212 protein-coding genes, 4 tRNA genes, 1 other RNA gene and 3 pseudogenes (1 of these 220 cut by a window edge) are annotated in these 226,920 nt (G+C 72.4%); 114 read left to right on the top strand and 106 right to left on the bottom strand.

Annotated features, from left to right (window positions below; genetic code table 11):
• Positions 1–946: the 5' portion of a glutamine synthetase family protein gene (locus tag OG534_RS26170; RefSeq protein ID WP_326591159.1), read on the bottom strand. It extends 416 nt beyond the left edge of the window; only the first 946 of its 1,362 coding nucleotides appear in the window; its start codon is at positions 944–946; the stop codon falls past the left edge of the window.
• A gap of 382 nt (positions 947–1,328) precedes the next feature.
• On the opposite strand from OG534_RS26170, the gene OG534_RS26165 reads away from it, so the two are divergent.
• The 4 genes from OG534_RS26165 (at position 1,329) to OG534_RS26150 (ending at position 3,613) form a co-directional block, all read left to right on the top strand.
• The gene (locus OG534_RS26165) at positions 1,329–1,586 is read left to right on the top strand and encodes a hypothetical protein (protein ID WP_326591158.1); all 258 of its coding nucleotides are present in this window, start codon (positions 1,329–1,331) and stop codon (positions 1,584–1,586) included.
• 54 nt (positions 1,587–1,640) lie between these two features.
• A complete protein-coding gene (locus OG534_RS26160) occupies positions 1,641–2,321 on the top strand; it encodes a DUF3105 domain-containing protein (RefSeq protein WP_326591156.1) in 681 nt (226 codons plus the stop codon).
• A complete protein-coding gene (locus tag OG534_RS26155; protein WP_326591154.1) occupies positions 2,318–3,010 on the top strand; it encodes a DUF305 domain-containing protein in 693 nt (230 codons plus the stop codon). Before OG534_RS26160 ends, OG534_RS26155 begins: the two co-directional genes overlap by 4 nt.
• Positions 3,011–3,193: 183 nt before the next feature.
• Entirely contained in the window at positions 3,194–3,613 is a 420-nt protein-coding gene (locus tag OG534_RS26150; RefSeq protein WP_326591152.1) for a CBS domain-containing protein, read from the top strand.
• Here the strand turns inward: OG534_RS26150 and OG534_RS26145 are convergent.
• Both OG534_RS26145 and OG534_RS26140 read right to left on the bottom strand, forming a co-directional pair.
• Entirely contained in the window at positions 3,598–4,539 is a 942-nt protein-coding gene (locus OG534_RS26145; RefSeq protein ID WP_326591151.1) for an alpha/beta fold hydrolase, read from the bottom strand. The two genes, OG534_RS26150 and OG534_RS26145, sit on opposite strands and share 16 nt — an antisense overlap.
• Positions 4,536–5,237 (bottom strand): DUF998 domain-containing protein, encoded by a 702-nt coding sequence (locus OG534_RS26140; RefSeq protein WP_326591150.1) that lies wholly within the window; start codon positions 5,235–5,237, stop codon positions 4,536–4,538. The genes OG534_RS26145 and OG534_RS26140 overlap by 4 nt, the downstream gene beginning before the upstream one ends.
• A gap of 72 nt (positions 5,238–5,309) precedes the next feature.
• On the opposite strand from OG534_RS26140, the gene OG534_RS26135 reads away from it, so the two are divergent.
• From OG534_RS26135 to OG534_RS26120, 4 genes are all read left to right on the top strand, one after another.
• Positions 5,310–5,912: a hypothetical protein gene (locus OG534_RS26135; protein WP_326591149.1), complete on the top strand. Its 603-nt coding sequence runs from the start codon at positions 5,310–5,312 to the stop codon at positions 5,910–5,912.
• An 88-nt stretch (positions 5,913–6,000) separates the two neighbouring features.
• Positions 6,001–7,614, top strand: coding sequence for a multicopper oxidase family protein (locus OG534_RS26130; protein WP_326591148.1), 1,614 nt, complete (start codon positions 6,001–6,003; stop codon positions 7,612–7,614).
• Between the two features lie 141 nt (positions 7,615–7,755).
• Complete coding sequence (locus tag OG534_RS26125) at positions 7,756–9,090, top strand: DUF4190 domain-containing protein (protein ID WP_326591147.1); 1,335 nt, start codon at positions 7,756–7,758, stop codon at positions 9,088–9,090.
• A 72-nt stretch (positions 9,091–9,162) separates the two neighbouring features.
• On the top strand, positions 9,163–10,917 hold the full coding sequence (locus OG534_RS26120) for an NAD+ synthase (RefSeq protein ID WP_326591146.1): 1,755 nt from the start codon (positions 9,163–9,165) through the stop codon (positions 10,915–10,917).
• A 124-nt stretch (positions 10,918–11,041) separates the two neighbouring features.
• Here the strand turns inward: OG534_RS26120 and OG534_RS26115 are convergent, their stop codons facing one another.
• The gene (locus tag OG534_RS26115; RefSeq protein WP_326591144.1) at positions 11,042–12,073 is read right to left on the bottom strand and encodes an endonuclease/exonuclease/phosphatase family protein; all 1,032 of its coding nucleotides are present in this window, start codon (positions 12,071–12,073) and stop codon (positions 11,042–11,044) included.
• Positions 12,074–12,360: 287 nt separating this feature from the next.
• On the opposite strand from OG534_RS26115, the gene panB reads away from it, so the two are divergent.
• The 3 genes from panB to OG534_RS26100 all read left to right on the top strand — a co-directional run bounded on the left by panB (position 12,361) and on the right by OG534_RS26100 (position 15,236).
• Positions 12,361–13,230, top strand: a complete 870-nt coding sequence (gene panB / locus OG534_RS26110; RefSeq protein WP_326591142.1) for a 3-methyl-2-oxobutanoate hydroxymethyltransferase — start codon at positions 12,361–12,363, stop codon at positions 13,228–13,230.
• A gap of 135 nt (positions 13,231–13,365) precedes the next feature.
• Positions 13,366–14,388 carry an ATP-binding cassette domain-containing protein gene (locus OG534_RS26105; protein ID WP_374773703.1) on the top strand — a complete coding sequence of 341 codons (1,023 nt, stop codon included), beginning with the start codon at positions 13,366–13,368 and terminating at the stop codon, positions 14,386–14,388.
• The gene (locus OG534_RS26100) at positions 14,385–15,236 is read left to right on the top strand and encodes an ABC transporter permease (protein WP_326591139.1); all 852 of its coding nucleotides are present in this window, start codon (positions 14,385–14,387) and stop codon (positions 15,234–15,236) included. The genes OG534_RS26105 and OG534_RS26100 overlap by 4 nt, the downstream gene beginning before the upstream one ends.
• Positions 15,237–15,293: 57 nt before the next feature.
• Here the strand turns inward: OG534_RS26100 and OG534_RS26095 are convergent, their stop codons facing one another.
• Entirely contained in the window at positions 15,294–19,127 is a 3,834-nt protein-coding gene (locus OG534_RS26095) for an AfsR/SARP family transcriptional regulator (RefSeq protein ID WP_326591137.1), read from the bottom strand.
• A gap of 73 nt (positions 19,128–19,200) precedes the next feature.
• On the opposite strand from OG534_RS26095, the gene OG534_RS26090 reads away from it, so the two are divergent.
• Complete coding sequence (locus OG534_RS26090) at positions 19,201–20,001, top strand: site-2 protease family protein (RefSeq protein ID WP_326591136.1); 801 nt, start codon at positions 19,201–19,203, stop codon at positions 19,999–20,001.
• Positions 20,002–20,101: 100 nt separating this feature from the next.
• Positions 20,102–21,024, top strand: a protein-coding gene (locus tag OG534_RS26085; RefSeq protein WP_442807038.1) for an IS5 family transposase whose coding sequence is annotated in 2 segments (ribosomal slippage) — positions 20,102–20,491 and positions 20,494–21,024 — 921 coding nt in all. Because the reading frame shifts where the segments join, the coding sequence is not laid out codon by codon here.
• A 16-nt stretch (positions 21,025–21,040) separates the two neighbouring features.
• Here the strand turns inward: OG534_RS26085 and OG534_RS26080 are convergent.
• A complete protein-coding gene (locus OG534_RS26080; RefSeq protein WP_326591135.1) occupies positions 21,041–21,232 on the bottom strand; it encodes a hypothetical protein in 192 nt (63 codons plus the stop codon).
• Between the two features lie 238 nt (positions 21,233–21,470).
• Here OG534_RS26080 and OG534_RS26075 point away from each other — a divergent pair, with 238 nt between their 5' ends.
• A complete protein-coding gene (locus tag OG534_RS26075; protein ID WP_326591134.1) occupies positions 21,471–23,543 on the top strand; it encodes a TerD family protein in 2,073 nt (690 codons plus the stop codon).
• 90 nt (positions 23,544–23,633) lie between these two features.
• Here OG534_RS26075 and npdG read toward each other — a convergent pair whose 3' ends face one another.
• Entirely contained in the window at positions 23,634–24,338 is a 705-nt protein-coding gene (npdG, locus tag OG534_RS26070; protein WP_326591132.1) for an NADPH-dependent F420 reductase, read from the bottom strand.
• A gap of 257 nt (positions 24,339–24,595) precedes the next feature.
• On the opposite strand from npdG, the gene OG534_RS26065 reads away from it, so the two are divergent.
• Positions 24,596–25,201 carry a hypothetical protein gene (locus tag OG534_RS26065; RefSeq protein ID WP_326591130.1) on the top strand — a complete coding sequence of 202 codons (606 nt, stop codon included), beginning with the start codon at positions 24,596–24,598 and terminating at the stop codon, positions 25,199–25,201.
• 22 nt (positions 25,202–25,223) lie between these two features.
• Here the strand turns inward: OG534_RS26065 and OG534_RS26060 are convergent, their stop codons facing one another.
• Positions 25,224–25,460 carry a hypothetical protein gene (locus tag OG534_RS26060; RefSeq protein WP_326591128.1) on the bottom strand — a complete coding sequence of 79 codons (237 nt, stop codon included), beginning with the start codon at positions 25,458–25,460 and terminating at the stop codon, positions 25,224–25,226.
• A gap of 72 nt (positions 25,461–25,532) precedes the next feature.
• Between OG534_RS26060 and map the strand changes: the two genes are divergently transcribed.
• Entirely contained in the window at positions 25,533–26,390 is an 858-nt protein-coding gene (gene map, locus OG534_RS26055; protein WP_326591126.1) for a type I methionyl aminopeptidase, read from the top strand.
• Between the two features lie 82 nt (positions 26,391–26,472).
• On the opposite strand, the gene OG534_RS26050 is transcribed toward map, so the two are convergent.
• The 5 genes from OG534_RS26050 to OG534_RS26030 form a co-directional block, all read right to left on the bottom strand.
• Positions 26,473–27,120, bottom strand: a complete 648-nt coding sequence (locus tag OG534_RS26050; RefSeq protein ID WP_314251161.1) for a biliverdin-producing heme oxygenase — start codon at positions 27,118–27,120, stop codon at positions 26,473–26,475.
• Between the two features lie 129 nt (positions 27,121–27,249).
• Positions 27,250–27,567: a hypothetical protein gene (locus tag OG534_RS26045; protein WP_326591123.1), complete on the bottom strand. Its 318-nt coding sequence runs from the start codon at positions 27,565–27,567 to the stop codon at positions 27,250–27,252.
• Positions 27,568–28,815: 1,248 nt separating this feature from the next.
• Positions 28,816–29,481: a PhzF family phenazine biosynthesis protein gene (locus OG534_RS26040; RefSeq protein ID WP_326591122.1), complete on the bottom strand. Its 666-nt coding sequence runs from the start codon at positions 29,479–29,481 to the stop codon at positions 28,816–28,818.
• Positions 29,482–29,500: 19 nt separating this feature from the next.
• A complete protein-coding gene (locus OG534_RS26035; RefSeq protein WP_326591121.1) occupies positions 29,501–30,934 on the bottom strand; it encodes an HtaA domain-containing protein in 1,434 nt (477 codons plus the stop codon).
• 52 nt (positions 30,935–30,986) lie between these two features.
• Complete coding sequence (locus tag OG534_RS26030) at positions 30,987–32,420, bottom strand: HtaA domain-containing protein (protein WP_326591120.1); 1,434 nt, start codon at positions 32,418–32,420, stop codon at positions 30,987–30,989.
• Between the two features lie 117 nt (positions 32,421–32,537).
• Between OG534_RS26030 and OG534_RS26025 the strand changes: the two genes are divergently transcribed.
• The 5 genes and pseudogenes from OG534_RS26025 (at position 32,538) to efeU (ending at position 37,283) form a co-directional block, all read left to right on the top strand.
• The gene (locus OG534_RS26025; protein WP_326591118.1) at positions 32,538–33,554 is read left to right on the top strand and encodes a heme/hemin ABC transporter substrate-binding protein; all 1,017 of its coding nucleotides are present in this window, start codon (positions 32,538–32,540) and stop codon (positions 33,552–33,554) included.
• 478 nt (positions 33,555–34,032) lie between these two features.
• A complete protein-coding gene (locus OG534_RS26020; RefSeq protein WP_442807243.1) occupies positions 34,033–35,109 on the top strand; it encodes a FecCD family ABC transporter permease in 1,077 nt (358 codons plus the stop codon).
• Positions 35,106–36,011 (top strand): heme ABC transporter ATP-binding protein, encoded by a 906-nt coding sequence (locus OG534_RS26015; RefSeq protein WP_442807155.1) that lies wholly within the window; start codon positions 35,106–35,108, stop codon positions 36,009–36,011. The genes OG534_RS26020 and OG534_RS26015 overlap by 4 nt, the downstream gene beginning before the upstream one ends.
• 56 nt (positions 36,012–36,067) lie before the next feature.
• Positions 36,068–36,400: pseudogene (locus OG534_RS26010) on the top strand (deferrochelatase/peroxidase EfeB); the annotation flags it as partial.
• A 34-nt stretch (positions 36,401–36,434) separates the two neighbouring features.
• Complete coding sequence (efeU, locus tag OG534_RS26005; RefSeq protein ID WP_326593845.1) at positions 36,435–37,283, top strand: iron uptake transporter permease EfeU; 849 nt, start codon at positions 36,435–36,437, stop codon at positions 37,281–37,283.
• A 46-nt stretch (positions 37,284–37,329) separates the two neighbouring features.
• Here efeU and OG534_RS26000 read toward each other — a convergent pair whose 3' ends face one another.
• The 3 genes from OG534_RS26000 to OG534_RS25990 form a co-directional block, all read right to left on the bottom strand.
• On the bottom strand, positions 37,330–37,893 hold the full coding sequence (locus OG534_RS26000; RefSeq protein ID WP_326591114.1) for a GNAT family N-acetyltransferase: 564 nt from the start codon (positions 37,891–37,893) through the stop codon (positions 37,330–37,332).
• Between the two features lie 127 nt (positions 37,894–38,020).
• Positions 38,021–38,884 (bottom strand): PhzF family phenazine biosynthesis protein, encoded by an 864-nt coding sequence (locus OG534_RS25995; RefSeq protein ID WP_326591113.1) that lies wholly within the window; start codon positions 38,882–38,884, stop codon positions 38,021–38,023.
• 53 nt (positions 38,885–38,937) lie between these two features.
• Positions 38,938–39,699 carry an SDR family oxidoreductase gene (locus OG534_RS25990; RefSeq protein ID WP_326591112.1) on the bottom strand — a complete coding sequence of 254 codons (762 nt, stop codon included), beginning with the start codon at positions 39,697–39,699 and terminating at the stop codon, positions 38,938–38,940.
• A gap of 109 nt (positions 39,700–39,808) precedes the next feature.
• Here OG534_RS25990 and OG534_RS25985 point away from each other — a divergent pair, with 109 nt between their 5' ends.
• Both OG534_RS25985 and OG534_RS25980 read left to right on the top strand, forming a co-directional pair.
• Positions 39,809–41,110, top strand: coding sequence for a Bcr/CflA family multidrug efflux MFS transporter (locus tag OG534_RS25985; RefSeq protein ID WP_326591111.1), 1,302 nt, complete (start codon positions 39,809–39,811; stop codon positions 41,108–41,110).
• 201 nt (positions 41,111–41,311) lie between these two features.
• A complete protein-coding gene (locus tag OG534_RS25980) occupies positions 41,312–42,325 on the top strand; it encodes a small ribosomal subunit Rsm22 family protein (protein WP_326591110.1) in 1,014 nt (337 codons plus the stop codon).
• Between the two features lie 7 nt (positions 42,326–42,332).
• Here OG534_RS25980 and OG534_RS25975 read toward each other — a convergent pair whose 3' ends face one another.
• Positions 42,333–43,286, bottom strand: coding sequence for an IS481 family transposase (locus OG534_RS25975; RefSeq protein ID WP_326586481.1), 954 nt, complete (start codon positions 43,284–43,286; stop codon positions 42,333–42,335).
• Between the two features lie 120 nt (positions 43,287–43,406).
• Positions 43,407–44,282, bottom strand: coding sequence for a dimethylargininase (ddaH, locus tag OG534_RS25970; RefSeq protein ID WP_442807242.1), 876 nt, complete (start codon positions 44,280–44,282; stop codon positions 43,407–43,409).
• Between the two features lie 75 nt (positions 44,283–44,357).
• Here ddaH and OG534_RS25965 point away from each other — a divergent pair, with 75 nt between their 5' ends.
• Positions 44,358–44,969 (top strand): TetR/AcrR family transcriptional regulator, encoded by a 612-nt coding sequence (locus OG534_RS25965; protein WP_326591107.1) that lies wholly within the window; start codon positions 44,358–44,360, stop codon positions 44,967–44,969.
• Positions 44,970–45,139: 170 nt separating this feature from the next.
• Positions 45,140–45,889: a bifunctional DNA primase/polymerase gene (locus tag OG534_RS25960; RefSeq protein ID WP_326591106.1), complete on the top strand. Its 750-nt coding sequence runs from the start codon at positions 45,140–45,142 to the stop codon at positions 45,887–45,889.
• A 110-nt stretch (positions 45,890–45,999) separates the two neighbouring features.
• Here OG534_RS25960 and yaaA read toward each other — a convergent pair whose 3' ends face one another.
• Positions 46,000–46,803: a peroxide stress protein YaaA gene (yaaA, locus tag OG534_RS25955; RefSeq protein WP_326591104.1), complete on the bottom strand. Its 804-nt coding sequence runs from the start codon at positions 46,801–46,803 to the stop codon at positions 46,000–46,002.
• A gap of 102 nt (positions 46,804–46,905) precedes the next feature.
• Between yaaA and OG534_RS25950 the strand changes: the two genes are divergently transcribed.
• On the top strand, positions 46,906–48,348 hold the full coding sequence (locus OG534_RS25950) for an RNB domain-containing ribonuclease (RefSeq protein WP_326591103.1): 1,443 nt from the start codon (positions 46,906–46,908) through the stop codon (positions 48,346–48,348).
• 97 nt (positions 48,349–48,445) lie between these two features.
• Here the strand turns inward: OG534_RS25950 and OG534_RS25945 are convergent, their stop codons facing one another.
• Together OG534_RS25945 and OG534_RS25940 are read right to left on the bottom strand one after the other, a co-directional pair.
• Complete coding sequence (locus OG534_RS25945; protein WP_326591102.1) at positions 48,446–49,273, bottom strand: hypothetical protein; 828 nt, start codon at positions 49,271–49,273, stop codon at positions 48,446–48,448.
• Positions 49,270–50,004: a MerR family transcriptional regulator gene (locus OG534_RS25940; protein ID WP_326591100.1), complete on the bottom strand. Its 735-nt coding sequence runs from the start codon at positions 50,002–50,004 to the stop codon at positions 49,270–49,272. The genes OG534_RS25945 and OG534_RS25940 overlap by 4 nt, the downstream gene beginning before the upstream one ends.
• 77 nt (positions 50,005–50,081) lie before the next feature.
• On the opposite strand from OG534_RS25940, the gene rnpB reads away from it, so the two are divergent.
• Positions 50,082–50,483, top strand: an RNA gene (gene rnpB, locus OG534_RS25935) — RNase P RNA component class A.
• 91 nt (positions 50,484–50,574) lie between these two features.
• Here the strand turns inward: rnpB and OG534_RS25930 are convergent.
• The 4 genes from OG534_RS25930 to OG534_RS25915 form a co-directional block, all read right to left on the bottom strand.
• Positions 50,575–51,969: a bifunctional RNase H/acid phosphatase gene (locus OG534_RS25930; RefSeq protein WP_326591099.1), complete on the bottom strand. Its 1,395-nt coding sequence runs from the start codon at positions 51,967–51,969 to the stop codon at positions 50,575–50,577.
• Positions 51,969–52,712 (bottom strand): zinc ribbon domain-containing protein, encoded by a 744-nt coding sequence (locus OG534_RS25925; RefSeq protein ID WP_326593843.1) that lies wholly within the window; start codon positions 52,710–52,712, stop codon positions 51,969–51,971. Before OG534_RS25925 ends, OG534_RS25930 begins: the two co-directional genes overlap by 1 nt.
• Positions 52,709–53,566 (bottom strand): Nif3-like dinuclear metal center hexameric protein, encoded by an 858-nt coding sequence (locus OG534_RS25920; protein ID WP_326591098.1) that lies wholly within the window; start codon positions 53,564–53,566, stop codon positions 52,709–52,711. Before OG534_RS25920 ends, OG534_RS25925 begins: the two co-directional genes overlap by 4 nt.
• A gap of 106 nt (positions 53,567–53,672) precedes the next feature.
• Positions 53,673–54,710: an ABC transporter substrate-binding protein gene (locus OG534_RS25915; RefSeq protein ID WP_326591096.1), complete on the bottom strand. Its 1,038-nt coding sequence runs from the start codon at positions 54,708–54,710 to the stop codon at positions 53,673–53,675.
• Between the two features lie 546 nt (positions 54,711–55,256).
• Here OG534_RS25915 and iscB point away from each other — a divergent pair.
• The 3 genes from iscB to OG534_RS25900 all read left to right on the top strand — a co-directional run bounded on the left by iscB (position 55,257) and on the right by OG534_RS25900 (position 59,994).
• Complete coding sequence (iscB, locus tag OG534_RS25910) at positions 55,257–56,600, top strand: RNA-guided endonuclease IscB (RefSeq protein WP_326593841.1); 1,344 nt, start codon at positions 55,257–55,259, stop codon at positions 56,598–56,600.
• A gap of 66 nt (positions 56,601–56,666) precedes the next feature.
• Positions 56,667–57,704, top strand: coding sequence for a hypothetical protein (locus OG534_RS25905; protein ID WP_442807154.1), 1,038 nt, complete (start codon positions 56,667–56,669; stop codon positions 57,702–57,704).
• A gap of 160 nt (positions 57,705–57,864) precedes the next feature.
• Positions 57,865–59,994: an MMPL family transporter gene (locus OG534_RS25900; RefSeq protein ID WP_326591094.1), complete on the top strand. Its 2,130-nt coding sequence runs from the start codon at positions 57,865–57,867 to the stop codon at positions 59,992–59,994.
• Positions 59,995–60,064: 70 nt separating this feature from the next.
• Here OG534_RS25900 and OG534_RS25895 read toward each other — a convergent pair whose 3' ends face one another.
• The 3 genes from OG534_RS25895 to OG534_RS25885 form a co-directional block, all read right to left on the bottom strand.
• Complete coding sequence (locus OG534_RS25895; RefSeq protein WP_326591093.1) at positions 60,065–61,006, bottom strand: 3-oxoacyl-ACP reductase; 942 nt, start codon at positions 61,004–61,006, stop codon at positions 60,065–60,067.
• A 41-nt stretch (positions 61,007–61,047) separates the two neighbouring features.
• On the bottom strand, positions 61,048–62,124 hold the full coding sequence (locus OG534_RS25890; RefSeq protein WP_326591091.1) for a Zn-dependent alcohol dehydrogenase: 1,077 nt from the start codon (positions 62,122–62,124) through the stop codon (positions 61,048–61,050).
• A gap of 133 nt (positions 62,125–62,257) precedes the next feature.
• Positions 62,258–63,112 (bottom strand): MaoC/PaaZ C-terminal domain-containing protein, encoded by an 855-nt coding sequence (locus OG534_RS25885; RefSeq protein ID WP_326591089.1) that lies wholly within the window; start codon positions 63,110–63,112, stop codon positions 62,258–62,260.
• Positions 63,113–63,318: 206 nt separating this feature from the next.
• On the opposite strand from OG534_RS25885, the gene OG534_RS25880 reads away from it, so the two are divergent.
• The 3 genes from OG534_RS25880 (at position 63,319) to OG534_RS25870 (ending at position 64,629) form a co-directional block, all read left to right on the top strand.
• Positions 63,319–63,672, top strand: coding sequence for a DNA-binding response regulator (locus OG534_RS25880; RefSeq protein ID WP_326593839.1), 354 nt, complete (start codon positions 63,319–63,321; stop codon positions 63,670–63,672).
• A 158-nt stretch (positions 63,673–63,830) separates the two neighbouring features.
• Positions 63,831–64,376: an RNA polymerase sigma factor gene (locus OG534_RS25875; RefSeq protein ID WP_326591088.1), complete on the top strand. Its 546-nt coding sequence runs from the start codon at positions 63,831–63,833 to the stop codon at positions 64,374–64,376.
• The gene (locus tag OG534_RS25870) at positions 64,363–64,629 is read left to right on the top strand and encodes a hypothetical protein (protein ID WP_326591087.1); all 267 of its coding nucleotides are present in this window, start codon (positions 64,363–64,365) and stop codon (positions 64,627–64,629) included. Before OG534_RS25875 ends, OG534_RS25870 begins: the two co-directional genes overlap by 14 nt.
• Before the next feature lie 140 nt (positions 64,630–64,769).
• Here OG534_RS25870 and OG534_RS25865 read toward each other — a convergent pair whose 3' ends face one another.
• The 8 genes from OG534_RS25865 to OG534_RS25830 form a co-directional block, all read right to left on the bottom strand.
• On the bottom strand, positions 64,770–65,975 hold the full coding sequence (locus tag OG534_RS25865) for a lipid-transfer protein (protein WP_326591085.1): 1,206 nt from the start codon (positions 65,973–65,975) through the stop codon (positions 64,770–64,772).
• A 14-nt stretch (positions 65,976–65,989) separates the two neighbouring features.
• On the bottom strand, positions 65,990–68,173 hold the full coding sequence (locus tag OG534_RS25860) for an acyl-CoA dehydrogenase (protein ID WP_326591083.1): 2,184 nt from the start codon (positions 68,171–68,173) through the stop codon (positions 65,990–65,992).
• Between the two features lie 240 nt (positions 68,174–68,413).
• Positions 68,414–69,967, bottom strand: coding sequence for a serine/threonine-protein kinase (locus tag OG534_RS25855; RefSeq protein ID WP_326591082.1), 1,554 nt, complete (start codon positions 69,965–69,967; stop codon positions 68,414–68,416).
• The gene (locus tag OG534_RS25850) at positions 69,967–71,490 is read right to left on the bottom strand and encodes a serine/threonine-protein kinase (protein ID WP_326591080.1); all 1,524 of its coding nucleotides are present in this window, start codon (positions 71,488–71,490) and stop codon (positions 69,967–69,969) included. The genes OG534_RS25855 and OG534_RS25850 overlap by 1 nt, the downstream gene beginning before the upstream one ends.
• A gap of 380 nt (positions 71,491–71,870) precedes the next feature.
• On the bottom strand, positions 71,871–73,556 hold the full coding sequence (locus OG534_RS25845; RefSeq protein ID WP_326591079.1) for a serine/threonine-protein kinase: 1,686 nt from the start codon (positions 73,554–73,556) through the stop codon (positions 71,871–71,873).
• Between the two features lie 33 nt (positions 73,557–73,589).
• The gene (locus OG534_RS25840; RefSeq protein WP_326591078.1) at positions 73,590–73,856 is read right to left on the bottom strand and encodes a DUF397 domain-containing protein; all 267 of its coding nucleotides are present in this window, start codon (positions 73,854–73,856) and stop codon (positions 73,590–73,592) included.
• Positions 73,816–74,664, bottom strand: coding sequence for a helix-turn-helix domain-containing protein (locus OG534_RS25835; RefSeq protein WP_326591077.1), 849 nt, complete (start codon positions 74,662–74,664; stop codon positions 73,816–73,818). The genes OG534_RS25840 and OG534_RS25835 overlap by 41 nt, the downstream gene beginning before the upstream one ends.
• Positions 74,665–74,761: 97 nt before the next feature.
• Complete coding sequence (locus OG534_RS25830) at positions 74,762–75,544, bottom strand: hypothetical protein (RefSeq protein WP_326591076.1); 783 nt, start codon at positions 75,542–75,544, stop codon at positions 74,762–74,764.
• Positions 75,545–75,816: 272 nt separating this feature from the next.
• Here OG534_RS25830 and OG534_RS25825 point away from each other — a divergent pair, with 272 nt between their 5' ends.
• Positions 75,817–76,461, top strand: coding sequence for a class I SAM-dependent methyltransferase (locus tag OG534_RS25825; RefSeq protein ID WP_326591074.1), 645 nt, complete (start codon positions 75,817–75,819; stop codon positions 76,459–76,461).
• Between the two features lie 89 nt (positions 76,462–76,550).
• Here OG534_RS25825 and OG534_RS25820 read toward each other — a convergent pair whose 3' ends face one another.
• Both OG534_RS25820 and OG534_RS25815 read right to left on the bottom strand, forming a co-directional pair.
• On the bottom strand, positions 76,551–77,135 hold the full coding sequence (locus OG534_RS25820; protein ID WP_326591072.1) for an RICIN domain-containing protein: 585 nt from the start codon (positions 77,133–77,135) through the stop codon (positions 76,551–76,553).
• 238 nt (positions 77,136–77,373) lie between these two features.
• Entirely contained in the window at positions 77,374–78,378 is a 1,005-nt protein-coding gene (locus tag OG534_RS25815) for an AraC family transcriptional regulator (protein ID WP_326591070.1), read from the bottom strand.
• A gap of 139 nt (positions 78,379–78,517) precedes the next feature.
• Between OG534_RS25815 and OG534_RS25810 the strand changes: the two genes are divergently transcribed.
• From OG534_RS25810 to OG534_RS25795, 4 genes are all read left to right on the top strand, one after another.
• Positions 78,518–79,513 (top strand): N-acetylmuramoyl-L-alanine amidase, encoded by a 996-nt coding sequence (locus OG534_RS25810; RefSeq protein WP_326591068.1) that lies wholly within the window; start codon positions 78,518–78,520, stop codon positions 79,511–79,513.
• Between the two features lie 149 nt (positions 79,514–79,662).
• Positions 79,663–80,481 (top strand): hypothetical protein, encoded by an 819-nt coding sequence (locus OG534_RS25805; protein WP_326591067.1) that lies wholly within the window; start codon positions 79,663–79,665, stop codon positions 80,479–80,481.
• A 180-nt stretch (positions 80,482–80,661) separates the two neighbouring features.
• Positions 80,662–81,672 carry an LLM class F420-dependent oxidoreductase gene (locus OG534_RS25800; RefSeq protein ID WP_326591065.1) on the top strand — a complete coding sequence of 337 codons (1,011 nt, stop codon included), beginning with the start codon at positions 80,662–80,664 and terminating at the stop codon, positions 81,670–81,672.
• A 65-nt stretch (positions 81,673–81,737) separates the two neighbouring features.
• Positions 81,738–82,613, top strand: a complete 876-nt coding sequence (locus OG534_RS25795) for a hypothetical protein (protein WP_326591063.1) — start codon at positions 81,738–81,740, stop codon at positions 82,611–82,613.
• Positions 82,614–82,670: 57 nt separating this feature from the next.
• Here OG534_RS25795 and OG534_RS25790 read toward each other — a convergent pair whose 3' ends face one another.
• Positions 82,671–83,063 (bottom strand): hypothetical protein, encoded by a 393-nt coding sequence (locus OG534_RS25790; RefSeq protein WP_326591061.1) that lies wholly within the window; start codon positions 83,061–83,063, stop codon positions 82,671–82,673.
• A gap of 95 nt (positions 83,064–83,158) precedes the next feature.
• Between OG534_RS25790 and OG534_RS25785 the strand changes: the two genes are divergently transcribed.
• From OG534_RS25785 to OG534_RS25775, 3 genes are read left to right on the top strand one after another with little or no spacing between them, the layout of a single operon-like run.
• Positions 83,159–83,560 (top strand): hypothetical protein, encoded by a 402-nt coding sequence (locus OG534_RS25785; protein ID WP_326591060.1) that lies wholly within the window; start codon positions 83,159–83,161, stop codon positions 83,558–83,560.
• Positions 83,557–85,029: a hypothetical protein gene (locus tag OG534_RS25780; protein WP_326591059.1), complete on the top strand. Its 1,473-nt coding sequence runs from the start codon at positions 83,557–83,559 to the stop codon at positions 85,027–85,029. The genes OG534_RS25785 and OG534_RS25780 overlap by 4 nt, the downstream gene beginning before the upstream one ends.
• Before the next feature lie 16 nt (positions 85,030–85,045).
• A complete protein-coding gene (locus OG534_RS25775) occupies positions 85,046–85,705 on the top strand; it encodes a hypothetical protein (RefSeq protein ID WP_326591057.1) in 660 nt (219 codons plus the stop codon).
• Here OG534_RS25775 and OG534_RS25770 read toward each other — a convergent pair.
• Positions 85,702–86,277: a hypothetical protein gene (locus OG534_RS25770; RefSeq protein ID WP_326593837.1), complete on the bottom strand. Its 576-nt coding sequence runs from the start codon at positions 86,275–86,277 to the stop codon at positions 85,702–85,704. The two genes, OG534_RS25775 and OG534_RS25770, sit on opposite strands and share 4 nt — an antisense overlap.
• A gap of 178 nt (positions 86,278–86,455) precedes the next feature.
• On the opposite strand from OG534_RS25770, the gene OG534_RS25765 reads away from it, so the two are divergent.
• Positions 86,456–86,761, top strand: a complete 306-nt coding sequence (locus OG534_RS25765) for a hypothetical protein (protein WP_326591055.1) — start codon at positions 86,456–86,458, stop codon at positions 86,759–86,761.
• Positions 86,762–86,909: 148 nt separating this feature from the next.
• Here OG534_RS25765 and OG534_RS25760 read toward each other — a convergent pair whose 3' ends face one another.
• The 4 genes from OG534_RS25760 to OG534_RS25745 are packed head-to-tail and all read right to left on the bottom strand — an operon-like array spanning position 86,910 to position 90,155.
• Positions 86,910–87,992: a prenyltransferase gene (locus OG534_RS25760; protein WP_326591054.1), complete on the bottom strand. Its 1,083-nt coding sequence runs from the start codon at positions 87,990–87,992 to the stop codon at positions 86,910–86,912.
• Positions 87,989–88,723: a class I SAM-dependent methyltransferase gene (locus OG534_RS25755; protein ID WP_326591053.1), complete on the bottom strand. Its 735-nt coding sequence runs from the start codon at positions 88,721–88,723 to the stop codon at positions 87,989–87,991. Before OG534_RS25755 ends, OG534_RS25760 begins: the two co-directional genes overlap by 4 nt.
• Positions 88,717–88,845 (bottom strand): hypothetical protein, encoded by a 129-nt coding sequence (locus tag OG534_RS25750; protein WP_326591050.1) that lies wholly within the window; start codon positions 88,843–88,845, stop codon positions 88,717–88,719. The genes OG534_RS25755 and OG534_RS25750 overlap by 7 nt, the downstream gene beginning before the upstream one ends.
• Positions 88,842–90,155: a glycosyltransferase family 4 protein gene (locus OG534_RS25745; protein WP_326591048.1), complete on the bottom strand. Its 1,314-nt coding sequence runs from the start codon at positions 90,153–90,155 to the stop codon at positions 88,842–88,844. The genes OG534_RS25750 and OG534_RS25745 overlap by 4 nt, the downstream gene beginning before the upstream one ends.
• Positions 90,156–90,371: 216 nt before the next feature.
• On the opposite strand from OG534_RS25745, the gene OG534_RS25740 reads away from it, so the two are divergent.
• The 3 genes and pseudogenes from OG534_RS25740 to OG534_RS25730 all read left to right on the top strand — a co-directional run bounded on the left by OG534_RS25740 (position 90,372) and on the right by OG534_RS25730 (position 92,046).
• On the top strand, positions 90,372–90,995 hold the full coding sequence (locus OG534_RS25740; protein WP_326591046.1) for a TetR family transcriptional regulator: 624 nt from the start codon (positions 90,372–90,374) through the stop codon (positions 90,993–90,995).
• A gap of 88 nt (positions 90,996–91,083) precedes the next feature.
• Positions 91,084–91,587, top strand: a pseudogene (locus OG534_RS25735) (nuclear transport factor 2 family protein); the annotation flags it as partial.
• An 84-nt stretch (positions 91,588–91,671) separates the two neighbouring features.
• Entirely contained in the window at positions 91,672–92,046 is a 375-nt protein-coding gene (locus OG534_RS25730) for a VOC family protein (protein WP_326591044.1), read from the top strand.
• 174 nt (positions 92,047–92,220) lie between these two features.
• Here OG534_RS25730 and OG534_RS25725 read toward each other — a convergent pair whose 3' ends face one another.
• Both OG534_RS25725 and OG534_RS25720 read right to left on the bottom strand, forming a co-directional pair.
• On the bottom strand, positions 92,221–92,454 hold the full coding sequence (locus tag OG534_RS25725) for a ferredoxin (protein ID WP_326591042.1): 234 nt from the start codon (positions 92,452–92,454) through the stop codon (positions 92,221–92,223).
• A complete protein-coding gene (locus OG534_RS25720) occupies positions 92,454–93,917 on the bottom strand; it encodes an aldehyde dehydrogenase (protein WP_326591040.1) in 1,464 nt (487 codons plus the stop codon). The genes OG534_RS25725 and OG534_RS25720 overlap by 1 nt, the downstream gene beginning before the upstream one ends.
• 179 nt (positions 93,918–94,096) lie before the next feature.
• Here OG534_RS25720 and OG534_RS25715 point away from each other — a divergent pair, with 179 nt between their 5' ends.
• The 7 genes from OG534_RS25715 (at position 94,097) to OG534_RS25685 (ending at position 102,614) form a co-directional block, all read left to right on the top strand.
• Positions 94,097–95,146, top strand: a complete 1,050-nt coding sequence (locus tag OG534_RS25715) for an MBL fold metallo-hydrolase (protein WP_326591038.1) — start codon at positions 94,097–94,099, stop codon at positions 95,144–95,146.
• Positions 95,147–95,469: 323 nt separating this feature from the next.
• Entirely contained in the window at positions 95,470–96,720 is a 1,251-nt protein-coding gene (locus OG534_RS25710) for a prenyltransferase/squalene oxidase repeat-containing protein (RefSeq protein ID WP_326591037.1), read from the top strand.
• On the top strand, positions 96,720–97,403 hold the full coding sequence (locus OG534_RS25705) for an SCO2322 family protein (RefSeq protein ID WP_326591035.1): 684 nt from the start codon (positions 96,720–96,722) through the stop codon (positions 97,401–97,403). Before OG534_RS25710 ends, OG534_RS25705 begins: the two co-directional genes overlap by 1 nt.
• Before the next feature lie 335 nt (positions 97,404–97,738).
• Positions 97,739–98,899: an energy-coupling factor transporter transmembrane component T gene (locus OG534_RS25700; RefSeq protein ID WP_326591034.1), complete on the top strand. Its 1,161-nt coding sequence runs from the start codon at positions 97,739–97,741 to the stop codon at positions 98,897–98,899.
• Positions 98,896–101,007: an ATP-binding cassette domain-containing protein gene (locus tag OG534_RS25695; protein WP_326591032.1), complete on the top strand. Its 2,112-nt coding sequence runs from the start codon at positions 98,896–98,898 to the stop codon at positions 101,005–101,007. The genes OG534_RS25700 and OG534_RS25695 overlap by 4 nt, the downstream gene beginning before the upstream one ends.
• On the top strand, positions 101,004–101,876 hold the full coding sequence (locus tag OG534_RS25690; RefSeq protein ID WP_326591030.1) for an ECF transporter S component: 873 nt from the start codon (positions 101,004–101,006) through the stop codon (positions 101,874–101,876). Before OG534_RS25695 ends, OG534_RS25690 begins: the two co-directional genes overlap by 4 nt.
• A 282-nt stretch (positions 101,877–102,158) precedes the next feature.
• Positions 102,159–102,614 carry a transglycosylase SLT domain-containing protein gene (locus OG534_RS25685; protein ID WP_442807152.1) on the top strand — a complete coding sequence of 152 codons (456 nt, stop codon included), beginning with the start codon at positions 102,159–102,161 and terminating at the stop codon, positions 102,612–102,614.
• A 148-nt stretch (positions 102,615–102,762) separates the two neighbouring features.
• Here the strand turns inward: OG534_RS25685 and OG534_RS25680 are convergent, their stop codons facing one another.
• Entirely contained in the window at positions 102,763–103,932 is a 1,170-nt protein-coding gene (locus OG534_RS25680) for a steroid 3-ketoacyl-CoA thiolase (RefSeq protein WP_326591027.1), read from the bottom strand.
• Between the two features lie 242 nt (positions 103,933–104,174).
• Between OG534_RS25680 and OG534_RS25675 the strand changes: the two genes are divergently transcribed.
• On the top strand, positions 104,175–105,419 hold the full coding sequence (locus OG534_RS25675; protein WP_326591025.1) for a cytochrome P450: 1,245 nt from the start codon (positions 104,175–104,177) through the stop codon (positions 105,417–105,419).
• Positions 105,420–105,902: 483 nt separating this feature from the next.
• Entirely contained in the window at positions 105,903–107,276 is a 1,374-nt protein-coding gene (locus OG534_RS25670) for an FAD-binding oxidoreductase (RefSeq protein ID WP_326591024.1), read from the top strand.
• A 6-nt stretch (positions 107,277–107,282) separates the two neighbouring features.
• On the opposite strand, the gene OG534_RS25665 is transcribed toward OG534_RS25670, so the two are convergent.
• Both OG534_RS25665 and OG534_RS25660 read right to left on the bottom strand, forming a co-directional pair.
• Positions 107,283–107,864 carry a CAP domain-containing protein gene (locus tag OG534_RS25665; protein WP_326591023.1) on the bottom strand — a complete coding sequence of 194 codons (582 nt, stop codon included), beginning with the start codon at positions 107,862–107,864 and terminating at the stop codon, positions 107,283–107,285.
• Between the two features lie 264 nt (positions 107,865–108,128).
• Positions 108,129–110,201, bottom strand: a complete 2,073-nt coding sequence (locus tag OG534_RS25660) for a bifunctional glycosyltransferase 87/phosphatase PAP2 family protein (RefSeq protein ID WP_326591022.1) — start codon at positions 110,199–110,201, stop codon at positions 108,129–108,131.
• A 107-nt stretch (positions 110,202–110,308) separates the two neighbouring features.
• On the opposite strand from OG534_RS25660, the gene OG534_RS25655 reads away from it, so the two are divergent.
• Positions 110,309–110,653, top strand: a complete 345-nt coding sequence (locus tag OG534_RS25655) for an antibiotic biosynthesis monooxygenase family protein (RefSeq protein ID WP_326591020.1) — start codon at positions 110,309–110,311, stop codon at positions 110,651–110,653.
• Positions 110,654–110,816: 163 nt separating this feature from the next.
• Here OG534_RS25655 and OG534_RS25650 read toward each other — a convergent pair whose 3' ends face one another.
• Complete coding sequence (locus tag OG534_RS25650; protein ID WP_326591018.1) at positions 110,817–111,212, bottom strand: nuclear transport factor 2 family protein; 396 nt, start codon at positions 111,210–111,212, stop codon at positions 110,817–110,819.
• 108 nt (positions 111,213–111,320) lie between these two features.
• Here OG534_RS25650 and OG534_RS25645 point away from each other — a divergent pair, with 108 nt between their 5' ends.
• Positions 111,321–111,839, top strand: coding sequence for a GNAT family N-acetyltransferase (locus OG534_RS25645; protein WP_326591016.1), 519 nt, complete (start codon positions 111,321–111,323; stop codon positions 111,837–111,839).
• Between the two features lie 64 nt (positions 111,840–111,903).
• On the opposite strand, the gene OG534_RS25640 is transcribed toward OG534_RS25645, so the two are convergent.
• On the bottom strand, positions 111,904–113,973 hold the full coding sequence (locus OG534_RS25640; protein WP_326591014.1) for an MFS transporter: 2,070 nt from the start codon (positions 113,971–113,973) through the stop codon (positions 111,904–111,906).
• 189 nt (positions 113,974–114,162) lie between these two features.
• Between OG534_RS25640 and OG534_RS25635 the strand changes: the two genes are divergently transcribed.
• Together OG534_RS25635 and OG534_RS25630 are read left to right on the top strand one after the other, a co-directional pair.
• Entirely contained in the window at positions 114,163–115,044 is an 882-nt protein-coding gene (locus OG534_RS25635; protein WP_326591013.1) for a peptidoglycan-binding domain-containing protein, read from the top strand.
• Positions 115,045–115,185: 141 nt separating this feature from the next.
• Complete coding sequence (locus OG534_RS25630) at positions 115,186–115,866, top strand: HAD-IA family hydrolase (protein ID WP_326591011.1); 681 nt, start codon at positions 115,186–115,188, stop codon at positions 115,864–115,866.
• A gap of 1,304 nt (positions 115,867–117,170) precedes the next feature.
• On the opposite strand, the pseudogene OG534_RS25625 reads toward OG534_RS25630, so the two are convergent.
• From OG534_RS25625 to OG534_RS25620, 3 genes and pseudogenes are all read right to left on the bottom strand, one after another.
• Positions 117,171–117,617: pseudogene (locus OG534_RS25625) on the bottom strand (DinB family protein); the annotation flags it as partial.
• Positions 117,618–117,794: a hypothetical protein gene (locus OG534_RS38725; protein ID WP_442807151.1), complete on the bottom strand. Its 177-nt coding sequence runs from the start codon at positions 117,792–117,794 to the stop codon at positions 117,618–117,620.
• A gap of 121 nt (positions 117,795–117,915) precedes the next feature.
• Complete coding sequence (locus OG534_RS25620; RefSeq protein ID WP_326591009.1) at positions 117,916–118,497, bottom strand: TMEM165/GDT1 family protein; 582 nt, start codon at positions 118,495–118,497, stop codon at positions 117,916–117,918.
• Between the two features lie 788 nt (positions 118,498–119,285).
• On the opposite strand from OG534_RS25620, the gene OG534_RS25615 reads away from it, so the two are divergent.
• From OG534_RS25615 to OG534_RS25600, 4 genes are all read left to right on the top strand, one after another.
• Positions 119,286–119,930 carry an HNH endonuclease family protein gene (locus tag OG534_RS25615; protein ID WP_326593835.1) on the top strand — a complete coding sequence of 215 codons (645 nt, stop codon included), beginning with the start codon at positions 119,286–119,288 and terminating at the stop codon, positions 119,928–119,930.
• 93 nt (positions 119,931–120,023) lie between these two features.
• Positions 120,024–121,682 (top strand): alkaline phosphatase D family protein, encoded by a 1,659-nt coding sequence (locus OG534_RS25610; protein ID WP_326591007.1) that lies wholly within the window; start codon positions 120,024–120,026, stop codon positions 121,680–121,682.
• A 187-nt stretch (positions 121,683–121,869) separates the two neighbouring features.
• Positions 121,870–122,502, top strand: coding sequence for a DedA family protein (locus OG534_RS25605; protein WP_326591006.1), 633 nt, complete (start codon positions 121,870–121,872; stop codon positions 122,500–122,502).
• Positions 122,503–122,728: 226 nt separating this feature from the next.
• Complete coding sequence (locus OG534_RS25600) at positions 122,729–123,256, top strand: hypothetical protein (RefSeq protein WP_326591005.1); 528 nt, start codon at positions 122,729–122,731, stop codon at positions 123,254–123,256.
• A gap of 102 nt (positions 123,257–123,358) precedes the next feature.
• On the opposite strand, the gene OG534_RS25595 is transcribed toward OG534_RS25600, so the two are convergent.
• Both OG534_RS25595 and OG534_RS25590 read right to left on the bottom strand, forming a co-directional pair.
• Positions 123,359–123,583: a DUF2277 family protein gene (locus tag OG534_RS25595; protein WP_326591004.1), complete on the bottom strand. Its 225-nt coding sequence runs from the start codon at positions 123,581–123,583 to the stop codon at positions 123,359–123,361.
• A gap of 15 nt (positions 123,584–123,598) precedes the next feature.
• On the bottom strand, positions 123,599–124,312 hold the full coding sequence (locus tag OG534_RS25590; RefSeq protein ID WP_326591003.1) for a TRADD-N-associated membrane domain-containing protein: 714 nt from the start codon (positions 124,310–124,312) through the stop codon (positions 123,599–123,601).
• Positions 124,313–124,410: 98 nt separating this feature from the next.
• On the opposite strand from OG534_RS25590, the gene OG534_RS25585 reads away from it, so the two are divergent.
• On the top strand, positions 124,411–125,757 hold the full coding sequence (locus OG534_RS25585) for a TerD family protein (protein ID WP_326591002.1): 1,347 nt from the start codon (positions 124,411–124,413) through the stop codon (positions 125,755–125,757).
• Positions 125,758–125,851: 94 nt separating this feature from the next.
• On the top strand, positions 125,852–125,926 hold the full coding sequence (locus tag OG534_RS38720; RefSeq protein ID WP_100661309.1) for a 50S ribosomal protein bL37: 75 nt from the start codon (positions 125,852–125,854) through the stop codon (positions 125,924–125,926).
• A gap of 78 nt (positions 125,927–126,004) precedes the next feature.
• On the opposite strand, the gene OG534_RS25580 is transcribed toward OG534_RS38720, so the two are convergent.
• Together OG534_RS25580 and OG534_RS25575 are read right to left on the bottom strand one after the other, a co-directional pair.
• Positions 126,005–126,193, bottom strand: a complete 189-nt coding sequence (locus OG534_RS25580) for a hypothetical protein (RefSeq protein ID WP_326591001.1) — start codon at positions 126,191–126,193, stop codon at positions 126,005–126,007.
• A 34-nt stretch (positions 126,194–126,227) separates the two neighbouring features.
• Positions 126,228–126,842 (bottom strand): DUF4389 domain-containing protein, encoded by a 615-nt coding sequence (locus tag OG534_RS25575; RefSeq protein WP_326591000.1) that lies wholly within the window; start codon positions 126,840–126,842, stop codon positions 126,228–126,230.
• 425 nt (positions 126,843–127,267) lie between these two features.
• Here OG534_RS25575 and OG534_RS25570 point away from each other — a divergent pair, with 425 nt between their 5' ends.
• On the top strand, positions 127,268–127,570 hold the full coding sequence (locus OG534_RS25570) for a hypothetical protein (protein ID WP_326590999.1): 303 nt from the start codon (positions 127,268–127,270) through the stop codon (positions 127,568–127,570).
• 1,210 nt (positions 127,571–128,780) lie between these two features.
• On the opposite strand, the gene OG534_RS25565 is transcribed toward OG534_RS25570, so the two are convergent.
• The 5 genes from OG534_RS25565 to OG534_RS25545 all read right to left on the bottom strand — a co-directional run bounded on the left by OG534_RS25565 (position 128,781) and on the right by OG534_RS25545 (position 134,022).
• Complete coding sequence (locus tag OG534_RS25565) at positions 128,781–128,972, bottom strand: DUF1059 domain-containing protein (protein ID WP_326590998.1); 192 nt, start codon at positions 128,970–128,972, stop codon at positions 128,781–128,783.
• Between the two features lie 1,413 nt (positions 128,973–130,385).
• A complete protein-coding gene (locus tag OG534_RS25560) occupies positions 130,386–130,613 on the bottom strand; it encodes a hypothetical protein (protein ID WP_326590997.1) in 228 nt (75 codons plus the stop codon).
• 252 nt (positions 130,614–130,865) lie between these two features.
• Positions 130,866–131,630, bottom strand: coding sequence for a hypothetical protein (locus tag OG534_RS25555; RefSeq protein WP_326590996.1), 765 nt, complete (start codon positions 131,628–131,630; stop codon positions 130,866–130,868).
• Between the two features lie 291 nt (positions 131,631–131,921).
• Entirely contained in the window at positions 131,922–132,833 is a 912-nt protein-coding gene (locus OG534_RS25550) for a YncE family protein (protein ID WP_326590995.1), read from the bottom strand.
• Positions 132,834–133,947: 1,114 nt separating this feature from the next.
• Positions 133,948–134,022: transfer RNA gene (locus tag OG534_RS25545), tRNA-Val, on the bottom strand.
• 105 nt (positions 134,023–134,127) lie between these two features.
• On the opposite strand from OG534_RS25545, the gene OG534_RS25540 reads away from it, so the two are divergent.
• The 3 genes from OG534_RS25540 (at position 134,128) to OG534_RS25530 (ending at position 136,591) form a co-directional block, all read left to right on the top strand.
• Positions 134,128–135,372 (top strand): hypothetical protein, encoded by a 1,245-nt coding sequence (locus OG534_RS25540; protein ID WP_442807150.1) that lies wholly within the window; start codon positions 134,128–134,130, stop codon positions 135,370–135,372.
• A 366-nt stretch (positions 135,373–135,738) separates the two neighbouring features.
• Complete coding sequence (locus OG534_RS25535) at positions 135,739–136,293, top strand: DUF4383 domain-containing protein (RefSeq protein WP_326590993.1); 555 nt, start codon at positions 135,739–135,741, stop codon at positions 136,291–136,293.
• Positions 136,294–136,372: 79 nt separating this feature from the next.
• Positions 136,373–136,591, top strand: a complete 219-nt coding sequence (locus OG534_RS25530; protein WP_326590992.1) for an FmdB family zinc ribbon protein — start codon at positions 136,373–136,375, stop codon at positions 136,589–136,591.
• Between the two features lie 93 nt (positions 136,592–136,684).
• On the opposite strand, the gene OG534_RS25525 is transcribed toward OG534_RS25530, so the two are convergent.
• The 4 genes from OG534_RS25525 to OG534_RS25510 form a co-directional block, all read right to left on the bottom strand.
• Positions 136,685–137,344, bottom strand: a complete 660-nt coding sequence (locus OG534_RS25525; RefSeq protein ID WP_326590991.1) for an O-methyltransferase — start codon at positions 137,342–137,344, stop codon at positions 136,685–136,687.
• A complete protein-coding gene (locus OG534_RS25520) occupies positions 137,341–138,171 on the bottom strand; it encodes an HAD family hydrolase (RefSeq protein ID WP_326590990.1) in 831 nt (276 codons plus the stop codon). Before OG534_RS25520 ends, OG534_RS25525 begins: the two co-directional genes overlap by 4 nt.
• Positions 138,168–140,759, bottom strand: coding sequence for a phosphoribosyltransferase (locus OG534_RS25515; RefSeq protein ID WP_326593833.1), 2,592 nt, complete (start codon positions 140,757–140,759; stop codon positions 138,168–138,170). Before OG534_RS25515 ends, OG534_RS25520 begins: the two co-directional genes overlap by 4 nt.
• Before the next feature lie 107 nt (positions 140,760–140,866).
• Complete coding sequence (locus tag OG534_RS25510; RefSeq protein ID WP_326590989.1) at positions 140,867–142,033, bottom strand: HpcH/HpaI aldolase/citrate lyase family protein; 1,167 nt, start codon at positions 142,031–142,033, stop codon at positions 140,867–140,869.
• A 194-nt stretch (positions 142,034–142,227) separates the two neighbouring features.
• Between OG534_RS25510 and OG534_RS25505 the strand changes: the two genes are divergently transcribed.
• Positions 142,228–142,974 (top strand): TerD family protein, encoded by a 747-nt coding sequence (locus OG534_RS25505; RefSeq protein WP_326590988.1) that lies wholly within the window; start codon positions 142,228–142,230, stop codon positions 142,972–142,974.
• A gap of 213 nt (positions 142,975–143,187) precedes the next feature.
• On the opposite strand, the gene OG534_RS25500 is transcribed toward OG534_RS25505, so the two are convergent.
• From OG534_RS25500 to OG534_RS25475, 6 genes are all read right to left on the bottom strand, one after another.
• A complete protein-coding gene (locus tag OG534_RS25500; RefSeq protein WP_326590987.1) occupies positions 143,188–143,928 on the bottom strand; it encodes a TerD family protein in 741 nt (246 codons plus the stop codon).
• A gap of 121 nt (positions 143,929–144,049) precedes the next feature.
• Positions 144,050–145,162 carry a DUF475 domain-containing protein gene (locus OG534_RS25495; RefSeq protein WP_326590986.1) on the bottom strand — a complete coding sequence of 371 codons (1,113 nt, stop codon included), beginning with the start codon at positions 145,160–145,162 and terminating at the stop codon, positions 144,050–144,052.
• A 34-nt stretch (positions 145,163–145,196) separates the two neighbouring features.
• A complete protein-coding gene (locus OG534_RS25490) occupies positions 145,197–145,772 on the bottom strand; it encodes a TerD family protein (protein WP_326590985.1) in 576 nt (191 codons plus the stop codon).
• A 171-nt stretch (positions 145,773–145,943) separates the two neighbouring features.
• A complete protein-coding gene (locus OG534_RS25485; protein WP_326590984.1) occupies positions 145,944–146,519 on the bottom strand; it encodes a TerD family protein in 576 nt (191 codons plus the stop codon).
• 160 nt (positions 146,520–146,679) lie between these two features.
• Positions 146,680–147,138: a peroxiredoxin gene (locus OG534_RS25480; RefSeq protein ID WP_030657023.1), complete on the bottom strand. Its 459-nt coding sequence runs from the start codon at positions 147,136–147,138 to the stop codon at positions 146,680–146,682.
• Positions 147,139–147,273: 135 nt separating this feature from the next.
• Positions 147,274–147,702, bottom strand: a complete 429-nt coding sequence (locus tag OG534_RS25475; RefSeq protein WP_326590983.1) for a DUF3052 domain-containing protein — start codon at positions 147,700–147,702, stop codon at positions 147,274–147,276.
• A 471-nt stretch (positions 147,703–148,173) separates the two neighbouring features.
• On the opposite strand from OG534_RS25475, the gene aceE reads away from it, so the two are divergent.
• Positions 148,174–150,906, top strand: a complete 2,733-nt coding sequence (aceE, locus tag OG534_RS25470) for a pyruvate dehydrogenase (acetyl-transferring), homodimeric type (protein WP_326590982.1) — start codon at positions 148,174–148,176, stop codon at positions 150,904–150,906.
• Positions 150,907–150,980: 74 nt separating this feature from the next.
• Positions 150,981–151,838, top strand: a complete 858-nt coding sequence (locus OG534_RS25465) for a potassium channel family protein (RefSeq protein ID WP_326590981.1) — start codon at positions 150,981–150,983, stop codon at positions 151,836–151,838.
• Here OG534_RS25465 and OG534_RS25460 read toward each other — a convergent pair.
• Positions 151,819–152,214, bottom strand: coding sequence for a peptidase inhibitor family I36 protein (locus tag OG534_RS25460; protein ID WP_326590980.1), 396 nt, complete (start codon positions 152,212–152,214; stop codon positions 151,819–151,821). The genes OG534_RS25465 and OG534_RS25460 overlap by 20 nt on opposite strands.
• Before the next feature lie 447 nt (positions 152,215–152,661).
• On the opposite strand from OG534_RS25460, the gene OG534_RS25455 reads away from it, so the two are divergent.
• From OG534_RS25455 to OG534_RS25430, 6 genes are all read left to right on the top strand, one after another.
• Positions 152,662–153,333: a TetR/AcrR family transcriptional regulator gene (locus tag OG534_RS25455; RefSeq protein ID WP_326590979.1), complete on the top strand. Its 672-nt coding sequence runs from the start codon at positions 152,662–152,664 to the stop codon at positions 153,331–153,333.
• A 160-nt stretch (positions 153,334–153,493) separates the two neighbouring features.
• The gene (locus OG534_RS25450; RefSeq protein ID WP_326593831.1) at positions 153,494–154,723 is read left to right on the top strand and encodes an alpha/beta hydrolase; all 1,230 of its coding nucleotides are present in this window, start codon (positions 153,494–153,496) and stop codon (positions 154,721–154,723) included.
• Positions 154,724–154,798: 75 nt separating this feature from the next.
• Positions 154,799–155,698 carry a DUF4429 domain-containing protein gene (locus OG534_RS25445; protein WP_326590978.1) on the top strand — a complete coding sequence of 300 codons (900 nt, stop codon included), beginning with the start codon at positions 154,799–154,801 and terminating at the stop codon, positions 155,696–155,698.
• A 111-nt stretch (positions 155,699–155,809) separates the two neighbouring features.
• Positions 155,810–156,196: a GntR family transcriptional regulator gene (locus tag OG534_RS25440; RefSeq protein ID WP_326593829.1), complete on the top strand. Its 387-nt coding sequence runs from the start codon at positions 155,810–155,812 to the stop codon at positions 156,194–156,196.
• On the top strand, positions 156,193–157,080 hold the full coding sequence (locus OG534_RS25435; protein ID WP_326590977.1) for an ABC transporter ATP-binding protein: 888 nt from the start codon (positions 156,193–156,195) through the stop codon (positions 157,078–157,080). The genes OG534_RS25440 and OG534_RS25435 overlap by 4 nt, the downstream gene beginning before the upstream one ends.
• Positions 157,077–157,988: an ABC transporter permease gene (locus OG534_RS25430; protein ID WP_326590976.1), complete on the top strand. Its 912-nt coding sequence runs from the start codon at positions 157,077–157,079 to the stop codon at positions 157,986–157,988. Before OG534_RS25435 ends, OG534_RS25430 begins: the two co-directional genes overlap by 4 nt.
• Positions 157,989–157,997: 9 nt before the next feature.
• On the opposite strand, the gene OG534_RS25425 is transcribed toward OG534_RS25430, so the two are convergent.
• On the bottom strand, positions 157,998–159,065 hold the full coding sequence (locus OG534_RS25425; RefSeq protein WP_326590975.1) for an aldo/keto reductase: 1,068 nt from the start codon (positions 159,063–159,065) through the stop codon (positions 157,998–158,000).
• The gene (locus OG534_RS25420) at positions 159,062–159,460 is read right to left on the bottom strand and encodes a MerR family transcriptional regulator (protein ID WP_326590974.1); all 399 of its coding nucleotides are present in this window, start codon (positions 159,458–159,460) and stop codon (positions 159,062–159,064) included. The genes OG534_RS25425 and OG534_RS25420 overlap by 4 nt, the downstream gene beginning before the upstream one ends.
• A 78-nt stretch (positions 159,461–159,538) precedes the next feature.
• On the opposite strand from OG534_RS25420, the gene OG534_RS25415 reads away from it, so the two are divergent.
• Positions 159,539–160,381, top strand: coding sequence for a serine hydrolase domain-containing protein (locus tag OG534_RS25415; protein ID WP_326593827.1), 843 nt, complete (start codon positions 159,539–159,541; stop codon positions 160,379–160,381).
• On the opposite strand, the gene OG534_RS25410 is transcribed toward OG534_RS25415, so the two are convergent.
• Positions 160,378–161,034, bottom strand: coding sequence for a pirin family protein (locus tag OG534_RS25410; RefSeq protein ID WP_326590973.1), 657 nt, complete (start codon positions 161,032–161,034; stop codon positions 160,378–160,380). The genes OG534_RS25415 and OG534_RS25410 overlap by 4 nt on opposite strands.
• 114 nt (positions 161,035–161,148) lie before the next feature.
• Between OG534_RS25410 and OG534_RS25405 the strand changes: the two genes are divergently transcribed.
• The 5 genes from OG534_RS25405 to fabF all read left to right on the top strand — a co-directional run bounded on the left by OG534_RS25405 (position 161,149) and on the right by fabF (position 166,047).
• The gene (locus OG534_RS25405) at positions 161,149–162,366 is read left to right on the top strand and encodes a PucR family transcriptional regulator (RefSeq protein ID WP_326590972.1); all 1,218 of its coding nucleotides are present in this window, start codon (positions 161,149–161,151) and stop codon (positions 162,364–162,366) included.
• 89 nt (positions 162,367–162,455) lie between these two features.
• Positions 162,456–163,373 (top strand): ACP S-malonyltransferase, encoded by a 918-nt coding sequence (locus tag OG534_RS25400; RefSeq protein ID WP_326590971.1) that lies wholly within the window; start codon positions 162,456–162,458, stop codon positions 163,371–163,373.
• A gap of 19 nt (positions 163,374–163,392) precedes the next feature.
• Positions 163,393–164,397 carry a ketoacyl-ACP synthase III gene (locus OG534_RS25395; RefSeq protein WP_326590970.1) on the top strand — a complete coding sequence of 335 codons (1,005 nt, stop codon included), beginning with the start codon at positions 163,393–163,395 and terminating at the stop codon, positions 164,395–164,397.
• Positions 164,398–164,453: 56 nt separating this feature from the next.
• Positions 164,454–164,702, top strand: coding sequence for an acyl carrier protein (locus tag OG534_RS25390; RefSeq protein ID WP_326590969.1), 249 nt, complete (start codon positions 164,454–164,456; stop codon positions 164,700–164,702).
• 79 nt (positions 164,703–164,781) lie between these two features.
• On the top strand, positions 164,782–166,047 hold the full coding sequence (gene fabF / locus OG534_RS25385; RefSeq protein WP_326590968.1) for a beta-ketoacyl-ACP synthase II: 1,266 nt from the start codon (positions 164,782–164,784) through the stop codon (positions 166,045–166,047).
• Between the two features lie 87 nt (positions 166,048–166,134).
• Here the strand turns inward: fabF and OG534_RS25380 are convergent, their stop codons facing one another.
• Entirely contained in the window at positions 166,135–166,629 is a 495-nt protein-coding gene (locus OG534_RS25380; RefSeq protein WP_052875531.1) for a DUF3145 domain-containing protein, read from the bottom strand.
• Between the two features lie 249 nt (positions 166,630–166,878).
• Between OG534_RS25380 and OG534_RS25375 the strand changes: the two genes are divergently transcribed.
• Entirely contained in the window at positions 166,879–167,775 is an 897-nt protein-coding gene (locus OG534_RS25375; RefSeq protein ID WP_326590967.1) for an SGNH/GDSL hydrolase family protein, read from the top strand.
• An 87-nt stretch (positions 167,776–167,862) separates the two neighbouring features.
• On the opposite strand, the gene OG534_RS25370 is transcribed toward OG534_RS25375, so the two are convergent.
• Positions 167,863–170,391, bottom strand: coding sequence for a beta-glucosidase family protein (locus OG534_RS25370; protein ID WP_326590966.1), 2,529 nt, complete (start codon positions 170,389–170,391; stop codon positions 167,863–167,865).
• Positions 170,392–170,495: 104 nt separating this feature from the next.
• Here OG534_RS25370 and OG534_RS25365 point away from each other — a divergent pair, with 104 nt between their 5' ends.
• The 3 genes from OG534_RS25365 (at position 170,496) to OG534_RS25355 (ending at position 172,796) form a co-directional block, all read left to right on the top strand.
• The gene (locus OG534_RS25365) at positions 170,496–171,077 is read left to right on the top strand and encodes a TetR/AcrR family transcriptional regulator (RefSeq protein WP_326590965.1); all 582 of its coding nucleotides are present in this window, start codon (positions 170,496–170,498) and stop codon (positions 171,075–171,077) included.
• A gap of 64 nt (positions 171,078–171,141) precedes the next feature.
• Positions 171,142–172,083, top strand: a complete 942-nt coding sequence (locus tag OG534_RS25360) for an endonuclease/exonuclease/phosphatase family protein (protein ID WP_326590964.1) — start codon at positions 171,142–171,144, stop codon at positions 172,081–172,083.
• On the top strand, positions 172,080–172,796 hold the full coding sequence (locus tag OG534_RS25355; RefSeq protein WP_326590963.1) for a carbon-nitrogen hydrolase family protein: 717 nt from the start codon (positions 172,080–172,082) through the stop codon (positions 172,794–172,796). Before OG534_RS25360 ends, OG534_RS25355 begins: the two co-directional genes overlap by 4 nt.
• Positions 172,797–172,804: 8 nt before the next feature.
• Here OG534_RS25355 and OG534_RS25350 read toward each other — a convergent pair whose 3' ends face one another.
• From OG534_RS25350 to OG534_RS25340, 3 genes are all read right to left on the bottom strand, one after another.
• Complete coding sequence (locus OG534_RS25350; RefSeq protein WP_326590962.1) at positions 172,805–174,391, bottom strand: DUF2142 domain-containing protein; 1,587 nt, start codon at positions 174,389–174,391, stop codon at positions 172,805–172,807.
• 13 nt (positions 174,392–174,404) lie between these two features.
• On the bottom strand, positions 174,405–176,102 hold the full coding sequence (locus OG534_RS25345; protein WP_326590961.1) for a hypothetical protein: 1,698 nt from the start codon (positions 176,100–176,102) through the stop codon (positions 174,405–174,407).
• A 211-nt stretch (positions 176,103–176,313) separates the two neighbouring features.
• Positions 176,314–176,649 (bottom strand): winged helix-turn-helix transcriptional regulator, encoded by a 336-nt coding sequence (locus OG534_RS25340; RefSeq protein ID WP_326590960.1) that lies wholly within the window; start codon positions 176,647–176,649, stop codon positions 176,314–176,316.
• A gap of 94 nt (positions 176,650–176,743) precedes the next feature.
• Between OG534_RS25340 and OG534_RS25335 the strand changes: the two genes are divergently transcribed.
• Positions 176,744–177,631: an NAD(P)-dependent oxidoreductase gene (locus tag OG534_RS25335; RefSeq protein ID WP_326590959.1), complete on the top strand. Its 888-nt coding sequence runs from the start codon at positions 176,744–176,746 to the stop codon at positions 177,629–177,631.
• Between the two features lie 19 nt (positions 177,632–177,650).
• On the opposite strand, the gene OG534_RS25330 is transcribed toward OG534_RS25335, so the two are convergent.
• From OG534_RS25330 to OG534_RS25320, 3 genes are all read right to left on the bottom strand, one after another.
• Positions 177,651–178,451, bottom strand: coding sequence for an EI24 domain-containing protein (locus OG534_RS25330; protein WP_326590958.1), 801 nt, complete (start codon positions 178,449–178,451; stop codon positions 177,651–177,653).
• A 65-nt stretch (positions 178,452–178,516) separates the two neighbouring features.
• Positions 178,517–178,939 (bottom strand): organic hydroperoxide resistance protein, encoded by a 423-nt coding sequence (locus tag OG534_RS25325; protein ID WP_030657091.1) that lies wholly within the window; start codon positions 178,937–178,939, stop codon positions 178,517–178,519.
• A 65-nt stretch (positions 178,940–179,004) separates the two neighbouring features.
• Positions 179,005–180,027 carry an NADP-dependent oxidoreductase gene (locus tag OG534_RS25320; protein WP_326590957.1) on the bottom strand — a complete coding sequence of 341 codons (1,023 nt, stop codon included), beginning with the start codon at positions 180,025–180,027 and terminating at the stop codon, positions 179,005–179,007.
• Between the two features lie 95 nt (positions 180,028–180,122).
• Here OG534_RS25320 and OG534_RS25315 point away from each other — a divergent pair, with 95 nt between their 5' ends.
• Positions 180,123–180,548, top strand: a complete 426-nt coding sequence (locus tag OG534_RS25315; protein ID WP_326590956.1) for a MarR family winged helix-turn-helix transcriptional regulator — start codon at positions 180,123–180,125, stop codon at positions 180,546–180,548.
• Here the strand turns inward: OG534_RS25315 and OG534_RS25310 are convergent, their stop codons facing one another.
• Entirely contained in the window at positions 180,549–181,271 is a 723-nt protein-coding gene (locus OG534_RS25310; RefSeq protein WP_326590955.1) for an SCO2400 family protein, read from the bottom strand.
• 78 nt (positions 181,272–181,349) lie between these two features.
• On the opposite strand from OG534_RS25310, the gene OG534_RS25305 reads away from it, so the two are divergent.
• Complete coding sequence (locus OG534_RS25305; RefSeq protein ID WP_326590954.1) at positions 181,350–181,967, top strand: hypothetical protein; 618 nt, start codon at positions 181,350–181,352, stop codon at positions 181,965–181,967.
• A gap of 25 nt (positions 181,968–181,992) precedes the next feature.
• Here the strand turns inward: OG534_RS25305 and OG534_RS25300 are convergent, their stop codons facing one another.
• Positions 181,993–182,703: an esterase/lipase family protein gene (locus OG534_RS25300; protein WP_326590953.1), complete on the bottom strand. Its 711-nt coding sequence runs from the start codon at positions 182,701–182,703 to the stop codon at positions 181,993–181,995.
• A 212-nt stretch (positions 182,704–182,915) separates the two neighbouring features.
• Here OG534_RS25300 and OG534_RS25295 point away from each other — a divergent pair, with 212 nt between their 5' ends.
• Together OG534_RS25295 and OG534_RS25290 are read left to right on the top strand one after the other, a co-directional pair.
• Positions 182,916–183,953, top strand: a complete 1,038-nt coding sequence (locus tag OG534_RS25295) for a rod shape-determining protein (RefSeq protein WP_326590952.1) — start codon at positions 182,916–182,918, stop codon at positions 183,951–183,953.
• Complete coding sequence (locus tag OG534_RS25290; protein WP_326590951.1) at positions 183,950–185,563, top strand: sensor histidine kinase; 1,614 nt, start codon at positions 183,950–183,952, stop codon at positions 185,561–185,563. Before OG534_RS25295 ends, OG534_RS25290 begins: the two co-directional genes overlap by 4 nt.
• A gap of 12 nt (positions 185,564–185,575) precedes the next feature.
• Here OG534_RS25290 and OG534_RS25285 read toward each other — a convergent pair whose 3' ends face one another.
• Complete coding sequence (locus OG534_RS25285; protein ID WP_326590950.1) at positions 185,576–186,016, bottom strand: Lrp/AsnC family transcriptional regulator; 441 nt, start codon at positions 186,014–186,016, stop codon at positions 185,576–185,578.
• A gap of 81 nt (positions 186,017–186,097) precedes the next feature.
• Between OG534_RS25285 and OG534_RS25280 the strand changes: the two genes are divergently transcribed.
• The gene (locus OG534_RS25280; RefSeq protein ID WP_326590949.1) at positions 186,098–186,988 is read left to right on the top strand and encodes a LysE family transporter; all 891 of its coding nucleotides are present in this window, start codon (positions 186,098–186,100) and stop codon (positions 186,986–186,988) included.
• 80 nt (positions 186,989–187,068) lie between these two features.
• On the top strand, positions 187,069–188,469 hold the full coding sequence (locus OG534_RS25275) for a carboxyl transferase domain-containing protein (RefSeq protein ID WP_326590948.1): 1,401 nt from the start codon (positions 187,069–187,071) through the stop codon (positions 188,467–188,469).
• A gap of 268 nt (positions 188,470–188,737) precedes the next feature.
• Here the strand turns inward: OG534_RS25275 and OG534_RS25270 are convergent, their stop codons facing one another.
• On the bottom strand, positions 188,738–189,574 hold the full coding sequence (locus OG534_RS25270; RefSeq protein ID WP_326590947.1) for an AraC family transcriptional regulator: 837 nt from the start codon (positions 189,572–189,574) through the stop codon (positions 188,738–188,740).
• Positions 189,575–189,622: 48 nt separating this feature from the next.
• Here OG534_RS25270 and OG534_RS25265 point away from each other — a divergent pair, with 48 nt between their 5' ends.
• A complete protein-coding gene (locus OG534_RS25265; protein WP_326590946.1) occupies positions 189,623–189,985 on the top strand; it encodes a cupin domain-containing protein in 363 nt (120 codons plus the stop codon).
• 171 nt (positions 189,986–190,156) lie between these two features.
• On the opposite strand, the gene OG534_RS25260 is transcribed toward OG534_RS25265, so the two are convergent.
• Positions 190,157–191,416: an MFS transporter gene (locus OG534_RS25260; protein ID WP_326590944.1), complete on the bottom strand. Its 1,260-nt coding sequence runs from the start codon at positions 191,414–191,416 to the stop codon at positions 190,157–190,159.
• 254 nt (positions 191,417–191,670) lie between these two features.
• Here OG534_RS25260 and OG534_RS25255 point away from each other — a divergent pair, with 254 nt between their 5' ends.
• The gene (locus OG534_RS25255; RefSeq protein WP_326590943.1) at positions 191,671–192,828 is read left to right on the top strand and encodes a carboxylate-amine ligase; all 1,158 of its coding nucleotides are present in this window, start codon (positions 191,671–191,673) and stop codon (positions 192,826–192,828) included.
• Positions 192,829–192,894: 66 nt separating this feature from the next.
• Here OG534_RS25255 and OG534_RS25250 read toward each other — a convergent pair.
• From OG534_RS25250 to OG534_RS25240, 3 genes are all read right to left on the bottom strand, one after another.
• Positions 192,895–192,968, bottom strand: a tRNA-Ile gene (locus OG534_RS25250).
• Positions 192,969–193,159: 191 nt separating this feature from the next.
• A tRNA-Asn gene (locus tag OG534_RS25245) sits at positions 193,160–193,232 on the bottom strand.
• Positions 193,233–193,237: 5 nt separating this feature from the next.
• Positions 193,238–193,310: transfer RNA gene (locus OG534_RS25240), tRNA-Asn, on the bottom strand.
• Positions 193,311–193,455: 145 nt separating this feature from the next.
• On the opposite strand from OG534_RS25240, the gene OG534_RS25235 reads away from it, so the two are divergent.
• Both OG534_RS25235 and OG534_RS25230 read left to right on the top strand, forming a co-directional pair.
• Positions 193,456–193,758 carry a YtxH domain-containing protein gene (locus OG534_RS25235; protein ID WP_326590941.1) on the top strand — a complete coding sequence of 101 codons (303 nt, stop codon included), beginning with the start codon at positions 193,456–193,458 and terminating at the stop codon, positions 193,756–193,758.
• Positions 193,759–193,855: 97 nt separating this feature from the next.
• Positions 193,856–195,304 (top strand): FGGY family carbohydrate kinase, encoded by a 1,449-nt coding sequence (locus OG534_RS25230; RefSeq protein WP_326590940.1) that lies wholly within the window; start codon positions 193,856–193,858, stop codon positions 195,302–195,304.
• A 31-nt stretch (positions 195,305–195,335) separates the two neighbouring features.
• On the opposite strand, the gene OG534_RS25225 is transcribed toward OG534_RS25230, so the two are convergent.
• Entirely contained in the window at positions 195,336–195,701 is a 366-nt protein-coding gene (locus OG534_RS25225) for a hypothetical protein (protein ID WP_326590939.1), read from the bottom strand.
• Between the two features lie 222 nt (positions 195,702–195,923).
• On the opposite strand from OG534_RS25225, the gene OG534_RS25220 reads away from it, so the two are divergent.
• Together OG534_RS25220 and OG534_RS25215 are read left to right on the top strand one after the other, a co-directional pair.
• Positions 195,924–197,657: an ABC transporter ATP-binding protein gene (locus tag OG534_RS25220; RefSeq protein ID WP_326590938.1), complete on the top strand. Its 1,734-nt coding sequence runs from the start codon at positions 195,924–195,926 to the stop codon at positions 197,655–197,657.
• A complete protein-coding gene (locus OG534_RS25215) occupies positions 197,654–199,576 on the top strand; it encodes an ABC transporter ATP-binding protein (protein ID WP_326590937.1) in 1,923 nt (640 codons plus the stop codon). The genes OG534_RS25220 and OG534_RS25215 overlap by 4 nt, the downstream gene beginning before the upstream one ends.
• Before the next feature lie 57 nt (positions 199,577–199,633).
• Here OG534_RS25215 and OG534_RS25210 read toward each other — a convergent pair whose 3' ends face one another.
• Positions 199,634–200,746 carry an RNA polymerase sigma factor gene (locus tag OG534_RS25210; protein WP_442807149.1) on the bottom strand — a complete coding sequence of 371 codons (1,113 nt, stop codon included), beginning with the start codon at positions 200,744–200,746 and terminating at the stop codon, positions 199,634–199,636.
• A 113-nt stretch (positions 200,747–200,859) separates the two neighbouring features.
• Here OG534_RS25210 and OG534_RS25205 point away from each other — a divergent pair, with 113 nt between their 5' ends.
• From OG534_RS25205 to OG534_RS25195, 3 genes are read left to right on the top strand one after another with little or no spacing between them, the layout of a single operon-like run.
• Positions 200,860–201,441 (top strand): hypothetical protein, encoded by a 582-nt coding sequence (locus OG534_RS25205; protein ID WP_326590936.1) that lies wholly within the window; start codon positions 200,860–200,862, stop codon positions 201,439–201,441.
• Positions 201,438–202,436, top strand: coding sequence for a nucleotidyl transferase AbiEii/AbiGii toxin family protein (locus OG534_RS25200; RefSeq protein ID WP_326590935.1), 999 nt, complete (start codon positions 201,438–201,440; stop codon positions 202,434–202,436). The genes OG534_RS25205 and OG534_RS25200 overlap by 4 nt, the downstream gene beginning before the upstream one ends.
• Entirely contained in the window at positions 202,433–203,413 is a 981-nt protein-coding gene (locus OG534_RS25195; RefSeq protein WP_326590934.1) for a nucleotidyl transferase AbiEii/AbiGii toxin family protein, read from the top strand. The genes OG534_RS25200 and OG534_RS25195 overlap by 4 nt, the downstream gene beginning before the upstream one ends.
• Here the strand turns inward: OG534_RS25195 and OG534_RS25190 are convergent, their stop codons facing one another.
• From OG534_RS25190 to OG534_RS25175, 4 genes are all read right to left on the bottom strand, one after another.
• Positions 203,414–205,489, bottom strand: coding sequence for a molybdopterin oxidoreductase family protein (locus OG534_RS25190; RefSeq protein ID WP_326590932.1), 2,076 nt, complete (start codon positions 205,487–205,489; stop codon positions 203,414–203,416).
• Positions 205,490–205,535: 46 nt separating this feature from the next.
• On the bottom strand, positions 205,536–205,895 hold the full coding sequence (locus OG534_RS25185) for a hypothetical protein (RefSeq protein WP_326590931.1): 360 nt from the start codon (positions 205,893–205,895) through the stop codon (positions 205,536–205,538).
• Between the two features lie 75 nt (positions 205,896–205,970).
• Positions 205,971–206,735, bottom strand: a complete 765-nt coding sequence (locus tag OG534_RS25180; RefSeq protein WP_326593823.1) for a glucose 1-dehydrogenase — start codon at positions 206,733–206,735, stop codon at positions 205,971–205,973.
• A gap of 70 nt (positions 206,736–206,805) precedes the next feature.
• Entirely contained in the window at positions 206,806–207,513 is a 708-nt protein-coding gene (locus tag OG534_RS25175) for a SanA/YdcF family protein (protein WP_326590929.1), read from the bottom strand.
• A gap of 321 nt (positions 207,514–207,834) precedes the next feature.
• Between OG534_RS25175 and OG534_RS25170 the strand changes: the two genes are divergently transcribed.
• From OG534_RS25170 to dnaG, 4 genes are all read left to right on the top strand, one after another.
• A complete protein-coding gene (locus tag OG534_RS25170) occupies positions 207,835–208,554 on the top strand; it encodes a sirohydrochlorin chelatase (protein WP_326590928.1) in 720 nt (239 codons plus the stop codon).
• A 36-nt stretch (positions 208,555–208,590) separates the two neighbouring features.
• On the top strand, positions 208,591–209,907 hold the full coding sequence (locus tag OG534_RS25165; RefSeq protein WP_326590927.1) for a deoxyguanosinetriphosphate triphosphohydrolase: 1,317 nt from the start codon (positions 208,591–208,593) through the stop codon (positions 209,905–209,907).
• Between the two features lie 93 nt (positions 209,908–210,000).
• Positions 210,001–211,266: an NAD(P)/FAD-dependent oxidoreductase gene (locus OG534_RS25160; protein ID WP_326590926.1), complete on the top strand. Its 1,266-nt coding sequence runs from the start codon at positions 210,001–210,003 to the stop codon at positions 211,264–211,266.
• 112 nt (positions 211,267–211,378) lie between these two features.
• A complete protein-coding gene (gene dnaG, locus OG534_RS25155) occupies positions 211,379–213,277 on the top strand; it encodes a DNA primase (RefSeq protein ID WP_326590925.1) in 1,899 nt (632 codons plus the stop codon).
• A gap of 6 nt (positions 213,278–213,283) precedes the next feature.
• Here the strand turns inward: dnaG and OG534_RS25150 are convergent, their stop codons facing one another.
• Complete coding sequence (locus OG534_RS25150) at positions 213,284–213,745, bottom strand: gamma-glutamylcyclotransferase family protein (RefSeq protein ID WP_326590924.1); 462 nt, start codon at positions 213,743–213,745, stop codon at positions 213,284–213,286.
• A 305-nt stretch (positions 213,746–214,050) separates the two neighbouring features.
• On the opposite strand from OG534_RS25150, the gene OG534_RS25145 reads away from it, so the two are divergent.
• Both OG534_RS25145 and OG534_RS25140 read left to right on the top strand, forming a co-directional pair.
• Entirely contained in the window at positions 214,051–214,593 is a 543-nt protein-coding gene (locus tag OG534_RS25145) for a hypothetical protein (protein ID WP_326590922.1), read from the top strand.
• A gap of 130 nt (positions 214,594–214,723) precedes the next feature.
• Positions 214,724–215,443, top strand: a complete 720-nt coding sequence (locus OG534_RS25140; RefSeq protein WP_326590921.1) for a class F sortase — start codon at positions 214,724–214,726, stop codon at positions 215,441–215,443.
• A 28-nt stretch (positions 215,444–215,471) separates the two neighbouring features.
• Here the strand turns inward: OG534_RS25140 and OG534_RS25135 are convergent, their stop codons facing one another.
• The 3 genes from OG534_RS25135 to OG534_RS25125 form a co-directional block, all read right to left on the bottom strand.
• Positions 215,472–216,248 (bottom strand): sulfite exporter TauE/SafE family protein, encoded by a 777-nt coding sequence (locus OG534_RS25135; protein ID WP_326590920.1) that lies wholly within the window; start codon positions 216,246–216,248, stop codon positions 215,472–215,474.
• A gap of 37 nt (positions 216,249–216,285) precedes the next feature.
• The gene (locus OG534_RS25130) at positions 216,286–216,570 is read right to left on the bottom strand and encodes a hypothetical protein (protein ID WP_326590919.1); all 285 of its coding nucleotides are present in this window, start codon (positions 216,568–216,570) and stop codon (positions 216,286–216,288) included.
• Between the two features lie 205 nt (positions 216,571–216,775).
• Entirely contained in the window at positions 216,776–218,071 is a 1,296-nt protein-coding gene (locus OG534_RS25125) for a ferredoxin reductase family protein (RefSeq protein WP_326590918.1), read from the bottom strand.
• A gap of 157 nt (positions 218,072–218,228) precedes the next feature.
• Between OG534_RS25125 and OG534_RS25120 the strand changes: the two genes are divergently transcribed.
• The 3 genes from OG534_RS25120 to nirD are packed head-to-tail and all read left to right on the top strand — an operon-like array spanning position 218,229 to position 222,485.
• On the top strand, positions 218,229–219,629 hold the full coding sequence (locus tag OG534_RS25120; RefSeq protein ID WP_326590917.1) for an NAD(P)/FAD-dependent oxidoreductase: 1,401 nt from the start codon (positions 218,229–218,231) through the stop codon (positions 219,627–219,629).
• Position 219,630: 1 nt separating this feature from the next.
• Positions 219,631–222,156, top strand: a complete 2,526-nt coding sequence (gene nirB / locus OG534_RS25115; RefSeq protein ID WP_326590916.1) for a nitrite reductase large subunit NirB — start codon at positions 219,631–219,633, stop codon at positions 222,154–222,156.
• Positions 222,153–222,485 carry a nitrite reductase small subunit NirD gene (nirD, locus tag OG534_RS25110; protein WP_326590914.1) on the top strand — a complete coding sequence of 111 codons (333 nt, stop codon included), beginning with the start codon at positions 222,153–222,155 and terminating at the stop codon, positions 222,483–222,485. The genes nirB and nirD overlap by 4 nt, the downstream gene beginning before the upstream one ends.
• Positions 222,486–222,498: 13 nt before the next feature.
• Here nirD and OG534_RS25105 read toward each other — a convergent pair whose 3' ends face one another.
• Together OG534_RS25105 and OG534_RS25100 are read right to left on the bottom strand one after the other, a co-directional pair.
• Positions 222,499–222,912, bottom strand: coding sequence for a VOC family protein (locus OG534_RS25105; RefSeq protein ID WP_326590912.1), 414 nt, complete (start codon positions 222,910–222,912; stop codon positions 222,499–222,501).
• 158 nt (positions 222,913–223,070) lie between these two features.
• A complete protein-coding gene (locus OG534_RS25100) occupies positions 223,071–223,532 on the bottom strand; it encodes a group III truncated hemoglobin (protein ID WP_326590910.1) in 462 nt (153 codons plus the stop codon).
• Positions 223,533–223,640: 108 nt separating this feature from the next.
• On the opposite strand from OG534_RS25100, the gene OG534_RS25095 reads away from it, so the two are divergent.
• Positions 223,641–224,198 carry a hypothetical protein gene (locus tag OG534_RS25095; protein ID WP_326590908.1) on the top strand — a complete coding sequence of 186 codons (558 nt, stop codon included), beginning with the start codon at positions 223,641–223,643 and terminating at the stop codon, positions 224,196–224,198.
• A 125-nt stretch (positions 224,199–224,323) separates the two neighbouring features.
• Entirely contained in the window at positions 224,324–225,484 is a 1,161-nt protein-coding gene (locus OG534_RS25090) for an alkaline phosphatase PhoX (protein ID WP_326590906.1), read from the top strand.
• Positions 225,485–225,802: 318 nt separating this feature from the next.
• On the opposite strand, the gene OG534_RS25085 is transcribed toward OG534_RS25090, so the two are convergent.
• Positions 225,803–226,801, bottom strand: coding sequence for an ArsR/SmtB family transcription factor (locus OG534_RS25085; RefSeq protein WP_326590904.1), 999 nt, complete (start codon positions 226,799–226,801; stop codon positions 225,803–225,805).
• Positions 226,802–226,920 lie beyond the last annotated feature (119 nt).

Raw genomic sequence — 226,920 nt, 5'->3', positions numbered from 1 at the left:
AGATGTACGAGGGGGCCTCGCCGCCGGAGCCGGCGGTGCGGGAGGAGCCGCCCCAGATGCGCTTGTAGGAATTGACCCACTGGTTGGTGACCGCCGCCGTCTCCGCCGCGTGGCGCAGCAGGCCGGCGATGAAGGAGCGGCCGACCTTGGAGAGCTGGTACTCGGCGCCCGACTCGTAGAAGGCGTTGCGGTCACCCTCGAAGAGGGAGAGGTGGGTGTGCATGCCCGAGCCCGGGTACTCCGAGAACGGCTTCGGCATGAAGGTGGCCTGGACGCCCTGCTCCAGGGCGACCTGCTTCATCACGAGGCGGAAGGTCATGATGTTGTCGGCCGTCGAAAGGGCGTCGGCGTAGCGGAGGTCGATCTCCTGCTGGCCGGGGGCGCCCTCGTGGTGGCTGAACTCGACGGAGATGCCCATCGATTCGAGCATGGTGATCGCCTGGCGGCGGAAGTCCATGCCCACGTTCTGCGGGGTGTGGTCGAAGTAGCCGGAGTTGTCGGCCGGCACCGGGCGGGTGCCGTCCAGCGGCTTGTCCTTCAGCAGGAAGAACTCGATCTCCGGGTGCGTGTAGAAGGTGAAGCCGAGGTCGGAGGTCTTGGCCAGGATGCGCTTGAGGACGTAACGCGGGTCCGCGAAGGACGGGGAGCCGTCCGGCATCAGGATGTCGCAGAACATCCTGGCGGTCCCGGGGGCCTCGGCGCGCCATGGCAGTATCTGGAACGTGCTGGGGTCCGGCTTGGCGATCATGTCGGACTCGTAGACCCGTGCGAAGCCCTCGATGGCGGAGCCGTCGAAGCCGATGCCCTCGTCGAATGCCTGCTCCAGCTCCGCGGGGGCGACCGCGACGGACTTGAGGAAGCCCAGTACGTCGGTGAACCACAGGCGCACGAAGCGGATGTCGCGCTCCTCAAGCGTCCGGAGGACGAATTCCTGCTGCTTGTCCATGCCTTCATCCTCGCAGTTCAGACGGCCTGTGCACCACCGCCGCGAAGGTGGGGGCACAGTCGGGCCGGCCCAGTATCGCCAGTGGTGGTTTCCGCCACATTACGCACCCGGGAAAGCTCACGGCACCCCCGCACTGACCTCGGGCCGGTCATGAGCATTACCATCTGCGCCCATGGGGGGCCCGCAGTACACGCAGCGGGGACGTCGCGGACGTCTCGCGCTTCGGCGTGCCGTCCTTCTGACGGTCCTCGGGGCGCTGGCCGGCGTGCTGTTCCTCTGTGCGCGCCCCGGTGACACCGGTGGCCCTGATGGCCCTGGTGGCCCCGGTGAGCCGCCGCGCGTCCCGGCCGCCGTGCGGGCGCACGGCGCGACACACGGAACCGTGACGCACGGAACCGCCGCGCACGCGAAGACCCACGCCTCGGTGCAGGTCGTCTGCGTGTCCCCGCACGACCGGCCCGGCTGCTCGTCCCTCGCGCACGTGACCCCGGGCGTCCTGCCCGTGCCGCCGCCCGCCGTGACCGTGGCCGGCGGCGAGCCGTCGCCCGCCGCGGACACCGCCGGGACGGGGCGGGTCCGGCCGCCCGAGCCGCAGGCGCGCGCCCCCGACCTGCATGCTCTCCAGGTGCTGCGGACCTGACAGGTCCGGTTTTCGCGTTCCGTCCACCCCCCTCAGCAGAAGGAACCAGGGCACATGGCCAGCAAGTCCGGCAGGACCCAGCAGAACACCGACCCGAACTCCCGCCAGGCGCGCATAGCCGAGATGCGCCGCGCCGAGAAGGCACGGGATCGGCGCAACAAGGCGATCGCGATCACGGCCTCGTCGGCCATCGTCGTCGGCCTCGTCGGTTTCGGCGCCTGGGTGCTGATCGACCAGAAGCAGGACGAGCAGCGCAAGAAGGAGGCCGTCGAGACGGCCCGCAAGAACCCGGTCTCCGGCGAGCAGACCTGGGACGCGAAGAACCTGGGCCGCAACCACGTCGAGACCCCGGTGAAGTACGAGATGAATCCCCCGGTCGGCGGTGACCACCACCCCCGCTGGATGAACTGCAACGGCGACGTCTACAAGAACCCGGTGCCCGAGGTGAACGCCGTCCACTCGCTGGAGCACGGCGCCGTCTGGGTGACGTACAACGAGAAGGCCGCCAAGGCCGAGGTGGACAAGCTCGCCGCGACCGTCGGCAAGACGCCGTACACGCTGATGAGCCCGGTCAAGGAGCAGGCCGGCGCGATCATGCTCAGCGCGTGGGGCAAGCAGCTGACCGTGGACACCGCGGACGACCCGCGGGTGGCGCAGTTCTTCACCAAGTACGTGCAGGGCCAGCAGACCCCGGAGCCGGGCGCCGCCTGCACGAGCGGCGTGGCCGAGAAGTGAGCCCCCGCACCCCCCGTACGTACTGGGCCGCGGGCACGGCCGTCCTGCTGGCGCTGCTGTTCGCGGCGGCGGCCACGGTCACCGCCGCGAGCGGCGATTCCGGTACGGAGGAGGCCCGTACGCCGGGGCTCCACTCGGCGGACGCCGGCTTCGCCCGGGACATGGCGGTGCATCACCAGCAGGCGGTGGAGATGTCCTTCATCGTGCGGGACCGCACCCAGGACGAGGCGGTGCGCACCCTCGCGTACGACATCGCCAACACGCAGGCCAACCAGCGGGGCATGCTGCTCGGCTGGCTGGACCTGTGGGGGCTGCCGAAGGTGGTGGCCGGCGAGCCGCCCATGTCCTGGATGGGCACGGGCGGCGAACACGCCGGGCACGCGAGCGGCGGGCACGCGGACGGGCACGCGGGGCAGAGCGCCGCGCCCGGCGCGCTGATGCCCGGCATGGCGACCAAGGAGGAGCTGGCCCGGCTGGACTCCGCCTCGGGCCGCGACGCGGAGGTGCTCTTCCTCCAGCTGATGACCGACCACCACAAGGGCGGCGTCGCGATGGCCGAGGGGTGTGCGCAGCAGTGCGTGACCCCGGTCGAGCGGGAGCTGGCCCAGGGCATGGTCGACGCACAGCGCTCGGAGCTCACCCTGATGGCGGACATGCTGGGGCAGCGCGGAGCCACACCGCGCGGGTGACGGGACACGCCCGTACGGTGGGGGGAGGCGCCCTCTCACCCGTACGGGCGTGTGCTCCGCCGTGCGGGGTCGGGTGGGCCGAACGGCCGCACCACGCTGCCGGACGGACTGCCCCGCCACGACGGGGACGCCGCCGGGCGCGCCCGCGTCCGGCAGCGAACGGCGTGCTCAGGAGGTTCAACGATGACCACCGCCGCAGAGATCATGCACCCCGGGGCCCAGTGGATCCCCGCTACCGAGACCCTGGACCGTGCCGCCGAGCTGATGGCCCGGCTCAACGTGGGCGCGCTGCCCGTCAGCGACGAGTCGGAACGGCTGTGCGGCATCATCACCGACCGCGACATCGTCGTGTCCTGTGTGGCCAAGGGCCACGACCCTTCGAAGGTCACGTGCGGCGACCTCTCCCAGGGCACCCCCCGGTGGATCGACGCCGACGCCGACGTGTCCGCGGTGCTGGACGAGATGGAGAGCCACCAGATCAAGCGGCTGCCCGTGATCAAGGACAAGAGGCTGGTCGGCATGATCAGCGAGGCCGACCTGGCCCAGCACCTGTCGGATGACCAGATGGCGGGCTTCGTCGAGAAGGTCTACGCCAGGCGCTGATCCGGCTGATCCCGCTGGTTCGGCTGACCCCGCTCCCCCGTTTCGAGGACCGCCCGGGCCACCTGGCCCGGGCGGTCCAGCATCACCAGGTGTCCGGCGGGCTCGGCGACCTCGAAGCGGGCGCCGAGCAGGTCGGCGAGGTCCGCCTGGCGGGCCAGCCAGCGCAGGGCGAAGCGGCCGGACGAGCCGTCGTGGCCGGCGAGGACGGTGCCGGGGGCGGTCAGCGGGTGCGTCCCGCGCAGGACGAGCAGTTCGGCGGCCATGTCCGGGTAGCGGGAGTTCTCCAGCAGTGCGCCGCGCCAGACGCGGCCGGTGCGGTAGCAGCGGCGTACGAGGTCACGGGCGGCCGGGTCGGAGCCTCCGGTGCGGGAGGCCCGTACGGTGGCGCGCCGGGCCGACGGTCCCAGCGCGGCCGGCAGTCCGGCGGCGGTCACGGCCCGGCCGATGGCGCGGGCGGCGCCGGTGCGCAGCGCGGCGGGAAGGACCGTACGGGGGGCCTCCTCGACGCTGCCGTCGACCAGGACCAGGGCGGCGGTGCGCTCCGGGTACAGGCGGGCGAAGGCCTCGGCGTGGAACGCGGCGATCGAGTGCCCGACGACGGTCACCGGGCCGGCGTCCGGGCCGCCGAGGCCCAGCGCGTCCAGCAGGCCGGCGATCCGGTGGGCCTCCCCGGCGGTGGTCGGCGGCTCGGTGGCCGGGCCGCTGAGGCCGTGTCCGGGGCGGTCGAAGCGGACGACGGTACGGCCCGCGGCGGCGAGCAGCGGGGCGACCGGGTCCCAGTCGAACCAGGCCATGGCGAGCCCGGCGCTGAGCACGCACACGGGGCCCCGGCCCTCGACGACGACATGCAGCGGGACCCCGTCCACCCGGACGAACCGGCCGGTGCCGCCCGCGTGCGGCGGGACCTGCGGTGGGTACGGCGTCACGTACGGCCTTCCTTGTGGACGGAGTAGGCGAGCAGGCCCAGCCACACTGCCACGAACAGCACCTGCAGCCGCTGCCCGGCGCCCAGGGCCCAGGTCCCGCGCCCGGCGGTGAACAGCGCTATGGCGGACAGGGTCCAGGCGGTGGCGAGCAGTTCGAGGACGACCAGTGCGGGGCCGTAGCGGGCGAGCGGGGCGAACCAGCCGTAGCGGCGGGCGGCGACGGTCAGCGCCACGATGCCGACGAGGGCCCCGGTCATGGCGAGGCTGCTGCTGACGGCGTGGGCCTGGTGGGTGGCGGGGACCAGCTTGGCGGTCTCCCGGGCGGCGCACTCGGGGTCCACGGTGGGCGTGCAGCTCAGCGGCAGCCAGGCGTCGGCGGCGGTGGCCGCGCCGAAGAGGGTGACCCCGGCCCAGCCGACGACCGCCCAGAGGCGGCGGGACTCCGCGTACTTCAGCAGCCGGAACAGGGCCAGCAGTCCTCCGGCGAAGGCGAGCAGCCCGGCGGTGAAGTCGGTGGCCCGGAACAGACCGCCGAGCGGCTGGTCCTGGGCGGCGAGTTCGCTGACGTACGTCTGGATGGGGTTGAGGCCCGTAGAGAGGACGACTTCGAGCACCCACGCCGTGTACACGGCGCCTGCGAGGCCGATGAGCATGGCGACCGGCCAGGCGGTCCGTGGAGAGAGCCCATGTGGGGACATAGTGTGACTAATCCTAGGCAGACCCGGGGTCGGTCCTATGATCGGATACCCACCCCGGGTAGGGTTCCGGCCATGACGCGCAGTGCTCAGCGAGCCGCCCAGGGGCCCAGGCTGCTGCTGCTCGCCGCGCTGCTGCTGGGCATCGTCACCATGCACACCCTGGGCCATCCGACTGAATCCCACGCCATGGAGGACGGGGCTGCGGCCCGGTCCGTTGCCTCGGCCGGGTCATCCGACCCCGCCGCGCAGAGTGGCGCGCGCCACACTCCGGCGCTCCCGCCGTCGGCCCGGGCCCCGGAGCACGGCCGGGCAGCACCGCACGAGCCGGCCCGCGGACCCGTCGACGAGTCCGTCCACGAACCCGTGCACGAACCCGTCCACGAACCCGTCGCCAAACCCGTCGACGAACCCGCCCGGGCGGCGGCTGCCGACGCGGCCTCCCCCACGGCTTCGCAGTGGGGATCCCCCGCGCCCGGCACCGGCATGGACCCCATGTCCGTGTGCCTCGCCGTCCTCACGGGGCTCGTCCTGCTGTTGCTCGGCAGCGGACTGGCCGGCGCCCGCGACACCGCGCCGCCCGGGGGCGCCTCCCGCGTACCGGGCCGGTCCGGCGGCGGCCCTGACCCGCCCTCACCCCGCGAACTCCTCACCCGGCTGGCGGTCCTGCGGATATAGGCCCGGCCCCGCCGCCGCTCCCGCATGCCGCGGAGCGGCGCCGAACCGCGCCCATGAATCCGTACCACCACACCCACAAGGTGCTTCCATGCGCTCTCTTCCCACCCGTCGCGCCGTCCTCGGCGCATCCGCGGCCGTCGTCGGCTCCGGGCTGCTCGCCGCGTGCTCCGGATCGTCCGGCTCCTCCGGGCACTCCGGCGGCTCCGGCCCGGACCACGGCTCCATGAACCACGGCGGCTCCGCCGACGTGCCCGAGGGGTACGTGGACCCGGCCGGGCCCGAGGTCCGGGCCGCCGAGGCCGCCCGCAAGGCCACCGGCCCCCTCACCGAGGTCAAGGTCACCGCCACCGCCACCCCGCTCGACCTCGGCGCCGGAATCACCGTGCGCTCCTGGGCGTACGGGGACAGGCTGCCGGGCCAGGAGGTCCGCGCCACGGCGGGCGGCACCCTCTCCCTCGCCCTGGCCAACAACCTCCCCGAGGCGACCTCCCTGCACTGGCACGGCCTCGCGCTGCGCAACGACATGGACGGGGTCCCGGGACTGACCCAGCGGGACATCGCCCCGGGCGGATCCTTCACGTACAAGTTCGCCGTCCCGCACCCGGGGACGTACTGGTTCCACCCGCACACCGGGGTCCAGCAGGACCGCGGCCTGTACGCCCCGCTGATCATCGAGGACCCGAAGGAGCCCCTGTCCTACGACAAGGAGTGGGTGGTCGTCCTCGACGACTGGATCGACGGGGTGGACGGCGCCACCCCGGACGACGTCCTCGCCGAGCTCCGCAAGGGCATGAGCGGTGAGGGCGGCGGCCACGCCGCACACGGCCAGGCGCCCTCCCCCGGCTCCAGTTCCGGCTCCGGTTCCGGGCGTTCCCACCTCCTCATGGGCGCCGACAGCGACGTCCTCGGGCGGGACGCGGGCGACGTCGCCTACCCGCACTACCTGATCAACGGCCGGGTGGCGGACGACCCGTCCGTCTTCACCGCCCGCCCCGGCGACCGGATCCGGCTGCGCATCGTCAACGCCGGCGGGGACACCGCCTTCCGGATCGCCCTCGGCGACCACGAACTGACGGTCACCCACACCGACGGCTTCCCGGTGGAGCACACGAAGACGCCCTCACTGCTGCTGGGCATGGGCGAGCGGTACGACGTCCTGGTCACGGCCCAGGACGGGGTGTTCCCGCTCACCGCACTGGCGGAGGGCAAGGGCCGGTCCGCGCTCGCGGTGCTGCGCACCGGCACGGGTACGGCGCCCACCGCCGCGACCCGGCCGGCCGAGCTGGACGTGCGGCCGCTGACGGCGGACGTGCTCAAGGCCGCCGGGCCGGCCGCACTGGCCCCGCGCGAGCCGGACCGTACGGTGCAGATCCGGCTGACCGGCTCCATGACCAAGTACGACTGGGCCTTCGACGGCAAGCCGTACACGCCGGACCAGCGCCATCCGGTGAAGGCGGGCGAGCGGGTCCGGCTGGACTTCAGGAACACGACGCCGATGTGGCACCCGGTGCACCTGCACGGGCACACCTTCGCGCTGGCCGGCCAGGCCGGCGGGGCGCGCAAGGACACCGCGGTCGTCCTGCCGGGCGGGAGGCTGACGGCGGACTTCGACGCGGACAACCCCGGGCTGTGGATGGTGCACTGCCACAACGTCTACCACTCGGAGTCCGGGATGATGACGGTGCTCGGCTACCGGCGGTAGGCCGCCGCCTTGCGGTTCCGGGGGCCGGCTCGGCCGAGCCGGCCCCCGGAACCGGGCGGTAATTGCGGGTGGAGGCCGGCCGTCGGCATGGCACCCTTGCGGTGATCGCGACAGCCGCTACAAGAGGACGACCCCGCCGGTATGAGTACCCCGCCGAACCCGCCCAGCACGCCCGACGGCCCTCCGACGGAGCCGACGGAGCCGACGGGTACCCCAGCTCCCGAGACGACCTCCATACCGGCGCCCGCCCAGCCGCTCTCGCTGGAGAAGACCCCGGCCGCGACACCGGCCCCTGAGACCCCGGCAACGCCCGAGGCCCCTGAGACCCCGGCGACACCCGAGGCCCCCGAGGCCCCGGCAGCTGCCGAGGTACCCGAGGCCCCAGGAGCCCCCGCGGCTGCCGAGGCGCCTGAGACCCCGGCCGTCACCGACGCGCCCGCGGCTCCCGCCGCACCCGCCCCCGAACCGGGCCCCGCCCCGGAACCGGCCCCGGCCCCCTCGCAGTTCGCGCCGCCCACCCCGGCCCCGGCGGCCGCGCACTTCAGTGACGCGGGCGCTCCCGGCGCCCCCGGCAACCCGTGGGCCCAGCCCGGCCCGGGCAACCCCTGGACCCAGCCTGACCCCGCCTTCGGAGGGGCCCCGTACGCGGGCTACCCGCAGGCCCAGCCGACCACCAACGGCCTGGCCATGGCCGCCGTGATCGTCGCCGCCTTCGCCGTGTTCCTCGGCCTCGTGCCGTTCCTCTTCTGGGCCGGCACCCTGCTCGCGGTGGTCGCCGCGGGCCTCGGCATCGCCGGGTGGCGCCGCGCCAACACGGGCGCCCCGAACCGGACGATGGCCATCGTCGGCACCGTCCTCGGGATCGCCGGCCTCGGCGCCTCGGTCGGCGGTTTCCTCCTCACCGTCTCCTTCATCGACGAGGCCAAGGAGGACCGCGCCGGGATCGGGATCGACGACGAGGAGTACGAACTGGACGGGCTCTACCCCAGCGGTGAGCCCTGGCCGTCCAGGTCCCCGTCCAAGTCCAAGTCCCCGTCCGCGTCCCCGTCGCCCACCCAGGTCCCCGGCCTGACCAGCGCGCTGCCGTTCGGCGAGACCTTCACCTACCCGAACGGCGTCAAGGTGAGCCTGTCGGTTCCGAAGAAGTACGAGCCGAAGGGCATCATCGCCCGCGAAGAGGTCAAGAACGCCATCCAGATCACGATCACCATCACCAACGGCTCTTCCACGCCGCACGAGGTGATCTACGCCGTGCCCAACGTCCGCGACGACCAGGGCATGACCGCCGACATGGTCTTCGACAGCTCCGGCAGCGGCGGCGGCGTGCCGAAGATGGTCAAGGGCTCGATCCTGCCGGGCGAATCGGCCAGCGGGATCGTGGCGTTCGAGATCCCGGAGGGCACCAAGAGCATCACCGCGGACATCGCCGCCGGGACCCTGCTCGACGACGTGAAGTACGCCGGCCCCCTCGGCTGACGGGCGCTCCCGGCAGGGGAGAACGGGCGGGGTCCAGGACATCGCGTCAGAAAGACGATTAGACTGGGCCCCGTGCCTCAACTTCGTCTCGCTCTGAATCAGATCGACTCGCACGTCGGCAACATCGCCGCGAACGCCGACTCGGTCGTCCACTGGACCCGGCACTCCGCCGAGCAGGGCGCCCACCTGGTGGCGTTCCCGGAGATGATGCTGACCGGGTACCCCGTCGAGGACCTCGCCCTGCGCGGCTCCTTCGTCGAGGCCTCCCGCTCCGCGCTCCGCGAGCTCGCCGAGCGGCTGGCGGCCGAGGGCCTCGGCGAACTGCCGGTCGTCGTCGGCTACCTCGACCGCACCGAGAAGGCGGTACCCCGGCTCGGCCGCCCGGCCGGCTCCCCGGAGAACGCGGCCGCCGTGCTGCACCGCGGGCAGGTGGTCCTGCGCTTCGCCAAGCACCACCTCCCCAACTACGGCGTGTTCGACGAGTTCCGGTACTTCGTGCCGGGCGACACCCAGCCGGTGATCCGGGTCCGGGGCGTCGACGTGGCCCTGGCCATCTGCGAGGACCTCTGGCAGGAGGGCGGCCGGGTCCCGGCCACCCGCTCCGCCGGGGCCGGGCTGCTGATCTCCGTCAACGCCTCACCGTACGAGCGCAACAAGGACGACCTGCGCCTCGAACTGGTGCAGAAGCGGGCCCAGGAGGCCGGCTGCACCCTCGCCTACCTGGCGATGATCGGCGGCCAGGACGAGCTGGTCTTCGACGGCGACTCGATCGTCGTGGACGCCGACGGCGAGGTCATCGCCCGCGCCCCGCAGTTCTCCGAGGGCTGCGTGCTGGTCGACCTCGACCTGCCGGCCGCGCGCGCCGACGCCCCCGAGGGCGTCGTGGACGACGGGCTGCGCATCGACCGCGTGATCCTGTCCGAGGAGCCGGTGGAGCCGTACGAGGCGGTCGTGACCGGCGGCTACGCCGACCGGCTCGACGACGACGAGGAGATCTACGACGCGCTGGTCGTGGGTCTGCGCGCGTACGTCAAGAAGAACGGATTCCGCTCCGTCCTGATCGGGCTCTCCGGGGGCATCGACTCCGCCCTGGTCGCCTCGATCGCCTGCGACGCGATCGGCGCGCAGAACGTGCACGGCATCTCGATGCCGTCGAAGTACTCCTCGGACCACTCGAAGGGCGACGCGGCCGACCTGGCCGAGCGGACCGGCCTGAACCTCCGGACCGTGCCGATCGAGCCGATGTTCGACGCCTACATGGGCTCGCTGGGCCTGAGCGGCCTGGCCGAGGAGAACCTGCAGTCCCGGCTGCGCGGCACGATGCTGATGGCGGTGTCCAACCAGGAGGGCCACATCGTGCTGGCCCCGGGCAACAAGTCGGAGCTGGCCGTCGGCTACTCCACCCTGTACGGCGACTCGGTGGGCGCGTACGGCCCGATCAAGGACGTGTACAAGACGGACGTCTTCCGGCTCGCCCAGTACCGCAACCGGGCCGCCGCCGAGCGCGGCGAGACCCCGCCGATCCCGGAGAACTCGATCGTCAAGCCGCCGAGCGCGGAGCTGCGCCCGGGCCAGGTGGACACGGACTCCCTGCCGGACTACCCGGTGCTCGACGCGATCCTGGCCCTGTACGTGGACCGCGACCAGGGCATGGAGGCGATCGTGGAGGCCGGCTTCGACCGGGAGCTGGTCGCCAGGACCCTGCGGATGGTGGACACGGCGGAGTACAAGCGCCGCCAGTACCCGCCGGGTACGAAGATCTCCGCGAAGGGCTTCGGCAAGGACCGCCGGCTGCCGATCACGAACGGCTGGCGCGAGCACGCGTAGCCGCGTAACACGCAGCCGCGTGGCCGCGTGGCCGCCGGGCCGGAGCGGGACGGACGAAGGGAGGGGCCTCACCGCATCGGCGGCGAGGCCCCTCCCTTCATGTGCGCACCCGCCCGGGGTGCGCCTACTTCTTCACGGTCACCCGGGCCGCGACCGGCAGGTGGTCGCTGCCCGTGCGGGGCAGGGTCCAGGAGGCCTCCGGCTTGATGCCGCGGACCATGATCTGGTCGATCCGGGCCATCGGGAACTGCGCGGGCCAGCTGAAGCCGAAGCCGTCGCCCGCGGCGCCCTGGGTGGAGCGCATCTGCGAGGTGACCTCGGACAGGGCGCGGTCGTTCATGGTGCCGTTGAGGTCGCCGAGCAGGATGACCTTCTTCAGCGGTTCGGCGGCGAGCGCGGCGCCCAGCGCGTCGGCGCTGTCGTCGCGCTGGTTCGCGGTGAAGCCGGCCTTCAGCTTGACCCGCACCGAGGGGAGGTGGGCGACGAAGGCGGCGACGTCCCCCTGGGGGGTGGCGACGGTGGCGCGCATGGCCCGGGTCCAGCCCATCCTGATGTCGACGGGCGCGCTGGCGCTCAGCGGGTACTTGCTCCACAGGCCGACCGTGCCCTCGACGGAGTGGTACTTGTACGTGCCCGCCAGGGCCTTCTCGTAGACGGGGACGGCGCTCCCCTTGAGCTCGGTCAGGGCCAGGACGTCGGCCCCGGACCGTGCGACGGATTCGGCGGTGCCGCGCGGGTCTGCGTTGTCGGCGTCGACGTTGTGGGTGGCGACCACGAGGTTGCCGCCCGGGCCGGACTTGTCGCTGACCAGGCCGCCGAAGAGGTTCGCCCAGACCACGGCCGTCAGCAGGACCGCGATGAGCGCGGTCGCGGAGCGGCGGAACACCGCCCCGGCCAGCAGCACCGGGACGGCCAGGCCCAGCCAGGGCAGGAAGGTCTCGGTGAGGCTGCCGAGGTTGCCCACGTCGTTGGGCAGCTCCGCATGGAAGATCATGATCAGCGCGATCAGCGCGGCGAGCGCCGCCAGCACCCATCCGCGCCGCCAGATCCCGGGGTCCTTGCGCAGCTCGGCCAGTCGGCGTCCGAAGCGGGATGCGGAGGGCTCGGAGGGCTCCGAGCCGCCGTTCCCCGACTCCGTCATGTACGCCTGTGCCATGCCACTGCCCTCACTGCCGTGCTCGCGCTCCGTCCCCGCCCCTTGACCCTAGGCGATGACCGGAGCCTTCCGTGCCCTACGTCACGACCGTCCGTCACGGTCGTACGCCCGGGAGGACGAACGACCGTGCGCCAGGGGTTCCGCTTGTCACGAAACGCGCACATTGCAGCCTGCGCGTCGGCTCACTCCGCGTACCACTTCCGCCTTCGGGCACGCGGATGCCACCATGGTGGGTGAGTCCGGGGACGCCGTGAGGGCGCCTCGAGATGACACAAGGAGCAGTTGCAATGACGCATGCCGTTTCGCCTGCCCGCGAATCCGCATCAGCGGCCTCCCCCACCCTGTACGGAGGCACGGGCACCCGGCGCATCACCGTCCGCGACCTGACCCTCGCCAAGGAACGCGGCGAGAAGTGGCCCATGCTCACCGCCTACGACGCGATGACCGCGTCCGTCTTCGACGAGGCCGGCATCCCGGTCATCCTCGTCGGCGACTCGATGGGCAATTGCCACCTCGGCTACGACTCCACCGTCCCGGTGACGATGGACCAGATGACCATGCTCTCGGCGGCCGTCGTGCGCGGCACCAGCCGCGCGCTGGTGATCGGCGACATGCCGTTCGGCTCGTACCAGGAAGGCGCCGTGCAGGCGCTGCGCAGCGCCACCCGGCTGGTCAAGGAAGCCGGGGTCGGAGCGGTGAAGCTGGAGGGCGGCGAGCGCTCGCTGGCCCAGACCGAGCTGATCGTGCAGTCCGGCATCCCCGTCATGTCCCACCTGGGCCTGACCCCGCAGTCCGTCAACGCCATGGGCTACCGGGTCCAGGGCCGCGGCGACGAGGCCGCGCACCAGCTGCTGCGCGACGCGAAGGCGGCGCAGGACGCGGGTGCCTTCGCAGTGGTGCTGGAGCTCGTTCCGGCCGAGCTGGCCGCCGAGGTCACCCGGTCCCTGCACATCCCGACGGTCGGCATCGGCGCGGGCGCGGAGTGCGACGCGCAGGTCCTGGTGTGGACCGACATGATGGGTCTGACCGGCGGAAAGCTGCCCCGCTTCGTGAAGCAGTACGCCAAGCTCCGCGAGGTCATGGGCGACGCGGCGAAGGCCTTCGCCGAGGACGTGGTCGGCGGGACGTTCCCGCAGGAGGAGCACGCCTTCCACTGAGGGGGCGAGCGGTACGGGGCAGCCCGCCGGCGTCACGCCGGCGGGCTGCCGCACCCCGGCTCGAGGCAGACTGTCGGCTGCCTGTAGGCGGGCTGTAGGTCTCTTGTCGGTGTTTTGTCAGTGGCACCTGGTCCCATGGTGGGCATGACGCGAAACGACAAGAACCCCAACGCCGTGGAAGTACGGGGGCTGGTCAAGCACTACGGCGAGACCAAGGCCCTCGACGGTGTCGACCTGGACGTCCGCGAGGGAACGGTCCTCGGGGTCCTCGGGCCCAACGGAGCCGGCAAGACCACGCTGGTGCGCTGCCTCTCCACCCTGATCGCCCCGGACGCCGGCACGGCGACCGTCGCGGGCTTCGACGTGGTCCGCCAGCCGCGGCAGCTGCGCCGGACCATCGGGCTGACCGGCCAGTACGCCTCGGTCGACGAGAAGCTCTCCGGCTGGGAGAACCTCTACATGATCGGGCGGCTGCTCGACCTCTCCCGCAAGGACGCCCGCCGCCGCGCGGACGAGATGCTGGAGCGGTTCTCCCTGACCGAGGCCGCCAAGAAGGCCGCCATGCACTACTCCGGCGGCATGCGCCGCCGGCTCGACCTCGCGGCCTCGCTGATCGGCAACCCGGCCGTGATCTACCTGGACGAGCCGACCACCGGTCTCGACCCGCGCACCCGCAACGAGGTGTGGGACGAGGTCCAGCGCCTGGTCGCCGAGGGCGCCACCGTGCTGCTGACGACCCAGTACATGGAGGAGGCGGAGCAGCTCGCCAGCGAGCTGACGGTCATCGACCGCGGCAAGGTCATCGCCAAGGGCAAGGTCGACGAGCTGAAGGCGCGCGTCGGCGGGCGCACCCTGAAGATCCGCCCCGTGTCCTCCTCGGACCTGCCGGGCATGGCCCGCTCGCTGGCCGAGGCCGGATTGGACGGCGTGGCCGGCACCCAGGCCGTGCCCGACGAGGGCGTCCTGCTGGTCCCGATCCTGAGCGACGAGCAGCTGACCGCCGTGGTCGGTCTGCTGGCCGCCCGCGGGTACGCGATCGCCGACCTCGGCACCTACCTGCCCAGCCTCGACGAGGTGTTCCTGGCCATCACCGGCCAGAAGCCGAGCGCCGTCGAGGACTCCGTCCCCACCGAGCAGACCGAGGAGGTCGCGGCATGAGCACCGTAACCACGACGAAGCCCGCGCCCACCGTGCCCGGTCCGGCCCCGGTGGCCGCGCACTCGGGCGAGGGCCGGATCGGCCTGCGGGCCAACCTGCGGCACATCGGCGCCCTGGTGCGCCGCAACGCGCTGCAGATCAAGCAGGACCCGGAGTCGATGTTCGACGTCGTGTTCATGCCGATCATCTTCACGCTGCTGTTCGTCTTCGTCTTCGGCGGCGCGATCTCCGGCAAGGGCAACCAGGAGGGCTACGTCAACTACGTGGTCCCGGGCCTCATGGCCATGATGGGCATGAACATCGCCATGGGGGTCGGCACCGGAGTCAACGACGACTTCAAGAAGGGTGTGATGGACCGGTTCCGGTCCATGCCGATCGCCCGTTCCTCGGTGCTCATCGCCAAGATCGTCGTCGAGATCGGCCGGATGATGGCCGCCATCGCGATCCTGCTCGCCGTGGGCTTCATGCTCGGCCTGTCCATCAAGGGCTCGATCCTGGGGCTGTTCCTCGCCATCGGTCTGGCGGCCGTCTTCGGCGCCTCACTGATGTGGATCTTCGTGCTGCTCGGTCTCACCCTGAAGACCGCGCAGGCCGTCCAGGGCATGGCGATGATGGTCCTGATGCCGCTGCAGTTCGGCAGCTCGATCTTCGCCCCGCCGTCCACGATGCCCGGCTGGCTGCAGTCCTTCACGGAGTACAACCCGCTGTCCAACCTGGCCGACGCCGCCCGCGCGCTGATCAACGGGACTCCCGTCGGCAACTCGGTGTGGATGGTCCTGGTCTGGTCGCTGGTCCTCACGACCGCCACCATGCCGCTCGCCGTCCGAAAGTTCCGCCAGAAGACCTGACCCGCGGACCGGTCCACTCCGGATCGCGTCCCGGACGGACACCGGCCGGGGGCCGGGTCAGATGAGGGCGGTGGCCTCCTCCAGGGAGAGGCCGCCGCCTTCGGCGTACGCCTTCTCGTAGGCGGCGTCACCGAGCGCCGCCCGCGCGCGCTCCTCGGCGTGGGCGAAGTCCTCGCGTTCCGTGGTCACGGGGAAATGCCCGGGCGGCAGGAGCGCCCGGTAGGCGCCGAGCAGCCGGGCCGCGTCGTGCTCGCGCCGCGGGCAGCCGACCGAGACGAGGGAGACGGCCCCGGTCAGCAGGTACACCGCGGGCAGCTGCGGGGCGACCATCAGCACGAGCGGGTCGTGGACCCGGCTCATGGCCTCGCGGATCCGCACCAGCGCCTCCTCGTACAGGCCCTCCTGGTTGTCCAGCCAGGCCATCGTGGCGAGGAGGAACACGTCGAAGACGGCGTACGCCCCGAGCGCGAAGTCCTCGCGCAGCGCCTCGATCTGGGCACGGGCCTCGGCGATCCGGCCGGTCCGGCCGAGGAGGCCCGCGAGGAACATCCGGGCGGCGGGCATGGCCTCGTTGCCGAACCGCTGCACCCTGGCGGTGATCTCCGTGAGGATCTCCTCGGCCTCCTCCGGCTCCCCGTTCTCGACGAGCGTCCCGGCCATCCGTACGCGCAACACCGTCACCTGGGCCTTGGCACCCAGGCGTTCGGCGTGCTCGATCGCCGCCCGGAAGTCCTCGGCGGCCTGCGCGTACATACCGCGCTTCTCCCGGGACTCGGCGCGCGCGGACAGGGCCTCGGCGCAGCCCCAGGCGTCGCCGAGCTCGTGGAAGAGGGCCAGGCTCTCGTCGGCGTCGCGGGAGGCGTCGCCGGCCCAGTCGGCCCGGTTGGCGAGGATGTTGGCCCGCAGCTGCAGGGCCGAGGCGAGCTCCCAGCGGTACCCGAACGCGCGGCAGGCCTCGACGGTCTCGTCCACGACCCGCTGGAGCAGCCCGACGTCGCCCGAGATCATGACGGCGTAGATCCAGAGGGAGGAAGGGGTCCGGCAGGTCTGCGGCAGCCCGGGCCGGTAGGTGGCGAGCACGCCCTCGATCTGGGCGCGGACCTCGGGGGTGTCCCAGGTGGCGCTGTTCTGGTCGCGGGCGGCCAGCCGGATCAGCTGGATGCCGCGCCAGGCCTCGGTGAGCAGTTCGCCGGAGTAGGGCGGGGGCGTGTCGACGATCCGCCCGTGGACGGGTTCGGCGGGGGCGGCGGGCGCCGCGAAGGGGTTGGGGCCGAGCGCGGCGGCCGCCTCGGACCAGTGCCGGGACTCGGTGCTCAGGTCGTGCATGTGCCAGTACCAGCCCAGGGAGTGGACGAGGCACAGCACCTCGTCGCCGTCCCGGGCGGCGACGGCGCGGCGCAGGGCGGTACGCAGGTTCTCGTACTCGGTGGCGAGCCGCTCGGTGGCGGCCCGCTGGCCGTGGCCGCGGAGCAGGGGCTCGGTGGTGCGGGCCAGTTCGCGGTAGTGGACGAGGTGGCGGCGCTCGGTGTGCTCGCGGTCGCCGTCGGCCGCGGCGAGCCGCTCGGCGGCGTACTCGCCGACGGTCTCCAGGAGGCGGTAGCGCATGCCGGAGCCGTCGGGGCCGGGGGCGGCGACGACGAGGGACTTGTCGACGAGGGAGCCGAGGACGTCGGCGGTGTCGTAGGCGGGGTCGGCGCAGACGGCCTCGGCGGCGACGAGGTCGCAGCCGCCGGCGAAGACGGAGAGGCGGCGCAGGACGGTCCGCTCGGGCTCGTCGAGGAGGTCCCAGGACCAGTCGACGACGGCGCGCAGGGTCTGCTGGCGCGGCAGCACGGTGCGGGCGCCGCTGGTCAGGAGCCGGAAACGGTCGTCGAGGCGGTCGGCGATCTGGCGCGGGGTGAGGAGGCGCAGCCGGGCAGCGGCCAGCTCGATGGCCAGCGGCAGGCCGTCGAGGCGGCGGCAGATCTCGGCGGCCGCGGCCGGGTCGTCGCCGGTACGGAACCCCGGCAGGGCGGCGGCTCCCCGGTCACCGAGGAGCCGCAGCGCGACGGGGTCGGGCAGCGGCTCCACCGGGCGCAGGGACTCCCCCGGCACACCGAGGGGTTCGCGGCTGGTGGCCAGGATCTGCACGCCGGGGCAGCGCGCGAGGAGTTCCTCGGCCAGTTCGGCGGCCGCGCCGATGACGTGCTCGCAGTTGTCGAGGAGCAGGAGCATCCGCTGGCGTGCGCAGTGCTCGGCGAGCCGGTCGAGGGGGGCGTCGCCGTTCCGGTCGGTCAGCGCCCGCAGTTCCTCGGCGGCGGCGCCGCGCAGCTTGGTCTCGCGTGCCCCGAGCGCGGCGAGCGTGGCCTCGGCGACGTCCTCCGGGTCGTCCACGGGGGCGAGCTCGACGAGCCACACCCCGTCGGGCCATCCACCGCGCGCCGCGTGCGCCTCGGCGGCCTCCTGCGAGAGCCGCGTCTTGCCGGCCCCGCCGGGGCCGAGGAGCGTGACGAGCCGCGCCCGCGCGAGGTCGTCCCCGATGACGCGGATGTCGTCCTCGCGCCCGACGAAGGTGGTGAGACGCGCCCGCAGATTGCCGGTACCGGTGCCGATGCCCTGGCCGGGCGGTGCGGGGGCCGCGGCGGCGTGCCACCGGGACCCGTCGGGGGCCATAGCGGTGCCGGTGCCGGGGTACTCCCCGGCTGCCCCGGAGAACGGGCCGTGCCCGGGGTCGGCGGCGGGCGGCGCCTGCGCCCCGGACCAGGGTGCGTCCGCGCCGCCCGGGTACGACTGAGGCCGTGCGCCGGGCGAGGTGGGAGCGGCCGGCTCCGCGGCACCGTGCCGACGGGGGTTGGGGCCGGTGGGGTCTGTATCGGTACCCGCACCCGCGCCAGGGCCGGGTGCCCCGGGGAACGGGCCGTGCCCCACGGCCGGCCCGGCGGCGGGAAGCCGGTCCCAGGGCGCAGGGCCGGGGCGGGCGGGGTCTGCGTCGGTGCTCGCGCCCGTGCCCGGAGCGAGCGCGGCGGGGCCGGGCTTCTGTCCGGCTGCCCCGGAGGACGGGCCCTGTCCCTCGGCCGGACCGGCGGGCTGGGGCTGCTCCCAGGCGTGCGGGGCACGGGCGCCGGAGGCGGGGGCGGCGGGGAGGCGGTCCCCGGGTGTCTGCGGGGTCGTGGGCCGGTACGCGGTCGGCGGCACGGGGGGCGGCGGGCTCAGGAGTTCCGTGTGCAGGGCGCGCAGGGCCGGGCCCGGGGTCGTGCCGAGGCGGTCGGCGAGGTCACGGCGGACGCGGTCGTAGGCGGACAGGGCCTCCGCCGGGCGGCCCACGTCGCGCAGCGCACGGATCCGCAGCGCCTGCAGCGGCTCGTCCAGCGGCTGCCGCGCGCACAGCGCGGTCAGCTCCGGCAAGGACCGCTCGGCGTCGCCCAGGGACAGGGCCGCGGCGAGCCGGCCCCGGCGCGCGTCCATCCGTACGGCCTCCCAGCGCGCGGACTCCGCGGCCGGGTCGGGCAGGTCCGCCAGTGCGGGTCCGCGCCACAGGGCGAGGGCCTCCTCGTAGAGGGCCACCGCCTCGGCCGGGTCCCGCGCCTCGCCGGCGGCGCGGGCCAGCCGCTCGAAGCGGTACAGGTCGACGTCCTCGCGCAGGGCGGCCAGCTGGTAGCCGCCCTCCGCGGAGCGCACGGCCGCGTGCCCCAGCGTCCGCCGCAGCCGGGCGACCAGCGCCTGCAGGGCCGCCACCGCGTCGGCCGGCGGGTCGCCGGCCCAGACCTCGGCGACCAGCATCCGGGCCGGTACCGCCCGCCCCGGCCGCAGTGCGAGCGCGGTCAGGAGTGCCCGCAGGCGCGCTCCGCCGACGGCGATGGGGGTCCCGTCGTCGCGGATGGCCTGGGCCGTGCCGAGAATCGCGTAGCGCACCGGCCCATTGTCCCCGTACCCGGACCGGGCCCCGAACCGTTTTCGTCCCGGCCCCCGGGATAGGTTTCCCCGCATGGGTCATCAGGGGAGCCGCAGCGAGCGGCGGATCAGTTCGGTATTCATCGGCATCGTCGCCATCATGGTCGTCACCGGCTGGGCGGTGTGGACGGGGTACTCGACGAGCACCGGGCTCGCCGTGTTCCTCGCGGTGACGTCGGCGTGGATCGTCTCTCTCTGCCTGCACGAGTACGCGCACGCCCGCACGGCCCTGCACAGCGGCGACCTCTCGGTGGGCTCCAAGGGCTACCTGACGCTGAATCCGCTCAAGTACACGCACTGGCTGCTCAGCATCGTCCTGCCGGTGGTCTTCGTGATCCTGGGCGGGCTGGGCCTGCCCGGCGGCGCCGTCTACATCGAGCACGGCCGGATCCAGGGCCGCTGGAAGCACAGCCTCATATCGGCGGCGGGCCCGCTCACCAACGTGGCCTTCGCCGTCGTCTGCACGGCGCCGTTCTGGCTGGACGCCCTCGACGGGGTGCCGATGCCCTTCCGCTTCGCCCTCGCGTTCCTGGCGCTGCTCCAGGTCTCGGCGGCGATCCTGAACTTCCTGCCGGTGCCGGGCCTGGACGGCTACGGGGTCATCGAGCCCTGGCTGTCGTACCGGGTGCGCCGCGAGGTGGAGCCGCTGGCTCCGTACGGCCTGATCGGCATCTTCGTCCTGCTGTGGATCCCGGGCGTCAACGCGGTCTTCTTCGACGTGGTGGAGGGCGTGCTGTCCGGACTCGGCGTGTCGGATCTGGACTGGTGGTGCGGCCGCGACCTCTACCGCTTCTGGCAGGAGAGCGACGGCGTGTGCGCCGTCCCGCAGGACTAGGGGCGTGTCTTCCGGATCTTGCCGCCCGCAGGACTAGGCAGTGTCTGATGGCTCTTGCCCGGGGTGGTGGATCTGCTGTCGTTCTGGGCATGAGCCGGTCATGGTGCGTCGGCATGAACTGACGAATGCTCAGTGGGAGCGCATAGCTCCGCTGCTGCCGGAGACTGGCGGGCCGGGTGGGCGGTGGGCCGACCACCGCACCGTGGTCAACGGTGTGCTCTACCGGACACGGACCGGGATTCCCTGGCGTGACCTGCCCGAACGCTACGGATCCTGGCAGACCGTCTACGAACGCCACCGCCGCTGGTCGGCCGACGGCACCTGGTCGAACATCCTGCGAGCGTTGCAGGCCGGTGCCGACTCCACCGCGCGAGACGCGGACGGCTCGTGGGCGGTCAACGCCGACTCCACCACCTGCCGGGCCCACCAGCACGCGGCCGGGGCTCGGCATTCCGCCCCGGCTGACCACCCCGAAAAAGGGGCGGGACCCGTGTGGATGCAGAGGGCCGCGAGGCCCTGGGACGTTCCCGGGGCGGGCTGACCAGCAAGGTCCACCTCCTGGCGGATGACCGCTGCCGACCCCTGGTCTGGCTGACCTCGCCCGGCCAGCGCGGAGACAGCCCGATGTTCATCCCGCTCATGCAGGTCCTGAACGTGGCCCGCACCGGGGCCGGGCGTCCCCGCACCCGACCGGACCGTGCCCGCGGCGACAAGGCGTACTCCAGCCGTGCCAACCGCGTCTACCTGCGTAAACGCGGGATCAAGGCAACGATCGCCCAGCCGGACGACCAGCGTGCGAACCGCCGTCGGCGCGGACGGGCCGGCGGCCGCCCGCCGTCCTTCGACCGCGAGCAGTACCGCCGACGCAACACCGTCGAACGCTGCATCGGGAAGCTGAAACAGCACCGGGCCGTCGCCACTCGGTACGACAAACGCGACTACATCTTCAACGGCACCCTGGCCACCGCAGCCATCGTGATCTGGCTCCGCGACCTCATCAAAGAGCCATCAGACACTGCCTAGCCCCGCGCCACCCGGCTCAGACCGCGTTGCGCGTGGCGGCGGCCTTCTCGGCCTTCGCCCTGCGCAGGAAGTACCAGGCCATGTTGGACGTGAGGCCCGCGAGCAGCACCCAGACGATCCCGAGGAAGCTGCCCTCCACGAAGGCGATGACGGCCGCGGCCACCGCGAGGACGCAGACGACGACGGCGAAGACGGCAAGGCGGGGCATGGGAAGGGCTCCTCGGAAACACTGAACGGGGTCGAGCCACACCAGTGTCCCCCATGCCCCGCAGTGCTGCCGTAAGGACGCCCGCGCATCCCGCCCGGCCCATTTCCCTCTTTGCCTGATCCACTGCGCTGCGCAGCGCTACGGTTCGCCGGTGACGCGCCGTATCGCGAGCGCGACAGAAGGTACAGACCGGCCCGCTCCGCCAGCGACGGATGCCGCCGGCGAGTGGGGGGAACACATGCAGGAGATCCCGAAGGGCGCGAACGTCAGCCTGGCCGCCCTCAGCGAGGACGCCGGTTCGGTCATCGTGAGCCTGAGCTGGACCAGTACCTCCGGAGCCGGTGATGCCGACGTCTCCGTGCTGCTCTTGGACGAGAACGGCAAGGTCCGCAGCGAGAACGACTTCTACTTCTACAACCATCCCGCCGCCGCCGACGGAAGCGTGCAGCTCCTCGGGAAGACACCGACCGACAGCGGTGACGAGGACCGCATCAGTGTGGACCTGACCGCGGTTCCCGAGGACGTCGCGCGGATCGTGGTGGCGGCCAGCCAGTACGGTGGCGCCCGGTTCGGGGACCTCGACGACCTGCGCATGACGGTCGCGGACCGGGCCGGCGAACCACTGGTCGGCTTCTCCATCGAGGACGCGGGCGTGGAGACGGCCTTCATCTTCGGCGAGCTGTACCGGCGGGAGGACGAGTGGAAGTTCCGCGCCGTGGGACAGGGGTACGAGACCGGTCTGGCCGGGCTGGCCACGGACTTCGGCATCTCGGTCACCGAGGACGCGGACGAGCCCCCGGCGCCCGAGGAGGCAGCTGAGCCCGAAGAGGCTGCGGCACCCGAAGAGGCTGCGGCACCTGGGGAGGCGGCAGCGCCCGGGACCGGCGCACCGGCCCCCCTGGGAGCACCCGCCGGTGGGACCTCTTCCGGTCCTGCCGCGCCGGCCGCGGATCCGGCACCCGCGGCCGCCACGGTGCCGGCTCAGACCCGCGGTCGCGGCCCGCGCACCACGAGGAAGAAGGTCACGCTGCCCAGGGTGGCCAAGAAGTCCCTCGCCGAGAACGAATCATGGCGCACCGCGCGGCTGTTCCCGGTCCCGTCCCTCAAGAGCGACAAGGAGCGCGAGGTACGGGCCACGTCGGTCCTGCTGTCCGTCATGGCCCAGGTCCCCGAGTTGGGACGCCGCCTCACCGCCGCGTTCGGCGCCCCCGCCGGCCGCATGGAGACCTTCACCGAGGTGTCCCTGCCCCACGGCGACGCCCCGAAGCGCCCCGACGGTGTGATCCGGGTGGAGCGTGCGGGCAAGCTGTGGACGGCGCTCGTGGAGACGAAGACGAACGGCAATCCCCTCAAGGCCGAGCAGGTCCAGCAGTACATGGACATCGCCGCGCGCCGAGGCTACGAGGCCGTGATCACCCTCTCCAACGACGTGGCGCTCGAAGGGGCCCCGATGGTCGACGTCAAGGTCGACGGACGGCGCAAGCACAAGGTCAGTCTGTGGCACCTGTCGTGGGCCGAGGTGGCTCACCAGGCCCAGATGCTGATCCGCCACGAGGGCGTCGGCAATGCCGCCCATGCCTGGCTCCTCCAGGAACTCCTGGAGTACTTGCAGCACGAGAACTCGGGCTGCCACGGGTTCCAGAACATGGGCCCCGCCTGGGTACCCGTGCGCAAGGGCATCGAGGACGAGACCATCGACCCCGTCGATGCCCGCGCCGTCGATGTCGTGGAGAGCTGGGAGCGGCTCGTCCGGCAGGTCTGTCTGCGCCTCGGCGGTGAACTCGGGCAGAGGGCTCTGCCGGTGCAGCGGGCCCGGCGCGGCAGCGATCCGCGGGCCCGGCGCGTCGCGGCGGCCGAGAGGCTGTGCGCGGAGGGCAGGCTCTCGGCGGAACTGCGCGTCGACGGGACCAGCTCCGTGATCGCGGTGATCGCCGATCTGCGGACGGGAAAGGTGCGCACGTCCGTCGACGTCCCGGCCCCCGAGGGTGCCTATCCGCTGGCCACGGCGAAGCGGCTGATGCGGCTGCTCGCCGAGGCACCCGCGGACCTGCACGTGCAGAGCCTCGTGGAGGGTGAGAACGGGCCGCGCGGCACCCTGGAGCGCCTGCGTCCCGAACCGGGCGATCTCCTGCCCAGGGACGGCGCGCCGCTCAGCGGGTTCCGGCTGTCGTTGATCAAGGGCATGGGCAACAGCCGCGGCAACACAGAGTCCGGCTTCATCCGCAGCGTGGACGACGCCGTCGACCGCTTCTACCAAGGGGTGGTGGCCCAGCTCGGCGTCCTCGAAGCGCGCCCCGGGCGGCGGAGCTGAGCACGGGCGTGCCCGGCGGTCCGGTCCGACAGGACCGTCCCGCCGGGCACGCCCGGCACCGCGTCTTCCGTGCCCGGCCGGACGCGCCGCTCAGACGTCCGTGACGCGCAGGCCCGCGTGGGCCTTGTAGCGGCGGTTGGTGGAGATCAGGTTGGCGACCAGGGACTCGACCTGGTGGGCGTTGCGCAGGCGGCCGGCGAAGACGCCGCGCATGCCCGGGATGCGGGCGGCCAGGGCCTGGACGAGGTCCGTGTCGGCGCGGACCTCGCCGAGGACCATCACGTCGGTGTCGATCTCGTCGATCGACTCGTCCTGGAGGAGGACCGCCGAGAGGTGGTGGAAGGCTGCCGTGACGCGGGAGTCGGGGAGCAGGGCGGCGGCCTGCTGGGCGGCGCTGCCCTCCTCGACCTGGAGGGCGTACGCGCCCTGCTTGTCGAAGCCCAGCGGGTTGACGCAGTCCACGACGAGCTTGCCGGCGAGGTCCTCGCGGAGCGCTTCGAGGGTCTTGGCGTGGCCCTCCCACGGCACCGCGATGATGACGATGTCGCTGCGGCGCGCGCACTCGGCGTTGTCCGCGCCCTCCACGCCGAGGCCCAGCTCGTCGGCGGCGGTCCGTGCGCGGTCGGCGGCGCGGGAGCCGATGATCACCTTCTGGCCGGCCCTGGCGAGGCGGTAGGCGAGGCCCCGGCCCTGGTCGCCGGTGCCGCCGAGGACGCCGACGACGAGGCCGGACACGTCCGGCAGGTCCCACGGGTCCTTGGCCGGCGGCTTCTGCGTGCTGTCTGAGGAAGTCATGGGGGCGAGGGTACTGCCGGGTAGCCCACAGTCGAAGGGGAGGGAGTCGCGGTGAGCCGCCGGGAGCTGCGGAGTCCGCGGGGTGCCCGGGTCCGTCGGGTCCGCGGGGTGCCCGGGGTCCGTCGGGTCCGCGGGGCCCCGGAGCCGCGGGGTCCGCCCGGGTCCGACGGGCGACGGGCCCGGGTTCCGTGCGACAACGGTGGGGTCCGCGGGTGAACTGCTCCCCCGGGTGCGCCGGATGGTGCAGGATGCCCGATATGGATGCCGTGAGGGTCGCGCTGCTGCGCGAGGTGCTCGCCGGTACGCAGTGGCCGGGCGCCGCGCGCCGCTTCGCCGGTTCGCTGCGGCGGTCCGTCGTGCCGGCCGGCGGGAACCTGCTGCTGGTGGGGACCGAGCGCTACGAGCCCTGGCACCTGGCGGCGCACCTGGTGGACGAGGCCGCCTGGTCCGGTCTGCCGGAGCTGGCGCCGACGCTCGTACGCCACCGGGTGCGGCCCGGGGAGCCGCCGCACCTGTCGGTGGGGCTGGGCCGGCTGGAGGCGGCCCGGCGCGGGCACACGCTGCTGGTGGTGGCGCCCGGGGAGCCCGGCGAGGGCCTGCTGGAGCGCGTCCACGACGCCCGGCGCGCGGGGGCGACCGTACTGTCCCTGGACGGCGGGGACCGGGAGCTGGGCGCGCTCGCGCACGATGCGCTGTCGGTGCCGGAGGACGGCGCCGAGCTGGATCTCGACACCGTGCAGCACCTGGTCGGCGCGGCGGCCGGGGAGAACGGCATGCCGGTGCAGCGCGGGTCGCGCCGGCTGCGGGACCGGCTGGCGCGGCTGGCCGATCAGTTGACCGCCCCGCCGCCCAGCCGCTGGTAGGAGCCCCCGGGGCCACGGCCCGTCAGGGGGCCGTGCCCTCTTCTTCCCCGCGGCTCTTGTCGTTCCACTTGGGGTCGTTCTGCCATTCGAGGTTGCGTTCCTGCGCCGTCTCCATGGCGCGGCCCGCCTCCTCCGGCGTCTCGTAGGGACCGAAACGGTCCTTCGCCGGACACTCGGGGCCTTCCTCGACCTTGTTGTGGACCAGGCAGTAGTACCACTCGCCCGGTTTGCCCACCTGGCGCTTCTTGAACAGGGCCATCGTTGTCGGGCTCCTCTCGTTACCGCTCTCTGCCGCCATGCTGCCCCATCCCCGCTGGATACACTCGCTTGCATGTCTGGCCAGTCGCTGCTCGTACCAGGCGAGCTTTCCCCCGTCCGTTCCGTTCCCGGAAACATCCGCCGGCCCGAGTACGTGGGCAAGCCCGCACCCACTCCGTACACCGGACCGGAGGTGCAGTCGGCCGAGACCATCGAGGCCATGCGCATCGCCGGCCGGATCGCCGCCCAGGCGATGGAAGAGGCCGCCAAGCTGATCGCGCCGGGGGTGACCACCGACGAGCTCGACAAGGTCGCCCACGACTACATGTGCGACCACGGCGCCTACCCCTCGACGCTCGGCTACCGGAGCTTCCCGAAGTCGCTGTGCTCGTCCGTGAACGAGGTCATCTGTCACGGCATCCCCGATTCCACCGTCCTGCGCGACGGCGACATCGTGAACCTCGACGTGACCGCGTACATCGGCGGGGTGCACGGCGACAACAACGCCACCTACCTGTGCGGTGAGGTGGACGAGGAGTCGCGGCTGCTGGTGGAGCGCACCCGCGAGGCGCTGAACCGGGCCGTCAAGGCGGTCAAGCCGGGCCGCCAGATCAACATCATCGGCCGGGTCATCGAGTCGTACGCGAAGCGCTTCGGCTACGGCGTGGTCCGGGACTTCACCGGCCACGGCATCAACTCCTCCTTCCACTCCGGCCTGATCATCCCGCACTACGACAGCCCGCACGCCACCACCGTCATCGAGCCCGGGATGACCTTCACCATCGAGCCGATGCTGACCCTGGGCACCCACGAGTACGACATGTGGGAGGACGGCTGGACGGTCGTCACGAAGGACCGCAAGCGGACGGCGCAGTTCGAGCACACCCTGGTCGTCACGGACTCCGGCGCGGAGATCCTGACCCTCCCCTAGTCCTGCGGTCCCTCCGCGAACACGAGCGGGCCCGGTGCACCTGTGCACCGGGCCCGGCCCTGTTCCCGCGGACTCCCCGGGGCTACGCGCTGAGCGGGAACTGCTCGCCCAGCTCCCGGAAGACCGCGCCGTTGAAGTCGAAGGCGCGCTTGCACTCGTCGATGATGCGCTGCTTCTCCAGGTCGTCCGCCGCTATGGCGTCCAGCAGCTCGCGGTAGGTCCGCTTGAAGGCCGCCGGATTGGAGATGTCCGCGAAGACGTAGAAGCGGACGCCGTCGCCCTTGCGCTCGAAGCCCCAGGTGCGTTCGGCCTTGTCGCGGATGATCTGGCCGCCGGAGAGGTCGCCCAGGTAGCGGGTGTAGTGGTGGGCGACGTACCCGCCCGGCCACTGCGCCGCGCACTCGGCCACCCGGTCGGCGTAGGCACGCGTCGCGGGCAGGGCCACCACGCTCTCGCGCCAGTCCGGGCCCACCAGGTGGGCGAGGTCGCGCTCGATCTCGGCGACGCGCATGAGCTCGGGCTGGATGAACGGGCCTGCCACCGGGTCGTCCTTGAGCGATTCGGCCGCGTCCTCCAGGGCCCGGTACACGAACCACAGTTGCTCGGTGTAGCGCGTGTACGCGTCCACGCCGAGCCGTCCACCCAGCAGATCGCTCATGAAGGTCGACGTCTCGGCCTCGGTGTGCTGCTCGTGCGAGGCGACGCGGATGACCGTAGAGAAGGCGTCCAAGGCGGACCTCCAGGAAGGGGAAACAGGCGTGACGGCATCACCGTCACGCCCGATCTTCCTACTTAGGCTTGCCTAAGTCAATGAGTTCCCGACGTATTGTCGGTAAAAAATCCCGCCCTGCGGCCCGCGTCAGCCGCCCGAGAACGCCCAGAGCGTGAGCACCGCGACGAGGACCAGGTGCGGGTGGAGAAAGGCGAGGAGGCAGCCGATGCTCCCCAGCGCGAGACGCCTCCTGCGCTGCGCGTCGGTCCGGGGCGGGATCCAGGTGAAGGCCACCATCGCCAGCGGGAAGGCGTAGAAGTAGGCGAACCCGGGCGGGAAGCCGGGCAGGTAGGAGGTCGCCCGGCCGCACCACACGGCCGCCGGGGCCAGCGCGGTGAAGAGCGCCGCCACCGGCAGCCACCGCTGCCGCTCGTCGGGGCGGCGGATCACCGAAGTCTTCGTCATGGCGCCATCACACCGCGGCGCCCGCCGGCCGCGTCAGCGCCCGCGTACTCACTTCACTCCTGCGCGGAATACCTACGGGCCTCGACGGCACAGAGTCCGACGTCACCCATATGGCTTAACGAATGTGGTGGGACCGTGCGGGGAGGCGGAGCGTCGAGAGGGGGCTCGATGACCACAGGAACGGATCGAGATCATGGAATTAGGAGCGCTCGGCGGGAAAGAGAAGATCGTCACCGTGATCGAGGTGACCTTGCGCGACGGAAAATGGGTGTGCCGGGATCTCAACTTCTCCCTGCCGGAGGCCGGGAGTTCCGCCGAGGACTCCATGGGGCCGCCGGGTGGCCCGGGGCCGCCCAAGCCGGTCGCGCCGTTCGCCTCCCCCCGCAACGGCCTGGCGTCGGTGTCGCTGGGAACGGATTCCCAGCGGATCTACTACGCGGACACGTACGGCAGCATCATCGAGTTGGCGGTCGACGGCCAGGATGTGCGGTGGCGGAACTTCACCACCGATATCGGCGCGCCGGTCGCCGGCATCCGGAGTCCGCTGGCCGTCACGGTGCCGGGCGGCGTAACGGTCCACTACTTCGACGCATCGAACCGTCTTGTGCGGCTGTGGCACAAGAACAAGAAGACCTGGACCTTGCGCAACTACAACAGGCCCCCGGCGGCTTCGGCTGCCAGTCCGTTGTCGACGATGGTCACCGCCTACACCCGTAGGGTGTTCATCTACTACTTGAACACCCGCGGCAACGTCATGGAAGTGGCCTGGACACACAACCAGGAACCCTCGGTGACCAACCTCAGTACGTTGGTGAATCTGTTTCCGATCTGTCCTGTGACCCCGCTCGCGGCCGTCGGGTTCGGCTCGGATCTCCGGCGGATCTATTACCTGGACGTCAACAACAACCCTTGCCAGCTGTCCCACAATGTCGATGCACCCACCAACCAGTACCCGACGGGCCGGAAGTGGTGGTCCCAGGAGAACCTGAGACAGTCTTCGGGTGCCGAATTCGCCGCCGAATACAGCCCGATGGCCGTCGCGCTCACCAGAACCTCGCAGCCCCGGGTGTACTACTGCGACTGGAAGGGCGACGTCACCGCCTTGGCCTGGCTCGGAAACGGATGGTCCTTCAGCACTCCGGGGGAACTCGCCAACGGCGGAGACGGCGCCCCGACCGCCGCGGCCACCAGCGCGATGGCGGCGGTCCTGGCCGCCGACGACATCAGGCAACACCTGATGGCTTCCCGTCAGATCCGGTCCGGGGTCGGGGCGAAACGGACGCGGCCGCCGAGTTCGACCGTGCCGTCCGGGCCGGGGGCGGTGAGGATCTGGGAGCCGGCGCCCTGGATGATGTTCAGGGCGCGGTTCAGCTGGGCCGTCAGCAGGATCGCCGCCGAGCCGGTGGCCTCGTCCTCGGTGATGATCCCGTCGGGGCGGCGCGGAAAACCGCGGGCCCGCACGCGGCCCGCGGCCTCGTCCTCCCAGGCCCAGGCGTACAGCCAGCCCTCGCCCTGCGGCGGGGCCGGCAGCGCCTCGACCTCGGCGACGGACGCGTACTGCTCGGTGCGCTTGCCCTCGACCCACTCGGGGCGGGCCGTGATCCAGGTGAACTCCCCGTCGTCACGGGCCCATACGGATCCGGCGGGCGGCTGGAGCTCCTCGATGTCCAGCAGCCACGCGGCCCCGACCAGCGGATGTCCCGCGAATGACATGCGCGTGCCGGGGGTGCGGATGTCGACGACCCCGCGCTCGGGGTCGTCGACGAACACCGTCTCGCTGTAGCCGAGTTCGGCGGCCAGGGCCTGCCGCGACGCGTCGTCGGGGCAGGTCCGGCCGTCGCGTACGACACCGAGCAGGTTGCCGAAGCGGCCGTCACCCGCGCAGAAGACCTTCAACACGTCGAGATCGTTCACGCGGGAATTGAAACACGGCTCAGACCTGGGCCGTACGCCGCCTGCGCGCGAGGAACACCGCGCCGGCGCCGGCCGCGACGATCACGCCGGAGGCGGTGAGCAGGGCCGCGGCCGGGATCTCGGCGCCGGTTGCGGCGAGGTTGCCGCCGACGGAACCGCCGCCCACGGTGCCGCCCGTACCGCCGGTGGTGCCACCCGTACCGCCCGTGCCTCCGGTGGTGCCCGTCGTCGGCAGGACGGCGTCCTTGTCCACCGCCACGGAGAAGGAGACCGGGTCGATCGCGTCGCCCGCCTTGTACATGGAGCCGGTGGTGTCGTTGGCGAAGGCCGCCGCGCCCTCGGCGGTGAAGGCCGCCGGAACCGCGTTCAGCGCCAGCACGCCGCCCTTGGTCTTGTAGTCGGTCTTCGACAGGTCGAGCGTCGCGAAGGGGACGGCCGCCTTGCTGCCGGAGGCGTTCTTGACGTCCACGTACAGGGTTCCGGACTTGCCGGTGGCGTCGACGCGCGGGTTGGCGAAGGTCATGTCTATGCCGTGGGCCGCGTACTGGAAGCGGAGGTTGCCCTCGAAGGAGGCGTTCAGCTTCTGCTTCTTGACGTCCAGCTCGCCCTTGCCGAAGGCGAAGTCGAAGACGTCGCCGTTCTTGCCGGCCCCGCCGGCCGGGGTGATGGAGCCCGCGCTCAGCACGTACTTGCGGAAGGACTCCTTCACGCCCCACGTCAGCTTGCCGCTGAGGACCTTCTGCACGCCGTCGGCCGGAGCCGTGGGCTGCTTGGTGGGCGCCGTCGGAGTGGGCGCGGTCGGAGTGGGCGCGGTGACGCTCGGGGTGGGCTGCGTCGGCGTGGGCTTGGGCGGGGTCGGGGGCTGCTCGAACTCCAGCTTCGCGGTGAGCGGGTCGCCCGTCTTGCCCTCGTAGCCCGCGGAGCCGAGCGCGTCCGCGGCCTCCTTGGTGAGCTTGGTCTCCAGGTTGGCCATCGACTGGCCGGCGAAGGCCACCGTGGCCAGCGGTACGTCCTGGGTCGTGGCGCCGGCCTTGGTGACGTCCGCGGTGAGCTTCTTGGTGCCGGTGTCGATGCGGATGTCCGAGAGCTTGACCTCGAAGCCGTGGCCGGTCGGCGGGGAGGGCGACGAGAAGGTGACGCTGCCCTTGAAGGCCGCCTTCACCACGTGACCGCCGGCCGGGTCGTACTGGCCCGTCGGCTCGACGAACTTCAGGGTGCCGTCGTCGTTCTGCTTGGCACCGTCCGCGACGGTGATGGTGCCCTTGGCCATGCCGGTCACGTAGGCGCGGTAGCTCGCGAGCACGCCCCAGTCGAGGGAGCCGCCGACGACCTTCACCGGTGCGGTGGGCGGACCGCCCGCGGCGGTGGCGGGCAGGACGAAGGCGGTGGTCCCGAGCGCGGCGGCGGTCAGGACGGCGGCCGCGAGGGAGATCGGGCGGCGGATGGGCGACATGGCTGGGAACTCCTGGAGGAACAGAAGGGGGAACGAGGGCGGGGGCGGGGCTTTACTGCGGTGCGTCGGTGGGCGCGGCCTCGGGGGCGGCCGCGTCCGGGCCCGCGGCCGCTGCCGGGGCAGCTGCCGTACGACGCTTGCGGAACACCAGGAAGGCGCCGCCACCGGCCAGGACCAGGACGGCCACGGCCAGGGCGATGAAGAGCCCGGTGCCGGAAGAGGAGCCGGCCTTCGCGGTGGGAGCGGGCTCGGCGGCCGGCGACGCGGGTGCGGGCGAGGCCGTGGAGCCCAGGTCGGGCAGGGCCGGCAGCTGGGCGGTGGAGTCCAGGGCGATCGCGAGCGAGACGGGGTCCATCTCGGTGCCGGCCTTGTACATGGAGTTGAAGGCCTGGGAGCCGCCCTCGGTGAGGGTGGCGGGGGCTTCGGTGAGCGTGGCGAGCTTGCCCTCGGTCTTCAGGCCCTTGGCGTCGAACTCCACCAGCGCGACGGCGTTCTTGGTCTGGCCGCCGGTGGTGACGTCCGCGGACAGGACGCCCTTGCCGTTCTCCACCTTCACGCCGACCTTGCCGAGCGTCAGGTCCAGGTGGGCGCCGGTGAACTGGACGGTGCCGGCGAAGGCCGCGTCAAGCGTGCCTTTCGCGCCGTCGTACGCGCCCTTGCCCTGCGGGAAGCGGAACAGCGCGCCGCCGTCCTGGGCGCCCTCGGCGAGGGTCCACTTGCCCTGGCCGACCGAACCGGTGACGTACTCGCGGAAGGTGCGGCGCACCCCCCAGTCGACGGCGGCGTCGGTGAAGGCGCCCTGCGCCTGCGGGGTCTCGGCCGTGGCACCCGGCTGCGCGGTGGCCGACGGCGAGGGCTGCGCGGAGGGGGCGGACTTGACGTCGGCGGAGAGCGAGACGGGGTCGAGCTGCGCACCGGCCGCATAGTAGCCGGCGAAGGCCTTGGCGCCCTGGGCGGTGAGGGTGGCGGGGATGTTCGTCAGGGCCAGCGGGCTGGCGCCGCCCTTCATGTTGACGCCGCCGAGGCCGAGCGTCGCGAACGGCACCCGGGACTGGTTGCTGACCGCGCCGGTGTCCTTGGCCTTGCTGGAGACGTCGACGTACAGGGTGCCGCTACCGCCGCTGATCTTGACGGTGGGGTTGCTGACGGTCATGTCCAGCTCGTGGACGCCGTCGGGCTTCTGGTGGCCCTGGAAGGTCACACCGCCCGAGTAGGAGGCCTCGAAGGTGCCGGTGTCCGGGTCGTAGGAGCCGGCGGCCGAGTGGAAGCGGAACAGGCTGCCGCCGACCGTGGCGGCCCCGCTCTTCAGCTTGAAACTGCCTTTTGCGATCGGACCGGTGACATAACTCTGGAAAGACGATTTGATACCCCAGTCGAGTCGACCCCCCTGTACGGTGCCCGCTCGGGCGGCGGTCGCCGGGAGCAGGGCTCCCAGCAGAGCCGCCAACAGGGTGACGGCGAACGCACGGACGGGTCTCGTGGGCATGAATGCCCCCTCCAAGGGTCTAGCAAGCAAGGTTAGGCTAACCTAAGCTACCATCAGGCCGGATGAGAACCCCCCGGTCCCCAGAACCTTCAGTCGGACGATCAGGACGGTGCCTTCGTGCCTACGCCCGCCGCGTCACACCGCTTTCCCCGTCTCGCCCTTGCCGCGGCAACACTGGCATTCGCGCTGACGGCCTGCGGAGGTACGGCCGCCAACCCGAGCCCATCCACCCCCACTCGGGCCGCCGCCCCGGACCGGGTGGAACCGCTCGCCGCGGTCCCCGTTCCCGCGCTGCCGGTGACCGTGCCCTCGGCCGACGGCGCCCAGGTCACGGTCGCCTCCGCGGACCGGGTGGTCCCGCTGACCGGCAGCCTCAACGAGATCGTCCACACGCTGGGCCTCGGCAAGCAGGTCGTCGCCCGCGACATCACGGCCACCTTCGAACAGGCCGCCCAGCTGCCGGTGGTGACACGTGGCCACGACGTCTCCGCGGAGAGCGTGCTCTCCCTGCGCCCGACGCTGGTGCTGGCGGAGACCACCAGCGGTCCCGCGGAAGCGATTCAGCAGATCCGTGACGCCGGCATCCCCGTCCTGGTCATCGCCCCCGCCAAAGCACTGGACGACGTACCGAAGCGGATCGACGCGGTGGCCTCGGCGCTCGGCGTCAAGGAGGCCGGCACCCAGCTGAACCAGCGCACCGCCGACCGGATCGCCGCCGTCCGCAAGGACATTCCGGCTGCCTCGAAGAAGCAGCCCCGGGTGGCCTTCCTCTACTTGCGCGGCACCGCGTCCGTCTACCTCCTCGGCGGATCGGACTCCGGCGCCGCCTCCCTGCTGGAGGCGGCCGGCGCGGTCGACACCGGCAAGGAGTCCGGCCTCGGCAAGGACTTCACCCCCATCACCAGCGAGGCCCTGGCGGCCGCCGCGCCGGACGCGATCCTCGTCATGTCCAAGGGCCTCGAATCGGTCGGCGGCGTCGACGGCCTGGTCAAGATCCCGGGCGTCGCGCAGACCCCGGCCGGCATGGACCGCCGCGTGGTCGCGGTCGACGACGGCGTCCTGCTCAACTACGGCCCCCGCACCGACCAGGTGCTGTCCACCCTGATCGCCCAGCTCTACGGCAAGGCCGCCTGAGGTGACCCTCCACGAACCCGAAGCCGGTGGCCTCGCCGGCCGGAACGCAGCAGGATCGCCGTCGCCGGACATCACCGGCCCCAACGGGGCCGGGAGCATGCCGGAGAGATCCCCACAGCCCGCCGACTCCGACGAAGTCGGGAGCGTGCCGCAGCAATCTGCCGCCGGTTCCGACGGGGTCGGGAGTGTGCCGGGGCGATCCCCGCAGGGCGCCGAACGCAACCACCCCGCGCCCTCCGGCCCCCCGCCACGTTCGGCGCCCGAGGAGACGCCCCGGCGCGCGCCCGGCCCCGGCGGAACCGGCCCTACCACCACGGCCCTGCCGAAGGCAACCGGCACGGACCCCGCCGGAACCGGCCCCACCACAACGGCCCTGCCGAAGGCAACCGGCACGCCCGGCCCCGCCCGAACCGGCCCCACCACAACCACCCTGCCGGAGGCAACCGGCCCCGCCGGAACCGGCCCCACCACGCCCGCCCTGCCGGAGGCAACCGGCCCCGCCACAGCCGGATCCGTCAAGCAGCGGCGCAGCCGAAGGGCCCCGCTGCTCACCGCCGCGCTCACCGCGACCCTGCTCCTCCTCGCCCTGCTCTCCGCAGGAGTCGGCGCCTACGACATCCCCCTCGGCGACGTACTCGCCTCCGTCCAGCACCACCTGGGCCTCGGCGGCGCCCCCCTCGACCGGGTCGGCGAGAGCGTGCTGTGGAACGTACGCCTCCCCCGCGTCGTCCTCGCCCTGCTCGTCGGCGCCAGCCTCGGCTGCGCGGGCGCCCTCATGCAGGGCGTCTTCGGCAACCCCCTCGCCGAACCCGGCGTCATCGGGATCTCGGCCGGCGCCGCCGTCGGCGCGGTCGCCGCCATCGGCCTCGGCCTCAGTTTCTTCGGCAACTGGACCATCACCGTCTGCGCGTTCGTCGCGGGCCTGATCACCGTCAGCGCCGTCTACCTCCTCTCCCGCAACGGCGGGAAGACCGAGGTCGTCACGCTCATCCTCACCGGCATCGCCGTCAACGCCTTCGCCGGCGCCCTCATCGGCCTGTTCGTCTTCTTCGCGGACAGCGGCCAGGTCAACCAGATCACCTTCTGGCAGCTCGGCTCCCTCGCCCAGGCCACCTGGCCCAAGGTGCTCGCCGTCCTCCCCTGCGCCCTCGCCGGCCTGCTCGTCGCCCCCCTCTACGCCCGCCGGCTCGACCTGCTCGCACTCGGCGAACGGCCCGCCCGCCACCTGGGCATCGACGTGGAACGGCTGCGCCTCGCCCTCATCCTGGTCGTCGCGCTGCTCACCGCCGCCGCCGTCGCCGTCGCCGGCGTCATCACCTTCATCGGCCTGCTCGTCCCGCACCTGCTGCGGATGGCCAACGGCCCCGGCCACCGCTTCCTGGTCCCCGGCAGCGCCCTCGCCGGCGCCGTGGTCCTGGTCGGCGGCGACCTCGCCGCCCGGACCCTCGCCCAGCCGGCCGAGCTGCCGCTCGGCGTCCTGACCGCTCTGATCGGCAGCCCGTTCTTCTTCTGGCTGCTGCGCCGCACCCGCCGCAAGCAAGGAGGTTGGGCGTGACCAGCAAGCTGACCGGGCTGCTCACCCGCACGCGCAGGACCGTCCCGGCCCGGCCCGCCCCGGGTGACGCCTTCGCCGAAGTCGTCGGCCTGCACGTCCGGCTGGGGCAGCGCGAGGTCCTCGCCGGCATCGACCTGACCGCCCGCGCCGGTGAGGTGCTGGCCCTGGTCGGCCCGAACGGCGCGGGCAAGTCAACCCTGTTGGCCGCGCTCGCCGCCGACCTGCCCGCCGCCTCCGGGGTGATCCGGATCGACGGCCGCCCGGTGGGCGACTGGAGCGCCCCGGACCTCGCGCTGCGCCGCTCCGTGCTGCCCCAGTCGGCCGCGCTGTCCTTCCCCTTCCCGGTGGAGGACGTCGTACGGATGGGCCGCGCGCCCTGGGCCGGCACCCCCTTCGCCGAGGGCGACGACCGGGCGGTGGCCGCCGCCATGGCCGCCACGGAGGTCACTGACTTCGCCGCGCGCCCCTTCTCCGCCCTCTCCGGCGGTGAGCGGGCCCGGGTCGCGCTGGCCCGCGTACTGGCCCAGCGGGCCCCGCTGCTACTGCTCGACGAGCCCACCGCCGCACTCGACCTGCGCCACCAGGAACTCGTGCTGCGCATCTGCCGGGAGCGGGCCGAGGCCGGCGACGCGGTCGTCGTCGTCCTGCACGACCTGGGGCTGGCCGCCGCCTACGCGGACCGGGCCGCCGTCCTGCACGACGGGCGGATCGCCGCGGACGGGCCGCCCGCCGAGGTGTTCGAGGACGCTCTGCTCAGCCGGGTCTACCGGCAGCCGGTCGAGGTACTCCCGCACCCGCGCACCGGGGCCCCGCTCGTGGTCCCCGTACGCGGAGCCGCACCGGCCACGCCGTCCGCACCGTCCGAACAGTGGCCCGCGGAGCCGGGTTTGACCGCGATTTGACCCGTCCATGGGATGGCCGTGGAGGGTCCGTGACAGGGCCGTGTCCGGCCCGGAAACGTGAGAGCGAGCGCTACGAGCCCTTCCTGAAGGCGATGAAGCCGGAGGCGCACGTCCGTCTCGCGCACCCGGACACCAACAACGGCGCGATGATGCTGCGCCGCGGCTACTCCTTCACCGACGGCACGGACGGCCTGGGCCGCCTCGACGCGGGCCTGTTCTTCCTCGCCTATCAGCGGGACGTGCGCAAGGGCTTCGTCCCGGTGCAGCGCAGCCTGGCGAAGTCCGACGTCCTCAACGAATACATCCAGCACGTGGGTTCGGCCGTCTTCGCCGTCCCGCCGGGCGTCCGCGACCAGGACGACTGGTGGGGCCGGACGCTGTTCGCGTAGTCCCCGTCACAGAGCCCGGAGAGGAATGACCGCCGTGTTCGGCAACTATCTGATCGGCCTGCGCGAGGGGCTGGAGGCCAGCCTGGTCGTCTGCATCCTCGTCGTGTACCTGGTGAAGACCGGGCGCCGGGACGCCCTGCGTCCGGTGTGGCTCGGCATCGCCATCGCCTGCGCGATCTCGCTCGCCTTCGGCGCGATGCTCGAATTCGGCACCCAGGAGCTGACCTTCGAGGCACAGGAGCTGCTGGGCGGCGGCCTGTCGATCGTCTCCGTGTGCCTGGTGACGTGGATGGTCTTCTGGATGAAGCGCACCGCGCGCCATCTGAAGGCCGAGCTGCACGGCAAGCTCGACGCGGCGCTGGCCATGGGCACCGGCGCACTGGTCGCCACCGCCTTCCTGGCCGTCGGCCGCGAGGGGCTGGAGACCGCGCTGTTCGTGTGGGCGTCGGTACGGGCCAGCGGCGAGGGCTCCTCGGCGCCGCTGATCGGCGTGCTGCTGGGGATCGCCACGGCGGTCGTGCTGGGGTACCTCTTCTACCGGGGCGCCTTGACGATCAATCTGGCGAAGTTCTTCCAGTGGACCGGCGGCATGCTGGTGGTCGTGGCCGCGGGCGTGCTCGCGTACGGCATCCACGACCTCCAGGAGGCCCGCTTCCTGGGCGGCCTGGCCGACAAGGCCTTCGACGTCAGCGCGGCCGTCCCGCCGGACAGCTGGTACGGAACCGTGCTCAAGGGCGTCTTCAACTTCCAGCCGGACCCCACCGTCCTGCAGCTCACGGTGTGGGCGCTGTACGTGGTCCCCGTGCTGGTGCTGTTCCTCGTCGACCGCCGCCGCCCGGCCGGGGCGCAGGCGCAGCCCGCGGACGCCGCGCCCGCCGGCTGACCGGCGGGGCGGCGGGGCGGCGGGGCGGGTCCCTCGCAGGCGGCCGTCACCACAGCCGGTCGACGGGTCCGGAGTGGAGCGGGACCCGGACCCCGGTGAAGGCCTCGCGGTCCCGGTCCGCGGTGTCCGTGAAGAAGGCCGCCAGCACCGCCTTGTCGAAGCCCGGGGCGTCGGTGGCCAGCGGCTCCCCGGGGGTCCCGCCCACCAGCACCGTGCCGGGCAGCTGCGCGAAGCCGGCCGCCTCGTAGAACGGCGCCAGCGGTCGGTCGCAGCTGAACAGCGCCACGTCCACGGCCGGGTCCGCCGCCAGTTCGGCGTGCGCCGCGGCGACCAGCCGGCCGCCGAGCCCGCGGCCGCGCAGCTCCGGCCGGGTGACGACCGCGCTGAGTCCGGCCGCCCGGTACGTCCGCCCGGCGAGCGGGATCTCCTTGTACAGCAGGGCCAACGCGGCGGCGACCGCCCCGGCCCCGTCCACCAGCAGCATCACCCGCGGGGCGAGCGCCGGATCGTGGCCCGGGGCGGACCCCGGCCACACCCCCGCCTCCAGCACGGCCACCTGCCGGGCCAAGGCCGCGGGCACCTCCGCCTCGACAAAGCCGAGCACACGCATCCTGGGACTCACCTCCGGCCTCCGCCGAGGAACGTCCAGCCCCGCCGGCGTTTGAGGCGCGGGGGTCCCGGGGCGGAGCCCCCGGGAGCGGGGCCGCACGGGCGCGGGTGCGTGCCGGTGTACGCGCTCACGCGATCCGTACGGCTTCGCCACCCACCCGCACCCGCGCCTCCCCCTCGCGCAGTTCCACCGTGAGCACGCCCGGGCGGCCCAGGTCCTCGCCCTGGTGGAGGGTGAGCACGGCGTCCGCCGGAATCAGGCCGAGCTCCCGGGCGTACGCCCCGAAGGCGGCCGCGGCGGCTCCCGTGGCCGGGTCCTCCACGACGCCGCCGACCGGGAAGGGGTTCCGTACGTGGAACTCCGCCGGACCCGCCCGGAACACGAGCTGGACCGTGGTGAGGTCCAGGCGCCGCATCAGGGCCTCCAGCCGGGCGAAGTCGTACGCGAGGTCCGCGAGCCGGGCCCGGGTCCCGGCGCCGAGCACCAGGTGCCGGGCCCCGGCGTAGGCGATCCTGGGCGGGAACGCCGGGTCCAGGTCGGCCTGCGGCCAGTCCAGCGCGGCCAGCGCCTCGGCGAGGTCGGCGGCGCCGATCTCCTCGGTGTGCGGCTCGACGCTGGTCAGCGTGGCCCGCAGCCGCCCGTCCTCGGAGGTGACGGACACCGGCACGGTCCCCGCCCGGGTGGCGAACAGCAGCTCCCCCGGCCCGATCCGCTCCGCCAGCGCCACGGCGGTGGCCACGGTCGCGTGCCCGCAGAACGGGACCTCCGCCTTCGGACTGAAGTAGCGCACGGTGAAGGACCGCCCCTGCTCGCCGCCGAGCCCCTCGGGCGGCGCGGTCAGGAAGGCCGTCTCGCTGTATCCCAGCCCGGCGGCGATCGCCAGCATCGCGTCCGCGTCCAGCCCGGCCGCGTCGGGCACGACCCCGGCGGGGTTGCCGCCGTCCGGGTCGCGGGAGAAGGCGGTGTAGCGCAGTACCTCGATATCGGTCATGCGGTCATGATCGTCGCCCCGCCCGCGCCCTGGCAACGGGGTTTGGCCACGGCTCAGCCGCGGCCGATGTACGGCATCGACGTCGCCATCACCGTCGCGAACTGCACGTTCGCCTCCAGCGGCAGCTCCGCCATGTGCAGGACCGTGCGGGCCACGTCGGCGGCGTCCATCACCGGTTCGACGGCCAGCTGCCCGTTGGCCTGGAGGATGCCGGTCTGCATCCGCTCGGTCATCTCGGTCGCCGCGTTGCCGATGTCAATCTGGCCGCAGGCGATCCGGTACGGCCGCCCGTCCAGCGACAGGGACTTCGTCAGGCCCGTCATCGCGTGCTTGGTCGCGGTGTAGGCGACGGAGTGAGGGCGCGGCACGTGCGCCGAGATGGAGCCGTTGTTGATGATGCGGCCGCCCTGCGGGTCCTGCTGCTTCATCTGCCGGAAGGCGGCCTGCGCGCAGAGGAAGGCACCGGTCAGGTTGACGTCCACGACCGAGCGCCAGGCCTCGTAGGTGAGGTCCTCCAGTGCGACCCCGCCCGGCCCGAAGGTTCCCGCGTTGTTGAAGAGCAGGTCGAGGCGTCCGTACCGGGTGCGTACCGACTCGAACAGCCCAGCCACGTCGTCCGGATCGCTCACGTCCGCCCGTACGCACAGCACGTCCGCGCCGGCCCCGGCCGCCGCGGCGGTCTCCTCCAGCGGCTCGGTCCGGCGGCCGGCCACGGCCACGGCCCATCCCGCCGCGGCCAGGGTCAGGGCCACGGAGCGGCCGATCCCGGAGCCGGCACCGGTCACCACCGCGATCTTCTTCGTACTTTCGTCCATGGGGCCGCAGGGTACGTCACAGCACGCTCCGGTCCCGGGACGTTCCGATTGCTGAGAGCATGGGTCGGTCAGGGGTGCACAAAAGCAGATGAGAAGACTGGAGTTCCGCATGCCGGAGAGAGGCCCCGCGACGGCACCCTCGCACGACTCGTCGCCCGAATCGCCCTCCGCCCCCACCACCAAGGCGCCCCTGACGGCCGCACGCCGCACGGGCCTGCTCGTCACCTTCATACTCGGCGGGCTCTCCGCCCTCCCGCCGCTGTCCATGGACATGTACCTGCCGGCCCTGCCGCAGGTCACCGACGTCCTGAACAGCCCGGCCGCGACGATCCAGCTCACCCTGACCGCCTGTCTCGCCGGCATGGCCCTGGGCCAGCTCGTCATCGGCCCGATGAGCGACCAGTGGGGCCGCCGCCGGCCCCTGCTCACCGGCATGGTCGTCTACGTCCTGGCCACCGCGATGTGCGCCCTCGCCCCGACCGCGGAGCTGCTGATCGCCTTCCGGCTGCTCCAGGGCCTGGCCGGCGCCGCCGCCGTCGTCATCGCACGGGCCGTCGTACGCGACCTGTACGACGGGGACGAGATGGCCCGCTTCTTCTCCACCCTGATGCTCATCTCCGGGGCCGCCCCGATCGTCGCCCCGCTCATCGGCGGCCAGGTGCTCCGCTTCTCCGACTGGCGCGGGGTGTTCGTCGTCCTCACCGCCATCGGCGCGGTGCTCACCCTGCTGGTCTGGCGCCGGCTCGACGAGACCCTGCCGCCCGAGCGGCGGCACACCGGCGGCGTCGGCTCCGCGCTGCGGACCATGCGCGGCCTGCTCGGCGACCGCGTGTTCACCGGCTACACCCTGACCGGCGGCTTCGCCTTCGCGGTGCTCTTCTCCTACATCGCCGCCTCACCCTTCGTGATGCAGGAGATCTACGGGGCTTCGCCGCAGTCCTTCGCGCTGCTCTTCGGCCTCAACTCCGTCGGCCTGATCGCCGTCGGCCAGATCAACGGCAAGCTGCTGGTCGGCCGGGTCAGCCTGGACAAGGCCCTGGCCGTGGGGCTCGCGACCGTCCTGACCGCCGCGGTGTCCCTGCTGCTGATGTCGACCGGGGTGTTCGGGGAGGTCGGGCTGGTCCCGATCGCGGCCGCGCTGTTCGTGCTGATGTCGGCGATGGGCATCGTGCTGCCGAACACCAACGCACAGGCCCTGATGCGGACCCCGCACGCGGCCGGCTCGGCCTCGGCGCTGCTCGGCACCTCCTCGTTCCTGGTCGGCGCGATCGCCTCACCCCTGGTCGGCATCGCGGGCGAGCACACGGCGGTCCCGATGGCGATCGTCCAGCTCTCCTGCGCCCTCCTGGCCCTGACCACCTTCCTCACCCTCTGCCGCCCCTGGCAGAGCCGCAGCGTTTCCGCAGCCTGAACAACTCCCTCACCTCCACCAACCAACCCAGCCCCACCCAAATCCAGCCCCGCCGGCGTTTGAGGCGCTCTTTCAGCCTCGCCGGCGTTTGAGGCGCGGGGCCCGGGGCGGAGCCCCGATCTTTGAGCCCCGCCGGCGATTGAGGCGCGGGGTCCGGGGCCGAGCCCCGGGCCTCCCCCAGCCGCGCCGTAAACTTCCCAGGTGAACGCCTCCACCCCCACCTCCGCCGAAACCCTCCGCACGGCCCTCGGCGGCCTCCTCGACGGCCTCCCCCCGAAGCAGGCCGCGTCCGCCGTCGAACGCCTCATCGCCAACTACCGGGGGCGGACCCCCACCGACGCACCCGTGCTCCGCGACCGCTCCGACGTGGCGGCGTACGCGGCGTACCGGATGCCGGCCACCTTCGAGGCCGTACGGGCCGCCCTGGACGCGCTGGCCGAGGCGGCGCCCGACTGGGCACCGGGCTCGCACGTGGACGTGGGCGGCGGCACCGGCGCCGCGACCTGGGCGGTGGACGCCACGTGGGACGGCCCGCGGGAGACCACCGTGCTGGACTGGGCGGAGCCGGCGCTGGCCCTCGGCCGGGAACTGGCGGCGGCCTCCCCCTCGGAGGCGCTGCGCGGGGCCGAGTGGCGGCGGGCCGTCATCGGCGCGGGGCTGAACCTCCCCGACGCCGACCTGGTGACGGTGTCGTACGTACTCGGCGAGCTGAACCCCGCGGCGCGCACGGCCGTCGTCGCCGAGGCGGCGCGGGCCGGCCGGGCCGTGGTGCTCATCGAGCCGGGCACGCCCGAGGGGTACCTGCGCATCCGCGAGGCACGCGACCAGCTGCTCGAGGCCGGGCTGCGGGTCGCCGCCCCGTGCCCGCACGACGGGACCTGCCCGATCGAGGTGGGTCAGGACTGGTGCCACTTCTCGGCGCGGGTCAGCCGCTCCTCCCTGCACCGGCAGGTCAAGGGCGGCTCGCTGCCGTACGAGGACGAGAAGTTCAGCTACGTCGCCGCGACCCGCTTCCCGACGGAGCCGGCCGCCTCCCGGATCACACGGAGGCCGCAGATCCGGAAGGGGCTCGTCCTGCTGGAACTGTGCGGTCCCGAGGAGGGCGACGGGTCAGGCCTGACCCGGGTCAACGTGACCAAGCGCCACGGGGACCTCTACAAGGCCGCGCGGGACGCCGACTGGGGCCAGGCCTGGCCGCCCTCGCAGGAGGGCTAGGCCGGCCCTAGGTGTATTGCCCTGTGAGGTTGGGGACGCGGCTGGCGGGTGGTTTGCCTGCGAGCGCGGTGTGTCCGCGGTGGTGATTGTAGGTGTGCAGCCAGCCGGGGAAAGCGTCGCGTCGTTCCTGCTCTGACCGGTAGGGGCGGGCATAGGCCCATTCCTCCAGCAGGGTGCGGTTGAGGCGTTCGACTTTGCCGTTGGTCTGGGGCCGGTAGGGCCGGGTTCGCTTGTGGGTGATCCCGGCCGCCGCCAGGGTGTCGCGCCAGGCGTGGGACTTGTAGCAGGCGCCGTTGTCGGTCAGGACGCGTTCGACGGTGATCCCGCAGCCGGTGAAGAACGCCTGGGCCCGGGTCCAGAAGCCGGCGGCGGTCTCCTTCTTCTCGTCGGCCAGGATCTCGCTGTAGGCGAGGCGGGAGTGGTCGTCGACGGCGGTGTGGATGTAGCTGTAGCCCGTGCCGGACCTGGTCTTGCGGCCTGCCTGTCGGCCGAGAGCCCTGTGGCCGCCGCCGTCAGGGATGTTGCCGAGCTTCTTGATGTCGACGTGGACGAGTTCGCCGGGCTTGGGTCGTTCGTAGCGTCGTATGACGCGGCCGGTGGCCCGGTCCAGATGGGACAGGCGGGCCAGGCCGAACCGGGTCAGCACCCGGTGCACGGTTGAGGGCACCAGGCCGAGCAGGTGGGCGATGCGGGCGGGTCCCCACCTGCGCAGGACGCGGACCTTGATGATCCGGCGTTCGGTGCGGGTCGGGGTCCGGCGCGGGCTGTTGTGCGGGCGGGAAGACCGGTCGTGCATGCCCGCGTCGCCGAGCGTTCGGTAGCGGTCGGCCCACCGCTGGGCGGTCGTCGGGGAGACCTGGAAGCGTTCGGCTGCCCGGCGGTGGGTCCAGCCGTCCTCGACCACGCAGCGGGCAAGCCGCAGCCGTCCGGTCTCGGTCAGGGGTGCATTACGGTGGGGCATGAGGGCCTTCCGGTCGGTGTAGACGTCGCAATCCACACCAAACCCGGAAGGCCCTCACCCGTTCAAGATCCCCCAGCCGAGACCTGCATCACCCGTCCACAACCTCCCGGGGCATTACACCTAGGGCCGCAGCTCCTGGGTGCAGCACTTCACGCTGCCGCCGCCCTTGAGGAGTTCACCCAGGTCCATCGGGACCGGTTCGAAGCCCCGGTCCCGCAGCGGCGCCAGCAGTCCGGTCGCCGCCTGCGGGAGCACCACGTGCCGGCCGTCGGACACCGCGTTCAGCCCGAGGGCCGCCGCGTCCTGGCCGTCCGCGATCAGCGCGTCGGGGAAGAGGCGCCTGAGCACGCCCCGGCTGCCGGGTGAGAAGGCGTCCGGGTAGTACATGACCTCGTCGCCGTCGAGGACGCTGAGCGCCGTGTCCAGGTGGTAGTAGCGCGGGTCCACCAGGTCGAGGCCGATGACCGGGCGGCCGAAGAACTCCTGGGCCTCGTCGTGCGAGAGCGGGCTGGAGCGGAAGCCCCGGCCGGCCAGGATGTAGCTGGCGGTGACGGCGAAGTCGCCCTCGCCCTCGTTGACGTGGGACGGCTCGTGGATGTGCTGGTACCCGTGGCTGCGGAACCAGTCGAGGTGGATCTCCGCCTCGCCGGCCCGTTCCGGGTAGGCGAACCGGGCCCCGAGCACCCGGCCGTCGACGACGAGGGCGCCGTTGGCCGCGAAGACCATGTCGGGCAGTCCGGGGTCGGGGGTCAGGGTCTCGACGGTGTGGCCGAGGGCGCGGTAGCGGTCCCTCAGGTCTTCCCACTGGGCGTGTGCGAGGGGCAGGTCCACCGGTTTCGTGGGATCCATCCACGGGTTGATGGAGTACGTGACCTTGAAGTGTGCGGGTGGGCACATCAGGTAGCGCCGGGGTGTGGCGTCTCTGCGCAAAGAAGGCTCCTCACGACTTACACGACTCGGGACGAGTGCTGAAGAGAATCGTCTCTCCCCAACCAGGACAACACAGTGAACCGATTGGGTGGTTTACCCGACCATGAAAAGACGAGACGTCTCGCTTGATAGTTTCACGCCATGACCAAGACCCCTGACGCCACCCGACGCAGCGACCGCTCCCGGCGTGCCATCCTCGACGCCGCGCTCACCCTGGTCGGGGAGGTCGGCTACAACAAGCTGACCATCGAGGCCATCGCCGCCCGCGCGGGCGTCGGCAAGCAGACCATCTACCGCTGGTGGCCGTCGAAGGCCGCCGTCCTCCTCGACGCCTCGCTCGCCCTCGCCGGGGACGCGGAGACGGACTCCGAGTGGACCGGCTTCCCCGACACCGGGGACCTCGCCGCCGACCTGAAGCACGTACTGCGCGCGACGGTCGACGAGTTCAACGACGAGAAGTACGCGGCCCCCGCACGCGCCCTCACGGCGGCCGGGGCCACCGATCCCGAGCTCGGCGCCCGCTTCACCGAGCAGCTGCTGGAACCACAGCTCGCGCTGTACGAGACCCGGTTGCGCACCGCCCGGGAGGCCGGGCAGCTCGCGCCGGACACGGACCTGCGGCTGACGGTGGAGATGCTGCTCGGGCCTCTGACGTACCGCTGGCTGCTGCGCACCGCGCCCCTGACGCACGCATACACCGACGCGCTGGTGGACCGGGTGCTGGGCGGGGTGTCAAACGTCACCGCCCGCTGACCGGTCGACGACCGCCGGCCACCCGAGGACATTTGGCCTAATTGTGCGGTTATGCGGGGGATTTCGATCCGTCATCCGCAACCCCCCGGTCGCCGAACGCGGTCACCCGGGGCGCAGGATGGTGGGACGATGTGAAGGTCCGCCGGGGATACGGTGAGGTGAGGGGATAGATGGGGTCTGAGTCCGGCCGCGTCAAACGCGGCGAGCAGAGCAGGATTTCCCAGTGGCTGCGCCGGCGGCAGAAACCCATCGCCGAGGATCCCGGACGCGAGCGCGAGGCGCTCCTCCTGGCCGTCGCAGCGGCCGGTCTGCCGCTCGCCCCCGCCGCCCATCCCGTCGGCTACCGATGTTCGTGCGACCGGATCGGCTGTCCGACGCCCGCACGACATCCCGTCTCCTTCGCCTGGCAGACCCAGTCGACCACCGACCGCGCACAGGTCGAGCGATGGGCGCGCAACCAGCCCCAGGCCAACTTCATCACCGCGACCGGCATGGTCCACGACGTACTCGACGTCCCGCTGGAAGCCGGCGCCAACGCCCTCGCCCGACTGCTGGAGGCCGGCATCGACGTCGGCCCCGTCGCCGAGTCGGGCGGCACCGGCGAACAGGCCCGGATGCTCTTCTTCACCGCCACCCGCGGCACCCCCGAGGACGAGGACGAGTGGTGGCCGTGCGAACTGGACTGCCACCCCGAGACGATGGACGAGCACCCGGGCCTGCGCTGGCACTGCCGCGGCAGCTACGTCCTGGTCCCGCCCGCGGCCCTGCCCGGTGACCAGGCGGTGACCTGGCTGCGCGGCATGGAGCACCCGCTGCCGGACCCGCTCACCCTCCTGGAAACCCTGACGGACGCGTGCGCCGCCTATGCGGGCGCCGCCGACCGCACCCCGGCCAAGGTCGCCTGGCCCCTGGGCCGCTAGCCCCGGCGGGGCTGGATTCAGCCCCGCCTGCGTTTGAGGCGCGGGGTCCGGGGCGGCGCCCCGGCTACCGTGGCAGCGGTGTGCCTGGACGGCGCCCCGGCAATGGCCCGTCAGTGGTGGATCTGCGTCACGACCACATCGAGGGACCACGCCTTGCCCGGCTTCGCAGGGGCCTTCGCCTCGACCACGTAGCCCAGGTCCCGCAGGGCCGTCACCAGCTCCGCCGGCGCCCCGGGGACGGACCCCGCGAGCAGCAGGTCCCGCACCAGCCGCCCCTTCGTCGCCTTGTTGAAGTGGCTCACGACCGACCGCTTCTCCACCCCGTCCACCATCTGCGAGTGCAGCACCCGCACGGTCGCGGTCCGCCCCGCCACCTCCCCCTTCGGCTTCCAGGCGGCCCCGTACGCCGCCGACCGCAGGTCCAGCACCAGCCCGTCCCCGGCCGCCTCCGGCATGACCTCCGCCATCGGCCCCCGCCAGTACGCGCCGAGCGCGCCCAGCCCCGGCAGCTTCACGCCCATCGAGCAGCGGTACGAGGGGATCCGGTCGGTGATCCGCACCGCACCCCACAGCCCCGAGAAGACGAGCAGCGCGTCCTCGGCGCGCCCCCGCGCCGCCGCGGGCAGGTCGGCCAGGCCCAGCGCGTCGTAGAGCACGCCCGTGTAGACCTCGCCCGCCGGACGGGCCCCCGCCGTGCGCAGCACCACGTTCTTCGCGACCTCGCCCCGCAGGCCCTCGCTCAGGCCCAGCACCTCGCGCGCCTTCGGCTCGTCCGCCGCGCACAGCTCGACCAGTTCCTCCAGCACCGCCGCACGGGCCGCGGCCAGACCGGGCAGCGACAGCTCCTGCGGCTTCAGCGGTGCGCCGGAGCCGCCGGCGGCCTTTCCTTCGGACGGCGGCAGCAGCACGAGCACGGTGGATCTCCTTCAATACGACACGGCGCAGGGGATGCGGCCCCCGGGCCAGCGTAGACGGCTCGCCGTGCCGTCCGGGCCCACCGCCCCTACGCTCGACCCATGCCACGCCGTCAGATGCACATGACCGGCGCAGACGGGGCTGCTCTGCGGGCCGCGCTGCGTGAACTGCGGACGAAGCTGGAGGTGCCCGCGGAGTTCCCGGCGGCGGTCCTCGCGGAGGCGGAACACGCGGCCGCGCACCCCCGCCTCCCGGACTCGGACAGCACCGACATCCCCTTCTTCACCATCGACCCGCCGACGTCCGTCGACCTCGACCAGGCCATGCACCTGGCGAAGCGGCCCGCCGGCGGCTACCGGGTGCACTACGCCATCGCCGACGTCGCCGCCTTCGTCGCCCCCGGCGGCGCGCTCGACGCCGAGGCCCACCGCCGCGTGACGACCCTCTACTTCCCCGACGGGAGGGTCCCGCTGCACCCGGCCGTGCTCTCGGAGGGGGCGGCCAGCCTGCTGCCCGACCAGACCCGCCCCGCACTGCTGTGGCGGCTCGACCTGGATCCCGACGGCCGCGTCGAGACCGTCGACGTGCGCCGCACCCTGGTCCGCAGCCGGGCCAAACTCGACTACGACCGCGTCCAGAAGGCCATCGACACCGGAACGGCGGAGGAGCCCCTCGCCCTCCTGGCGGACATCGGCCGGCTCCGCGAGGCCCTCGAACAGGAGCGCGGCGGCATCTCGCTCAACGTGCCCGAGCAGGAGATCGTCGAGCACGACGGCAGGTACGCGCTGGCCTACCGCGCCCCGCTCCCGGCGGACGGCTGGAACGCGCAGATCTCCCTGATGACCGGTATGGCCGCGGCCGACCTGATGCTGGCCACCGGTACGGGCGTCCTGCGGACCCTGCCCAACGTCCCCGACGGCGCGGTCGGACGGCTGCGGCGGGCCGCGAAGGCCTTGCGGATCGACTGGCCGCACCACGTCCCGTACGCCGAACTCGTCCGCTCCCTCGACCCGCACCGCCCCGCCCACGCGGCCTTCCTCCAGGAGTGCACGGCCCTGCTGCGCGGCGCGGGCTACACCGCCTTCACCGGCGGCGACAGCCCCGACCCGGCGATCCACTCGGCGGTGGCGGCCCCGTACACCCACTGCACGGCGCCGCTGCGCCGGCTCGTCGACCGGTACACCGGCGAACTGTGCGTGGCGGCTGTGGCCGGGGCCGAACCCCCGCCGTGGGCGGTGGCGGCACTGGCGGCGCTCCCCGACACGATGGCGGACGGCAGCCGGCTGGCGAACACGGTGGAGCGGGAGTGCGTGGACCTCGTCGAGGCCGCCGTGCTGAAGGACCGCGTCGGGGAGACCTTCGAGGGCACGGTCATCGACGTCAAGGACCGCGAGCCCCTGGTGGGCACGGTCCACCTGGAGGACCCGGCGGTGGTCGGCCGGATCGAGTCCGCCGCGCGGGACCTGCCGCTGGGCGAACGCATCCGGGTCCGGCTGGCGGCGGCCGACCCGGGCACCGCGAAGATCCTCTTCGCCCCGGCCTGAGGCAGGCCCCCGGCTCGCCCCGGCCTGCCCCCGGCTCGCCCCGGCCTGCCCCCGGCTCGCCCCGGCCTGCCCCCGGCGCGCCCCGGCCTGCCCCCGGCTACGCGGGCTGCCGCAGGGCTCCGACCAGGGCGCGCGGGTCGTCCGCGTGGAAGCGGATGGTCCGCGCCTCTCCCACGGCGCCGAGCGGGCGGGTGAAGGGGAGGGGCCGGTTCAGCTCCAGGGTCACCGTGGTCTGGCTGCCGACGATGAGGTCGAGCACCCCGTCCTCGGACAGCGCGACCAGCCGGCCCTCCGGATAGCGGCGGTCCACCCGCACCGAGGCCACCGCGTCCGGCGGGACGACGAGGTCGAAGAGGGCGCCGTAGCGGATCCGCAGCGACCCGTCCGGGCGGACCACGTGCGGGCGGGTGACGCAGGCGGCGTGCAGGGCGAGCACGATCACGATCCCGTACACGTCGAGCACGAGCACCACCCGGTGGACCGCGGGCCAGGGGATGAGGAAGGCCAGCGCGACCGTCTCGACCACCGACACGAAGACCATCCCGTACATCATGGCCGTCTGCGGACCGGTGTACCCGGCGGCCAGGTCCCCGGGCCGCACCCCGTGCTTCCCGCGCACGATCCACCGGCCGAGGGAGGCGGTGGCGCGCAGCTCGTGCCGCAGCAGCCGCCGGACCTGGACCGGGACCACGGCCCGCAGCGCCGCCCGCCCGGCCTGCCCGGGTGCGGCGCCGCGGGCCCGCTCGGCGGCGTACAGCCGGCCCAGCACCCAGGCCTCCAGCAGGACCGCCCCGAGCACCAGCACCTCGGCGGCGGCCAGGGCCCACCCCGGCAGCCGGACCCCGGCCGCCAGGCACACCACGAGCGCCAGCTCCGCCGGAACGACGGCGGTGGCGGCGATCCGTGCCGCCCGTATCCCGCTCATCCCCTCCCCCTCTCCATGAACGCCTCCATCACCCGGCGGACGACCTCCGCCTGCGCGGGCGCGAACTCGGCGAGCAGCGCCTCCTTGAACCCGGCCACGACCACCCCGTCGGCGGGGACCGCCGCGAACACCTCGTCGGGGACGGCCGCCACCAGCTCCGCCGTCAGGGCGGGGATCCGCGGGTCGTCCACGGGGGCGTCGACCAGGGCGTCCAGCCGCTCGTACAGCGCGAGCACCACCGGATCGGCGGCCAGCGGCCCGAGCGCGGCGTAGATCTCCTCGCCGCCCGCGCCCGCGGCGTCGAGCAGGATCAGGTGCTCGCGGTCCATCGCGGCGGTCGGCGAGTCCGTCTGCGGCGCCTTCGCCAACAGCGCGGCGAGCGCCGGCGAGAGCGGCTCGCCCTCCCCCGGCCCTGCGGCGAGCAGCGCCGCGAGCCGCCTGCGCCGCTCCCCGATCTCGGCCTCCTGGCGGGCCAGGTCGGCGTCGAGCTCCTCGAGTACGTCGGCCAGTTCGCGCCCGGCGTCGTCCGCGAGGACGTCGCGCACCTCGTCGAGGCTGAGCCCGAGCTCGGTGAGCCGGCGCACGCGGGCCAGCAGGACGGCGTCACGGACGCTGTAGGCCCGGTATCCGTTGGGTCGCCGCTCCGGTTCCGGGAGCAGCCCGACATGGTGGTAGTGCCGGATCGCCCGGGTGGTGACCCCGACGAGCGCGGCGATCTCTCCGATCCGCATGCCCCCAGTAGAAACCCTGCCGCTGCGTCAAGGTCAAGCCGTCACGGCACAGCCGGTAACATGGTCGCCACGGCAGACGAGTCGGCCGGGCGGCCGCGTCGGGATCTCCGGATCCCGCCGAGGAACGTCCGGGCTCCACAGAGCAGGGTGGTGGGTAACGCCCACCCGGGGTGACCCGCGGGACAGTGCCACAGAAAACAGACCGCCGGGGGCTTCGGCCCTCGGTAAGGGTGAAACGGTGGTGTAAGAGACCACCAGCGCCTGAGGTGACTCAGGCGGCTAGGTAAACCCCACCCGGAGCAAGGTCAAGAGGATCCGTCCCCGGACGGGTCTGCGCGGACGATCGAGGGCTGCTCGCCCGAGTTCGCGGGTAGACCGCACGAGGCCGGTGGCAACACCGGCCCTAGATGGATGGCCGTCTCCCCGGCGACCGCGAGGTCACCGGGCGACAGAACCCGGCGTACAGGCCGGCTCGTCTGCCGTCACACACGAGAGAAGGACCCCCGCCCGTGGGCGGGGGTCCTTCCTCGTATCTGCCTCGTATGTGCCTCGTATGTGACCGGCGCGTGCCTAGCGCAGGTGCGAGGTGTCGTTCAGCAGGCGGACCGAGGCGTTGCCGTCCGCGTAGTAGGCCACCGCCGAGAGGGACGCCGCCGAGAGTTCCATGCGGAACAGGGCTTCCGGCGGGGCGCCCAGGGCGAGGCGGACCAGGATCTTGACCGGGGTCACGTGGGTGACCAGCAGGACCGTGCGGCCCGCGTGCGCGGCCAGCAGGCGGTCGCGGGTGGCCGAGATCCGGCGGGTGGCGGCCATGAAGCTCTCGCCGCCGCCCGTGGGGGCCGCCTTCGGGGAGTCCAGCCACGCCTGGAGGTCGTCCGGGAAGCGTTCCCGCACCTCGGCGAAGGTCAGGCCCTCCCAGGCGCCGAAGTCCACCTCGCGCAGGCCCTCCTCGACCGTCACGGTGAGGCCGAGGCGGTCGGCGACGGCCTGCGCGGTCTCACGGCAGCGGCGCAGCGGGGAGCTGACGACCGTCTGCACGGTGCCGCGGGCAGCCAGCGCCTCGGCCACGGCGGCGGCCTGGCGGCGGCCGGCCGGGGACAGCTCGGGGTCCGAACCGCCGCTGCCGGAGAAGCGCTTCTGCGGGGTGAGGGCGGTCTCGCCGTGGCGCAGCAGCACGAAGGTGGCCGGCGCCCCCATGTCGGGGCCCCAGCCCTGGCCGCCCGCGGGGGCGGCCGACGCGGCGGCCGCCGGCGACGCCGCCGTCGCCGGCGTCTCGGAGTCGAGGCACGGCTCGATCGTGGCGGCGTCTTCCAGGGCGCCGGGCAGGGCCTCGGCGTCCGCGAACAGCGTGTCGGCGAGGTCCGGGGACACCGTGGCACCGCTCCGGCCGCCCGCACCCGCACCCGTACCGGAGGCGGCGGCCAGGGCCGCCCGTACGGCCGCAGCACCGGCGACCGCGTCCCCCGGAGGGCCCTGCGGCTCGGCCAGGGACCGCGCCGCGCCGTGGTCGAGGGCGGCCGTGGAGGCCGACGGCTCCCACTGCCTGCCGCGCTTGCCCGCGTCCATCGCCTCGTTCGCGAGCCGGTCCGCGTGCTTGTTCTTCTCGCGCGGGATCCACTCGTACGTCACCTGGGCGCGCGGCAGGATCCTCGCGGCCTCGGCGGCGAGCGGCTTCATGTCCGGGTGCTTGATCTTCCAGCGGCCCGACATCTGCTCGACGACGAGCTTCGAGTCCATCCGGACCAGGACCTGCGCGTCCGACGCGAGGTCACGGGCCGCCGCGAGCCCGGCGATCAGGCCCTTGTACTCCGCCACGTTGTTCGTCGCGACGCCGATGTACTCGGCGCGCTCGGCCAGCGTCTCGCCCGTCGCCGGGTCGAGGACGACCGCGCCGTACCCGGCCGGCCCCGGGTTGCCCCGGGACCCGCCGTCCGCCTCCACGACGAACCGGACAGGCCTCGGCATCAGATGCCCGAGTCGGCCGTACGGACCAGGATGCGGCCGCAGTTCTCGTGACGGACGATCCGGTCGCGGGCCGCGGCCTTGATCTCGTTCACCTCGGCCATGTCGAGCTCCAGCCGGCAGCCCTCGCAGCGGCGCTGGTACAGGCGCGCGGCGCCGACCCCGCCCTGCTTGACGCGGATCTTCTCGTACAGGGCCATCAGGTCGGTCGGCATGGACCCGACGATGACCTCGCGGTCCTTGGTGATCTTCGCGACCTCGGCGTCGATCTCGGCGGTGGCCGCGTCACGGCGCGCGGTGGCGTCCGTCGTCTTGGCCTCCAGGGCGGAGACCCGCTCGGTCAGCTCGGTGACGCGCTCCTGCGCGCCCTCCAGACGCTCCATGACCTCCAGGACCACGTCCTCCAGGTCGCCCTGACGCTTGGCGAGGGAGACGACCTCGCTCTGCAGGTTCGCCAGGTCCCGGGCCGAGATGCCCACGCCGGAGTCCAGCCGCTGCTGGTCGCGGACCGCGCGCTGACGCACCTGGTCGACGTCCTGCTCCGCCTTGGTCTGCTCGCGCGCGGTGTCGCTCGCCTGGGTCTGGGCGGCGACGAGCAGGTCGCGCTGCTGCGTCAGGTCCTTGGTGAGCGAGTCGAGCTCGGCGTGCTCGGGCAGCGACTTGCGCTTGTGGGCGAGCTGAGACAGCCGGACGTCCAGGGCCTGGACGTCGAGAAGTCGGATCTGGTCGGCGGGCTCGGCGTTCAGTTGGGGGCTCCAGGGATAGAAGGGGGTGTGACGGACGGCGCGTGCGCCGTCCACGGGTCGGTGACCGTGCGCGAGACGTGGGTCCGCAGACCCCAGCCGTGGCGCTCGGAGATCGCGTCGAGCTGCGCGGCGGCCTGCTCGCACCAGGGCCACTCGGTGGCCCAGTGCGCGGCGTCGACGAGGGCGAGCGGACTCTGCTCGCGGGCCTCGGACACCGGGTGGTGGCGCAGATCGGCGGTCAGGAAGACGTCCACGCCGGCGGCGCGGGCGTGCTCGAAGAGGCTGTCGCCGGAACCGCCGCTGACGGCGACGCGGCGGATCATCGCGTCCGGGTCGCCGGCCGTGCGGATGCCCTGGGCGGTCGGCGGCAGCCAGGCCGCGGCGCGGGCGGCGAACTCGCGCAGGGTCTCGGGGTGGTCCAGTTCGCAGATCCGGCCGAGGCCGCGGCGGCCCTCCGGGTCGCTCGCGTCGGGCACCAGCGGGCCGGTGATCCGCAGATCCAGGGCGCCGGCGAGGGCGTCGGAGACTCCGGGGTCGGCGGTGTCGGCGTTGGTGTGGGCCACGTGCAGCGCGATGTCGTTCTTGATCAGCGTGTGCACGACGCGGCCCTTGAAGGTGCCGGCCTCGACGGTGGTGGTACCCCGCAGATAGAGGGGGTGGTGGGTGACGATCAGGTCGGCGCCCAGTTTCACCGCTTCGTCGGCGATGTCCTGGACGGGGTCCACGGCGAACAGGACGCGGGTGACCTCGGCATCGGGGTCGCCGCAGACGGTGCCGACGGCATCCCACTGCTCGGCCCGCGAGGGGGGCCAGAGAGCGTCCAGCGCGGCGATGACTTCAGAGAGACGGGGCACGGGCCAAGGCTACCGTCCGGGGCGACCTTCCCGGTCAGGACCGCCCGGCCCGAGCCGACGCCCGGGCCAATGCCCGGGCCGACGCCCCGTTCCCCCGTCCCGCGGGCTACTTGACCATGAAGCCGCGCAGGTCGTCGAGGACCTTGTCGGCGGCGGTCACACCGAGGCCCAGGTACCAGGTCTCGTCCGGAACGTCCTTGGCCCGGCCCTGCTGCACGGCCTCCAGGCCCTTCCACAGCGGGTTGGCCTCGGCGGAGTCGCGCTTGGTCTTGTCCTTGGCCCCGTAGACGCCGGTGAAGATCCAGTCGGCGGCGGCCTCGTCCATGCGCTCCGGGCCGACCTCGACGGCGAGGTCCTCGACCTGCTGGTTCTGCGGGCGCGGGATGCCGGTGTCCTTGAGGATGGTGCCGATGAAGGAGGCTCCGGCGTACAGACGGGTCTTGCCGGGCATGTAGCGCAGCATCGTGACGGTCGGCTTCTTCTCGCCGAGGTCGTCGCCGAGCTTCTTCGCCTTGGCCTGGTAGGCCTCCAGCTTGGCCTTCGCCTCGGCGGTCTTGTCGAGCGCGGCCGCGTTCATGAGGTAGTTCTCCTTCCACGGGAAGCCGGGGCGGATGGAGAACACGGTCGGGGCGATCTTCGAGAGCGCGTCGTACTTGTCCGCGGCGCGCAGCTGGCTGCCGAGGATCAGGTCGGGCTTCAGGGCGTTGATCGCTTCCAGGTTGAGGCTGTTGATGGTGCCGACGGACTTGGGGTCCCCGGCGTCCTTCTTCAGGTAGTCGGGCAGGCTCGTGTCGCCCTCGGACGGGGCGTAGCCGACGGGCTGCATGCCCAGGGAGACAACGTTGTCGAGCTCGCCGACGTCGAGGACGACGACGCGCTTCGGCGCGGCCTTGAGCTCCGTGCTGCCCATGGCATGGGTGACGGTCCGCGGGAACTGGCCGGGCGCGGCCGTGGTCCCGAAGGCGGCGGTCTTCGCCGCGGCCTCGGCGAACTCCTTGCCGCCCTGGGCGACGGCCTGCTTCCCGGCGTCGGCCCCGGCCTTCGCATCGGTCGCCTTGCCGTCCTGTCCGCCACAGGCGGTGAGGGCGAGCGCGGCGGCCGCGGCGAGGGCGACGGCGGCTGTACCGCGACGTTGGAAGGACATGTGACAACTCCTGGGATGGGGGGCGGCAGGCATCCGAGCGTCCGAGCATCCGAGCATCCGAGCATCCGGTTAGGCATGCCTAACTTCGCCCTACCCTAAACGCCCCGAAATCTCACAGCACAACCGCCCCGTCCACCACGGACGAATCCCGGCCCGGACACCCGTATGTGTGAAGCCGGGTGAGTGGTGTTGTTCGGCAGGAACCCCGAAAACTAGCTTCACCGCGGAGGTGACGCACGGGTACCGGGATCCCCCTCCGACGGATGGAGCCGATCTGCTGCTCCTGTCGAGGGCCGCCGGCACCAGCATCAGCCAACAGCGCACATGTCGAGGTGAAGGAAGTTGGCTACGTTCCACGTAGGCGAGAAGACCCACCAGCCCGTGCTTCCTCAGCGGGCTGCTCTGGAATTCGAGTCAGCAGACACCCCTCGGATCGGGGACGAAACGGGACTCGGACGCCGCTCTGCGGCAACCGGCGTGGAACATGTGCGAGGGGAGACCGCCGATGCCTCACCTGGCATCGACGGCGTCACCCCCCACCGCAAGGTGGGGGAGAAGGCCCGTGAGGGTCACCCTGTCGTGTTCGTCCTGGACCGGCACCACACACCACTGCAACCGACCAGCCCCGCCAGGGCCCGCAAGCTTCTCCATCAGGGCCGGGCGGTCGTGGCCCGGCACACCCCGTTCGTGATCAGGTTGAAATACCGCACTGCGGATCAGTCACAGGTGGACGGTGTGGAACTCGGGATCGACCCCGGGTCCAAGCACACCGGTATCGCTGTGTTCACCGCCAGGAACGGCAACCGCCGCGGCCTGTACGCCATCGAACTCGCCCACCGGGGCAGCCGGATACGGGACGCGCTTACCCGGCGTGCCGCCTACCGCCGCGGCCGGCGTACCCGCAACCTGCGATATCGCGAGCCCCGCTTCTCCAACCGAACCCGACGTGAGGGCTGGCTCGCCCCCTCGCTGCGTCACCGCGTGGACACCACCATGTCGTGGACGACACGGCTCGCCCGCTGGGCACCCGTCCGGGCGGTGCATGTGGAGCGAGTCGCGTTCGACACCCATGTCATTTCCAACGGCGAACCGCTGGCGGGGGTCGACTACCAGCACGGAACCCTGTACGGCACAGAAGTCCGCGCCTACCTGCTCGCCAAGTGGGTGAAGGCTTGCGCTTACTGCGGCACCACCGGAGTACCGCTCAACATCGACCACATCCACCCTCGCTCACGCGGAGGCAGCGACCGCATCTCCAACCTGTGCACCGCCTGCGTTCCCTGCAACGAGAGCAAGTCCAACCAGCCTGTCGAAGGCTTCCTCCAGCAGTCGCCGCAGCGACTGGCCCTCCTCCTCGCCCAGGCCAAAGCCCCACTCCACGACGCGGCAGCCGTCAACGCCACCCACTGGGCTCTGTGGCACGCCCTCGACACCGCGTTCCCCCACGTGCACACGGCATCGGGCAGCCGCACCCAGTGGAACCGGCTGCGGACCGGCACGCCGAAGAGCCACACCCTCGGCGCCCTGTGCGTCGGCGAGCTCCAGACCGTCGACCGCACCCCGGAGCGCGTCCTCGTGGTCATCGCGACAGGACGCGGCTCGTACAGCCGCACCCGCAGCGACAAGCACGGCTTTCCTCGCCTCCGCCTGCCGAGGCAGAAGCAGTTCTTCGGGTACCAGACCGGAGACCTTGCCCGCGCAGTCGTGCCCACTGGCAAGAACGCCGGTACGCACACGGGCCGCATCGCCGTCCGTGCCGGCGGCAGCTTCGACATCAAGACCACACGCGGTCTCGTCCAGGGCATCCGCCACAAACGTTTCCGCCTTCTCCAGCGAGCCGACGGCTACGCCTACGCCGACCGCCCCGAAGGGCCCACGCCCTCTGCATGACGGGCATCCACGTCGAAGAGATCTCCGCGCTATCCACGAAGGACATGAAGAATGATTGCCTGTGCTGTGGCTGTTGCGGCGTTCACGATCGCCGCGGACGGGTCGTACGCCGCCCGGCTCGCCGGGGAGGGCGAGGCGCGCTACGCGGAGCGCTGGACGCTCGCCGGGCCCGAGCCGTACGCGGTTCCGCTGCCGCTCGCGCAGCCCGAGGAGGCCGACAGCGAGGTGCTGCCGCTGGCCGACGGGCGCGTGCTGATCCACCGGCGGGTCGCGGACCGGCACGCCTTCGCGCTGCTGTACCCGACGGGCGCCGCGGCCGGGCCGCGGACCGGGGAGCTCCAACTGGGCGGGGTGGACGCGCAGGAGGGCGTACGGGTCCGGCTGCTCCCGCCGTCCCCGGACGGGGCCGGTGCCTTCGCCCTGGCCTCGGAGGACACCGTGACCACGGTGTGGCAGGTGGCCGGCTGTCCCTTCGGGCCGCGGCCGGTCGCCCGGATCCCGGGGCGGTGCTCCGGCGGCGTCTGGCTGGACCGGGCGGGGCGGATGCTGGCCCTGGACCGCGAACTGGAGGGCACCACCAAGGCCGTCGCCGTGGACCTGGCGCGCGGCGACGTCTCCCCGCTGCTGCAGATCACCGAGGACAGCGACGACCTGCTGTTGCTGGCCGACCCGGACAGCGGGCTGCTGCTGATCCGCTCCGACGCTCCGGGCGAGCCGCGCCTGGGCTGGGGCGTGCTCGGCAGCGCGCGGCCGGTCCGCTTCCCGGAGTGCCTGCGGCCGGCGGACGCGCACCCGTTCGCGGCCCAGCCGGGCCAGGCCCTGATGCCGGAGACCTGCGGGGTGGCGCTGCGGCTGCCCGAGGGGGACATCGGCCTGTGGCGTCCCGCCGACCGGCACGTCTTCCGGCTCGGCGCCCCGGCGGGCTGGCTCGGCGGTGCGGGCCTGTGGAGCCCGCAGGGCCGCCTGCACCTCCCGTACGCGACCCCCGAGGTGCCCTGCGGCATCGTCGGCCTGAACCTGCCGGTGTCCCCGCCCCCGCCGGTCCGCGTGGACCCGCCGGCGGCGGCGCCCAGGCCCGTGCCGCTCCAGCAGGCGCCGCTGTAGGGGTCCGGGGCGCGGCGCCGCCTGTCCGCCATGCGGTGGAACCCGCCGTCCGTGCGGCGCGGCAACGCGGCGAAGTCCCGCAAGTCCGTGGGGTCCTGGGTTGGCTCTGGGTGCGGGTCCTCCTTCGTACGGAGCGGACACAGAGCGGGATCGGAGAAGCATGGGCAGCACCGCACGCCGATACGTCCGATGGCTGCTGCCCGCCGTCCTCGTCGTCGTCTGGTTCGCGGTCGGCGGCGCGCTCGGCCCCTACGCGGGGAAGCTGGGCGAGGTCTCCTCCAACGACCGGGCGGCGTTCCTTCCGCGGAGCGCCGAGTCCACGGAAGTCGCCGCGGAGCAGGAGGCGCTGCGCCAGTCCCGGACGCTTCCCGCCATCGCCGTGTGGACCGCCGACCAGGGCCACGTCACACCCGGACAGCGCGAGGCGGCCACGCGCGCACTGGCCGGCCTCCAGGGGCTGCCGGGGGTGGTGGGCGCACCCTCGCCCGCGTTCCCCTCCGGGGACGGCAGGGCGCTGCAGGGCGTCGTCCAGCTGGAGCCGGACCTCGGGGACGATCTGGCGGCTACGCTGGGCCGGATCCGTACCGCGGCCGCATCCGTACCGGGTACGACCGCCGGACTCACGGGACCGGCGGCCACCCAGGCCGATCTGGCGCAGGCCTTCGGCGGAATCGACGGCCTCCTGCTGGGAGTGGCGCTCGGTGCCGTACTCCTGATCCTCCTGGCGGTCTACCGCAGTGTCCTGCTGCCGTTCGTGATCATTCTCGGCGCGGTCTTCTCGCTGGCGCTGGCCTGCGCCGTCGTCTACGTCCTGGCCGAGCAGGGCATCGTGCGGGTCGACGGACAGGTGCAGGGCATCCTCTCGATCCTGGTGATCGGGGCCGCCACCGACTACGCGCTCCTGCTCGCCGCCCGCTTCCGCGAGGAGATCGCCGAACGGGACGACAGGTTCGCCGCAGCGCGCGCGGCCCTGCGGCGGTCCTTCGGCGCGATCACCGCGAGCGCCGCGACCGTCGCCCTCGCCCTTCTCGCGCTGCTGGCCGGCGATCTGACGAACAACCGCGCCCTGGGGCCGGTCGGGGCCATCGGGATCGTGTGCGCCGTGCTCGGCACGCTGACGTTCCTGCCCGCCGTGCTCGTGCTCCTGGGCCGGGCCGCGTTCTGGCCGGCCAGGCCGAAGCCCACCGCCGGGGCCACCGACGGGGCCACCGACGCGACCTCCGGCGGGCACGCCGTCTGGCGGCGCGTCGCCGCCCTCGTGGACCGCTCGCCACGGCGGGTGTGGGTGTCCGCAACCCTGCTGCTGGCCCTCCTGGCCTGCTTCTCTCCCCTGCTGTCCCCCAAGGGCGTACCGCTGGACGAGATCTTCGTCAACGACGCGCCGTCCGTGACGGCCCAGCAGACGCTGGGCGAGCACTTCCCGGGCGGATCGGGCAACCCCGCCGTCATCGTGACCGACGCGGGTGCGGCCGACGAGGTGAGGACCGCCGCGGAGGGGACGCAGGGGGTGGCCTCGGCCACCGTGCGCGCAGGGCCGGAGCCCGGGGCCGCACCCGGCACCGGGCGGGTGCGGATCGACGCGACCCTCGAAGACGCGGCGGACAGCGACGCCGCGAAGCGGACGATCGAACGGCTGCGCGCCGCGGTGCACGCGGTACCGGCGGCGAACGCCCTGGTGGGTGGCTACACCGCCCAGCAGTTCGACACCCGGCAGACCGCGCAGCAGGACCGGGACCTGATCGTGCCCGTCGTACTGGCGATCATCCTGGCCATCCTCGTCCTGCTCCTGCGCTCGTTCCTCATCCCCCTGCTGCTGGTGGCGACGGTGGCGCTGAACTACCTGGCCACGCTGGGAGTCGCCGCGCTGGTCTTCCGGCACGCCTTCGGATTCAGCGGCACCGACGCGTCCGTGCCGCTGTACGGGTTCGTCTTCCTCGTCGCCCTGGGCGTGGACTACAACATCTTCCTCATGTCGCGGGTGCGTGAGGAGTCACTGCTGCACGGCCACCGGGAGGGCGTCCTGCGCGGGCTGACGGCGACGGGCGGAGTGATCACCTCGGCGGGCGTGGTGCTGGCCGCGACCTTCGCCGCGCTGATCGTCATCCCGCTCGCGTTCCTCGTGCAGATCGCCTTCATCGTCGCCTTCGGCGTCCTCCTGGACACGCTCCTCGTCCGGTCGGCGCTCGTCCCCGCCCTGGTGCTGGACATCGGGCCGCGCGCCTGGTGGCCCGGCTCCCTCGCGCGGCAGGGGGCGGCCGCGGCGCGGGAGCGCGGCCGCCCCGGCACCTGAGCCCTTCCGGGGCGGTGCCGGGTCGGTGCCGGGGAGCGCGCCGGTCGGTGCCGGGGAGCGCCCTGGCGCCCTAGCCGTGCTTGAGGCCCAGGACCTCCGTCGCGGCGAAGGTCTCGTTCGCCGGGCGGGAGTCGTAGTGCGGGGTCAGGACCTCGTCGAGCTCCTCGTAGGAGAAGGCCTCCTTGGCCGTGTCGAACTTGGCGGCCACCTTGGGGCGTTCCATGACGACGACGATGCCGCCGTGGACGACGAACAGCTGGCCGTTGGCCTTGGCCGAGGCCGGCGAGGCCAGGTACCCGACGAGCGGGGCGACGTGCTCGGGCGCGAGGGCGTCGAGCTTGCCCTCCTCCGGGACCTGGAAGCCGGCGAAGACGTCCTCGGTCATACGGGTGCGGGCGCGCGGGCAGATGGCGTTGGCCGTCACCCCGTACTTCGCGAGGGCCAGGGCGGTCGAGGTCGTCAGGCCCACGATGCCGCCCTTGGCCGCCGCGTAGTTCGGCTGGCCGGCCGAGCCGCCGAGGAAGGCCTCGGAGGAGGTGTTGACGATCCGGCCGTAGACGGGGCCGCCCGCGGCCTTCGACCGCTCGCGCCAGTGCACGGACGCGAAGTGCGTGGTGTTGAAGTGGCCCTTGAGGTGGACGCGGATCACCGAGTCCCACTCCTCCTCCGACATGGAGAAGACCATCCGGTCGCGCAGGATGCCCGCGTTGTTGACCAGGATGTCGAGCTTGCCGAAGCTGCTCACCGCCAGCTCGACCAGCTCGCGCGCCTGCGCGAAGTCGGCCACGTCGCCCAGGTGGGCCACCGCCCGGCCGCCCGCGGCACGGATCTCCGCGGCCACCTCCTCCGCAGGGGCGGCCGAGGCCTCTCCCGATCCGTCGCGCCCCGGCTGCCCGAAGTCGTTGACGACCACGCTCGCGCCGAGCCGCGCGAGCTCGATCGCCTCGGCCCGGCCGAGCCCGCGGCCCGCGCCCGTGACGATGGCGGAGAGTCCCTCAAGTGGCAGTGACATCCGTACGGTTCCTCTCGCAGGTCTGGGTGCGTCGGAGCGGGTCAGAGTTCGATGCAGGTGCGCAGGGCCACGCCGGTGCGCATCTGGTCGAGCGCGTCGTTGATCTCGGCGAGCTGCACCCGGTGGGTGATCAGGCTCGCCAGGTCCACCCGGCCGGCCCGCCACAGGGCGATGGTGCGCTCGTAGGAGCGCAGCACGTCCCCGCCGCCGTACATCGAGGGCAGGATCTTCTTCTCGTCGAAGAAGAGCGAGAACATGTCGATCTGGTAGGTGTCGTCCATCGCGCCGGCGCCGACGATGACGACGCTGCCGCCGCGGCGGGTCATCTTGTAGGCGGTCTGGGCGGTGGCGGACTTGCCGACGACCTCGAAGACGTAGTCGAAGCCCTCGCCGCCGGTGATCCGGTTCTTGGCGTCGTCGAAGGCGTCCGGGCCGACGGCCTCGGTGGCCCCGAACCGCAGGGCCGCCTCGCGCCGCGACTCCACCGGGTCGACGGCGATGATCTGCGCCGCGCCCTGCACCTTGGCGCCCTGGATGACGGATATGCCGACGCCGCCGCAGCCGATGACGGCGACCGAGGATCCGGCCTCCACCTTGGCGGTGTTGATGGCCGCGCCGAGGCCGGTGGTGACGCCGCAGCCGATGAGCGCGGCGATGTCGAAGGGCACGTCGTCGGGGATCGGGACGGCGCACGCGGCGTCGACCACGAGCTCCTCGGCGAAGGTGCCGGTCGCTGCGAAGCCGAAGATGTCGCCGCCCGCGCGGCGGAAGTTGGGGGTGCCCGCGTTGACCAGGCTGGCGAGGCACAGGTGGCCCTGGCCGCGCTTGCAGGACGGGCAGTGGCCGCACGGCGGCAGCCAGCAGACGAGGACCCGGTCGCCCTGCTTGAGGGAGGTGACCCCGTCGCCGACGTCGGAGATCACCCCGGAGCCCTCGTGGCCCGGGATGAAGGGGGCGGGCTGCGGCAGGACGCCGCTCATCGCGGAGAGGTCCGAGTGGCACAGGCCGGTGGCCTTGATCCGGATCTTCACCTTGCCGGGACCGAGGCCGACGGCCTCCATGTCGTCGACGACCTCGAGCTTGTCCTGGCCGATCTCGCTCTGCAGTGCTGCGCGCACGGTGCGGCTCCTTAAAGGTCTCTCTCGGTCTCGTGCTCGTCCTTGCGCGTACTCGTACCTGCGCGTACTCGGCTTGCGCGTGTTCGGCTTGCGCGTGTTCGGCTTACGCGTGTTCGGCTTGCGCGTGTTCGGCTTACGCGTGTTCTACGACGGTGTCGGCGAGGACCGGCGCGTCGTCCCGTTCGACGGCGGTCACCGACACCAGGACGCGGCCGGGCTCCTGCCACATCCGGATGCGCAGCGTCTCGCCCGGGAAGACGATCCCGGCGAAGCGCGTGCGGTAGGCGCGGACCCGGGAGACGTCCCCGTCGAGGACCGTGTCGACGACGGCCTTGAGGGTCATCCCGTACGAGCACAGGCCGTGCAGGATCGGCTGGTCGAAGCCGGCCAGCTTGGCGAACTCCGGGTCGGCGTGCAGGGGGTTCCAGTCGCCGGAGAGGCGGTACAGGAGCGCCTGCTCCTCGCGGATGCGCCGCTCCTCGATGCGGTCGGGCGCGCGCTCGGGCCGTTCCTCCTTGACCGAGGGGCCGCGCTCGCCGCCGAAGCCGCCTTCCCCGCGGACGAAGATCTGCGCGTCGCTGGTCCACAGCGGCCCGTCGGCGTCCGCGACCTCGGAGCGCAGCACGATCACGGCCGCCTTGCCCTTGTCGTAGACGGCGGCGACCTTGGCGCGGGTGGTGGCCCGGCCCTTGACGGGGATGGGCCGGTGCAGCTCGATGGAGTGGCCGCCGTGCAGGACGGCGGCGAGGTTGACGTCGATGCCGGGGGCGGCGAGGCCGCCCAGCATGGCCATGCCGGCGCCGGCGACGGTCGCGAAACTGGGCAGGACGTGGAGCTTGGACTCCAGCGTGTAGCGCAGCTCGTCGGGGTCGTTGGCGGGGCGGCCGGCGCCGAGGCCGAGGTGGTAGAGCTGGATGTCCTTGTGGTCCCAGCCGATCTCCCCGAGGCGGGGGTCGGCGGCGAGGGCCTTGGCGGCATCGATCGGCATGAGGATGCGGCTCCCTGTCTTCGTATCGTCGCTGCCCTGGAAGACCTCGGTGCGGCCGTCCGCACCGTCGGCCGCACCGAGGTCGTATACGGGGGCCGGTTCTAGAACGCGTTCTAGGCCCGGCCGGTGAGGGAATGTATAACGCACGCCCCCGCAGTTGGGAAGACTCCTGACTTCACGTCAGATAGGCTTTCCCGGTGGACGAAATGCCCGTGGAACACCGCCAGGCCCGCGCCCTACGGGTCCTGCTGGATCCCCAGAACCCGGCCCTGGCCCTCCAGCTCGGCCTCCAGCCGGACATCGAGGTCGTACGGGACCTGATGGCGCGGCCGGCGGTGGCGCTGGTGGAGGAGCTCACGGCCGTGACGGCCCTGCTGGCGGACGATCCCGAGTGCCGGATCCTCGTCCTGACCGGCTCGGCCCACCCCGGCCTGCTGGACGCCTCGCTCGCCGCGGGCGCGGCCGGGCTGGTCCTGCGCGACGGCCCGGTCGAAGACCTGGCGGACGCGATCCGACGCGCCTCCACGGGCGAGACGGTGATCGACCCGAGCCTGGGGTGAATCCTTTCGCAGGGGTCGCGCCTCTTGTGTGTACGTGCCGATGCCAAGGTCGGCACATGACCTGGAGGTTGTCGTGATCGCTGTTCTCGTGGGTGCCGGCGCGCTCGTCCTGCTCTGCACGTGCGTCCTCGTACTGCGCCGTGGACGGGGCCGGACCCGTGGCTGACCGGGCGGACTGGCCCGGCGAGGCCCTGATCGTCGCCGCGCAGGCCGGTGACCTCGACTCGCTCACCGCGCTGGTCACCGGGTCGCACCCGAACGTACGGCGCTTCGCGCACTCGCTGTGCGCGTCGCGCGAGGACGCCGAGGACGCGGCCCAGGAAGCGCTGATCATCCTGTACCGCAGGATCGGGATGCTGAGGGCGTCCGGGGCACTGGCGTCGTGGATGTTCCGCATCGTCCGCAACGAGTGCCTGCGCCGTGCCCGGCTGATGCCGCGGGAGCGGGCGCAGCTGCCCGAGACCGCCGTGATGTCGGCCGAGGACGAGGTGCTGCAACGCCTGGAGGCGGGGCGGGTGGCGGAGGCGATCGCCGCGCTGCCTGCGGACCAGCGGCGCGTACTGATCATGCGGGACGTCCAGGGCCACAGCGGCCGGATGGCCGCGCAGGCCCTCGGGCTCAGCACGGCCGCGATGAAATCGCGGCTCCACCGGGCCCGCGCGGCCGTCCAGCACACCCTGGGAGACCTTCATGCCCACCACTGACACCCCCTCCTCCGGCTTCGCGAGCGCGTCCGTGCCGCGGCACCTGGCGCGCGGTGCGGTGGGCTTCGGCGCGCTGATCGCGGCCCTCGCCCTCCTCCCGGCCTTCGGCCCGGCCACCCTGCTCCTCGCCCCGGTCGGCCTGGTCGCCCTGCGCGGCTGCCCGATGTGCTGGGCGATCGGCCTGGCCCAGACCGTCTCCCGGGGCCGGCTCCGCCGGGAGTGCGCGGACGGCCGCTGCGAACTGAAGCGCTGATTGCCTGACGGGCGTGCGGGCGCGCCGCCGCTGCGGGGGCTCCGCCCCCCGAACCCCCGCGCCTCAAACGCCGGCGGGGCTGAAATATCCAGCCTCGCCGGCGTTTGAGGCGCGGGGTCCGGGGCGGAGCCCCAGGTTCTTCAGCTTCGGAGCAGGGTCACCACCGCCGCGCCGCCCAGGCCGATGTTGTGGGCCAGCCCGACCCGCGCCCCGGCGACCTGGCGGGGGCCCGCCTCCCCCCGCAGCTGCCAGACCAGCTCCGCCGCCTGCGCCAGCCCCGTCGCCCCCAGCGGGTGCCCCTTCGAGATGAGCCCGCCCGACGGGTTGACCACCCACCGCCCGCCGTACGTCGTCGCCCCGCTCTCCACCAGCTTGCCCGCGGCCCCGTCCTCGCACATGCCCAGCGCCTCGTACGTCAGCAGCTCGTTGATCGAGAAGCAGTCGTGCAGTTCCACCACGTCCACGTCCTCGATGCCGAGCCCCGACGCCTCGTACACCTGCCGCGCCGCCGCCGCCGTCATCGGCTTGCCGACCACGTCGATGCAGGAGCCCGACGCGAAGGATGCCTCCGTGTCCGTCGTCATCGACTGGGCGAGGATCTCCACCGCCTTGTCGTGCAGCCCGTGCTGCACCACGAACCGCTCGGACACCACGAGCACCGCCGCCGCCCCGTCCGACGTCGGCGAGCACTGCAGCTTCGTCAGCGGCGCGTGGATCTCCTTCGCCGCCAGGATCTCCTCCACCGTGTACACGTCCTGGAACTGCGCGTTCGGGTTGTTCGCCGAGTGCCGGTGGTTCTTCGCGCCCACCGCCGCCAGCTGCGCGGCCGTGGTCCCGTAGCGCTCCATGTGCTCCCGCGCCGCGTTGCCGAAGATCTGCGCGGTCGGCGGGGACATCTCGAAGCCGTGGCCGGCGGCCATGATCCCGTAGTGCCGGGCCACCGGGGACGTCTTGAAGTCGCCGCCGTCCGCCCCGCCCCCCAGCGCGCCGCGCTTCATCTTCTCGAAGCCCAGGGCCAGCACGCAGTCGTTCAGGCCGCCCTCCACGAACTGCCGCGCCATCATCAGCGCCGTCGAGCCCGTCGCGCAGTTGTTGTTGACGTTGTAGACCGGCACCCCGCTCAGCCCCAGTTCGTACGCCGCCCGCTGGCCGGCGGTGGAGGCCTGGAAGCAGTAGCCCACCGGGACCTGCTCCACCAGCCCGTAGTCCACGCCCGCGTCGGCGAGCGCCGCGGACCCGGCCTCCTTCGCCATGTCCCAGTACTGCCAGTCCCTGGACTCCGGCTTCTCGAACTTCGTCATGCCGACGCCCACGATGTACGTCTTGTGCGACCTGTGCGACCTCATGTCCCTGCTGCCCTTCAGTCCCTGGGAAGGCCGAGCATCCGCTCGGCCACGACGTTGAGCTGGACCTGTGTGGTGCCCCCGGCGATGGTCAGGCAGCGGGACATGAGCATCCCGTGCACCGCCCGCTCCCCCGCCCCCTCCCGCACCGCGCCCACCGGTCCCAGCAGTTCGAGCGCGAGCTCGGCGGTCCGCTGCTGGTGCGGGGTCTGGACGAGTTTGCGTACGGAGGCGCCCGCGCCCGGCTCCAGCCCCGACACCTGCTGGAGCGTGGTGCGCAGCCCGATGCAGGCCAGGGCGTGCGCCTCGGCGGCCAGCGCGCCGATCCGCACCCTGTACGTCCCGTCGAGGTCGGCGGCGCGGGCGAGGAGCGCCTCCAGGCCGGTGTCGAAGGTCATCTGGTCGGCCATGTGGACGCGTTCGTTGCCGAGGGTGTTGCGGGCGACCTTCCAGCCGTCGTCGGCCGCGCCGACCAGCGCGTCCGCCGGGAGCTCCACGTCGTCGAACCAGACCTCGTTGAAGAGGGCCTCGCCGGTGATCTCCTTCAGGGGCCGGATGTCGAGGCCGGGGCTGTTCCCCATGTCGACGACGAAGTAGCCGAGCCCCTTGTGCTTGGGGGCGTCCGGGTCGGTGCGGGCCAGCAGGATCCCGAAGTCGGCGCTATGCGCGGAACTCGTCCACACCTTCTGTCCGTTGATCTTCCAGGTGCCGTCCGCGGCCTGCTCGGCCCTCGTCCGCAGCGAGGCCAGGTCCGAGCCCGCGCCCGGCTCCGAGAAGAGCTGGCACCAGGTGACGTCCCCGCGCAGGGTCGGCAGGACGTAGGCCTCCCGCTGCGCCTGCGTCCCGTAGGCGAGCAGCGAGGGGACCACCCAGGTGGCGATCCCAAGGTCGGCGATCCTGACCCCGGCCGCGGCCAGCTCCTGCTGGACGACGAGCTGCTCGACGGGGCCGGCGCCGAGGCCGTAGGGCGGCGGGAGGTAGGGGGCCGCGTAGCCGGTGGGGGCCAGGATCCGCCGGGCGGCGGCCGGGTCGAGCCCGCGCGCGTCCTCGATGGCGGTACGGGCCTTCGCGCGGTACGCCTCGGCCTGCGCGGGCAGTTCCAGGCGCAGCTCGCGCCGCGCACCGCCCGCGGCGTACCGCACGGCCCGTACCCGGTGCCCGTCGCCGGGGCCCAGCAGCTGGCGGGCGACGAGGGCCCGCCGCAGGTGGATGTGGGCGTCGTGCTCCCAGGTGAAGCCGATCCCGCCGAGGATCTGGATGCAGTCCTTGGCGCAGGAGTACGCGGCGTCCAGGGCGGTCCCGGCGGCGAGCGCGGCCACGAGCGAGCGCACGTCGGCGGGCACGGGCTCGTCCATGACCTGCGCGGCGTCCCAGGCCAGCGCCCGGGCCTGCTCCAGCCGGACCAGCATGTCGGCGCACAGGTGCTTGACGCCCTGGAACCGCCCGATGGGCCGGCCGAACTGCTCGCGCACCTTGGCGTACTCGGCGGCCGTGTGCAGGGCCCAGGCGGCGGTGCCGCAGGCGTCGGCGGCGAAGAGCGCGCAGGCGAGATCGCGGACGAGGGCCGCGTCCAGCTCCAGCAGCCGGTCGGCGGAGGTGACGGCGCCGCGCGCCCGCACCTCGGCGGTGGGCCGGGTCGGGTCGGCGCTCTCGTGCGTACGGATGTCCAGCGCGGCGGCGTCCACGGCGAACCAGCGGGTGCCCCTCGGCTCCGGCTCGCCGCCGGGAGCGCCCTTTGCCGACGGCCGCCGGGGCGCGACCTCGGCGGCGAGCAGCACGAGGTCGGCCTCGCCGGCGCCGAGCACGGGCGGGGCGAGGCCGTCGAGCAGGTACCCGCCCTCGACGGCGACGGCGGTCAGTGTCCCCGGCCCCAGCGCGACCGCGCCGACCCGGCCCGCGAGGGGCTCGGCGCCGGCCCGCTCCAGCAGGACGGAGGCCAGCGCGCTCGGCAGGTACGCCCCGGGCAGCGCGCCCCGGGCCGCCTCCTCGACGACGACGGCCAGGTCGAGCAGGGTCCCGCCGTCCCGGTGCGGCTCCAGCAGCCCCTGGGCGGTCATGGCGTCCCAGTAGGCGGGCCGCGCCCCGGTCTGCGGCGGGGTGTCGAGCAGCTTGCGCACCTCCTCGGGAGGCACGGCGCGCGCCACCCAGCCGCGCACCGCCTCGGCCAACTCCCGCTGCTCCTGTGTGATTCCGATGCCCATGCGCGGCAGACTAGAACACGTTCCAATCTGACGGAAGGTCAGATGACGGTGTTCTTCACGGCCGCTCCGACACGGCGCCGTACGCCCTGCGGCGATCGGCCACGCGGTCCTGCGGACCGGGTTGTCGGCCGGTGACCCGCAGCGTGCGGTGGGCAGCGGCGCGGAGGTGGCCGAGGACGGCGGGGTCGGCGTCGAAGGTGCAGTCGGCGCCGAGGCCGGCCAGGGTCCGGGCGAAGCGGCTCAGCGCGGCACGGCGGCCAGCGCCGCCCGGGCGACCTCCTTCGCCTCGGTCTCGCAGGTCTCGGCGGGGTGCTGCGGACCGCCGAGCGCCACCCGCACCAGGAGGTTGCCGTCGCTCACGCCCAGCGCACACGTCTCCGCGGTCCCCGGAGTCGACCAGTACGCGCCGTCCCCCGCCCCGACACCGGTCTCCGGCCGCCCGCTGCCCAGGTTGAGCCGCGTCCGCGAGGTCCCGCTGCCCGCGAGGCGGCCGCTGCGTTCCAGGGACCAGCTGACGGACGCGTGCGGCTTCGGCTCGTCCTCGCCGGCGACCACGTCGAAGGCCGCCACCCAGTGACAGGTCACGGACGACCTTACGGGTGACTCGTGGTCGCCGACCTGGCGCATTTCCTGCTGCGGCAGCGGCAGCTCCCCGGCCGCCTCCGCGCAGAGCGGCACACTCAGATACCGGTCCGCCGGGGCCGTCGGCGGTTCCTCCCCGCGCACCCCGTACGCCACCCCGGCGCAGGCCGCCACGAGGACCCCCGCGGCCGGCAGCAGGAACCGCGGGCGCAGCCGCCGGCCGCGCGGCGCGCCGGAACGCGCCGGGCCGACGGCTTGCGGGGCGGTGGCGGTCGGCGCGTCCGGGTCCACGTCCGGGCCTCCGGGCGCACGAGCCGCGCCGTCCGGGTCCCGGAGCAGCGCCTCGATCTCCTCCTGCTGGGCGGCGGCCATACGCTCGACCGCGGGCGGCCACAGCGTGCCGTCGGCCGCGCCGGTCAGGCCCAGGATCTCGGCCGGGGACGGCCGCGCCGCCGGATCCTTGGCCAGGCACCGGGTGACGAGCGCGCGCAGCCCCTGCGGGAGGCCGAGGAGGTCGGGTTCGGCGTGCACGACGTTGTACAGGGTCAGTGCCACCGTCGCCGCCACGAAGGGACTGCGCCCCGTCGCGGCCAGCACCAGGACGGACCCGAGGGAGAACACGTCGCTCGCCGGGGTCAGTTCACCGCCCTCGGCCTGCTCGGGCGACATGAACGCGGGCGAGCCGATCACCGTCCCGGCCTGGGTCAGCTCGGTGACCTCACCGGGCCGGGCCACCCGCGCGATCCCGAAGTCGATCACCCGCACCCCGTCCCGGGCGAGCAGTACGTTGTCGGGCTTGAGGTCCCGGTGCACCAGCCCCGCCCGGTGGATCTCGACGAGGGCCGCCGCCAGCCCGGCGGCGAGCCTCCGTACGGTCTCCTCGGGCAGCGCACCGGCGCGCTCCACCGCGGCCCCCAGCGAGGGCCCGGTGACGAACACCGAGGCCAGCCAAGGTGAGTCCGCGTCCGCGTCGGCATCCAGGACGGCAGCCGTGAAGGCGCCGGACACCTTCCGCGAGGCGGCGACCTCGCGCCGGAACCGGACGCGGAAGCCGTCGTCGTCGGCGAGCCGGGCGTGCACCTGCTTGACGGCGACGAGCCGCCCGTCCCGTGCGGCGCCGAGCAGCACGCGGCCCATGCCGCCCCGGCCGAGCTCGGCGAGCAGCCGGTACGGTCCCGCCGCGGCCGGATCCGACTTCTTGAGCGGTCTCATCAGCTCCCCACCGACTCCACGACCGAGGCGGCGAGCTCCCGCGCGACAGCCTCACAAGTGCCGGACGGGTAGCGGGGGCCCGTCACCGCGACCTTGGCCACCATGTTGACCTCCCGTACGTACAGACGGCAGTTCGGATACCCGTCGCCCTGGGGCTTCTGCCACAGCCCCTCGTCGGCGAACCCGAGGTCGAGGTCACGCCGGGTCCGGCCGCGTTCGTAGGAATGCTCGTAGAGCCACTTCGCCTGCTCGGCCCCGGTGCCCTCGCCCTGGCCGGTCGAGAAGAACCTCCACTCCGCTTCGATCTCGTCACCGGTCCGGTTGGTCCAGGTGCAGCGGGCATAGGCCGAGCCGTACTTCTCGACCGGCCCGAACCCGGCCACTTGGCCGAAACCGGACGGCACGCGCAGCTTGTCCCCGACCTGTTGACAGGACGGGGGCGCCGCCGGGTACTTGTCCTGCTTCTGCGCCAGCCCTGTCGACCGGACATCCGCTATGAATTCGCGGTAGGTGTCCCCGAGGAACGACCGCCCCACGGTCAGCCCCACCGCGGCCACGACGCCGGCCACGGCGACCACCACGATCAGCGGCCGGGGCCACGGGCGACGCCACCGGGAGGACGTCTGGGGAGCCGTGGTCCCGCCGACCAGCCCGCCCGTCACGGCGAGCGGCTCGTGGACCAGCGTGTTCACCGCCTCCGGCCACGGCCGCGCCGAGGGCGCCAGCTCGCCGACCGCGCTCAGCAGCTCGCCGGGGGTCGGCCGGTCGGCCGGATCCTTGGCCAGGCAGTGCGCGATGATCCCGCGCAGCCCGGCCGGTACGTCACCCAGCTCCGGTTCGGAGTGCACGACCTCGTGCAGGATCCGCGGCACCGAGCTCCCGGCGAACGGCGGCTTCCCCGTACAGGCCATGACGAGGGTCGCTCCGAGCGAGAACACGTCGGCGGCCGGGGTGAGTTCCCGCCCCAGGGCCTGCTCGGGCGACATGTACACGGGCGAGCCGATGAGCGCGCCCGCATGCGTGATCCGGGTCTGGTCCCCCACCGCGCGCACGATGCCGAAGTCGATGACCCGTACGCCGTCCTCCGCAAGCAGCACGTTGGACGGCTTGAGGTCCCGGTGGATCAGCCCCGCCCGGTGTACGTCGGCCAGGGCGTGCGCAAGCCCGGCGGCCAGCCGGCGCACCGCCTCCTCGGGCAGCGGCCCGGCGGCGTCCACGGCCTGGCTCAGCGAGGGCCCCGGCACGAACTGCGACGCGAGCCACGGCATCTCGGCGTCGGGATCGGCGTCGATCACCGCCGCGGTGTAGCCGCCGGCCACCCGCCGCGAGGCATCCACCTCGCGGCGGAACCGCGCCCGGAACCCCTCGTCCTCGGCCAGCTCGGCGTGCACCTGCTTGACCGCGACGTACCGCCCGTCCGGCCCCACCCCCAGCACCACCCGGCCCATCCCGCCCCGGCCGAGCACGGCGACCGTCCGGAACGGCCCCACGAACTCCGACGCGGACAGCTCTGATCTCTCCATGCCTGTACTGCCCCTCCCCGATACCGGCGTGGATCCCACAGCCCGTCACCCTGCGGACGAGGAGCCGTCATGTGCGTTCCGCCCCCTCCAGTGCGGCCCGTGCCACCTGCTTTTGCCTTCGCCCGGCAGTCCTCCGACGGGCTCGGCCGCAGACTCACCCGGACGGTCAGGTTCTCGTCACGGACGACGAGGGTGCAGGCCCACTGGTTCCCGGGATCCGTCCAGTAACGCCGCCGGCCACCAGGACGTGCCGTCGCGGGAACACGCCGGCTCGGCCGCGGCTCTTCCGGCCGCATCGGCCCCCAGCGTCATGGAACACGTTCCCCTGGCCCATCGCGGCAGCATGGGCAAGACGACTCAGTGGCGAGCGGGCGGGCGGGTCAGCGGCGCGGGGCGGCCTTCAGTGCGGCGCGGGCGACCGCTCTCGCCTTCTCCTGGCAGGCCGACGTCGTGTACTGGCTCTCGTACAGGCCCACCCAGACGGAGAGGTTGCCCTCGCGCACGGCGAGGACGCACGTCCAGTCGGTGCTCGCACCGCCCCAATAGGACTCCGTCCCGAAGTCCAGGCCCGGTTCCGTGCTCTTGCCGGCCGCGTCCACCCGGAAGCGGGCCCGCTGGGCGCCCGCGTTGCGCGTCGCGTCCCCGCCGAGGCTGAGTTCCCAGCGGACCAGGGCGCGGGGCGCGGCGGTCTTGGCGAGCCCGTTCCAGGTGCAGCCCGTGCGCACGCCCCAGGCCTCCTCGGAGCGCGTGTCGAGCGAGGACTCCCGAAGCTTCAACGGCATGGTGTCGGCGGCCCCCGCGCAGGTGGGAAGCGCCGTGTAGGCGACGGGGGCGTTCATCCGGTCCCGTACGTACGCCACGACCCCGGTGCCGGCCACCAGCAGCACCGCGGCCGCCACCAGGGCCGTGATCCGGCGCCGGCCGCGCCACGGGCTCCGCGGCTGCGCGCTCGGCGCGGTGGGACGCTCCGTCGGACGCGGAGGGAGCGGCGGAACCTCCGGGAGGGGCGGCGGCGCGTCCTGCTCCGGCACCACGGCCGAATCGTCCTTCGGTACGGGTACGGGCTCGGGCTCGGGCTCCGGCTCCGGCTCAAGCTCGGGCGCAGGTACGGGTACGGGTACGGGTACGGGTTCCGGAGCGGGCGAGGGTTCCGGGGCGCGGGCCGGGCTGTCGCCGAGCAGCCCGTCGATCTCCCCCCGCTGCGCGGCGAGCATCCCGTACACGGCGGCCGGCCACTGACGGCCCGCCGGGGTCACCGGCCCGATCAGCTCGCGCAGCTGCGCCGGGGACGGCCTGGCCTCCGGGTCCTTGGCCAGGCACCGCGCGACGAGCTCGCGCAGCCCCGCCGGGACCTCGCTCAGGTCCGGCTCGCCATGCACCACGTCGTACAGCGTGCGGAGGGTGGAGTTCCCGGCGAAGGGGCTGCGGCCCGTCGCCGCCAGGGCCAGCACGGAACCGAGCGAGAAGACGTCACTGGCGGGCGTGAGCGGCTTGCCCTCGGCCTGCTCGGGCGACATGTACGCGGGCGATCCGACGACCCATCCGGTACGCGTCAGTCCGGTCTCGCCCTCGGACTCGCCCTCCGTGACCCGCGCGATGCCGAGGTCGATGACGCGCACGCCGTCCTCGGCGAGCAGCACGTTGTCGGGCTTGAGGTCCCGGTGGACGAGCCCGGCCCGGTGGATCTCCGCGAGGGCCGACGTCAGCCCCGCGGCGAGGCGGCGCACGACGTCCTCCGGCAGCACCCCGACCGCCTTGACCACGGCCCCGAGCGAGGGCCCGGCTACGAAGACCGACGCCAGCCAGGGCGTCGACGCGTCCGGGTCGGCATCGATCACGGCCGCCGTGTACGCCCCGGACACCTTGCGCGAGGCGGTGACCTCACGGCGGAAACGGGCCCGGAAGGCCTCGTCGTCGGCGAAGTGCGCGAGCACCTGCTTGACGGCGACGAGCCGCCCGTCCGGCCCGGCCGCCAGCAGCACCCGGCCCATCCCGCCCTGCCCGAGCACACCGACGACCTCGAACGGCCCCACGTGCGTCGGACCGCCCGGCCCCATGCGCTCCATGCCCCCCGCTCCCTCTCCCCAGTAGGGAGCGGATCATACAGAGACGGCCCTCACGAACGCGGCGAAAGCCGCAGGGCGGACGGTGAAGACGGGCCCCTCGGGGTTCTTGGAGTCCCGGACGGCGACGAGGCAGGGCTGTGCGGCGACCTCGACGCAATTGCCTCCTGTGTCACCGCTGTACGAGGCCTTGCGCCAGGCAGCGGTACCGAGCGGGGCGCACTCGACGCACTGACCGCCGGTATCGGAGCTGTACGAAGACTTACGCCACCGTGTGCCCGTCAGGTTCTGGATGATCTCCATAGCGTTCCTCCATTACGCGGGCGATCCGCACCGCCGATTCCTCCAACGAGAGTGCGGCGGCCTGCAAGTGATCGTAACGGAGCGAACCTTCCCTGAGAGCCTGCGGATTGGCCGTCATATGGCCCTGCACGAAGTCCTCGGTATAAACAATGTCCGGGTCGTCGTCGAACCGCAGGAGGCTGAACGAGCCCGGCTGTCCCGCGTGGGCGCCCGCCTCGAAAGGCAGGATCTGTACCTGCACCCACTCTCGCCTCCGCAGGGCCAACAAGTGGGTGAGTTGATTCCGCATGACCTCCCGGCCGCCGATCTCCTGGTGCAGAACGGCCTCGTTCAGCACCACCCACATCAGTGGCGGATTCTCGCGGTCGAGGATGCGCTGACGCTCCATCCGAGCTGCCGCCCTGGCGTCGAGGTTTTCTTCGCTCCACACTCCTAGAACTGCACGCGCATACGCCTCCGTCTGCAGCAGTCCATCCACCAACTGGGCCTGGTAGGTCGAGAGATACGCCGCCCGGGCCTCCATTTCCGCATAGGCCTGGAACCACGTCGGCAACTGGCTTCGCAGGACCAGCCCCACCAGCCGGGAGAAGTGCCCGTCCGTCCCCAGCGCCGCGTCCACCCGCTCCGAGAAGTCCCGGGTAGGCACCCGCTTCGTGTTCTCCACCTGACCGATCAGCGAACCCGTGCAGTAGATGATCTCGCCCAGCTGCGCCTGCTTCAGCCCGGCAGCCTCTCTCAGGCGCCGGAGTTCGTAGCCGTAGTAGTCCAGTGGCGAGGCACTCGGATCGAGATCGCGCATGCTGACCATGGGACGGTCACCCCCAAGCCGTTGTTCGTTCCGTAGCCGAGCGTAATCGGCCGGCTGCGGACAGGTGGCCCGAATGGCGCAATCAGCCCGGCTCCGGTCAGCCCGTGCAGCCCGCGATCACGCTCGGGGTGCAGTTGGTCGGGAAGTTCTCCTGGACGGGGGTTGCGGTCAGGGTGACGGTGCCGCCGTCGTTGAGGATGCCGCCCGGGGCTTCCGAAGCGTAGTTGTAGGTGACCGAGCTGTTTCTGATGTTGAGGGTGTTGGACAGGATGCCGCCGGCGTCGTCGGAGGAGTTCTCCGTCACGCGGCTGTTGGTGAGGGTGAGACTGCCCCGCACGTCCATGCCTCCGCCGCTGTCCTTGGCGGTGTTGCCGGTGACGGTGACGTTCGAGATCGTCGCGGTGCCGAACGAGAAGAGGCCGCCGCCGTTGTTGGTCGACCGGTTGAAACTCACGGTGCTGTTGCGGATGGTCAGCGCGCCGCTGCTGCAGACGCCCCCGCCGGGACCGCTGGCGTCCGCGAGGTTGCTGGTCACCTCGACGGAGGTGAGCGTGAGTGCGCCGCCGCTGTTGAGGATCCCCCCGCCGCCGCTGCTGTCCGAGCGGCCGTCGCGGACGGTAAGCCTGTTGAGGGTCAGGCGTGCGTTCGGCCCCTGGACGCTGAAGATGCGGAACGCCGTCGCCGACTGTCGCCTGATGACGTTCTGGGTGCCGAGGAAGCTGCCGACGATGGTGATGTCGCTGGTGACGACCGGCAGGCCGTTGCCGGGGTTGTCGGCGGCGGTCAGGTTGTAGGTGCAGCCGGGGGCGAGGAAGAGGGTGTCGGGGCCGGGGCGGCGTTCGCCTGGGTGATGGCGGTCCTGAGGGCCGTCTGACTGCACAGCACGACCGCTTGTGCGTGGGCGTCGGTGGCGGGCAGGGCGACCACGGTCGCGAGCGCCGCCGCCGTGCCCGCGAGAATGCCAAGTTTGCTCATGGGAGCGAAAGTACGCAAATAGGTAGAAAGTCCGGCGGAGTGAAACGGGGCGCACCGCACGCCGTCCCCTGCAGGGACCAGACGGGCTGCCCACCAAGGCCCCGGCCTGGTCCGCTACCAGCCGGTAAGGCACCATGGGCCGCCACCGCCCCACCACGCTCATCGCCGGAGGAACCCATGGCCGCCCACCCCAAGCCGGAGACCCTCGCCGCCTTCGAGGCCGCCAAGGGGTTCATGCCCGTACGGGAGGGCCTCGCCCTGTACGAGGCGGCCGCGGCCGCGGCGGCGCTCCGGCTGCCGCTGCTGGAGGTCGGGACGTACTGCGGGCGCTCCACCATCCTGCTGGCCGACGCCGCCCGCGAGGCCGGCGTGGCGGCGATCACCGTCGACCACCACCGCGGCAGCGAGGAGCAGCAGCCCGGCTGGGAGTACCACGACCCGACCGTCGTGGACCCGGAGATCGGCCTGATGGACACCCTGCCCACCTTCCGCCGGACCCTGCACAAGGCCGGTCTCGAAGACCACGTGATCGCGATCGTCGGCCGTTCCCCGCAGGTCGCCGCGGCCTGGGGCGGCAAGCTCGGCTTCGCCTTCATCGACGGCGGCCACACCGACGAGCACGCCACCGGCGACTACGAGGGCTGGGCCCCGCACGTCGCGGAGGGCGGCACGCTCGTCATCCACGACGTGTTCCCGGATCCGGCCGACGGCGGCCAGGCCCCGTACCGGATCTACCTGCGGGCCCTCGCCTCCGGCGCCTTCGAGGAGATCTCCGTCACCGACTCGCTGCGCGTGCTGCGCCGCACCGGGTCGGGCATCTAGGCACCGGCACCGATCAGGGCATGAAGGAACCTCCGTGCGGTCCGGAGCGGACCGCACGGAGGTCATGCCTCTCGGGCTGAGCGTGGAGGTCAGCGCCAGTACGATCCGACCTGTCCGTTGCAGGTCCACTGCTGGACCCGCGCGCCATTGGCGCTGGAGGAGTTCTCGACCTCCAGGCACTTGCCGCTCTTGGCATTGACGATCGTCGCGGCGTTGCCACTGTGGACGTAGAACTTCCACTTCGAGCCGGCCTGGCCCTTGCAGTCCCACTGCTGGGCCCGCGCACCGTTGGCGGTGGAGGAGTTCTCGATCTCCAGACACTTTCCGCTGTTGGCGTTGACGAGGTAGTAGGTGCCGCCACCCGCGTCGGCCATGCCCCACTTCGAGCCGGCCTGGCCGTTGCAGGCCCACTGCTGGGCCCGTGCACCGTTGGCCTTGGAGGAGTTCGAGATCTCCAGACACTTGCCGCTCGGCGCGTTGTAGATGACGCCGATGGCGGGCTCGGCCTGGAGGGCGAGGTCCGCCGTCCCGCCCCCCTCTATGAACTGGGCCAGGAGCGCCGTCGAGGCGCTGTCGCCGGTCCCGCCTTCCAGCGCCGTCGCCGACGCCGGTGCGAGGAACAGGGACAGGGCGAAGACGGACGCGCCGACGGCAAGGGTTCGCTTGAGCTGCATGAAGAGGTTCTCCCCGTTTGCTGGTGTGAATCCGGTCTGGAAACAGCCGCTGTCAGCGGCCCGAGGCATCCGGCCGGGCACCTGTGAACGTGGCCCGCAGGAGATGCGTCGCGTGTACCGTCGGCCGTGGTCCGGGCCGACAGGACCACAGCATGGCCCTGGCACAAGTCGTGCAGCTATCCGCTTTCGGCAGGGCGCGGACACGTTTCCGGATAGCGGAGAGCCCTGCCCTCCGGCGTCACCGGACCGGGTGGGCGCTGCGCACCGTCTGCGAAGGGGTCTCCCCATAGGCTTTGCGATAGTGTCCGGTGAAGCGGCCGAGATGCGTGAAACCCCAGCGCAGCGCCACATCGGTGACGGTCTGCGAGACACGGCCTTCGGCGACCGCGAGGAGGTCGCGGCGCGCGAGGTCCAGCCGCACACTGCGCAGATACGCCAGCGGAGTGGTGTCCATGTGCGTCCGGAAGCCCTCCCTCAGGCTCCGGACGCCGACCCGGGCGGCCTGCGCCATGTCGGCCACCGATACGGGTTCGCCGGCGTGTTCGGCGCAGAAGACCGCCGCACGCCGTACGGCACTGGGCAGGGCGACGCAGCCGTGGCCCGCCACCGCCTCGCTGAGCATGTGGGGCTGTGCGTCCAGCAGGCCGTTCACGAGGAGCTGCTCGAAGTGCCGGATCGCCAGTGGCGAACGGGCGGCGAGGGCGGAGTCGGCGAATTCGGCGAAGTGCTTCACCACGTTCAGCCACGCCGTCACCGGGTCCGCCCGGTCGTCGAAGACCGGAGCGAAGTCCAGGGGCTTCTGCGGCTGGTCGCCGAGCCGGACGGCGAGGGCCTGGTCGACGACCTGGCGCGGGATGATCAGGGACCGGTTCACGCTGTCGTGGCTCCAGCGCATCGTCAGCTTCTGTTCCGGTCCCGCGATGCTGAGCGGGGAGGAGAGCGTCTTCCCGTTCACGGTGACGGCGCCGCCGCCTGCGAGCGGGACATGGATGTTGTAGAAGTCCAGCGGTGCTTCGGGCGTGATGTCGACCTCCGAGCCGTACCCCAGCTCGTAGATCGCGACCGCCCCTTCGTGCAGACGCCGGAAGCAGCCGTCGAGCGGATGATCGTCCAGGACCGATAATCGATGGGGCGCGAACCGCACGCGTATCAGGTCACTGAGCTCCTCGACGTCGCTCCCCCGGAAGAGGAGGCCCCGGTCTGCGTTCTCGGCCTCCGGACCCACTGCGCTGATGCCGGACATGAACCCAACTCCCCGGTAACTTGAGGTGAATTCCGGAATCTAGCGGCCAGGGGAGTGACGGGCCTCTCATATAAGCCCACCGCGCCCTCTGATGGCCCAGTACCGGCCGGGCGGCCGCGCAGCGGTCTAGCATCGCGGCGTGCGCAAAGACCACAGCCCCCCGCCCCCCGAGTCCGGCTCCTCGGTCAGCCCGGACCGGCCCTGGTTCACCCGACGCTCCACGCTCGTCGTCGGGGTCGCGGCGCTCGCCCCGGCCTGCCTGGCGGGCTGGGTGCTGACGCAGGTGATGACCGGGGCCGGGCCGGACGGGCAGCAGCCCCGGCCGGCTCCTCTGCCCGCCTCGCACTCGGCCCTGTCGCCGGGCCAGCGGGACGCGAAGCCCGGCGCCACCCCGAGCCAGAGCCCGAGTACGAGTCCCACCGCGAGCGCGAGCACGCCCGTGGCCGCCGCTCCCGCCAAGGGCTCGCTCACCGGCCGGACCGTGGTCATCGACCCCGGCCACAACACCGGCAACTTCAAGCACACCGACGAGATCAACCAGCAGGTCGACATCGGCACGAACCGCAAGGAGTGCGACACCACCGGCACCACCACCAACTCCGGTTACATGGAGGCGGAGTTCACCCTCGACGTGTCCCAGCGCCTGCGGGCCGCCCTGGAGGCCCAGGGCGCGAAGGTGGTCCTCACCCACCAGGCCGACCGCCCGTGGGGCCCCTGCATCACCGAGCGCGCCCGCATCGGCAACGAGGCGAACGCCGACGCCGTCGTCTCGGTCCACGCCGACGGCGTGTCCGCGGGCAGCCGCGGCTTCCACGTCATCCTCCCGGCCAAGGTCAAGAGCGGCGCAGCGGACACCGCGAAGATCGTCGGACCCTCCCGCGAGCTCGGCGAGCGGATCGCCGGGAACTTCGCCCGCACCACCGGATCCGCCCCCGCCAACTACCTGGGCGGCGGCACCGGTTTGGTCGTCCGCGACGACCTCGGCGGACTGAACCTGTCAACTCGGCCCAAGGTGTTCATCGAATGCGGCAACATGCGTGACGCCAAGGACGCGGCGCAGATGACGAGTCCGGAGTGGCGGCAGAAGGCGGCCCAGGGCATCGCGGACGGCATCGTCGGCTTCTTGGGCGGGTAGTCCCCTCGGGAGTCCCGCCGGGGCTGCTCGCCGCCCCGATCCTCTCGGTCGCGGAGAACCTCCGTACCATGGTGCCGCCCGCCCCGCTGCAGAACGATCTGCGACCGCGGCACCACGAGACGACCGAGACCGAGAAGGACACCTAAGACGTGAACATCCGCTCCCTCACTCGAGGCGACGGCGTGGTGATCGGAGCAGCGGCGCTGCTGTTCATCGCCTCGTTCCTCGATTTCTATTCCGCCACAGGTGTGGACATGCCCAGCGCATGGAACGCCGCCGGCTCCCTGGTGCTCCCCAGCGTCTTCCTGGTCGGCCTCATCGCCGCCGGGCTGTTGATCGCCGGGCGTTTCCAGCCCGAGACGCGCAAGGTGCTGGGCCTGCCGCTGGCGGCGTGGGGCAGCGTGCTCGCCGTCTCGGCCGCCTGGTCCGCGCTGTGGTCCCTGATCAAGTGCCCGGAACTGTTCGACCTGGGCGCGGGCGCCATCCTCGCCTTCCTCGCCACCCTGGCGCTGGCCGGCGTGGCCCTGTTCAGCGCCAAGGTCCCGGCGCTGGCCGGCCAGCTGGTGCCGGACCCCAAGCCCGCCGCCGTCCCGCCGTACGGGGGCCAGCCGCAGCCGGGCGCCGGGTACGGCTACCCGGGCGGGCAGCAGCCGTACGGCTCCACCCCGCAGCCGGTCCCGCCGTACGGCGGCACCCCGACGCCGACCCCCGCCCCGGGCCCGGGTCCGCAGGACGCCCACCAGGCTCCCGCGCCCGCCCCGGCGGCGGACTTCACCCCGTTCTGGTTCGCGGTCCCGGTGGCCCGCCCCCTCTTCGCCGAGGACGGCTCCCCCACCCAGATCGCCGAACTCGCCCCGGGCACCTGGTACCTGGCGGTCGAGCAGCGCGGCGCGGCCACCCTGGTCGCCCAGACCCAGGACGGCCGCCGCGGCGTCCTGAACGACACCTCGGGCATCCAGCGCGGCTGAGCTCCGCTCCCGCGCACGCAGCGGCCCCCCGCCCTTCCGGGCGGGGGGCCGCTGCGCTGTGTCCCGGCCGATGGAGCCTAGGACTCCGCCCCTTCCGGGCGGGAGGCCGTTGCCCTACAGTCACCTGACGCACCGTCAGTCTCGGTCGGTCACGGCACCCGCATCGCGGAGGGCACCTGCATGCGCCTCGGACTCGCACTCGGCTACTGGGGCCGCGGCCCCAACCCGGCCCACCTCGACCTCGCCACCGAGGCCGAGAACCTCGGCTACGACTCGGTGTGGACCGCCGAGGCCTGGGGCTCGGACGCGTTCACCCCGCTGACCTGGATCGCCGCGCACACCTCGCGGATCCGCCTCGGCACCGCCATCGCCCAGATGGCCGCCCGCACCCCGACCGCCACCGCCATGCACGCCCTCACCCTGGACCACCTCTCCGGCGGCCGGATGATGCTGGGGCTCGGACTGTCCGGGCCGCAGGTGGTCGAGGGCTGGTACGGGCGCCCCTTCCCCGCGAGCCCGCTCACCGCGACCCGCGAGTACGTCGACGTCATCCGCCAAGTGCTGCGCCGCGAGGGCCCGGTCGCACTGGACGGCCGCTTCCACAGCCACCCGTACCGCGGCGAGGACGGCACCGGCATCGGCAAGCCCCTCAAGCCCATCACCCACCCGCTGCGCGCGGACCTGCCGGTGCTGCTGGGCGCCGAGGGCCCGAAGAACATCGCCCAGACGACACGGATCGCGGACGGCTGGCTGCCCCTGTACTGGTCGCCGACCCGCACCGACGTGTACCAGGCCTCGCTGGCGGACGTACCCGAGGGCTTCATGATCGCGCCGATGGCCCGCGCCAAGGTCTGCGACGACGTCTCCGAGGGACTGCTCCCGGTCAAGGCGATGCTCGGCTTCTACATCGGCGGCATGGGCCACGCGGCCCGCAACTTCCACGCCGACCTGATGGCCCGGATGGGCTACGAGGAGGAGGCCCGCCGCATCCAGGAGCTGTTCCTCGCCGGGCGCAAGGAAGAGGCCGTCCTGGCCGTCCCGGACGCGTTCGCCGACGAGATCTCCCTCATCGGCCCCCGCGAGCGGATCGCCGAACGCCTGGAGCTGTGGCGCAAGGGCCCGGTCACCGACCTCCTCCTCACGGCCCCGGACCCCCACACCCTGCGCGTCCTGGCGGAGCTCAACAGCTAGGGACCGTCGACGGAAAGTCCGTTTCGCGTGCGTTCGGGCGCCGCGCACGGGACTACGCTCGGGCCGTGGGACAGCCTGAGGAGCGCGCCGAAGGCGCAGGACCGTTCACCACCCGGCGCACGTGGCACCACCCCGAAGGGGAGACGGTGGTATGGGAGTCGCGGCTCGCGCGCAGGCTCGGGGCCCTCGCGGTCCGCGGTCCCGGGGACACGGTCACCAGGACCTCGACCGCCGATCCCGAGGCCATCGGCCGCCTGCGACGGCTCAACGCCGTCGCCTCGGGTGCGTTCGTCATCGGCGGAGCCCTCTTCGCCCTCGGCGCCGCGGTGTCCCAGTTCGGCTCGGGCAACGCGGTCGAGAGTGCCGGGATCTACTTCGCCGGGGGCCTGTTCTTCAACACCGGGGGCTACGTCTCGCTCCTGCAGGTGCTGAACGCGCCCCGCCACTCACCGGGGGGCGGCCGGCTGGTGACGGCCGGCTGGAGGTGGTGGGGGTACGAGCCGATGCGCCTGGACTGGCTGAGCACGTTCGTGCTGTTCGTCGGGACGCTCGTGTTCGGCGTCAACCTGCTGGACTCCTTCCTGCAGGGACTCACCGTTCAGCAGGCCAACCGGCTGATCTGGACGCCCGACATGGTCGGATGCGTGCTCTTCCTCGCGTCGGGCCATCTGGCGTTCGTCGAGATCTGCCACCGGCCCCGGCCCTGCTTCCGCTCGCGCAGCCTCGGCTGGTGGGTCGTCGCGGTGAACCAGCTCGGGTCGGTGCTGTTCATGCTCTCGGCACTGGCCGCCTTCACCCGGCCCGCCACCGGGGACCTGGTCAGCGCCGACATCGCCAACTGGGGGACGCTGACCGGCGCCCTGTGCTTCTCGCTCGGCGGTGTGCTCCAGGCCTGCGAACGGCCCCACAGGGCGCGCGCGAAGCCGGGGCGGAATCCTTAGCCGCAGGCCAGGTCGGGTCAGGTCAGGTCAGGTCAGGTCAGGTCAGGTCAGGTCAGGTCAGGTCGACGATTCCGCCTGCGGCACGGCCTCCAGCAGCTCCCGGACGTCCAGCGGCATGACGGCGATCTCGATGCTCCCGCCGCCCTCGTAGGTGCAGGTGACGATCCGCGAGCCGGGGTTGATGGAGATCCCCTCCTTGATAGAGGGGACCCGCAGGCCGGTGGCGCGGGCGCCCGGCAGCGGCAGGGCCGCGCCGCGCGGGGGGACCCAGCGGGCCTCGCCCTCCTCGGCGTACACCCGTCCCGGCTTCCAGCGGCCCTGGCCGGCCGGATGCCGGGCCATGCCGGGAATCCCGGGCACGGGCCCGGCGGCCGCCCGCGCGCGGTGCTTGCGCCGCAACAGCCACCCGGCCCCGGCGATCCCGCCGGCGAGGAACACGTACTCGATCACCGGCCCATTGAACCAGCCGCACCGGGACGGTCCTCCGCTCGGCCCGCACACCTCTTTGTTAGCGTGATCACCAAGTCGAACTTCCGGGGGATGTCATGACATTCGATAAAGAGTGGGCGGACGCGAAGGCCACGACGAGTGGGACGGCACACGACCTCGTCGTCACGCAGGACGACCTCGGCGCCGTGGGGCACGAGGCGTACGTGCTGCACGGAGAGCTCCGCAAGCGGATCGACCTTGCGGGGGCCGGCGCCACCAGCCGGGCAGCCACCGAATGCTCGGGCCGGGACCTCGGCATGGGTGCAGAACTGTTGACCACGCTGTCCACGTGGGAGGCACAGGTCAAGACGGTGCTCCAGATGTGCGCGCACATCTCGAACCACCTCGACTACTCGAAGAAGTCGCATGCCGCGGACGACGAGCGGATCGCAGCCGACCTGCGCCGCCGGGACGGCAGCGCCATGCCGGTCTCAGAGATAGCCAGGTACGTCAAATGACCTTCACCTATACCGATCTCATCGAGCTGGACCTCGGTAAGATCGCTTCCGCCGCCACCGACTGGAAGAACGCGGCAGCCGAACTCGCAAAGCTCCGCACCCAGGCCTCGGACGGTCTACAGCGGAAGTCCGAGGCCGCCCGGTGGGAGGGCGTCAACGCCACGGTCACCCGGGACTTCGTCCGCAGCACCGCCAAGGAGTTCGACGACCTCCGCCGGGAAGCCGAGAGCATCCACCTCGTCCTGACGGACGCGCACGCGGAACTCACCCGGATCCAGCGACAGGCCAAGAAGCTGTCCGACGAGGCCCGCGCGGGAGACCCCTCCCACAAACCCGAGCCCGACCTGGGCCTTCGCATCATCGACCCGGGCGACGGAACCGTGCGACTGGTCGAGACGTTCTGCGACGTGCGGGGCACCTCCCAGCGGGCCAAAGACCTGATGCAGTGGTACGCGGACACCCTCACCGGCCTGGTCTCCCACGCGGCGGAGGTCGACGCCGCCACCGTTCGCGCGCTGCGCGCGAGCCACGGAGGCGACCCGCACAATGCCGGGCACGCCACGTACACCTCGCTGGATCCGGAGCAGGTCCCGCGCGCCATGACACTCGCCTCGCTCGGTGCCAAGGCCAGTCCGGCGGAGCAGGCCGAACTGCGCCGCCTGTGGCAGTCGATCAGCCCGGATGCCCGGGCGGAGTTGTGGCGCCTGCACCGCGACGACCTGCTCGCCGCCGGACTCCTGAACCCCACGGTCAAACGCGCAGCCCCGGACCGGGGGTCAGGCCGGCACGACGTGGACGACCCGGGTTTCGGCGACTACCAGACGCGGCTGAAGATGAGGGGGCTGATCTACGGCGCCGACACCATCGGTTCGACCGACGCCGCCCGGCACATGGGTCACTACCTCGGCAACACGGGCACGCCGATGGAACTGCCCGTCGACAAGATGCTGTCGGACGACAAGGATTTCAGCACGCACATCGACACCATGATCCGGGACGAGCAGGACACCTGGCGCAAAGAGGCGTTGGACGCGTTCGCGCAGAGCGGCGGGCGTCCCGTCGCCCTCCCGGTCGAGTTGGGGAACACCGATTTCAGCTTCGACGAGGAGAAGGATCCGAACTGGTTCTTCGCGGTGGGGTCGACACGGTCGAACGTCACTGGTGTCGTCACGGTGACCCCCGACCACTACGGCAGGCCGGTGGTGGGCCTCGAATACCAGGTGAATGCGTGGGACCGGTACAACTGGGATGAGAAGAAGGGCGTCACCATAGGCAAGTTCGAGATCCCGGACGGAGAGATGGGCCGCCAGCACGTCGTGGGTCTCGCCCGGGAGTACGACATGGCCGGGAGCAGTTCGGTCAAGCAGTACGACCTGGGCTCCTCGTCGTCGAACGATGCCGCGCTCCCGGACCCCGACGATCCGGGGCGGGACGGCGGGCGGACCGATCCCGGGCGAGAGCACCGGTAGGACAAGGCGAGAGGACGTGACGACGATGGCAGGCTCGGTCATGGAGCCGCGACGGCGGCCGCCCACCTGGCTGCGGCGGGTACTCATCGGTGCCGGGGTGACGGCGGGGCTCCTCGGGGTGGCCTATGCCGCGCTCCTGCTGCTCGGGGTGAAGATGTGGGACGACCTCGTGCAGCAGGAGCAGTCTTGCTGCTGGGCGGTGGGCGCCACCCCCGAGTGGATGAGCGGGGTGATGGGACTGCCCGTACCGCCCACCGCCACGGACCGGCGGGCGGCGTTCAAGTCCGGCTCCGCGTACGACACGGGGCTGCTCGTCTTCACCGTGACGGACGCCGAGGCGCAGCGGTACCTGGAGGCGTTGAACAAGAGCGGCGCGGTGGCAGTCGACAACATCCACCCGCAGGAACCGCACCCTGCCTCGAACCGGTTCGCCCGGCTGGGGCTGCCGGAACCCGAGACCGTCGGGGAGAACATGCGGCTCTCCGGCCTGTGCCCCGGCGACGTCACCACGCCCGAGGGCAAGGACGTGCACTACTGCACCAAGGTCTTCGCCCACGCCTTCCAGCCGGGCAGCACCCGCCTCTTCCTGCGGGCCACGATCGAGGGGGCCGTGACGCCCGCCCCGACGATGGGCCCGCCCGAGGATTCGGGGAAGGGCGGCGACAGCGGTCGCTAGCCGCCCAGCTGGGAAGTGCTCGGGACCTTGTCGACCACTTCGGCGCCCGCGCTCTTGCCGGCTTCCTTCACGCCGTCGATCACGTTGTTGAAGGCGTCGATGTCGGCGTCGCCCGCCTGGCCCTTGCGGAGCTTGCTCGCGAGGGCCTTGAGGGACTCGATGCCCGCCGTCAGCGGGACCAGCGCCTTCGACAGCAGCGGGTCGCCCTGGGCGTTCTCCTTCGCCGCCTTCAGCCGGTTGTACGCGAACGCGCCCGCGAGGCCCGCCTTGATGAGCGCGAAGGTGCGGCCCTTCGCACCCTTCTTGAACTTGCCGTCGCGGTACGGCTTGACGATCCACTGGTAGGTCGCCCCGGCCGCGAGCCCGGCGTTCGCGACGAAGCGCGCCTTGGCGAACTTCTGCTTCTCGGCCGTCGTACTGGGCGTGGGCGTCGGGGCCGCCAGTTCATCGGCTTCGACGGCGGCCGGCTCCGCGGCGGCGAGCACCGCCAGCTCGGCCGCGGCGGCCGCCGAGACCTCCTCCCGCTGAACGTTGCCGCCACCGCCACTGCCGCATGCGGTGGCGCCGACCATCAGCGCGGTGGACAGGACCACCGCCGTAAGGGCGCGGCGGAATCGAACGGTCGTGGGTACGGACACGGTTTCCTCCGGGGACTGAGGCGTCCTCCGCAGCCTCACCCCGGCCCTGCGGCTCCGCCACCCGGGGGACCCGTTCGGGTTTACCCTGCGCGTTGGCGGCAACACGCGGGGCATGCCCACACACACCCGAGTACACGCCGCCCGAAGTAGCAGTCAGGCAGGCCGGGCCGTCGCACTGGTGGCGGACGTGCTGGCCTTCGTGATCGCCCTGTGGATCCTGCTGTACCTGCTGGAGGCCAACCAGGGCAACGAACTGGTCGGTTTCGTCCACGACGTGGCGAGCTGGCTGGTCGGCTGGTCCTACGACCTGTTCACCTTCAGCCGAGAGTGGGTCCAGGTGGTGGTCGGCTACGGCCTCGCGGCCGTCGTCTACCTCCTCGTCGGCCACACGATCGCCGGCTGGCTCTACCGTCGCTGACGCCGCTGAAGCCGGTGACCGCGACCACCACAGGGACCGCGACCACCACAGGGACCGCGACCACCACGGGGACCGCAGGGGCCGCGGAGACCGCGGCCCCTGCGATGACCGTGGCGGCCGCGGCGGCCGCGGCGGCCGCGGCACAAGCTCAGCCGCAGCAGTCCGGCTCCAGCCCGGCCGGGAGCGAGGTCCCGCCGAACACCTCGGTGGTGGCCTCGTCCCCGCCCAGCGCCGCGACGGCGAGCAGCAGCGACGCGGCGGTCCAGGTGGTCTGCTCCACCGGCCAGACGGCCTCGTCCTCGAAGACGTAACCCGTCCAGTACATGCCGTTGTCGGCGCGCAGGTGGGTGATCGACCGCAGGATCTCCAGGGCCCGGTCCGACTCCCCCGTCGCCCACAGCGCGAGCGCCAGCTCGCAGGACTCGCCGCCCGTCACCCACGGGTTGGGCAGGACGCAGCGCACGCCGAGGTCCGGGACCACGAACTCGTCCCAGCGTTCCTCGATGCGCGCCTTGGCCTCGGAGCCGGTCAGGGCGCCGCCGAGGACCGGGTAGTACCAGTCCATCGAGTAGTGGTTCTTGTCGAGGAACCGCTCGGGGTGGCGGCGGATGGCGTGCCGCAGCGCGCCCGCGGCGAGCTCCCAGTCGGGCTGCGGCTCCTCGCGGTGCTCGGCGATCGCCAGCGCGCAGCGCAGCGCCTGGTGGATGGAGGAGGACCCGGTGAGCAGCGCGTCGGTGACGGCCGTGCCGTCCGCCTCGCGCTTCCAGCCGATCTCGCCGCCCGGCTGCTGCAGGGTCAGGACGCACTCGACGGCCGCGTAGACGGCCGGCCACATGCGGTCGAGGAAGGTGTCGTCGCCGGTGGACAGGTAGTGGTGCCACACGCCGACGGCTATGTACGCGGTGAAGTTGCTCTCGCGGCCGGCGTCCTGCGGCGCAGTGGTGTCCACGCCGTCGGGCCGGTCGGCGTAGGCCGCGTACCAGGAGCCGTCGTGGTTCTGGTGCCGGGCCAGCCACGTGTACGCCCGCTCGGCGGCCTCGTGCTCACCGGCCGCGTCGAGCGCCATCGCGGCCTCGGTGTGGTCCCACGGGTCGAGGTGGTGCCCGCGGAACCACGGGATGGCCCCGTCGGCGCGCTGGGCCGCGAGGATGCCGGCCACCGTCTCGGCGGCCTGCTCGGCGGTCAGGACGCCGTCCAAGACCAGGTGTTCGGTACGCCCCGGCGAGCTCACTGGGTCGCGCCGACGGGGAGGTGGGGCTTGGTCGCGTACGCCACGAAGCTCTTGCCGATGAGCGGGTTGAGGGCCTGCTCGGCGAGGCGGGTGGCCAGCGGCTTCTTCATGATGTCCCAGACCAGGAGCTTGTGGTACGCCTTGACGGGCAGCGCCTTGTCGTTGTCGACGCCGAAGGCGCACTTGAGCCACCAGTACGGGGAGTGCAGCCCGTGCGCGTGGTGCGTGCCGTACGGCTTGAGGCCCGCGGCCTGCATCTTGCCGAGCAGCTCGTCCGCCTTGTAGATGCGGATGTGGCCGCCCTCGACCTCGTGGTAGGCGTCGGAGAGCGCCCAGCAGATCTTCTCGGGGCCGTAGCGCGGGACGGTGATGGCGATGCGCCCGCCGGGCTTGAGCACGCGGACCATCTCGGCGAGCACGCCCTTGTCGTCGGGGATGTGCTCCATCACCTCGGAGATGATGACGACGTCGAAGGACTCGTCGGGGAAGGGCAGGGCGAGTGCGTCGCCCTCCATGGCGGTGGCGGTGGCGCCGGCCGGGGCCTCGCCGGCCTCCTTCATGGCGGCGAACCACTTGGCGACCTCGCGAATCTCCTCGCCGTTGCGGTCGACGGCGACCACCTGGGCGCCTCTCCGGTAGCACTCGAAGGCGTGCCGGCCTGCGCCGCAGCCCAGATCGAGTACGCGGTCGCCTGCGGCGAGCGGGAACCGGGAGAAATCGACGGTCAGCACGGGGTCCTGCCTTCGCGGTCGCGGGGGTGTACGGGGGTGGTGTGGAACAGGGCGGTGTGGAGCGGGGCCATGGGGAACGGGGCGGTGTCGAGGAGTGCGGCGGGGAAGAGGCGGAAGGTCACCGCGCGCGGCGGGTACGGGCGGCCTGTTCGATCGCGGCGCGGTAGTGCGCGACGGTGCCCTCGGCGGCCTTGGCCCAGGTGAACCGGGTCAGGACCCGTTCGCGCCCGGCGGCCCCGAGGCGGGCCCGCAGTTCCGGGTCGTCCAGCATCCGGCCCAGCGCGGCGGCCAGCGCGTCCGCGTTGCCGGGCGGCACCGCGAGGCAGGTCTCGCCGTCGGGTCCGGCGACCTCGGGGATCGCGCCGCCGGTGGTGGCGACGAGCGGGGTGCCGGTGGCCATGGCCTCGGCGGCCGGGAGCGAGAAGCCTTCGTAGAGGGAGGGGACGCAGGAGATCTGCGCGCTGCGCACGAGGTCGACAAGTTCGGCGTCGGTGATGCCCTTGACGAAGCGGACCGCGTCCTGGAGCCCGTACGACTCGATGGCGCGGGCGACCGGCCCCTTCTCGGCGCGCTTGCCGACGACGACGAGGTGGGCCTCGGGGTGCTCGGTGCGCAGCTTCGCGAGGGCCTCGACGAGGTACACGAGCCCCTTGAGCGGCACGTCGGCGCTGGAGGTGGTGACGATGCGGCCCGGCACCTCGGCCACGGACGGGTCCGGCGACCAGAGGTCGGTGTCGGCGCCGATGTGCACGACGTGGATGCGCCCGTCCTGGACGCCCAGGTGCTCGGCGATCTCCTGCTTCGAGGATCCGGAGACGGTGAGCACGGACGGCAGCCTGCGGGCGACGCGGCCCTGCATGCGGGTGAAGGCGTACCAGCGGCGTACGGAGAGCCGCTTCTTGCGGTCCTTCGCGGCGGCGAGGTCCAGCTTGCGGTCGACGGTGATGGGGTGGTGGATCGTCGTGACCAGGGGCGCGCCGAGGTCGCCGAGCAGGCCGTACCCGAGGGTCTGGTTGTCGTGGATGACGTCGAAGTCGCCCGCGCGCGCGGCCAGGTGGCGGCGGGCGCGCAGCGAGAAGGTCAGCGGCTCGGGGAAGCCGCCGGTCCACATGGTCGCGACCTCGAGGGCGTCGATCCAGTCCCGGTACTCGTCGCGCTTCGGCGTACGGAACGGGTCGGGGCTGCGGTACAGGTCGAGGCTCGGGAGCTCGGTGAGCGAGGCGCCCGTGTCGAGCACGGGGTACGGCTGCGCGCCGACGACCTCGACGGAGTGCCCGAGGCGGACGAGCTCGCGCGAGAGGTGGCGGACGTAGACGCCCTGGCCGCCGCAGAACGGGTTCCCCTTATAGGTGAGGAGTGCGATACGCAGCGGGCGGTCGCCGTCGGTGACGGAACCCGCGAAAGGGCTCGTCACCATGGCCTCAGCGGTCACTCTCGGCCCCCTTCTCCCTGCACTTTCGCCGGAGCGTAACCGCTCGGATAATGTAGAACAAGTTTCAGACTTGATCCGTCGAAGACCATTGAATCTACCGGCCGGAAACCACACCGTAAGAGGCGGAGCAGGTGATTCGCGCCACGGCTCGGGCGCCTGCCATGCTGGCTCCGGACCAGCCGGATTCAGCCCGCGCAACGACACGGAACGGGACACATGACAGCGGAAGTGAAGGCCGTCACGACACCGGCGTCGCCTCCCCTGACGGAGCGCCAGGAGGCGCGCCGCCGCCGGATCCTGCACGCCAGCGCGCAGTTGGCCAGCCGGGGCGGATTCGACGCCGTCCAGATGCGCGAGGTCGCGGAGGCCGCGGGCGTGGCGCTGGGCACGCTCTACCGCTACTTCCCGTCCAAGGTCCACCTGCTGGTCGCCACCATGCAGGACCAGCTCCAGCACATGCACACGACGCTGCGCAAGCGCCCGCCGGCCGGGGACGACCCGGCGGCCCGGGTCGCGGAGACCTTGATGCGGGCCTTCCGCGCCCTCCAGCGGGAACCGCAGCTGGCCGACGCGATGGTGCGGGCGCTGACCTTCGCGGACCGGAGCGTGAGCCCCGAGGTGGACACGGTGTCCCGGCTGACGACGGCGATCATCCTGGACGCGATGGGCCTGGAGGCCCCGCCGACGGCGCAGCAGCTCTCGGCGGTCCGGGTCATCGAGCACACCTGGCACTCGGCGCTGATCACGTGGCTTTCGGGCCGCGCCTCGATCGCCCAGGTCAAGATCGACATCGAAACGGTGTGCCGCCTGATCGACCTGACGGCCCCGGAAAAGGCCTGAAGCCACCACTCGTACGGGCGGCCGGGCCGACGGGTCAGCGGGTCAGCGGGTCGATGGACCGACGGATCGACGGGCCCGTCAGTCGCTCACGATCGGCGCGCTGGCCAAGGACATGGCGCTGCTGGCCGCCGTGTCGGACACAGCCGTGCGCAGCGCGGCCGATCTGGCCGGCACGCCTGCCGATCCCGAGGCCGACATCGCCGTCGCCGTCGCCGTCGCCGTCGCCGCCACGGTCCCCGCCGTGGGTGACGAGGTGGTCGCACCGCTCCGCGCCTACCTCCGCGGACACGCCACCGGCGACCCCGCCCACTTCCGCGACGCGTTCCTGCCCACCGCCCATGTCGAGGGCATCCGGGACGGCGGCTTCGTCTCGTGGCGCCTGGACGAGTACTGCGCCCTCTTCCCCGGCCGGCCGGCCCCGGACGAACCGGCCCGCTCCCGCCGCATCGGCTCCGTCGACGTCCACGGCACCGTCGCGACCGCGTCCATGACGCTCCGGCACGGCGCGGACACCTTCACCGACATCTTCCTGCTGGTCCACGTGGACGGTGGCTGGCGCATCGCCAACAAGGCCTACCACCGGCACCCGTGAAAGGACGGGTCCGGGTCGGAGTCGGGGCCCGGCCCCGGGCAATCTCGATGGACAACTGCCGTGCGGCCAGCCGATAGTGCGCCCATGGCTTCTCTCATACGACACCTCACCTTCGACTGCTCCGACGCCTACCGCCTGGGCCGGTTCTGGGCCGCCGTCCTGGACGGCTCGCTCGCCGACGACGACTTGCCGGGGGACCCCGAGGCCCTGGTCACGGCGCCCGGCTCGACCCTGCTGTTCGTGACGGTGCCCGACGCCAAGGCCGTGAAGAACCGGGTGCACGTGGACCTGCAGCCGCAGGACCGGTCGCGCGACGAAGAGGTGGAGCGCATCGTCGCCCTGGGCGCCACCGTTGTCGGCGATCACCGCAAGGACGACGGAACGGGCTGGGTGACCCTGGCCGACCCCGAGGGCAACGAGTTCTGTGTGGAGCGGAGCGCCGCCGAGCGGACGAAGTGACCTTGAGCCAGGTGACCTTGAGCCAGGCGGCGTTGAGCCACGGTCCCGGGTGCGCCGGGCTACGGCCGCTCATGTGATCCTGCTCGTGCTCTTCCCCTTGCGCGGCCGCCCGACGATCGTCCGGCGGCTGCGCAAGGGTGTTCCACACGCTCGTTCCGCGGGCCCGGCCCGGTGCTACTCCTCCGGGGGGAAGACCGGTTCGCCCGTGGCGGCCAGGGTGATCATGATGGCCTCCACCGGGCAGCCCTCCGCGGCCGTCAGGACCGGTTCGTTCGCGTCCGACTGCGGGGTGCGGGGGTGGGACTGGCGCGCCGAGTCCAGGACGAAGCCGTCCGGGGCGTGGTTCACGCACATGCCCGAGCCGATGCAGACCCCCCGGTCCACCTCGACCTGCCAGCGGTCACCCATCAGGCACCCGCCTCATAGCCCGCCGGCAGGTGGATCATCTTGTGCTCCAGGTACTCGCTCAGGCCCTCCGGGCCGAACTCCCGTCCCACGCCGCTGTTCTTGTAGCCGCCGAACGGGCCCAGCATGTCCAGGCTGAAGGTGTTCACGTTGAAGGTGCCGGTCCGCACCTGCCGCGCGAAGTCGATGCCGTGCTCGACGTCGGCCGTCCAGACGCTGCCGCTGAGGCCGAACTCCGAGTCGTTGGCCACCCGTACCGCCTCCGCCTCGTCCCCGTACGGGATCAGGCAGACGACCGGGCCGAAGATCTCCTCGCGCGCGATCCGCATGGAGTTGTCGACGTCGCCGAAGAGGGTGGGCTCCACGTACCAGCCCCGCTCCAGACCCGCCGGGCGGCCGCCGCCGGACAGGACCTTCGCGCCCTCCTCCTGGCCGATCCGGATGTAGTCCAGGGAGCGCTGCTGCTGCCGCCGGGCCACGAGCGGGCCGAGCTGCGTCGCCGGGTCGAGCGGGTCGCCCACGACCAGTGCGCCGGCCGCCGCCGCGAGGGCCTCGGCCACCTCCTCGTAGCGGCTGCGCGGGGTGAGGATCCGGGTCTGGGCCACGCACGCCTGGCCGTTGTTCATCCAGGCCGCGGGCACGATCCCGGCGATGGTGGTGTCCAGGTCCGCGTCGGGCAGGATCACGGCGGCGGACTTTCCGCCGAGTTCGAGGGTGACCCGGGTGAGGTTGCGCGCGGCGACCTCCATGACGCGCTTGCCGGCGGCGACCGAGCCGGTGAAGGCGACCTTGTCGATGCCGGGGTGGCCGACGAGGTACTCGCTGACCTCGCGGTCTGCGGGCAGGATCGACAGCACGCCCTCGGGCAGTCCGGCCTCCCGCACGATGTCGGCGAGGATGTAGGAGTCCAGGGGCGCTTCGGGGGACGGCTTGAGGATCACGGTCGAGCCCGTCAGCAGCGCCGGCGCCAGTTTGGCCGCCGCCACGAACTGCGGGACGTTCCACGGGATGACGGCGGCGACCACGCCCACCGGCTCCCGGCGCACCAGGATCGGGCCGAGCACGCCCTGGCGGTGCTCCTCGTACGGGTAGGCGCGGGCGACGGTGATCGCGGCGTCGTAGACCATCATCGGGCCGAGCGCCTGGGCGAGGACGCTCCAGGAGTACGGGGACCCGTTCTGGGAGCTGATCGAGCGGGCGATCTCCTCGTGCCGGACGGCTATGGCGTCCTTGATCCGGGAGACGACGGCGATGCGCTCGTCCAGCGTCATCCGCGGCCAGGGGCCCTCGTCGAACGCCTTGCGCGCGACGGCGACGGCGCGGTCGACGTCCGCCTTCGAGGCGTGCGGGACGGAGCCGATGACCTGCTCGGTGTGGGGGGAGACGATCCGGATCGTGTCGGTGCCCAGCGGATCCGTCCACTCGCCGCCGATGAACAGTTGTCCGTGTTCCACGAGCTCGGTCATGGCTGAGGCCTCCTGCGGCTTGACGTTCCAGAACTGATACCAGTTCTAGTTCGAGGAGTCCACGGCCAGGACGGAACACCCGAGAAGATCCAACGACTAGTCAGAAAGCCGGGGAAGTGGTCGACTTGGGCTACTACTGAAACACGTTCTCGAAAGAGGGCGGCAACAGGGGAGGGCTCATGCCGGAGGACACGTCACAGGTCACCGATCACGGCGGAGGCGTGTGGGGGATCAAGGTGCCCATCCCCGACAACCCTCTCGGACACACCCTCGTCCACGTCCTCGACACCGACCGCGGCCCGGTCCTCGTCGACACCGGCTGGGACGACCCCGCCTCCTGGGACGCCCTCGTCGCCGGCCTCGCCGCACTCGGCACCGCCGTCGCCGACGTCCACGGCGTCGTCATCACCCACCACCACCCCGACCACCACGGCCTGTCCGGCCAAGTCCGCGAGGCGTCCGGCGCCTGGATCGCCATGCACGCCGCCGACACCGAGGTCGTCGTCCGCACCCGCGCCTCCGAGCCCGGCGTCTGGTTCGACTACATGAGCGCGAAGCTCGCCACCGCCGGAGCCCCCGAGGAGCACATCGCCCCGCTGCGCGCCGCCCGCGCGAGCGGCCGCATGCGGACCCTGCCCGGCCTGCGCGCCGCCGTCCCCGACCGGGAGATCGTCCCCGCCGAACTCCTCCCCCTCGCCGGGCGCCGGCTGCGCGCGATCTGGACCCCCGGCCACACCCCCGGCCACGTCTGCCTGCACCTGGAGGAGGCCCATCCGGCGGACCTCCCCGGCAACGGCCGCCTCTTCTCCGGGGACCACCTGCTGCCCGGCATCTCCCCGCACATCGGCCTGTACGAGGCCCCCGAGGACACCCGCGTCACCGATCCCCTCGGCGACTACCTCGACTCCCTCGAACGCATCGGCCGCCTCGCGCCCGCCGAGGTGCTCCCGGCCCACCAGCACGCCTTCACCGACGCCCCCGCCCGCGTACGGGAACTGCTCGACCACCACGAGGAACGGCTGTCCGGGCTGTGGGCCCTGCTGGCCGAGCCGCTGACCCCGTGGGGGCTGGCGGAGCGGATGGAGTGGAACCGGCCCTGGGAGCAGATCCCGTACGGCTCCCGCAACATCGCCGTCTCCGAAGCGGAGGCACATCTGCGGCGGCTGGTGAAGCAGGGCCGCGCCGAGGCGGTCCCGGGGACCGACCCGGTGACGTACCGGGCGCTGTGACGGAACCGGGGGAACCGGGGCAGTACCCCTGGTAAGGGGCGCCGGCCCCCTGCGCCCCCGGGGACGCAGGCTACGGGCCGGTACAGTGAGGCCGTCGTCCACACTTCCGTACGGGGGGAAGCCGGTGCGAATCCGGCGCTGACCCGCAACCGTGACCCACTCCGGCACCGCCCGGACGGGGAGCCGGAATGCCCCGTACCGGAAGTGCGCGGCTCGCGCCGCCGGGTCCTCCGGCGGCCGGCACCGTCGAGGTAAACGGAGCCGGAGCCCGGTGCCTGTGCGTGCCTGCCTCCGGATCCCCAGCAGGAGAGGCACCAGCCCCCATGATCGTCCGTCGCAGCGCAGCCGCGCTCGCCGCCTCCGCCGTGCTCTGCGTGGGCGTCGCCCCCGCAGCCCTCGCCGACACCGCGCCGCCCGCCTCCCCCTCCGCGCCCCCGGTCATCCCCTCCGGGCTCTACGGCAAGAACGACCCCACGTACGACGGCGTGTGGCGGCAGTCCTTCGCGCTGCTCGCCCAGCACACCGTCGGCGTCGAGCCCGCCCGCGAGGCCGTGGTCTGGCTGGTCGGCCAGCAGTGCGACACCGGCGGCTTCGCCTCCTTCCGCCCGAACGCCGCCGTGGCGTGCGACGCGACGACGATGTACGACACGAACGCCACCGCGGCGGCCGTGCAGGCGCTGAAGGCGCTCGGCGGCCAGGACGCGGCGGTCAAGCAGAGCGTGGACTGGCTGAAGTCCGTCCAGAACGAGGACGGCGGCTGGAGCTACGTCCCCGGTTCCCCGAGCGACGCCAACTCCACCGCCCTGGTGATCAGCGCGCTGGCCGTGGCGGGCGAGAAGCCGGCCGAGGTCAAGTCGAAGGCGGGCAAGTCGGCGTACGAGGGCCTGTTCCCCTTCCAGCTGGGCTGCGCCGCCGAGCCGGCCGCCGACCGGGGCGCCTTCGCCTACCAGCCGGTCGACGGCAAGCTGATCGCCAACGCCGACGCCACGGCCGCAGCCGCGCTGGCCGGCCTCGGCAAGGGCGCGGCCGTCGTCCCCTCCGGGGCGGACACCCCCGCGGCCGCGCTGACCTGCCCGGCGAACGGCGCCGACCCGGCGGCCGCCGCCCACGGCGCGGCCGGCTACCTGGCCGAGGCCCTGAAGAAGGACGGCCACCTCACGGCGCTCACCCCGGGCGCGGACCAGCCGACCGCGGACACCGGCAACACCGCCGACGCGGTGATCGCCCTGGCCGCGGCCGGGCACAAGCAGTCGGCGGCGGGCGCGCTGGAGTGGCTCAAGGCCAACTCGGCGCAGTGGGCACAGGGCAGCCCGGCGGGCCTCGGCACCCTGATCCTCGCGGCGCACGCCACGGGCACCGACCCGAAGTCCTTCGGCGGCACCGACCTCGTGGCGGCGCTGAACGCGACGGGCCCGGCCCCGCAGGGCGCGGACACGGAGGCGACCACCGTGGACAGCGAGAAGGACAAGCCCTCCGGCGGCCAGAACATCTGGTGGATCATCGGTGCGGGCGCCGTGGCCGGCGTGGGCATCGGCATCCTGCTGAGCGGCCGCCGGAAGAAGAACCAGCTCTGATGCGCCGCCGCCCGCCCGCCGTGGCCCTCGCCCTCGGGATCGTCCTGGCCCTGCTGGCCGCCACCCCGGCGCTGGCGGCCGGCTACCGCTACTGGTCGTTCTGGGACGGCTCGGCCGGCGGCCAGTGGTCGTACGCCACGCAGGGGCCGTCGATGGCCCGGCCCGCGGACGGCGCCGTCCAGGGCTTCCGCTTCTCCGTGAGCAAGGACGCGGCGGCGGAGGCGGCCAAGCCGCGCGCCGCCGCCGACTTCGAGGCCGTCTGCGGGGCGACCGCCCCGGCGGACGGGAAGAAGCGGGTGGCCCTGGTCATCGACTTCGGCGTCCCGCAGGACGCCCCGGCGGGCGACGCCCCGCCCGAGGCCGCCCCGCGCACCGCCTGCGCGCAGGTGGCCCCGGAGGCCACGGCGGCCGAGGCGCTGGCGTCGGTCGCCAAGCCGCTGCGCTACAACAGCGCGGCGCTGCTGTGCGCGATCTCGGGCTACCCGAAGCAGGGCTGCGGCGACCAGGTCGCGGACACCTCGGCGGGTACCTCTGCGGGCGCCTCGGCCGAGGCTTCCGCCGCACCGGCCGGGTCCGCGCAGGAGGAGGACGGCGGCCCGTCGGCCGGCCTCCTGGCGGGCATGGCCGCGGTGGCCGCCCTGGCCGCCGCGGGCATCTGGCAGTCCCGCCGCCGCGGCCGATGACGATCCCGACGCCGCCGGGCGACGCCGGCCCACCGCCCATGGCGGCGGGCCGCCCCGCCCCACCGCTGCCCGGTCCGGCACCGAACGACGACGCCACCCGCACCGGGGGTGGGAGCCGCACGGGCGCCGCGGCCGCCGACCACCCCGCCGCTCCGGCTTCCGGCAGGGCACCGGGCCACGACGCCGCCGTCGGCGCGGACCCTCACGTCGCTCACCCACCTGCCGGGCCCACCGGCACCCGAGGTGCGAACCGCACGGGTGGTGCGGGTCGGCATCCGAGTCGTCCGGGCCGCCCGCAGGCCGGGGGCACCCCCACCGGAGCGGCACCCGGCGACGTGACCCCGGCCCGCCGGAGCCGGCCCGCGGCGCCGGATCCCTCGCACCGGTCGACGTACAGGAAATGGCAGGCGCCGCTCGCCGGCCGGGCCACCGCCCTCCATGCGGGGGCCTGGTGGCTGTGGGCCCTCGGCCTCGCCACCGCCGCGTCCCGCACCACCAACCCCCTCCTCCTCGGGCTGATCATCGGCGTCGCCGGTTACGTGGTCGCGGCCCGGCGCACGGACGCGCCCTGGGCCCGGTCCTACACGGCCTTCCTCAAGCTCGGCCTGTTCGTCATCGGCCTGCGCCTGGTCTTCTCCATGCTCCTCGGCTCCGCCATCCCCGGCTCGCACACCCTCTTCATCCTCCCGGAGGTCCCGCTCCCGGCCTGGGCGCAGGGCATCCGATTCGGCGGCCGGGTGACCGCCGAGCAGCTGGTCTTCGCCTTCTACGACGGCGCGAAGCTGGCCACCCTCCTCGTCTGCGTCGGCGCCGCGAACGCCCTCGCCAACCCGGCGCGGCTCCTCAAGTCCCTCCCCGCCGCCCTCTACGAGGCCGGGGTCGCCGTCGTCGTCGCCATGACCTTCGCGCCGAACATGGTCGCCGACGTCGTGCGCCTGCGGACCGCCCGCCGCCTGCGCGGACGCCCCACCGGCGGGGTGAAGGCGATCCTGCAGATCGGCCTCCCGGTCCTGGAGGGCGCCCTGGAGCGCTCCGTCGCCCTCGCCGCGTCGATGGACGCGCGCGGGTACGGCCGTACGGCGCAGGTCCCGCCCGCCGTCCGGCACACCACCAACGTCCTCACCCTCGGCGGCCTGCTCGGCATGTGCGCGGGCACGTACGGGCTGCTCGCCGCGCAGGGCGCCGCGTACGGGCTGCCCGTGCTCGGCATCGGCGCGGTCCTGGCCCTCGCGGGCCTGCGGCTCGGCGGGCGCCGGTCGGTGCGCACCCGCTACCGGCCCGACCGCTGGGGGCCGCGCGCCTGGCTGGTCGCCGGGTCGGGCGCGGCCGTCGCCGCCGTGCTGATCCACGCCGGCAGCCTCGACCCGGCCGGTCTGCACCCGGGCGTGGTCCCGCTGGAGGCCCCCACGCTCCCGCTCTGGCCGGCCGCCGCGATCCTGATCGGCCTGCTGCCCGCCTTCGTGGCACCCGTACCGCCCAAGGAGGCGTCGCAGTGATCCGCTTCGAGCAGGTGTCGGTCACCTACGACGGTGCGGCCGGCCCCTCCCTCCAGGGCGTCGACCTGGTGATCCCCGAGGGGGAGCTGACCTTGCTGGTCGGCCCGTCGGGCGTCGGCAAGTCCACCCTGCTGGGGACGGTCTCCGGACTGGTCCCGCACTTCACGGGCGGTACCCTGCGCGGCCGTGTCACGGTCGCCGGCCGTGACACGCGCACGCACAAGCCGCGCGAGCTCGCGGACGTGGTGGGCACGGTCGGCCAGGATCCCCTCGCGCACTTCGTGACGGACACGGTGGAGGACGAGCTCGCCTACGGCATGGAGTCCCTGGGGCTGTCACCTGCGGTGATGCGCCGCCGGGTGGAGGAGACGCTCGACCTGCTGGGCCTGAACGAACTGCGCGACCGGCCGCTCGCCACGCTCTCCGGCGGCCAGCAGCAGCGGGTCGCCATCGGCTCGGTCCTGACGCCGCACCCGAAGGTGCTGGTCCTGGACGAGCCGACGTCCGCGCTGGACCCGGCGGCGGCGGAGGAGGTCCTGGCCGTGCTGCAGCGGCTGGTGCACGACCTGGGCACGACCGTGCTGATGGCGGAGCACCGGCTGGAGCGGGTGGTCCAGTACGCCGACCAGGTCCTGCTCCTGCCCTCGCCGGGCGCGGCGCCCGTGCTCGGCACCCCTTCGGAGATCATGGCCGTCTCCCCGGTCCACCCGCCGGTGGTCGCCCTGGGCCGCCTCGCGGGCTGGTCCCCCCTCCCCCTCTCGGTCCGAGACGCCCGCCGCCGGGCCGCTCCGCTCAGGTCCCGCCTCGGTGAGCGCCCGGGCCCGGGCACGGCCCTGAGCCCGGGCTCCGCCCCGGAACACCCCGCGCAGCAACCCTCCCAGCCCACCCGCCCCGCCACTTCCCGGGCTCTGCCCGGACCCGCGCCTCAAACGCCGGCGGGGCTGGATGTTTCAGCCTCACCCTCGATTGAGGCGCCGGGCACGGTGCGTCCTTCGGCGCCGCCGGGGCAATTTCCAGCCCCGCCGGCGCAATTTCCAGCCTCGCCGGCGCTTGAGGCGTCGGGCACGGGGCGTCCTTCGGCCTCGCCGCAGCAATTTCCAGCCCCGCCGGCGCTTGAGGCGTCGGGCACGGGGCGCCCTTCGGCCTCGCCGCAGCAATTTCCAGCCCCGCCGGCGCTTGAGGCGCGGGGTACGGGGCGGAGCCCCGGTCTTTCAGCCTCGCCGGCGTTTGAGGCGCGGGGGTCTGGGGGCGGCGCCCCCAGCAGCGGAGCCCGGCCCGGGCTGTTCTCGCGACTGCTCCGCCGGAGCAAGCCGAGCCCCGCCCCCACCCCGGCAGGGGTACCGGTACCCGCGACGGCACGCAACCTCACCGTCCGCCGCGCCCGCACCGAGGCCCTCCGCGACGTCACCCTCACCGTCACCCCCGGCGAAACCATCGCCCTCATGGGCCGCAACGGCGCCGGCAAGTCCACCCTGCTCGCCGCCCTCGTCGGCACCCTCGCCCCCACCACCGGCGAGGTGACCGTCGGCGGCCGCACCCCCCACCGCACCCCGCCGCCCGAGATGGTCCGCCGCGTCGGCCTCGTCCCGCAGGAACCCCGCGACCTCCTCTACGCCGACACCGTCGCCGCCGAGTGCGCCGCCGCGGACTCCGACGCGGCCGCGGCCCCCGGCACCTGCCGGGACCTCGTCTCCGCCCTGCTGCCGGGCGTGTCCGACGACATCCACCCCCGCGACCTCTCCGAAGGGCAGCGCCTGGCCCTGGCCCTGGCCCTGGTCCTCACCGGCCGCCCCGCCCTGCTGCTCCTCGACGAGCCGACCCGCGGCCTGGACTACGCCGCCAAGGTCCGCCTGATCGAGATCCTGCGCGGCCTCGCCGCCGAGGGCCACGCCATCGTCCTCGCCACGCACGACGTGGAGCTCGCCGCCGAGCTGGCGCACCGCGTGGTGATCCTGGCCGGCGGGGAGGTCGTCGCGGACGGCCCGACCGCCGAGGTCGTCGTCTCCTCCCCCGCCTTCGCGCCCCAGGTGGCGAAGATCCTGGCCCCGGGCCACTGGCTCACCGTGAGCCAGGTCGCCGCGGCGCTGGAAGCGGCGGAGGCCCGATGAACCGCCCCGCCCGCCCCGCCCGCCCCGTCCGCATCGGCCCCCGGGCCGCCGCCGCCCTGGTGCTCGTCACCCTCATCGGCATCGCGGCCTTCGGCTGGCCGCTGCTCGCCGACCGGCAGTCCGGGCTCGCCCACTCCCAGGACGCCCCCTGGCTCTTCGCCGCGCTGCTCCCCCTCCTCGTCGCCGTGGTCGTCGCGACCATCGCCGACAACGGCATGGACGCCAAGGCGGTGGCGATGCTCGGGGTGCTCGCCGCCGTCGGCGCGGCACTGAGACCGCTGGGCGCGGGCACGGCCGGCCTGGAGCCCATGTTCTTCCTGATGGTGCTCAGCGGCCGCGTCCTCGGCCCCGGCTTCGGCTTCGTGCTCGGCTCGGTGACGATGTTCGCCTCGGCCCTGCTGACCGGCGGGGTCGGGCCGTGGATGCCGTTCCAGATGCTGGCCATGGGCTGGTTCTCGCTCGGCGCCGGCCTGCTGCCCGGCCCGGAACGGATCCGGGGCCGGGCGGAGCTGCTGATGCTGGCCGCGTACGGCTGCGCCGGCTCGTTCGCGTACGGCACGATCATGAACCTGCAGGGCTGGGTGATCCTGCAGGGCATGGGCCAGGGCATCTCCTTCCACCCGGGGGAGCCGATCGCCGCGAACCTGGCGCGGTTTGTCGCGTACTGCCTGGCGACCTCGGTGGGCTGGGACCTGGGCCGGGCCGCGCTGACCGTCGTACTGACGCTCACGCTCGGGGCCACCCTGCTGAAGGCGCTGCGGCGGGCGACTCGAAAAGCTGCCTTCGACCCGCCCGTCTCCTTCGATCCGGTGGGCGAGATCGGCCGTAAACCTGCCGCGGAAAGGTGTACGAGCGGCGACGGAAGGTGACATTCAGGGCCTCCGGCGGTGACCCGCCCCATAGGGCCCAGGTCACATGCGAACCTGGATAGTAGCCGCCCAAAAGGCCCCAAACCGCCCTCTCGGGCCCTCATCTGCGCGGATCTCTCGGGGGTCACCGGAGGGCTGCGGGGCCCTTCCTGCGAAGGCCGCTAGTAAGCGGGGGCTTTGCCAGGGTGTCGGGGCGTCTGTAGAACTGGATGAGTCGCCAGGCGGCACGGGTGCTTCACCCGCCGCCGACGAACCCCTCTCCTCCGCGTGAGTGGCTCACGCATGTCTCCGGCATGCCTGCGACCGTCCTTGTTCCCTTCGGAAGGTCCATCCGTGTCCAACGTCGTCATCCGCCGCATCGCCGCTTCCAAGAAGACCCTCGTGGGTTCCGTCCTCGCCCTGGGTGTCGCCGGTTCCATGCTGGCCGCGGTTCCCGCGCAGGCCGCCCCCGCGAGTGCCAAGGCGATCGCTCAGCAGATGATCAAGGACCCGGCCCAGTTCGCCGCGTTTGACAAGATCATCTCGCACGAGAGCGGCTGGAGCCACACGGCGACCAACCCGTCCTCCGGCGCGTACGGCCTGGCCCAGGCCCTGCCCGCCTCGAAGATGGCCTCCGCCGGCTCCGACTGGAAGACCAACCCCGCCACCCAGATCAAGTGGGGCCTGGACTACATGAACGAGCGCTACGGCAGCCCCGTCGGCGCCTGGAACTTCTGGTCCGCCAACCACTGGTACTAAGCCACCAACAGCAGCGCAGCAGACGGCAGCAGACACACGAAGGCCCCGGCGGCCGACCTCCCCAGGTCCGGCCACCGGGGCCTTCTGCATCCCATCCCACGGGGTTCAAAGGCGCCTGCCCAAAGAGCTCACGGAGAGCTCACGGAGCTCACAGACGCTGGATGATCGTGCCGGTCGCCAGCGCGCCGCCGGCGCACATGGTGATCAGCGCGAACTCCTTGTCACGGCGCTCCAGCTCGTGCAGCGCGGTGGTGATCAGCCGGGCGCCGGTGGCGCCGACGGGGTGGCCGAGCGCGATGCCGCCGCCGTTGACGTTGACCTTCTCCAGGTCCTGGTCGAAGACCCGGGCCCAGCTGAGGACGACGGAGGCGAACGCCTCGTTGATCTCGACGAGGTCGATGTCCCTGAGGGACATCCCGGCCTTGCCGAGCACGGCTCGGGTCGCGTCGATCGGCCCGTCCAGGTGGTAGTGCGGGTCGGCGCCGACGAGCGTCTGGGCGACGATCCGGGCGCGCGGCTTGAGCTTGAGCGCGCGGGCCATCTTGCGCGAGGCCCACATCACGGCGGCGGCCCCGTCGGAGATCTGCGAGGAGTTGCCGGCGGTGTGCACGGCGGTCGGCATGACCGGCTTGAGCCGGGCCAGCGCCTCCATGCTGGTGTCGCGCAGCCCCTCGTCCCGGTCGACCAGGCGCCACATGCCCTGTCCGGCGGCCTGTTCCTCTTCCGTGGTCGGCACCTGGACGGCGAACGTCTCGCGCTTGAACCGCTCCTCGGCCCAGGCGGCCGCGGCCCGCTCCTGCGAGAGCAGGCCCAGCTTGTCGACGTCCTCGCGGGTCAGGCCCCGGTGGCGGGCGATCCGCTCGGCGGCCTCGAACTGGTTCGGCAGGTCCACGTTCCACTCGTCCGGGAAGGGCTTGCCCGGGCCGTGCTTGGATCCGGAGCCCAGCGGCACGCGGCTCATGGCCTCGACGCCGCAGGCGATGCCGATGTCCATGACCCCGCCGGAGATCATGTTGGCGACCATGTGGTTGGCCTGTTGCGAGCTGCCGCACTGACAGTCCACGGTCGTCGCGGCGGTCTCGTACGGGAGACCCATGGCGAGCCAGGCGTTGCGGGCGGGGTTCATCGACTGCTCGCCGGCGTGGGTGACCGTGCCACCGACGATCTGCTCGACGCAGTCGGGCTGGATTCCGGTACGGGCCAGCAGTTCACGGTAGGTCTCGCCGAGCAGGTAGGCGGGATGGAGGTTGGCGAGCGCGCCCCCGCGCTTGCCGATGGGGGTGCGTACGGCTTCGACGATGACGGGTTCCGCGGCCATGAGCTCGTCCTCTCCTGCACAGCGCCGGCACGGCGGGCCGTCCCGGCGCCCCGCCTCGAACTAGTACGCGTTCTAGTTCTCCCCGCAGTCTTATGACCCGGACCCCCGTCACGCAAGGGTCTTGCACGCGGCCTGCACGGATTCCACACGCAACAGTCGGCGCTCCGACCCTTGTCACTTCTAGAACTCGTTACTACCTTCAAGCCAACTTCTGATGGTCCGTCAGACTTTGGAGTTGCCCGATGTCCTGCCCCGCGCTGCCCGACGGTTTCGACGCCACCGACCCCGACCTGCTCCAAAGCCGGGTCCCCTACCCGGAGTTCGCCCAGCTGCGGCAGACCGCACCGGTGTGGTGGTGTCCGCAGCGGCGCGGCGTCACCGGCTTCGACGACGAGGGCTACTGGGTCGTGACCCGGCACGCGGACGTCAAGTACGTCTCCACGCACCCGGAGCTCTTCTCCTCCACCACCAACACGGCCATCATCCGCTTCAACGAGCACATCCAGCGTGATGCGATAGATGCCCAGCGCCTGATCATGCTGAACATGGATCCGCCGGAACACACGCGCGTACGCCAGATCGTGCAGCGCGGTTTCACCCCGCGGGCCATCCGCGGGCTGGAGGAGGCCCTGCGGGACCGGGCCCGGAAGATCGTCGGGGAGGCGTCGGCGGCAGCGGCCGACGGCAGCTTCGACTTCGTCACGCAGGTGGCGTGCGAGCTTCCGCTGCAGGCCATCGCCGAACTGATCGGCGTACCGCAGAAGGACCGCTCCAAGATCTTCGACTGGTCGAACAAGATGATCGCCTACGACGACCCGGAGTACGCGATCACCGAGGAGGTCGGCGCCAACGCGGCGATGGAACTCATCGGCTACGCGATGAACCTCTCCGCCGCGCGCAAGGAGTGCCCGGCCAAGGACATCGTCACCCAGCTCGTCGCGGCGGAGGGGCAGGGCAACCTCGGCTCGGACGAGTTCGGTTTCTTCGTCCTCCTCCTTGCCGTCGCGGGCAACGAGACCACCCGCAACGCCATCAGCCACGGCATGCACGCCTTCCTGACCCACCCCGAGCAGTGGGAGCTCTACAAGGCGACCCGGCCGTCGACCGCCGCGGAGGAAATCGTGCGCTGGGCCACCCCGGTGGTGTCCTTCCAGCGCACCGCCACCCAGGACACCGAGCTGGGCGGCCAGAAGATCAAGGCGGGCGACCGGGTGGGGCTGTTCTACTCCTCCGCCAACCACGACCCGGAGGTCTTCACCGATCCCGATGTCTTCGACATCACCCGCGACCCGAACCCCCACCTGGGCTTCGGCGGCGGCGGTCCGCACTTCTGCCTCGGCAAGTCCCTGGCCATCATGGAGATCGACCTGATCTTCAACGCCCTGGCCGATGCCCTGCCCGACCTCCGCCTGACCGGCGAGAACCCCCGCCGACTCCGCGCGGCCTGGCTCAACGGCATCAAGGAACTCCGGGTCAGCCACGGCTGACCCAATCCAGCCCCGCCAACCCATTCCAGCCTCGCCGGCGTTTGAGGCGCGGGGCCTGGGGCGGCGCCCCGACCTTTCAGCCCCGCCGGCGTTTGAGGCGCGGGGCCTGGGGCGGCGCCCCGACCTTTCAGCCCCGCCGGCGTTTGAGGCGCGGGGTCCGGGGCGGCGCCCCGATCTTTCAGCCCCGCCGGCGTTTGAGGCGCGGGGTCCGGGGCGGAGCCCCGATCTTTCAGCCCCGCCGGCGTTTGAGGCGCGGGGTCCGGGGCGGAGCCCCGGCAGTCGGCCCGCACCCGTTCGAGTGGCGCCCCCGCCCCAACCGGGTGATCCTGACTGACAGCGACGATCCAGCCGAAGGGGCGCCGGGGCAGACCTTGCCCCGGCGCCCCTTCGGCCCGCCCGCCCCGAGCCCCGGGCACCGCCCAGCCCACGCAGGCCCCACCGCAGAGGCATGCGTGCCCCAACCCCGAGTGCCAAACTAAAGGCATGGCCACGCTCAGCCAGTCCTTCCGGGGCCGGCTGGTACTGCCCGAGGACCCCACGTACGACGAGGACCGCCGCATCTGGAACGGCTCCGTCGACCGCTCCCCCGCCCTCATCGCCTACTGCACGGGCGTCGCCGACGTGATCGAAGCCGTGCGGTTCGCGACCGGACCCGCGGCCGGCCTCCCCGTCGCGGTACGGGGCGGCGGGCACAGCTTCCCCGGGCAGTCCGTGTGCGACGGCGGGATCGTCATCGACCTCTCCTCCATGCGCGGCATCCGGGTGGATCCGCAGGCCCGGACGGTCAGGGCGCAGGCCGGGGTCCTGCTGGGCGAGCTGGACCACGAGACGCAGGAGTTCGGGCTGGCCGTACCGGCCGGGATCGTCACGCACACGGGCCTGGCGGGGCTCACCCTCGGCGGCGGGATCGGCTGGCTGATGCGCAAGTACGGGCTCACCGTCGACCAGCTGCTCTCCGTGGACGTGGTCACGGCGGACGGGTCGTTCCTGAAGGCGAGCGAGGACGAGAACCCGGACCTCTTCTGGGGCGTGCGCGGGGGCGGCGGCAACTTCGGGATCGTCACCGAGTTCGAGTTCCGGCTCAACCCGCTCGGGCCGATCGTGCTGGCCGGCCCGGTCGTCTGGCCGATGGCCGAGTCGGCGCGGCTGCTGCGGTTCTACCGCGAGTGGATCACCGACGTGCCGGACGAGCTGACCACGGCGGTGGTGCACCGCAAGGCGCCGGCCGCCCCGTACATACCGTCCCGGCTGCAGGGGCAACCTGTCGTGATGGTGGTCTGCTGCTACGCGGGACCGGTCGAGGAGGGGCAGGAGGTGCTGCGGCCGCTGCGCGAGGACTCCGGGTCTGCGCCCGTCCTCGACCTGTGTGCGCCCAAGCCGTTCACCGAGCACCAGGCGATGTTCGACCCGTCCTTCCCGCACGGCCGCTGGTACTACTTCAAGTCGTGCGACGTCGACCGCCTCACCGACGACGTCATCGACCGCACGGCCGAGCACGCGGCGCGGATCGACTCCCCGTTCACCGCCTTCCCGATCTTCCAGCTCGGTGGGGCCATCGCGCGCGTCGCGGAGGACGAGACGGCCTTCGGCGGGCGCGGCGCCGGGCACACCTTCAACATCAACGGGACGACGGAGGGCCCCGAGGGCTTCGACGCGGAGCGGACGTGGGCACGCGGCCTGTGGTCGGCGCTCGCACCCCACCAGACCGGGGTCTACACGAACTTCCTGATGGAGGAGGGCGAGGAGCGGGTCGAGCAGGCGTACGGGGCGGAGAAGTACCGGCGTCTGCGGGAGGTGAAGCGCCACTACGACCCCGGGAACCTCTTCCGCCTCAACCAGAACATCCCACCGGCGTGAACCCCTCTACTTCTCGCACCGCCCGAGCGTGACCACATAGGTCCCCGCGTCGCTGAACCCGGCCCCGGCCGGCTCTGCCGCTCCGCCCCTGGGTGCGATGCCGAACTCGGTGAGCGAGGGATCCCGGATGATCTCGGCGTGGCCCTCCTTGCTGACGTTCAGCCACCAGTTGACGGCCTCCCGCGGAGTGCCCTTTCCGCCCCACCCGTTGTAGGTGATCTCGTAGCCGCTCCACGACCGGCCGTTCGCACAGTATCCGGCGTCCCTGATGCGGTTCACGATCTGCTGCTCGGGCGTACCGGAGACCTGCGGGTTCTGGTGCGGATCGCCCTTGTCCCACCATTTCTGGGCGAGCGCGGCGGTCACGTGCCCGTTCGCCGCGTTCCGCAGTTCGGCGGAGTCCGACAGCGGCCGCAGCCCCAGCCGTTGGCGCTCTTCGTTGATGAGGCAGGTCACGCCCTCGATGGCGGGCAGCACCCCGTACCCGAAGCGGCCGGCGTCGGCGGGGGGCGGTTTGTCGAACGAGGCGGGACTCGCCTCGCGGCAGTGCTGCCACGGCTGGGCGGCGGCGGTCGCCGCCGTGGCCACCGGGACAAGCGGAACGAGCGGAACGGTCAGAGCCCCCGCCACGGCGACCGGCAGCGCGGCCCGGACGTACAGGGTGCACCTGCCCGTACGCGTTCTCGTACGCGTGCTCGTGCTCGTACGCCTGCTCCTACGCGTGGGCGTCCTCATGGGGATTCTCGTCTCTCCCCGAGGTCTGCTGTCCACGCTCCCCGTCACGGGAAACGGCCTTGGCGCGCCCATCCCATGATGCGTGTGACGGGTGCGGCGCGCCATCCAAGACCGGTGCTACGAGCGGGCGCGCGCCGACGGCACCCGTCGCACGGACTTCCCGTCCGCGCCCGTGTCCCCCGCGCCCGTGCCCGTGTCCCCCGCGCCCTCCGTGCTCGCGGCGGCCCGCTGCACCGGCAGCTTCACCTGCAGACCCCGCGGCCCGGACAGCACGTACACGAGCCCGAAGCCGGCGGTCACGACGAGCGCGCCGCCCACCGCGTCCAGCACCCAGTGGTTGGCGGTGGCGACGATCGCGCACACCGTGATCAGCGGGTGCAGCGCGCCGAGCAGCTTCTGCCAGCCCTTCGGCGCCAGCACCACGATCACGATCCCGCACCACAGCGACCAGCCGAAGTGCAGCGAGGGCATCGCCGCGTACTGGTTGGAGATCGCGGTCATGGCCCCGTACGACGGGTTGGCCAGGTCCTGCGGCCCGTGCACGGTGTCGACGAAGCCGAGGCCGGGCATCAGGCGCGGCGGCGCGAGCGGGTACAGCCAGAAGCCTATGAGGGCGAGGACGGTGGCCAGGCCCAGGGAGGCCCGGGCCCAGCGGTAGTCGCCGGGGCGCCGCCAGTACAGGACCGCCAGGATCGTCAGCGGGACCACGAAGTGGAAGGAGGTGTAGTAGAAGTTGAAGAAGGCCTCCAGCCAGGGCGTGTTCACGACGGCGTGGTTCACGGCGTGCTCGATGTCGAGGCCGAGCGCCTGCTCGATCCCGAGGATCTGGTCGGCGTTGCCCTCGGCGAGCGAGCGGCTGGTGGGGGCCGCCGCGCGGATGTGCGAGTAGAGCGAGTAGCCGACCCGTATCAGCAGGAGTTCCAGCAGCAGGTTCGGGCGGGACAGCACGCGCCGCCAGAACGGCAGCAGCGGCACCCGCGACCACCGGGCCGCCGCCGGCCGCCCGTAGTCGGTCGGTACGGGCTCGCGCCAGTACGGCGAGGAGCGCGGCAGGAACGGCACCGCGCAGGCCGCGACGAGCGCGGTGAGCAGCAGTACGTTGTCGCGTACGGGGGCCAGCGCGGCCAGGTTCGGCAGCAGCACCGAGCTCGGCAGGGTCATGGCGAGGACCACGGCCACCGGCCACACGGGCCGGTCGGCGGCCCGCTTTCCCACCTTGCCGGCGACGGCGAGCAGCACCCACAGCAGCTGGTGGCGCCAGCCGGTCGGGGACACGGCCACGGCCACGCAGCCGGTGACGGCGACGGCGAGCAGCAGCTGGCCGTCGCGGGCGTAGCGGACCGCGCGGCGCAGGCCGATCCAGACGATGGCGGCCGCGAGGGCGGCGTAGAGCAGGATCTCGACGGGTCCGGTCAGGCCGAGGCGCAGCAGCGCGCCGTGCACGGACTGGTTGGCGAGGCCGTCGGGGGCGCCGCCGAGGCCGGTGCCGGCCAGGTGCTCCACCCAGTACGTCCAGGAGTCGCGCGGCATGGCCGCCCAGGACAGCGCGGTGGCTCCGGCGAAGGTCACGGCGGCGGTCCGCGCGGTGGGGCGCCGCCCGGTCAGCCACAGCAGCGGGGCGAAGAGCAGCAGCGCCGGCTGGAGCGCGGCGGCGAGGCCGACGAGGAAGCCCGCGGGCCGGTCGCCGGGCACGCGGAAGACGGCCAGGAGCACCAGCAGCACGGGCAGGACGGCGGTCCGGCCCGGTGAGGCGGCCTCGCGGACGGGCAGCGAGACCATCATCAGGGCCGTCAGCACGGGCGCGGCGAGCAGCGCGGTGCGCCGCGGCACCGGATCGGGCAGGCCGCGCGCGGCGACGAGCCCGATCGCGGCGACGCACAGCAGCGTCACGCAGGTCCAGGCGACCTCCAGCGACGGGGCGGTGAGGCCGACGAGGGGCTTGAGGACCAGCCCGGCGAAGGGGGTGCCGGCGAACTGGCCGGTGTCGTACAGGGACCCGGGGATGCTGCCCGGGAGGTGGAGGCCGCTCAGCCACTCGCCCGGTGGCAGGCGCAGCGCGGCGGCGGCCTGTCTGACGGCGAGGACGCCCACCAGCGCCCACAGGAGGAGGCGTGCCGCCCCGAGCCTGCCGCTATCGCCTATGACCCCGGCATGTCCGTTCGCACCACTGTGCTCTGCCGCGTTAGCCACGCCTCGCCGGCCTCCCGCCCTGTTGACCGCAACCCCGACTTCGCCTGGCTGCCGCGCTTCATTACCCGCAAGACGATATCTCCCGCGGGATACCTAGGATGGCTCCCATGAGCATCGTGAAGATCAACGCACTGACGGTTCCCGCCGAGCAGCGGGAAGTTCTGGAGCGGCGCTTCGCCTCCCGGGCCGGGACGGTGGAGGGTTCCGACGGGTTCGAGTGGTTCGAGCTGCTGCGCCCCGTGGAGGGCACCGACCAGTACCTGGTCTACACGCGGTGGCGTTCGGAGGAGGACTTCCAGGCCTGGATGGAGGGGCCGATGAAGGCCGCTCACCAGGGCGGTCCCGCGGGTGGCGGCGGCGAGGGCGGCGGCGAGCGGCCGAAGCCGGCGGCTTCGGGCTCGACGGTGTGGTCGTTCGAGGTCGTGCAGCAGGCGGCGCCGAAGAAGGCCTGACGCGGCGCGGCGCGGGCGCGGGTGTGCCGGGGCCCGGGAGCGGGCGTGTCCCGGGCTGCGGCACACCGGGAACGGGGCACCGGGCCCTTCGCCCCGCCCCGGTGTGTCGGCTCTCACCCCGGCCGGGCCGCCGGGTCGGGGTCCTCAGCTCCAGAAGGCGTCTTCAGCTCCAGAAGGCGTCTTCCTCGTCGATGTCCGCGGTGCACTGGTCGATGTCGGTGATCTTGTGGCCGACGATCGTGAAGAAGAGCCCTTCGCGGATCTCGATGCCGCGGTCGCCGCGGTCGCCGCGCGCCGTGTGGAAACTCATCACGTGTCCGCGCCCGTCCGCCAGCACCGATTCGAGGTGCACCTGGAAGGTGCCTTTCGTCTCCTCGCCGAGTCGGCGGTAGAAGTCGAGGACGTTCTCCCGCCCCTTGTGGTGCCCGGACAGCGGGTTGCTGCCCGGCACGTGGTGGATGACATCGGCCGTCAGCAGCGTGCTCATCATCTCCATGTCGCCCCTGCCGAAAGCCTCGTAGCCGCGGCGGACCAGGGCACAGTCGGGATGCTCTGACATGGCGTTTCACACCCTCCGGGTATGCACGGTTTTTCCTTTTTCCTATCATCAGCCCGGCCCTGTGGATATTCCACGCGGGAGTCCCGCCGCCCGCTCCACAATGACGCCATGACCACTCAGAGCGCACGCGAGCACCGCACACCCACCACGTCGTGGACCGTGACCCCCGAGCCGTTCACCAGCCCGGACGCCACCGTCCTGCGCCGCGCGTACTACGCCGAGGTCGCCGGCCGGTACTGGAAACGTCAGGTCACCGAGGCCGAGATCGACCAGGGGCTGCTGGACTTCCCGGACGACGGGCTGGCTCCGCCGACGGGGCAGTTCGTCGTCGGCCGGCGGGCCGGCGAGCCACTGGCGTGCGGCGGCATACGCCTGCTCGACCCGCTGACCGCCGAGCTCACCAGGGTGTATGTCGACCAGCGCGCCCGCGGCACCGGCGGCGGGGCGGCGCTGCTCGCGGCCCTGGAGGCGCAGGGCCGCGCCCTGGGCGCCGAGCGGGTCCGGCTGGACACCCGGTCGGATCTCGTGGAGGCCCGCGCGTTGTACGCGCGTCAGGGGTACGCGGAGATACCCGCGTACAGCTCCGGCCCGTATGCGGAGCACTGGTTCGAGAAGCGCCTGGTCTGAGCCGGCGCGCCCGCACTCCTCGGCCCGGGCAAGGGACGGTGCGGGGGGGCTGGCTACCAGGTGTCTAGGGCGCGGCGTGGTCCCGGCGCGGCTCGGCGTCGTAGGGCTCCTCCGCGTCCGATCCGCACAGCTCCGTGTTGATCTCCTGGACCAGTTTGACCAGGTCGGTCGGGCGGTCCGGGCCCCACCAGTCGCCGAGCAGTTCGGCGAGGGACTCCTGCCGGGCCTCGGCGAGCTTCGCGGCGGTCTCGCGTCCCTGGTCGGTCAGGACCAGCGGCAGCCCGTCGCGGACGGCGAGCCCGCGTTCCTCGACCTGGCGGGCGGCGTCCGTGATGACCTTCAGCGGGACGTTGACCCGCTCGGCGAGCATCGCGGGCTCCGCGGAGCCGTACTTGTTGATCCGCAGCAGCAGCCAGCTGGCGGCGGGCAGCAGGTCGTAGCCCGCCTTCGCGGTGATCTTCTCGTAGACGTGGCGGCGGCCCTCGCGGGTGCCGAGGACCGTCAGCGCGCGGGCGACCTCGTCGCGGGAGGAGCGGTGGACGGGGTTGGAGGCCAGGGTCTCGGTCACATCGGGTGCGGTGACCGAGCCGCGGAGCGTGTCCTCCTTCAGGAACCAGGCCACCACGAAGGCGATCAGGACGACGGGGACGGCGTAGAGGAAGACGTCGGTGATGGCGGTGGCGTAGGCGTCGAGCACGCGGGGCTGGAGATCCGCGGGGAGGGCGGTGATGGCCCGGGGGTCGGCCTCCAGCTGCGTGACGTTCACGCCGGGCGGCAGCTTGGCGCCCGCGAGGGCGGCGGTCAGCTTGGTGTCGAGCTCGTTGATGAAGACCGTGCCGAAGATCGCGACGCCGAAGGAGGCGCCGATGGAGCGGAAGAAGGTGGCACCGGAGGTGGCGACGCCGAGGTCGGCGTAGCTGACCGCGTTCTGCACCACCAGGACGAGCACCTGCATGACCAGGCCGAGACCGGCTCCGAAGACGAAGAAGTAGATGCTCATCTCCCAGGTGGAGGTGGTGCGGTGCAACTGGTGCAGGAGGAGCAGGCCCACGGCGGTGACGGCGGTGCCGGCGATCGGGAAGACCTTCCAGCGGCCGGTGCGGCTGACGATCTGGCCGGAGACGGTGGAGGAGAGCAGCATGCCGACCACCATCGGCAGCATGTGGACGCCGGACAGGGTGGGTGAGACGCCCTGGACGACCTGCAGGAAGGTCGGCAGGTAGACCATCGCGCCGAACATCGCGAAACCGACGATGAAGCTGATCACCGAGCAGAGGGTGAAGGTGCGGACGCGGAACAGCCCCAGTGGCAGAACGGGTTCGGCGGCCTTGCGCTCCACCAGGAGGAAGACGGCGAGCAGGACGGCGCCGAGGACGGCGAGACCGATGATCCGGGCCGAGGCCCATCCCCAGGTGCCGCCGAGGGAGGCGATGAGCACGAGGCAGGTGGCGACGCAGGCGATCAGGAAGGTGCCGAGGTAGTCGATGGTGTGCTTCGAGGAGCGCACCGGGATGTGCAGGGCGGTGGCGATGACGACGAGCGCGACGAGACCGATGGGGAGGTTGATGTAGAAGACCCAGCGCCAGGACAGGTGGTCGACGAACACACCGCCGAGCAGGGGGCCCAGCACGCTGGTCGCGCCGAAGACACCGCCGAAGAGGCCCTGGTACTTGCCGCGTTCACGGGGCGGGACGATGTCGCCGACGATCGCCATCGACAGCACGATCAGTCCGCCGCCGCCCAGGCCCTGGAGGGCGCGGAAGCCGATGAGCTGGGGCATGTCCTGGGCGAGCCCGCACAGTGCCGACCCGATCAGGAAGAGGACGATGGCGTACTGGAAGAGCTTCTTGCGTCCGTACTGGTCGCCGAGCTTGCCCCACAGGGGGGTGGCGGCGGTGGCGGCGAGCATGTAGGCGGTGACGACCCAGGAGAGGTGGGACAGGCCGCCGAGCTCGCTGACGATGGTCGGCAGGGCGGTGGAGACGATCGTCTGGTCGAGCGCGGCGATCAGCAGACCCAGCAGCAGGGCACCGATGGAGACGAGCACCTCGCGGGAGGCGTGCTCGCCGGCGGGGTTGGACTTCCGCGGGCCGGGAGGGGAGCCCTCGGCCTTCGTGGTCACATCCTGAGCCATCGGTTCCTCCTCAGGCCGGATCAACATCTCCATCCTGAGCGGTGTGTCCGGTTATGGCCTCTCGGACGGTTGGGAGGGGCTTGACGGGTCTGCATAATCGCAGGCAATGGCCAGGGAGGGAGTCCAGTGAGCGGTGAGCACTGTCCAGATTGCGGCGCTGTCGGCGCCGGCTGCGGGTGTGCGCCGGGTGTGGGTTTCAACCCCTTGCGCATCCGCCCGTACGTGACGTTGCCCGACCCGGGCGAGCCGGACACCCCGGCGTCCCCGCCGCCGGTGTCCGGCGTGGTGGCCCCGACCCCGCCCCCGGCCCCGCACCCGGTGGCGGCGGAGGACGACACCCCGGCGTACGGGATACCCGGGATACCCGTACCGCCGGTGGACGGGCCGTGGCAGGCAGGGCCGGAGCATGCGCCGCGCCCGGCCGAGACGGTCCAGCTCCGGACGGTCCCGGAGGCCGGATACACGTACGAGCCAGGCGGCGGAGGAGGGGGTGGGGGCGGGGGCGGGGGCCCGGAGAAGCGGACCGGCCCGGCCTCCCGACGCCCGCTGGCCGTGCTGCTGGGCGCCGCGTCGGTGGTCGCCCTCAGCGGGACGGCCATGGCGGTGTGGGTGCTCCCGACGTCCGCGGGGAGCGACGCCGCCCTGGCGGACGCGAAGCCGTCCGCGCCCGCGGCGAGCGCCGCCCCGGCCGCGCCGTCCGGGAGCCCGACCACGAGCAGCGCGTCCCGCTCGGCCTCCCCGTCGCCGAGCGCCTCGAAGTCGCCGTCCCCGTCACCGAGCGCGTCCCGTACCTCGGGGCCCCCGTCCCCGCGCCCGTCGCCCAGCGCGAGCCGCTCCTCCAGCCCGCCGCCGCCCGCGCAGGCCCCGATCCTTCGGTACGGGGACTCGGGTCCGGAGGTGGAGAGGCTGCAGCGGCTCCTGGCGGCGCAGGGCCTGTACCGCGGCAAGTTCGACGGGGAGTTCGGCTGGAGGGTGGAGCGGGCCCTGTCCGACTTCCAGTACGACCGGGGCATCGACGACCAGGAATGGGGCTTCTACGGTCCGGTGACCCGCAAGGAGCTGGAGGGATAAGGGACGGGGGTCACACGTCCGCAATTGGCGCGGACCGCCCTTCGTTTTGTATCGTGTAGGAACAAAGTGGTTCCGTCCTCACTCCCTGACCGGTGGACGGAACCACTTGTTCTCTTTTCCCGCCCGTCTGGAGCCCCGCCGATGCCGGCCAGCACCGCCACCACACCCGTCGTCCTCACCGCCAAGGCCCTGCTCCTGGACATGGACGGCACGATCGTCAACTCCGACGCGGTGGTCGAGCGCTGCTGGCGCGACTGGGCGGTCTCCCACGGACTGGACCCGCAGGAGGCCCTCAAGGTGGTCCACGGCCGCCAGGGCTACGCCACCATGGCCGTACTCCTTCCGGACCGCCCGATGGAGGTCAACCACGCCGAGAACGCGGTGATGCTGGCCCGCGAGACGGCCGACACCGACGGCGTGGTCCCGGTCGCGGGCGCCCTGGCCTTCATGGCGGCGCTCGACGGCCTGCCGCACGCCCTGGTCACCTCCGCCGACGCCGCCCTGGCCGAGGCCCGGATGACCGCCGCCGCCCTGCCGATGCCGAAGGTACGGGTCACGGCCGAGTCCGTCGCGGCCAGCAAGCCCGACCCGGAGGGCTTCCTCAAGGGCGCCGCGGCGCTGGGCGTGGACCCGGCCGACTGCATCGTCTTCGAGGACTCGGCCGCGGGCATCAGCGCCGGCCAGGCGGCGGGCATGCGCGTGATCGGCGTCGGCCCCCGCGCAGCCGCCCACGCCCCCACGGTCCACGTCCCGGACCTGACGACCCTCAACGTCACCACCACCCCCGACGGCACGATCGAGATAACCCTCCGCGGGGCGTAGGGGGCGGGCGGGGCTTCGGGGGCCCGCTCCGGCGTGGCGGGGCGGAACAAGCCCGCGCGGCGGAGGCTTCGAGCGGCGCACACCCTACGGGGCTGACGACCTGCGCAGCGGCGGCTTCGGACGGCGGGGTGCCCATGAGCGGCATCAGGTCGTGCGGCCGTGGCTTCGGGGTGCCTGATTCCCTCACCCGGTATCAGGGATGGTTTGGGGGTTTCCCGTCAGTCTCATCGTCTCTCCGTGGCGGGCCGGTCCCTCAAGGGCGCTCCTTCGTCGCGTCGCTGCGCGATGGCCTACGGCCACCCTTGACCGACCGACCCGCCACGGAAATCCGAAGACCGACGGGAACCCCCCAAAGGAACGGGCCGGCCATTCCTTATCCAGGGACGGGGCGGCCAGCGACCCCCAGGCAGGTCGGGGGTAGCGCACCACATCGCTACGCGCTCCTCACATCTCAGCGTCCGCCGACCGCCTGCGGGTGATCAAACGCGTCAGATCGCTACACACGCCTTCCATCTCGGCGTCTGCGATCCGTCTTGGGCTGGTCAGGCGCGTCAGATCGCTACGCGCTCCCCGATGAGGGCGGCCGGCGGCCGTCTGCGGTCGGACATAAGTCGCCCACGCACCTTCAACGTGCACAATCGGGGCGTCCGACGGCCGCACGGGGAGAAAAGGCGCCCGACAACGGCTATTCCGATGTGTACCCGGGTCTGGCGGCTCGAACAGTCGGAAAGGCCAGAGGAATGCCCCAATTGCCCATGTTTGGACGTCTTTTTGTGATGTCACCCCCGCCCTGACCGGGGTACACCTCGGCTGAGCCGAGGATTCGCCCCTCATCAGCCCCAGACGGCCGTCAGTCGCCCTCGTTGCGAAGCGCGTAGCGATCGGTGGCGGCTTATGTCCGGCCACAGACGGACTGCAGCCGCTGAGACGTGCGGGGCGCGTAGCGATCGGACGCGCTCCGGGCTCCGCCCGGGGGTCGCTGGCCGCCCCGTCCCTGGATAAGGAATGGCCGGCCCGTTCCTTTGGGGGGGTTCCCGTCGGTCTTCGGATTTCCGTGGCGGGTCGGTCGGTCAAGGGTGGCCGCAGGCCATCGCGCAGCGACGCGACGAAGGAGCGCCCTTGACGGACCGGCCCGACACGGAGAGACGATGAGACTGACGGGAAACCCCCAAACCATCCCTGATGCTGAGTGAGGGAATCAGGCCCCCGAAGCCACCGCCGCACCATCCGATCCCGCCCCACGGGCTCCCGCCACCCGAACCGCCCCGCACCTCCCCGCCGCCGAAGCCCCGGCCGGCCGGCCCCTACTGCCCCACGCGCCCGTCGATGCGTTCCCGTAGGAAGTCCGCGTGGCCGTTGTGGCGGGCGTACTCCTCGATCATGTGGACCAGGACCTCGCGGAGTTCCATCGGCTCACCGGAGTTGTCGCCGGTGACGTCCAGGCTGGGGGCCTGTGCGACGAGTTGTTCCGCGAAGGCGACTTCGGAGCGCCAGGTCGCCCATGCGTCCGCGACGACAGCCGGGTCGGCGACCGCGCCGGTGAACTCCCCCGCGCGGTCACCTTCCGAGCGGTAGTGCCGGCGTACGTCCTCGCCTGCCATGACCTGCCGGAACCAGTGCTGCTCCACACCCGCGAGGTGACGTACGAGGCCCAGCAGGGACAGATTGGAAGGTTCCACCGAGCGCCGTGCGAGGGCCTCCGCGTCGAGACCCGCGCACTTGAGTTCCAGCGTCAGCCGCTGGTCGCGCAGCTAGCCGGCGAGCACGGCTCGCTCGCCCTGGAAGCCGCCGTCGGTCCGGGTGTCCTCGTCGGGGTGGACGAACATGTTGGACCAGCCGAATTGCCGGTCCGACGGGGCCACCGGCTCGGGATCGCGCTCGGGCGCGTGGTCGGCGGAGGGGCCCGTGGGGGCGGTGGTGTCGGTCACGCGCACGAGCGTGATCGTTGCGCGCGCCTCCCGCAACGGAATATCCGCCGCCGCTCCGACCCGCACCCGACCCGCCGTTCCGACCCGTCGCTCGGAGCCCCGGCCAACCCCGCCCGTCCTCTCAGCCCGCGATCGCCTCGTACAGCGAGAAGACGGCCAGCGCCGCCATCACCGCGGCTGCGATCTTGGTGATCAGCCGCAGCGGTACGTACTTCATCAGGGTGCGCCCGCCCAGGATGCCGATGCCCGCGACCGCCCACAGGGCCAGTACGGCGCCGATACCGATGGAGACCGGGTCGTCGTAGCGTGCGGCGAGGTTGGCGGTCATGATCTGGGTCAGGTCGCCGAACTCCGCCACCAGGATCAGCATGAAGCCCGCCCCCGAGACCTTCCAGAAGGACTGGTCGGCGGGCGGCTTGACCTCCTCCTCCCCGTCGTCCTTCTTCAGGAGCAGCATCGCCGCGCCCACGAGGAAGAGGATGCCGACGACGGCCTGGACGAGCCGGTGCGGGAGCAGGGTGAGCACGCTGCCCGCCGCGATGGCGAGGGCGACGTGTACGGCGAAGGCGGCGGCGACGCCCGCGAAGACGTACGAGGCGCGGTAGCGCGTGCCGAGCATCAGGCCGGCGAGGGCCGTCTTGTCGGGGAGTTCCGCAAGGAAGACGACGCCGAAGGCGATCGCCGTGATGCTGAAGCTGAACACGGGGGTGGAACCTCAATCGGTCGGGCAGGACGCCATCGGGACCGAGAGACCTGGGGTGTATCAGGGGTCGCTTCGGCTCGGCGGCGCCCTGGCGTGCGTATGCGCGTGCGGAACGCGCCTACACCTGAAAAGGACACTGCGGCCGAAGGTCTCGCTGGCCGACCGCTGTCCGCGGTCTGCCTCCGGGCGCCGGCTGGGGTGACCCAGCAGTATGTCGACGGTCCGGCGAAGAGCTACTCCCCTTCTGCTCCGAACAGAATACGCGACACGCGTGGCGTGCCGGAATGGGTCTTTGGTCCATCACCTCAGGTCCCGCCCCGTGCACCTCAGGTGCCCCACCGTGCACCTCAGGTCCCGTCCCGTGCACCGCCGGTCCCGCACCGCGTCACCCCACTGCCCCGCGCCACCCCACACCGCCCCGCCGCACCCGGGAAGCACCCCGCAGCGCCATCCAGCTCCGCCCAGCACCCCGCCGTAGCCCGCACTGCCCCACCACACCCGCTCCATCCCACCCCGCCCCACCCTGCCCCGCTCTGCCCCAGCCCGCCCCCGTATGCCCCCGTATGCCCCACCCCTATACCCCCCGCGGCCGCCTCATCAGCCCCTGCAGCCACGGAATCTCAACTTCCACTTAAAACCGGGGCGTTGCTCGACTTGATGTGACGTGCTCATGTCGCCACGCTGTCACCTGGCGCCCATCCCCGCGACATCCGGCGCCGCCAGCATGGCCAGGCCCCGCCGGGGCCGTACGGCCGCACCCCCACACCCAGGGAGCCCCCATGGCACTCATACCCAGCGTCTACGCGCGTCGAATTGGCGTGCTCGCGTCAGCAGCTGCCCTCGCCGCGCTCACGTCCCTCCTGAACGCCCCGACCGCCCAGGCCGCACCGCCCACCCCCATGAGCGCCTCGGCCGCCCGCTCGTACCTGGCGACGGTCACGCCGAAGGCGGAAGGGTCCACCAGCGGCTACAACCGGGACCTCTTCCCGCACTGGAGCACCGTCTCCGGCAGCTGCAACACCCGCGAGACCGTCCTCAAGCGGGACGGCGTGAACGTGGGGCAGGACTCCGCCTGCGCCGCCGTGAGCGGAAGCTGGTACTCCGAGTACGACGGCGCCACCTGGACGGCGGCCTCCGACCTCGACATCGACCACGTCGTCGCCCTCGCCGAGGCCTGGCGTTCCGGTGCCAGCTCCTGGACCACCACCAAGCGCCAGCAGTTCGCCAACGACCTCACCCGCCCGCAGCTCATCGCGGTCACCGACAACGTCAACCAGGCCAAGGGCGACCTCGACCCCGGCAAGTGGCTGCCGCCGCGGACGGCCTACCGTTGTGCGTATGCGCGGATGTGGGTCCACGTGAAGCAGCACTGGGGCCTGAGCATGGACTCCGGTGAGAAGACGGCCCTGGTCAACATCCTCAACGGCTGCTGACAAGTCGGCCGATCTTTCCCCCGCCAGGGGGAGGCGTGGCTCCCCCTCCCCGTCGTAACGTGATCGAAAGGGCTACGGAGGAGGGGGAGTTGCATGGCCGGACTGCGTCTGGGGCCGCTGCTGCGCTACGTCGACTGGGACACGGGCGGGTCTGCCACGATATGGGTCGAGGCGGACCGCCCGTGCACGGCCGAGGTGCGGTGCGCCGACGGGGCCGGCGGCAGTGCGCGCACCTTCCAGATAGCCGGTCACCACTACGCGCTGGTGCCGGTGACCGGCCTGACCCCGGGCGCGACGACGGCGTATGAGGTGCTGCTCGACGGCCGGCAGGTGTGGCCGCTGCCCGACAGCGGCTTCCCGCCGAGCACGATCACCGCTCCGGCCGTGGCGGGCTCCGGCCGGCCCTCGCCCGGGCTGCGCGTCACGTTCGGTTCCTGCCGGCAGGCCGCGCCGCCGGCCGGCCGGCACGGGCCGCACGGCGCGGACGCGCTCGACACCCTCGCGGCGCGGCTGGCCGCCGATCCGGAGGCGGTGCGCCCGGACGTCCTGCTGCTGCTCGGCGACCAGGTGTACGCCGACGCGCTGTCCAAGGAGACCCGGCAGTGGCTCGCGGCCCGGCGGGATCTGCGGGAGCCGCCCGGCGCCCAGGTCGCGGACTACGAGGAGTACACGCGGCTGTACTACGAGTCCTGGCTCGACCCGGAGATCCGCTGGCTGCTGTCGACCGTCCCGAGCCTGCACATATTCGACGACCACGACGTCATCGACGACTGGAACACGAGCGCGTCGTGGGTGGCGGAGATGCGGGCGACGCCGTGGTGGCGGGAGCGCGTGCTCAGCGGCCTGATGTCGTACTGGGTGTACCAGCACCTGGGCAATCTCTCGCCCGCCGAGCTGGCGGCCGACGAGCTGTACGGGGCGATACGCCAGACCCCGGACGGTACGGAACCGCTACGGGCCTTCGCGTCCGCGGCGGACGCCGACCCGGCCACGGTGCGCTGGAGCTACCGGCGCGACTTCGGCCGGACCCGCCTGCTGATGGTGGACACCCGGGCCGCGCGGGTGCTGGCCGAGGACGGGCGCGCGATGCTCGATCCGGTGGAGCAGCAGTGGCTCCGGGAGAACGCCCTCGGCGGGCACGGGGGGTTTGACCACCTGCTGATCGGGTCCTCGCTGCCCTGGCTGATGCCGCCGCTGATCCACGATGCCGAGACGTGGAATGCCGCGCTGTGCCGTGGGGAGCGCGGGCCGCGGTGGGCCCGGATCGGGGAGGATCTGCGCCGGCGCAGTGACCTGGAGCACTGGGCGGCGTTCCCGGCCTCGTTCGCGGCGCTGACGGATCTGATCGAGGAGGTGGGGACGGGTCCGCGGGCGCCGGCGACGGTGTGCGTGCTGTCGGGCGACGTCCACCACGCGTATGTGGCCGAGCCTCGAATACCGAGTACGTCCCGGGTGTTCCAGCTGACGTGCTCGCCGGTGCACAATTCCATCCACACCGCGGTGAAGTGGGGATTCCGGTTGGGCTGGTCGCGGACGGGTCGGTGGCTGGGGCGCGGTTTCTCCCTGCACGGGCGGACGGGTCGGCCGCCCGTGAACTGGCGGCGGACGGGTGGGCCCTGGTTCGGGAACCAGCTGATGACGCTCGCGCTGTCCGGGCGGACGGCACGGCTGCGGCTGGACCAGGCGCGCAAGAACCGCGAAGGGGCGCGGCTGGTGACGGTGCTGGACCGGGAGCTCACCGGGACGGAGTAGCGGAATGCGGCGGCCCCCGGCGGTGCGGGGCGGCGCAGTTGACGGGGCGGCGGCGTGGGAACCGCCCCGGGCACCCGGGGCATGAACGCCGGGCGTACGCTGTATGGCTGTCAGCCGCTCCTGCCGCTCCCCGCGACGTCGCGGCGCTTCGTGCCGCAGCACGTCAATCGGACTGGGGAGTCCCGTTTTGTTTGAGACGCTGGGGTCGCTGACCGCGAGCCCATGGATCTACGCCCTGGTGGCGGTGTCCGTCGTGCTCGACGTCTTCCTTCCGGTGCTGCCGAGCGGGGTGCTGGTGATCACCGCTGCCGCGGCCGCGGCGGCGGCCGGTGCGGCGGGGCCGGTGCCCGTGCCCGAGCAGGTGCCGGACATCCTGCTCCTGCTCGTGATCGCCACGACGGCCTCGGTACTGGGTGACATGGCAGCGTTTCGGCTGGCCCGGCGCGGCGGGGCCCGGCTGGACCGGGCCATCGCCCGGTCCCGGCGGCTGACCCGGGCCCATGAGCGCCTCGGCACCGCTCTGGCGCGTGGTGGCGGCGCCCTGGTGGTGATCGCCCGCTTCGCCCCGGCGGGGCGCTCGGTGGTGTCCCTGGGCGCGGGCAAGACCCAGCGCAAGGTGGCGGAGTTCCTGCCGTGGTCGGTCCTGGCGGGCATGGCCTGGGCCGGGTACAGCGTGGCCCTCGGCTACTTCGGCACGCAGTGGCTCGGCACGCAGTGGCTCGGCACCGCGGTCTCGATCGTCGCCCTCTTCGCCGCGGGCGCCGTGGCGGCCTTCCTCGTCCGCCGCCCGCTTCCGCCGACGGCGGCTCCGGCGGCGTAGGCGGGGCTGCGCAGGCAGCGCGGTGCAGGCGGCACTGCGCAGGCCGCGCCGGGAAGACGGAGTCCGCCGTGGGCTCCCCCGGGCGGAGCAGTGGCTCACCCGTTCACCCGGCCCCGATCGCCGCCCCCGCCCCAGGCTCCTAGCGTCCACAGCACGGTGCGCAACCGAATCCGCGTCACATCCGTGCCCTGGCCGCGCCGTTTCGAGGAGCCGAGGAGTTCTCTCCATGCCCGACAAGCCGCCTGCCACGTCGCCCGCCACACCGTCCGCCGCGCTGTCCGTCACGGCGCGTCGCCTGATGACCGTCGCGGCCGCGACCCTCATCGTCGCCGCCGCACCCGCCTCGCTCGCCTACGCCGCCCCCTCAGCCGGCGTCTCCCCCACCAGCGTCGCCCCGGGCGGCCGGGTCGCCCTCAATGTCGACGGCTGCGGCACCAGGACCGGCCGGGCCACGTCGACCGCCTTCGGCGAGGTACGGCTGACCCCCGGCAACCTGGAGGCCACCAACCTGTTCGGCAGTGCCACCGTCCTGAACAACGCAGCCACGGGCACGCACCGCGTCGTCTTCGAGTGCGGCGGCCCCGGCGGTGAGCGCGTCACCGTCTCGCTGCAGGTCACCCCGGGCGCGGCGCGCGGTGGAACGGGCGGCAGCATCGGCTCGATGAGCCCGTGGCAGATCGGCATCGGCGGCACCCTGGCCGCGGGTGCGCTCGGCGCCGGGGTGTGGGTGCTGCGCCGCCGCGCCATGGCCTGACCCGCGGCTACCCCGACGCCTCCGCACCCGGTGGGCCCGCGCGGGCTGCGGGCCCGCGTGCGGCCGACTCCTCCCGTGGCGGCCGCGCGGGCCGCCTCGGGGTCACGCCGGGGCGGCCTGCCCCCGTACGTGCACCCCCTCGAGCAGCGCCGCGGTGGCCTCGGCGACGGCGTCCACCGCCGCCTCGAACACCTCGCGGTTGTGCGCGGCCGGCACCCGGAACCCGGACACCTTCCGTACGTACTGCAGGGCGGCGGCGCGGATCTCCTCCTCCGTCGCCTTCTCGGGGATGGCGGGCGGGCGCAGCGTCTTAATGGATCGGCACATACCTCTACTATCCCGCTACAGGGGCAGCTCGGCCCCGGACAATTTCATGATCAGTCCGGCCTGGAGGCGGGCCCTCAGACCCGGGTCCTCGACCGTTTCCAGCAGCCCGATCGCCTGCTGGGTCGTCTCTGCGGCCCGCCGATCGTCCCGCAGGGAGGCGGTCTGGTCGGCCATGTGCTGGAGCGCGATGTCGGCCCGCCGGTGGAAGAGCTGCCCGATCAGGGTCGTGACCAGGCCCGCCGAGCTCGTGACGATCCCGAGGTACAGCTCCCCTCCGGCTTCGGCCTTCCACACCGACAGCCCCACCCCGACGAGCAGGATCGCCGCACCGACGCCGGCGAACCGCTGGCTCGTCGCGAAGCTGCTGCGCGCCTGGGTCAATCCGTAGGCGTAGTACTCCACCAGGATCGGGGTGAAGTCGTCCCGCCGGTCGCCGAGCCGCGCCGGGAGGCGGGCCGGGGAACGGGGGTGCGGGATCCCGCTGACGTCCTGGAACTTCCCGGCCCCGGGCGCCAGGGAGGGCCCGGCGGGTCCGGTGGGGTCGGAAAGGCCGGCTGCGGCGGGGACAGCGGGGGCGGCCGGCTCGGCGAGGTGCGCGAGCAGCCGCGCCCGTTCCTCGGCCCGCTTCCGTTCGAACCCCGCCCCCAGGGAGCGCTCCAGCAACGTCAGCAGCACCGCGGCCGCGACCACCGCCACGACCACCCCACCCCATGCGAGCCACTCGCCCATCCCCCGACGATCCCACGCCCCGGCGCGACGGCCAAGGGCGCGGAGCGCTGTGGCACAGTGACCGAAAGGCCTTCGGAAGAGCGGGTAGGTGCGCACGCATGCAAGAGCTCGGCAAGGGCGGGAACACGGCCATCGGCGTGGAGCGCATCACCGCCGAACTGCACTGCGCGGGTGACCCCGTCGACCTCAGCGCCCTGTTGGTCGCGGCGGACGGCAGCGTCCGGTCCGACGACGACATGGTCTTCTACAACCAGCCGTCGGCCGAGTCCGGCGCGGTCCGCCACCTCGCCGCCGATGCCGGTGGACCGGAGCGCATCGAGGTGACGCCGGGGGGCCTGCCCGCCGATGTGGACCGGGTGGTCCTGATCGGCAGTTGCGATCCCGACGACGCGTCCCGCACCTTCCGCAACGTGCGCGACGTACGGGTCCGTGCCACCCAGGAGGGCGCCGATCCGGTCGATTTCCCGCTCCCGCCCCTCACCGACGGCGAGCGCGCCGTCCTGCTCCTGGAGATCTACCGCCGCGGCCCCGGGTGGAAACTCCGTGCCATCGGCCAGGGATACGCGGACGGCCTCGCGGGGCTGGCCACGGACTTCGGCGTCCAGGTGACCGAGCCGGAACCGGAACCGCCGACCGTGGCAGCGGCGCCCGCCAAGCCGCCCCACGTCACCCCACCCCAACCGGCGCCCCAACCGGCACCGGCACCGGCACCGGCACCGGCACCGGGGACACCAAGCATGATCAAACCCCCTCTGGGCGCGATCAGCCTCGACAAGGGCGGCCAGGCCTCGATCAGCCTGGACAAGCAGGACCGCGAGCTGGTGGTCACCGCCGCCCTGGAGTGGGACGGCGGCAGCGCGCAGCGACGCAAGCGGGGCGCCGACCTCGACCTGTACGCCCTGTTCGTACCGGCGTCGCGCGCGCTGCGCGGCGTCACGCAGCCCGGCACCCTGGTCAAGTCCCGCCATGTCCCCCAGGGCGCCCCCGTGGCCGCCGGGAACGACAGCGGGGACAGCGGGGACGACACCGGCGTCGTCTACTACAAGCAGCTCGGTTCCCTGACCGAGCGGCCCTTCATCCGGCTGGACGGCGATGCTCGCGAGCCGGGCTGCGAGACGCTGCGGATCGTGCGCCCCGCGGAGCAGGGATACGTCCTGCTCTGCGCGTACTCCGCGCTGAGCAACGGCTTCGGCTCGTTCCGCAGCTTCGGGGCGAAGGTGGTCGTCACGGACGGCCGCGGGTCCACGGTCACCGTGCCGCTCTTCGAGAACACCAAGACCCGCTACTGGGTGGCGATCGCCCTGGTCGACTTCACGGACCCGAACGCCGCGGCCATCCACCACATCGAGGCCTACAGCGCCCGCATGACCGAACGCCGTCCGGTCCTCCACGCGGACGGCGCCATCGAGATGAACGGCGGCCCGGTGGAGTTCAAGCGCCCCTGACCCGCAAGGGGACATTCACCGCTGATGCGGATGAACCCTCACGAATCTAGACTGGCCGAGGCATGAACAGTCGCCGACGAGGGAGACCCACATCATGGCCAAGCGAGGCAACAAGCGGCGCGCCCGCAAGAAGAAGAAGGCCAACCACGGCAAGCGCCCCAACGCCTGACCCGAAGGAACGACCCCCGACCGCACCCGGTCGGGGGTCTTCCCACGGCCCTACGCGAACGGCCCCGCCCGGACGAAGTCACCGCTTCATGGCCCGGTAGCGCTTGAGGAGTGCGGTGATCTTCCCCGGCTCCGCCCCGCCGTTCAGCTCGGTCAGGAGGTCGTCCGGGCAGAACTCGTAGTGGTCGCCCCACCAGCGCCGCCCTTTGCTGTCCCAGATGCGGTAGCCGCCGGGTACGCCTCTGGCCACGTAGCGCCGCCTGCTCACGCCCGCACTCCGCCGTGGGTGGTACGCAAGGTCTTCACCCTCCGCCCGCCGGCGCCACCGCTCCCGCGATGGGCTCGTTGCCGCCCATGTCCAGCCGGAACGGCGGGTACTTGTCGGTCATGAGGGACGCGTAGACGAACACCCGCAGCGTCCAGCGCAGCAGGCCCATGAGGAAGTCGAACAGGTCCCGCGGATAGGTCCCGGTACACGTCAGGATCACCACGGCGATGAGCGAGAGCACGCCCATGAGCCCGGAGGCGAACGGACTGTAGTCCTCGAGGTACCGGAACACACCCCAGCCGCTGGTGATCAGTATCGCGATCACCAGGAGCTGCGGGATGACCAGCAGCCACTTGACCAGGACCAGTCCGCGGGACAGCCGCTCGGGATAGGAGACATCGACCTGTATCGGATAGCCGGGCACCTCTTTCAGGGTGAACGGCGGATAGGCGTCGGTGCCGAGCACCACGGAGGAGTAGTAGCTGACGCGCATGTTCCAGCGTATGACGCCGACATTGAAGCGGAATAGCGCCCGGGGATACCTGCCGGTGACGAGGATGCTGAAGAACGCGACGACACTCAGCAGCAGGAACGCGACCTGCAGGAAAATCAGGACGATGTAGTGCGGGATGGCGAGGATCCACTTCACCAACCACTTCCATCGACTGAGCCGGGGGTCCAGGGTCGCTTTGATACACACGGGATGAATGGGAGCGGGAAACATCGCCACCACATCCTTTCTCGCAGGGACAATGGTAAATGTGCCCGCACATCGCCTCACCAGAACCGTTCTAAACAATGCAGGCGGGCCGGGCCACTTGTACGGCATGAGCCGCACCACAATTAACCCCCGCCATATACGTCCCGTCACGCCCCTGGATTGCGTGACTTGACGGATGGAAGCGGACCACCACCGAGACCGCCAGGCCAGCCGCCACCAGCACGGATGCAAGCTCGGCCCGACACATCACCCGTGTCAAGCCACGACATTCCGCGGCATGACGCGAGCCCTCCGATCGATTCCCCTGGACATGAAACGGGGAATTTCAGACGCCAAGAGGGCAGGAGATTCAGGTGCAGATCATTGCCATCATTCTCGCCGCTGTCACCGCGGCAGCCACCAGCATCGCCTACATTCGAAATGCGTCGGCCGGCAGCCAAGGGCAACCCATACCCGTGCTCTTCGTCCGCCTCAGCCATGTCCCGCTCTGGGTCGACCTGGTCTGCTACCCGGCCTGGTTCGCCAGCGCGCTCCTCCTCGCCTTCGCGCTGCCGGCATGGGCGGCCATGACCGTCTACTGCCTGGCAGCAGTACTCCCCTGGGAGTTGATGCGACGTCACCACAACCGCCGATTCAAAACCAGCGCCCCCGCCTGACGCAGCCGCACCGACCGCGCGCCGCGCCGCTCAGGAAGGGCACTCGGCACTCCTCGACCTCGGTACGACAAACCGCACTACTGAGGTACGACGACCCGGGCGCCTAACGCAAGGACGCCTCAGCTGAGTTCCGTCTGTTGCCAGGGCCGAGGCCAGTTTCCGGACGGTGGGGGCGGTCCCGCGATCCCGAGGTCGCGTCGCGCGCACGCATAGAACGCATCACGTGCTTGGCTCACCCTCTTCTCGGCGCTCGCCCACCCGGCAGGGTCGTCCCTGAGCCCCCGCGCGTACAACTCGACGTTCCATACCGCTTCGTGCCATGCACGGGCCGCTCCAATGGCTTCGGCATCCCCCACGAGCAGCACCGATTCCCACTCGGCTGCGCGCCGGGACTCGGCCTCGGCAAGCTGCGCCAGGCCCTCGCCCGGCTCCAAGGGATCCGCCACGTTCGCAAAACCCCTGGCAGCCCCGATCCGCTGCGCGATGCGTATCTGATGCTTCAAGGTGCTCGCATAACTCGCGTACGTCTGGAACCTCTTCTCGTCCCAGCGCTCGGCCCTCGCCCGGCGCCAACGGCTCCGCTCCGTAAGGCCGGCCACTGCGTACGAGCCGACGGCTCCGATGACAACGCCGATCAGAGCCGGCAGCTGAGCCCACATCCCCACTCATCCCCCATCCACGAGCACAGGCAGTCGACAGCACGATGCCCTGCCTGCGAGCACTGCGGAAGGCAGCTTCCCGCCGCACTGTCCACTCGGAGCCGTCGAATCCCCACACAAAAGACCCCGCCATGGCCGGCGGGGACCCTCTGCACTAGCGGGTGTGGACGGTTTCAACCTCCGACATCTGCTTCGTAAGCTCGCCCGGCTCCCACAGAGCACCTGCACGACCCAGGCCGCATCGCCTGACCCCCACTTGCTTGCAGCGGCCACCGAACCCCGGAATGGTCTCGTCAAAGACAGCCGCCCGGGAGCAGCAGACAGCGCGGACAGGAGGGCGGCGGGCACGGCTCCGGAGGCCTGTGCGTCTCACGCGTTCAGCAGCTCAGGACACAGGTGACAACGTCCGCCGCCTTGCCAGTCCACCGAACAGGCCGCAACTTGCAGGGCCCCAGCTGCCCGCCGCCCACTGCCTATCGGGACCGCAGTGGGGGCGCGTATCGGTATCCGTCTTCTGCCCTCGCGGCCCTCCGCGAACTCAGCCTCGCAAGTCAGGCGTGCTGCGGCACCTCGTCCTTCAGCAGGGTGCGCAGGGTGGCCCGGAACTCCGGCGTGTCGACCTCGCCGTGCACGGACACAGAGTGCTCGGTGGCCGCCCGGACCACTTCTTCTTCCTCGCCCGCGATGGTCAGGGTGCACTTGGCCTCGCTGGGGTAGTCCCTGCAGTCAACGACCTTGCGCATGGCGTACCTCCCGGAGTGGTGCCGCTGCCGCCCTCGTCGACCCCCGGGCGGGGATGCGGATGCGGATGCGGATGCGTTCAGGCTCTCCTTCCACGATCCTCCCTGTGGGCCGAAGACGCGCTCTGGCCAGCGAGGGTCAGCGCTTGCCAGGCAGGCTGACGGGCGCGGACGGTTTCGAACCGCCGACATCTGCTTTGTAAGCTCGCCCAGCATCCGGCCCTCACTGATCAAGCCCAGGACGCACTAGCCCTGCTCGACCGCTTGGAATCGCTGTCGTTCACCCGTGTTGATGTCAGCCGTGGATGTCAGAAGCCGGTCACCACCAAGACCACTTCCTCTTCCGAAGCTCCTGCATCTTCGCCGCGGCTTCCTTCTTCTTGCGCTGCACCCGAGCCCGGGCCGTCCAAGCCCCCTGATGCTGGAAGCACTGGCCAGAGCCCACGTCGGCCGGTCTCGTGCACCGCCCCCCACTCTTCTTCGGAGCCCCGCACTTCGGCTGAGTCACTCCCCCACTACCCCTCCCTGAGCAGCCACAAGGACGCCGGCATCGTCCCGCCCGCCATGCAAGCCGGGAAGGCGCGAACGGGAGCGCAGTGGGGCACACGGCTCCGGAGGCCCCGTGCGTCTCACACGTCTCAGCAGGTCAGAGGCTCAAGGTGCGGCTGAGTGCTGGTCTCCGTCCGCGAATAGGCCACGGCTCGCGGGGCCTCAGGGGATCACCCACTGGAGACGTGTGGGCACAGGGAGCGATGCTCGTACCCGCCTGGCACGCTGTTCCCGACGGCTGCCCAAAAGGGCTTCGACTCAGCGAAATGCCCACCAAGGGTGTGCCAAGACGAGCCTGCGTACTCCAACCGCAACGCGGCCAGGCCAGCTGAGGCCAGGCCGCAACGCTGGTAGTCGGGGAGCGTATAAGGCTCTTCGACCCAAGCGAGACGACAGGCCGAGCAGATCTGGTAGTCGACGCTGAACGCGTACTCGCCTGCCAGGTTCGCAGCCCGCTGCCGCCAACCGGCCCGGTTCGGCGAGAGGGTGTCCTGCCAGGGAGTGTCTAACTCCACCTCGGGTGCTGGTCCCTTGCGCCGGCCGAGTCGGCCTCGGGTCAGCCACTGAACGGCCTCACGCCATGGCTCTCGCCCAGACACCCACCCGATGTCCTGGGCCTGCCCAGCTAGGAGCCTTGCCGCTTGCAAGTTCGGTTCGCTCGTCATGTCTCTGACCATTCCCTGAAATGCCAGGACGGAGCCCTGAGCTTGGGAATCACCGATCTTCGAGCCCCTCGCAGGGCTCTGGCCAGGGACAATGGGTGTCACGGGGAACCCAAGGGCTCCCCGTGACACCCACCATTTACCGTTGTTCCCCGCCCTACCTGGCACGCGTCTGGCACGCTCGATGTACCAACCGGGGGATGTATCAGCGGTCGGTCCTCTCGGAGATCTGCCGAGCCAGCTCGTCGACCACTTGCGGCACCATCGGGCGAGCTCCTTCCTCTTCCAGAGCGAGGGCAAGGGCCTGCCGGACCGTCGAATACGGCTGCCCGGCGTGCGTCGCCCGCGTCCGGTCGATGCCGCGTTCCATCTTCTTCAGGAATGCCGACACCGCCGGCATGGACTTCTCGTACTCGCTCGGGTCCGCGGTCATGGTCAGAGCGGACCAAATCGGAAAGCCCCCCGTCAACCACGCCAGACGTCAGCCAACGCCGGCTGTGCACGCTGTCCAAGCCTGTTGGTCCAGGTCGGGCGCGTATCCCGGCTCGTTCACCTGCGTTCGCGTCCGGTCGGCTGCTAGCCGAGTAGTGCCTTTCGGCCTCTCCTGAACGGCCCCGGACGGAGCTGAATGAGGCGAAAACTGAGACGGGAATCTGGTCGGTGTGACGGTCGGGCAAGCCAACCGTCAGAAGGGAGGATCGGTGTCGCAGCCGCCCCACTGCTCGCCTACCCACGGCGCAGGCTTGACTTCCGAGTCGCAGAATGCGAACCGTTCCCGGCGGATCTGTAGCCCTGCAGTGTCCTCACCCCAGCTCGCAAGAGCCTCGATCGCCCTCTCCTGGTACTGCCACACCTCGCTCGCAGCCAGGACCTCTCGCAGTAGAGGGATCAAGGTGACTCGGTGGTGGAGTAGGCGCGGGTCGTCCAGCAGCGGGATACAGGCGGAGACAGCTGCCGCGCGCACATGGCTGTCGGAGTCGTGGAGGAACGCGGAAACGGCACGAAAGAGCTGTGGTCGAATTCGGCAGATCTCGATGAACGGCGGATAGTCCTCGGGCGGGAACCCGAAGCGGCGACTGAACTCTGCAGCTTCGTCGTCGGCGTCATTGGCCACGGAGTCGAGCCACCCCAGCAACTCGGCGCGCATCGGCCCAGGGAAGCCGTGTGGGCCTTTGTCGACGGGCCAGAGGGTGCGTTCATCGCCGAGGATCCCCGCCACGTACAGGGCTGCCGGGGCGGTGGCGGTGTACAGGGTGTTCTGGTGGTGAACTATGTGATGCAGGTCGTCCAACGCCCGGGACCTCACGTGCTGATCAGCGCCCAGAAGTCCAATCAGCATCTCTGGGACGTTATCGGCCGGTCCGTAGGCATGTTCCACAGCACCCCAGTGCGTCGCGGCCAGCACCTCAGCGGGATCTATCGGCTCAGCGAGCTCCTGGTCGAGAGTCACGCTGCGAGTATGACAGCGCCCATGAGGCGCTCAGGACCAGAGCTTGGGGGATCGCCGCCCCCTCGTCCGGTGCGCCAGCGGCCGGCGACCGTGAAGCCGCCGGCCGTGCGCCCTTCTGATCCGTAGCTCTAGCCGGATCGGTCAGCGACGGTCATTCCGGTCGCTCTGGGCCCCGGCGAGACGCTACCGGACGGAAGCGGTCGCTGGGGTTGCGGTACGTCACTGCTGTACTCCATGCGGCGCAGTCAGCTCGCGAGGTTGCCAGGAGCGTTTCATCTCGATCGGCCGCCACTAGAAGACGACAACTCCGGTCGGTCTGTCGCCGACGATGACGGGGGGCTCGATCACCTGGTTGGTAGCAGTGTTGATCACCGACACGTTGTCACTGAAGAGGTTGGCCACGTAGGCGCGACGGCGTCGAGGGTCCACAGCCACTCCGGCTGGGGCGTCGCCGAGGCCGCCGATGGTGGCGACTACCTGGCTATTAGCGGTGTTGATCACCGACACGGTGTCGTCGAAGAGGTTCGTAACGTAGGCGCGTGGGCGTTGGGGGTCCACCGCCACCCCTTGGGGGGTGTCGCCGACGGTGATGGGGGACCCGACCACCTGGTTGGTGCTGGTGTTGATCACGGAGACGTTGTCGTCGTTGGCGTTGGTCACGTAGGCGCGGGCACGGCGCGTATCCACCGCCACCGCGAACGGGCCGTCGCCGATGCCCTCTGCTTCGGTGATGGTGTCGATCACCGCGTTGGTGTTGGTATCGATCACCGAAACGCTGTCGTGACCTTCGTTGGTCACGTAGGCGCGGGCGCGGGTCGGGTCCACCGCCACCCCAAGTGCGCTGGTGCCGAGGCTGATGGTGTCGATCACGGCGTTGGTGACGGTGTTGATCACCGACACGGTGGCGTCGCCAGCGTTGGTCACGTAGGCGCGGGCGCGGGTCGAGTCCACCGCCACCCCGAACGGGCTGAGGCCGACGATGATGGGGGGCCCGACCACCTGATGGGTGCTGGTGTCGATCACCGACACAGTGCCGTTCACGATGCCGTCGCCGTTGTTGGCCACGTAGGCACGGGCACGAGGCAGGTCCACCGCCACTCCGATGGGACCGTCGCCGATACCCTCGGCCGCGGTGATGGTGTCGATCACCGCGTTGGTGCTGGGGTCGATCACCGAAACGCTGTCGTCGTCTGTGTTGGTCACGTAGACGGGGTCGCTGTGCCGAACTGGATTCTCGGCTGTTGAGGCGTACGGGGTGACGCCGGGCGACAGTGCAGTGCATAGTGCAACCAGGCCCCCAACCACCCATGCGCGCCGACGGTGACGGGCCCGCTTCGACCTCTGATTCCTACGTCGCTCGGGAACATGGGTGCACTCATCCCGGCTGGTGTGCATACGCATCTCCTGACAGGGTGGCCGCGTCTCGTGTTTCAGCTAGCCGGGTATGGCTGCCGGGCTGTGCGCGGCTGCGGGTGATCCAGTAGCAGCATCCTCAAGTCGGTTTTGGCCCTTGCCAGGGAAGCTCGGCCGAACGAATCACCAATGTCACCAGTTCGGATCGTCAGATTAGGTCGGCGGAGTGGCTTTGCGGGAGCTGCCCACACCTACTCCCGCACCTCTGATGACCCCACATCAACCACGACTGCCCCTGGCTCCCATCCCGTCTGCCGTCGACCCACACGTACGTGGAGCGGGCGCGGGCCCTGGCGTCCAGGTGGAGCGCCCAACTGGACGAACGACCTGGACGCCAGGGCCCGTGTCTGCTCGGCTTGCCTGGGTCGACGGTAGACGGGATGGGAGCCTCCCCACACTCACCACGACGTACCGGCACCCGCGTACGGCGCCCCCGCCATCCCGGAGTCAGAGCGCCCCCGCCGGAGGCATCGTTCTGACGTGAGCGGAACCCGCCGCCCAAGGCACCGCGGGTTCCCTCCATCAACCCGAGCTGGAGGCGTGGGCCGACGGCCGGGCTGGAGCGGGGCGGAGACAGGAGCGCAGGCCCGGGCGACGGGCGCGCTCGCCGCGCCTGCGCGGCGGGTGCCTTGATGAAGTAGAGAAACTCTTACCGCACGGGCTCGGGGCGGAGTTCGTCGAGGAGTTTGAAGGAACGTTCATTGCTGGTGTGGCTGCCGTGCTTTGGCTGCTGGCTTGAACTTGGCTGCCCGGCCCAGTGCGCTCGCGCGGCGCGTGCCGAGCTACGCCGCGCGAGGGGGTACCGACCCCTCAGGGTCAGGTGTGGCCGCTGCTGACCGACCCCGTTGGTGTCAGGTACGGATGCCAAAGGCCCCCAACCGTGATCGGTTGGGGGCCTTTGTGGTGGTGGGCGCGGACGGTTTCGAACCGCCGACATCTGCTTTGTAAGAGCAGCGCTCTACCCCTGAGCTACGCACCCGTGGATGAGTGGACAGCCTACATGGCGGGCACACCCCCCACGCAAACCCGTTCCCGTGGGGGAGAATGGATCGGGGCATGGCGGACACGGCACGGGAGAGGGATTGTGACGACGGCATCCCGGCGGTGGTTCGGTGGGCGGGACGAGAGTCGGCGGGCGGATGCGCAGGCGGCGAAGGATGCCGCCGCGGCCGCGTTCTACGAGCTGGATACGGCGCAGCGGGATCTGCGGATCTCGATCGAGACGATCGCCGCGGCGGACGGGTCGCCCGCCGCGCGGCAGGCGACCGAGGGGTTCGCCGCGCTCGGGCAGCGGATCGACCAGGTCAGTCACGTCTACATCGAGGCGGTCGACGCGCACGACTTGGACCGGGCGGAGCTGGAGGCATCGGTCGCCCTGCGGGCGCGGGACCAGTTGACCCGGGCGCGCGACGAGCTGGTGCGGGTCCAGGGGGAGCTGGAGCGGTTCGCGCAGGGGTTGCAGCCGTTGCTGGACAAGGCCGAGACGCAGCTCGCACGGGTCGCGCCGGCCCGGGAGCGGGCCAGGGCGGCGCTGATCGGAGCCAGCGATGCGCTGGACGCCGTACGGGCCAAGGGGATGCGGGCCGATGATCTGGCGGCGCGGCTGGCGGCGCTGGGGCCCGAGCTGACCAAGCTGAACCAGGGTGCGGCCCAGCACGGCGTGCAGGAGACGGTGCAGCGTGCCGACCGGATCCTGCGCGACGCCGAGGCCATACGGGCCGAGGCGGCGCGCCTGCCGGAGCGGGCGGCGGAGATCGACCGGCGGCTGGTGAGCCTGCGGACGCGCGCGCAGGCGTTGCGCAACCGGGCGGACCGGGTGGATCCGGTACTGAGCGAGTTGCGGCGGCGGTTCGCCGCGGCGTGCTGGCAGGACCTCCAGCACGTCCCCGACCAGGCGGTACGGGAGGTCGCCGACGCCGAGGACCGGCTCACAGAGGCCGGCCGGGCCCGGGACGAGCAGCGCTGGGCCGACGTCGGGACGCTGATCGAGGCGGTCCGCGGCTCGCTGGACGCGACGGACGAGGCGGTGTCGGCGGCGCAGGACCGGCTGACGCGGCTGGAGGCGGTGGCGCGAGATCCGCAGGCGGAAGTGGACCGGACCCGCTTCGCGATCCGGGACGCGCAGCGCCTCGCGATGGCGGGCCGCAGCGTGCCGGATCCGCGGCATGCGCGGCCGCTGGACGCTGCGGTGGCGCGCGTGGGCCGCGCTCTGGAGGGACTGGAAGGGCGGCACCCGGACTACTGGGCGTTCCTCCACGAGATGGAGGACGTACGGGTTGCCGTGAACCGGGTGGTGAACGAGATCCGCGCGGAGCGCGGCCACGGCTGAGCGGTCGGAGCGTGGTGGGCCGGGCCGGCTGCCCGGGCCGGGCCGGCCACCCGGGTCGACTTGTCCTGGCCCGTGGTCCGGCGGATGCTGGAGGGACGAGCCTGAGTGACGCGTGCCCGAAGGGCGTGTCCCGAGGCAGAGGAGGGCGGTATGGCTGCCCACACGTTCCACATGTTCCACAAGTCCCGTGCGTCCGGCGCGGCCGCAGCGGCCCCGGTGCCGCATGAGCATGAGCATGAGCATGAGGCTCATGGGGCTTATGCGCCTCATGCGCTCTACGGGTGTCACGAGCCGCATGAAAACTATGCGCCGTACATCGCCCATGAGCCCTATCCGCCGTCCCACCCGCCACAGGACTCCCCCGGGATGCTGCGACGCCTCATGCGTCCCGTCAATGCCAAGCTCGACGAGCACCTGCCCACCGATCACAAGCTGAGCAAGGTCTACCGGGTCGGCGCCGGCCTGACCGGGCTGCTGCTGGTCGTCTTCGGCATCCTGGGTCTCGTCGACCAGGTCGGGTTCTTCGACACCGGCGGGGACACGGTGCTCGCCCTGAACACCAACGGCGCGCTGAGCGTCCTCTCGATCTGTATCGGAGGGCTGCTGTTCGTCGGCATGGTGGTCGGCGGTGCCTTCGCCTCCACCCTGAACATCGTGATCGGCGTGGCGTTCATCCTGAGCGGATTCGTCAATCTCGCCCTGCTGGACACCGGTTTCAACTTCCTGGCCTTCGAGATCCAGAACGTGCTGTTCAGCTTCGTCGTCGGCGTGATGCTGATGTGGTTCGGGATGTACGGGCGGGTGGGCAGCGCCCTGCCGCACGACAATCCGTACTGGCGCGCCCGTCACCCCGAGCAGGCGGCCCGTGAGGACCGGGCCCGGGCACGGCTCGGACCGTCCGTGGCGCACGGAGGGACGTAGACCGTCCGTGGCGCACGAAGGGACGTAGAGGGCGTAGCGCACGTAGCGCACGGCAGGCGGGCGCGCTTAGCCTGTGCGCATGCCTCGATACGAATACCGCTGCCGGACCTGCGACGACACCTTTGAGGTCAGCCGGCCCATGGCCGAGTCCTCCGCGCCCGCCGACTGCCCCGCCGGGCACGCCGACACCGTCAAGCTGCTGTCGGCCGTCGCCGTCGGCGGGACGAGCAGTGCGCCCGCGCCCGCCCGGGCGGCGGGCGGCGGCGGGGGCTGCTGCGGTGGCGGCGGCTGCGGCTGAACCCCGGCCCGCCGCCACCCGCCACCCCACCACCCCGCCACCCCGCCACCCCGCCGACCGCCCGGTCGACCCCGCCCCGCCGGACGGCGGCGCTCAGCGCTTGCGCGAGAGGGTCAGGCCGTCCGAGATCGCCAGGAGGACGGAGTCCATGCGCGGGTCCGCCGTCACGTGGTCGTTGAAGGCGCGGACCCCCGCCGCCGAGCCGGTGGCCGACGTGTCGAGGACCGTGCCGTGGTACAGCGTGTTGTCGGTGATGATCAGCCCGCCCGGGCGCAGCCGCGGCACGAGTTCCTCCCAGTAGGCGATCTGGCTCTCCTTGTCCGCGTCCACGTAGGCCAGGTCGATGTGGGGTTCGGCCGGCATCGCGCGCAGGGATTCCAGGGCGGGGGCGATGCGCAGCTCGATGCGGTCCGCGACGCCCGCCTCCTCCCAGGCCTCCCTGGCGTACGCCGTCCACTCCTCGGAGACGTCGCAGGCGATGAGGCGGCCGTCCGCGGGGAGCGCCTGGGCCATCGACAGGGACGAGAAGCCGGTGAACGTGCCGACCTCGACGATGTGGCGTGCGCCCGTCAGCCGGACCAGGAAGGCCAGCAGCGGCCCCTGCTCCTCCGCCGACTGCATTCCGGCGACGTCCGGGAACTTGGCGTAGGTCGTCGCCACCAGCCCCCGCTGGACGGCGTCCAGCGGGGGGTTGTGGTCGAGCATGTACCGGTAGAGCTCGTCCGTGATCTTGGTGCTGTTGCCCTTGGTCATGCGTCCAGTCTGCCGAGTCGGTCCGCCTCGCGGGTGAACGCGCGCACTATTTCCTCGCCGGCCAGGACGCCCGCCGTGGCCAGGGCCGTGACCGTGGGCGCCGTCCAGGCCGCGTCGGCCAGTTCGCCGTGGCCCGGGCGCCAGGCCGCGTCCGCCGCCAGCAGCAGGTCCGCGTCCAGCAGCGAATCGCCGGCGGCGAGGGTCGTGGAGGCTCCCGTGCGGCGGGCGACCTCGTACATCGCCGCGCTCTTGGTGAGCGGGCGCGGGACGGCGTAGATCTTCCGGCCCTGCAGCGAGACCGTCCAGCCGCGGGCCTCGGACCACTCCGCCAGGGACTTGAGCCATTCGTCGGGGACCAGGGCGCGCTCGACGACGAGGTAGGCGAAGAGGTCCTCCGCCACGCGCGCCTTGCGCAGCCACGCCGGGTCGGCCGCGGACAGCAGGTGCTGGTGGACCTCCTCCAGCGGGGCGCATTCCTGCGCCAGGCGGGCGGCGACCTGCCGCCGCCAGTCCCGGTCCGGCACCCCGTCGACGAGCAGCTGCCCGCCGTTGGCGCAGATGGCGTAGGCGGCCGGGCGGCCGGGGAAGCGGATGCGCTGGTACTGCTTGCGGGTCCGGGTGGTCGTCGGGACGAAGACCACCGAGGGGTCGGCCGTCAGCTCCGCCAGCAGTCCCGCCGCCGTCTCCGTCATGTAGGACAGCGGCTTGCTCTCGTGGACCTCGACGCACAGCAGCCGCGGGGCCTCCGGGTCGGGCATGGTCAGACCGAGGGCGGCCGCCGAGTAGATGAGCGTACGGTCGAGATCACTGGCTACGAGGACAGTCACTTCGAGGCCACAGCCTTTCCGTCGGCGCCCGTGGCGCCGCGCGTGAATCGGGGGTGGATGAGTCCTACACACGTGTAGGGCAGCCCGTCGACCTCTTCCACCGGGACCCCGCGCTGCTCGGCGAGCAGCCGTACGTGGTCCAGGTCGGCCCCGGCGCCGCGCTGCGCCAGGATCTTCCACGGCACCCGGCGCAGCAGCACGCGGGTGGCCTCGCCGACGCCGGGCTTGACGAGGTTCACGTCGTGGATGCCGTACTCCTCGCTGATCCGCTCGACCGCCGCCCAGCCCTCCCAGGTCGGGGTGCGGTCGGCTGCGAGCAGCTCCTTGACCTCCTCGTCGACGGCGTCGGCCACCTCGTCGAAGTGGGCGGCGACGGTGTCGACGAAGTCGACGGAGACGTCGGCTCCGGCGAGTTCGCGGTAGAACTTCGCGCCGTGGAAGTCGGCGGGTCCGACCAGGTCGGACCTGAGAACCGTACGCGAGATGAGACCGGACACGGTGGAATTGAGACAGGCGGAGGGGATGAGGAAGTCCTCGCGGGTGCCGTACGTGGACACGCACGAGCCGGGGTCGGCGAGGACGACGATCTCCGGGTCGAAGCCCGGGCCCCCCATTTCCTGTTGGTGGGCCTGCAGGGCGACCTTCAGCTCGCGGGTGATGGCGCCCTTGCCGGTCCAGCCGTCGACGAAGACGACGTCGGCCGGGTCGTGGTGGGCGGCCAGCCAGCGCAGGGCGTTGGCGTCGATGCCGCGGCCGCGCACGATGGAGACGGCGTAGTGCGGCAGGTCCAGGCCGTGCCGGGCGCGGGCCCAGCGGCGCATCAGGACGCCGACGGGCGTGCCGGCGCGGGCCAGGGAGACCAGTACCGGGGACGGGGAGCGTTCGGCGAGGACGGTCTCGGTGACCGTGCCGACGGCCCGTGCCATGCGGGTGGCGGAGGCGGCCAGCGCGCTCCGGTAGAGCTCCTGGTACTGGGCGGTCGGCTGGTACTCGACGGGCAGGGACTCGGCGTAGTGCGCGCCGCCGGCCTGGATGGCCTCCTCGCGCTCCTCCGTCGGGGCCTCCAGCTCGACGTCGGAGAAGTCCTGGAGCAGCCAGCCGACGTCCTCGGGGGCGTACGAGGAGAAGGCGGGACCGCGCAGCGGCTGCTGCGTGATCGGCGGGTACGAGTGCGCGGTCGGCGCGTGCGGTATCGGCGCGTGCGTGGTCGGCGCGTGCGTGGACGGCTCGGTCATGGTCGGCTTCGGCTCCCGCCGGTCGGGGGTGTAGGACGGGACGACGGCCAGGACGACGCGGCCGGTGTGCGGGGCGAGGGCCGCGAGGAGTCCCGAGTGCAGCTCGGGGGTGTCCCCGGCCGAGTCCACGACGGCGACGACGGCGTCGAAGCCGGCGCCCGCCGTGCTGTGGACGTTGTAGGCGTAGCGGTCGCCGGGTCCGTCGGCCGGGGCGTCGTGGGCCGGGAAGACCAGGCGGGTGCGGATGGCGTAGCCGGGGTCGTCCACGGCGAGCACCGGGGAGCGGGTGGTGGTCGAGAAGCGGACCTCGCGGGCCGCCCCCGCCTCCTCCAGGGCCTTGGCGAGGCGCAGCGGCGCGTACATCAGCTCTTCGTTGCCGAGTACGAGTATCCGTCCGGGTACGTCGTCGCCGAGCGCGGCGGTGAGCTGGGCGGTCAGGTCCGGGAGGGCCGCCTCCAGCCGGGCGCGGTGGGTCGGGGTGAAGCCGTGTCGGCCGCCGTCGGGGACGTCCTTGGGCCAGTTCAGGTCGACGCGCGTGAGCGGCTGCGGGCCGTCCGCCGGGGCTCCGCCCAGGACCCCGCTCCTCGAACGCCGGAGGGGCTGATTCTGCGCAGCCCGCGCCTCGTACTCCTCGACCAGCGCCCGGCCCTTGGCCAGGACGCCCTCGGGCAGGGTCACCGTGCCCGAGGCCAGGGCTATGAGGTCCACCCGGGCTCCCAGCTCGGCGGCGAAGGCGGTGAGCCGGTCGCGGTCCTCCGGGGAGCGCATGTCGACGAGGGCGACGACCACGTAGTGCGCGCGGGGGTGGCGGGCGTGCAGATCGCGGATGGTGTTGAGGACGGTGTTGCCGGTGGAGAACTCGTCGTCGACGAGGACCAGCGGGCCGCCGCCTGCGAGCAGCCGCGGGTCCTCGGGGAGCAGCAGGTGCGAGGTGGCGTGCGAGTGCGCCTCCTCGAAGCCGCCGGCCGCCTCCACGCCCGGCACGGGCCGGCGGGTGGAGTGCAGGTAGGGGGCGGGGCCCAGGCCGTCGGCGACGCAGTGGCCGAGTCCGGTGGCGGTCTCGGCGTAGCCGAGGACCACCGCGGCCGCGGCTGCGTCCTCGCCGAGCAGCGCCCGCACGCGTTCCCCGAGCCCGTACCCGGCGGCGTACACGACCTGCGGGGACTGCGGGACGTGCTTGCCCAGCACCTGCGAGACCAGCAGGTGCGCCCGCTTGGGGTTGCGCCGCAGGGCCAGTCCGAGCAGCTCCGTCAGCCGCGGGCCTCCTTCGGAGTCCTGCAGGCTCACGCCCAGCCGGTCCGCGACCCAGGTACCCGACCACACCGCTTCGATCGTCTCGCCCTTCCTCGTCATCTCTGTCTTCTGTGTCTTCCGTGTCTGCTGCGTCTGCTGCGTCTGCTGCGTCTGCTGCGTCTGCTGCGTCTTCTTCAGCATCGGCGTCTTCTCGTGCAGGTGCCTGCTCACACCTGGAGCCCGGCCGTGAGCAGGTCGACGAAGCCGACCTCCTCCTTCGCCACACCGAAGACCTCGGCGCGCAGCATGGTGCGCTCGGCCCAGGCCCGGTGGGGCTTCACCTCGTTCATCTTGTTCGTGTAGGCGGAACGCATCACTCCGCCGCCGCCGCGCTCGGGCCGCAGGATGTCCTGGGCGTCGCAGAACTCCTCGTGGGAGACCACCGACAGGGCGTGCACGGGCGTGACGTGGGCGGGGTGGATGCAGGTCTTGCCGAGCAGACCGTTGGCGCGGTCGAGTTCGATCTCGCGCAGCAGTCCGTCCAGGTCGTGCTCGATCAGGGCGGTGCGCAGCTCCTCCACGCCCTCCTCCAGGAAGGGGCTGCGGCGCAGCTGGGGCTTGAAGAGGCGCTGCTGGCTACGGAAGTACTCCCAGACGGGGCCGGTCACGGTGAAGCCCGTGCCGTCGGCCCGGCTGAGGACGTTGACGACGTCGGCGATGACGCCCGCGACGATCTGGACGTCGTAGGCGGTCATGTCGGGGGTGCGCCGCAGGCCGTACGCGGAGCAGAAGTCGGTCACGCCCAGCCGCAGGGCCAGGACCCGTTCCCGGTAGGCGTTGACCGTGCGCGAGATGCCGGCGAGGGCCTCGACGCGGGTTTCGAGGTGGAGGAGTTCCGGGGTTTCCAGAACGGGCATGGCATACAGGCGGGGCTGTCCGCTGACGGCTTCCGCCTGGGCGACGGCTTCGAGGAAGGCGATGCCGCGGCTCTCGTCGAACTTCGGGAGCACGAATCCGGCCAGCCGCCGCACGGAGCCGCCCAGGCGGCGCACCAGGTCGGGTATCTGCTCGGGCGTGCGGACCCGGATGAAGAGCAGCGGGAGCTCCGTGGCGTCGGCCTCGAGCTCGGCGAACTGCCGGACGAGGTTCTCCTCGGCTCCGGCGACATCGGCGTCGCTGATGGAATCCTCCAGGCAGAGGACCATGGAGACGACTCCGCGGCCGGCCTGCTTGCGGATGTCCGCGGCGAGCGTGGGCCGGGTGGCGGGGCTGTACAGCGTGGCTCCCAGCGCCGCCGCGAGGACGCGTGCCGGGGAGGCCCCGGTGAATTCCGCCGGTTCCTGATGGAAGAGGTCCTTACGGACGGTGGGCGATATATGCCCAAAGTGACGCATGTGCTTCCCCCGTACTGCCTCGGCGGCCCAACTGGCATGGCCGGTAATAGTACGTACGAACGCGAGTCAAGAGTTCCTCAAGCACATGAAGTTCAGGTAACCCTCTTGCACCATGCCCAGGTCTCGCGTTCGATACAAGGCCCTACGGGGGGCCGCATTGTCGCGCTCCACCCCGGGAGGGCAGGATGACGTGCATGACGCACGCGATGCAGAAGGGCTCGAACATCCCGGTGGCCCCCGTGGCGGTCCGGGCGGTGCTGCGCTGGACTGGCGGCCCCGAGGTTCCGGACGTGGACGCCTCCGCGCTGCTCGTGGGCCCGGACGGCCGGGTGCGTTCGGACGAGGACTTCGTCTTCTACAACCAGCCCCGGCACCCCTCGGGGGCCGTCTGGCGGCTCGGCAAGAAGCAGATCGGTGACGCGATCACCGACGCCGTCCAGGCGGATCTGCGCACGGTGACGTCGACGGTGGACCGGATCCTGGTGGTCGCCTCCGCCGAGGACGTCCCCTTCGAACGGGTCCACGACCTGCGGATCCTCCTCTACGACGCCACCGCGACCGGCGGCTCCGAACCGCTGGCCTACTTCGACGTACGGCCCGAGACCGGCGCCGAGACGGCGCTGATCTGCGGGGAGCTGTACCGGCGGGGCGAGGGATGGAAGTTCCGCGCGCTCGGCGAGGGCTACTCCGACGGGCTGGTGGGCCTGGCGACCGACCACGGGATCTCGGTCGACGAGAACGCCGCCGAGCCGGCCGCGAGCCCGGCGGCCGGGCCGACCTCCGAGCAGACGGCCGCCATGGCCCCGCCCACGCAGGCCCCGCCGGCCGTGCAGCCCGCCTACGGGTATCCGCAGCCGGTGTCCCCGGCCCCGGTGCCGGGTCCGGGCGGCGATCCGTCCTTCCGGCTGCCGGTGCAGGGCCCGCAGTTCATCCGCCGCTGACGGCGCTGGCGGCGCTGGCGGCGGCGAGGGCGCCGACGGCGGCCCGGGGCTCCGGTCGGCGTCGGTCCGCGTCGGCCGGCTCCGGTCGGCGCTGGTAGGGCGTCGGTCCGGGGTGTGCCGGTCGGCGTCGGCGGGCTCCGGCCTGCGCTGGTCGGCTTCGGTCGCGGTCGGCTCCGGCTCCCCGCCGCCGCCCCGACCCCGCCCTGCCCCCCGTCAGCTCTTGGTGCTCTTGTAGCCCCGCCCCCACTGGAGCCCCCAGCCGTACAGCCGGTCCAGCTCGGCCTGGAAGCCGTACACGAACTTCACCTCGCGCCGTACGACGAGCTCGCCCTTGACCTTCTCCAGGGAGACCACCGCGCAGGAACGGGCCTGCGGGTGCCGCTCGTCCAGCGGGATCTCGATCCGCGGCCCCGTGACGGGATAGAGCGTCACCATGGCGTGCGTCCGGTCGAAGGCCGGGGTCTGGTCGTAGATGTAGACGAAGACCAGCAGCCGCTTGATCTCGTCGGCGTGGTCGAGGTTGATGTAGAGGGTCTCCCCCGACGCCGAGCCGAACCGGTCGTCCCCGCTGAGCTTCACGTACGGCGGGTCGTTGAGGTCGCCGAGCAGGTTCCCCAGCGGCTGCACGGCGCCGCGGGTGCCGTCCGTCAGCTCGTACAGGCAGCCCATGTCGAGGTCGACGTTGACCATGCCCTGGGTGTGCGCCTGCACCATGTCCGGCTTGAACAGCTTGAACGGGTGCCGGAAGAGCTGGCCGCTCTGGCCGGAGCGGCCGCCGATGTCCGAGGTGCGCATGCGCCAGGACAGATTGACGCGCAGATTGCCGTGGACGGCCCCCTGCTTGGTGAGCGACACCGTCGCGTGCCGCTTGTTCAGCTCGATCGCGTTCGACGAGGCGCTGCCCGACTGGAACTGCACGGCGCGGCTGCCCATGATGCCGTCGAAGAAGCCCATCCCCTACCCCCTGGTCCCCTGATCCCCTGGTCCCGCGAAGCCTACGGAAGCGGGGCGGCCCGCCGGGTCCGTGGACCCGGTGGACCGCCCCGCAGTTGAGCGTTCCGCATTACCGCCGCGGTCATGCCTTGGCGGTGGAACCCTCCAGTTCCATGCGCTTGTTGCGGCGCACCGAGGACCAGAAGGAGCCGGCGATCAGCACCACGCCGATGAGGCCGGTGATGATCTCGCTGATCTCGTGCTGGATGGTGACCAGCAGGATGACGGCGAGGGCGCCGATCGCGTAGTGCGCGCCGTGCTCCAGGTAGACGTAGTCGTCCAGCGTGCCCTGGCGGACCAGGTAGACCGTGAGCGAACGGACGTACATGGCGCCGATGCCGAGGCCGAGCGCCATCCAGAAGATGTGGTTGGTGATGGCGAAGGCGCCGATGACCCCGTCGAAGGAGAACGAGGCGTCGAGGACCTCCAGGTAGAGGAACAGGAAGAACGCGGCCTTGCCGGCCAGGCCGACGGCGGAGACGGGCTTGCCCGCTGCCTTGGCCTGCTCCTCCTCCTCGTGCTCGCGCTCCTCTTCCTCCTCCAGCTTGTCCTCGAAGTACGAGGACAGGCCGCCGACGATGAGGTACGTGATCAGACCGGCGACACCGGCGAGCAGCACGGTGGCGGACTTGTCCGCGTGGCCGGTGCTGGTGTGGGCGTTGACGGCGAAGGTCATCGCCGAGACGAGCAGGGCGATCAGGGCGATGCAGACCGACAGCATGTCGACCTTGCCGAGCTTGGCCAGCGGACGCTCAAGCCAGGCGAGCCACTTGTGCTCCCGCTCCTCGAAGATGAAGTCGAGGAAGATCATCAGAAGGAACATGCCACCGAAGGCGGCGATGGCCGGGTGGGCGTCGGTGACCAGGGCCTCGTACTGCTCGGGGTGGTCCAGCGCCAGCTGGATGGCCTCGATGGGACCGACCTTGGCACTGATGGCGACGATCGCCACCGGGAAGACGAGCCGCATTCCGAAGACGGCGATCAGGATGCCGACGGTGAGGAAGATCTTCTGCCAGAAGGCATTCATCTTCTTCAGGATTCCGGCATTGACGACCGCGTTGTCGAAGGACAGTGAGATCTCGAGGATCGACAGGATCAATACGACCCCGAACGCCTCCCACCCCCACTGCCACGCGGCAAAGGCAAGGCCGAGCGCCGTGATGGCGAACGACCAGCCGAAGGTTTTCAGAACCACTGGCACCTGGCACCCCATGCGTCTGTGTACGGCTTTACGAAACGTTGACCCCGAAGTCTAGAGCGATGCCCCTGAGTCCCGACGCGTACCCCTGCCCCACAGCGCGGAACTTCCATTCACCGCCGTAGCGGTAGACCTCGCCGAAGATCATCGCGGTTTCGCTGGAGGCGTCCTCGGAGAGGTCGTAGCGGGCCAACTCCTGGCCGTCCGCCTGGTTCACCACGCGGATGAAGGCATTGCTGACCTGGCCGAAGCTCTGCCGGCGGGCGTCCGCCTCGTGGATCGAGACCGGGAAGACGATCTTGTCCACGCGCTCGGGCACCTTGGTGAGGTCGATGATGATCGACTCGTCGTCGCCGTCACCCTCGCCCGTGAGGTTGTCCCCCGTGTGTTCGACGGAGCCCTCGGGGCTCGTCAGGTTGTTGTAGAAGACGAAGTACTCGTCCCCCAGCACCCGGCCGCTGTTGCACAGCAGCGCGCTGGCGTCGAGGTCGAAGTCGGCTCCCGTGGTCGAGCGCGCGTCCCATCCGAGCCCGATCAGAACCCTGGTGAGGTTCGGTGCGGCCTTGGACAGGGAGACATTGCCCCCCTTGGCGAGTGTGACGCCCATGTTGTGGTCCTCCCCGGACGACGATGTGGCGGTGTGGCGGTGTGGCGGTGTGCCGCCTGCGGCGATGTCCGCAGGGTGGAGCGGGTAAAGCCGGTCCGGCGCCGTACACACAGTGCACGGCGCCGGACGGGTGAACTGCTCTCAGGCTCTCGGGCTCTCAAGCCCTCGGGCTCAGACGTTGACGCCGAAGTCCTGCGCGATGCCGCGCAGGCCCGAGGCGTAGCCCTGGCCGATGGCGCGGAACTTCCACTCCGCACCGTTGCGGTACAGCTCGCCGAAGACCATGGCGGTCTCGGTCGAGGCGTCCTCGGAGAGGTCGTAGCGGGCGAGCTCGGTGTTGTCGGCCTGGTTCACGACGCGGATGTACGCGTTGCGGACCTGGCCGAAGCTCTGCTGGCGGCTCTCGGCCTCGTAGATCGAGACCGGGAAGACGATCTTGGCGACCTCGGCCGGCACGCCGGCCAGGTTGACCTTGATCGCCTCGTCGTCGCCCTCGCCCTCACCGGTGGTGTTGTCACCGGTGTGCTCCACCGAGCCGTCGGGGCTCTTCAGGTTGTTGAAGAAGACGAAGTTCGCGTCGCTGGTGACCTTGCCCTGGTCGCTGGTCAGGATCGCGCTGGCGTCGAGGTCGAAGTCGACACCGGTGGTGGTGCGAGCATCCCAGCCCAGACCGACGATGACCGCCGTCAGGTTAGGCGCGGCCTTGGTCAGCGAGACGTTGCCGCCCTTGCTGAGGCTGACTCCCACGGGTCCTCCATTGGGTTCTGTGTGGGGCGGTGCCCCGTCGTGCGGTTGCTACCGGATCAACGTTCCGATCCTAGTGACGGGTTCCCGCCTGGTAAGCGGTTTTCGCAAGTGAACTGCGCGAACGGCGCGTGCGGGCCCTCGCGGGCACGCCCGGAGCCGCTCAGAGGCTGTCGAGCGCCTTGATGTACTCGTTCAGGTCACGGGCGTCGGGCAGTCCGTTGACGACAGTCCAGCGCACCACGCCGTCCTTGTCGATGATGAACGTGCCCCGGACCGCGCATCCCTTGGCCTCGTCGAAGACCCCGTACGCGCGGGAGGTCTCCCCGTGCGGCCAGAAGTCCGACAGCAGCGGGTACTCCAGGCCCTCCTGCTCGCCGAAGACCCGCAGGGTCGGCACGGAGTCGTTGGAGACCGCGAGGAGCTGCACGTCGTCGTTCTGGAAGCGCGGGAGCTGGTCGCGCAGCTCGCACAGCTCGCCGGTGCAGACGCCGGTGAAGGCGAACGGGTAGAAGAGCAGCACCACTGCCTTCTCCCCCCGGAAGTCGGAGAGCCGCACGGTGGCACCGTGGTTGTCCTTGAGCTCGAAGTCCGGGGCCTTGTCGCCGACCTCGATGGCCATCTCGCATCCCTTCGTTCCTGCATCACTGCGTTGGGCTGTTCGGGTGAGACCCAGCCTATGGCGGCCGGGGCCGTGAACGCGCACACCCCGCCGACCGGGTCGACGGGGTGTGCGAGATGTCCTGCGGGACGCTGCTCAGCGCTTCTTGGCGGCAGTCTTGGGCGTCACCAGCTTGGTGGCGGCCCACTCCTTGCCGACGGGGGCGCCCTTGGCCAGCGAGAGACCGGCGGTCTCCGCGGCTTCCTGGATGTCGCTGGCCTCGACGTAGCCGGGGCGGCCGGTCTTGGGGGTCAGCAGCAGGATCAGTGCGCCGTCCTCGATCAGCTCGGTGGCATCGACCAGTGCGTCCGCCAGATCGGCGTCGGGTTCCTCTCGGAACCACAGCAGCACGGCGTCCGCGACGTCGTCGTAGTCCTCGTCGACGAGTTCGCCGACGAGCTCCTCGACGACATCACGGAATTCCTGATCGACGTCGTCGTCGTAGCCGATCTCCTGGACCACCTGTTCGGACTGGAAACCCAGCCGGGCGGCCAGGCTCTCCGCGTGGTCCGCGGTCGCGCTCACGGGGTGCCTCCTGCTCATGTTCGGTGAATGTCTTTCGGCGGCGCGCGTACGCGCAGCATTGGGCGTAGTCCACACGGGCGCGGCGGATCGCGCAAGTACCCGGCCCCCGAGACCGTCGAAACGGTGACGATTACGGCCGTCTCGCCGCAACTTTCAGCCTTCCCGTGTGCACCTCTGGTGACTCATCCCACACCATTCCAGCTCGTTCGGCATCATCGGCAGCGCTTGACGGCTTTCCTACCTGTTTGAGGGGCGAACGGTCTTGCGAAGGCACTGCCCGCCTTGAGCGTAAGGTGACGGTTTGGCCGGACCCGCCGCGGATCCCCGCCCCACCGCACCGATCCTCTCCTGCGGGGCGCCCCGCGGTTTCCGAGGATTACCCAGTGGTACGGATGACGATTTCGGCCGAGCGTAAGACCATGGGAGGCGGCGAACCCCAAGGCACGACTCCCCCGACAGCGAAGGAACAGCGTGGCTTCCGCATCCGATCGCAATCCGATCATCATTGGCGGCCTGCCGAGTCAGGTCCCGGACTTCGATCCGGAGGAGACGCAGGAGTGGCTCGACTCCCTGGACGCCGCGGTCGACGAGCGGGGCCGTGAACGCGCCCGCTACCTCATGCTGCGGCTGATCGAGCGGGCCCGCGAGAAGCGCGTGGCCGTGCCCGAGATGCGCAGCTCGGACTACGTCAACACGATCGCCACCAAGGACGAGCCGTTCTTCCCCGGCAACGAGGAGATCGAGCGCAAGGTCCTCAACGCCACCCGGTGGAACGCGGCCGTCATGGTCTCGCGCGCCCAGCGGCCCGGGATCGGCGTCGGCGGCCACATCGCCACGTTCGCCTCCTCCGCCTCCCTCTACGACGTGGGCTTCAACCACTTCTTCCGGGGCAAGGACGAGGGCGACGGCGGCGACCAGATCTTCTTCCAGGGCCACGCGTCCCCCGGCATCTACGCCCGCGCCTACCTCCTGGACCGGCTCACCGAGCAGCAGCTCGACGCGTTCCGGCAGGAGAAGTCGAAGGCCCCGTACGGCCTTTCCAGCTACCCGCACCCGCGGTTGATGCCGGACTTCTGGGAGTTCCCGACCGTCTCGATGGGCCTCGGTCCGCTCGGTGCGATCTACCAGGCGCGGATGAACCGGTACATGGAGGCGCGCGGCATCGCGGACACCTCCAAGTCCCACGTTTGGGCGTATCTCGGCGACGGCGAGATGGACGAGCCGGAGTCGCTCGGCCAGCTGTCGATCGCCGCCCGCGAGGGCCTGGACAACCTGACCTTCGTCGTGAACTGCAACCTCCAGCGCCTCGACGGCCCGGTGCGCGGCAACGGCAAGATCATCCAGGAGCTGGAGTCGCAGTTCCGCGGCGCCGGCTGGAACGTCATCAAGCTGATCTGGGACCGCTCCTGGGACCCGCTGCTGGCCCAGGACCGCGACGGCATCCTGGTCAACAAGATGAACACCACCCCCGACGGGCAGTTCCAGACGTACGCCACCGAATCGGGCGCGTACATCCGGGACCACTTCTTCGGGGACGACCAGCGGCTGCGCGCGATGGTCGAGAACATGACCGACCAGCAGATCCAGCACCTGGGCCGCGGCGGTCACGACCACAAGAAGGTCTACGCGGCGTACGCGGCGGCCAAGGCCCACAAGGGCCAGCCGACGGTGATCCTGGCGCAGACGGTCAAGGGCTGGACGCTCGGCCCGAACTTCGAGGGCCGCAACGCGACGCACCAGATGAAGAAGCTGACGGTCGACGACCTCAAGCGCTTCCGCGACCGCCTGCACATCCCGATCACGGACGCGCAGCTGGAGAGCGGCGCCCCGCCGTACTACCACCCGGGCCCGGACTCGCCCGAGATCCAGTACATGCACGACCAGCGCAGCGCGCTGGGCGGGTACGTGCCGACCCGCGTGGTGCGCGCGAAGCCGCTGCAGCTGCCGGGCGACAGCGCCTACGCGGGGGCCAGGAAGGGCTCGGGCCAGCAGTCGATCGCCACCACGATGGCCTTCGTCCGCATCCTGAAGGACCTGATGCGGGACAAGGAGATCGGCAGGCGCTTCGTGCTGATCGCGCCCGACGAGTACCGCACCTTCGGCATGGACGCGTTCTTCCCGAGCGCCAAGATCTACAACCCGCTGGGCCAGCAGTACGAGGCGGTCGACCGCGACCTGCTGCTCGCGTACAAGGAGTCGCCGACGGGCCAGATGCTGCACGACGGCATCTCGGAGGCGGGCTGCACGGCCTCGCTGATCGCCGCGGGTTCGGCGTACGCGACGCACGGCGAGCCGCTGATCCCGGTCTACGTCTTCTACTCGATGTTCGGTTTCCAGCGTACGGGTGACCAGTTCTGGCAGATGGCCGACCAGCTCGCGCGCGGTTTCGTCCTCGGCGCGACCGCCGGGCGGACCACCCTCACGGGTGAGGGCCTGCAGCACGCCGACGGTCACTCCCAGCTGCTGGCGTCGACGAACCCGGGGTGCGTGGCGTACGACCCGGCCTACGGCTACGAGATCGCGCACATCGTCAAGGACGGGCTGCGGCGCATGTACGGGCCCGACGCCGAGGACGTCTTCTACTACCTGACCGTCTACAACGAGCCGATCCAGCACCCGGCCGAACCGGCGGACGTCGACGTGGACGGCATCCTCAACGGCATCCACCGGGTCTCCCAGGGGACCTCGGGCGCCATCGGCGCGCAGCTCCTGGCCTCCGGCGTGGCGGTGCCGTGGGCGCTGGAGGCGCAGCGGATCCTGGCCGACGAGTGGAACGTCCGGGCGGACGTCTGGTCGGCGACCTCCTGGAACGAGCTGCGGCGCGAGGCGGTCGCGGTGGAGGAGCACAACCTGCTCCACCCGGAGGAGGAGCAGCGCGTCCCGTACGTGACGCGCAAGCTGTCGGGCGGGGAGGGGCCGTTCGTGGCGGTCTCGGACTGGATGCGGGCGGTTCCGGACCAGATCTCGCGGTGGGTGCCCGGCGCGTACACCTCGCTGGGCGCGGACGGCTTCGGCTTCGCGGACACGCGCGGTGCGGCCCGGCGCTTCTTCCACATCGACCCGCAGTCGGTGGTCCTGGCGACGCTCACCGAGCTCGCCAGGCAGGGGAAGGTCGACCGCTCGGTGCTGAAGCAGGCGATCGACCGGTACCAGCTGCTGGACGTGGCGGCGGCCGACCCGGGCGCGGCGGGCGGCGACGCGTAGCGCCCGAGGCGTGAGGTGACCCCTGGCAGGGCCAGGGGTCACCTGTGTTTTATCCGTTCCTTACGATGCTGGACATGAAGGAACCCTCCCGCCAGCTGCTGTGGGAGCGGCGGAGCCAGACCCCGCTGCTCCTCCTCGCCGTGGCCTTCGCCGTGGCGTACGCCGTGCCCATCGTCGCCCCCGACGCGAGCGGGGCCGTTCACCGGGCCTGCACCTACGTGGAGTGGCTGGTGTGGGGGGCCTTCGCCGCCGACTACCTGGTCCGGCTGGTCCTCACGACGGACCGCCGGCACTTCGTACGGACCCACTGGCTGGACCTGGCCGCCGTGGTGCTGCCGCTGGTGCAGCCGCTGCGGCTGCTGCGCTTGGTCGCCACCTTGATGCTGGTGGGCCGGCGGGCCCGGATGGCCCCGCAGATCCAGCTGACGACGTACGTGGCCGGGGCCGTCGTCGGACTGCTGATGTTCGGCTCGCTGGCGGTGCTCAGCGTGGAGCGGGACGCCCCGGACGGGAACATCAAGAACCTGGGCGACGCCGTGTGGTGGTCCTTCACCACGATGACGACGGTCGGGTACGGCGACCACTCGCCCACCACCGGCCTCGGCCGGGTCCTGGCGGTCGGTCTGATGCTGTCCGGGATCGCCCTGCTCGGTGTGGTGACCGCCAACATCGCCGCCTGGTTCATCTCCCGCTTCGAGCGCGACGACCAGGCGGAGCGGCTCCAGCTGGCGGCCATCCGGGAGCTCCAGGCGGAGGTACGGGCGCTGCGCGGCGAGGTCGCCCGGCTGGGCGGCGCACCGGCGGCAGCCGCGGACCCGGAAGCGGTCGCGGTCGCGGACTCGATTGCGACCACGCCCACGCCCACGGCCACGGCCACGGCCGACCGGCCGGGCGCCCCGGCGCAGCGGGCGGCTACCTCTCCCACACCTTGAACGCCCGCACCTGGTAGGGCGACTGGGGCAGCCAGACCCCGTCGCCCGGATAGGTCTGGAACTCGCCGGTCTCCGCGCACTCCGCCGACTGGTAGGTGGTCACCGGGCGGCCGGTGCGGTTGGTGAGGGACTGGGCGCTGGTCCCGGCCGGCAGCGCGGTGCAGCTGTTGATGTCCAGGGTGCTCAGCTCGTGGGTCTGCCGGGCGCCCTTGAAGTCCGGTTTCGCCCACAGGCACAGCTGCCCGGTCGCGCAGGCCCCGAGGGTCGGCGGGCCCGCGGCGTGGGCCGTGGTGGCCGTACTCGGGATGAGGGCGGTCAGGGCCAGGACGGTCGCGGCCAGGGTGGTGGTGACGCGGGTGGTTCCACACGTACGCATGACGGGTCAACTCCTTGTGGACGGCGGGCGCCCGGACTGCTTCCGGGGCTCCGCACGCACCACGCTGACCTGCGGCGACGGGCCGGCGGAAGGGGCCGCGGGCGGGTCCACCCTGATAGGCGACAGCCCCGCGGGAACCGTCCGGCGGGGCCGTCGTACGCACGGAGTTGACCCCTCCGGGAGGCCGGGCACGGGGCCCGCGCCCGCCCCGGCAGCAGCCCGCGCCCGCCCCGGCAAGGGTCCGGGGCGGACCGGCGGGAGTCCGGGCGCGGACCGGCGAGTTCCGGGCGCCGGCCGGGCCCGACCCGAACGTGTCACGCGCGACCTGTCGCACGAACGCGCCGAGGACGGCGACGCGCACGTCGCAAACGGCCCAACAAAGCGGTCTTCGCCCCGCCGGTCACGGGTACTCTGACCGCCCACTCGGCCTCAGAAGGGAGCCCCGTGGTGAGGACCGACGAGCGCGCGGCGCCGACCGCGCCCGCGCCCGCAGCCGGACTGCGCGAACGCAAGAAGCGGCGCACCCGGGACGCACTGCTGCGCGCCGCCCTGCGGCTGTTCATCTCCCAGGGGTACGAGCGGACCACCGTCGACGAGATCACCGACGCCGTGGGCGTGTCCCAGCGCACCTTCTTCCGCTACTTCGCCAACAAGGAAGAGGTCGTCTTCGCCGTCCAGGACCTGGTCGAGTCGCACTTCGTCGCCGAGCTGCACGCCCGGCCGGCCGCCGAGGGCCCGCTCGGGGCCATGCGGGGAGCCGTGCTCGCCGCATGGGACACCGTCGAGGAGGCCCTGTCCGAGGTGGTCACCGTCGACCTCTACATGCGCAGCTACCGGTTGATCGAGTCCACGCCGGCCCTGCTCGCCGTGCACCTGCGGCGCTCCACCGAGCTGGAGGAGCGGATCTCCCGGCTGATCGCCGCCCGGGAGTGCCTGGACGTGGACGCCGATCCGCGGCCGCGGGTGGCCGTCGCCGCGTTCTGCGGCGTGATGCGGGTCACGGGGCGGCTCTGGGGGCAGGGCGAGGACTCCAGCGTGGAGGCGATCCGGCGGCTGACGGAGGCGTACCTCGACCGGATCGGCCCGGCACTGGCCGCGAGCTGGCGCGAAGCCCCGTAACCGACGTGCGCGCACCGCGCCGGGAGCGTGCTCTGCGGCGTGATCGACCCAGCCGTCGCGACGCCCCCGTCCGGTCCAGCGGGGTCCCACGGTCGGCCGTGAGCCCCGTCACCCGGCGCGCCACGGCCGGAATCGGTCTCCTACGCTGGTCTCAGTGAATCTGCCCGGCTTTGCCCACCCCACCGCCCCCGGCGCCGACCCGCGCCCCGCCGCCCTGCGCACCCTGCTCGCGCTGGCGGTCGTCTTCGTCATGCTGGCGACCACCGGCTGGACGGCCGTGCACCGGCCCGAGGGGGGCACCCCACTGCGGGCGACCGCCCTCGCCGCCTGGGCCAAGGCCCGGATCGACGGCCGCCCGGTGCCGGACGCGGACGCTCCCGTACGGACGGTGGCCCGCTTCTTCGCGAGCCTCGACGGCGCCCAGCAGGCCCGGCTCGCCGACGGCTACCCCCTCGTCGTCGGCAACCTCGACGGGGCTCCCGCCGCCATCCGCTACCGGGCCAACCTGCGGGGTCTGCAGCAGGCCCGCCGGGTCGAGGAGGCCCGCAGCCACGACGTCGCCCTGACCCCGGCCGACCGGGAGGCGGCCACCCGCCGCTCCCACCGCTTCGCCTCGCTCACCGAGCCCGAGCGGCGGATCCTCGCCTTCGACCCGACCGGCGGCGGCCGCGTGGCCGAGGTCTTCGGCGACCTCGACCGGGCCGAGCGGATCTCGGTGATCGTCCCGGGCGTCGACACCGACCTGGTCACCTTCGAGCGCACCCAGCGCCGCCTGACCTCCCCCGTCGGCATGGCCGAGTCCCTGTACGAGGCCCAGCGCGCGGCCGCCCCCGAGCGGCGGACGGCGGTCATCGCCTGGGCCGGCTACACCGCGCCCGCCGGGGTCGGCATGGACGCCGCCACCGGCCGCATGGCCTTCGACGGCGCCGTCCGGCTGAAGTCCCTGGCGGCCGCCCTGCCCGGGGACGCGAGCGTGGCGCTGTTCTGCCACAGCTACGGATCGGTGGTGTGCGGGGTCGCCGCGCGCGAGCTGCCGGACCGGGTGACGGACGTGGTGGTGGCGGGCAGCCCCGGGATGCGCACTTCGAGCGTCGAAGGGCTGCACACCTCGGCGCGGGTCTGGGCGACGCGCGACGAGGGCGACTGGATCGCGGACGTGCCGCACCTGGAGGTCGGCGGGGTGGGCCACGGCGCCGATCCGGTGTCGCCGGAGTTCGGCGCGCGGCTGCTGTCCTCGGCCCGGGCCCGGAGTCACACCGGCTACTTCGCGCCAGGAACCGACTCGGTGGACAACTTCGCCAAAATCGGAACCGGTGCGTTCTCTTCCGTTGTGTGCGCGACCGGGGACGACGCCTGCCGGCGTGGAATTTCCGGGGCGGAGCAGGACTGACGCGCGTAGAGGCTCGGAAAACGGGCCCCTCGTCGAGGGGGACGTGCGGGGGCCCCTCCCTTTACGATGTGCCGCATGGGTGACGTACTGGCCGGAAACCATGCCGTCTGGGAGTTCGACTCGGACTCGGTGCTCATCCGCTTCGCACGGGGGATAAGAACGCCGAGGACGCCCAGACTTTTCCATGCCCTGGGCTCGCGCCGGATCCCCCTCGAAGCGGTGTCCGCGGTGACCGTGACCGCCGGGAAGCGGGACACGGTGGTGCTGCGCGCCGCCCCGCGGGTGGGCGCGGATCCGCTGATGGAGGCCGCCGCCGGGCAGCTGAAGGAGAGCGCCGACCCGTACCGGCTGGTGCTGCCGGGTGAGCGGGCGCCGCACGCCGCCGCGTTCGCCGAGGCGCTGCGCTCCCGGCTCGGGCCGGATGCCGCCGAGCCGGCCGCGCGCTTCCTGGTCGACGTACCGCGGCCGCCGGTCCAGCTGAAGGCGTACGACGCCCGGGTGGCCTTCGACGGCGCGGCGATCACCTTCCACTGGTCGCGCACCGGCGCCACCGGCACCAAGTGGAAGGCGGGTGACCAGCGTTTCCCGCTGGCCGCCCTCGCCGGCGTCGAGTGGAACTCCCCGGCGGGCCCCGGCGGCCACCTGCGGCTGCTGCTGCGGGAGCCCCGGCAGACCCCCGCCGACCCCCGTCCCGACCACGACCTGGCCGCGGCCGTCTTCGGCGTGGGCTACGGGGCGGTGCACGAGTCGCTGCCGTTCGCCGCGGCCGTTCTCGCCGCCGTGCGGGGCCGCGGCGAGGTCGCCGCCCAGGTCACCCCGCAGGTCAGCACACAGGTCGCCGCCGTGGGCTCCGTCCCGGCGGCGCGCACCGGCAGCGACCGGTTGCGGCACCTGGGCGAACTGCACAGCGCGGGACTCCTCACGGACGCCGAGTACGAGGCACTGCTGGACCGCTTCCGGGCCGAGTCCCGCTAGGGCACTGGAGGCCCTGGAGGCCCTGCCAACACGCCGGACGGCGGCCCCCGTTGACACCGTCCGTTCCGTGCAGCACCCTTTCACTACTTGACTAGTGAAAGGGTGCTGCACGTGCTGGAATACCGCATCGACCGGCGCAGCGGCATGGCCACCTACCTGCAGATCGTCCACCAGACGAAACAGGCCCTGCGCCTGGGACTGCTCGAACCGGGCGACAAGCTGCCCACCGCCCGCGAGGTCGTCGAGGCGACGGCCATCAACCCGAACACGGTCCTCAAGGCCTACCGGGAGCTGGAACGCGAGGGCCTCGTCGAGGCCCGGCGGGGCATGGGCACCTTCGTACGCAGGTCCCTGGGCGGCTCACCGGCCGACTCGCCCCTGCGCGGGGAACTGGCCGACTGGGCACGGCGCGCGAGCGCCGCAGGGCTGGAACGGGACGACGTGGCCGCGCTCTTCACTTCCGTACTGGACCAATACTTCAAGGGGGACGACGCGTGACGGACCATCCGGTGATCGAGGCCTCAGGGCTGGGCGTGCGCTACGGACGGCGGCGCGGCTGGGCACTGCGCGACTGTTCCTTCCGGCTGCCCGCCCACCGGGTCTGCGCGCTCGTCGGCCCCAACGGGGCGGGCAAGTCGACCCTGCTGGCGCTCGCGGCGGGGCTGCTCCGGCCGACCGAGGGAACCGTCGCCGCGCCGCCGCGCGAAGAGACGGCCTACGTGGGCCAGGACAAGCCCCTCTACCCGCAGCTGACCGTCGACGAGACCCTGCGCATGGGCCGCGAGCTCAACCCGGGCCGCTGGGACGCGACGACCGCGGCGCGGATCGTCGAGGAGGGCGGATTCGACGGCGGCGCCCGGATCCGGTCCCTCTCGGGCGGCCAGCGCACCCGCGTCGCCCTGGCCCTCGCCCTCGGAAAGCGCCCCTGCCTGCTCCTGCTGGACGAGCCGATGGCCGACCTCGACCCGCTCGCCCGGCACCGGCTCATGGGGCTGCTGATGGCCGACGCCGCCGACAACGGCACGTCCGTGGTGATGTCCTCGCACATCCTCACCGAGCTGGAGGGCTCCTGCGACCACCTGCTGCTCGTCGACGGCGGCCGGATCCGCCTCTCCGGCCCCGTCGACGACATCGTCGCGGCCCACCACCTGCTCACCGGACCCGCCGCGGCCGCCCCCGATCTCACGGCGCACACCGTCGTCGAGTCGCGCACGACGGGCCGCCAGCTCACCGCGCTCGCACGGCTGCACGGCCCGGTCGACACGGCCACCTGGCAGGCGGCCCACCCGTCCCTGGAGGAACTCCTGCTCGCCCACCTGCGCTCCCCCGAGGCCCCGGCCCTCACCATCGGTCCGGTCGCCGCCGAGGCGGTGGGGGCATGAGCACGCTGACGCTGAAGGGACCGCGCTGGGTCACCGTCCGCCAGCACCGGCGCGCCCTGTGGGTGCTGCCCGCCGTCGTCGCGGCGAGCCTGGCCGGCGTGATCGCGCTGCGCTGGTTCGCGGTCCACGGGGCGGACCTCTACCCGGGCAGCCCGGACGGCCCGTTGCGGTCCGCGATGGACCTCGCCGGCACCGGGATCCTGCTCCTGCCCCTGCTGGTGGGGGCCTTCGTCGCCGGGCCGATGGTCGCCCGCGAACTGGAGAGCGGCACCTACCGCCTCGCCCTGACGCAGTCCTCGACGCCCAGGGCCTGGCTGGCCTCGAAGATCACGGTGGCCGCGGTGGCGGCGGTGGCCTGCTCGGCCGCCCTGGTCGGGGTCTACCGCCTCGGCTGGGCCCCGCTCGACGGCACGTGGCAGTTCTCCTGGGCGGACCGGGGACCGTACGAGTCGACCGGCACGGTGGCCGTCGCGTACTGCCTCCTGGGCGTGGCCGTCGGGGCCCTCGTCGGCCAGCTCGTACGGCGCACGCTCGTCGCCATGGCGGTCACCGGGCTCGTCACCGGCCTGGTGATGGCACTGCTCGGCGCCGTGCGGTGGTCCTTCCTGCCCGCGCTGACCGTGACCGGGCCGCTGTCCGAGAGGCAGCCGATCGTGCGCGACGGCCTCCTGATGGACGCCGGACTCATCACGGCCTCGGGCAGGCGCCTGCCCGAGGGGACCTGCTTCGAGAGGTCCCACCACCTCGGCGCGTGTCCCGATGAAATGAACGCGACCGGGTGGTACGTCGAGTACCACCCGGCCTCGCACTACTGGCCGACCCAGTCCATCGAGACGGCCGTGGTCATCGCCCTGGCCGCCCTCGCCCTCTGGGCCGCCTTCGCGGTCCTGCGCACACGGCACCCGTGAGGCGCGCGGCTACGCCTCCCGCGCCTCCCGCGCCTCCGAGGTGAAGGTCATGTCCGGGTAGCGGTCCCCCGCCACCTGGGCGGCGATCGGCTCCAGCAGGGCCAGCTGCGCCGGCGTCAGCGTGATCCGGGTCGCCGCGGTGTTCTCGCGCAGGCGTCCGGGCCTGCGGGTGCCCGGGATCGGGACCACGGTCAGCCCGTGCACCCGCGCCCGCTGCTGCACCCAGGCCAGCGCCACCTGCGCCGGGGTGGCCCCGAGCTCCCGCGCGATCTCCCGGACCGGGGCCAGCAGCGCCGCGTTGGTCTTGGCGTTGTCGCCGGTGAACCGCGGCTGGTGGCGGCGGAAGTCGTCCTGCGGCAGCTCCGCGGACGCGTCCGCGAAGGACCCGGTCAGGAAGCCCCGGCCCAGCGGGGAGTAGGGCACGAGGGCCACGCCCAGCTCGGCCGCCGCACTCACTGCGCTGCGCTCCACGTTCCGGCTGAAGAGCGACCACTCCGACTGGAGGGCCGCGACCGGGTGTACGGCGTGCGCCTCGCGCAGCTCCGCGCCGGTGACCTCGCTGAGCCCGAGGTGGCGCACCTTGCCCTCGCGCACCAGCTCCGCCATGGCGCCGACCGACTCGGCGAGCGGCACGGCCGGGTCGCGCCGGTGCATGTAGTAGAGGTCGATGACGTCCACGCCGAGGCGGCGCAGACTGCCCTCGACGGCCCGGCGCAGGTACGCGCGGTCGTTGCGGACGGCCCGGTAGTCGGGGTCGTCGTTGCGCTCTATGGCGAACTTCGTCGCCAGGGTGATCTCGTCGCGGTGGGCGGCCACGAACGGAGCCAGGAACTCCTCGTTGCGCCCCCGCCCGTAGACGTCCGCGGTGTCGAACAGGGTGACGCCCGCGGTCAGCGCCGCGTCCAGGGTCTGCCGGGCGGCCACCTCGTCGGTGTCCCCGTAGAACTCGCTCATGCCCATGCAGCCGAGGCCCTGGACGCCGACCAGCGGGCCGCCCTTGCCCAGTTCGACCCGTCCGAGGGTGGGGGTGCTGTGCGTGGAGGTGGAGGTGGTGTGGGTGGTGTCGTGCTCCGTCATCGGTGTGCCTTCCCCGCGACCGTCTTCATCGCATACGTGTCGATCTTGTAGTCCAGTACGCCGAGCGCGTCCGTGAGCTCCGTGATCCGCGCCCGAACGTCGCGGCGCGTCCGTTCCAGCAGCTCGCGGCGCTCCCCGACGGTGTGCTCGCCCTCGCGGACCAGTTCGGCGTAGCGGACCATGTCCGCCACCGACATCCCGGTGCTGCGCAGCTTGCCGACGAAGGCGAGCCAGTCGAGGTCCTTGTCGGTGAAGCGCCGCTGTCCCGAGTGGGAGCGGTCCACGTGCGGCATCAGTCCGATCCGCTCGTACCAGCGCAGCGTGTGCTGGGTCAGACCGGTCCGGGCCTCGACCTCGCTGATCGTGTACCGCGTCTGCGTCAGGCTCTGGCTCATGGACCCACGCTAAAACCCTTGAGTGCACTCCAAGCAAGTAGGCTCGGCCGCATGGAGAGCATGGAACCCGGCAACGGCATGGAAAGCCTGCGGATCATCGAGACCTGGCCGGTGCCGACCGCCGCGGCGGCCGTCGTACGCGCCGACGGGAGCCTGGCCGGCTCCCACGGGCCCCTCGACCACCGCTTCGCGCTGGCCTCGGTCACCAAGCCGCTCGCCGCGTACGCCGCCCTCGTCGCGTACGAGGAGGGGGCGATCGAGCTGGACGAGCCGGCCGGGCCCGAGGGGTCGACGGTCCGTCACCTGCTCGCGCACACCAGCGGCCTGGCCTTCGACGAGCACCGCGTGTCGGCCCCGCCCGGAGAGCGCCGGCTGTACTCGAACGCCGGCTTCGAGGTGCTCGGCGATCACATCGCCAAGGCCACCGGCATCGCCTTCGCGGAATACGTGCACCAGGCGGTGTTCGAGCCGCTGGGCATGACCTCGACCACCCTGGACGGCTCGCCCGCCAAGGACGGCGTGTCCACCGTCGCCGACCTGCTGCGGTTCGCCGCCGAACTGCAGGCGCCCCGGCTGCTCGACGTCCGCACGGTCGCCGCGGCCACCTCCGTCGTCCACCCCGGGCTCAAGGGCGTCCTGCCGGGGTACGGGCACCAGTCCCCCAACGACTGGGGGCTCGGCCTGGAGATCCGCGACGGCAAGTCCCCGCACTGGACGGGCACCACGTCCTCACCCCGCGCCTTCGGCCACTTCGGCCAGGCCGGCACCTTCCTGTGGGTGGACCCGGACGCGCGCGCCGCGTGCGTGGCGCTGACGGACCGCGCCTTCGGCCCGTGGGCCGTCGCGGCCTGGACCCCCTTCACGGACGCGGTACTGGCCGAGCTGGCCCCGCGCCAGAAAGCCGAGAAGCCAGGAAGCTAGGAAACGAACTCCCAGATCAGCAGCTCCCCCGGGGACCCGGCGGTGATCTCCAGCTCCCGCTCGGCGGTGATCCGCACCGAGTCCCCGGGGCCCAGCTCCGCCCCGTCCAGGCGCAGGTCCCCGCGTACCACGTGCAGGTAGACCCGGTCCGCCGCCGGTACGGCGACCCGCTCGCCCGCACCGGGCCGCCGGACGTGCAGCACGGCGCCGGCCTCCGGAACCTCGTAGGACGTGCTGTCGGACAGGCCCCGGACCACCTCGTACGAGGGCTCGCCGCCCGCGGCGAGGGGCGCGAGCCACATCTGCACGAAGCGCAGCCGCCCGTCGCCGTCGTTGCGCTCCACGTGCCGCGCGCCGGATCCGGCGCTGAGCCGCTGGAGGTCCCCGGCCCGGACGACGCTCTTCTCCCCAGTGCTGTCCTGGTGGGTGAGTTCGCCCTCGACCACCCAGGTCACGAGCTCGGTGTGGCTGTGCGGGTGCTCGTCGAAGCCGGCGCCGCGGGCGAGGGTCTCCTCGTTGCAGGCGAGGACGGGTCCGAAGCGCAGATTGTCCGGGTCGTAGAAGGACCCGAAGGAGAAGGCGTGCCGGGTCGCGATCCCGGCGGCCGGGTCCCCGCCCTCGTAGCGGTCGGGTCCGCGGCGTACATCAATCATGGGGCCACGGTAGCCCCAGCCGTGGGACCGGGCGCGGGCCGGACACGGGCCGGACACGGGACCGGACACGGGACCGGACTCCGCGCAGCCTTCCCGATAAGGCAGTCTTGTCCCGTGCCCCAACCCGAACGTGAGCATTCGCCCGCCACACATCCCGCGCATCCCGCTCCCGCCCATCCGCACTCCGCGACGCTGCGCCGACTGGAGAAGTCCTCCGGGCGGCTCGCGGCCAACGCGATCGCGCGCATGGACGAGACCCTGCCGTGGTACCGGGCGATGCCACCCGAGAACCGGTCGTGGATCGGCCTGGTCGCACAGGCCGGCATCGCCGCGTTCACGGAGTGGTTCCGGCACCCGGAGACCCCGCAGGCGATCTCGACCGACGTCTTCGGGACGGCTCCGCGCGAGCTGACCCGGGCGATCACCCTGCGGCAGACCGTCGAGATGGTCCGCACCACGATCGAGGTCATGGAGACCGCGATCGAGGAGGTGGCGGCGCCGGGCGACGAGTCGATCCTGCGCGAGGCGCTGCTGGTGTACGCCCGGGAGATCGCCTTCGCGACCGCCCAGGTGTACGCGCAGGCCGCCGAGGCGCGCGGCGCGTGGGACGCCCGGCTGGAGTCCCTGGTCGTCAACGCGGTGCTGTCCGGCGAGGCCGACGAGGGTGCCCTGTCCCGGGCGGCGGCGCTGGGCTGGAACTCCCCGGAGCACGTGTGCGTGGTGCTCGGCACCGCGCCGGAGGGGGACAGCGAGCTGACGGTCGAGGCGATCCGGCGCGCGGCCCGCCACCACAAGCTCCAGGTCCTCACCGGGGTGCTCGGGGACCGTCTGGTCGTCATCGCGGGCGGCAGCGACAACCCGATGCAGGTCGCGAAGTCCCTGATCGGGCCGTTCGCGGCCGGTCCGGTGGTGGCCGGCCCGGTGGTGTCCGACCTGCTGAACGCGACGAAGTCCGCGCAGGCCGCGGCGGCGGGCCTGAAGGCCTGCACGGCGTGGCAGGATGCTCCGCGGCCGGTCCTGGCGGACGATCTCCTGCCGGAACGCGCGATCGCCTCCGATCCCGCCGCCAGGGAACAACTGGTGGAGGAGATCTACAGACCGCTCGAAGAGGCCGGGTCGGCGCTGCTGGAAACCCTCAGCGTCTACCTGGAGCAGGCGAGCAGCCTCGAAGGGGCGGCACGGATGCTGTTCGTGCACCCCAACACGGTGCGCTACCGGCTCCGACGTGTGACCGACGTCACCGGATGGTCGCCGTCAGATGTCCGCTCGGCGTTCACGCTGCGGATCGCCCTGATTCTGGGGCGTCTGGCCGACGGCGATCCGCAGTCCTAGACTTTTGTCGGACATCAACAATTACCCCGACGGTTCTTCGTCCCTGTCCCCACGGGCGGCAGGGACCATCCACAAGAGAGAGTGTGAGGGTGCTCGTACTCGTCGCTCCCGGCCAAGGCGCTCAGACGCCCGGCTTCCTGACTCCCTGGCTCGACCTTCCCGGCGCCGCTGACCGCGTCGCCGCCTGGTCGGACGCCATCGGGCTGGACCTTGCCCATTACGGCACGCACGCTGACGCCGACGAGATCCGCGACACGGCCGTGGCCCAGCCCCTGCTGGTCGCCGCGGGCCTGCTGTCCGCCTCGGCACTGGGTTCCTCCTCGGCCTTCGGCGCCGTGGCGGGCCACAGCGTCGGCGAGATCACCGCCGCCGCCTATGCCGGCGTCCTGTCCGAGGCCGACGCGCTGTCGTTCGTCCGGACCCGCGGCCTGGGCATGGCCGAGGCCGCCGCCGTCACCGAGACCGGCATGGCCGCGGTCCTCGGCGGCGAGCGCGACGTCGTCGTCGCGCACCTGGAGAAGCTGGGCCTCACCCCGGCCAACATCAACGGTGCGGGCCAGATCGTGGCCGCCGGCACCGTCGAACAGATCGAAGCCCTCCAGGCCGACAAGCCCGAAGGCTCCATGAAGGTCGTCGCCCTCAAGGTCGCGGGCGCCTTCCACACGCACCACATGGCTCCCGCGGTCGCCACGCTGGAGAAGGCCGCCGAGGCCCTCTCCCCGGCGGACCCGGCGCTGAAGTACGTCTCGAACAAGGACGGCCTTGTCGTCACCACGGGCGCCGACGTCGTCGCCCGCCTGGTCGGCCAGGTCGCGAACCCGGTCCGCTGGGACCTGTGCATGGAGACGTTCGCCGAGCTGGGCGTCACGGGGATGATCGAGCTCTGCCCCGGCGGCACCCTGACGGGTCTGGCCAAGCGCGCGCTGAAGGGCGTACCGAGCGTGGCTCTGAAGACCCCGGACGATCTCGACAAGGCCGCGGCGCTCATGGCCGAACTGACGGCCTGAGAGAAGGAGCCCACACAGCATGTCCAAGATCAAGCCGTCCAAGGGCTCCCCGTACGCCCGCATCCTCGGCGTCGGCGGCTACCGTCCGATCCGCGTGGTGCCCAACGAGGTCATCCTCGAGACCATCGACTCGTCCGACGAGTGGATCCGTTCCCGCTCCGGCATCGCGACCCGTCACTGGGCCTCGCCCCAGGAGACCGTCGCCGCGATGTCGGTGGAGGCCTCGGGGAAGGCGCTCGCGGATGCCGGTGTCGGCCCGGAGCAGATCGGTGCCGTGATCGTCTCGACGGTCTCGCACTTCAAGCAGACCCCGGCCGTCGCGACCGAGATCGCGCACCGGATCGGCGCGGTCAAGCCCGCCGCCTTCGACATCTCCGCGGGCTGTGCCGGCTTCGGCTACGGTCTGACCCTGGCCAAGGGCATGGTCGTGGAGGGTTCGGCGCAGTACGTCCTCGTCATCGGCGTGGAGCGGCTCTCGGACCTGACGGACCTGGAGGACCGCGCGACGGCCTTCCTGTTCGGCGACGGCGCCGGCGCCGTGGTCGTCGGCCCCTCGGACGAGCCGGCCATCGGCCCCACGGTGTGGGGTTCGGAGGGCGACAAGTCCGACACGATCAAGCAGACCGTGCCGTGGGACGAGTACCTCGGCAAGAGCGGCGGCGAGAAGTTCCCGGCCATCACGCAGGAGGGCCAGGCGGTCTTCCGCTGGGCCGTCTTCGAGATGGCCAAGGTGGCCCAGCAGGCGCTCGACGCCGCCGGGATCACCGCGGACGACCTGGACGTCTTCATTCCGCACCAGGCAAACATGCGGATCATCGACTCGATGGTGAAGACTCTGAAGCTGCCGGAACACGTCACGGTCGCCCGGGACGTGGAGACCACCGGCAACACCTCGGCCGCCTCGATCCCGCTCGCTATGGAGCGGCTCCTGGCGACCGGAGCGGCGAAGAGCGGCGACACCGCGCTCGTCATCGGCTTCGGGGCGGGACTCGTCTACGCCGCGACGGTCGTTACCCTCCCCTAGGGCCTGGATCCACATCCCGGTCCGCACCACCCCGTTACCCAGAGAAGGAGCGCCACATGGCCGCCACGCAGGAAGAGATCGTCGAGGGTCTCGCGGAGATCGTCAACGAGATCGCCGGTATCCCGACCGAGGACGTCCAGATCGAGAAGTCGTTCACCGACGACCTCGACGTCGACTCCCTGTCCATGGTCGAGGTCGTCGTCGCCGCCGAAGAGCGCTTCGACGTCAAGATCCCGGACGAGGACGTCAAGAACCTCAAGACGGTCGGCGACGCCGCGGACTACATCCTCAAGCACCAGGCCTGAGCCTGACGAGCGTTTGTCGCCACCTGGCGGTGGCGCCGTGACAATTCAGCACCCCCTGAGACGTGGAGAAAGAATTCCTGTGAGCCCGACCAATCGCACCGTGGTCGTCACCGGTATCGGCGCAACCACTCCGCTGGGTGGCGACAGCGCTTCGACCTGGGAAGGTCTGCTTGCCGGCCGTTCCGGCGTAAAGCCCCTCGAGGGTGAGCGCTTCGCCGAACTCCCGGTACGCATCGCCGCCCCGGCCGCCGTGGACCCCAGCGAGGTCCTGGCCCGACCGCTGGCCCGCAAGCTGGACCGCTCGGCGCAGTTCGCCGTCATCGCGGCCCGCGAGGCGTGGGCCGACGCCGGCTACACCGCCCCGGCGGGCGAGGACGCGTCCATCGCGCCCGAGCGCCTGGGCACCGTGATCGCCTCCGGCATCGGCGGTGTCACCACTCTGCTCGACCAGTACGACGTACTGAAGGAAAAGGGTGTGCGCCGGGTCTCCCCGCACACCGTCCCCATGCTCATGCCGAACGGCCCGTCGGCCAACGTCGGCCTGGAGGTCAACGCCCAGGCGGGCGTGCACACTCCGGTGAGCGCCTGCGCATCCGGCGCCGAGGCCATCGGCTACGCCGTCGAGATGATCCGTACCGGCCGCGCCGACGTGGTCGTCGCGGGCGGCACCGAGGCGGCGATCCACCCGCTGCCGATCGCCGCGTTCGCCAACATGATGGCGATGTCCAAGAACAACGAGAACCCCGAGCAGGCGTCGCGCCCGTACGACAAGGCCCGTGACGGCTTCGTCCTGGGCGAGGGCGCGGGAGTCGTGATCCTGGAGTCCGCCGAGCACGCCGCCGCGCGTGGCGCCCGGGTCTACTGCGAGGTGCTGGGCCAGGGTCTGTCCGCGGACAGCCACCACATCGCACAGCCGGAGCCGACCGGTCGCGGTGTCGCGGCAGCGGTGCAGAACCTGCTCGACAACACGGGTCTCGACCCGGCCGAGCTGGTCCACGTGAACGCGCACGCCACGTCCACCCCGCAGGGTGACACGGCCGAGCTGAAGGCCCTGCGCAAGGTCCTGGGCGACGACCTCGACCACATCGCGATCTCCGCGACGAAGTCGATGACCGGTCACCTGCTGGGCGGCGCCGGCGGCATCGAGACCGTCGCGACCGTGCTGGCGCTCTACCACCGGCTGGCCCCGCCGACGATCAACATCGACGAGCTCGACGACGACATCGACGCGGACATCGTGCGCGGCGAGCCCCGCAAGCTGCCGGCCGACGGCCCGATCTCCGCGATCAACAACTCCTTCGGCTTCGGCGGTCACAACGTCACCCTGGCGTTCCGCAGCGTCTGATCCCGTACCACGTGAAGGGCCCCGCACGGCAGTCGCCGTGCGGGGCCCTTCACGTGTACGGCGTACGGGAGGACGGGACCTGAGCGCTCAGACCACCTGGTGAAGCCAGCGGACGGGTGCGCCCTCGCCCGCGTAGCGGAAGGGTTCCAGTTCGTCGTCCCAGGGCTTGCCGAGCAGTTTGGCGATCTCCGCCTCCAGGTCGGTCTCGCCGCGTGCGGACCGGGCGAGGGCGGCGCGCAGCCGGTCCTCCGGGATCAGGATGTCGCCGTGCATGCCGGTGACGGCGTGGAAGATGCCGAGCTCCGGGGTGGAGCTGTAGCGCTCGCCCTCGGCGTTCGGACAGGGCTCCGCGGTCACCTCGAAGCGCAGGAGGTGCCAGCCGCGCAGTGCGGAGGCGAGTTTCGAGGCGGTGCCCGCTTCGGCCTGCCAGGAGAACTCGGCTCTCCAGGTGCCCGGGGAGGCGGGCTGCCTGATCCAGTCGAGGTTCACCCGCACCCCGAGCACGCCCGCAACAGCCCATTCCACGTGCGGGCAGAGCGCGCGCGGTGCGGAATGCACGTACAGAACTCCACGTGTCGTCACCGGGACCTCCAGTGGTGGACGAGGTCGGGAATAAACTCCAGAAAACGGACAGTATGTGACGTGATGCAATGTAACGGAAATTATTTGACATTGCGCTACGGGACCTGCGGCCGAAACGCCACGGGAAAAAGCTACCGTGCGCCAGGGGTCATGGTGTGACGTACGGTCGCTCCAAGGCCCGTAATCACAGAGCTTTCACTCACCAGGACCCCCCGAACGATGCGGGGGCCGCAAGGAGGCTTCCTTCCGATGCGCACCACCGCTCCGCGCCGCCGCGCGCGCCGTACTCTCGCGGGCGCGGGCACGGCGGTCGTGCTGTTGGCCGGGGCCGTGACCGGGTGCAGCTCGGGCGGGTCGGGCGACCGGGGGGAGCGCGGGGCGCAGGCTGCGCCGCGGTGGAACACGGCGCCCGCCTCGATCGCGGCCGTGGGCGACTCCATCACACGTGGTTTCGACGCCTGTTCGGTGCTGGCCGACTGCCCCGAGGCCTCCTGGGCCACCGGGAACGACCCCGCCGTCCGCTCGCTGGCCACCCGGCTGCTCGGGGACGCCGAGGCGCCCGCCCGCAGCTGGAACTACGCGGTGACCGGCTCACGGATGGCGGACCTGCCGGGCCAGCTGGCGTCGGCCGCCGCGCACAAGCCCGACCTGGTCACGGTGATGGTGGGCTCGAACGACGCCTGCCGGCCGACGGCTTCCTCGATGACGCCGGTGGCGGACTTCCGGACCGGATTCGAGAAGGCTCTCGCGGATCTGCGGGCCGCCTCGCCCGCCTCCCAGGTGTACGTCTCCAGCGTGCCGGACCTCCAACGGCTGTGGGAGCAGGGCAAGGACCTCCCGATGGTCCGGCAGATCTGGAAGCTGGGCATCTGTCAGTCGATGCTGGCCGACCCGCTGTCCGCCACCACGGGGGCGACGGCCCGGCGCGAGCAGGTGCGGGCGCGGGTGGTCGAGTACAACGAGGTGCTGCGCGAGGTCTGCGGGAAGGACGCGCTGTGCCGCTACGACGGCGGCGCGGTGTTCCAGTACCCCTTCGCGGCGGAGCAGTTGAGCCACTGGGACTGGTTCCATCCGGGCAAGGACGGTCAGGCGCGGCTGGCGGAACTGGCGCACCGCCAGGTGACGGCCGCCGAACCGCTGCGTTGACGCTCGTGTGCGCGAAGGTCCGGGGGAGGGTGTCAGGGCCCGCCCCCGGACCGGCTTTTCAGGGGTGATTTCCGGCCATACGGTGTGTCACTCGACGTCGAGCGTCGCCGTCAGCCGGATGTCACCGTGCGAGTGGCTCGCGCGGACCTCGTAGGTGCCGCCGATCCGCCGCCAGCCGCGGGCCTCCTCGTCCCAGATCTCGAAGGCCCGGGCGGGCAGGGCGATCACGGCCTCGACGCTCTCGCCGGGGCCGGCCGCGACGCCCGCGAAGCCGGCCAGCCAGCTCGCCGGCCGCTCCACGGCCGCGCTCTGCGCGCCGTCGGACGCCGGGGCCGCGGGCGCCAGGTAGACCTGGACGACCTCGCGGCCGGGCCGGGTGCCGGTGTTGGTGACGCGGACCCGGACCGTGTCGGCGGTGGCCTCCAGGGACTCGTACGCCCAGTCGGTGTAGCCGAGGCCGTGCCCGAAGGGGAAGGCGGGGGCGACGGCGTGCTTCTCGTAGGCCCGGTAGCCGATGAAGAGGCCCTCGCGGTACTCCAGTCGCCCCTCGGTGGGGACGACCTCGGTGACGGGCGCGTCCGCGAACCGCGCGGGCCAGGTGGTGGGCAGCCGCCCGCCCGGCTCCGTGTCGCCGAGCAGTACGTCGGCCAGCGCGGCCCCGCCCTCCTGCCCGGGGAACCAGGTCAGGAGCACGGCGGCGACGTCCTCGCGCCACGGGAGCTCCACCGGGGAGCCCGCGTTGACGACGACCACGGTGTTCGGGTTGACGGCGGCGACGGCGCGCACCAGGTCGTCTTGGCGGCCCGGGAGCCGCAGGTCCGTGCGGTCGAAGCCCTCGGACTCCACGCGCTCGGTGGTGGCGACGACCACGACGGCGGTGTCGGCGGCGCGGGCGGCCGCCACGGCTTCGGCGATCAGCTCGTCGGCGTCGCGCTGCGGGCCGAGGTGGAGCAGCGAGAACATGACCGCCCGGAGCGGCAGCGCGGTCATGTCGGGGACCTGGTAGGTCAGTGACACCTCGACGGGCTCGCCCTCGGCGAGGGTGACGCGGGCGCGTTCGCAGGGGGCGCCGAAGAAGGCCTCGAACGGGTCGGCCTCGTTGCCCATTTCCTGGACGCCGCTCCACAGGCTCCGGCCGCCGACGGAGAGGGCGAAGGCGCCCAGTCCGCGGGTCCCGAAGGCGTGCTCCCCGCTCTCGCGCGGCAGGAACGTCCCGGTGACCTCGATGCTCGCCATCGTCTCGTACGTGACACCCGCGGGCAGGTCGTCGCCGATCCACTGGACCTGGCCGGACGGCAGGCTGCCCGTGCCGAGGACCGCCCCGGAGGCGTCGCGGCAGACGGCGCGCAGCTCGAAGCCCTTGTCGGCGGGGGTGGGTTCGTCGGAGGGGTCGGCGCCGACGGCGTAGGTCAGGGCCCCTTCGGGGAGGGCCGCGGTGAGGCCGTCGAGCGGGGAGACGACCCGCTCGGGGAAGACGGTGGCGCTGCCGCCGCCGAGGACGCGGGCGTCGCGGGCGGCGGCGCCGAGGAGGGCGACGGTGCCGCCGGCCGTCGCGTCGAGCGGCAGCAGGTCCTGGTTCCTGACCAGGACGAAGCCGCGGGCGGCGAGCTCGCGGGCCAGCGCCTGGCCGTCGATCGGGGCCGGGGCGGTCTCGACGACGGCGGGAGCGCCCTCCAGGAGGCCGACGCGGGCGGCGAGGCGCAGGACGTTGCGGATGGCCTCGTCGACGGCGGACTCGGGGACCTCCCCGGCGCGGACGGCCTCGGCGAGGGCCGGTCCGTAGACGGTGGTGGGGCCGGGCATGGCGACGTCCAGGCCGCCTTCGATGTCGCCGGCGGTGGAGCGGGCGGCCATCCAGTCGGAGACGTTGCAGCCGTCGAAGCCCCATTCGCCGCGCAGGACCTCGTTCACCAGGTACCGGTGCTCGGTCATCGTGGTGCCGTTGACCTCGTTGTACGCGGTCATGATGCCCCAGGGGTGGGCATTGTCGACGATGGCCTCGAAGGGCGCCAGGTACAACTCGCGCAGCGGGCGCGGGGCGATGACGCTGTCGACGGTGAACCGGTCGGTCTCGGCGTCGTTGCCGACGAAGTGCTTGACGGTTGTGCCGACCCCGCCCTCCTGGACGCCGGTCACGTAGCCGCTGCCGACGGCGCCGGTGAGAAGGGGGTCCTCGGAGTAGCACTCGAAGTGCCGGCCGCCGAGCGGGGAGCGGTGCAGGTTGACGGTGGGCGCGAGGAGGACGTGGACGCCCTTGCGGCGGGCCTCCTGGGCGAGGAGCCGGCCGGCGCGGCGGGCGAGCTCCGGGTCCCAGGCCGCGGCGAGCGCGGTCGGGGAGGGCAGGGCGATGGACGGGTCGTCGGCGGTCCAGCGCACGCCGCGGACCCCGATGGGACCGTCGGACATGACCAGGGACCGCAGCCCGATCCCGGGGACGGCGGGCAGGGACCACATGTCCTGGCCGGCCAGGAGGCGGGCCTTGGTGTCGAGATCCAGCTTGCCCAGCGCCGCCTCCACGGCGTCGTTGCGTATCTGATCGCGGACCTGATCGGCATCGGTCACGGCCGTGCCTCCTCGTTGAGTGCGGTGCGGTGCGGTTCTGTGCGGTGGCCCCATCGTGGACCTGTTGCCTGTTGAACGGTAGGGTTTGTAATCCGTTCGTGATATTCGAATGCCGTACGGTCCTGCTGGCAGGAGTGAACGGGAAGGGGTGCCGGGCGATGGTCAGGGCGAGGAGCGAGGAGCGCCGCGGGGAGATCGTCCGCGCGGCCGTCGAGGTGATCGCGGAGCGCGGCTACCGGGGCGCGTCCCTGAGTACGGTCGCCGAGCGCGTGGGGCTGACCCAGCAAGGGCTGCTGCACTACTTCCCGACCAAGGAGGCCCTGCTGGTCGCGGTCCTGGAGGAGCGCGACCGCTGGGACACGGGCGGCGGCTCGCGCGCCTCGGCCGGCACCTGGCGCCTGGACCTGCTGGCCTCGCTGGTGGACTACAACGCCATGCGCCCGGGCATCGTGCAGACCTTCTCGGCGCTGCTGGGCGAGAGCGTCACCGACGGGCACCCCGCGCGGGAGTTCTTCACCGAGCGCTACGCCCAGGTCCGCTCGGAGATGGCGGCGGTGCTGCGCGCCGAGTTCGGCGACCGCCTCCCCTCGGGCCTCACCCCGGAGCAGGCGGCCCCGCTGCTGACGGCGGTCATGGACGGCCTCCAGTACCAGTGGCTGCTGGCCCCGGAATCGGTGGACATGCCCGCGGCCTTCCGTTCCTTCCTGACCCTCCTGCGGGGCCCGGGGGCCCATGGCTGACCCGGTCCGCCCGCCGGATACCTTGATCATCGCAAGGGTCCGAAGAAGAGGGGTGGGTACTTCCATGGGAATGTCCGGATGGGCGAAGACGACCGCCGGGGCGCTGACCACACTGCTGGTCGCCGCCGGCCTGGGGACGCCGTCGGCCGCGGCCGCCGGGACGAGGGACCTCCAGGTCATGTCCTGGAACATCTGCGGCTCGCAGCGCTCCACCTGGCACTGCGGGGGCACCGGCACGCCGCAGGACAAGATCGACGTGGTCAGGCACCACGTCCAGAACGACGACGTCCAGGTCGCGCTGCTCCAGGAGGTGTGCGAGGACGACCTCACCGCGCTGATGAGCCAGTTGGGCCCGGACTGGAACAAGAGCTTCGCCCCGTACCAGTGGTCGCAGGGAGCCGCCGGCAAGTGGAACAGCCGCTGCGGTGAGGACAACGGGCGGGCCGACCGCATCGGAACCGCGATCGTGGTCAAGGGTCAGATGTCGGGCGCGCGGGAGTACCCGACGACGCAGCCGTACGTCGGCCAGCAGCGGCCCTTCCAGTGCGCGACGGCGGTCACCTTGAGCGTGCGGGTGTGCAACGTCCACGCTTCGCCCCTGGGCAGCAACCCGGACCACCCGACGTGGGACTACCGGGACGACCAGTTCGCGGAGATCAAGGCCGTCGTGGACGAGTACCCCCGGACGGTCTTCGGGGGCGACTTCAACGCGCTGTCCCCGGACTCCGCGAACACCAAGGACGCCTGGGTGTGGCCCGCCGGGCTCTACTCCACCGGCCGCGCCCTCGGCGCCACGGGCTACCAGGAGTGCGACCAGGAGCAGACGGACTCCCCGCGCACCGGCCGGGCCACGCACCACTCCGGCGCGAAGATCGACTACGTCTTCACCAGCGAGATCCGGCGCGGGTGCACGGTGACCGACTCGGCCTTCTCCGACCACCACGTCGTGATCCAGTCGGTGACCGTCTCGCCGACCGCGGCCCTCCCGACCGCGCCGCGTCCGTGAGGATCGCCGCAGCGCAGATGACGTGCGCCCCGGGCGATGTCCCCGCCAACGCCGCCCGGGCCGCCGCGCTCGCCGCCACGGCCCGCGACCAGGGCGCCGAGCTGGTCGTCTTCCCCGAGCTCACGCTCACCGGGTACGAACTGGCCGCACTGGCCGCCGACCCGGGCCTGTGGACGGCCGCCGACGACCCCCGCCTGGACCCCCTGCGCTCCGCCGGGATCGCCACCGCGGTCAATGTCGCCCTGCCCACCGGAGGCCCGCGACCGGCCATCGCGACGCTGGTCCACGACGCGGACGGCGCGCACGTGACGACGTACGCGAAGCAGCACCTCTTCCGCCACGAGCAGGAGGTCTTCCAGGCCGGCGAGGGTGACGGGCGCTTCGCGCTCGGCGGGATCCGCTTCTCGCTGGGCATCTGCTACGACAACCACTTCCCCGGCCTGCCGGGCCGCGGCGCCGCCGACGGCTGCCGGGTCCACCTGGCGAGCTCCCTGTACGGGACGGGCGACGGGATCCACGAGCGGGCCACCGTGTACCCCGGGATCGCCCGGGACCACGGCCTGTACGTGGTCCTCGCCAACCACGTCGGCCCGGCGGGCCCGTGGACCGGCTGCGGCCGCGCGGCGCTCTGGGCCCCGGGCGGCGCCCTGCTGGCCGAGGCCGACGACCGCACGCCGTCCGTGGTGACGGCCGAGGTCGGCCCCGCCGCCTGACGGATGCGTCAGGCGGGCTCGGGCACCCGCGAGCGGCGGCCCGGACTCGGCGTGCCGGGGTCCGGGAGCCGCGGCGCGGCGTCCTCGCGGTCCGAGACCAGGGCCGGCACCACGACGGCCAGGGCCGCCACCGCGTACACGCCGGTCCAGAGCACCCAGCCGCCGGGCGGGGCCCAGTGGGCCGGGGTCGCCAGCCACGGACCGCCGGTGCCGACGGCGAACCGGCGCAGCGTCCAGTAGAAGGCCGCCGCGTTGGCCAGCGCGAGGCCGCCGATGCAGAAGCCGACCAGCCGCCGCCAGGGGAAGCCGCGCTCGGGTGCGCGCGTGGCGCAGATCAGCACCGCCATCAGCGGCAGGCCGACGGCGAAGGGCAGCAGGTAGCGGCCCTGCCACACCATGCCGATCCGCTCCGCCTGCGAGGCCTGCGCAAGCACCGGCACCATCACGACGGCCACCAGCATGCCGAGCACCGCCACCACCTCGCGCTTGCGGCCGTAGACCAGCGCCAGCGCGACGAGCGTCGCGAGCACGGCCGTCCACACCAGGTACATCAGGGCCGGGCCCGGGGTGTCCAGCCAGCCGAAGAACCCGAGCATCTGCTTGATGTAGACCTCGGTGTTGCCGAGGGTGCGCTTCGCGGCGACGACCGTGGTGAGCGAGGCGGGGATGTCTATCTTCGAGTTGTCCGGGTGCCTCGCCGCCCAGAGCAGCGCACCGGCCGTCGCCAGGCCCAGCAGGGCCGTCCAGAGCCACAGGGCCTTGCGGCGCAGCACCGATCCCAGCACTCCGCGCCCCTGCGTCAGCAGCAGGCAGAAGACGACCGCCCCGCCGAACCAGATCAGTCCGAGCGGCCGGATGTTGATCAGCACCAGGCCGCCGACGCCCAGCCGGGCGAGCCGGCGGTTCAGCAGCACCGGGTCGGGTGACAGGACGATCGACAGCAGGGCCGTCCACACCAGGATCCCGGCGGCGATCTCGCCGCCGCTGGGGTTGACCATGCCGGACATGTACAGGGTCATCGGCGTGGCCGCGGCGAGCACGCCGAGCACCGCGAGCGAGCGGCGCCGCCACTCGGCGGCCGTGACCACCGCGCTGGCCAGCAGGGCCGAGCAGAGCAGCGCCGACATGAAGCGCATGAGGTACAGGCCCTTGGGGCCGTCGGCCAGCAGGCTCGGCCAGCCGGTCGCCAGGTAGTAGGCCGGGTGGTAGCGGCCGGCCGCGGTGGTGGCCTGCGCGATCTTCTCGGAGTTGCCGAGCGAGGGCGCGCAGGACGCGGGCTTCGCTTCCTGCCACGAGTAGCAGGCGTGCACCGTGGGCAGGTTCCGGTACCACTGCGGAAGCTGCACCCCGGTCTCGGCGAAGTGCCCGTCGATGCCCGCCACCGTGTGCGGGACCATCACCTCGGGTCCGCCGATCTGGCCCCTGGCGACGGCCGCGGCACGGATGAAGTGCGCGTGCTCGTCGGGAGAGCTGCCGATGGGGCTGGCAGCGGACCAGGAGCCGGTGAGCGCGAAGAACAGCGCGAACGCGATCAGCCAGAGCCGCTTGGGCGTGCGGGCCGACCAGTCGGCCAGCCGCGTCAGTGCGGAGATCATCGTTTCCCCCGGGTCATCGGATGAAGGTCAGCCAGCTCTGGTCGCCGTCCTTGGAGCAGGTGCCGCCGGGCGCGTACTTCGGGCAGCTCCCGTCCTTCTCCGTGATGGTGTGCGACACCCAGGGCAGGATCCGGTAGGTGTTCTCCTTGGCCGGCATGTAGCGGTCTGCCATCGAGGAGGAGACCGTGCCCAGGAGCAGCAGCAGGGCGCACATGGCTCCGATCACCGCACCCTCGCGACCGGGGAAGCCGGCGCTCGCCGTGCCCCGCGAGGCGTTGGACCCGGCCTGGAGCTCGGCCTCGGGCTCGGTCCCGGAGTCGGCCCGGCGCGCGGCCATCCGCTGCGCGACCAGGTGGACGAGCAGCGCGGACAGCAGCAGCCCGCAGTAGAGCAGCTGGTTGTTCGTGCGGGTGTACAGCTGGACGGTCTGCGTCTCGTACATGTTCGAGGCGATGTACATGCGCATCACCCACGCGCTGATGAACATCGCGGCGATGGTGACCACCATCGGCGTGCGGATGCCCAGCCAGATCGCGGCACCCAGGCAGACGAAGGTGACCAGGGCGAACAGCCCGACCCCGCCGTATTCACCGGGCAGCGGCCATTCGCCGACCTTGCCGGGCATGTCCGTGCGCCACATGAGGTAGTACGCCGGGTCGGTGAAGTTGTCGAACCGGAAGTTGTAGTCCTTGGTGGTCTGGCCCTCGATCAGCATGACCCTGAGGTAGCGCCCCGCGACCACGAGGAAGGCGGCCAGGGTGGCGCCGAGGAAGGCCGCGCCCTTGAGCCGGCCGGTCCGCCACGGGAAGTACAGCAGGGCGGCGAACAGCACACCCGCCGCGCTCCACAGGAACCAGCCCGAGTAGGTGAGGAAGAGCATGCCGAGCAGCGCGCCGAATCCGGCGCCCTTGAGCAGGAGCGGCCGCCAGTTCTGCGTGCCGCTGCGGCCCAGCGACACCACCAGCGCCACCAGGACCGGAACCAGCATGACGAGCACGGTCTGGCTGTAGGGCTTGTACGCGTCGATCAGCGCGAAGGCCGGGGCCACGCCGAAGGCGAGGGCACGGACCGGGCTGAGCAGCATGCGCCAGCAGAGGTAGACCAGCGGGCCGAAGGCGGCGGCGCCGAGGATCTGGAGGTCCTTGAAGGCGTAGGCGGTGTTGCCGCCGCGGAACCACTCGGCGTAGTAGCCGAGGGTGTGGAGGGGGGCCGGCGGGTAGACCGGGGAGCCCGAGGGGCGTCCGTTGGCCACCGCGTGGGCCCACTCGACGATGCGGCCGCTGTCGCCGTTGAGGCCGAACATCGGCCAGGGCGTGCCGTGGAGGGCCACGACCGCGCCGGCGGCGACGAAGCCGCTGGCCAGGCCCGCGAGGCCGGCGGCGGCGAACCGGGCGGTCAGGTCGAAGTGCCGGCCCTTGCGCAGCCGCATGGCCAGCGCCACCGCGCCGATGACCAGCAGGCCGAGGAGCGCGAACCGCAGCTGGATCGCCGCGAGGGCGCTGACCTGTGCGATCCGGTTCAGCGGGTTGAAATTGAAGCCGCGGGCGAGCAACGGAAGCACGAGCGCCGCGGCGAACGCGACGAGTGCTTCGAGGAGCAGGAGCGTGCCGCGGGAGGTGAGCCCTCGTCGGGCGGCCGATATCGGGCGGGCGGGCGCGGTCGGTCCGCCCGGGGGCAGCACGGCCACCGTGCCCTCGGTACTGACTGTCACTGCTGGGTCCCTACTGCTGGTCGGTCGTCGGCCCGGCGGCCGGTCGTGGCTCGGCAAGCCGCTGCCCTGCTCCGGCCCCCGCCGAAGCTCCGGGCCAGGGCGAACTCAAGGGCGGCGAGAGACAGCCTTGGCACTTGCTCCCGTGCATACTACGGGCCCATCCGGGGTACCCGGGGGCCGGTAACCGATCACCGTTCGACAACGCGGAACGCTATGCGGAGTCCGGCAGCAGGTGCTTCGTACCCCACTCCCCCAGGGATTCCAGGGCCGCGTTCAGCCCCTGGCCCAGCGGGGTCAGGGAGTACTCGACCCGCGGCGGGACCTCGTCGTACACCTCGCGGTGCACGATGCCGTCGGTCTCCAGCTCGCGCAGCTGGGCGGCGAGCACCTTCTCGGAGACGCCCGGGACGAGCCTGCGCAGCTCACCGAACCGGCGCGGGCGCTGTTCCAGCTCCCACAGGAGCGAGACCTTCCACTTGCCGTCGATCACGGACATCGCCGCCGCGATCCCGCAGTGATCCGCTCCGGGCCTTCGTGTCACCGCCATCGCGCACTCCCCACCTGCTCGCTCACCTCGGGGTAACCACCCACTCCAAGGTGCGTACTTGAGCGTCTCCTGGCCTGCCACCAGGCTAAACGCCATGACCGACAACGCACCGAAGAACTCGCTCACCCTGCTCGGACTCGGCGACATGGGCACCGCCCTCGCCCGCACCTGGCTCGCCGCCGGGCACCGCCTGACCGTCTGGAACCGCACCGCCGCCAAGGCCGCGGCGCCGGCCGCCGAAGGGGCCGTCGTCGCCGCGAGCCCGGCCGAGGCCGTCGCGGCGAACGGGCTGGTCGTGATCTGCCTGCTGGACGACGCCACCGTCGGCTCCGCCCTGGACGGCGTCGACCTGACCGGCAAGGACCTCGTCGACCTCACCACCGGCACCCCGGCCGAGGGGCGCGCACGGGCCGCCTGGGCCGAGGAGCGCGGGGCCCGGTTCGTGGACGGCGGGATCATGGCCACGCCGACGATGATCGGCGTCCCCGAGGCCGGGGGCTACGTCTTCTACAGCGGCTCGCGCGCACTGTTCGACACCCACCGGGCGACGCTGGAGGTACCGGCCGGGGCCCGTTTCGTCGGCGAGGACCCCGGGCACGCGGCGCTGCACGACGTGGCGCTGCTCAGCGCGATGTACGGGATGTTCGCCGGCATCTCGCACGCCTACGCGCTGATCGAGGGCGAGGACATCGCCCCGAAGGACCTGGCTCCGCTGCTGTCCGAGTGGCTCGGCGCGATGGGCTTCTTCGTCGGCAGCGCCGCCGAGCGGCTGACCTCGCGGGACTTCACCACCGGGGTGGTGTCCAGCCTGGCGATGCAGACCGCGGCCAGCGGCACCCTGCTGCGCACGGCCGAGCAGCAGGGGGTCAGCGCCGAGCTGATCTCCCCGTACCTGGACCTGATGCGCCGCCGGCTGACCGCCGATCCGGCCGCCCACGGCGGGGAGGACACGGCGGGGGCGATCACGCTGCTGAAGCGGTAGGACGGTCGGGGAGCGGCGGTTACGAGTACGCCGGCGGGGGCGGTCCGAAGCCCGCGGGGGTGGATTCGGCGGCCGGAGCCTCGTCGGCGCGCATGAGGTCGCGCGCCATCAGGGTGGCCCCCGCCACCGCTCCCGGCATCAGGAACACCGCGACCAGCGGCACGATGAAGGCCAGCACCAGCGGCACGCCGAAGCCCAGCACGAGCATCCGCCGCGACCGCAGCAGCGCCAGCCGGTCGGGCAGGTCCACCTTGCGCCGCTGCAGGGCCACGGCGGTGAGCTCCTGGGTGAGGAAGTATCCGGAGACACAGAACCCGAGCACCGGGACCACGGTCTGCCCGATCACCGGGATGAAGCCGAGGGCGAAGAGCAGGATCCCGTACAGCAGGACGCGGGCGAGCACCTTCACGCTGTCGCGGGCCGAGATCCACAGCTCCAGCCAGAGCGGGAGCCCGGACTCGGGGACCTCGCCGCCCTCGCTGCGGTCGACCTGCTCCGAGAGGGACTCGTAGAAGGGCTGGCCGATCAGCAGGGTCACGGCGGTGAAGGTGATCACCGCGAGGAAGAGCCCGAGGCTGAAGACCAGCGCGGTCAGGAAGCCGCGGAAGATCGCGAGCCACGGTGAGGACCAGCCGTCGGCGAAGGGCGTCGCCCAGGCGCTCAGGTCGTCGGCTCCGTAGCCGAGCCCGATCAGCGCGCCGGCGTAGAGGACCAGCGAGACCAGCCCGGGCAGCAGCCCGAAGCCGAACCACCGGCCGTGGCCGAACACCCATCGCTGTCCGGCCAGCAGATACCGGAAGCCCCCCGCAAGATCACGCATGCGGCCAGTTTAGACGGCGAAGGCCGCACCCCGTCGGGGTGCGGCCTTCGCTGAGCTGCGCCGGATCAGACGGCGAGCTCGACGGTGATGTTGCCGCGGGTGGCCTTGGAGTACGGGCAGACCTCGTGGGCCTTCTCGATGAGCTCCTTGGCGGTGGCGGCGTCCACGTTGGGGATCACGGCGGAGATCTTGACGATCAGACCGAAGCCCTCGTCGTTCTTGCCGATGCCGACCTCGGCGGTGACCGTGGAGCCGGAGATGTCGGCGTTCACGTTCTTGGCGACGACGCCCAGGGCGCCCTGGAAGCAGGCGCTGTAGCCGGCGGCGAACAGCTGCTCCGGGTTGGTACCGGCGCCGCTGCCACCGAGCTCCTTCGGCGGGTTCACGACGACGTCGAGCTGGCCGTCGTTGGTGGCGACGCGGCCGTCACGGCCGTTCTCGGCGGTGGCAACGGCGGTGTACGCGACGTCGGACTGCTGGATGGACATGAAGAATGATCCTCCTGGTAATCGTCGCGACTCGCGCCCACGGCCACGACGGTTGTGGAGTGAGCCTAACCGGTGAAAGAAACGATCATCTTTCCGGTGTTCTCGCCGCGGAGCATGCCGAGGAAGGCCGAGGTGGCGTTCTCGACGCCCTCGACGACCGTCTCGTCGTAGCGCAGCTCGCCGGAACGCAGCCATCCGGCGACGTCCTGGACGAACTGCTGCTGCAGTCCGGCGTGGTCGTTGACGAGGATGCCCTGCAGGCGCAGGCGCTTGCCGATGACCTGCATCAGGTTGCGCGGGCCGGGGGCGGCCTCGGTGTCGTTGTAGCCGGCGATCGCGCCGCACAGGGTGGCCCGGCCGTTCACCTTCATCGAGGAGATGGCGGCCTCCAGGTGGTCACCGCCGACGTTGTCGAAGTAGACGTCGATGCCCTCGGGGGCCGCGGCCGGCAGCTGCTCGGCGACGGGGCCGTTCTTGTAGTTGAAGGCGGCGTCGAAGCCGTACTTCTCCGTGAGCAGCGTCACCTTGTCGTCCGAGCCGGCGGAGCCGATGACCCGGGAGGCGCCCTTGATCTTGGCGAACTGGCCGACGAGGCTGCCGACCGCACCGGCGGCGCCGGAGACGAAGACGGAGTCGCCCTCCTTGAAGGAGGCGACCTCGAAGAGGCCGGCGTAGGCGGTCAGGCCCGGCATGCCGAGGACGCCGAGGTAGGCGGAGAGCGGGGCGAGCGAGGCGTCCACCTTGGTGGCGAACTTCGCGTCGAGCTCCGCGTACTCGCGCCAGCCCAGGTGGTGCAGCACGTGGTCGCCGACGGCGAAGCCCTCGGCGGCGGAGGCGACGACCTCGCCGACGGCGCCGCCCTGCATCGGCTCGTCCAGCTGGAAGGGCGGGATGTACGACTTCACGTCGTTCATCCGGCCGCGCATGTACGGGTCCACGGACATGTGCAGGTTGCGTACGAGGATCCGGCCGGCGGCGGGCTCGGCGGACACGGGCACCTCGCGCAGGGCGAAGTCCTCGGCGACGGGCCAGCCCTGCGGGCGACGGACGAGGTGCCACTCGCGGCTGACGGCGGGGATCTCAGACATGCGGCGCTCCTGGTCAGAACGAAATTGCTTCACTAGGTGAAACAACCATGCGCCTGGATATTTCATGTTGTCAAGTAAATGGGTACGCTGGTTCCATGCCCAGTCGTCGCGTAGACCCAGTGACCGTCGAGGTCGTCGAACTCATCGGCGATGTCGTGGCCCGGTACCACATGGAGTACGAGCACGCGGCCGCCAGCCATCAGCTGACCGGCGCCCAGGCCAAGGTGCTGAACCTGCTCTCCCTGGAGCCCATGCCGATGCGCCGCATCGCGCAGAAGCTGAGGTGCGAGCCCTCGAACGTGACCGGGATCGTCGACCGGCTGGAGCGGGGCGGCCTGGTCGAGCGCCGCCCGGACCCCGCCGACCGGCGGGTCAAGCTGGCCGCCCCCACCGAGGAGGGGCTGCAGACGGCGGAGCGGCTGCGCGAGTCGCTGGACTTCGCGCGCGAACCGCTGGCAGGGCTGTCCCCGGCGGAGCGGGCGGTGCTGCGGGACCTGCTCAAGCGGATGCTGGGAGGCTAGTCAGTCGCCCCAGCACAGCATGCCCAGGAAGCCGCAGTCCTTGGTCGGCGTGGGCTTCGGCGGGGGCGGGGGCGCGGGTGTGGGCGACGTCGGCGCACCGCTGGAAACGCTCTCGGAGGGCTGACCCGACCCTCCCTGCACGGTCTTCCCCGGGCCGGGGGTACCGGACTCCTGCCCCGACGTGACGGGAGCGGGCGCGGAGGGTGTCAGCCCCGGCTGGGCGACGCCCCCGGTCGGCGCCCCGGACCCGGCCTTCTTCGTGCTCGCGGCCGCCTTCGTGGTGGCCTTGCCGGACCCCGTGGGCGCGGCCGTCGGCAGGTCCGGCAGCGGGGCCGGCTGCTGGGGGCCGTCGTCGGTCAGCACCACCTTCGCGGCGCGGTCGGTGCCCTCGCCTTCGGCGGTCATCCGGGCCACCGCCAGCGAGCCCCCGAGCGCGATCAGCAGCCCGAGCGCGATGGTCAGCACGGTCCGGCGGCGCCGCCGGTGCGTGGCCCGGCGGCGCGTACCGGCTCTTCGCTCGTTCGGCGCGGACAGCACGACCAGCGAGTCGGCGTACACGTCGGCCAGCGCGGTCGGCGCCTCGGCGACCGGCGCCTCGACGGCGGGTCCGGGGACGGACGCGGCGACGGGCGCGGCGGGTATCAGGTACTCAGCCGGGGTTCCGCATCCGGCGCACGCGAGTGCGCCGTTGAGATGCCTCCGGCACGCGTGGCAGTAGTTCATGGCGCCCGCAGGCTACGTGGTCTGCGGCAACATCCGTATCCCGAGAACGTAAGGATCCTGTGTGGAATCGTTTCCTCCATGACAACTTACGGGCCGGTCTCCTTCCAGTTGGTGTTGTTGCGGCGGATGGCGGACTTCCAGCCGGAGCTTGCCGACGAGGCCCGCCGCCGGCTGGGCGCCTCGCTCGCGGACCAGCGCGAGGCGAACAGGCGCTGGCAGGCGATGGTCCATCCCCCAGACTCCGTCCGGGGGGACCCCCAGTCCCGCTCCCGCGGCGCGCTGGCCCGGTACCGCTCGGTGCTCGGCCCGCCCGAGTCCGCCGAGCGCCGCACGATCGGCGATCTGGAGTGCGAGGCCCTGCTGTGGCCGCTGCCGCTCTGGCCGGCCCTGCGCTTCGAGGTGCTGGCGGCGCCGGACGGGGCGGTGTGGAACGAGTGGCTCGTCCGGGCGCCGGGCGCGCGGGGCCCCGTACTGGAGTCGCCGGACGACCTGCTGCCCTGGTCGGCGACGGTGGACGAGGTGGCACTGGCCTTCGCCCCCGTACGGCCGATGGAGGGCACCGCGCCGACCCGCTGGCGCCTGGCATTCGCCGCTCAGGGGCGCCCCTGCGTCGCGGAGTTCACGTACGGCCTGCTCCAGCGGGTCGCCGTCGGGGACGCCGCGGACCCCGCCGGGGGCGCGGCCGCCAGGAGTTAGGAGGCGGGGCTGCGGGGTTCAGGGGTCACGAGGCGAGGAAGGCGCGTACGCCCGCCGAGGTCCCGTCGTCCCCGAGCAGGTCGTTGTGCTCGAGGCAGCCGACCTGCGTGTTGGCGGCCCCGGTCAGCGGCACGCTGTCGTCCGGGTTGACGATCTCGTCGCAGTGGGACCAGAAGGTCGCGTACTTCACCGCGCCCGGGGTCTCGTCCCCGCCGTTCAGGTTCTTCACCACGTACGAACCGGGCGTCATGTCCCGGCACGCCTGGTCCCACAGGGCGCAGGCCCACGCGGTGGAGGTGCCGCGGTTGGGTCCGGCCAGCGAGACCCAGTGGCCGACGGTGGCCGCGCCGCCGCCGAACTTCACGTACCAGCGGCTCACCAGCGAGCCGAAGGAGTGCGCGACGACGTCGACCTTGGCGGCGCCGGTCTCGCGGCGGACCTGGTCGACGTAGGCGGCGAGCCGTCCGGTGAGGACCTCGTTGACGGACTGGTGGGTGTCGTAGCCGAAGGAGTGGAGCTCCGAGTCGGCGTACCCGGCGGCCCGCAGGTCCGCGCGCAGGGCTCCCCAGACGCCCGGATCGGCGTTGTAACCGTGCACGAAGACCACCGGATTGCGTGCTGACACCTGCTCGGACGACCCGGCCGGGCCCCGGTCGGCGGCGTGGGCCGCGAGGGGCGCCGTCAGCGTCAGGCAGAGCGTCAGAAGTGCCGGCAGGGCCTGTCGGGCCGTCAGCATCGAGTCCCCTTTACCTTGTTACGCGTGAGTAGCGCGTGCAGTGCGGGCATGGTGCTGCCTGTCGGTACAGAAATCCACCCCCATGCAGCCGCGAGGCACCCCCCGGCCGGAGCATCCCAACGGGCGGTCAGCCGTGAATGTCCGAGATGATATGGAATGTGACCGGCATTTCCGCCGGTTCTCTTGCGTCCGTGCCCTCGGGAGGATCTGCCGTGACCGTCAGTCTTGAGCAGTTGCGCCGCTGCCACGTCGCCGTCGACCTGGGGGCGGCCCGGACCCGCGTGTACGTCAAGGGCGCCGGCCTCGTGGTCGACGAGCCCAGCGTCGCCGCGGTCAACACGCGCACCGGCGCACTCATCGCCGTCGGCACCTTCGCCGAACGGATGACCGGCCGCACGCCCGACTACATCCGGGTCGTGCGCCCCGTCTCCGGCGGCACCGTCGTCGACATCGAGATGGCCCAGCGGATGCTGCGCCACCTCCTCGGCGAGAAGCTGCGGCGCGCCCTGCGCCGCAAGCCGCGGCTGCGGGCCGCCGCCTGCACCCCGCACGACGCGGACCCGCTCGCCCAGCGGGCGACGGTGGAGACCCTCGTCGGACTCGGCGCCCGGCGCGTCGAACTGGTCGACACCCTGATCGCGGCGGCCGTCGGCTGCGGACTGCCCGTGGAGCAGCCGACCGCGACGATGATCATGGTGTGCGGGGCCGCCGCCACCCAGGTGGCCGTCCTCTCCCTCGGCTCGATCGTCACCGCCGAGCGGATCCCGGTCGGCGGCGAGGCCATCGACCACGCGGTCGTCCAGCACCTGCGCCACGCGCACGAGCTGATGCTGCCCAGCCAGGCCGTCCGGCCGCTCCAACTGGCCCTGCACGGCAACGGCCTCACCGCCGAGGGACCGGCCTCCACCCTGATCCACGGCCGCGACGTGGCCACCGGACTGGCCCGTTCCGTCCACGTGGACACCGCGGCCGTGCGGGACGCCATCCACACCCCGCTGACCGCCGTCCTCGACGGCATCGGCAAGGTGCTGCGGGACTGCCCGCCGGACCTGGTGGCGGACCTGACGGACCGGGGAATCATGATGGTGGGCGGCAGCGCCCTGCTGCCGGGCCTGGACCAGATGCTGCGGGACGCCACCGGAATGCCCGTCGCCATCGCGGAACGGCCGGACGTGTGCGCCGTACTCGGTCTCGGCGCGATGCTCGAAGGGAAGATCGCCCCCATGGTCCTCAACCCGCTGTCCGAATGACCGACGCCGGGCACGAGCCCGAACGGCGGCCCGGCGGGGAAGCCGGCGAGCAACCCCGCGAGCAGCCCGAGGAGGACGGGGCGAGCCTCCCCGTCCTGCTGGAAGCCGTCCTCAGCGTCGGCTCCGAACTGGAGCTGCGCGCCACCCTCCAGCACATCGTGGAATCGGCGACCGAGCTGAGCGCAGCCCGGTACGGAGCGCTCGGGGTCGTCGACCCCGAGCGCGTCCGGCTGACCGAGCTGTTCACGTCCGGGCTCACCGAGGCGCAGCGGGCCGCCATCCCCCACCTGCCGGACGGGCGCTCCGGCCTGCTCGGGGTCCTCCTCAAGGACCCGCGCCCGCTCCTGCTGGACGACCTCACCCAGGACCCCCGGGCCGTCGGCCTCCCGCCGGGCCACCCTCCGATGCGCAGCTTCCTGGGCGTCCCGATCCGGGTGCACACCGAGGTCTTCGGCAACCTCTACCTCACCGAGAAGCGCGGCGGCGGCCCCTTCACGGACGAGGACCTCGCCCTGGTGCGCGTCCTCGCCACGCAGGCGGGCATCGCGATCGGCAACGCCCGGCTCTACGAGACCGCGCGCCGCCGGGAGCGCTGGATCGACGGCGCCGCCGCCGTGACCACGGCCCTGCTGGCCGGAGCCCCCGCGGCGGACGCCCTGAAGTGCGTGGCCGAACGGGCCCGGGTACTGGCGGACGCCGCGGCCGGCGTGGTGCTCCAGCCGACCCCCGAGGGCGGCATGGAGATCGTGGCCGCCTCCACGCACGCGGACCCCGGGGACCTGGTCGGCACGGCGATCGCCCCCGGCTCGCCGGTCCTGGAACAACTCCTCGGCGGCGAACCCGTCTTCATCGAGGACTCGGCGACGGATCCGCGGATGACCACGCACGTCCGGGAACGGTTCGGGCCGAGCATGATGCTTCCGCTGCAGAGCGGCGGCCGGCTGATCGGCACCCTGGCCCTGCCGCGCGCCCGCGGCGGACCCCCGTACGACGCGGTGGACCAGCTGCTCGCCTCACAGTTCGCCACGCACGCCGCGCTGGCCCTCGTCCTGGCGGACGCCCAGCACGACCGGGAGCAGCTCGCGGTGTACGAGGACCGCGACCGGATCGCGCGGGACCTGCACGACCTGGTGGTCCAGCGGCTCTTCGCCACCGAGATGATGCTCGAAAGCACCCGGCGGCGCGCCTCGAACGCCCCGTCCGGAGACACGGTGGGCGACGAACTCAGCCGCGCCGTCGACGAGCTGGACTCCACCATCCAGGAGGTCCGGACGGCCATCTTCGCCCTCCAGCAGCCGCCGACCGACGCCCCGACCACCTTCCGGGGGCGGGTCCTGCGCGAGACGAGCGGGGCCGCGGTCCTGCTCGGCTTCCAGCCGTCGGTGCACTTCGCGGGCGCGGTGGACGCCCTGCTTCCGGAGCCGGTGGCCGTCGCCCTGTTCTCCGCCCTGCGCACCGCCCTGGCCGCGGCGCACCGCCGGGGCGAGGCCACCTCCATGGAGGTGGTGGTGGAGGCGACCTCCTCCCGGGTCCGCCTCACCGTGGCGGACGACGGCCGCACCGCGGCGGGGCCCCGGGGCACGACGGTGACGTGGGAGTCGGCGCTGTAGGCGGCCGGTGCCTCAGGGCTGGCCGGGCCGGGTGGCCGCGCGCAGGGCGATCCGGGTGTTGGACTGGGCCACCCCCGCCTCCCGTTTCAGCCGGCGCAGCAGCGCGTCGAGGGCGGCGGGGTCGGCGGCCCGGGCGCGTACGAGGTAGTCGTGCTCGCCGGTCACGTGCACGACCTCGGTGATCCCGGACAGCTTGGCGACCTGCCGTTCGAACTCCTCGTTGGTGGTGTCCTGGCGCAGGGTGACGTCGATGAAGACGACGAGCCCGCCGGCGGTGTCGGCCGCCGGATCCACCACGACGGTGAACCCGCGGATCACCCCGTCCCGGCGCATCCGTCGCACCCGGTCGGCAGTGGCGTTGGCGCTGAGGCCGACGCGGACGCCGAGGTCCCGGTACGAGATCCGCGCATCCTGCTGCAGGATGCCGAGGATTTCCCTGTCGAGGCGGTCCATACCGCGATTGTCGCAGCCGGGCCCGTTATTCGCGCTCATCCCTCGGGGCCGGAGGCCGACCCTCGCCCTATGACCATGAGCATGAGCACGAGCGAACTGATGACACCGGCCCTGGCGGGCGCGGTCGCGGGGCTGGGCGTGGCGATGCCGATGGGCGCGATGAGCGTGCTGCTGCTCCAGGAGGCGATGCGGAGCCGCCGGACGGCGGTGGCCGCGGCCGCGGGCATCGCGGCGGTCGACCTCGGCTACGCGGCCCTCGCCACGGCCACGGGCCCCTGGGTGGCCTCCCACATCTCCCCGGTCGAAGCCTGGGTCCGCCTGGCCTCGGCGGCCATCCTCCTCACGATCGCAGCCCACGGCCTCTCCAAGGCCCACCCCACCTCACTGACACCAAATCCAGCCCCACCGGCGCCAAACCCAGCTTCGCCGGCGCTTGAGGCGCGGGGCCCGGGGCGGAGCCCCGATCTTTCAGCCGCACAGGCACCCCCAGCCCGGCCGGCACCAAACCCAGCCTCGCCGGCGTTTGAGGCGCGGGGTCCGGGGCGGAGCCCCGATCTTTCAGCCGCACAGGCACCCCCAGCCCGGCCGGCACCAAATCCAGCCCCGCCGGCGTTTGAGGCGCGGGGCCCGGGGCGGAGCCCCGCGTCCGGCACCGGCACCGGCACGCGCCCCGCGGCAAAGGCCTTCGCCCGCTACGTCGGCCTCACCGCCCTCAACCCCACCACCGCCCTCTACTTCGCCGCCCTCACCACCGCCCAGGGCGCCACCCTCCGCACCGGCCCGGCCGGAGCCGCCTTCCTCCTCGGCGTAGGCCTCGCCTCACTCCTCTGGCAGCAGACGCTCGCCGTCCTCGGCTCCCTCGCCGGCGCCCGCATCTCCGACACCGCCCGCGTCTGGACCTTCCGCCTCGGCTACGGCCTGGTCGCCGCCTACGCCCTCAAGATCGCCTTCCCCCTCCCCTCCCTCGGCTGACCCGCCACGCCCTCCCCGGCCCTCCCCCGCCCACCCACACCGCCCTGCCCGCCCGGCACGACACCCCCTAGGGTGACCCCGTGACGACGACCCGCCTCTCGGCCCGCGCGGCCATCGCCTCCGTGACCGACCCCGGCAGCTTCACCGAACTCCCCACCCCCCAACGGGAGTCCACCCCCGACGGCCCCCTCGCCTGGACCGGCTACGACGCCTCCCGCGCCCGCGCCGCCGAACGCACCGGCGAGCAGGAGTCCGTCGTCACCGGCACCGCCCGCATCGGCGGCCGCGAAGCCGCCGTGATCTCCTTCGAGTTCGGTTTCCTCGGAGGCTCGCTCGGCCGGCGCACCGGCGACCGGCTCGAAGCCGCGTACACGCACGCCCGCGAGCAGCGCCTCCCCCTCGTCTCGCTGATCGCCACCGGCGGCTCCCGGATGCAGGAGGGCATGCTCGCGCTGACCCAGCTTCAGCGCGTGGCCCGCCAGAGCGTCCTGACCCGGGCCGCGGGGCTCCCCCAGGTCGCCGTCCTGCGCGATCCGACCACCGGCGGCGGCTGGGCCACCCTCGGGGCCGGGGCCGACGTCGTCCTCGCGCTGCCCGGAGCCCAGGTCGGGTTCGCCGGCTCCCGGGTGCGCCCGGCGGACGCGGACCCGGCGGCCTACTGCGCCGAGGGCCAGTACGCCGCCGGCCACGTGGACGCCGTGGCCCCCGCCGCGCACCTGCCCGGCACCCTCGCCGACTGGCTCCGCGTGCTGGCCGCGCCCCGGCCGGCCGGGCCCGTCGAGCCCCCGGCCGCGCTGGCCGACGTACGGCCTCCGGCCACCGGCTGGGACGCCGTCCGTCAGGCCCGCCACCCGGACCGGCCGCGCGCCGAGGCGTACCTGGACGCGTACTTCGAGCTGCGCCTGCACCTCTCCGGTGACCGGGCGGGCGGCACCGACCCCGGCATGCTGTGCGGATTCGGGCTGCGCGAGGGCCGGGCCGTGGCGTACGCCGCCCAGTGCGGCACGGCCACCCGCCCGGCGGGCTACCGTACGGCCGCCCGCGTCATCCGCCTCGCGGACCGGCTCGGCATCCCCGTGCTCACCCTGGTGGACACCCCCGGCGCGGCCAACGACGCCGCCGCCGAACACGCGGGCGCGGGCGCGGCCATCGCGGACACCTTCGCGGCGGTGGCCGGGGCGGCCGTCCCCGTCACCACCCTGCTGATCGGCGAGGGCGGCTCGGGCGGCGCCCTCGCGCTGGCCGCGCCGGGGAACACCTGGGTCACCCCGGACAGCTACTTCTCGGTCATCGCCCCGGAACTGGCGGCGGCCATCCTCAAGCGCCCCCCGTCGGCCGCCCCGGCCACGGCGGACCAACTCCGCATCCGCCCCCAGGACCTGGTCTCCCTGGGCGTAGCCCGCGGCATCGTCCCTCCCACCACACCCAGCCCTCCCACCACACCCAGCCCGGCCGCCCCATCCAGCCCCGCCGGCGTTTGAGGCGCGGGGTCCGGGGCAGCGCCCCGGCTACGGCGCCGCACCTCACCCCCGCGCCTCACCCGACCCGGACCCGACTCGGCCCAGGCCCAACTCGGCCCAGGCCCCGCCCGGCCCCGGCCCCGGCCCTCTAACGCCGCCCCGCAGGCACCCGCGCAGGCACCCTCACATCCACCCGGTACAGCCGCGTCACCTGCTGCGCCGGCGCCGTCCGTCAGCAGCGGCAGCCGCGCGACGGCCCCGGCCGTCGGAGTGTCCCCGCGCCCCACCTTCAGCGAGTACAGCCCGACCGGGCGTACCGCGCCGGGCTGATCCCGACGTGCCGCCCGAAGTGCCGGGTCAGGTGCGCCTGGTCGTAGAACCCCGCCGCCACGGCCGCCTCGGCCGGCCGGACCCCCGTCAGCAGCAGCCGCCGCGCCGTCTCGACCCGGCGCCCGGTGAGGTAGGCGTGCGGCGGCAGCCCGTACGCCGTCCGGAAGCTCCGGATCAGCTGCGTGGGATGGGCGCGGCCCCCGAGTGCGCGCCCCAGCTCGGCCGACGCCTCCTCCAGCGTGATCCCCTCGGTCACCCGCGCGTCGAGCAGCTCCCGCAGCCGTACGGCGGCCTCCCGGCCCGACGGGCCGTCCGCCGGCGCCTCACGTCCCGTCAGCCACCGGTGCAGCCGCTCCCGTACGAAGGCCAGCCGCGACTGGGCCTCGAGGGAATCCCCCTCCCCGAGCGCGAGCGCCAGATGCAGTCCGTGCACGCGCTCGCGCAGCACGGGATCGGCCAGCAGCGGGGCGTCGACGGCGGCTCCGGTGAGCCGCTCCGGCAGGACCGAGGTGTCCAGGTACAGCACGCGCTTGCGGAAACCCGCCTCGGTCACGGTCCGCCCGTCGTGGACCACCCCGGGCGGCAGCAGGATGACCTGGTCCGACACCCCGGCGCCGTGCCGTTCCCGGTCGAGCGCGAAGTCCACCCGCCCGCCGTCCACGATCATCAGTGCCCAGGTGTCGTGCACATGGGCCGGGTACGCGTGCTCGGTGAAGCGGGCGTGGAAGACCTCGGCGATGCCCGGCACCGACGGCTTCCAGGCGGAGACGGTGCTGCGCGGACGTATCGCGGCCATGTCAGGAACGTACAAGACCATCCGCGGGCGGGCCGCCAGGCTGTCCACATGACGACACACAAGGTCAACATCTCCGACAAGCTGGCCGGCTTCACCGAGCAGTGGGCCCCTCGCCGCATCGCCCGCGTGAACGACTACGAGGTCAAGCTCGCCCGGCTGCAGGGCGAGTTCGTCTGGCACACCCACGAGGACACCGACGAGCTGTTCCTGGTCGTCGGCGGCACGCTGACGATCGGCCTGCGCGACGGGGACGTGGTCCTGGGCCCGGGCGAGATGTACGTCGTCCCCCGCGGGGTGGAGCACTGCCCGTCGGCGGACGAGGAGGCGCAGATCCTGCTGTTCGAGCCGGCCGGCACCGTCAACACCGGCTCCGCGGGCGGCGACCGCACCCGGGAGCCGGTGGAGGCGTAGCCGGGCCGATTGCGACCGGGGCGGGTGTGTGTCGGGGTGATCCCCGCAGGGTGCCGAACGCAACGAGGCCCGGTCCTCCGGCCCCCGGCGCGCGCCCGGGCGCGGCGCGATCGTCCCCCCGGCCCGGACCGAGCGGCGCAGCCAACCGGCCCTGCCCAGCGGTCCCGGCGGCTACGCCTGCGGGGACCGCGCGTCGTACCGGGCGAAGTTCCGCCACCGCAGCGCGAGCAGGCACAGCACGAGCACACAGGCCAGCCCGCCGCCCGTGACGGCCACGCCCGGGGAGGTCAGGTCGGCGGCGGTCCCGGCGAGGAAGTCGCCGAGCCGGGGCCCGCCCGCGACGACCACGATGAAGACGCCCTGTAGGCGGCCGCGCATCTCGTCGGGGGTGGCGGCCTGGAGCATGGTGGTGCGGAACACCATCGAGACGGTGTCCGCGCACCCGGCCAGGGCCAGGAAGAACAACCCGAGCCACAGGTTCCGGGTGAGTCCGAACGCGGCCATGGCCGCTCCCCAGCCGGCCACGGAGAGCAGGATCGCCAGCCCGTGCCGCCGGATGCGGCCCTGCCAGCCGGAGAACAGCCCGCCCAGCAGCGCCCCGGCGGCGATCGCGGCCACCATCAGGCCGACCGTCTTCGCGTCGCCGCCGTACCAGAGCACGGCGATGGCCGGGAACAGCGCCTTGGGCTGCGCCAGCACCATGGCGGCCATGTCGGTGAAGAAGGTCATCCGGATGTTGGGCCGGGTCCCGAGGAAGCGCAGCCCGTCGACGACGGAGGCCCGGCCCCGCGCCTCGTCGGCGCGGTCGGGTTTCATCGACGGCAGCCGCCACATCGCGTAGAGGGCGGCGGAGAAGGTCACCGCGTCGATCAGGTACGCCGCCTGGTAGCCCCCGAGGGCGACGATCAGCCCGCCCAGTGCGGGGCCGACCATCGTCCCGAAGGTCATGGTCACGGAGTTCAGGGCGTTGGCGGCGGGCAGCTGCTCGGCCGGCAGCAGCCTGGGGATCATGGCGGACCGCGCCGGCCCGGTGAGCGCCCCGCACACCGCCTGGAGCGCGACGATGGCGTACAGGAACCAGACCCGGTGGTAGTCGAGCAGTGCGGCCCCGGCGAGCGCGACCGACAGCGCGGCGGCGCCGAGGGAGCTGTAGAGGCCAAGCTTGCGCCGGTCCACGGTGTCGGCGATGGCACCGCCGTAGAGCCCGAAGACGACGAGCGGGACGAGCGAGAAGAGGCCGACGAGCCCGACGGAGAAGCTGGACCGGGTGATGTCGTAGACCTGGAGCGAGATCGCGAGGGCGGTCATCGCCTGGCCGACCCAGGAGATGGTGCCGCCGATCCACAGCCGCCGGTAGTCCACGGAGGCGAGCGGCGTGAGGTCGGCGAATATGCGCCGCTTGGGTCGGGTGGGCTCGGCGGTACGGGTCACCCCGGATGATAACCACCGGCCCTCCGGCGGCCGGGGCCCGCCCCGACGGCCCTGCGGCGGTCCGCCCCGCCGGCCGTCCCGGTCCGCGGCTCCCCCCTCCCGCACCACTCGCCCCATGCGGCCCGGGGATCGCGCCGCGGGTGGCCCTTTGCCGGTAACTCGCCACTATCACCGGACATTTGACTGATTCGACGTGCGCTCCTCACCTCGTGTTCAGCTCATGATGAAAAGACTCGTATGTCCAGGGAGGCGTAGTGATCGAACCTGGCAACAGCACCACGAGCACCGGCACCACGCAGAAAACGGTGCACACCACCGTCCCCCTCACCGTCGGCGTCGAGGAGGAGTTCCTGCTCGTCGACGCCCGCACCTTCCGGGTGTCCCCCGCCGCCCCGCTGGTCCTCGCGACGGCCGGCGGCCTGCCGGGCGAGCTGCACCCCGAGGGCACCCGCTACCAGGTGGAGATTTCCACCCCGATAGCCCACTCGGCGGCTTCGCTGCGCACGGAGCTCGCCGCCCTGCGGCGCACCCTCGGCCGGGCGGCCCGCGCCCACGGCTGCCGGCTGCTGGCCGCGCCCTCGCCGGTCGTCGCCGTGGAGGGGCCGCTGCACCTGACCGACGACGAGCCGCGCCAGCGCGAGCAGCACCGCCGCTTCGGCGCGCTCACCGACACGCTGGTCAGCTGCGGCCGCCACATCCACATCGGCACGCTCGACGTGGACACGGCGGTGGCCGTGTCCAACCGGATCAGACCCTGGCTGCCCACGCTGATCGCGCTGGCCGCCAACTCGCCGTTCTGGGGCGGCCGTGACACCGGTCATGCCAGCTGGCGGGCGATGGCCTGGTCGGGCTGGCCCTCGGCGGGTCTGCCTCCGCACCACGCGTCCACGGCCCACTTCCGGCGCTCGGTGCAGACCCTGCTCGGCTCCGGGGCGGCCCTGGACACCAAGATGGTCTATTGGGACCTGCGCCCCTCCGGGCACTGGCCGACGCTCGAGATCCGGGCGCCCGACATGTCCCCGGACATCGACTCGGCCATCCTCCAGGCCGAACTGGCCCGCGCACTGGTGGCCACGGCCCTGCACGAGATCGAGGAGCAGCGCCCGGAGCCGGCCGTACGGGACGAGGTACTGCGCCTCGCGCGCTGGCGGGCGGCCCACGACGGGCTGGAGGGCTTCGGGCTGGACCCGTACACGGGGGCGGAGCTCCCCGCGGCGGACCTCGCGGAGGCCCTGCTGGACCTGGTCGCCCCGGAACTGGCCGCCTCGGGCGACCTGGACCACGCGGCCAAGAACCTGGCCCGCCTGCTGCGCGACGGCTCGGGCGCCCACCGCCAGCGCGTGGCGTACGCCCGCCGCCAGGACCTGACGGACGTACTGCGCCATCTCGCGGACGAAACGGAGGACTTCTAAGCCCGCAAGTGATCCGGAACACGCCAAAGCCGCAGGTGCGATCGTTTCTGCACCTGCGGCTTGCAGTGGGGCGGGTGGGACTCGAACCCACGGCCGACGGATTATGAGTCCGCTGCTCTAACCGGCTGAGCTACCGCCCCTTCACGGCGTGGCGCGTACACGTGTGCGCGCCGTCTGCCGCAGCATAGCCGCTCATACGATCTCCTGCCTCGGATGCCTCGCATGATCGGCTTCGCCTGTTCAGAGAGACCGCGCTGAGGGCTGCCCGGTTCCCGGAAGAGGCGGCAAAGAAAAGAAGAGGACCCCGTAGGGGCCCTCTTCCTCTTCCTTGCTCCCCCGGCTGGACTCGAACCAGCAACCCTCCGGTTAACAGCCGAATGCTCTGCCAATTGAGCTACAGGGGACCGCGCTCCCCCGACTGGACTCGAACCAGTAACCTGCCGGTTAACAGCCGGCTGCTCTGCCAATTGAGCTACAGGGGATTGCTGCGGTGCATCGAACAGCCCACCTCCGGCCTTGCCGGGGGGCGAGTGCCCGTTGCGAGTCATAGATTAGCGCAAGCAGGGGGGTGCTCCGCCAATCGGTATCGCCAGCAGGCCGGGCACCACACGACGAAGGGTGGCAGGCATGCGGTACAAGGTCACGTTCGTGGTCGGACTGGCCCTCGGGTACGTGCTCGGAACCCGGGCCGGACGCGAGCGCTACGAGAAGCTGAAGAAGTCCGCGCGGGAGATCGCGCAGAACCCTGCGGTGCGCAACGCCGCCGAGACCGCGGGCCACACCGGGCGCGAGTACGCCGGGAAGGCCTTCGCCGTCGTGAGCGCGAAGGTCGGCGACGCCGTACCGGACTCGCTCGCCGGGCGGGTCCGGGGGCTGCGCGGCCGGGTCGGCGGCGGCGCCGACGACGAATGGGGCACCAGCAACACCTGAGGCACACAGGTCCGCGCGATGGGGCCCACGGGACCTGTGAGGTTCCGGGGGCTCCGGAGCGGTGGATACCGGCCCCGCGTGCGGCAGAATTCACCACATGGGGATAGTCGCCGGGCTGGACAGTTCTTCCGCCTTCACACGCATAGTCGTCTGTGACACCGAGACCGGCGCCGTGCTGCGCCAGGGGTACGCACCCCATCCGCAGCCCACGGGCGAACCCGACGGCGCGCACCCCCACGAGACCGATCCACAGGCCTGGCTGCTCTCGCTCGGCGAGGCCGCCGGCGGCGGGCTCCTCGAAGGGGTCCAGGCCATAGGGGTCTCCGCACAGCAGCACGGCCTGCTGCCGCTGGACCCGCAGGGCGGGCTGGTGCGTCCGGCCCTGGTCGGCAACGACAAGCGCGGGCAGGTCGCCGCCGCCGACCTGATCGAGGCGTTCGGCGGCCGGCAGGCGTGGGCCGAGGCGGTGGGCTCGGTCCCGCAGGCCTCTCAGCCGATCGCGAAGCTGGCCTGGCTGGCCCGCACCGAGCCCGAGGCGGCCCGCCGGGTGGCCGTGCTGATGTCCCCGCACGACTGGCTGGTCTGGCAGCTGCTGGGCCGCCCGGCCCGGCGGACCACCGACCGCGGTGGCGCCTCCGGTACCGGCTACTGGTCGGCCGCCGCCGGAGCCTGGCGGCCCGACCTGGTCGAGCTGGCGCTCGGGCACCGGGCGCTGCTGCCCGAGGTGCTCGGCCCGGCCGACGCCGCCGGGACCACGCCCGAGGGGCTGCTGATATCCGCCGGCACCGGCGAGACGATGGCCGCCGCGCTCGGGCTGGGGCTGGGCCCCGGCGACGCGGTGGTCTCGCTCGGTGCCTCCGGTTCGGTGATGGCGGTGCACCACGAGGCGCTGTCGGAGCCGGGCGGGCTGATCACCTCCCTGGCCGACGCCACCGGCATGCACCTGCCGGTCGTGAACACCTCCAATGCCGTACGGGCCCTGCGCGGCACCGCCGAGCTGCTCGGCACCGATCTGGAGGGGCTGTCCGCGCTCGCGCTGAAGTCGACGCCGGGGGCGCACGGCCTCGTACTCCTGCCCTACCTGGAGGGTGAGCGGACGCCGAACCTGCCGCACGCCGCCGGGACCCTGACGGGGCTGCGCCGGGACTCGATGAAGCCGGAGCACGTGGCCCGGGCCGCCTTCGAGGGCATGCTGTGCGGGCTGGTGGACGCGCTGGACGTGCTGCGCTCGCGCGGGGTCGAGATCCGCCGGGTGTTCCTGCTGGGCGCGGCGGCCGAGCTGCCCGCCGTACAAGCCGCCGCACCGGGGCTGTTCGGGACGCAGATCGTCGTACCGGCGCCGGCCGACTACGCGGCGCTGGGCGCGGCCCGTCAGGCGGCCTGGGCGCTCGGCGTGGCGCAGGGCACGCACGCTCCGCACACGCCGCCGCACTGGCCGGCCCCCGCGGCGCAGGTCTTCGAGCCCGGCGAGGAGTTCCCGGCCTGGCAGGCGGTGCGCCAGCAGTACATCGCGACGCGCGAGCAGATCCACCCCGGGGCGTTCTAGGGACGGGCGGGGGCACCGTCCGGGTGGCGGTTCAGGCCAGCTGGGCCGCCACGTGCTTGACCACCGCGTCGAACTCCGCCGTCGGCGAGAAGTCGATGTACTCGGTGTCCTCGACGGCCTCCGGGGCGTGGCCGGGTGCCCAGTAGAAGGCCTCGCCGGCCGAGTAGAGCGTGTCGCCGTCCCTGGTGTGCATCTTGACCTTGCCCTTGAGTACGTAGCCCCAGTGCGGGCACGTGCACAGATCGTCCGGCAGCCCCTTGAACGCCGGGCTCATGTCCACGCCCTTGTCGAACCGCACGAACGCGACGGTGAAGTCCCCGCCGATCTCGCGCGTGCGCAGTTCCGCTCCGTCGGTGTCGAAGGCGACGGGCGCCTGCTCCCGTGTCGTGGCCGTCATGACTCCTCCACGGTGATCTGCTCCGGTGGTCCGGAGCCTTCCCCCTGGCCCCCGTCTTCCCAGTCTCCGCCCGGCCCGGCCCCGCCGCCCGGTGCACGGACCCAGGTCCCGGGGCGCCCGGGTACTCCTTTTGACCGGCCTTTGCGAAATCCGGTGGGGATCGCAGGGCCGTTTGGCCGAAGATGGGTCGAACCCCTCGATCTTGCCGACCGGAGCCTGCGCGTGCTCATACGACTTCTGCGGACCCATCTGGGGCCGTACCGGAAACCCGTCGCCGTGCTGGTCCTGCTGCAGCTGCTGCAGACCAGCGCGAGCCTCTACCTGCCCACGCTCAACGCGGACATCATTGACAACGGTGTCGTGACCGGTGACACCGGCTACATCCTGCGCTTCGGCGCGCTGATGCTCGGCGTCTCGCTCGTCCAGCTCGTCTGCAACGCCGGCGCGGTCTACTACGGCGCCCGCACGGCGGCGGCCTTCGGCCGGGACGTCCGCGCCGCCGTCTTCGACCGCGTGCAGAGCTTCTCCGCGCGGGAGCTCGGCCAGTTCGGCGCCCCGTCGCTGATCACCCGTACGACGAACGACGTCCAGCAGGTCCAGATGCTGGTGCTGATGACCTTCACCCTGATGGTCTCGGCCCCGATCATGTGCGTCGGCGGCATCGCCATGGCGCTCTCGCTCGACGTGCGGCTTTCCGGCGTCCTGCTCGCCGTGGTGCCCGTGCTCGGGATCTCGGTCGGCGCCATCGTCTTCAGGACGCGGCCGCTGTTCCGCCAGATGCAGGACCGTCTGGACACCGTGAACCGGGTCCTGCGCGAGCAGATCACCGGCAACCGCGTGATCCGTGCCTTCGTCCGCGACGACTACGAGAAGGACCGTTTCCGCGACGCCAACGCCGACCTCACCGGCATCTCGCTGGCCTCCGGCAAGCTCCTGGCCTACATGTTCCCCACGGTCATCGTGGTCGTGAACATCTCCAGCGTCGCCGTCATCTGGTTCGGTGCGATGCGCGTCGACAGCGGCGGCATGGAGATCGGCCAGCTGACCGCCTTCCTCGCCTACCTGATGCAGATCGTCATGGCCGTGATGATGGCCACCTTCATGTTCATGATTGTGCCGCGCGCCGAGGTCTGCGGGGAGCGCATCCAGGAGGTCCTGGACACCGACTCCAGCGTGGTCCCGCCCAAGGACCCGGTGCGCGAACTCGCCCGCCGCGGCCTGCTGGAGCTGCGCGGCGCCGACTTCCGCTACCCGGGCGCGGAGGCCCCGGTGCTGCGCGGGGTGGACCTGGTGGCCCGCCCCGGCGAGACCACGGCGGTGATCGGCTCCACCGGAAGCGGCAAGTCCACGCTGCTCGGCCTGGTTCCGCGCCTGTTCGACGCGACCGGGGGCGCGGTGCTCGTCGACGGGGAGGACGTCCGCGGGCTCGACCCCGACCTGCTGGCCAGGACGGTCGGCATGGTTCCGCAGAAGCCGTACCTGTTCTCCGGAACCGTCGCTTCCAACCTGCGCTACGGGCGCCCGGACGCGAGCGACGAAGAGCTGTGGCAGGCCCTGGAGGTGGCCCAGGCCAAGGAGTTCGTCTCCGCGCTGGAAGGCGGCCTGGAGGCTCCCGTCACACAGGGCGGAACCAATGTCTCCGGCGGCCAGCGCCAGCGTCTGGCGATCGCCCGCACGCTCGTGCAGCGCCCGGAGATCTACCTCTTCGACGACTCCTTCTCGGCCCTGGACTACGCGACGGACGCGGCGCTGCGCGCGGCGCTCGCCCGCGAGACGGAGGACGCGACCGTGGTCATCGTCGCCCAGCGGGTCGCCACGATCCGCGACGCCGACCGGATCATCGTCCTGGACGAGGGCCAGGTGGTGGGCGAGGGGCGCCACCACGAGCTGATGGCCGGCAACGAGACCTACCGGGAGATCGTGCTCTCCCAGCTGACGGAGGCGGAGGCCGCATGAGCGGACCCGGAGGACGGATGATGATGGGGCCGGCGACGCGCTCCATGGACTTCAAGGGATCGGGCAAGCGGCTGCTGGGCCAGCTCGCGCACGACCGGGCCAGGATCTGGGGCATGGTCGCGGCCGTCGTCGCCAGCGTCGGCTGCGCGGTGGTCGGGCCGAAGATCCTGGGCGAGGCCACCGACCTGGTGTTCGCGGGGATCGTGGGCCGGGAGATGCCCGCAGGGACGACCAAGCAGCAGGCCCTGGACGGGTTGCGCGCCGACGGCCACGACGGCATGGCGGACATGCTCTCCGGGACCGACTTCACCCCGGGGCAGGGCATCGACTTCGGCGCCGTCGGGGTGGTGGCGATCTGGGCGCTGGTGGTCTTCACCCTGGCCGGCCTGCTGATGCTGGTCGCGACCCGGCTGTCGAACCACATCATGAACGGCACCGTCTACCGGATGCGCGAGGAGCTCCAGGCGAAGCTGTCGCGGCTGCCGCTGTCGTACTTCGACCAGCAGAAGCGCGGCGAGGTGCTGAGCCGGGCCACGAACGACATCGACAACATCGGCCAGACGCTGCAGCAGACGATGGGTCAGCTGCTGAACTCGCTGCTGACCATCCTCGGCGTGCTCGCGATGATGTTCTGGATCTCGCCGCTGCTGGCGCTGGTCGCGCTGGCGACCGTGCCGCTCTCGGTCTTCGTCGCGGCGAAGATCGGCAAGAAGTCGCAGCCGCAGTTCGTGGCGCAGTGGAAGACGACCGGTGCGCTGAACGCCCACATCGAGGAGATGTACTCGGGGCACAACCTGGTCAAGGTCTTCGGCCGGCAGAAGGAGTCCGCGGCGCTCTTCGCCGAGCAGAACGAGGCGCTGTACCGGGCGTCCTTCAAGGCGCAGCTGGTCAGCGGCATCATGCAGCCCGTGATGCTCTTCATCTCGAACATCAACTACGTGCTGATAGCCGTGGTCGGCGGGCTCCGGGTCGCCTCCGGCACCCTGTCGATCGGTGACGTGCAGGCCTTCATCCAGTACTCGCGGCAGTTCTCGATGCCGCTGACGCAGGTGGCGTCGATGGCGAACCTCGTGCAGTCCGGTGTCGCCTCGGCGGAGCGGGTCTACGAGCTGCTGGACGCGGCCGAGCAAGAGCCGGACGCCGAGGTTCCGGAGCGGCCGCGGGAGCTGCGCGGCCAGGTGACCTTCGACAAGGTGGCCTTCCGCTACGAGCCGGACAAGCCGCTGATCGAGAACCTCTCGCTGTCGGTCGAGCCGGGCCACACGGTCGCGATCGTCGGCCCGACGGGCGCCGGCAAGACGACGCTGGTGAACCTGCTGATGCGGTTCTACGAGGTCACGGGCGGCGAGATCGGCCTCGACGGGGTGGACATCGCGAAGATGACGCGCGAGGAACTGCGCGCCGGCATCGGCATGGTGCTCCAGGACACCTGGCTGTTCGGCGGCACGATCGCCGAGAACATCGCCTACGGTGCCTCGCGCGAAGTCACGCGCGCCGAGATCGAGGAGGCGGCGCGGGCCGCGCACGCGGACCGCTTCATCCGCACGCTGCCGGACGGCTACGACACCGTCCTGGACGACGAGGGCGCGGGGGTCAGCGCGGGCGAGAAGCAGCTGATCACCATCGCCCGGGCGTTCCTGTCGGACCCGGTGATCCTGGTGCTCGACGAGGCGACGAGCTCGGTGGACACCCGTACCGAGGTGCTGATCCAGAAGGCGATGGCGCGGCTCGCGCACGGCCGTACGTCCTTCGTGATCGCGCACCGGCTCTCCACGATCCGCGACGCGGACGTGATCCTGGTGATGGAGAGCGGCTCGATCGTGGAGCAGGGCACGCACGAGGAGCTGCTGGCGTCGGGCGGCGCGTACGCGCGGCTGTACGCGGCGCAGTTCGCGCAGGCGGTCGCCGAGGTCGACTAGGGGCGCGGCGGGGGCTGGGTGGGGGCGGGGACGCCTTGCGGGGCGCCCCGCCGCCGTTCAGTCCAGGTAGCCGCGGAGCTGGTCGGCGAAGGCGTGGTCGCGGAGCTTGTTGAGGGTCTTGGACTCGATCTGGCGGATCCGCTCGCGCGTCACGCCGAAGATCCGGCCGATCTCCTCCAGGGTGCGCGGCCGCCCGTCGGCGAGGCCGTACCGCAGCTGCACGACCTTGCGCTCGCGTTCGCCGAGCGTCGACAGCACGGCTTCCAGGTGCTCGCGCAGCAGGAAGAAGGCGGCCGACTCCACGGGTGAGGTGGCGTCACCGTCCTCGATGAGGTCGCCGAGCGCGACGTCGTCCTCCTCGCCCACCGGGGCGTGCAGGGAGACCGGCTCCTGGGCGAGGCGGAGCACCTCCAGGACCCGCTCGGGGGTCAGCTCCAGGTGGACGGCGACCTCTTCGGCGGTGGGCTCGTAGCCGCGCTCCTGGAGCATGCGGCGCTGGACGCGGACGACGCGGTTGATCAGCTCGACCACGTGGACGGGTACGCGGATGGTCCGGGCCTGGTCGGCGAGGGCCCGGGACATCGCCTGCCGGATCCACCAGGTGGCGTAGGTGGAGAACTTGTACCCGCGGGCGTAGTCGAACTTCTCCACGGCCCGGATGAGCCCGAGGTTGCCCTCCTGCACGAGGTCGAGCATGGTGAGCCCGCGGCCCACGTACCGCTTCGCGACGGAGACGACGAGCCGCAGGTTCGACTCGATGAGACGGCGCTTGGCCATCCGCCCCATGACGACGAGCTTGTCGAGGTCGAGGGCGAGCTGGGAGTCGAGGTCCGGTGTGCTGCCGAGTTTCTCCTCGGCGAACAGCCCCGCCTCGACGCGCCGGGCGAGGTCCACCTCCTCTGCGGCGGTGAGCAGCGGGATCCTGCCTATCTCGCGGAGGTACTGCCGGAACAGATCCGCGGAAGGTCCCGCTCCGCCCCCGCTGTCGCTGCTGCTCCGCCTGCGCTGCACGGGCACCGGCTCGATCAGCTCCAGTACCTCGGGCTCTTCGTCCACGGCCTTGGCCTCCGAGGACTCGCTCACGTTCACGGTCAGGGTCCGGGTCTGCACGGGGGCGACCTCCAGGGCTCCGAGGACGGGGGCACCGCACCTCAGTGTGGGGTACGACACATCGCGGCCACGAGGGGCGTGCGAGCACTTTCTGAGTCCCCTGCGTGACGCATGGTTACCCCCCGCCCGGAACCCCGATGCGGATCGGACGCATGTCCGAGATGATCGTTTCCATGTCTGAGTACGAAACCCATGTGACGGTGCGCTGTGCGGACGAGGCGGAGCTGGACCGGCTCGAAGCATGGTCCCGGGCACGGGAGTTGAAGGTCACGCACATCGTGCTGGCGCGGGGCCGGATGGTGTCCCAGCCGATGCTGACGCTGCGGGACCACGCGAGCCACGAGCACCTGGTTCCGCAGCTGCGGGCGGCCGGCTTCGACCCGGTCCGCGTGAAGGTGGAGACGGTTCCCTGGACCACGCAGGCACCAGGCCCGGGCGGCGGCTACTTCGAACACCACCTCAAGCTGCGGCTGTCGGCGGACTTCGACCGCACGGCCCTGGAGTCCCTGGTGACCCCGCACGGCGCCCACCTGTCGTGGAACGCCCGCCGGGCCCTGACCGGGGGCGCGCACGAGCGGTTCGTGACCCAGCGGTGGCGGGGAACGGCGGCGGGGGCGACACAGGCCTGCGACGCGCTGGTCGCCGCGCTCGGCTCGGCCGGGTACGAAATCCGCTCGGAGGAGCGGGAGTTCGTCCTGTACGACAGTGACCTGTCGGTGGACGACGGATGGATCGAGGAGGGGGCGGACGGATGAGCGGCACGGAGTGGAGGCCGTCGATCCCGGGCGGGCCGGACGACCCGGCGGAACCGGCGGTCGAACGGCGGCGGCGCACGGGCGGGAAACCGCGCACGATGGCCACGGGTCCGGGCCCGCACGCCCCCGCCCGGGAAACCTTCGACCCGGCGCTGAAGCACTTCGCCGAGGCCTACCGCCCGCTGGACCCGGTGATTCCCGACGAGCGGGTGCGAGAGGCCTGGCTGCGGGCCCGGCGCGCCGCGATGGAGGTCGCCCTGCGCGCCGTGGGCGCCTCGGGCTGGGCTGACTCGCTCGTGCTGCGCGGCAGCATGCTGATGCGGCACTGGTTCGGCCCGGCCGCGCGGGAGCCGCACGACCTGGACTTCGTGGTGGTCCCGGCGGACTGGCGGATCGAGGAGGAGCGGACCGGGCGGATGCTCGACGCCGTCGCGGCGGCGGCCGGGGAGCTGGCCGGGGAACTGGCCGGGGGCCTGGACATGCCCTCCGAGCAGGCGGTCTCCGAGTACATCTGGACGTACGAGCGCGTCCCGGGGCGCCGGCTGGTGCTGCCCTGGGCGGCGCCGGGACTGCCGGGCGGGCAGGTCCAGTTGGACTTCGTCTTCAACGAGCCGCTGCCGGCGCCGCCCGAGCCGGTGGAGGTGGCGGGGGTCCCGCTGCTGGGCGCCGGCCGGGAACTCTCCCTGGCCTGGAAGCTGATGTGGCTGGCCGGCGACATGTACCCGCAGGGCAAGGACCTGTACGACGCGGTGCTGCTGGCCGAGGACCTCGTCCTGCCGTACCCGCTGCTGGAGGAGGTGTTCCGGCAGTCGGGGGAATGGGACTGCGGAGAAGGTGTTCACGAGCCGCCCGTCTTGGAGGTCTTCGACGGCTTCCGGGGGACCGACTGGAGCACGTTCGAGCAGGAGTACCCCGGGATCGACACCTCGGGGGACCGCTACGCCCGGCGCCTGCTGGAACTGCTGGCGCCGACTTTCGAGGAGGCTGCGCGATGAGCTCGTGGCAGGAGTTCGGGATGCGGAGCACGCACCTGCCGCAGGAGCCGCTGGACGACGCGACGCGGGCGGCGCGGCACCTGCCGCTGACGCTGCGCCCGGTGGCCGGGGACGACGTGCGGCAGCGGGCCGTCTTCGATCCGTCGCTGCGGCACAACTTCCAGGCCTACCGGGCGGGCGACCCGGTCTTCGACGATCCGGAGAGGACGGTCGCCTGGGCGCGGGCGCGGCGGGCCGCGATGGACGCCGTGCTGCTGGCGGTCTCGGGCTCCGAGTGGGCCGGTTCGCTCGTGCTGCGCGGGAGCGTGCTGCTGGCGGACCGGTTCGGGGAGGCCGCGCGGGAGCCGGGCGACCTGGACTTCGTGGTGGCGCCGCACACCTGGCCGATGGAGGGCCGGCGGACGGCGGAGATGCTGGACGGCATCGCGGCGGCGGCCGCCGGGCGGGCCGGGATCAAGGCCTCGGGGGCGGTGTGCGAGGACATCTGGACGTACGACCGGGTGCCGGGGCGCCGGATGGTCCTGCCGTGGTCGGTGCCGGGCCTGCCGGCCGGGCAGGTGCAGCTGGACTTCGTCTTCAACGAGCAGCTCCCGGAGCCGCCCGAGCCGGTCGAACTCGCCTGCGGGGCGGTGGTCCTGGCGGCGACGCCGGCCCTGTCGCTGGCGTGGAAGGTGCTGTGGCTCGTCAGCGACCGGCATCCGCAGGGCAAGGACCTGTACGACGCCGTGCTGCTGGCGGAGCACTGCCACCTGCCGAACGCGCTGGTGCAGGAGGTGTTCCGGGAGGCCGGGGAGTGGCCCTACCCGAACGCGGAGCTGGACCTGGCGCACATCGAGGACCTGGTCCCGAGCGGCTACGTCGGCGCCGAGTGGGAGCACTTCGAGGCGGAGTACCCGCACCTGGCCGGGCCCGGTGAGGAGGCGTTCGTCGCGCGCCTGGCCGAGGCCCTGCGCCCGACCTTCCAGGAGGCCCGCTGATCAGGCCGGCTCGACGCGGACCGCGCAGACCTTGAACTCCGGCATCCGGGAGACCGGGTCGAGGGCCGGGTTCGTCAGGGTGTTGGCGCGGCCCTCGCCCGGCCAGTGGAAGGGCATGAAGACGGTGTCCGCGCGGATGGTGTCGGTGATGCGGGCCGGGGCCACCGCGCGGCCGCGGCGGGAGGTCACCGCCAGGGGGCTGCCGTCGACCGCGCCGATGCGGGCGGCGAGGCGGGGGTGGAGTTCCACGAAGGGGCCGGGGGCGGCCTCGTTGAGCTCGTCCACCCGGCGGGTCTGTGCGCCGGACTGGTACTGGGCGACCACGCGCCCGGTGGTGAGCAGGAGCGGGTAGTCCGCGTCGGGGACCTCGGCCGCGTCGCGGTGGGAGACGGGGACGAACCGGGCCCGGCCGTCGTCGGTGGCGAAGCGGTCCAGGAAGAGGCGTTCGGTTCCCGGGGAGCCCTCGGGGCAGGGCCAGAAGACGCCCTGTTCGGCCTCGATGCGGGCGTAGGAGATGCCCGAGTAGTCCGCCGGGCCGCCGGCCGAGGCGCGGCGCAGCTCCTCGAAGACCTCCTCCGGGGAGGCCGGGAAGCCCTTCTCGATACCCAGGCGGGCGGCGAGTCCGTGCAGGACGTCCAGGTCGCTGCGGACCCCCGGCGGCGGGGTCAGGGCCCGGCGGCGGAGCAGGACGCGGCCCTCCAGGTTGGTGGTGGTGCCGGTCTCCTCCGCCCACTGGGTCACCGGGAGGACGACATCGGCGAGCGCCGCCGTCTCGGAGAGGACGACGTCGGCGACCGCGAGGAAGTCCAGGGAGCGGATGCGGTCCTCGATGTGGGCGGCGCGGGGGGCCGAGACGACCGGGTTGGAGCCCATGAGGAGGAGGGCCTTCACGTCCGTGCCGAGGGCATCGAGGAGTTCGTAGGCGCTGCGGCCCGGGCCGGGGAGGTCGGCGGGGTCGACGCCCCAGACCCCGGCGACGTGGGCGCGGGCCGCCGGGTCGGTCAGCTTGCGGTAGCCGGGGAGCTGGTCGGCCTTCTGGCCGTGCTCGCGGCCGCCCTGGCCGTTGCCCTGCCCGGTGAGGCAGCCGTACCCGGAGAGCGGGCGGCCGGCCCGGCCGGTGGCCAGGCACAGGTTGATCCAGGCGCCGACGGTGTCGGTGCCCTTGGACTGCTGCTCCGGGCCGCGGGCGGTGAGGACCATGGCGGATTCCGGGGCGCAGAACATCGCCACCGCCTCGCGGAGCCTGGGGACCGGCACGCCGGTGATGCGTTCCACCAGCTCCGGCCAGTGGGCCATCGCGGCCGCCCGGGCCTCCTCCCAGCCCGTGGTGCGGGAGGCGATGAACTCCTCGTCCGTACGGCCTTCCGCGACCACGAGGTGCAGCAGGCCGAGGGCGAGGGCGAGGTCGGTGCCCGGGCGCGGGGCCAGGTGCAGGTCCGCCTGGTCGGCGGTGCGGGTGCGGCGCGGGTCGATGACGATCAAGGTGCCGCCGTTGGCCTTGAGCTCGGTGAGGTAGCGCAGGGCGGGGGGCATGGTCTCGGCCAGGTTCGAGCCGACGAGGATCACGCAGCCGGTGCGCGGGATGTCCTCCAGCGGGAAGGGCAGCCCGCGGTCGAGCCCGAAGGCCCGCTGGTGCGCGGCGGCGGCCGAGGACATGCAGAAGCGGCCGTTGTAGTCGATCTGCGAGGTGCGCAGGGCGACGCGGGCGAACTTGCCGAGCGCGTACGCCTTCTCGTTGGTGAGCCCGCCGCCGCCGAAGACCCCGACCGCGTCCGGGCCGTGCGCGCGGCCCGTGCGGGCGAGGCCCCCGGCGACGGCGTCGAGGGCCTCCTCCCAGGTGGCCGGCTCCAGCTGCCCGGCGTGGGTGCGGACGAGCGGCTCGGTGAGGCGCACCCGGGAGGAGAGCACGGCGGGGGCGGTGCGGCCCTTGCCGCACAGCGCACCCCGGTTGACGGGGAAGTCGGCGCGCTCCTCCACCACCACGCCCGCGCCGCCCGGCTCGGGCCGCAGGTTCATCCCGCACTGCAGCGCGCAGTACGGGCAGTGCGTGGCGGTGACGGAGTCCGAGGTGTGCATGTACGCCAGCGTGCGTCCGCGGTGTTACACCGGCCGCCGCCTCGCGTTACAAGTCCGGGTGCTCTGCCTCAGCGCCGCCCGGCGCCGCCCGTGAGGCCCGGTGCATCGGGGGCCGGTCGAGGATCTCGACGTACACGATCCGGCCGTCGACAACGTCGAGGATCAGCATGCCCCGCTCTGGCAGGAGGGGCACGTTGCGGTGGCCGGGTCCGTAGGGCGTGCCCGGCGGGTGCGGATCGGTGCGGATGCTCTGGCAGAAGTCGTCCCCGCAGCCGCAGACCCCGACCATGCGGAGGTCGTGCGCGCTGATGGCGAGCTCGCGCTCCCCTTCCTCCTCCAGCAGGCGCACGAGCTCGGCCGTCAGATCAGGGAAGACGTCACGTACGAGGGGTGCGTCCTGTTCCATGCGCGGACCGTAGCCCGGCGGCCCCTGCGGAGGCACGCGCATGTGCGCCGGTGGGCGCCGGGCACGGCGCAGGGCTCACTGGCCGGTGAGGTGTTGTGCCGTCAGGCCCGCCGTCCAGCCGCCGTCGACCGCGAGCTCGGCGCCCGTCATGTACGCGGCGGCGTCGGAGAGCAGGAAGGCGATCGCCGCGGCGACCTCCTCGGGGACGCCGACGCGGCCCATCGGGGCGCCCGGGTAGTTGCCCTCGCCGGTCTGGATGCCGAGGGGCGCGGTCATCGGGGTCAGCGTCATGCCGGGGTGCACGGAGTTGACGCGGATCCCCGCCTCCGCGAGCTCGACCGCGCCGATCTTCGACAGGCCGCGCACGCCCCACTTGGAGGCGCCGTACCCGGCGGTGAGCGCGAGGCCGGTCAGGCCGGCGGCGGAGGAGATGTTGACGATGGACCCGCCGCCGTTCGCGCGCAGCAACGGGATGGCGGCCTTGATGCCGATGAACGCGCCGACCAGGTTGACCTCGACGACCCGGCGGAAGTGCTCGACGCTCTCGTGCTCCAGGAACTGGCCGGTGGCGATGCCCGCGTTGTTCACCAGGCCGTCCACGCGGCCGAACTCGGCGACCGCGTACTCCAGCGCCGTCCGCCAGTCGGCCTCGCTCGTCACGTCGTGGCCGATGAAGCGCGCCGCGCCGCCGAGCCGCGCGGCCGTCCCGGCGCCCTCGGCCTCCAGCACGTCGGTGATCAGCACCTTGCCGCCGCCGTCCACGACGGCCCGCGCCGCGGCGGCGCCCAGGCCGCGGGCTCCACCGGTGACGACGACGACCTTGCCGGTCAGATCCACCACAGCCACGTTTCCACCCCTGCGCTCGTACAGACAGACCGGCATATGACTAATCGGCATATCCGGCGCCGCGTCAGTCTGCCAGAGCGGCGAGCGCCTGCGACACCCCCTGCTCCTTCGGTCCCAGGAAGCGCGGGGCGGGCTTGAAGGCCGCGTCCAGCGCCGCCTTGCCGGCCGCGAAGACCTCGCGGGCCTCGCCGTAGTACCAGGTGGCGTCGTGCACGTCGGCCACCCCGACGCCGTACGAGTCCAGGCCCGCCGCCTGGCACAGGGTGACGGCCCGGCGGATGTGGAAGCCCTGGGTGACCAGCACGGCCCGCTCGACCCCGAAGATCTCCTTGGCCCGCACGCAGGAGTCCCAGGTGTCGAAGCCGGCGTAGTCGCTGACGATCTGCGTGTCGGGCACCCCCTGCCCCGTGAGGTACGTCCGCATCGCGTTCGGCTCGTCGTACTCGGTGCGGCTGTTGTCCCCGGTGACCAGGACGACCTTGACCTTGCCCGTGCGGTACAGCTCGGCGGCGGCGTCGAGCCGGTCGGCCAGGTAGGGCGTGGGCTGCCCCCGCCACAGGCCGGCCCCGAACACCACGGCCACCTCGGCGGCGGGCGCGTCGGCCGTGGTCCGCAGCCGGTCGGCGGCCACCGCGTGCATCCACGCCGAGGGCAGCAGCGCCAGCACGCAGCCCGCCATGACCACCTGCACCGCCAGCCGCCGGGCCCGAACGGTGCGCAGCGCGGCGGCCGTCCGGCTCCACTTGACTCTCGGCAGGCGCGGTCCGCGCATCATCCATCCCCTGGTGTCTCGGTTGCTGGTCCGCTGGTCAGGACGCGTCCGGGGACCGCATGGTTCACCGGGCCGCCCGGGTGGACGGCGGGCGCGGCCACCGACAGCGGCGCCGACCGGCCTGTGAGCACCCGGCAAAGACCCGTCACCCCCGCGCAACGCGGCGGCAATCTCCGGCGCGCAGGATCGGTTCATGACGGAGCCGGTGCAGCCTCCCGAGTCCCCCGCCCTCCCCTTCGACAGTACGGCCGAGCTGCTCGGCCGCATCACCGTCCAGCTGGGCACCCAGCTCAGCGGCCTGCGCCGACCCGGAGTCCGCCCATGCAGCCCACCCTCGTCGCCGTGGCCCACGGCAGCCGTGACCCCCGAGCCCTGCACACCGCCCTCGCCCTCCTCGAACGGGTCCGGGAGCTCCGCCCCCGCCTCGACGTCCGACTCGGCCACATCGAGCTGAACGAGCCGCCGCTCGACGCCGTCCTCGGCGAGCTGCACGGATCGGCGGTGCTCGTCCCGCTGCTCCTCGGCCGGGGCCACCACGTCAAGCACGACCTCCCCGCGGCCGCCGCCCGCGCCGCCCATCTGCGCACCCGCGTCGCCGCCCCGCTGGGCCCGCACCCGCTGCTCGTCGAGGCCCTGTACGAACGGCTCCTGGAGGCGGGCTGGACCCCCGGCACCGCCGTGGTCCTCGCCGCCGCCGGCTCCCGCGACCCCGACTCCGCGGCCGACACCCGCCGCACCGCCGTCCTGCTCGCCGACCGCCTCGGCGGCGTCCCGGTGGTCCCGGCCTACGCCTCCGCCGCCGCGCCGAGCGCCCCCGAGGCGGTCCGCGCGCTGGCCGCCCGCGGCCACCACCGGACCGCCGTGGCCTCGTACTTCGCCGCTCCCGGCCGCTTCGCCGCCCAGACCGCCGCGGCGTCGCCCGCCCTCGCGGCCGCCCCCCTGGGCGACCACCCGGCCCTGGCCCGGCTCCTGCTGCACCGCTACGACACGGCCTGCGCCCGGCCCGCCGGCACCGCGCGGCCGGAACTCGTCTCCGCCTGATCCCGGTTTGTCAGTTGTTCCGGTTACCGTCTCTGCATGGAAGGCACCACGCACGCTCTGGCAGACGACCTCTACGACGCAGCCGACACCGAGCGCTGGGCCGCCGAGCCCGACAAGCGGCCCGGCCGGACCGCCTTCCAGCGCGATCGCGCCCGGGTGCTGCACTCCGCCGCGCTGCGCCGCCTCTCCGGGAAGACCCAGGTCGTCACCCCCGGCAGCCGCTCGTACGACTGGGACGCCAGTCCCCGTACCCGGCTCACCCATTCCCTGGAGTGCGCCCAGGTCGGGCGGGAGCTCGGCGCCGCGCTCGGCTGTGATCCCGACCTCGTCGAGGCCGCGTGCCTCTCGCACGACATGGGCCACCCGCCCTTCGGCCACAACGGCGAGGAGGCGCTCAACGAGTTCGCCAAGGACTGCGGGGGCTTCGAGGGCAACGCGCAGTCGCTGCGCCTGCTGACCCGCCTGGAGCCCAAGCGGTTCGTGCCCGACCCGGTGAGCGGCGAGCTCGTCAGCGTCGGCCTCAACCTCACCCGGGCGTGCCTGGACGCCGCCACCAAGTACCCGTGGGCCCGCGGGGACCACCCCACCGATCCCGGCTCGGTGAAGTTCGGCGCGTACGAGGACGACCTGCCGGTCTTCGAGTGGCTGCGCCGCGGCGCGCCCGCGGACCGCAAGTGCTTCGAGGCGCAGGTCATGGACTGGGCGGACGACGTCGCGTACTCCGTCCACGACTTCGAGGACGGCCTGCACGCCGGCCACCTCGACCCCAACCTCCTCTTCTCCGAGCCCGAGCGCACGGCGATCTGGCGCGTCGCCATCGGCCGGTACGTTCCCGCCGACACCGCGCCCGAGGAGCTGCGGGCCGCCCTCGACCGGCTGATGGAGCAGGAGTGGTGGCCGCACGGGTACGACGGTTCGGCCGTTGCGCAGGCCCGGCTGAAGGACGCCACGAGCCAGCTGATCGGCCGTTTCTGCCTGGCGGCCGAGGGCGCCACCCGGGAGGCGTACGGCTCGGGCCGGCTCACCCGGTACGGCGCCGAACTCGTGATCCCGCGCGAGGCGCGCAACGAGTGCGCGGTGCTCAAGGCGGTCGCCGACCTGTACGTCATGCAGCGCGACGAGCAGGAGCGGATCCGCGCCGACCAGCGCATCGTCCTGGCCGAAGTCGCGGAGGCGCTCATGGCCCGCGCCCCGGAGGGGCTGGACCCCCAGTTCCGGGCGATCTTCGACACGGCTGAGGACGACCGGGCCAGGAAGCGGGCGGTCATCGACCAGATCGCGTGCCTCACCGACGCATCCGCCCGTTCCCTGCACGCACGTCTCACCCGTCGCGCCCGACGCGCCGAAGGGTGAGCCGATCGAGCCACTCCCCCTTCACGCGGCAGGCTCAGTGCGGGACGCTCGCATGTGGTCGCATGTGGCGGAGAGGTTATGAGGAGGCATCAGGTGGTCGACGCACACCGGACATTCGTCATCGTCGGCGCGGGGCTTGCCGGGGCAAAGGCGGCCGAAACGCTGAGGTCCGAGGGGTTCACGGGGCGGGTGATCCTGATCGGCGACGAGCGCGACCATCCGTACGAACGGCCCCCGCTGTCCAAGGGCTACCTGATGGGCAAGGACGACCGCGAGAGCGTCTTCGTCCACGAGCCGTCCTGGTACGCGGCCGCCGACGTGGAGCTGCACCTGGGCCAGCCGGCGGTCCACCTCGACCGGGACGCCAAGAAGGTGGTCCTGGGCGACGGCACGGTCCTGCACTACGACAAGGTGCTGCTGGCCACCGGCGCCGAGCCGCGCCGCCTGGACATCCCCGGCACCGGTCTGGCCGGGGTGCACCACCTGCGGCGCCTCGCGCATGCCGAGCGGCTGAAGGGGGTCCTCGCCGGACTCGGCCGGGACAACGGCCACCTGCTCATCGCGGGCGCCGGGTGGATCGGCCTGGAGGTCGCCGCCGCGGCCCGCGGGTACGGCGCCGAGGTCACGGTCGTCGAGCCGGAGGCCACACCGCTGCACGCGGTGCTCGGCCCCGAGATCGGCCGGCTCTTCGGGGACCTGCACGCCGATCACGGGGTGCGGTTCCACTTCGGGGCGCGGCTGACCGAGATCGTGGGGCACGACGGGATGGTGCTGGCCGCCCGTACCGACGACGGGGAGGAGCACCCGGCGCACGCGGTGCTCGCCGCGATCGGGGCCGCGCCGCGGACGGCGCTCGCCGAGACCTCGGGGCTCGCCCTGGTCGACCGGGAGCACGGCGGCGGGATCGCGGTGGACGAGTCCCTGCGCACCTCGGACCCGGACGTCTACGCGGTCGGGGACGTGGCCGCCGCCCACCACCCGGTGCTCGGGACCCGGCTGCGGGTCGAGCACTGGGCCAACGCGCTCAACGGCGGCCCGGCGGCCGCGCGGGCGATGCTGGGACAGCCGGTCAGCTACGACCGGGTGCCGTACTTCTTCTCCGACCAGTACGACGTGGGTCTGGAGTACTCGGGGTACGCGCCGCCGGGCGGCTACGACCAGGTGCTGATCCGCGGGGACGCGGGCAAGCGGGAGTTCATCGCGTTCTGGCTGTCGGAGGGGCGGGTGCTGGCCGGGATGAACGTGAACGTGTGGGATGTCACGGAGCACATCCAGGCCCTGATCAGGTCGAAGAAGCCGGTGGACCGCGAGGCCCTGGCGGATCCTTCGATTCCGCTTTCCTCGCTGATCGAGGGCTGACGGCGGGTCCCTGCGGGTCCCCTCAGGCCGGGCCACGGGCCCGGCCTGACCGGCGGGACGGACCGCAGGGGTGCCTGACGGGTTTGCGTACGCCCGGCCGTAGACTTCACGGGTGGCAGGACGGATCAACGACGACGACGTGAAGGCGGTACGGGACGCGGTCCCGATCGACGCCGTGGTCTCCGAGTACCTCCAGCTGCGCAACGCGGGCGGCGGCAACCTCAAGGGCCTGTGCCCCTTCCACGACGAGAAGTCCCCGTCCTTCCAGGTCAGCCCCAGCAAGGGCCTGTACCACTGCTTCGGCTGCCAGGCGGGCGGGGACACCCTCGACTTCGTCATGAAGATCGACCACCTCTCCTTCTCGGAGGCCGTCGAGCGCCTGGCCGGCCTGGCCGGCATCACCCTGCGGTACGAGGAGGGCGGCTACACCGCCGGCACCAGCGGCCGCGGTGACCGCATCCGGCTGGTCGAGGCGCACAAGGCCGCCGCCCTGTTCTACGTCGACCAGCTCGGCAGCCCCGAGGCGGAGATCGGCCGCAAGTTCCTCGCGGAGCGCGGCTTCGACCAGGCCGCGGCCGCGCACTTCAGCGTGGGCTACAGCCCGGCCGGCTGGGACCACCTGACCCGCTTCCTGCGCGGCAAGGGCTTCACCGACAAGGAACTCATCACCTCCGGGCTCGCCCAGGACAGCCGCAGCGGCAAGCCCATCGACCGCTTCCGCGGCCGGCTGATGTGGCCGATCCGCGACATCAGCGGCGAGGTGGTCGGCTTCGGCGCTCGCAAGCTGCGCGACGACGACAACGGCCCGAAGTACCTGAACACGCCCGAGACTGCGATCTACAAGAAGTCCCAGGTGCTGTACGGCATCGACCTGGCGAAGAAGGAGATCGCGAAGACGTCCCGGGCCGTGGTGGTCGAGGGCTACACGGACGTGATGGCCTGCCACATGGCCGGGGTCACCACCGCGATCGCCACCTGTGGCACCGCCTTCGGCGGGGACCACATCAAGATCCTGCGCCGGCTGCTCATGGACAACGCCACCGCCGAGGTGATCTTCACCTTCGACGGCGACGCGGCCGGGCAGAAGGCGGCCCTGCGCGCCTTCGAGGACGACCAGAAGTTCGCCGCGGAGACCTCGATCACCATCGCCCCCGGCGGGATGGACCCGTGCGACCTCCGCCTCGCGCAGGGGGACGCGGCCGTGTCCGGCCTGGTGGAGGCCCGGACACCGCTGTTCGAGTTCGCCCTGCGGCACATCGTGTCGCGGCACAACCTGGAGAACCCGGCGGGGCGGGCGGCCGCGCTGGCCGAGGCAGCGCCGGTCGTAGCGAGCATCAAGGACCTCTCGATCCAGCACGAGTCGGCGGTCCAGCTGGCGGGGATGCTGGGCATCCTCGACGAGCCGTTCGTCGTCAAGCGGGTCGCGCAGCTGGCGCGGTGGGCCCGGGAGCGCGGCAACCAGCCGCAGCAGCAGGGCCGGGGCCGCCCCCAGGAGGCGGCCCCCGCCACGCCGCCGCCGGTCGGCGGCGGACCCGCCCTGAACCTGCGCAGCCCCGCCCACCGCACCGAGCGGGAGCTGCTCAAGCTGGCGCTCCAGCGGCCTGCGCTGGTCTCCCCCGCGTTCGACGCGTACGGGATGGACGAGTTCACCGCCCCGCCCTACGCGGCCGTGCGCCAGGCGATCCTGGACGCGGGCGGTGCCTCGCAGGCCGCCGACGACTACCTGGCCCGGGTCCGCGACGCCGCCCCGAACGACACCGTCCGCGCGATGGTCACGGAGCTGGCGGTGGAGGCCATCCACGCGAAGACGGTGGACGAGATCTACGCCGGCGTCCAGCTGGTCCAGGTCCGCCTGCGTGCCGTCGATCGCCGGGTCCTCGAGATCCAGGGCACCATGACCCGCCTGAGCCCACAGGCCCCGCCGGAGCAGCACGCCGCGGTCCAGGAGGAGCTGTGGGTGCTCCAGCAGTACGGCCGGCGGCTGCGCAACCGCGGCGCCGAGGGCCTGTGACCGCCGCTACTCGGCGGGCGCGTTCCGGCGCTTGAACCAGTCGCCGCCGGCTATCTCGGTCCCGGATTCCCGCAGGTCGCGGGCGATCAGCGGGGCCGCCAGGTAGACCCAGGCACGGACCGGGGTGCCGTCCGGCAGCAGGGCCGGGCGGGCGATCCGGTCGTAGATGTTCCCCGGGCGGCCCGGGCCCCCGTACTCTTCCAGCCGGTCGAGCGCGGCCAGCAGTTCCCCGTACGCGCGCGGCGCCGCCGTGATCAGCTCCCCGACGACGGCCGAGCCGGGGCGGTGGACCGCGAACGGGTATCCGGGGCCGTCGTAGAGCGCGGCGTCCAGGAGGACGGCGGGCTCCTCGGCGGCCGTGCGGCCGCGCAGGAACAGGTCGTGGTTGACCTCCCCCGGGCGCAGGGTCCCGTAGACGAAGAACGGGAGCGGAGCGGTCGGATCTTGTGGCCGTTCGACCGGTGTCACGGGGCCCTCCCTCGGATCAGGCGCAGCGGCCCGCCGGCCGGGCCGAAGGTCCCGGCTTTCCCTGCGCCCCACCACCGTACGCACCGCTGCCGCGCAACCTCGCGGTGCCCGGGACCCTCGCATGCCCCGGCCCTCGGTCACCCGGACGGACCGGCCCGCCCGGATGGCCGCACCCTGGCCTTGAACTGCGGGAACGGCCCCCGGAGGAGCGCGCATGGGCGGAGCTGACGGGACATCAGCAGGCGGGCGGCGGGCGGGCCGGGTTTCCTCGTAGACACGACCCCGTGTCTACGAGGAGTGTCCTCATGCGCCGACGTACCGCACACGCGCTGACCGCGACCGCGCTGACCGCCGCCGCGTTCACCGGGCCGGTCGCCGGCGCGGTCGCCGCCGCGGAGATCGGCATGGTGAGCTTCGCGCCCGGGGACTTCGCCCCGCTGGAGGTGTGGCCCAAGTCCGCCGCCCCCGGTGCCACCGTCACCGTGAACACCACCGCCTGCGGCCGCGGCAGCCACGCCGAGGGCGATGCCACCACGGTCGGCGGGGGCCGGTTCAAGCTGGTCCCCGGCACCCACAAGGAGGTGGTCGTGGGTCAGTTCCAGGTGGCCCGCGGCACCCGCGCCGGCACCTACTCCATCGGCGCGACCTGCGCGAACGGCAAGTTCGCCACCGGCGACCTGGTCGTCACCGACCGCGGCCCGCAGGGCCACGTCAACACGGGGATGGGCGGTGGCACGACCACCACCACCGACCCCGCCAAGATCGCGGTGGGAGCGGCCGTGCTGGCCGCTGCCGCCGTCGGCGGTACCTGGCTCCTGCGTCGCCGGGCGAGCGGCACGCGGAGCTGACGGACGCCCACCGCGGCCCCGGCCGCGGTCCGACCGGTACCGTCCCCCGTCGCCCGCCCCGCGAGGTCCCCCCCGTTCGCGGGGCCGGGCGACGGCCAGTCACCCCGACATCGAAGCCGAGGGGGTACGCATGGGTGGCGACTTCGGTCGCGTCCGGGGCTCCGACCGGCAGCCCTGGCCCACGGCCGCCGACCGCCCCGGATCCGGTGCGCGCTCCCCGGCGCGGGCCGCCCGCACCCCGACCGCCCGCCACGGGGGACTCGTCGTCCTCGCCGCATGCATCGGCTTCTGGCTCGTCACCAGCGGTTCGCGCGAGCCGGTCGGGCCGCCGCTGCCCTCCCCCGCCGAGGCCCTGAGTGCCGCGGGCGCCGTGGGACCCGGCATCGCCCCGCTGCCCGGCTCCCCGCCCGGCCGGATCCGGATCCCCTCCATCCGGGTCGACGCCCCGCTGACGGGGCTCGGACTGGCGCGGGACGGCAGCCTCGAAGTGCCTCCGCCCGACCGGCCCGACCTGGCCGGCTGGTACCGCGAGGGCGTCACCCCGGGCGCCACCGGTACCGCCGTCATCGCCGGGCACGTGGACGACTCCGCGGGGCCGGGGGTCTTCTACGACCTGGGCGCACTGCGCCGCGGGGCCGCGATCGAGATCCCGCGGGCGGACGGCCGTACCGCCGTGTTCACGGTCCACGCGGTCGAGGTCTACGACGCGAAGGCCTTCCCCGACACCCGCGTGTACGGCCCTTCGACGCAGGCCGAGCTGCGGGTGATCACCTGCGGCGGCGGCTTCTCGCCGCGCACGGGCTACCGCGGCAACGTGGTCGTCTTCGCGCACCTCACCGGCACGTACTAGTGCGTCCCGGAGGCGGAACGGGGGACGGTCAGCCCCACTGCTCGAAGCCGAGCTTGATGACCAGCGCGCCCACCACCGTCAGCAGCACGCCGCGGACGAAGCCGCTGCCCTTCTTGAGGGCCATGCCCGCGCCGATCATGCCGCCGGCCAGGTTGAACACCGCCATCAGCGCGGCCAGCTGCCACAGCACCATGCCCTGGTAGGCGAACATCGCGAGCGCCCCGGCGTTGGTGCAGCAGTTGACGATCTTGGCGGTGGCGGAGGCGGTCACCAGGTCGAGGTGGAGCAGCGCCGTGAGCGCGATCACCAGGAAGGTGCCGGTACCGGGCCCGATGAGGCCGTCGTAGAAGCCGATGCCGAGGCCGGCGAGCCCGATGGCGAGCAGCACCCGCTGCCGGCTGACGGGCGAGGCGGAGGGGGCGGCGCCGAAGGCGGGCCGGAAGAGCACGAAGCCGGCGACGACCACGAGGACCACCATGATCAGCGGGCGGAGCGCGTCCTTGCTGATGCCGCCGGCGAGGGCGGCGCCGCCCATCGAGCCGAGCAGCGCGGCCGCGCCGATGCGGACGGCGAGCTTCACGTCCACCGGGGCCTTGCGCACGTACGTCACGGCGGCGCCGGCGGTGCCGACGATGGCCACGGCCTTGTTGGTGCCGAGGACGGTGGCCGGGTGGGCGTTCGGCAGGCCGAGGAGGAGCGCGGGCAGGAGCAGCAGGCCGCCGCCGCCCACCACCGCGTCGATCCAGCCGGCCGCCGCGGCCGCCACGCACAACACGATGATCATGGTCGTTGATATCTCAGGCACGGAGTCGACCCTATGGACCAGTTGGGTGCAGGAGCCATCAATCTCCGGAAACTTGCGCAAAGGTTGAGCTTTGCCGGGCCGGCACCCGGTCCGGGGCGACCGGAGCCGCCGGGTCCACGACCGCCGTGAGCACGGTCGCGGCCAGCACGCTGGCCGCCCCCAGCCCCGCCGCCAGCCGCCGCGCGGGCGGTACGGCGGCCAGTGCGGCCAGCCCGGCCCGCACCGCCGAGGGCCTGCGCGGCTTGCGGTGGCGGGCGGCCGACGGAGCCGTGGCGCCGGCGGGGACGGGGACGGACAGGGCGACGTGCAGCGGGTGACGCATGGGGCGGTGACTCCTCGGAAACGCGGGAAACGCGGGGAAGGCGGCGGGCGCACGGAACGCGGGAACGCGGGGAACGGGGGGAACGGGGGGGGAACGGGGGGGGGAACGCGGCGGGCGCACGGAACGCGGGAACGCACGGAACCCGGGGCACTGGGACCAGGGCGACTCAGGGAACGCGAGCAGGGCGCAGCGCGCGGAGCGGGGCTCAGAAGCTGAAGCACTCGGAATGGATCCGCCCGGCCGGCACCCCGGCCCGCAGCAGCGCGCCCCGGGTCGCCTCGGCCATCCCCGGCGGCCCGCACAGGTACACGTCGTGCTCCGCCAGGTCCGGCACCAGCCCGCTCAGCGCCTGCGGGGCCAGCGGATTGTATGCCGCCCCGGACGGCCCGAGCAGGTAGTGCAGCCCGGCCTGCCGCTCGGCGGCGATGGCCTCCAGCTCGGCGCGCAGGACCAGGTGCTCCTCGGCCCCGGCCCGGTAGAGCAGGGTGATGTCCCCGGGACCGCCCGGCAGCGTTTCGAACAGGGCCCGCATCGGGGTGATCCCGACCCCGCCCGCGATCAGCAGCACCTTGGGCCGGGTCCGCCGGGCGGCGGTGAGCGCGCCGAACGGCCCGGTGGCCAGGACCCTCGTGCCGGGGCGCAGCCGGCGGATCCGGCGCGAGTGCCCGCCGAGTCCCTTCACGGTGATCCGCAGGGCGTTCCCGCGGACCGGCGCGGACAGCGAGAACGGCAGGGCGGTGTGCCACAGCCGCCGCTCCAGGAACCGCCAGCGCAGGAACTGGCCCGGCTCGGCGCGCAGTTCCGCCAGGTGCTCCCCGTAGACGACGACGGAGACCACCCCGGGCCCCTCGACCCGGACGTCCGCGACCCGCAGCGCGTGCCGCAGGGCCTGTCGTACGGGGACCACGGCGCGGTACCAGACCAGCAGGACGGCCACCGCGGTGTGGGCGAGCGCCCAGAACCAGCCGGCCACGGCGAGGTCGGGCCCGGCGAGCTGGTGCCCGAAGGCGAGGGCGGCGGCGAGGTAGACCAGCAGGTGCGCCCCGCGCCAGGTTTCGTGCGACACCCTGCGGCGTACCGATCGGGCGGAGGTCACACCGACCGCGGCCAGGAGGACGGTCCCGGCCGCGGCGGCGGCGAGCGCGGGGTAGGCGAGCAGCTCCCGGACGGCGGAGACCACGTCGACACCCTCGTGCACGGCATATCCGAGCAGGGCGAAGAGCCCGTGCCCGAAGCAGAGGAGGAGCACGTACCGGCCGCCGAACGCGTGCCAGCGCGCGAGCCGGTCGGCGCCGACGCCGTGCTCGACTGCGGGCACCCGGGCCATCAGGAACAGCAGCACCAGCACCCCGTATCCGGCGAGCAGGCCGGTCAGGTGCGCGGCGGTGGCGAACAGCGCGTCGGGCCGGGCCGAGGGCCGTACCTGCGCCGCCCAGAGCAGGGTCACCACCCCCGCACCGCCCAGCATCCCGCCCCTGACCCGCACTGCCGCATCTCGCATGCGGATCACGCTACGGGCCGCCGCGGCGGCGCCGACGGCGCTTAAGGCGGCCTTGAGGATGGCCTCACGGGCCCTTAACCCGGGCGCTGAGGTCGGCGTTCCGTCCGGGTAACAGGAGCGATGCCGAGGGGAAACAGCGGCGGCGCACGCTCAGGGCATGACCTCGGAACAGCGTGTGGTGGTGATCGGCGGCGGCCTCGCGGGCCTGCGGCTCGCGCAGCGGCTCGGCCCGGCCGCGGCGGTGACCGTGCTCGGCGAGGAGTCCCACGTTCCGTACAACCGGGTCCTGCTCGCCGAGGTCCTCGCGGGCCGCTACGCGCCCGAGGTGACCGCCCTCCCGGCGCCCGGCCCCGCGCTGCGGCGGGGGGTGCGCGCGGTGCGCATCGACCGCGCGGAGCGGGCCGTGCACGGCGACGACGGCACGGTGGAGCGGTACGACACGCTGGTGCTGGCCACCGGCTCGAACGCGGTGCTCCCGCCGCTGCGCGGGCTGTTCGAGCCCGAAGGGCGGGACCTCCCGGACGGGGTCCACGCGTTCCGCACGATGGACGACTGCCTGGCGCTCTCGGCGGCAGTACGCCCCGGAGTGCGGGTGGTGGTGATCGGCGGGGGCCTGCTGGGCGTCTCGGCGGCCCGTGCGCTCGCCGCGCGGGGGGCGGTGGTGGTCCTGGCCCAGCAGGGCGAGCGCCTGATGGAACGCCAACTCGACGCCGACGCCTCCGCCCTGCTGGCCACGCACCTGACCGACCTCGGCGTGGAGATCCACACAGAATGCCGGGTCCGCGGCCTGATCACGTCGTCCACAGCTCCGCTGAATCCAGCCCCGCCGGCGTTTGAGGCGCGGGGTCGGGGGCGGAGCCCCGGTCTTTCAGCCCCGCCGCCGTTTGAGGCACGGGGTGCGGGGCGGAGCCCCGGTCTTTCAGCCCCGCCGGCGTTTGAGGCGCGGGTCCGGGCAGAGCCCGGGAGGCGGCGGGGCGGGGACACTCCGCGCAAGGTCACCGGGGTCGAGCTCGCCGACGGGTACCGGCTCGACGCCGACCTCGTCGTGCTCGCCTGCGGCGTACGCCCCCGCACGGGCCTCGCCCAGGCCGCCGGCCTGGAGATCCGCAAGGGCATCGTGGTCGACGACCGGCTCCGCACCAGCGACCCCCGCATCCACGCCATCGGCGACTGCGCCGAGCACGCCGGCCAGGTGTACGGCCTGGCGGGCGCAGCCCTGGAGCAGGCCGACGCCCTCGCCGCGGTCCTCACCGGAGGCGGCCCCGCTCGCTACACCGGCACCCGCGCCCTCACCCGCCTCACCCTCGGCGGAACCGAGCACGGCTCCCTCGACCTCGCCGCCTTCGGCGAGACCACCCCCCGCCCCGGCGACGACGTGGTCCGCCTCGCCGACGCCACCCGCCGGACCTACCGCAAGGTCGTCCTGCGCGGCGGCGACCTCGTCGGCGGGGTCCTGCTCGGCGAACTCTCCACCGTGGGGGCCCTCGCCCGCACCTGGGAGGGCGGGGAATCCCCGCACGACCTGTTCCACCTGCTCACCGACGACGGAGGCCACTGACATGCCCGAGCCCCTGCCCACGATCGTGCTCATCGGGCACGGCATGGTCGGCCAGCGCTACCTGGAGGCACTCGCCGAGCGCGGGGTCACCGCCACGCACCGGATCACCGTGCTCTGCGAGGAGCCCCGGCCCGCCTACGACCGCGTGCACCTGACCTCGTACTTCTCCGGCAGCACCGCCGAGGACCTGTCGATGACGCCCGCCGGGTTCATGGAGGAGCACGGCATCAGCCTGCACCTCGGCGACCCCGCCGAGCGCATCGACCGGGCCGCCCGCACGGTCACCTCCCGTTCCGGGCAGGTGTTCCCGTACGACGTCCTGGTCCTGGCCACCGGCAGCTTCCCCTTCGTGCCGCCCGTCCCCGGCAAGGACGCCCCGGGCTGTTTCGTCTACCGCACCATCGAGGACCTCCTCGCGATCGAGGAGTACGCCAAGGACCGCAGCCACGGCGCGGTCGTCGGCGGCGGTCTCCTCGGGCTGGAGGCGGCCGGCGCCCTGCAGGGTCTCGGCCTCGCCACCCGCATCGTCGAGTTCGCCCCGCGCCTGATGCCGGTCCAGGTCGACGAGGGCGGCGGCGCCGCCCTGCTGCGCACCATCGAGTCCATGGGCCTGACCGTCCACACCGGCGTCGGCACCCAGGAGGTGGTGACCGGCGAGGACGGCCGCGTCAGCGGCATGAAGCTGTCCGACGGCTCCACCGTCGACACCGAACTGGTCGTCTTCTCCGCCGGCGTCCGCCCCCGCGACCAGCTGGCCCGTGACGCGGGGCTGGACGTCGGCGAGCGCGGCGGCATCTCCGTCGACGCCCGCTGCCGCACCTCCGACCCGTACGTCTACGCCATCGGCGAGTGCGCGCTCGCCGTCGACGGCCGCGTCTACGGTCTGGTCGCCCCCGGCTACGAGATGGCCGAGACGGCCGCCGACGACCTGCTGGGCCGCGAGAAGGAGTTCACCGGAGCCGATCTCTCCACCAAGCTCAAGCTGCTCGGCGTGGACGTGGCCTCCTTCGGCGACGCCCACGGAGCCACGCCCGGCAGCCTGGACGTCGTCTGGTCCGACTCCCGCTCCGGCGTGTACAAGAAGCTGGTCGTCTCCCCCGACGGGGTCCTCCTCGGCGGGGTCCTGGTCGGCGACGCGGACTCGTACGGCCTGCTGCGCCCGCTCACCGGCAGCGTCCCGCCCGTCTCCCCCGAGCAGCTGGTCCTGCCCGCCGGGCTGGGCGCGCCCGTCGCGCTCGGCCCGTCCTCGCTCCCCGACCACGCGGTGATCTGCTCCTGCCACAACGTCACGAAGAAGGCCATCGCCGCCTGCGCGACCCTCACCGAGGTCAAGAAGTGCACCAAGGCGGGCACGGGCTGCGGCAGCTGCGTCAAGGTGATCGGGCAGCTGCTGCCCGCCGCCGCGGACAAGGGCCTGTGCGGCTGCTTCCCCTTCACCCGGGCCGAGCTCTACGAGATCGTCCGCACCCGCCGGCTGACCTCGTTCGAGCAGCTCCTCGACGGCCACGGCCGCCCGGAGGCCCGCGGCGGCAACGGCTGCGAGGTCTGCAAGCCCACCGTCGGCTCGATCATCGCCTCGCTCGCCCCGACCCTCGGCGCGAGCGGCTACGTCCTCGACGGGGAGCAGGCCGCCCTCCAGGACACCAACGACCACTTCCTCGCGAACCTGCAGCGCAACGGCTCGTACTCGGTCGTGCCGCGCATCCCCGGCGGTGAGATCACCCCCGACAAGCTGATCGTGATCGGCGAGGTGGCCCGGGACTTCGGCCTCTACACGAAGATCACCGGCGGGCAGCGGATCGACCTCTTCGGAGCGAGTGTGGACCAGCTCCCGCGGATCTGGGCACGCCTCGTCGACGCCGGATTCGAGTCCGGGCACGCGTACGGGAAGGCCCTGCGGACGGTGAAGTCCTGCGTGGGGCAGACCTGGTGCCGCTACGGCGTCCAGGACAGCGTCAGGATGGCCATCGACCTGGAGCTGCGCTACCGGGGCCTGCGCGCCCCGCACAAGCTCAAGTCGGCGGTCTCCGGCTGCGCCCGCGAGTGCGCGGAGGCGCAGAGCAAGGACTTCGGGGTCATCGCGACGGCGAGCGGCTGGAACCTCTACGTGGGCGGCAACGGCGGGGCCACCCCGCGCCACGCCGACCTGCTGGCCCAGGACCTGTCGGACGCGGAACTGGTCCGCCTGATCGACCGGTTCCTGATGTTCTACATTCGCACCGCCGACCGGCTGGAGCGGACCTCCACCTGGCTGGAGCGGCTGGAGGGGGGCCTGGCGCACCTGCGGGACGTGGTCGTGCACGACTCGCTCGGGCTGTGTGCGGAGCTGGAGTCCCTGATGGCCGACCACGTGGCGCACTACCGGGACGAGTGGGCCGAGACGCTGGAGGACCCGGAGCGGCTGCGCCGGTTCGTGTCCTTCGTCAACGCGCCCGGCGCCCCCGACCCGACCGTGAAGTTCGTCCCCGAACGCGACCAGGTCAAGCCCGACCTGGCCGTCCTGACCATAGGAGGTGCCGTCCGATGACCGTGGAACTGCAAGTGGCGCAGGGCTGGCTGACGGTGTGCGAGCTGTCCGCGCTGATCCCCGGTCGCGGGGTCGCGGCGCTGCTGCCCGACGGGAGCCAGGCCGCGGTCTTCGTCGACCGCGCGGGGCGCCCGTACGCCATCGGCAACCAGGACCCCTTCACCGGGGCGCACGTGCTCTCGCGCGGACTGCTCGGGACCGTGGAGGGCCGGCCCTTCGTGGCCTCGCCGCTGCTGAAGCAGCGCTTCGACCTGGAGTCGGGGCGCTGTCTGGACGACGAGGAGGTGGCGGTCCGGACCTACCCGGTGCGGACCGCCGTGACCTCCTGACCGCGGCGGGAGGTCAGCCCTGGTTCTGGATCACGGCCGGGTCCATCCACATGATCTCCCAGGTGTGGCCGTCCAGGTCGTCGAAGGCGCGGCCGTACATGGAGCCGTGGTCCTGGGCCGGGCGGGGCTCGGTGGCGCCGGCCGCCAGGGCCCCGTCCACCAGCTCGTCGACCTCGGTGCGGCCGGCCGCGCTCAGACAGAGCAGCACCTCGGAGGTCTTCGTCGCGTCCGCGATCTCCTTGTGGGTGAAGTCCTTGTAGCGGGCCTCGGTCAGGAGCATCGCGACGATGGTGTCGCTGATGACCATCGAGGCGCAGTTCTCGTCGCTGAACTGGGCGTTGAAGGAGTAGCCCAGCTTGCTCCAGAAGGCCTTGGCGGCCTCCAGGTCCTTGACCGGCAGGTTGACGAAGATCATGGTGGCGGACATCGAGGTCCCTCTTCTCTCGGATGGCGGTGCTCGGTGCTTCTGCGCTTCGGCACTTCCGCACTTCGGCGCTTTCGAGAGGTAGACCGCGGGGTCCCGGGAAACTCATCGCTCCCCGCGAAGTTTTTTCGAGATTCCTGCCTGACCTGCGAAACCGCAGGTCAGGCCGCTGAGCGCAGTTCCAGCGCGGCCAGCGGGATGAAGCCGAGCCCGTCCTCGCTCCGCAGCGGGGCGTCCGGGCCGGCCAGGCGCTTGAGCAGGGTCAGTGCGATCCGCTCGCCCTGCGCCTTGGCCCGCTCGGCGTTCGGCCCGCGGTGCAGTCCGTCGATCGTCGCGTTCCACAGCTGGACCCAGCGGCCGAAGTCGGCGGCGGTCAGTGCGCGCACCGAGTGCAGCGCGGCGTGCGGGGCGTAGGCGTTGCGCCGGTACGCGGCGGTGCGGAAGAGGGACCGTTCCCAGAAGTCGGTGATCCGGGGCAGGTGGACGTCGAGGTCCGTGCCCGCGATCTCGGTGAAGAACGGTCCGATCCGCGGGTCGGCGAAGGCGGCCGTGTAGAAGCGGCGCAGCACGACGTCGAGGTCGGCGCGGCCCGAGATGTCGCCGGCGGCAGCGGAGCGGTTCATGGTTCCACCCTCCTCTCCCGCCGGAGGCCTTCCCAGGGCAGAAAGTCCCGTAAGTCCCGTGATACGTCACACCGTGCCGGTCCGCCCGCCGCGCAGTAGCGTCGGAGCATGGCCGTCAAGAAGATCACCGAGAAACTGTCGGACGAAACCCTGGCCGCCGAGACCGGCCGGGACTGGTCCGCCTGGTTCGCCGAGCTCGACGGATGGGGCGCGACCGGGCGGACGCACACCGAGATCGCCCGCCGCCTGGTGGACGCGTACGGGGTCAGCGGCTGGTACGCCCAGTCGGTCACCGTCGGCTACGAGCAGGAGCGCGGGATGCGCGAGGTCGGGCAGTCCTGCGACGGCGACTGGCAGGCCAGTGCGAGCCGCACCGTGGGCGCCGGCGCCGAACGGGTCACGGCGGCGTTCGCCGACGCGGCGCTGCGCGAACGCTGGCTGCCGCACGAGGACTTCACCCTGCGCACCCACCGGCCCGGCAAGTCCGTCACCGCCGACTGGGACGGCGGCAGCAGCCGCGTCTCCGTCTACCTCACCCCCAAGGGCGCAGACCGTACGCAAGTGGGGCTCGGCCACACGAAACTGGCCGACGCCGATGCCGTCGAGGTCTACAAGGCGTTCTGGAAGGAGCGCCTCCAGGCACTGAAGTCTCTGCTTGAGGATTGAACGTCGAGCGGTCGCTCGTGCGTAATGAGGAGTTGGCGCCACGTCAACTGGCGCCCCCTAGGTTCCTCGACGCATGCGACCCCGCGTCCGACCGGCCGCGGGGCCTTCCTCCCACAGGAGTGACCGTGGAACGTCGTACCTTCCTGCGCGGCGCAGTGATCGGTTCGTCGGCCGCCGCCTTCGGCGGCACGTTGATGCACGGGGCGGCCTACGCGGCGCCCGCCCAGCCCGGTGCCGGACCCTACGGGGCGCTCGGCTCGGCGGACTCCAACGGCATCATGCTGCCCAGCGGCTTCACCAGCCGGGTGATCGCCCGCTCGGGCCAGACCGTCAGCGGTACCTCGTACACCTGGCACAACGCCCCCGACGGCGGTGCGTGTTTCGTCGACGGCTCGGGCTGGATCTATGTGTCCAACTCGGAGATCAACCCCTCCGGCGGCGCGAGCGCGGTGAAGTTCAACTCCTCCGGCACCGTCACCGGCGCCTACCGGATCCTCTCCAACACCCGGCAGAACTGCGCGGGCGGCAAGACCCCGTGGAACACCTGGCTGTCCTGCGAGGAGGTCGACCGCGGCTTCGTCTACGAGACCGACCCGTACGGCGTGAACGCGTCCGTACAGCGCCCCGCGATGGGCCGTTTCAAGCACGAGGCGGCCGCCGCCGACCCGGTGCGCCAGGTGATCTACCTGACCGAGGACGAGTCGAGCGGCTGCTTCTACCGGTTCATCCCCACCACCTGGGGCAACCTCTCCTCCGGCACCCTCCAGGTCCTCAAGGCCGGCACCGCCACCTCGGGCTCCTTCACCTGGGCCAACGTCCCCGACCCGGACGGCTCGCCGACCGCGACCCGCAGCCAGGTCTCCGGCTCGAAGAAGTTCAACGGCGGCGAGGGCTGCCACTACGCCAACAACACGGTCTGGTTCACCACCAAGGGCGACAACCGGGTCTGGCAGCTCAACCTCACGAACAACACCTACGAGCTGGCCTACGACGACTCGCTCGTGCCCGGCGGCGCGGCCCCGCTGACCGGCGTCGACAACGTCACCGGCTCCTCGTACGGCGACCTCTACGTCGCCGAGGACGGCGGCAACATGGAGATCTGCGTGATCACCCCGGACGACGTGGTGGCCCCCTTCCTGCGGATCACCGGCCAGTCCTCCTCGGAGATCTGCGGCCCCGCCTTCTCCCCCGCCGGCAACCGCCTCTACTTCTCCAGCCAGCGCGGCACGACGGGCAGCTCGTCCGGCGGCATCACCTACGAGGTGACGGGCCCCTTCCGCACCTGAAATCCACCCCGGGCCACTCTCAGCCCCACCGGGCCACCCTCAGCCCCACCGGGCCACATTCAGCCCCGCCGGGCCACATTCAGCCTCGCCGGCGCTTGAGGCGATCTTTCAGCCTCGCCGGCGTTTGAGGCGATCTTTCAGCCTCGCCGGCGTTTGAGGCGATCTTTCAGCCTCGCCGGCGTTTGAGGCGATCTTTCAGCCTCGCCGGCGTTTGAGGCGCGGGGGCCCGGGGGCAGCGCCCCCGCAACGGCGCCGCACCGCACCACCGGGACCGCACCGCACCCCGACGGGAGTCAACCCCGCCGGGGTGCGGCACGTTCACGAGGCCACCGCACCCCCCTTGAGCAGCGCAGCCCCCAACGGCGTCACGGTGTGCAGCACCGCGTTCCCCCGGCGCAACGTGGTCACCAGCCCCGCCTCCCGCATCACGCACGCGTGCTGACTCGCGGAGGCCAGCGAGACACCGGCCCGGCGGGCCAGCTCACTGGTGGTCGCCCCGTCCCCTATGGCCCGCAGCACGACCGACCGGGTGTGCCCGACCAGCCTGCCCAGGGTGCGCTGGCGCTGCTCCTCCACCGGCCGGCCCCCCTCGCCCCCCGCGGGCGCCGAGGCGAGCTGCGCGGCGGCCGGATAGACCAGCACCGGCGGCAGCTCCGGGTCGTGCAGGGTCACCGCGGTGCGCCGGCAGAAGAAGGACGGCTGGAGCAGCAGCCCGCGCCCCCGCAGCCGTACGTCCCGGTCCACCGGGTAGTCGCACTCCAGCACCGGAGCCCGCCAGCGCAGCATCGGCGGCAGCGAGGCCAGCAGCTCGTCCGCGCCCCCGTCCAGCAGGGCCCGGCCGCGCGCGGCCCGCTCGGCCTCGATCTGGGCCTGGATGTGCGTCCAGTACGGCTCCACGGCCGCCCGGTGGTACGCGCGCAGCTCGCCCATGAGCCGCGGCAGCTGCTTGCCGCCGTCGTCCATGAACTCCCGGAGCCGCGGCGTCATCGGCGCACCGGCGCCCAGCAGCTGCAGCTCGCGCCGCATCCGCTCGGGACGGATCCCGCGCAGCGCGTCGAGGCCCACGTCCCACCCGTACTGCCCCTCCACGGGGGTCAGGAAATCGGGGAAATAACCACGACTCGGTATGAGCATACCGAGCGTGCGTGTTTCACTATTCAACCTGCTCCGGGTTTCCGTCCGCCATTCACCGAACAACCGGGCATCGCGCCGGTCTCTTAAGCGGTGAAAGCTGAGAATCGTTTCCCACAACGCATCGGGACGCCCTGCCATCCGTACGCGTGCCAGGTCCACTCCAGTGAAATGGATACGCAGCACCGAACCCCCACCTGTGCAACCGCAATCCCCCCGCTCCATGAGTATGCACGCCGTCACACGTGGTCACCACGCCCTTTCGGCCACAGTTGAAACCCCTTTCGGCAGGGGCGTGACAACCG

The sequence above is a fragment of the Streptomyces sp. NBC_01294 genome (genome assembly GCF_035917235.1).
In the GTDB taxonomy this organism is placed as follows: Bacteria; Actinomycetota; Actinomycetes; order Streptomycetales; family Streptomycetaceae; genus Streptomyces; species Streptomyces caledonius.
Note: the sequence above shows the minus strand (reverse complement) of the source record. Positions and strands in the feature narration are given on the sequence as shown.

Bases quoted from the DNA above. Each gene is read 5' to 3' on its own strand.
- OG534_RS26160 (WP_326591156.1), top strand. From the start codon at position 1,641: ATGGCCAGCAAGTCCGGCAGGACCCAGCAGAACACCGACCCGAACTCC.
- OG534_RS26150 (WP_326591152.1), top strand. From the start codon at position 3,194: ATGACCACCGCCGCAGAGATCATGCACCCCGGGGCCCAGTGGATCCCC.
- OG534_RS26140 (WP_326591150.1), bottom strand. From the start codon at position 5,237: ATGTCCCCACATGGGCTCTCTCCACGGACCGCCTGGCCGGTCGCCATG.
- OG534_RS26135 (WP_326591149.1), top strand. From the start codon at position 5,310: ATGACGCGCAGTGCTCAGCGAGCCGCCCAGGGGCCCAGGCTGCTGCTG.
- OG534_RS26130 (WP_326591148.1), top strand. From the start codon at position 6,001: ATGCGCTCTCTTCCCACCCGTCGCGCCGTCCTCGGCGCATCCGCGGCC.
- OG534_RS26125 (WP_326591147.1), top strand. From the start codon at position 7,756: ATGAGTACCCCGCCGAACCCGCCCAGCACGCCCGACGGCCCTCCGACG.
- OG534_RS26115 (WP_326591144.1), bottom strand. From the start codon at position 12,073: ATGGCACAGGCGTACATGACGGAGTCGGGGAACGGCGGCTCGGAGCCC.
- panB (WP_326591142.1), top strand. From the start codon at position 12,361: ATGACGCATGCCGTTTCGCCTGCCCGCGAATCCGCATCAGCGGCCTCC.
- OG534_RS26105 (WP_374773703.1), top strand. From the start codon at position 13,366: ATGGTGGGCATGACGCGAAACGACAAGAACCCCAACGCCGTGGAAGTA.
- OG534_RS26100 (WP_326591139.1), top strand. From the start codon at position 14,385: ATGAGCACCGTAACCACGACGAAGCCCGCGCCCACCGTGCCCGGTCCG.
- OG534_RS26090 (WP_326591136.1), top strand. From the start codon at position 19,201: ATGGGTCATCAGGGGAGCCGCAGCGAGCGGCGGATCAGTTCGGTATTC.
- OG534_RS26080 (WP_326591135.1), bottom strand. From the start codon at position 21,232: ATGCCCCGCCTTGCCGTCTTCGCCGTCGTCGTCTGCGTCCTCGCGGTG.
- OG534_RS26075 (WP_326591134.1), top strand. From the start codon at position 21,471: ATGCAGGAGATCCCGAAGGGCGCGAACGTCAGCCTGGCCGCCCTCAGC.
- npdG (WP_326591132.1), bottom strand. From the start codon at position 24,338: ATGACTTCCTCAGACAGCACGCAGAAGCCGCCGGCCAAGGACCCGTGG.
- OG534_RS26065 (WP_326591130.1), top strand. From the start codon at position 24,596: ATGGATGCCGTGAGGGTCGCGCTGCTGCGCGAGGTGCTCGCCGGTACG.
- OG534_RS26060 (WP_326591128.1), bottom strand. From the start codon at position 25,460: ATGGCCCTGTTCAAGAAGCGCCAGGTGGGCAAACCGGGCGAGTGGTAC.
- map (WP_326591126.1), top strand. From the start codon at position 25,533: ATGTCTGGCCAGTCGCTGCTCGTACCAGGCGAGCTTTCCCCCGTCCGT.
- OG534_RS26045 (WP_326591123.1), bottom strand. From the start codon at position 27,567: ATGACGAAGACTTCGGTGATCCGCCGCCCCGACGAGCGGCAGCGGTGG.
- OG534_RS26035 (WP_326591121.1), bottom strand. From the start codon at position 30,934: ATGTCGCCCATCCGCCGCCCGATCTCCCTCGCGGCCGCCGTCCTGACC.
- OG534_RS26030 (WP_326591120.1), bottom strand. From the start codon at position 32,420: ATGCCCACGAGACCCGTCCGTGCGTTCGCCGTCACCCTGTTGGCGGCT.
- OG534_RS26000 (WP_326591114.1), bottom strand. From the start codon at position 37,893: ATGCGTGTGCTCGGCTTTGTCGAGGCGGAGGTGCCCGCGGCCTTGGCC.
- OG534_RS25995 (WP_326591113.1), bottom strand. From the start codon at position 38,884: ATGACCGATATCGAGGTACTGCGCTACACCGCCTTCTCCCGCGACCCG.
- OG534_RS25990 (WP_326591112.1), bottom strand. From the start codon at position 39,699: ATGGACGAAAGTACGAAGAAGATCGCGGTGGTGACCGGTGCCGGCTCC.
- OG534_RS25985 (WP_326591111.1), top strand. From the start codon at position 39,809: ATGCCGGAGAGAGGCCCCGCGACGGCACCCTCGCACGACTCGTCGCCC.
- OG534_RS25975 (WP_326586481.1), bottom strand. From the start codon at position 43,286: ATGCCCCACCGTAATGCACCCCTGACCGAGACCGGACGGCTGCGGCTT.
- OG534_RS25965 (WP_326591107.1), top strand. From the start codon at position 44,358: ATGACCAAGACCCCTGACGCCACCCGACGCAGCGACCGCTCCCGGCGT.
- OG534_RS25960 (WP_326591106.1), top strand. From the start codon at position 45,140: ATGGGGTCTGAGTCCGGCCGCGTCAAACGCGGCGAGCAGAGCAGGATT.
- OG534_RS25950 (WP_326591103.1), top strand. From the start codon at position 46,906: ATGCCACGCCGTCAGATGCACATGACCGGCGCAGACGGGGCTGCTCTG.
- OG534_RS25945 (WP_326591102.1), bottom strand. From the start codon at position 49,273: ATGAGCGGGATACGGGCGGCACGGATCGCCGCCACCGCCGTCGTTCCG.
- OG534_RS25940 (WP_326591100.1), bottom strand. From the start codon at position 50,004: ATGCGGATCGGAGAGATCGCCGCGCTCGTCGGGGTCACCACCCGGGCG.
- OG534_RS25930 (WP_326591099.1), bottom strand. From the start codon at position 51,969: ATGCCGAGGCCTGTCCGGTTCGTCGTGGAGGCGGACGGCGGGTCCCGG.
- OG534_RS25915 (WP_326591096.1), bottom strand. From the start codon at position 54,710: ATGTCCTTCCAACGTCGCGGTACAGCCGCCGTCGCCCTCGCCGCGGCC.
- OG534_RS25900 (WP_326591094.1), top strand. From the start codon at position 57,865: ATGGGCAGCACCGCACGCCGATACGTCCGATGGCTGCTGCCCGCCGTC.
- OG534_RS25895 (WP_326591093.1), bottom strand. From the start codon at position 61,006: ATGTCACTGCCACTTGAGGGACTCTCCGCCATCGTCACGGGCGCGGGC.
- OG534_RS25885 (WP_326591089.1), bottom strand. From the start codon at position 63,112: ATGCCGATCGATGCCGCCAAGGCCCTCGCCGCCGACCCCCGCCTCGGG.
- OG534_RS25880 (WP_326593839.1), top strand. From the start codon at position 63,319: ATGCCCGTGGAACACCGCCAGGCCCGCGCCCTACGGGTCCTGCTGGAT.
- OG534_RS25870 (WP_326591087.1), top strand. From the start codon at position 64,363: ATGCCCACCACTGACACCCCCTCCTCCGGCTTCGCGAGCGCGTCCGTG.
- OG534_RS25865 (WP_326591085.1), bottom strand. From the start codon at position 65,975: ATGAGGTCGCACAGGTCGCACAAGACGTACATCGTGGGCGTCGGCATG.
- OG534_RS25860 (WP_326591083.1), bottom strand. From the start codon at position 68,173: ATGGGCATCGGAATCACACAGGAGCAGCGGGAGTTGGCCGAGGCGGTG.
- OG534_RS25855 (WP_326591082.1), bottom strand. From the start codon at position 69,967: ATGAGACCGCTCAAGAAGTCGGATCCGGCCGCGGCGGGACCGTACCGG.
- OG534_RS25850 (WP_326591080.1), bottom strand. From the start codon at position 71,490: ATGGAGAGATCAGAGCTGTCCGCGTCGGAGTTCGTGGGGCCGTTCCGG.
- OG534_RS25845 (WP_326591079.1), bottom strand. From the start codon at position 73,556: ATGGAGCGCATGGGGCCGGGCGGTCCGACGCACGTGGGGCCGTTCGAG.
- OG534_RS25840 (WP_326591078.1), bottom strand. From the start codon at position 73,856: ATGGAGATCATCCAGAACCTGACGGGCACACGGTGGCGTAAGTCTTCG.
- OG534_RS25835 (WP_326591077.1), bottom strand. From the start codon at position 74,664: ATGGTCAGCATGCGCGATCTCGATCCGAGTGCCTCGCCACTGGACTAC.
- OG534_RS25825 (WP_326591074.1), top strand. From the start codon at position 75,817: ATGGCCGCCCACCCCAAGCCGGAGACCCTCGCCGCCTTCGAGGCCGCC.
- OG534_RS25820 (WP_326591072.1), bottom strand. From the start codon at position 77,135: ATGCAGCTCAAGCGAACCCTTGCCGTCGGCGCGTCCGTCTTCGCCCTG.
- OG534_RS25815 (WP_326591070.1), bottom strand. From the start codon at position 78,378: ATGTCCGGCATCAGCGCAGTGGGTCCGGAGGCCGAGAACGCAGACCGG.
- OG534_RS25800 (WP_326591065.1), top strand. From the start codon at position 80,662: ATGCGCCTCGGACTCGCACTCGGCTACTGGGGCCGCGGCCCCAACCCG.
- OG534_RS25785 (WP_326591060.1), top strand. From the start codon at position 83,159: ATGACATTCGATAAAGAGTGGGCGGACGCGAAGGCCACGACGAGTGGG.
- OG534_RS25780 (WP_326591059.1), top strand. From the start codon at position 83,557: ATGACCTTCACCTATACCGATCTCATCGAGCTGGACCTCGGTAAGATC.
- OG534_RS25770 (WP_326593837.1), bottom strand. From the start codon at position 86,277: ATGGTCGGCGCCACCGCATGCGGCAGTGGCGGTGGCGGCAACGTTCAG.
- OG534_RS25765 (WP_326591055.1), top strand. From the start codon at position 86,456: ATGCCCACACACACCCGAGTACACGCCGCCCGAAGTAGCAGTCAGGCA.
- OG534_RS25740 (WP_326591046.1), top strand. From the start codon at position 90,372: ATGACAGCGGAAGTGAAGGCCGTCACGACACCGGCGTCGCCTCCCCTG.
- OG534_RS25730 (WP_326591044.1), top strand. From the start codon at position 91,672: ATGGCTTCTCTCATACGACACCTCACCTTCGACTGCTCCGACGCCTAC.
- OG534_RS25725 (WP_326591042.1), bottom strand. From the start codon at position 92,454: ATGGGTGACCGCTGGCAGGTCGAGGTGGACCGGGGGGTCTGCATCGGC.
- OG534_RS25720 (WP_326591040.1), bottom strand. From the start codon at position 93,917: ATGACCGAGCTCGTGGAACACGGACAACTGTTCATCGGCGGCGAGTGG.
- OG534_RS25715 (WP_326591038.1), top strand. From the start codon at position 94,097: ATGCCGGAGGACACGTCACAGGTCACCGATCACGGCGGAGGCGTGTGG.
- OG534_RS25710 (WP_326591037.1), top strand. From the start codon at position 95,470: ATGATCGTCCGTCGCAGCGCAGCCGCGCTCGCCGCCTCCGCCGTGCTC.
- OG534_RS25705 (WP_326591035.1), top strand. From the start codon at position 96,720: ATGCGCCGCCGCCCGCCCGCCGTGGCCCTCGCCCTCGGGATCGTCCTG.
- OG534_RS25690 (WP_326591030.1), top strand. From the start codon at position 101,004: ATGAACCGCCCCGCCCGCCCCGCCCGCCCCGTCCGCATCGGCCCCCGG.
- OG534_RS25685 (WP_442807152.1), top strand. From the start codon at position 102,159: ATGTCTCCGGCATGCCTGCGACCGTCCTTGTTCCCTTCGGAAGGTCCA.
- OG534_RS25680 (WP_326591027.1), bottom strand. From the start codon at position 103,932: ATGGCCGCGGAACCCGTCATCGTCGAAGCCGTACGCACCCCCATCGGC.
- OG534_RS25675 (WP_326591025.1), top strand. From the start codon at position 104,175: ATGTCCTGCCCCGCGCTGCCCGACGGTTTCGACGCCACCGACCCCGAC.
- OG534_RS25670 (WP_326591024.1), top strand. From the start codon at position 105,903: ATGGCCACGCTCAGCCAGTCCTTCCGGGGCCGGCTGGTACTGCCCGAG.
- OG534_RS25655 (WP_326591020.1), top strand. From the start codon at position 110,309: ATGAGCATCGTGAAGATCAACGCACTGACGGTTCCCGCCGAGCAGCGG.
- OG534_RS25650 (WP_326591018.1), bottom strand. From the start codon at position 111,212: ATGTCAGAGCATCCCGACTGTGCCCTGGTCCGCCGCGGCTACGAGGCT.
- OG534_RS25645 (WP_326591016.1), top strand. From the start codon at position 111,321: ATGACCACTCAGAGCGCACGCGAGCACCGCACACCCACCACGTCGTGG.
- OG534_RS25640 (WP_326591014.1), bottom strand. From the start codon at position 113,973: ATGGCTCAGGATGTGACCACGAAGGCCGAGGGCTCCCCTCCCGGCCCG.
- OG534_RS25630 (WP_326591011.1), top strand. From the start codon at position 115,186: ATGCCGGCCAGCACCGCCACCACACCCGTCGTCCTCACCGCCAAGGCC.
- OG534_RS25610 (WP_326591007.1), top strand. From the start codon at position 120,024: ATGGCCGGACTGCGTCTGGGGCCGCTGCTGCGCTACGTCGACTGGGAC.
- OG534_RS25600 (WP_326591005.1), top strand. From the start codon at position 122,729: ATGCCCGACAAGCCGCCTGCCACGTCGCCCGCCACACCGTCCGCCGCG.
- OG534_RS25595 (WP_326591004.1), bottom strand. From the start codon at position 123,583: ATGTGCCGATCCATTAAGACGCTGCGCCCGCCCGCCATCCCCGAGAAG.
- OG534_RS25590 (WP_326591003.1), bottom strand. From the start codon at position 124,312: ATGGGCGAGTGGCTCGCATGGGGTGGGGTGGTCGTGGCGGTGGTCGCG.
- OG534_RS25585 (WP_326591002.1), top strand. From the start codon at position 124,411: ATGCAAGAGCTCGGCAAGGGCGGGAACACGGCCATCGGCGTGGAGCGC.
- OG534_RS25565 (WP_326590998.1), bottom strand. From the start codon at position 128,972: ATGCGCAAGGTCGTTGACTGCAGGGACTACCCCAGCGAGGCCAAGTGC.
- OG534_RS25560 (WP_326590997.1), bottom strand. From the start codon at position 130,613: ATGACCGCGGACCCGAGCGAGTACGAGAAGTCCATGCCGGCGGTGTCG.
- OG534_RS25535 (WP_326590993.1), top strand. From the start codon at position 135,739: ATGCTGCGACGCCTCATGCGTCCCGTCAATGCCAAGCTCGACGAGCAC.
- OG534_RS25530 (WP_326590992.1), top strand. From the start codon at position 136,373: ATGCCTCGATACGAATACCGCTGCCGGACCTGCGACGACACCTTTGAG.
- OG534_RS25525 (WP_326590991.1), bottom strand. From the start codon at position 137,344: ATGACCAAGGGCAACAGCACCAAGATCACGGACGAGCTCTACCGGTAC.
- OG534_RS25515 (WP_326593833.1), bottom strand. From the start codon at position 140,759: ATGACGAGGAAGGGCGAGACGATCGAAGCGGTGTGGTCGGGTACCTGG.
- OG534_RS25510 (WP_326590989.1), bottom strand. From the start codon at position 142,033: ATGCGTCACTTTGGGCATATATCGCCCACCGTCCGTAAGGACCTCTTC.
- OG534_RS25505 (WP_326590988.1), top strand. From the start codon at position 142,228: ATGACGCACGCGATGCAGAAGGGCTCGAACATCCCGGTGGCCCCCGTG.
- OG534_RS25500 (WP_326590987.1), bottom strand. From the start codon at position 143,928: ATGGGCTTCTTCGACGGCATCATGGGCAGCCGCGCCGTGCAGTTCCAG.
- OG534_RS25490 (WP_326590985.1), bottom strand. From the start codon at position 145,772: ATGGGCGTCACACTCGCCAAGGGGGGCAATGTCTCCCTGTCCAAGGCC.
- OG534_RS25480 (WP_030657023.1), bottom strand. From the start codon at position 147,138: ATGGCCATCGAGGTCGGCGACAAGGCCCCGGACTTCGAGCTCAAGGAC.
- OG534_RS25465 (WP_326590981.1), top strand. From the start codon at position 150,981: ATGAAGGAACCCTCCCGCCAGCTGCTGTGGGAGCGGCGGAGCCAGACC.
- OG534_RS25460 (WP_326590980.1), bottom strand. From the start codon at position 152,214: ATGCGTACGTGTGGAACCACCCGCGTCACCACCACCCTGGCCGCGACC.
- OG534_RS25445 (WP_326590978.1), top strand. From the start codon at position 154,799: ATGGGTGACGTACTGGCCGGAAACCATGCCGTCTGGGAGTTCGACTCG.
- OG534_RS25430 (WP_326590976.1), top strand. From the start codon at position 157,077: ATGAGCACGCTGACGCTGAAGGGACCGCGCTGGGTCACCGTCCGCCAG.
- OG534_RS25425 (WP_326590975.1), bottom strand. From the start codon at position 159,065: ATGACGGAGCACGACACCACCCACACCACCTCCACCTCCACGCACAGC.
- OG534_RS25420 (WP_326590974.1), bottom strand. From the start codon at position 159,460: ATGAGCCAGAGCCTGACGCAGACGCGGTACACGATCAGCGAGGTCGAG.
- OG534_RS25415 (WP_326593827.1), top strand. From the start codon at position 159,539: ATGGAAAGCCTGCGGATCATCGAGACCTGGCCGGTGCCGACCGCCGCG.
- OG534_RS25410 (WP_326590973.1), bottom strand. From the start codon at position 161,034: ATGATTGATGTACGCCGCGGACCCGACCGCTACGAGGGCGGGGACCCG.
- OG534_RS25395 (WP_326590970.1), top strand. From the start codon at position 163,393: ATGTCCAAGATCAAGCCGTCCAAGGGCTCCCCGTACGCCCGCATCCTC.
- OG534_RS25390 (WP_326590969.1), top strand. From the start codon at position 164,454: ATGGCCGCCACGCAGGAAGAGATCGTCGAGGGTCTCGCGGAGATCGTC.
- OG534_RS25375 (WP_326590967.1), top strand. From the start codon at position 166,879: ATGCGCACCACCGCTCCGCGCCGCCGCGCGCGCCGTACTCTCGCGGGC.
- OG534_RS25370 (WP_326590966.1), bottom strand. From the start codon at position 170,391: ATGGGGCCACCGCACAGAACCGCACCGCACCGCACTCAACGAGGAGGC.
- OG534_RS25365 (WP_326590965.1), top strand. From the start codon at position 170,496: ATGGTCAGGGCGAGGAGCGAGGAGCGCCGCGGGGAGATCGTCCGCGCG.
- OG534_RS25360 (WP_326590964.1), top strand. From the start codon at position 171,142: ATGGGAATGTCCGGATGGGCGAAGACGACCGCCGGGGCGCTGACCACA.
- OG534_RS25350 (WP_326590962.1), bottom strand. From the start codon at position 174,391: ATGATCTCCGCACTGACGCGGCTGGCCGACTGGTCGGCCCGCACGCCC.
- OG534_RS25340 (WP_326590960.1), bottom strand. From the start codon at position 176,649: ATGGCGGTGACACGAAGGCCCGGAGCGGATCACTGCGGGATCGCGGCG.
- OG534_RS25335 (WP_326590959.1), top strand. From the start codon at position 176,744: ATGACCGACAACGCACCGAAGAACTCGCTCACCCTGCTCGGACTCGGC.
- OG534_RS25330 (WP_326590958.1), bottom strand. From the start codon at position 178,451: ATGCGTGATCTTGCGGGGGGCTTCCGGTATCTGCTGGCCGGACAGCGA.
- OG534_RS25325 (WP_030657091.1), bottom strand. From the start codon at position 178,939: ATGTCCATCCAGCAGTCCGACGTCGCGTACACCGCCGTTGCCACCGCC.
- OG534_RS25320 (WP_326590957.1), bottom strand. From the start codon at position 180,027: ATGTCTGAGATCCCCGCCGTCAGCCGCGAGTGGCACCTCGTCCGTCGC.
- OG534_RS25315 (WP_326590956.1), top strand. From the start codon at position 180,123: ATGCCCAGTCGTCGCGTAGACCCAGTGACCGTCGAGGTCGTCGAACTC.
- OG534_RS25310 (WP_326590955.1), bottom strand. From the start codon at position 181,271: ATGAACTACTGCCACGCGTGCCGGAGGCATCTCAACGGCGCACTCGCG.
- OG534_RS25305 (WP_326590954.1), top strand. From the start codon at position 181,350: ATGACAACTTACGGGCCGGTCTCCTTCCAGTTGGTGTTGTTGCGGCGG.
- OG534_RS25300 (WP_326590953.1), bottom strand. From the start codon at position 182,703: ATGCTGACGGCCCGACAGGCCCTGCCGGCACTTCTGACGCTCTGCCTG.
- OG534_RS25290 (WP_326590951.1), top strand. From the start codon at position 183,950: ATGACCGACGCCGGGCACGAGCCCGAACGGCGGCCCGGCGGGGAAGCC.
- OG534_RS25285 (WP_326590950.1), bottom strand. From the start codon at position 186,016: ATGGACCGCCTCGACAGGGAAATCCTCGGCATCCTGCAGCAGGATGCG.
- OG534_RS25280 (WP_326590949.1), top strand. From the start codon at position 186,098: ATGAGCACGAGCGAACTGATGACACCGGCCCTGGCGGGCGCGGTCGCG.
- OG534_RS25270 (WP_326590947.1), bottom strand. From the start codon at position 189,574: ATGGCCGCGATACGTCCGCGCAGCACCGTCTCCGCCTGGAAGCCGTCG.
- OG534_RS25265 (WP_326590946.1), top strand. From the start codon at position 189,623: ATGACGACACACAAGGTCAACATCTCCGACAAGCTGGCCGGCTTCACC.
- OG534_RS25235 (WP_326590941.1), top strand. From the start codon at position 193,456: ATGCGGTACAAGGTCACGTTCGTGGTCGGACTGGCCCTCGGGTACGTG.
- OG534_RS25230 (WP_326590940.1), top strand. From the start codon at position 193,856: ATGGGGATAGTCGCCGGGCTGGACAGTTCTTCCGCCTTCACACGCATA.
- OG534_RS25225 (WP_326590939.1), bottom strand. From the start codon at position 195,701: ATGACGGCCACGACACGGGAGCAGGCGCCCGTCGCCTTCGACACCGAC.
- OG534_RS25215 (WP_326590937.1), top strand. From the start codon at position 197,654: ATGAGCGGACCCGGAGGACGGATGATGATGGGGCCGGCGACGCGCTCC.
- OG534_RS25205 (WP_326590936.1), top strand. From the start codon at position 200,860: ATGTCTGAGTACGAAACCCATGTGACGGTGCGCTGTGCGGACGAGGCG.
- OG534_RS25200 (WP_326590935.1), top strand. From the start codon at position 201,438: ATGAGCGGCACGGAGTGGAGGCCGTCGATCCCGGGCGGGCCGGACGAC.
- OG534_RS25195 (WP_326590934.1), top strand. From the start codon at position 202,433: ATGAGCTCGTGGCAGGAGTTCGGGATGCGGAGCACGCACCTGCCGCAG.
- OG534_RS25190 (WP_326590932.1), bottom strand. From the start codon at position 205,489: ATGCACACCTCGGACTCCGTCACCGCCACGCACTGCCCGTACTGCGCG.
- OG534_RS25185 (WP_326590931.1), bottom strand. From the start codon at position 205,895: ATGGAACAGGACGCACCCCTCGTACGTGACGTCTTCCCTGATCTGACG.
- OG534_RS25175 (WP_326590929.1), bottom strand. From the start codon at position 207,513: ATGCGCGGACCGCGCCTGCCGAGAGTCAAGTGGAGCCGGACGGCCGCC.
- OG534_RS25170 (WP_326590928.1), top strand. From the start codon at position 207,835: ATGCAGCCCACCCTCGTCGCCGTGGCCCACGGCAGCCGTGACCCCCGA.
- OG534_RS25165 (WP_326590927.1), top strand. From the start codon at position 208,591: ATGGAAGGCACCACGCACGCTCTGGCAGACGACCTCTACGACGCAGCC.
- OG534_RS25145 (WP_326590922.1), top strand. From the start codon at position 214,051: ATGCGCCGACGTACCGCACACGCGCTGACCGCGACCGCGCTGACCGCC.
- OG534_RS25140 (WP_326590921.1), top strand. From the start codon at position 214,724: ATGGGTGGCGACTTCGGTCGCGTCCGGGGCTCCGACCGGCAGCCCTGG.
- OG534_RS25130 (WP_326590919.1), bottom strand. From the start codon at position 216,570: ATGCGTCACCCGCTGCACGTCGCCCTGTCCGTCCCCGTCCCCGCCGGC.
- OG534_RS25125 (WP_326590918.1), bottom strand. From the start codon at position 218,071: ATGCGAGATGCGGCAGTGCGGGTCAGGGGCGGGATGCTGGGCGGTGCG.
- OG534_RS25120 (WP_326590917.1), top strand. From the start codon at position 218,229: ATGACCTCGGAACAGCGTGTGGTGGTGATCGGCGGCGGCCTCGCGGGC.
- nirB (WP_326590916.1), top strand. From the start codon at position 219,631: ATGCCCGAGCCCCTGCCCACGATCGTGCTCATCGGGCACGGCATGGTC.
- nirD (WP_326590914.1), top strand. From the start codon at position 222,153: ATGACCGTGGAACTGCAAGTGGCGCAGGGCTGGCTGACGGTGTGCGAG.
- OG534_RS25105 (WP_326590912.1), bottom strand. From the start codon at position 222,912: ATGTCCGCCACCATGATCTTCGTCAACCTGCCGGTCAAGGACCTGGAG.
- OG534_RS25100 (WP_326590910.1), bottom strand. From the start codon at position 223,532: ATGAACCGCTCCGCTGCCGCCGGCGACATCTCGGGCCGCGCCGACCTC.
- OG534_RS25095 (WP_326590908.1), top strand. From the start codon at position 223,641: ATGGCCGTCAAGAAGATCACCGAGAAACTGTCGGACGAAACCCTGGCC.